The following is a 230,686-nucleotide window of genomic DNA, read 5'->3' on the forward strand; positions in this document are numbered from 1 at the left end:
CTTGCAGGCATTGATTCTTGGGGTTGTAGAGGGGCTGACGGAGTTTTTGCCGATTTCCAGTACCGGTCACCAAATTATTGTGGCGGACTTGCTCAACTTCGGTGGCGAACGGGCCATCGCTTTCAACATCATTATTCAGCTTGGGGCAATCCTGGCCGTGGTGTGGGAGTTTCGCCGCAAGATCTTCGATGTGGTCACTGGCTTGCGGACTCAGCCGAGCGCCCGACGCTTTACCGCGAACCTGCTGATCGCCTTCATGCCGGCCGTGGTGCTGGGGGTGATTTTTTCTGATTTGATTCACCACTACCTGTTCAACCCGATCACAGTGGCCACGGCATTGGTTGTGGGCGGCATCATCATGCTGTGGGCTGAACGGCGTCAGCACGAAGTGCACGCACACACCGTCGACGAAATAACCTGGAAAGACGCCCTGAAAGTCGGCTTTGCCCAATGCCTTGCCATGATTCCCGGGACTTCGCGTTCCGGCTCGACCATCATTGGCGGTTTGCTGTTCGGGTTGTCGCGCAAGACTGCCACGGAGTTCTCGTTCTTCCTGGCGATGCCAACCATGGTCGCGGCAGCGGTGTACTCAGGCTACAAGTACCGCGACCTGTTCGTGCCGGCTGATTTTCCGGTGTTCGCGATCGGCTTCGTCACCGCGTTCATCTTCGCGATGATTGCCGTCAGGGCCCTGCTGGTGTTCATCGGCAGTCACAGCTACGCGGCATTCGCCTGGTATCGCATCGCGTTCGGCCTGGTGATCCTGGCCACCTGGCAGTTTGGCTGGGTCGACTGGACCGCAGTCCAACCATGAGTGACGCCAGCGCGCGCAATAACCCTGGACGCCGGTCCGGGGGAGAGCGGGTCCAGCATCCACGGTTGAAATTGCTGGTATTGGCGATCCTGTGCGCGCTGCCGCTGACGGGTTCGGTGTCGCTGTGGCTGCGCGGGGTTTCGCTGATTCCGCTGGCGGCCTACGGCATCGTCAGCGTGCTGGCGTTCTTTCTGTACTGGAGCGACAAGCGCAAGGCTCGAGCCGACAGCTGGCGGACTCCGGAGAACGTGCTGCACGCGGTCGAACTGGCGGGCGGCTGGCCGGGGGCCTTGCTGGCCCAGCAAGTGTTTCGGCACAAGACCCGCAAGCTCTCGTTCCAGCTTGTGTTCTGGCTCATTGTGCTGATGCACCAGGTGTTCTGGATCGACCAGCTGTTTCTTGGCGCGCATCTGTTTGCATTGTTCTAAAGCAGCAGGCTGACCTGAGTACGCTTGGGCAGCTTGCTCACCACCAGTTGGTGGGAACGTTGCAACAACCCTTGCAGCTCTTCACTCCCCAGCGGGTAGGGCGTTTGCATGATGATCCATTGGGCCCGCGCCAGATACGGCGCCGGGTGAATGCCCGGGCGGTCGCAATGCCCGAGGAACAGATCCTTGTCGACCTTGAAGGCCAGGGAATCGCCGCGCAGGTTCTGCAAGGCGAACATCTTGTTCCCGGCAATCGAAAACACCCGTACGCCTCCCCATTTATAGTCTTCCCGCGCGCCGGGCAGCGCGAGACAGAATTGCGCGACGTCCTCTTCGCTCATGCGTCCAGCCTTCATATCAATCGGTCCCCACAGGCATTGAATGATTCGATCAAATGGTCGATCCAGGCACGTACGGCCGGCATCACCCCGCGCCGATGAGGGTAGACCGCTTGCAGCCAGCCGCCAGGCAATGACCAGTCGGGCAGCAACTGCACCAGCGAGCCATTTTCCAGTTCCTGTTCGCAATACATCATCGGCAGCATGGTGAATCCCTGGCCGGCGAGCGTGCAGGCCTTGCGTACGATGAAATCATCGATGCCCAATCGTGCCTCCAGGCTCAAGTCATAGCTTTTACCCTGCTGATCGAGCATGCGGATGTGCACCATGCGATCCGCTTCCAGTGCGCCGAGCACCGGCAAGGCTTTCAGGTCTTCGGGGTGGTTGATCTGACGTTCGTGCAGGAACGCCGGGCTGGCGACCATCGCCATTTGTGCCTGACGCAAGCGACGGGTCACCAGCAGCGGATCCTCATCGCCCAAATCACGGACCCGCAGCGCGACATCGACACCTTCGGTCACCAGATCGACCCGGCGATTGATCAGCATGACTTCCAGTTGAACCTGGGGGTATTTATCAAGAAATCTGCTGATCACCATCGGCAGCATTTCGTGGGCCAGGCCGACGGGGCAGGACACCCTCAAGCGGCCCCTGGGCTCGCTGGACATACTGGCCACGGCTTCATCGGCCATCTCCGCTTCCAGCAGCATCGCCTGACAGTGCCGCAGGTAGCGTTCGCCCACCGCGGTCAGCTTGAGCTGTCGGGTGGTGCGTTGCAGCAGGCGTGCGCCGAGGCGTTCTTCCAGTTCGGCAATGCGCCGCGACAGCCGGGACTTGGGAATCCCCAGCAAACGCCCGGCCGCAGCGAAGCCGCCGGCTTCGACCACCTTGGCGAAATAGTAGAGGTCGTTGAGGTCTTGCATGATGGGAATCCGATTGTTCTATCAGTGGGACGAACTATCGCATTGTTGCGGGCTAATCAGCTATTGGTTTCATCTGTAGGATCCTCCCCATCAGATCGCCCGGTGGCGATCCTCACCTGGAGATCCCTTATGAAACTGTTGCATATCGATTCGAGCATTCTTGGTGACAACTCGGCTTCCCGTCTGCTGAGCAGCGAAGTCGTCAACGCCTGGCAAGCCGCCGAGCCAACCGCCGTAGTGACTTACCGCGACCTGGCCGCTGATGCCATCAGCCATTTCTCCGCCACTACTCTGGTTGCCGCCGGCACCACCGCTGAACTGCGCAACGCCGCGCAACAGCACGAAGCCGAGCTGAGCGCCACCACCCTGGCCGAATTCCTCGCTGCCGATGCTGTTGTGATCTCAGCGCCGATGTACAACTTCACCATCCCGACCCAACTCAAGGCCTGGATCGACCGCATTGCCGTTGCCGGTCAGACCTTCCGCTACACCGAAGCCGGCCCTGAAGGCCTGTGCGGTGGCAAGAAAGTCGTGATCGTCTCGACGTCCGGCGGTCTGCATGCCGGTCAGGCCACTGGCGTTGCGCATGAAGAGTACTTGAAGGTGCTGTTCGGCTTCATCGGCATCACCGACATTGAATTTGTTCGTGCCCATGGCCTGGCCTACGGTGACGAAGTGCGCACCAAAGCCATGAGCGACGCTCACACGCAAATCAGCGAGCAGTTGTTCGCCGCTGCGTAAGACTTGCGTAAAGAGTTCAAACAGCTCAGGCACCCCCCAAAAAACTCTGTATTCTGATCACGCAAGTGCCAGATACGGAGTTTTTTGTTTCTGGTCATTACAGATTGTGGCCCGGGATATGCAGTCGAGGGTTACCGACTCCGGTCCAGTAACAAGGTGGGGCATCCCATGGTGCGTCTTTGTGCAACATTACTGATTTGCCTGCTCAGCAGCCTGAATTCAGTGCACGCCGCGCCTGCGCCGCATCCTCACTGGAGCGTCGGTTTCCATGAGATGAGTTTTCTCGATCCTCTGGATTTGCAGCCGATGCGCGCCATCGCGTTCTATCCCTCCAGCGACCGGGAGCACACCAGCAAAATCGAGGGTTACACCGTCGAAGCCGGCGAAGACACCCGTGTTGCCATGGGCCGTTTCCCGATGCTGATGCTGTCTCACGGCAACACCGGAACCCCGTTGGCGCTGCACGACCTCGCCACCTCGCTGGCGCGCAAAGGGTTTGTGGTGGTGGCGGTGATCCACCCCGGTGACAACTCCAAAGACCACAGCCGCCTCGGTACGTTGAGTAACCTTTATGGCCGGCCGATCCAGATTTCCGAAGCCATTACCGCGACCCTGGGCGATCGCATGCTCGCGCCTTTCGTCAATGCCGATCAAGTGGGCGTTATTGGTTATTCGGCGGGTGGCGAAACAGCGTTGATCCTGTCCGGTGCGACGCCTGACCTGGATCGTCTGCGCCGCTACTGCCAGGAGCGCCCGGACGACCGCGATGCCTGCAACACCAAAGGCGAGCTGATTGTCGACCGCGATGACTTGCAACCCGTGGCGGATCCGCGCGTGCATGCGTTGCTGCTGATGGCGCCGCTGAGCCTGAAGTTCGGCCGTCACACGCTGGCTGACGTGCATGTGCCGGTACTGCTTTACAGCGGGGATGGCGACAAACTGGTGGCGTTCGACAAAAACGCCGCCGCCCTGGCGCGCAAACTGCCGACCGCACCGGACTTCAAATTGCTGGCCGGGGCAGGGCACTTCGTGTTCATGGCGCCTTGCAATGAAGAGCAGATCGCCGCCATGCCGGCGCTGTGCACCGATGCTGACGGCGTTGATCGCGAAGACATCCATCGCAGTATGGTGTCCGAAGCCGGGCGGTTCTTCTCCCATGCGCTGGGCAAACCGAATCGCGCCGGGATGCAGACTGCGGATCAGTAATCGCCACCGATTTGTGTAGCAGCTGTCGAGCTTGCGAGGCTGCGTTCGGCTGCGCAGCAGTCGTAAAATCTGCATGTACATTTTGTCTGAAAAACCGCGGAGCATGCTTTCACGACTGCTTCGCAGCCGAACGCAGCCTCGCAGGCTCGACAGCTGCTACCAGGGATCGCGGTCAGTCAGGATGTTGCGCGGCGTTTCAGCATTAAGGTCAAGCCGAGTCCGGCTACCGACAACATCGCCGCACTAAAGAAAATCCACGAATACCCCAGGTTCAACGCCACCGCGCCCATCAGCGGCCCGGCAATCGCCAGTGCCAGATCGAAAAATACTGCGTAAGCGCTAAGGCCCGCGCCACGACTGGAGTTGGGCACTTGCTTGATCGCTTCCACCCCCAGCGCCGGGTACACCAGCGACAGACCAAATCCGGCCAGGCCGGCGCCGATCAGCGCATAAGCGGTCGAAGGCGCGAGCCACAGCAGCATCAGGCCCACCGTTTCAATGCTCATGCAGACAATCGCCGAGGTGAAGCCGCCGAAGCGGCTGATCGCTGAGATAAACAACAATCGCGACAAAATAAAGCAGATGCCGAAGACCGTCAGGCAGTAGGCCGCGCCGGTCCAGCCACGGCTGACGTAATACAAGGTGATAAAGGTTGTCAGGGTGCCGTAACCGATGGAAGCCAGGCTCAGGCTCGCGCCAAACGGCGCAATGCGTCCGAACACTGCCCAGAATGGCAGACGCTCACCGCGAATCACCGGCACCGAGGGTTTGTTGCGGATCAGCAGCAGGGCGGCCAGGGCCAACAGTGAAAGTGCGATCCCCAGGCTGACAAAGCCGTATTCGGCGACCATCACCACGCCCAGCGGCGCACCGATCGCAATGGCGCCGTAAGACGCAATGCCGTTCCACGAAATCGAGCGTGCGGTGTGTTCCGCACCGACCTGGCCCATGCACCAACTGATCGTGCCCACGCCAATCAAGCCCTGGGCGATGCCGAGCAGCAAGCGTCCGGCAATCAGGATCAACAGGCTCAGCAGTGGAAAGCTTTGCAGCAAGGTTGAAATCAACGTCAGCACGCCACTCAGCACAATCCCCGACAAGCCGTAAACAATCGCCCGTTTGGTACCAATGGTGTCCGACATACGCCCGGCCATGGGACGGCTGAGCAGGGTGGCCAGGTATTGGGAACCGATGGTCAGCCCAGCGACGATTGCGCTGAAACCCAACTGCTCATGCACATAGCCCGGCAACACCGCAATCGGCAGGCCGATGCAGAGGAACGCAATAAAGGTATAGAAAACGATCGAGACGATCTGCAGGGTGATCGCCATTGAGCTATGCGGTGGCTGTTGCTGCGCAGACATGAGGACTCGTTCGCGGGCGGCGGTGGGAGAGTTGCATCATGGCTTGGGCGGGAAATAAAAGGAAGCAGGCTAACTATATTCGTTGCACCCGAGGCCCTCTTCACCGATCGTTCCCACGCTCCGCGTGGGAATGCCTCAACGGACGCTCCGCGTTCGGCTCTTGAAGGGACGCGGAGCGTCCCGGGCTGCATTCCCACGCGGAGCGTGGGAACGATCAGTGCAAAAAAAAGCCCCGTCACCAGGACAGGGCTTTTCATTTATAGCGAACGCTTAGAACACAACGCCCTGGCTACGCAGGTAGTCATCATAAGTACCGCTGAAGTCGATCACGCCGCTAGGGCTGAGTTCGATAATGCGGGTGGCCAACGACGATACGAACTCACGGTCGTGGCTGACGAAGATCAGCGTGCCCGGGTAGTTTTCCAGCGCCAGGTTCAGCGCTTCGATGGATTCCATGTCCAAGTGGTTGGTCGGTTCGTCCATGATCAGCACGTTCGGCTTTTGCAGGATCAGCTTGCCGAACAGCATGCGACCTTGCTCACCACCGGAGATGACCTTGACCGACTTGAGGATCTCGTCGTTGGAGAACAGCATGCGGCCGAGGGTGCCGCGAACGATTTGTTCGCCACCCTGGGTCCATTGGCCCATCCAGTCGAACAGGTTGCAGTCGTCTTCGAAGTCGTGGGCGTGGTCCTGGGCGTAGTAGCCCAGTTCCGCGGCGTCGGTCCACTTCACGGTACCGGCATCCGGGGTCAGTTCGTTGACCAGGGTGCGCAATAGGGTGGTTTTACCGATACCGTTCGGGCCGATGATCGCCACGCGCTCGCCAGCTTCAACCTGGAAGCTGAAGTCCTTGAACAGCGTCTTGCCGTCGAAGCCTTTGGCCATGCGCTCGACGATGACCGCCTGACGGTGCAGCTTCTTGGTTTGTTCGAAACGGATGAACGGGCTCACACGGCTCGAAGGCTTGACCTCGGCCAGCTGGATCTTGTCGATCGCCTTGGCGCGGGAAGTGGCCTGCTTGGCTTTCGAGGCGTTGGCCGAGAAGCGGCTGACGAACGATTGCAGCTCGGAAATCTGCGCTTTCTTCTTGGCGTTGTCCGACAGCAGCTGCTCGCGGGACTGGGTTGCCACGGTCATGTACTCGTCGTAGTTGCCCGGGAACAGGCGCAGCTCGCCGTAATCCAGGTCAGCCATGTGGGTGCACACGCTGTTCAGGAAGTGACGGTCGTGAGAGATGATGATCATCAGGCTGGAGCGCTGGGTCAGAATGTTTTCCAGCCAGCGGATGGTGTTGATGTCCAGGTGGTTGGTCGGTTCGTCGAGCAACAGCACTTCAGGATCGGAGAACAGCGCCTGAGCCAGCAATACGCGCAGTTTCCAGCCAGGGGACACTTCGCTCATCGGGCCGAAGTGCTGCTCGATGCCGATACCCAGGCCCAGCAGCAATTCACCGGCGCGGGATTCGGCGGTGTAGCCGTCCATTTCGGCGAATTCGGTTTCCAGCTCGGCCACAGCCATGCCGTCTTCTTCAGTCATTTCCGGCAGCGAGTAGATACGGTCGCGCTCGGCTTTGACCTTCCACAGCTCTTCGTGACCCATGATCACGGTGTCGATGACGGTGAATTCTTCGTAGGCGAACTGGTCCTGGCGCAATTTACCCAGACGCACGTTCGGCTCGAGCATGACCTGGCCGCCGGACGGCTCGAGGTCGCCGCCGAGGATTTTCATGAAGGTCGACTTGCCGCAGCCGTTGGCGCCGATCAGACCGTAGCGGTTGCCCGCGGCGAATTTGACCGAAACGTTTTCGAATAGCGGCTTGGCGCCGAACTGCATCGTGATGTTAGCTGTAGAGATCAAAGGTTTTTCCTGCGAAGCATTCAGAGTAGCTAGGGTTGCGGCAGTACCGATTCAGTACCCGTTTCCGGTATCCGAACCACGGGAAATGCATCCCGGTCAGAAGCGGAAGGTCCATCTGGCAATAAGTGGACAGCAGCATATGGAGCGCTTGGCCCGAGTCGAAGTGCGCTGAGGCGGGGTTCATTCCCGTCATCAACCAAGGGGGGCGCGTAATGTTTGGCGGCGATTGTACTGGTCTGGCTCTTTAAACGATAGGGCGTTGAGGTTGCGCGGGCGCTTTGGCGGCATCAACGGACAGATTTTCACATTTGAAGGTTAACTATTGGTTACAAAATGAGACTAAAATGCCATGTTTCAACCTGATGCCGACCATCGGCAGGCTCTGGGACGGGCTACCCGGGAACGCTGTTTCGTATTCAGACGCTGCACAAACCCCCAAGGCTTTGAAGCCTGGAGGGGAAGCAGTTTGTTCACTTCTGACGTGTGACGATTTCTGTGAAACTGATTATTGCCGCAATTTATGTACTCTCAATTGCCTACGTCCACCTGCGCGGTCGGGTGCGCCACAAGTTTGGCCGTCAATTAAGCGATCACTCGTCGTTTCTGGCGCCGATCAATTGCTTCCTTTATATGTTCTCGAAGATCCCCAACAAGCCTTACCTCGACCCGGCCGATTTCCCGGACCTGAGTCCGTTGCAGGAGCATTGGGAAGAAATTCGCGCGGAAGGCCAGAACCTGCTCCGGGCCGGGGAGATCAAGCGCTCGAACCAATACGACGACGTCGGTTTCAACTCGTTTTTCAAGACGGGCTGGAAGCGTTTCTACCTGAAGTGGTACGGCGACAGCCATCCTTCAGCGACCAAACTCTGCCCGCGCACCACTGAGCTGGTGCAAAGCATCGGTTCGATCAAAGCCGCGATGTTCGCCGAGTTGCCGCCGGGCTCCAAACTGGTCCGCCACCGCGATCCGTATGCCGGCTCTTATCGCTACCACCTGGGCCTGGAAACGCCGAACGATGCCGGTTGCTACATCAACGTCGATGGCGAGAACTACCACTGGCGCGACGGTGAAGCGGTGATGTTCGACGAAACCTTCATTCACTACGCCGAAAACACCACCCAGCAGAACCGCATCATTCTGTTCTGCGACGTCGAGCGGCCGATGAAGTACCGCTGGGCGGCGGCGTTCAACGGCTGGTTCAGCCGTAACGTGATGTCGGCGGCGGGCGCGCCGAATGATGCGGGGGACAAGACCGGTGGCATCAACCGCCTGTTCGCCAAAATCTACAAGATTCGCCTGCGGGGCAAGGCACTGAAGAAACGTAATCGCAAACTTTATTACCTTGAGAAGTGGGCGATTTTTGGTGGGTTGCTGGCGATTTTTGTGTTGATCTGATTTTTTGCATTGCTGCGGATGGCCCCTTCGCGGGCAAGCCCGCTCCCACAAGGTTCAGCGTTTGCCGCCAATTATTTAGCTGACACTGAAACCTGTGGGAGCGGGCTTGCCCGCGAAGAGGCCATTACTTCCATTGCAGAACTCATGAATGCCCCTGTAATCAGTCAGCCACTGGAACGCTTCGAAGCCTTCTTTTCCTCCGCTGGTTTGGCCGCAGTTTTACCTTTAGAAGTGGGCTTGCTTGTGGCTTTACTGGCACCTTTGCCCCCAAGACTACGTTTAAGCAGCTCAGTCAAATCAATCACATCAGCCGTTTTACGTTCCTCTTCACCCGTCGCCGTTTCAACATCCTCAATCTTGCCTTCATTCGCTTTTTTCTCGACCAGCGCCATGATCTTGTCTTCAAAACTGTCGCGGTAATCTTCGGGTTTCCAGTCGGCGCTCATGTCCTGCACCAGACGCTTGGCCATGTCGAGTTCGCCTTTGGCCAGTTCAGGCTTGGTCACTTCAGCGCCCAGCTCCAGCGTCTCCAGGCTGCGCACTTCGGCGGGCCAACGCAGCATCACCAGCACCATCGCCGATTCCAGTGGCATCAACGCAGCCAAATGCTGGCGGGTATGCAGGACAACGTGGGCGAGGGCGACTTTGTTGGTTTTGCTCAGGGTTTCGCGCAACAGCGCATAAACCTTACCGCCGCGTTTGTCCGGCGCCAGGTAGTAGGGCGTGTCGATGTTTTGCAGGGGAATCTGTTCGGCGTCGACAAAGGAAAAGATGTCGATGGTCTGCGTGGACAACGGGTGCGCCGACTTGATCTCTTCCTCGCTGAGCACCACATAACGGCCTTTTTCGTACTGCACGCCTTTGACGATGTGTTCCTTGGTGACTTCCTTGCCGGTGACCTTGTTGACGCGCTTGTAACCCACCGGGTCCATGCTGCGGCTGTCGAGCCAGTCGAAATCCACGCCTTGCGAGGACGTCGCCGAGACCAGCGCCACAGGGATATGCACCAGCCCGAAACTGATTGCGCCTTTCCAGATTGCCCGTGCCATGGTCGTCTACTCGCAAGTGATGTGTTCAGGTGACCTGCCGCGCGGCGCAAAAGTTTCAGCGGGTTGCGTCCCGGTCCTGCGGGGCGGTCAACTGGTGTTACATCTTGTGAAAGAGGTTTTAGTTAACAAATCCGAACCTCGGGCGTAGCGTGCTATCGAAGACCCTATCCACGCTGACGCCCGGAGGCCTCCCATGAACAGATTCGTGCTCGCCTGCACCGTACTGGCATTCAGTGGCCTGTTGAGCAATCTGGCCCAGGCCGACGTCGCAGTGCCTTCGTCCTCTTTACTGCTGGCCCAAAGCCCAACGGGCACCGGCAATAACAACCCTTACAACAGCCCGATTCGTCGGGCCAATCCCAATAGCATGCAAGGCACGCAGCCCGGCGCTCCGGTCATTCGCGGGCCGAACACGGTGCCGGTACCGCGTCCACCGACCCTCGATAATGGCGGCATCGGCAATCGCTATCCGCAGGACCGAACGGTTCCCGCCAGCCCTCCCAAATTCATTCCCAACCCTCCCCATCGAGACGCAGACACCAGCAACCGTTGAACGGCAGGACAGCGTTCTTGCCAGCCATTCGAACGACAAAAGGAATCGTGCATGCTGCGTAAAACCCTCCTGGCCACCTTCTGTGCCAGCGTACTGATCACCGCCACGGCACCCGTCTTCGCGGCGCCGCCCCAGGACATGAACAGCGAGCAGGGCACCCTTGAAGTCTGGCAAGTTGCCAAGGGCCTGGAACATCCGTGGGCCCTGGCGTTCCTGCCGGACCGCAAAGGCATGCTGGTCACCGAACGACCCGGCAATCTGCGGGTGGTGGATTACGACGGCAAACTGTCGGCGCCGATCAATGGCGTGCCAAAGGTCTGGGCCAAGGGGCAGGGCGGCTTGCTGGATGTGGTGTTGTCACCCGACTTCAAGCAGGACCGCACGGTTTATCTGTCTTACGCCGAGGGCGGCGGTGCGGGCGACAAGGCTGGCACAGCGGTAGGCCGAGGGCAATTGTCCGAGGACCTGAAAACCCTCAAGGATTTCAAAGTGATTTTCCGCCAGGAGCCCAAGCTTTCGGTCGGCAACCACTTCGGCTCACGATTGGTGTTTGATCGCGACGGCTATCTGTTCATCACCCTCGGCGAAAACAATGACCGAGAGACGGCCCAGGACCTCGACAAGTTGCAAGGCAAGGTGGTGCGCATCTATCCCGACGGCAAGGTTCCGGACGATAACCCCTTTGTCGGGCAGTCCGGTGTGCGCCCGGAAATCTGGTCCTATGGCCAGCGCAATCCGCAAGGCGCGGCGCTCAATCCGTGGACTGGTGTCCTCTGGGAGAACGAGCATGGTCCGCAGGGCGGTGATGAAATCAACATCATCGAACGCGGCAAGAATTACGGCTGGCCGCTGGCGACCCACGGCATCAACTATTCCGGCCAACCGATCCCGGAAGCCAAGGGCAATAGCGCTGAAGGCACCGTGGCGCCGCACCATGTCTGGGAAAAGTCGCCGGGCATCAGCGGCATGGCGTTCTACGATGCGGATCGCTTCAAGGTCTGGCAGCACAATGCGTTCATTGGTGCGCTGGTCAGCCAGGAGTTGATCCGCTTGCAGTTCGATGGCGACAAAGTGGTTCACGAAGAACGCTTGCTCGGCGAACTCAACAAACGCATTCGCGATGTGCGGCAGGGGCCGGATGGGTACTTGTATGTGCTGACCGATGAGGACGATGGCGGGTTGTACAAGATCGGCCTGAAGTAACCCAAGGCGACCGATCGTTCCCACGCTCTGCGTGGGAATGCATCCCGTGACGCTCCGCGTCACATCACGAGCGGACGCAGAGCGTCCATGGCGGCATTCCCACGCGGAGCGTGGGAACGATCAGTTTGAGCCGGCATAGAGAATCACCGCCGCCCGAAGCTTCCCCCGGCCAAAGCTGCACATCTTGTCGAACTCCCCATGGCTGACCGGCAGATGCTGGCAGTCCATGGGTTGGCGATGTTGGCTGTGGTCCACATCCGGGTCGTGCAGGTAGACGAACTCCTCATCGGAATCGGTGACGATCACCCAATGGGGCGACTTGGAGCGGGTCAGCCGATAGCTGCTGATCAGCACCAGCGGTTGTCCGCCGTCGCCCAGTAACCGTGGAAGGTTCAGCGGGCCGCCGATCACTTGCTCCACATCAGTTTCGAGTAGCTGCGCAGTGAACTCTTCGTGCACCAAGCGCATTACGTCTTTTTTATGCTCATCGCGCACGCCATCGAGAAACAACGGCCCGTCCATGCTCAGTTGCAACCGCACCCGGAAACCCCGGCGCCATGCTGCCAGCGCCAAGCCTTGAGGGCTGCAGCCGCCATGGCCTGAGGTCATGAATACCGTCGTCGCCTCACGCCAGATTTGCAGTTCTTCGCGACGCTCCAGCACCCGGTCCGCTTGCAGCGCCCCCATGGCCATCAGCAGGCAGGCCGGGCCGCAGGTGAAATCGGTGGTTTGCCGATACCAGGGCACCTTGATGCTGCGCGAATCGCGGTGCTCAAGGATGCGCTTTTCCAGGCGCAGCGCGTCGGCATGGTCCTGGTAATAGTCATGGATCAGCGCGAAACGCCGGTAGCCGTTGCGCTCATACAAGGCAATCGCCGCCGGGTTGTCGATACGCACTTCAAGCCGCAGGTAGGCGCAATCATGTTCAAGAGCACAGGACTCGACGCGTTCGAGCAACTGCTTGCCCAGCCCGCTGCCGCGCGCCCCGGTCGCGATCGCAATCGAATAAAGCCGCGCCAGCGAAGTGCCCCGGTGAAACAGCACCACGGCGTAGCCGACCAATTGCTCGCCACGCTGGGCCACCAACAGCTGGCCGTGAGCCCGCGTGATCATCCACAGAAAGCTGCGACTGTTGAGCCGGTCGGTGGTGAAACATTGCTGTTCAAGTTCCAGCAGCGCGGGTAAGTCTTCAACTACCGCCAAGCGAAAGACAGTGTTCATATGACCGCCGTAAAAGTTGCGTAACGAAACGGGACTTTCGAAAAAGTTCGTGCTTAATAGGAAAGGTCTTGTTCTCCAACGGATCAATCACTATGTCAGCGGTACAAGGTCATTGGCGCGAAGTATCCGAGCAAACTTTGCCGGTAGCAACTTATTTAAATGATGCAAACAAAACTTCAAGTCAGTTGATTATCATCGTCGAACGCAAGGAAGACTGGGCCTCGTACTTCCCCAGCGAGGACATTGTCAGCGCCCAGGAATACCTCGAGCAGACGCGGGACAATGAACAGGGTAAACGGGTCCAGGTGATCAACCTGTGCCGCAGCTACAAGTACCTGGGGCACGGTTATTACTGCTCATTGCTGGCCGAAGCGCGGGGGCACAAGGTCATTCCGTCGGTGCGAACCATCAGCGAACTGACCAAAAAATCCTTGTACGGCCTGGCGCTGGACGACCTCGATAAACCCCTGGAAAAAGCCCTCAGCAATCATCTTTACAGCGACACCGAAGGTTTTACCCTGACGTTGTACTTCGGTAAAACCAATATCGAACCGTTGCAGGATCTGGCGCGTCAGTTGTTTGAGGTTTTTCCGTGTCCGATATTGTTAGTTGAGTTTAGAAGAACCAATGGTTGGCACATCGAGGGTATAAAGTCCGGCACCTTGCATAAGTTGCGCGAAGACCAGGAAGATCAATTCGCCAACTCCCTGGACAGTTTCAGCCGCAAGATCTGGCGCGTGCCACGCTCACGGCGCCTGGCCCGTTATGACCTGGCCATCCTGCACGACCCACAGGAAGCCTTGCCGCCCTCCAACGCGAAGGCGCTGGACAATTTCGTACGCGTCGGCAAGACATTGGGCATTGATGTCGAGCTGATCGAGCGCAAGGACTACGCGCGCATTGCCGAATACGACGGCCTGCTGATCCGCGAGACCACAAGCGTCGACAACCACACCTATCGCTTTGCGAAAAAAGCCGAGAGCGAAGGGCTGGTGGTGATGGACGATCCGGCGTCGATCCTGCGCTGCACCAACAAGGTGTACCTGACCGACCTGCTCAAGAGTCACCAACTCGGCATGCCCGCCACCGAAATCCTCTACAAGGATCGACCGGAAGACTTCGAACGGGTCGGTGAACGCTTGGGCTTCCCGTTAGTGCTCAAGATTCCCGACGGCTGTTTCTCCCGGGGCGTGATCAAGGTCGAAAGCCAGCAAGCCTTGCTCGAAGCAACGGCCGAACTGTTCGAACACTCGGTGCTGCTGCTGGCCCAGGAATTCTTCTACACCGAATACGACTGGCGCATCGGCGTACTCAACCGCAAACCGATCTTCGCCTGCCAATACTTCATGTCCAAGGGTCATTGGCAGATCTACAACCACAAGGCCAAGGGCCAGGACATCAACGGCGAATGCCGCACTCTGGCAGTCCACGAAGCCCCGCGAGCCGTGGTCGACCTGGCCGTGAAAACCGCCAACCTGATCGGCGACGGCCTCTACGGCGTCGACCTCAAACAGTCCGGTGACAAGGTGGTGGTGATCGAAGTCAACGACAACCCGAACATGGACGCCGGCATCGAAGACGCCTACTTGCAGGACGATCTGTATTCGCTGGTGCTGGAGGAGTTCGTCCGACGGCTGGAACTGAAACGTCGCGGCCAGGCTTGGTGAGCGGCCGATGATCAGAAGCTTTCAACTGGCCGGCGGCGCCCTGCAATCGGTCGAGCGGTTGGACGCCGAGGTGATGCTGTTCAGCAACCCCGATGCCGCCGAGCGAGATTTATTGCACAGCCACTTCAAGCTCGATGAACATGCCCTGGCCTCGGCCCTGGACCCTGACGAGGTGTCGCGCATCGAGTTCCACCCCGACAACCTGTTTCTGATCTGGAAGCGCCCGGAAAATTACTCCGGCGCCGGCAGCCTGGCCTTTGAAGTGTCGTCCTGCGGCCTGTTGTTTTCTGCGCAGCGATTGCTGGTGATCGCCACCGACGATGCGCCGCTACATGGGCTCGGCACCCGGCAGCGGTTGAACACGCCGCTGGATGTGCTGCTCGACCTGTTGTTCAACAACATCCATCACTATTTGGGTCACCTGAAGGTGATCAAGCTGGTTGCCCGAGAACTGCAGCAGAAGTTCAACGCCTCGATGCAGAACCAGCACTTGATCCAGATGTTCAACCTCAGTGAAAGCCTGATCTATTACATCAACGCGATTCACAGCAACGGCGCGGTCTTGACACGGCTGCGCAACCACGCGGCCAAGGAACACTTCAGCACCGAAGCCATCGGTTTGATTGACGACCTGATCATCGAAAACAACCAGTGCTACAAACAGGCGGAAATCTACTCCACGGTGTTCTCCGGGCTGATCGACGCCCGGGGGAACCTGATGAACAACAGCATGAACAATCTGCTGCGCAAGCTGACGTTAATTAACGTGGTGTTTTTGCCGCTGAACCTGATTGCGAGTATTGGCGGCATGTCCGAGTTCAGCATGATGACCGGGGACACGCCTTGGTGGGTGTCATATCCGTTGTTTCTGACGGCGATGATGATTGGGGCGGGGGCGATGGTGCTTGGGCTCAGGCGCTTGGCGAAATAGCTTTTGCGGTTGTCAGATCGCTTTCGCGGGCAAGCCTCGCTCCTACAATGGAATGCATTCCAATGTAGGAGCGAGGCTTGCCCGCGAAGACTTAATCAGCATCTCAACAACACCTGAATCAGACTTGCTGCCGTGCATCAACGCAACTCTTGCGGTCTTTAAGCCCACGAACGACGAGGTACAACAACGGCCCGACCGACACGAAAACCGCCGTGATCAGCAGATACGGAATCACCGACACCCTCGACTGCCCACGCTTGCGCGCATCCCTGTACATCCAGATTCCAGCCAGAATCGCCAACAGATAAAGATCAATCACCACCTGCGCAGTGTCCGGGCGGGACATCAGGCTGATGCCGAAGTCGATCAGCGATTGCTCCGCCTGAAGCATCACTGAAACGGTGTAACCGGCAAAGGCGATCAAGGCAGCGAGGGGCAGGGCGACAGACTTCATGGTTTCCTTCCTTGGGACAATGATTGGTGTCGCCAGCCTACAGACGCCGAAGAAAATTGGCCATTGACTTGCCATCAATGCCCGGCTAATTTCCAGCCATGACTTCCACCGTATTGCGCTGCCAGCCAAGCATTATTACCGCCATTCCTTATTTGGCGGGCTAGCTCACGACTGCAGCACCCAACCCGCCCTAGAGGCGGGTTTTTACTTTCTGTCTCCCGGGCTCCGATCAACGTCAGGAGACGACCATGAGCAGCATCCCCGCCCAGCAGGCTTTGCTTGAGCACTACGTGAAAAAGATCCTCGCCGCGCCGGTGTATGAACTGGCCGTGCGCACTCCCTTGCAACCCGCACCGGCGCTGTCCGAGTCCTTGGGTAATCAGATCCTGCTCAAGCGCGAAGATTTGCAACCCACCTTTTCCTTCAAGATCCGTGGCGCTTACAACAAACTGGTGCAACTGAGCGATGAGCAAAAGGCTCGCGGCGTGATCACGGCTTCAGCGGGCAATCACGCCCAAGGTGTGGCATTGGCGGCCCGTGAGTTGGGGATCGCCGCCACCATCGTCATGCCCTGCACGACGCCAGAATTGAAGGTGCTCGGGGTGCGCAGTCGGGGTGCTGAGGCGGTGCTGCACGGCGAGAGTTTTCCGTTCGCCCTCGACTACGCGCTGCGTTTGGCCGAGCAAACCGGTTGTACCTTCGTCTCGCCATTCGATGACCCGGACGTGATCGCGGGGCAGGGCACCGTCGCCATGGAGATCCTTCGCCAGCATCAAGGCCCGCTGGACGCAATTTTCGTCCCTGTGGGTGGCGGAGGTCTGATCGCCGGCATCGCCGCGTACGTCAAATACCTGCGACCTGAAGTCCGCATCATCGGCGTCGAGTCAGAACATTCCGCGTGTTTGAACGTTGCTTTGCAGGCAGGTGAGCGTGTTGTACTGCCCAATGTGGGCACCTTCGCCGATGGCGTGGCCGTTGCGCAGATAGGCGCTTACGGATTTGAGGTCTGTCGGTTTTGTGTCGATGAAGTGCTGACCGTCAGCAACGACGAACTGTGCGCCGCGATCAAGAATATCTACGACGATACCCGCTCGATCACCGAACCCTCCGGCGCCTTGGCGGTGGCCGGAATCAAGAAGTACGTCGCTCACACCCTGGTGGCAATCGACTCGGGCGCCAACATCAACTTTGACAGTTTGCGGCATGTCGCCGAGCGCGCCGCGTTGAGCGGCGCTTCAGCATGAGGCGAGGCGAGTTTATTCCTGAACAGCTGTCTCGACCTTGCTCGACGCCGACCAGATCCGATAGCGGACTTCGACGTCCTTGGGCACGTAGAGCACGATCGGCAACTTGCTGTTGTAACGAAGCATGAAGCCGTCACCAACCACCGGCACGAACTCCTTTTTACTCTTGCCGTCGGGGCAAGCCATCATCGTGCTCATCGGCCCGATGACTTTTTCCAGGCGGTAAAAGGGGTAGCCCCAGCCTTCAAGGTTTTTTTCTTCAAGGATACCGCCCAGACGCTGGCGATTGCAGTCCACGGTCAGGATCTTGCCGGCGAGCACTTCGACCTGGAAGTTTTCTTCCTGCGGCTGCGCAGGAACGTGAATGACCTGGCGGGTAAAGCCGTTCTCAGGCTTGGGAAACGGCGCGACCGTTTCAAGCTTTGCGGCATGTGCCACGCTTGAAAGGCTGGCAACAATCAGCCCGACGGTAGTGACAAAGGTCAAAGAACCCATGATGCCTCCTTGCGTGTGAGTGGGGTCAGCGGATACTGGAATGACAGGCGCATTCTTACTGTCGACCTCCGCTAATGCAAACCCCGCTCGGGTTGTATGCAAATTGCAGGGCTGAAACTGCCCTTTCTTGCAAATTGCATGAGGCCGTTTATAGGCATGTCCGTTAAATCATTGATTTACCGATGAGCTGCACGGCGAAATTCGCGGCATGTTTTATGCTCATTCAGGTCTTGAGTTGACCGGGACAGTATTGAGTCAGCTTGGAACGCGAGGACGGTCTGGTGTTTGAGACGTAGAAACCCCGCCTTAGGAAGAAAAGCGGGTGATTTCAGCACGGACCAACGCTTGAATTTATTTGGCAATCTCACAATTAGGAGAGGGTCGCCATGTTTCTTTCTGCCCTGGAACTACGCAATATCATTGAAAGCAGTTTTCTGCCGAAACGCTGTCAGTGCACGCTGTCGCCGGACCTGTCGATGACGGTCAAGGTGTATTCAGACCGTGAAACCGATCACCTCGACCTGTGCGTGACGGGAATAAATGCCAAACAGCTCAATGGATGCCGGGAAATCGGCGACTTGATCGCAGGACTGCGCTCAGACATGGAGCACCAGTCCCAGGCCGAGTCCCAGCCTCTGCACTTGGACAAGAAAGCGTTTTAACCGACGGTTTCGAGTTCCACCGATACGCGCCGGGTCTGGAAAAACCCCATTCCCAGCGCCGACTCGACCACCACAGCCAGCAAAATGCCTGGCCCGGCATGGCCGTTGAGCCATTCGCCAAAACCCAGCGCTGCCAAACCGAAACAGCCGACGGTAAACCCGATGCTCAGCGCGTTGCGAGTGCTGGACGGCGCCTCATTTCGAACCAGATAAAACATCACGCCCAACGCCGCGAACAACACCGCGCTGCGCCTCGCAACAAAACCTGCCGCAGACGAATACTCAATACTCCAGAGCGCCAGCAATACGTCCGGCATCAAACCCCAGACCAGGGCCAGTACAAAGCAGAGAAGGGACGAGAAGGTCGACAAGGTGCGAAACGATAACTGCATGGCGAATCCTTGCGGCAGTGAGGGAGGCACCAAAGCATAGCGCCAGAACCCTCACAGGAATACCGCAAAGCGTTAAATCAGACCTTTCCGTCAGTTCTGATAACTGCAAGCGTCAGAAAGCTTCCGGTAGCTGATTTCTTCAGGTTTGCCTGACGTATCGATGTATTTCATGTCAGCCGTTATCACTTTGCATTCCGGCGTGTTCGGCTCAGTCAGCGCTACCACCTTGCCGATATTCAAAGGCATGCCGTAGTGATAGGGCACGGCTTGCGAGGACGACGTGTCGTTGGCCTGAGCAAGACCGGTAAACGCGGTGCAGGCGAGGGCGGAAGTGATCAGCAGCGTGCGGATGTTCATGTGGCGATCTCCAGTGCAGACGTAAAGTCAGCTCGACGAATTGGCGTCGAACCTGCCGCACTGGGCGTCAGAACAACCTGAGGGCGTGCGGTCCAGTAAAGTTTTGGACCGCGGAGTTAACGGATGGTTAACCCGGCTGAACGCCGCCTGTCGCGAGGGCGTTTCTGTCAGACGTTTCATGTGGGAAACGATCTACGGGATCTTCGGCTGGGTCCTACAAGGTCAGGTGCCTTGTCGACTTTCGCCTGATGGGGGCAGCGTTTACTGTTTGGGTTCGCTGCAAAATCAGCGGACAGGTTTGGTCACCTGATGCCATCACACATTTGTGTGCCATCATTCGCGCTGCGGACTTCTACGTCCTCGTAGTGTGTTGCAATGGCGGCTGTGTGCTGGACGCCTTCGGGCGAACCGATTTGATGGTGTCGGTTGACCAAGCCTGTACACAGCCGCCTCCCATCGTTTGGTCACGGTGCTGGCGTTACTTATCAATCATCGAGTAATTACTATGCCTACGCTAAACCCGTTTCCCGATCGCTACCGTTCAATCAACAGCAGCGTCACCGATTCAAATCCTTTGGTGATCGACACCCAAGCCAATCCCCAAGACATTCTCGAAGCCGCCTTACAGCGAGTCCGGGCCGCCAGCCAGTTACTTGAAACGCTCCACTGCCAATGCTTCAAGCACGGCGACGTTCAAGATATCCCGCACATCACCCATGCGCTTTACCTGCTGACTCAGGATGGTTTTGATCTGTTGCAAGTGGCTCAGCAGCGGATGATGGGGTGGAAGGCGCCTGTCTGACGTCTGAAAATCACAAACAATCCAGCGTCCGTTGGCGCTGGATTGTTTATTGCGTCACGGTTCAGAGGTGTCGAGCTCTATTAATTTTTCACCGTTTACACTTGAGGTCACTGGAAATTCGTCCAGTTCCAAAAAATTCCCGTTCTTTCCATAACTCAAATATTTGTGCGAGCTTTCATGGCCCGTGTTCTCAAAAATCACTTGAGCGCCCTGTGTGGAAAGTCTTACCCAGCGAGGACGATTTCTTTCGGAGAAATCAATTCGTTCGATCTGCCCATCCCCTGAGTCAAAGTAAAACAAAGCACCTTGCAGGAAATTTGAAGTGAACTCGCCGGAAACTACCAGCACGTTCACATTTTGATGATCGGGAGCACACTGCCATTTCACTCTGCCTCCTCGCGAGGCATCTGCATCCTCATACATAAATCTGGCGTCTTGGTTGGTGCGAACTTTATAGATATAGGTGCCGGCGATTGGCGATCCACGCAGCAGAGAAATAGTGTTTTTTGGACCTGCCAGTTCGCAAGCGATCACGTTGCTTGATCGAGGTTCAAAAGCACATGCCTGGACGCAGGCAGTTAAAAGTCCAAAACCGCATACAAATTTTTTCATCTGATTCTGTCGCATTGTCCGTACTGGACTAGGAGGACGAGCAAACGAGTAGAATCCCGTTCGCTAGTCACTAACTGGCTCAATTGTTAAGAGCGTGAATCAGAGGGTCCTGGTAAGACTCATCGATTTCTATACCGGCGGCACGGGCTTTTTCTTCCAGTTCAAGTCTTGTCTTGTGGTAGGCATTCAACCTTTCTGGCAAGAGTTCCTTCCAATGCTGCCTCTCTTTATTGTCTGTAATTCCGTCGAGCCAGAACTCACTCTCTGATTGAAAATTCAGCGTAATAAGATAAGTCGCCTTTTCGGTTGGGGCTTCTGAATCGTTTTGCTTCCACGCTTTAAGGTTGAGATAGATACCGTCTTTGTAAAAATACCATCTGTAGAAAGAGCCAACCTGAAGCCATCTCTTCAGATCCAGTTGGTAATCAGGGTCCAGCCAAGGATGGCTGCTGACGTATCGCCCGAAAACCTCGTCAGGACTACTGATTTTTTCCGCCTGTGAACCAGAAATCCTAGGATCCTCTGGAAAATAAAAGTGTGACCAGCCAGATTTTTTTATTTTTTCTATAAGACCGAATATCAAGTCCCGATATTGTTCGTGTGTGCTTCCCTTTGGGAGTCCACGTAATACTACGTTTAGGTTTTCGATGTTTTCTGTCGTGTCTTTGTCTAATGCAACTGTAATATTTACAGCCTGCCCCAGGCTTAAGATACTGTCGTTGTTTTTTACATTGATCGTTGGGAGGTCATTATCATTTGCTGATTTTTGTAATTTATACCAGCAGATATTTAGCTGAGGCATGCAGCTTTCTACGAAGCTGGTGGAAGCTTGCGCTTTGATAGTATCTATGGGTGTTAAAAATTCGACATCTATAACTGAAGGAGTATTTGCCATGGCAGGACTCTGAAACGGGTTGCTGTCTACATTACATCCGCCGATCAGTAACAATATAGCGACAAGATCTTTTTTCATTGCTGGTTTGACCAAGGTCAGATTGTTTGTCTCTCGCTTTCCGTCAGACAGTTATCTGATAAGTTTTGGCTCCACTATTCAAGCGCCTTGATTGGAGGATTCTGGTAGTTTTCGTCAATTTTTATGCCCTTGGCTCGAGCCTTTTCTTCCACTATTCGGCGTGTTTCTTGATAGTCTTTCAAGCGCGCTGGGAGAAGTTCAGTCCAGCGTTCTTTGTCTTTGGCTTTGCCGAATCCAGAGACCCAATACTCTCGCTCTGTCGTAAACTCCAGAGTTATGAGATAAGTCCCTGTCATTGTCGGATTGTCTTTGGAGTCGCGGCGCCATGCCTTGAGATTTAAATAAGCACCATCGTTGTAGAAGAACCAGTTATAAAAGGCCCCAATTTTTAACCAGCGGTCGATATCAACTTTATATTCAGGGTCCAGCCAAGGGTGGCTTGATACAGGGTCTCCCAAGACTCCGTCAGGAGTATCTATTTTGTCTGCTTGCGATCCAGAAATGCGCGGATCACTCGGGAAGTAGTAATGTTTCCAGCCAGATGATTTTATATTCTCGATTAGTTGGTAGATGAAGTCTATATGCTGTTCGTGGGTACTATTGTCGGGGAGACCTCTTAGGGTGATATCCACGTTCTCTACCGTGTTGCCTGATCTTTCGTCAATCACTATGGTGATGTTAGTGGTTTTTTCAATGCTAAGTGCGCTAGCAGAGTTTTTCACAATAGTGTCGGGAAGGTTTTTGTCGTTTGCCGATTTTTGTATTTTGTACCAGCATAACTCTAGATCATTCATGCATTCCTTCGAAAACTCGAATGTGCTGCCTTCTATTGTTTTTTGTATGGGGGCATGAAGAGTTATTTCAATTGGCATTCTATCTTCCATGTTTGATTTGCTGTCATTGCAAGCAGTCAGAAAAGCAAAAGATATCATTATCCAGTGACGTCTCATTGCGCGCTAGCCCAAGTCGAAATTGTGCGTATTTCACCTTCCATGTAGTCTTCTCGCATGATCATCAATTTATGATACTGCTTAGCAATTGCGCCAATGAATTCCATCCGATCACTTTCATCATATAGGTCACCTTCCGACATTTGCACTCTTAGCTCTGGGTTGTCGACGTCGCATGCTGTACTGAGCGCAGCAACCCTGACAGGGACAAAAGGCGCCCATTCAAATCCGGCTTGAAGTTTTAATGTCGCTCTGAAGGGGGTGTTTTCATAGATTAGTGGTTGCAGGATTTTTCGTTGTTCGTGATCAGCGATTGCCACTAGAGAAGTCAGCTGTGAAGCTCTTCGATTCGGCCCTTCAGGGAGTCTTTCGACGGTGCTGATTTCTTTGAATCCTTTCGTTATGTCGTCTGTAATGTGTAGATTGCCAAGAATAGGAAGCGCTTCATCCGCCCAAGGCAAGCTATCAATATTGGTCTTGATCTGACCTTCGCAACTACGTGCGTTACGCTCAGGCGCACACTCATCGAACTGTTCTGGGTATTTTCTATAAAACCAATGCCAGACAAAAATATCCTGAAATAACCAAAAATTGCCTTTGCCTAGTGCATTTTTACCAATGCGCAACGGTGGTTGAACAATGGGTGGCGTTAGCGCCAGATACGGATCATTCGGAATAAAATCTAACCCGCATTTGACCTGCTTGCTGGCAAATGCCGCAAGACCCATCCAATAAAAACGACCCTTAAGCTCAGGTTTTCCATCTTCACCTTGTTCGAGATAGAAACTGGCGTAAGCGGCGGCAATTCTTGCGGCGCGAGCGCCAAAGTCAGAAATCAGTTCATATTTGCTAGAGGCAGATGAGCGTTTTTTGCTCAAGCGGCGTATGGCTTCTTCCTGGCCCATGGCCCACAACTTGTCGCAGCCGAGGACAACCTCGTGGACGGAGCATTCTTTGGCATTTGTTTTAAAGGTTGTTATTGGCGCACTCATTTCTTTCTGCTCGCTTCATAGTCGTCCGCACCGGAAGGCACGACCAGTTCATCCCAGACAAGGTGAGCTTTTACCGGCTCTTCGGCTTCTGTCTGGACTCGCGGGTGGAGGCCCTCAGCATTACTTCTCGATATTTGGGGAGCGGTTTCCGATGGCACGATCAGTGCCGCCTTGACTGACTTAACAGGTTGCCCACGCCGTGTAACAAACTTGAGTTGTTCGTCATAGCTTTCACTGATTTTCTTCGCATTCAGCAAGCTTCCTGCCCGCGCTTGATCTGCAATGACTGGAATAAGGGGAACGAGAATACCAATCCCGGAACCGGCCCCAGGCGAGCCCCCGGTATTCACCTTCACCTCAGCACCACTGATCGTCACACCCCCCGCGTCAACCTTGACGAAACTCCCGCCAGCCTTGGCCGTCAGTTCCATCCCGCCTTCCATCACCACCTTCTCGCCAGCGTGGTAATGAATCTCCTGACCCGCCTCGACAAACTGCGCCGTCCCGACCTTCACATGCTGGGTCACCGCCACGGTCAGGTGATCATCCGCCCGCGCTTCGGTCTTGCGATCCAGTTGCGTGATGCGATGTTCTTCAACTTTGAACTCGCTGAAAACATTGGCCTCAACCGTGTCATGGCGTTCATTGCCGATGCGGATCTTCTGGTCGTGCTCGATGTTTTCATCCCAGTCGCGCTGGGCGTGCAGGTAGATCTGCTCTGCACCTTTCTTGTCTTCGATGCGAAACTCGTTGTAGCCCTTGCCGCCCGGTGAGCTCAGGGTCTTGAAGGTGCTGCGGGTTTTGTTGGCCGGCAGGTCGTAGGGGACGACGTTTTCCTTGTGGAACAGGCAGCCGGTGATCAGCGGTTGGTCGGGGTCGCCTTCGAGGAAGGTGACGAGGACTTCCATGCCGACGCGCGGGATGGCGATGCCGCCGTAGGCACTGCCGGCCCAGCCGGTGGCGACGCGCAGCCAGCAGCTGGTGTTGTCGTTGGCCTGGCCGTCGCGGTCCCAATGGAATTGCACTTTGACGCGGCCGTATTCGTCGCAGTGGATTTCTTCACCCGGCGGGCCGGTGACGATAGCGGTCTGGCTGCCCAGGACTTTCGGTTTCGGGTGTTCGAGGGCAGGGCGAAAGTGTGCGTCCCACGGGGTGGCCAGGAAGGTGTTGCGGTAGCCCTGATGGAAATCGTCTTTGTTGTGGGTGACGTCGCTGGTGACGTTTTTGCCGAGTACTTGCGGCTGCTTGCCTTCGTGCACCACTTCGAGCAACAGCCAGAGGTCGTTCCACTCGGCGCGCGGGTGTTCGCTCAGGGCCATGAAGTGGCCGCTGACCAGGGTGGGCTCGTCGCCTTTGCCTTCGGCCAGTTGGTAATCGCTGCGATGGCGTTCCAGCGCGCGGGTCGCCAGGTGTTTGCCGCGTGCACGGTCGGTGAAGCGGCCGGGGTAGTCGTAGTCTTCGAGGTCCGGCGCGAAGGTGCTCTTGGCCGCGCCTTCGGGCAGGATGCTTGGTTTCTCGAAATCGTAGTCGCGGCGGCTGACGCGGGTAGTGCGGGTTTCCAGGCGCAGGTTGAAGCGTTTGATCACCGGTTTCGTGGCGGCCATGCCGGAGTCTTGCTGGTAGGCCACGGGCGAGAGTTTGCGGAACACCGTCTGGTCATCGCCGAACACCAGTTTGTGGCCGCTGGCGCTGTGCTGGAAGTGGAAGTGAATGCCTTCCTCTTCACACAGGCGCTGGATGAAATGCAGGTCAGATTCGTCGTACTGCACGCAGTAATCGCGCTCGGGGTAGATCGCGCCGAGCTGGAAACTGTAGGCGTCAGCCAGGATGCCGCGTGCCTCAAGTACCTGAGCGATGATTTTCGGCACACTTAAATGCTGGAAAATCTGCTGGTCATGGTTGTGGCGCAGGTAAGCGAGTTGCGGGACGAGGCTGATGCTGTAGCGCGTCAGGCTTTTGCCGGAATCGCCTTGCTCGATGCGATAGACCAAACCGTGGATGATGCCTTTGCCGGTGGCGCCGAAGGTCAGGCAGCCAGGCTTGTGCAGCAACTCTTCGAGTTTCAGGTCGGGACGGGCGCTGACCAGTTCGATGTCGAAACAGAACGGCTGATTGAGGGTTTCGCGACCGACGAAGCTGAGCACTTGCAGGTCAACGGAAACGCCTTCCAGCGTCAGGGAAATATGGGTTGCGTTCGCGTCCAGCATGCCTTTAATTCCGTCCTTTGAATAAGCTGGTGCGGATGGTGCAGCATTAAACCGCCTCGTTCAAGGCGCAAATGGCGTAGGCGTGGATGCCTTAAGCTATCGGGAAAACCCTTAGAGACAGGGTTTCGGCCAATGGATGCGGGGGATGTTTGGTCTTCTTTTCCTGAACCTTGCTGTGCCACAGTCTCGCGGTGACCAAGAATCGGCAGTCATTTTCAGACTTGAGTCGTCTGTAGCCCGTAAAAGATCTACTTTTTCGGTTTTGTGACCGCACATTGATCGTTCCCACGCTCTGCGTGGGAATGCCTCTTTGGACGCTCCGCGTCCGTTTTTGGGACGCAGAGCGTCCCGGGCTGCATTCCCACGCGGAGCGTGGGAACGATCTGTCAGTTGAGTTGGCGCCGATACGGCAAATCCGGCCCGGTCTTGCTGCATGTCAGCGCCGCTGCCTGCACTGCAAACTTCAACATTCCGTCGATTTGCTCGCGCTCAAGCGATTGCACGCCCGCAACTGAATCCAGCTGCTGCTCGGTCAGCCATGTGATCAACGCCGCCTGGAACGTATCGCCTGCGCCTACGGTGTCGGCGATTTTTACTGAACTGGCCGGCACCGACCACGAACCATGAGTGCGGCTGAAGACCGTCGCACCCTCGCCACCACGGGTCAAAAACACCAACTGACAACGATGCTGCAGCCAACCCTCGATCACCCGCTGCGGATCCTGCTCGGGGTACAGCAGGCTCAAATCCTCATCGCTGACTTTGATCAGGTCCGCCAATTCAACCAGCGTCGCAATCCGCGAACGCCACAGATCGATGTTTGGCTCAGGATTGAGTCGCACATTCGGGTCAAGGCTGATCAAACGCTTACCGCTTTCCCGCTGCACCAACGCCAGCAGCGTGTCGGCAATCGGCTGCACCACCAGGGAAAACGAGCCGATGTGCAAACCGCGCACTTCTGGCCCCAGCTCAGGCAGATGCTCAGGTTTGAGCTGCCGATCCGCGCAACCTTCGCCCCGGAAACTGTAATGAGGTGAGCCATTGGCGCCGACGGCAACCATCGCCAAGGTCGTGGGCGCAGCGAAATCGACCAAATAGTCGGGACGCACGCCTTCATCTGCAAGCACCTGCTGCAAACGCCGGCCGAGGTAGTCGGTCGACAACCCGGCAAACAGCGCCGACTCGACACCCAAGCGCCGCAGTCCGACCGCGACGTTGAACGGTGAGCCGCCGGCAATCGCCTTGAAATTCACTTTTGAAGCCAGGCCGCTGGCGTCGTCTTCACTGAAGAAATCGAACAGCGCTTCGCCACACACCAGATACATAATTGTTCACTCTTTAAAGGTTTGCGACATGCTGTTGATAGCGTTCATAGGCCTGCTGACAGGCCGCCACATTGTCGGCAATCGGCAAGGTTTCACTGGCCGGATCGAGCTTTACGCAACGCTCGCAAAGGTCCGCCAGACTGTCCTCGTGGCCGTTTGCCCAAGACTTGCACCACGCCGCCTGAATCGCCGCGCCGAGGGCGGCGGCTTCGCTTTGCTCGGTGCAGATGACTGGGGTGTTCATGATGTCGGCGACCATCTGCCGCCACACCGGACTTTTCGAGCCGCCGCCGATCAGGCAAATGCTGCGGCTTTGTAAGCCATTCTGGCGCAGCAGGTCCAGTCCGTAACGCAAACCGAAGGTGGTGCCTTCCACCACGGCGCGGCACAGGTTGGCCTGGGTCAGGTTGGTCATGGTCAAGCCCAGCAGGCTGCCGGTGGCGTGGGGCAGGGCGGGGACGCGCTCGCCGTTGAGGAACGGCAACATAAATACGCCTTCGGCGCCGATGGGCGCTTGTGCCACCAAGTTGTTGAACTGCTCGATATCGAGGTCGAACAGCTCGCGAATGACCCCCGTGGCGTTGGTCAGGTTCATGGTGCAGATCAGCGGCAGCCAGCCACCGCTGGAAGAGCAGAACGTCGCGACCGACGCGTCCGGGCTGACTTTCGGCTGCTCGGAATAGGCGTACACGGTGCCTGAAGAGCCGAGGCTCATGGTGATCGCGCCGGGCTTGATGTTGCCGGTGCCAATGGCGCCCATCATGTTGTCGCCGCCCCCGCTGGAGACCAGCGCCTGCGGGTTGATGCCCAGGTGTTCGGCGATACCCGGCAGGATCGTGCCGACTGCTTGATGCGCATCGATCAACTCCGGCAACGCGGCTTGCAGGCGTCCGCTCGGGTCGATGTCGCGCAACAACTGCAAATCCCACTGACGGCTGCGAACGTTGAAATACCCGGTGCCGGATGCGTCGCCGTATTCGCTGCAACTGCGGCCGGTGAGCCAGTAGTTCAGGTAGTCGTGGGGCAGTAGGATGCGGGCGATTCGGGCGAAAATGTCCGGGTGCTGTTCTTGGGTCCATAGCAGTTTGGAAACGGTGTAGCCCGGCGCAATGACCACGCCGAGGCGCTCCAGTGAGCCTTTTTCGCCGCCGAGGTGAGTCAGCAGACGGTCGTTTTCCGGGGTGGATTCGGTGTCGCACCAAAGCTTCGCCGGACGCAGCGCATTGCCTTGATCATCGAGCAGTACCAGGCCGTGTTGCTGGCCGGAGACGCCGATGCCGAGGATGTCCTGACCGTCGACTTTCGCCGCGAGCAACGCACGGCGGGCGGCCAGGGCGAACGCTTCCAGCCACTGACTGGTGTCTTGCTCGCGACGACCGTTGGCGCCGCTGATCAAACTGTGCGCGGCGGCACCCTGGCCGAGTACCTGACCGCTGTGGGCGTCGAGGATCACGGCTTTGGTGCCTTGGGTGCCGCAGTCGATGCCGAGGAATAAGTGTTGGTTTTTCATGTGTGCCCCGCACAGATCGTTCCCACGCTCTGCGTGGGAATGCCGCAATGGACGCTCTGCGTCCGCTTCTGAATGGGACGCGGAGCGTCCCGGGCTGCATTCCCACGCAGAGCGTGGGAACGATCATCAAGCGGCGAGGATTTTTTCCAACGTCCGCGTCACTCCCACCTCCCGCAAGCTGTTGCAGCACCATTCAAACGCCGCCACAAACTCCGGCGAACGCGGAATCGCTGTCCCGAAAATCTCCTCGACTTCGAGCAACCGCTGGGTAATCAACACATCATCCGCCACCAAGGCCTGGCAGAACGTCGCCCGCGGATCGGGAATCGAATAGGTATCCCCATTCTCATCCACCCCCTTCAGATACAACGCCCAGGCCGCGACCACCAGCGCGGCACGCTTGGTGTCCCGGCCATCGGCAATCAGCCGATTGATCGTCGGAAGGGTGAACTTGGGAAACTTCGACGAGCCGTCCGAACACACACGTTCCAGCTGATCGGCAATCGCCTGATTGGAGAAGCGCGCAACCAGCGTGTTTTTGTAATCCGTCAGATCAATCCCAGGCACGGGCGACAGTTGCGGCGTGACATCCAGGTCCATGTAAGCACGCATGTAGCGCACAAACAGCGGGTCATTCATGGTCTCGTGGACGAAGCGATAACCCTTCAGGAACCCCAGATACGTCAGGGCCAGATGACTGCCGTTGAGCAGTTTGATCTTCATCTCTTCATACGGCGTGACGTCGTCAGTGAATTGCACGCCGACCTTTTCCCAGGCCGGACGCCCGTTGACGAACTTGTCTTCCAGCACCCACTGCACAAACGGTTCGCAGACCACCGGCCAGGCATCGTCGACCGCGTGCTTGTCGGCCAGTTGCAGCCGATGCTCGGTGCTGGTCATCGGCGTGATGCGGTCGACCATGGCGTTGGGAAAGCTGACGTTGCTGTCGATCCAGTCGCGCAGATCGGCATCGCGTAAAGCGGCGAAGGCCAACAAGGCTTTGCGGGTGACCGCGCCGTTGTGCGGCAGGTTATCGCACGACATCAAGGTGAAGGCCGGCGTGCCGACGGCGCGGCGTTTGGCCAGTGCGGCACAGAGAAAGCCGAACACGGTTTTCGGTGCGTTCGGGTTTGCCAGGTCGTGCTGGATTTGCGGCAGGTGCGCCATGAACTCGCCGTTGCTGTCGTCGATGCAGTAACCGCCCTCGGTAATGGTCAGCGAGACGATACGGATCTCCGGACTGGCGAGTTTGTCGATCAAAGCGGCTGCGCTGTCTTCGGCCAGCAGCATGTCGCGAATCGCGCCGATGACCCGAACTTCGGTGTCGTCGGTGTCGCCCAGCTCGAACAGGGTAAAAAGGTAATCCTGCTCTTTCAGGTCATCGCGGGCGCGGCGGTCTTCGGCGCGCAGGCCGACCCCGCAGATCGCCCAGTCGAGACCTTCACCGGTATTCATCAAGGCGTCGGTGTAATACGCCTGATGGGCACGATGAAAGCCGCCGACGCCAATGTGTGCAATGCCCTGGCGCGTATCGCTCAGGGTGTAGGCGGGCAGGACCACCTCGGGGGCGAGGCGGTTGAGGTTCTGTTTATTGAGTTTCATCACAGGTTCTCTAAATCAGGCCGCTGCGCGCAGCGGGCGGGTGAGCGCCACGCCGTCGGCATCGAATAAATGGCAGTGTTCGGCGTCCAGGTGCAGGCTCAAGGCTTCGCCGTAACGGCTTGCCAGGTCGCCACGAACCCGCATGGTCAGCGCTTCACCGGAAGAGGTCACGACGTGGCAGAAGGTGTCGCTGCCCAGGCGTTCGCTGACGTCGGCGGTGACTTGCAAGGTGCAGTCACCGGTTTGCGCAAGATTGAGGTGTTCCGGACGAATGCCCAGGGTCACCGCGCCGCCGACGTTCAGGTTGGCGCGGGCCAGCGGCAGCGTGATGCGGGTGCCGGCGTCCAGCAGGACTTCACAGCTTTGACTGTCGACGCGGGTCACTTTGCCCTTGAGGAAGCCCATTTTCGGCGTGCCGAGAAAGCCTGCGACGAACAGGTTGGCCGGCTGGTGGTACAAGTCCAGCGGCGAGCCGACTTGCTCGATTTTGCCGCCGTTGAGGACGACCACTTTGTCGGCCATGGTCATGGCTTCGACCTGGTCGTGGGTCACGTAGATCATCGTCGCTTGCAAGTCTTTGTGCAGACGCAACAGTTCCAGGCGCATCTGCACTCGCAGGGCGGCGTCGAGGTTGGACAGCGGTTCGTCGAACAGGAAGATTTTCGGGTTGCGCACGATGGCGCGACCGATGGCGACCCGTTGACGTTGACCACCTGACAGTTGCTTCGGCTTGCGCTCCAGCATCGGTCCCAGTTCAAGGATGCGCGCCGCTTCGCCGACTTTTTTCTCGACTTCAGCTTTCGGCACGCCGGCGAGGTCGAGGGCAAACGACATGTTTTTGCGCACGCTCATGTGCGGGTACAGGGCGTAAGTCTGGAACACCATCGCCAGGTCGCGCTTGGCCGGGCTGACTTCGGTGATGTCACGACCATCTAGTTCAATGGTGCCACCGCTGACTTCTTCCAGCCCGGCGATCAGGCGCAGCAACGTGGATTTACCGCAGCCCGACGGGCCGACGAAGACCACGAATTCCTTGTCGTTCACTTCCAGGTCGATGCCTTTGATGATGGAAAAGCCTTCGAAGCCTTTTTGCAGATTCTTGATTTTCAGGTTGGCCATGATGGCGCTCCTTTTTGCTGATTCTTTGAGGGCTACTTCACGGCGCCGAACGACAGGCCGCGGACCAATTGTTTCTGGCTGATCCAGCCGAAGATCAGGATCGGCGCACAGGCCAGCGTCGACACTGCCGATAACTTGGCCCAGAACAGCCCTTCAGGGCTTGAGTACGAAGCGATCAACGCGGTCAACGGCGCGGCTTTCGATGAGGTCAGGTTCAGTGACCAGAACGCCTCGTTCCAGCACAGGATCAGCGACAGCAGCACCGTGGAAGCGAGGCCGCCCTTGGCGATCGGCAGCAGCACGCGGACCATTTCTTGCCACAGCGTGGCGCCGTCGAGGCGTGCGGCTTCGAGGATGTCTTTTGGGATGTCTTTGAAGTAGGTGTAAATCATCCAGACCACAATCGGCAGGTTGATCAGCGTGTAGATCACAATCAGGGCGATGCGCGTATCGAGCAGGCCGAAGCTCTTGGCCAACAGGTAAATCGGCATCAGCACGCCCACCGGCGGCAGCATCTTGGTGGAGAGCATCCACAGCAGCGTGCCTTTGGTGCGCTGGGTTTCGTAGAACGCCATGGAGTAGGCCGCCGGCACGGCGATCAGCAGGCACAGAGCCGTGGCGCTGAACGAAATCACCACCGAGTTCCAGGCGAAGCTGAAGTAATCGCTGCGCTCGTTGATGTGCAGGTAGTTTTCCAGCGTCGGGGTGAAGATGAATTGCGGTGGCGTGGCGAAGGCATCGATTTCGGTTTTGAAGCTGGTCAGCACCATCCAGAAGATCGGGAAGAAGATCAGGATCGCGATGCCCCAGGCCAGGGTGCCGAGCAGCAGGCTTTGCAGGCGGCGGGATTGTTGAAGAGTCATGGCGCAGGCCTCAGGCTTTGTCTGTCAGGTTTTTGCCGATCATTCGCACCAGCACGATGGCCGCGATGTTGGCGATCACTACCGCGATCAAACCGCCGGCGGACGCCATGCCGACGTCGAACTGCACCAGCGCTTGGTTGTAGATCAGGTAGGCGAGGTTGGTCGAGGCGTAGCCGGGGCCGCCGTTGGTGGTGGTGAAGATTTCGGCGAACACCGAGAGCAGGAAGATGGTTTCGATCATCACCACCACGGCAATCGGCCGCGCCAGGTGCGGCAGGGTCAGGTGCCAGAAGATCGCGATCGGCCCGGCACCGTCCAGGCGCGCGGCTTCTTTCTGTTCCTGGTCGAGGGACTGCATGGCGGTCATCAGGATCAGGATCGCGAAGGGCAGCCATTGCCAGGAGACAATGATGATGATCGACAGCAGCGGGTAATGCGCCAGCCAGTCCACCGGTTGCGCGCCGAACAGCTTCCACACGTAGGCGAGAATTCCCGACACCGGGTGGAAAATCAGGTTCTTCCAGATCAGCGCACCGACAGTGGGCATGATGAAGAACGGTGAGATCAGCATCACCCTCACGATGCCGCGACCGAGGAACTCACTGGCTTCCAGCAATGCACTGATCAGCACGCCGAGGACGACGCTGATCAGCAACACGCTACCGACCAGCAACAGTGTGTTGGTGGCGCCGGGCATGAACCCGGAGTCAGTCAGGAAGTAAGTGAAGTTCTCAAGCCCCACGAACTGGTTTTCGCCGGGGTAGAGCAGGTTGTAGCGGATCATCGAAAAGTAAACGGTCATGCCCAGTGGCACGATCATCCACAGCAGCAACAACGCCACCGAGGGACTGACCAGAAACCAGCCGGGATTGGCCAACCGGCTTTTACGCACCGGTTGGGGGATGTCCATGTGAGCTTTGGCAGTTGAAATATTCATGGCATTAAACCGATTAGGACAGACAGACGAAGATCAAAATGCGAGAGCGGGCTTGTGTGGCGAGGGAGCTTGTCGGGGCGCCGCATAGTCCCGCTCGACTGCGAAGCAGTCGCAACGCTTTTGGGGGCGCTTCGCACCCCAGCGGGAGCAAGCTCCCTCGCCACACAAGCCCGCTTCCACACGGATTGCTTTAATCCTGTGGGAGCGTGGCTTGCCCGCGATGGAGTCAACTCGGTGTCCAGGCATTCAGGACAGTTGCACCCACCGCACCGTTGCTACTTGGGATAACCGGCGCGCTTCATCTCGCGTTCGGTGGTTTGCTGGGCGGCCGCCAAGGCCTGGTCGACCGTGGTCTGGCCGATCAGCGCCGCCGAGAACAACTTGCCGACCTGGGTGCCCACTGCCTGGAATTCAGGAATCGTCACCAACTGGATGCCAATGTAAGGCACCGGTTTGAGCGTCGGCTTGCTCGGGTCTGCCGCTTTCAGCGATTCCAGCGTGACCTTGGCAAACGGCGCGGCACTCATGTACGCCTCGCTGTAGGTCGAGGTCCGAGTGCCGGGCGGCACGTTGGCGATGCCGTCTTTTTCGGCGACCAACGCACCGTATTCCTTGGATGTGGCCCACGCGCTGAAGGTTTTAGCTGCGTCCTTGGCCTTGGAACTGGTCGGGATCGCCAGCGCCCAGGAATAGAGCCAGGCCGAACCTTTGTCGGTGGTCTCGTGGGGGGCGTAGGTGAAGCCAACGTGGTCACTGACCTTGCTTTGGGTCTTGTCGGTGACGAAGGAGCCGGCGACGCTGGCATCCACCCAAATCGCGCACTTGCCACTGTTGAACAGCGCCAGGTTTTCGTTGAAACCGTTGCTGGAAGCACCCGGCGGGCCGGACTTCTTCATCGTGTCGACGTAGAAGTTCAGAGCGTTTTTCCACTCGGGGCCGGTGAATTCCGGTTGCCACTTCTCATCAAACCAGCGCGCACCGTAGGCGTTGGCGACGGTGGTGATCAGCGCCATGTTCTCACCCCAGCCGGCCTTGCCACGCAGGCAGATGCCGTACTGTTCTTTGTCTTTATTGGTGAGTTTGCTGGCGAATTCGCCGATCTGGGTCCAGGTCGGATGCTCAGGCATGGTCAGCCCGGCGTCCTTGAACAGGTCGGTGCGGTAATAGGTGATGGAGCTTTCCGCGTAGAACGGCAAGGCGTAGAGCGAGCCCTTGACCGAAAGGCCTTCACGCACCGAAGGGAAGACATCGTCGAGGGCGTAAGTGGCCGGCAAGTCCTTCATCGGCTCCAGCCAACCCTTGGATCCCCAGAGTGCGGCTTCGTACATGCCAATGGTCAGCACATCGAACTGCCCGCCCTGAGTGGCGATGTCGGTGGTCAGGCGTTGGCGCAGCACGTTTTCTTCCAGCACCACCCAATTGAGCTTGATGTCCGGGTGCCCCGCCTCGAAGGTTTTCGAGAGCTTTTGCATACGGATCATGTCGCTGTTGTTGACGGTGGCAATGGTCAGGGTCTGAGCGCCGAGGCTGACGCTGCTGAGGGTCATGCAGGTGAGGGCAAGCAGAGCTTTTACAGAAGGTTGCATCGTGCACTCCTTTTCTGCACCCAGCGGGCACAGAAGGACAGTTATTGTTTTTGTGTCTTCCGAAGGCAAGGAAGAATGTGCACTGATTACAGCCTTCAATTGAAGATGAGACAAATCATCCGTCGCACTTGAATCGATACTATTTTGCACTCGATCTGGAAACCCGGAATCTAACGACTGGCGCCCTGTAGCAGCTGCCGAAGGCTGCGTTCGAGGGCGTAGCCCTCGCCGGAGCGGAGCTCAGGGTGATTCTGGAAGATTGTGGTCGTGCGTTTGGCGCCTGCTGCGCAGTCGAACGCAGCCTTCGGCAGCTGCTACAGGGACAGGCGTCAGTGCTGATTTTGCTCAGTCAACCGCTGCACCGCCAGACGCCGATAATGCGAAGGCGTCATGCCCTTGAGCTGCTGAAACCGCCGATTGAAGTTGGAAATATTGTTGAAACCCGATTCGAAACACACATCGGTCACTGGTTTGTCGCCATCGGCCAGCAGCTCGCAGGATTTGCTGATACGCAGGCGATTGACGAACTCAATGAAGCAGCGCCCGGTGGCCTGTTTGAACACCCGGCTGAAATAAGTCGGCTTCATGCCCAAGTGCTCTGCAACTTCTTCAAGCGGCAGCTCCCGGGCGTAATGCGCAAAAATATAATCCACCGCCCGGTTGGTGCGATCGATGTTGTGTTCATCTGCCAGTTGCGGCGTGGTGGCACCCGACAGCAATTGAAAGTCGTCAGAAGCCGCGAGCAGTTCCAGCAGAATAAAAAAGTGCCCCAGCCGGGTGATGCCTTTGGTATCGGCAATGCGTTGCATCAAGGTCATGGCCTGGCGGATGGTGCGTTTGCAACGAAATTCGATGCCGTACTGCGCACGTTCCAGCAGTGGCGCCAAGGTCTTGAGTTCCGCGAATACCTGATGGCCGCTCTCGAACAACTCATCGGTGAAATTGACCAGCATGTCGCGTTTGGGCACTACCTCGTCTTCGGCCACCTGGCTGATCCAGTTGTGGGGCAGATTGGGGCCAGTCAGGAAAAGGGATTCCGGGTAAAAGTTGCCGATGTAGTCGCCGATGAACACCTTGCCGGAACTGGCAACGATCAGGTGCAGTTCGTATTCCTTGTGGAAATGCCAGCGCACCAAAGGGCAGGGGAATCCATGTTGGCGATAGATGATCGACAACCCGTTGTGGTCGTCCATCAGTTCGTAGGAAGGATCGGTGACTCTGGCGGTTCGGGTCATGTCAGGGCGCTTTTTATTGTCATTGCACCCTGATCATGCCTCTTTCCAGGCCTGTAATGCCAGCGGCAACGCTCCGGGCGCTACACCGGTTCCCGAGCATGCAAGGCATGACCGTAAACGGCTTTCATGCTGGTGGCCGTCCAGCAATAACGAACGATCTCTGATTCATCAAAAAAGTCGGTATTGATAATGCTGCAGCGCGTCACCCAGTCCCGGGTGGGATTAAACCAGTCATTGATCTGGTTTTTGATGTCTTGAGGCCCTCCCAGAAACGCGTAGCTGGTGGCCGATAACGACCATAGAAATGTTCCGAAAGGCGGGTTTTCGAGTGTGTTGGAAATATGGGTCTTGAGATCCTCTGTGTCGGTAAATCGCTTGCTGCTCCACTTGTGTGTAATGCGCGGCCAGAAGTAATCCTCATCCAGTTCCCGATGTGCAAGCGCCGACAACACCACCCTGCGGCGAGTGCTGATCCGCTTGAGCTCGCCGATGGTTTTTGTGTCGTTGTCGGGCGTTATGATCCGCTGTCCGAGTCGACTCACCAGAAGATCATTGAGTTTTTGATAATCAAAAGGTTTGGACCCGTCTGCAAGCTGGTGGAAATCCAGCACAATGAATTCATCCGGATTTCGGTCAAGGAACGCTAAAACAGCCGTGATCAGTTCATCGAGGACGCGATGGGACTGGTGTCCATTGTGATGAAAATAGAAGATCGACTGGTCAGCACCCTCGGTATAGCCCAAGCGGATATCAAAGGCCCGTGCGCCATTGGACAGTTGCCAGGCAAATGAACCGTTTTGACACGTCGTCCAGTTGCCGATGACCACATCATAATTAGATGCTCGTTTATCCATGCCGGCGTTATGGGCGCCGGGCCAGACGACATCGGTCAGTTTTATACGATCGATGTCGAGGACATTGCTCATCCACTTCTGTTTATCGAGATTCCCTTCTATAGATTGTGTCATGTTTATTCCCGTCGGTTACCTACACCCCATCCGTGAGGTGAGTTAATTGATGTGTATGACCAAGCATAGAAGGGCATCAGGACAATGCCAGCAACGGAAATATTTTCATAAATATAGCTAACTAATGGCGCGCGACAATTGCACTTTGATCTTGGTATCAGCGGTGCTTAGCGTTCGCCTTGATGATATTGGCGTTCCGACAATGGCGCACCAACTTCGATGCTTCCAAAAAGTCAATATTGATAATGCTGCTATTTAGTATCCAGTCGTTAATAGCAGGATCAAACCACTCATCAAGATGCTCCGCGATATTCACCGGCCCTCCCACTGCATGGTAGCTGGTGGCGGACAGTGACCATGGCAGGCCACCTGGCGGGTACTTCATCACCTGTGTGATATGGGCGTTCAGCTCGCTGACGCTGGTGGTCGCAATACCGCTCCATTTGTGCTCGATTTGCCGACAAAACCAGCGCCAGTCGAGGTCCGGATGGCTGTCGGTGGCTACCAGCACTCGCTGAACATCACTGACTTGCTTCAGTTGCCCCAGTGTCAGATGAGCATTGCGTGAAGGGATCATCCGGTCACCCAGGTGCGTCAACAGGAGCCTGCTGAATTCCTTGAAATTGAAAGGAATGCTGTCCGACTTCAGCTCATGAAAATCGAGCAGGATAAATTCGTCAGGGTTTTCCTGAAGAAAACGGATAACGCTCGTAATGACATTCTCCAATGAACGGGAGGACCGGAAACCATTGTGTTGAAACCAGAATACCGAAACACCGTTACTTTTGACTTCATACTCCAGTCTTAAATCGAGTGCGCGAGCGCCTTGGGTTAGCTGGAAGTAAAAGGAGTTGTTTTGGCAAGCGGCCCAATGACTCACGCCGGGTGCCACGTAAGAGGCTTTTTTGTCGACGCCTGCATTGTGAGTGCCTGGCAGGGTAAGCTCCATGAGCGTTAAATAATCCAGGGCGGGCGTGTTACTCATCCAGTTATTAAGTGTAAGGTCCCGGCTATCGTATGGGGAGTATTTTAGATCGTATATCAGGGCGTTAGTCATGATGCATCCTTGCATGTTTGACAAGTAGTTAATGGTGCAATCGTTTGCTTGGAACTTTAAGCGATCCAGTGCCTATTTATAAACATCCAACCATCAAAAAACCAACTAAGGTTGATGCGAAACGTATCGTCAGGCCTGTTTTAGTATCAGGCGTCTTCTTTATAGCGATTCTTCGCTTCAATCCATTGCGACATGTACTGAGTGCTCTTGTGCTGATGATGCCGCAACATGCTGCCGGTGAAGTTATCTCGGCGAATAGAGGACAGGCGATGTCGGCAGTCCTCTATTCTGGCAATCAATGCCGGCCCATGAGTGCCCTGTTGGTACCGATTCGTCAGCAATTCCAGCCCGAACGTCTGCGCCTTCAACCACTGAGTTTTGTCTGTATGGAGTTGCACGGCGCAATCAGCGAGCGCCTGGGCCGATCGGGTGATCGATCCCGGCCACGGCTCGTCGCCGTGCATGGCTTCCGCGCCTATCGGTGTGGTGACGTTCGGCGTACCGCAAATCATTGCATCAATGATCTTGCCTTTGATCCCGGCACCGAATCTTAACGGCGCCAGGCACACGCGCGCCGCCGACATCACTTGCAAGGCATCTTCCGCCCAGTTCATGACATGAAAACCCTGGGCCGGGTTATGCAGTGCAGTGGCCTTGGGCGGCGTATAGGCGCCATAGATGTGCAATTGAGCGCTGGGAAGCTGTTCGCGGATCAACGGCCAGATCGCGTTCTTCATCCAGAGCACCGCATCCCAGTTCGGCGCATGTCGAAAGTTACCGATGCTGAGAAAGTGCGCCCGATCTTCGAAGGTGGCGGGCGGCACGCTCGGCGGTTCGACCATCAGCGGACACCAATGCAGCAGGTTGCGCGGCATTTTGAACTGCTCGACCAGCAACTCTATTTCCACTTCAGAGATCATCAGGTTCAAGTCGCAACGATACAGCGCGGCGATTTCCCGTTTGGCCAGATCGGTATCGGCCATCAATTCGAACTCTTCACGCAACGCGGGCGCGAACAGGTCGCTGAAATCATTGTTATCGTCACTTGCCTTCAAGCGGTCCTTGAGGCGCTGATGCCGGGCGTGTCGCAGGCTTTGCAAATCCGAGGTTTCAAGCACACGCAACGCGTCAGGACAGTGTTTTTCTACACGCCATCCGAACTGCTCTTCCATCATGAATTGATCGAACAGCACGATATCCGGCGCCAGTTCACTGATAAACGTGTCGAAACTGCTGTTGTTCAACTCGATCGGCACTTCGCGAATACCCAACGCCGTCAGGTCGGCCCGATGCTCGCCAGTGCCGGCCGGACTGCTGAAGGTAATGTCCCAGCCTTGCTGCAAGAACGTATCGAGGATTTGCATGACATGCCCACTGGCCGCCGAAGAACGAGGCTCGGGCCAGACGTAACCGATGACCAGGACTTTGGTGGCGGGCGGCTGAGTCATGAACAGTGATCCTTTGCAGCAAGCGAGTGGGCAAAAAAGGGCGCAATTAAAACACAGTACAGTGGTGGTCGCATGCGCCCTGTTTCAGTCACTCGGTACGTCTGAAACTCAGAGAATGTTGATTTTTACCAGTGTCTGCCCGCTGACGTATTCATGGTTGGCATTTTTGAGTGCCGCTTTCATGATCGCTATATTCTGCTGATACGCTTGCTTGTTGGTCTTTAATTGGCTCAGCAGCGATGTCGTCAATGCAAACGAGTCAGCATTTTTAAATGCCGTGCCGCGGTTGTAGTTGGTATTTGGAAAGCTCGGCAGGCCCATGGACATCTTGCCGTTGGCGAGATTCAGGAGTGGAGTTACATCCAGTTGCTGAGAACCACGCTCATATATTCCGCTGTGTTCGGCGTAGGCGAAATCTTTGGTTTTCGGCGCGCCGTGGAAAATTTCATGTACGAAAGTATCGGCGGTGATGCCCGGGTTGAAATGATCCCTGCGATAAGCTTCGTTGAAGTTGTTGCTGTGGATCCTGATGAATTCGTGATGGGTGTTTTGTGCCTTGTTGCCGTTCTTCCAATCGTTGTAGAGCCCCCAATGCAGCTCGGCTATTGCATCGCTTTCTTTACCGCTGTCGAGTATGAAGTTGCCGGGTTTGATATTTGAAAGATCCTCTCTGGCTGCCATCAGGTAGTCGCGGTAAGTACTTCGACCTGCGGAAGTGTCATTCCCAAGCAGAAGGTCAAGAACCGCATTCGATTCCTGAATCAGCGTTGGGTCATTCAATACGTTGATGGCATCGTCTATTTTTTTGCTGGCGAGTGGTAAACCTTCTTTGATCACTGTACGAGCGTAGCTTTTAGGCATGACTTTATGCCAGTGAGGGATGGGCAGTTTGAGTTTGAAATCAAATCCCTTCAGTTTGGCTCCCCAAGGCTCGCCCAATCGGTTCAGAGCGTACCATTCGTCATTGCGGCGTATCCCCCATACCTGGAAGGCCTCTTGGGAAGTTTGCGCGGGACGCCAGGTTCCCAGGCGAATAGTGTCAGGGTCGACGGTTTCGGCCAGTAGGCTGTGTGGCGTTATGCCCGCCCATTTGCGCGCGTCGAAAATCGCGTTATCCAATGCGGCCACACTGCTGCGCCACGTTTTGCGCAACAGTTTTGCGCCATGTAAAAACAAGTCGGATGCTCCGTCCAGCGGATTGATCAGGCTGCCCACCAATCCGAGTCCCGTCGAAGCGAACTTGCCGGCCTTGGTCGCAATGCTCATGCTTTTGGCGGCAAGACTGGCAATCTGAGCGACGGCGCCGACGACTAACAGAACGGTCATCGTGGCTTCTAAAGTACAGGCCGCTACCCCTTGGAATTGTCGATCCTGATCGTCTGAGTTCAGGTCTTCGATGCAGGATTTGAAGGGCACGACAAAGTTGAGAAAAGTATCCAGATCCTTTTCCCGTTTTGCGCGCACTGCCTCCAGTTTTGTCTGTCCCCAGCACTCTTTCACCAATTCATCGTAGGTCGCGATCGGCCGATGCTTGAGTACGAAATTCACCAATGGGTCGAACTCTGTGGAATAGAAACTCTGGTAGTAACCGTTGATTCCCGGTGCCAGTGGAGACGCTGACAACTCACCGATTTTTTCGATCACACCAGGACTGACGTTGACGACGCCGGGTGTGACCCCATGGGTATAACACTCGATGTTCGTGGGCAGCTGAAGCACCTTCGCTGGAGGCGAGTAGTTTTTTTCACTGCTGCGAACGGTTGTGTTTAAAAGGTTTTCCTCTTGGATAAGCGCTGCCAGCTCGGTGTTCTCGCGACAGGTTCCGTGCAAGGTGAATAATTCGTAACACGTCACTCGGCCTTCAAAGTGTGAACAGATGACGACACCGTAGCGACCCTTTGCCTCATCGATGTCCTTATGACTTTCAGTGGGTTTGCTCCCGGTCACCTTCAGGACCGCTTCAATGGTCGACGCTATGGGATTCGTGGGAAGGCTGGTGATCGAGTGGAGTTTCGCGACTGACGGTCTTACGGTGAACATCGTCACCTTGCCTTCTAGCAGGCGTGTCCGATCAGGCAGTGGCATTGATGAAAAAGCCTGCTTCAAATGCATGTTCATTGCTTTTACATGCACCACATAGTCGCGATTGAACCGACGGTAGAACTCACCGTCAGGAGAAATCAGGTTGGGGAGCATTTTGGGAAACGCTTTGTAAATACTTTCGCCATTCTTCAGATCCCAGTCACCGGTCCGCAGATCGTTGGACATGTGCAGTTCTACAGGCGATACGGGAAACGGGTCGGCGTAAGCATCCTCCAGCGGTCGATTTTTCCGTTGGTGAAGGACGTCACTTTCAAGATAGGCACATCCTTTGGCGACCTGCTTGAGGATGTCCAGTGCGACGCTTTTACGAGTTGGCAGGGGGCGAGACAATGTTTCGGCCGTTTCGGCAAGCGTCTTGGCATGTCGGTCGTACGCGCCTAATGTCACTTCAAGCGAGTCCGAGACCGACTTCGATACATCATCCGGCGTGATGATCTTGTTGAGTAACCCCCAATCAATCACCGGGTCCACGGCAGCCAGAGCGTCAAGCGTCTTTCGCGACTCGGAGACCGAGTCAAACTTCGACAGTTGGTGTAGCTCTGCATAAGTCATCGAGCGCGTCGATCCCGGCGCAATGATTTCCTGCACCGAGACGACCCGGCAAAATTCGACCCATGGCGGCGTTCCCAATAACAGGGTGGAAGGTAAATCTCTGACCAGAAACTCCGGTGCGACCTCTGCCAACAACAGGTGAGCGGCCAGTGCCGCATCTCTTTCGGTAATTCGGTGGTTCTCGATCAGGTGCCTTTCGAATGCCGTTTGAATATCGGCGAAGGAGTTTTCCATGTGCTCGACAGCATACAAGTTGAAACCTGCCACATGATTGCGATGCTCTAGTTCGCCGACGCCCGGATGAAGATTGAGCAAGAGCGAAGTCAGCATAATTTGCTTGAGCGACTCATCTGCTTGGGGTTGGTTTTCTTGTGCTCCATACCAGCCCAGATCCCGCACGTAAGCGTTGGCCCAGTCAAAAGCGATGGGGCTGGAAACGAGGTTTTCAAGAACGTCCTCAGCCTCCGAGCGTTTGAAAGGCGTAGGCCGTCCGCCAAAAATGCTATTGACCAGATGCTCCAGTAACGACTGATCCTTGATGTAGCTGGCGATGAGTTTGCGGAATTCGCTGCGCTGAACGGCAGAAAGAGTGACTGAATTGTCTCCCCCGGCTTTGATCATTTCCCAATAGTTACCAAGCGGTGGACTCACTGGAGGCTTCAGTTCCATGAATTCTGTCAGCCTGGAACCTTCGGCGGCGGTTCGGGGAATAACATAACCATGAAATTTGAGCCATTGCGCCAACTCGACATGGTCAGCGAGGGAGATGACGCCGCCGGTCAATTGCGCCATTTCAACCAATGTATGGAGATCATCTTTCAGATCCGGTACAAGTTTGAATGCGTTCGCAAAGCCAAGTGTTTTGCCAGCGTGTCTTGCATTTATTTCGCCGTCGGAAGTTACTTCGAACAGCGAGTGCTCGGGAAGGTTGAAGGTTGTCGTTAATTTTTTGAAAGAGTTGTGTTCGGACATTTTCTGCAGCAGTTCCCTGCCTGGTTGCAGAGCGTCATCAAGCGTCGAACCAGGTTCCAGTGAGATGACGGCGCCTTTCAGTGTGATCACTTGCGAAGGGTCAAGCTCTTCTCCTCGCTGATTTAGTTTGTACACAACTTCCTGTCGCTCATGGGTGTCGCTTTGAATAGGGTGATATTGAACAGCGGAGTAGGGGACAGATCTGGACAGGCATAGTTGAGCTGGAGAGTTTGCATGTTTGAGAGTCATGACAGGGCCATTTGTTTTGGGTTTATGTTTGAGAGATCCTCTTTAGTTATCTTGCGTTTATCAAGAATTGCTGTGTAAGTGCGTTTTGCTAGTGTTGGGCATTCTGAGTTATGTCATTTATAACGTGCCAATGCAAAGCCACCCCTTCATTGCCATTTGAAGGGGGTTGATTGTCGATAAATCTATTTAATAATGCTCTTGACCTTGTCCCGCAACTGATCAATGGAAAACGGTTTACCGATCACTGACATGCCAGCCGGCACCTCAATGCTCTCTGCATACCCACTGGCAAACAGAATCGGCAACTCAGGGCGCAGCATCCGGGCTTGTGTCGCCAATTCACGACCGTCCATCACTGGCAAACCCACATCGGTCATCATCAGATCGATGTGCTGGTCTTCATCGTTGAGAAATTCGAGCGCCTGTTCGCTGCCATCGGCCTCAAGGACCTTGAACTCCAGTTCCTCCAATACGTCGACGATCAGCATGCGCACGATGGCATCGTCTTCTACTACCAGGATGATGGACGGGGCGGAGGACATAAGAGGGCTCTCAAGTGAAATTCAGGGTCGCCGGTCGATCGAAATCGCCGGGCTCTTGCATGAGTAAGTCGCGGATCCCGACAAGTTCCCAACGCTGTGCAAAAAAGAATAGCTGTACAAGAGACGGCAGGATAACCGCTCCTTTGACCGAGAGCAGCTAAATGCAGGGATTTGCCCGGATCCACGTCAGAAAATTGGATCAATGTGCCAGTTTTGGGGCAAACTCCTTGGTTTTGAACAGTTCGACAAGGCCTTCCCATGACCCCTGCGTCTTCGGTTGATGAGCAACGATTCCGTAAACTCCTGAGCCGCAACATCAGCCTGCCGTTGGGTGTCGGTGTGCTCAGTGCGGTGTTCTTTGTCTCGCTGATCACCTACCTGCTGTCGGTGATCCAGTGGGTCGAACACACCGACCGGGTGATCAATAACGCCAACGAAGCGGCGAAGTTGACCGTTGATCTGGAAACCGGGATGCGGGGTTTTCTGCTCAGCGGCGATGAGCATTTCCTCGACCCCTATGAAACGGCCAAGCCGAGAATCGCGGTCGCGCTCAATACCTTGCTCGAACTCACTGCCGACAACCCGGTTCAAACCGACCGTCTGCACCGGCTCCAGGCCTTGCAGCAGGAGTGGGCCAACTACGCGCAGTCGCTTATCGATCTGCAGCGCGCCAGCGGCGATTATCGCAGTGTCGTCAAGGCCGGGCGGGGCAAGCGGCTTACCGATGAGATCCGCAAGCAATTCGAAGACGTGATCGACATGGAGCAGCAGTTGCGTACCACGCGCAACGAAGACGTGCGCCGCACCACGATCTGGAGCATCACCCTTTACCTGTTGTTCATTCTCGGTATCAGCGGTTTGCTGGCCTACATCGGCCGTCGTGATTTGCTCAACCTTTCGCAAAATTACAGCGCCAACCTCGCTGCGCAAAAGGCCAGCGCCTCGCGTCTGGAGCAGCAAGCGTGGCTGCGCAATGGCCAGACCGAACTGGCCGAGCAAGTGTTGGGGCAACTCTCCCTCAATCTGTTGGGGCGCAACATCCTGCAGTTCTGCGCGCAGTATCTGGGCTCGGCCGTCGCCGCTATTTATGTGCGCGAAGAACATGGCGGCCTCAAGCGTGTGGCGTCATACGGTTTTTCTCGTGAGCAGGAAGAGCGCGACCAGCAGATCTACAGCGATGAAGGGATTGTCGGCCAGGTGGCGCAACAGGCTCGTCTGATTCGTCTCGACAACGTGCCAAGCGACTACTTCAAAGTCAGTTCGGGCCTGGGCGAAGGCTTGCCACATAGCGTGCTCGTGGTCCCAACCAGCGACGATGACCGGGTCAACGGTGTGATCGAACTGGGCTTCCTGCGTCCGCTGGACGACCGCGACATCGAGTTGCTTGAGTTGATTGCCGGCAACATCGGTACATCGATCGAGGCCGCTCGCTATCGTCAACGTTTGCAGGAAGTACTCGCCGAAACCCAGCAACTCAACGAAGAGCTGCAAGTTCAGCAAGAAGAACTGAAAACCGCCAACGAAGAACTCGAAGAGCAGTCGCGGATTCTCAAAGAGTCACAGGCTCACCTGGAAACCCAGCAAGTCGAGCTGGAGCAGACCAACGAACAACTCGCCGATCAGGCGCAGATCCTCGCCGATCAGCGCGATGCGATGGACCTGAAGAACACCGAGCTCAATCAAGCCCAGGTCCAGCTAGAAGAGCGCGCCGAAGAGTTGCAGCGCTCGAGCAAGTACAAATCCGAGTTCCTCGCCAACATGTCCCACGAACTTCGCACGCCGCTGAACAGTTCGTTGATTCTGGCCAAGTTGCTGGCAGAAAACCCTCAGGAAAACCTCAGCGCCGAGCAGGTGAAGTTTGCAGAGTCGATCTATTCCGCCGGCAACGACTTGCTCAATCTGATCAACGACATTCTCGATATTTCCAAGGTCGAGGCCGGCAAGCTGGAAATGCGCCCTGAAAACACCAGCGTTGCGCGTCTGGTGGATGGGCTGCGCGGGATGTTCGAGCCGATGGCCGCTGACAAGAAGCTGAAGTTTGAGGTCGACTTGCAACCCGGTTCGCCGATGATGCTGTTCACCGACCGCCAGCGTCTGGAGCAAGTCATCAAGAACCTGCTGTCGAACGCGGTGAAATTTACCGAAAAAGGTACGGTCAGCCTGACGGTGGCGTCCCAGCCAAACGATGGCATCGCCTTTATTGTCCGCGATTCCGGGATCGGCATCGCCGCCCACCAGCAGGAAAGCATTTTCGAAGCCTTCCGCCAGGCCGACGGCACCACCAATCGCCGTTATGGCGGCACTGGCCTGGGCTTGTCGATTTCCCGGGACCTGGCCGCGTTGCTGGGAGGTTCGATCAGCGTCACCAGCGAACCGGGGCAGGGCAGCGTGTTCACTCTGGTGCTGCCACAGCAATACGTTGAACCGAACGACGTGCCGATTGCACCGATGCAGGCCACGCCGGTCGCCATGGCGCCGAGAGCGGCAGCGCCCGTGCTGGTACCGTTGATTGCCGAAGTCGATATCCCGCGTTTCGACGATGACCGCACCAAGGCGCCATTTACCACCCGTTGCATTCTGGTGGTGGAAGACGAGCCGAACTTTGCACACATTCTCTACGATCTGGCGCACGAACTGGGTTACCAGTGCCTGGTTGCCCATGGTGCGGACGAAGGGTATGACTTGGCCAAAGAGTACATTCCCGACGCCATCCTGCTGGACATGCGCCTGCCGGATCATTCCGGGCTGACGGTCTTGCAGCGCCTGAAAGAACATGCCGAGACACGCCATATCCCGGTTCATGTGATTTCCGTCGAAGACCGGGTCGAGGCCGCCATGCACATGGGCGCCATCGGTTATGCGGTCAAGCCAACCACTCGCGAAGAACTCAAGGACGTGTTCGCCCGTCTCGAAGCCAAGCTGACCCAGAAGGTCAAACGAGTGTTGCTGGTGGAAGACGATGATTTGCAGCGCGACAGCATTGCTCGCCTTATCGGCGACGAAGACATCGAGATCACCGCCGTCGGTTTCGCCCAGGAAGCGCTCGATCTGCTGCGTACGACTATTTTCGATTGCATGATCATCGACCTGAAGCTGCCGGACATGCTTGGTAATGATCTGCTCAAGCGCATGTCCACCGAAGATATCTGCTCGTTCCCGCCGGTCATCGTCTACACCGGACGCAATCTGACCCGGGACGAAGAGTCGGAACTGCGCAAGTACTCGCGTTCGATCATCATCAAGGGCGCTCGCTCACCGGAGCGTTTGCTGGATGAGGTCACACTCTTTCTGCACAAAGTCGAATCCAGGTTGTCCCATGAACGCCAACGGATGCTCAAGACCGCGCGCAGCCGCGACAAGGTCTTCGAGGGCCGCAAGGTGCTGCTGGTGGACGACGATGTTCGCAACATCTTCGCCCTGACCAGTGCGCTGGAGCAAAAGGGAGCAGTCGTGGTCATCGGCCGGAACGGCCGCGAAGCGATTGAAAAACTGAATGAAGTCGAGGACATCGATCTGGTGTTGATGGACGTGATGATGCCGGAGATGGATGGTTTCGAAGCCACCATCGAGATCCGCAAGGACCCGCGCTGGCGCAAGCTGCCGATCATTGCAGTCACGGCCAAGGCCATGAAAGACGATCAGGAGCGCTGCCTGCAAGCCGGCTCCAACGATTACCTGGCCAAGCCCATCGACCTGGATCGCCTGTTCTCGCTGATTCGCGTGTGGTTACCGAAGATGGAACGCATTTAGTGGAACGCATTAACTCAGTGGAGCGAAACAGCGAGATCGAATTGCGGTTGTTGATCGAGGCGATCTACCTCAAGTACAGCTACGACTTTCGCGACTACTCTGGCGCTTCGATCAAACGTCGGGTCAAGCATGCGTTGGTGCAATTTGAGTGCAATACCATTTCGGCCTTGCAAGAAAAGGTGCTGCACGATCCGACCGCGTTCATGCAGTTGCTGCAATTGCTGACGATTCCGGTCAGCGAGATGTTTCGCGACCCTTCGCATTTTCTGGCGATCCGCAACGAAGTGGTGCCACTGCTCAAGACGTATCCGTCGATCAAGATCTGGATTGCCGGTTGCAGCACGGGTGAAGAAGTCTATTCGATGGCGATTCTGCTGCGCGAAGAAGGCTTGCTCGATCGCACCATTATTTACGCCACCGACATCAATCCGCGTTCGCTGGAGAAGGCCAAGCAAGGGATTTTCTCCATGGAGAACGTCCGCGCCTACACTCATAACTACCAACAGGCAGGTGGCCAGCGCTCGTTCGCCGACTACTACACGGCGGCCTATGGCTATGCGATTTTCGACAAGACCTTATGTGAGAACGTGACCTTTGCCGATCACAGTCTGGCGACCGACAGCGTGTTCTCAGAAACCCAATTAATTTCGTGTCGTAATGTTTTGATCTACTTTAATAAAAAGCTTCAGGACCGGGCGTTCGGATTGTTCCATGAATCCCTTTGCCATCGTGGATTCCTGGTGCTGGGCAGTAAGGAAACCCCGGATTTTTCGGCCTTCGGCAACCAGTTTGTGCCCTTGGTCAAACAAGAACGGATCTACCGTAAATCATGAACAATGCAGCGGATTTGCCTTCTGTGGAGGCTGTCGTGATCGGTGCTTCGGCCGGTGGGGTGGAGGCGTTGCTGGGCATCCTAAGCCCTCTGCGCGAAGGCTTCGCGCTGCCGATCATTGTGGTGCTGCACCTGCCTGACGAGCGTCGTAGCCACTTGGCCGAAGTGTTCGATCGGCGGGTGGCCATGCCTGTTCAGGAGGCCCGGGACAAGACGCAGGTCGAAGCGGGAACGCTGTATTTCGCGACGCCCGGTTATCACTTGTCGGTGGAGCATGACCGCACCTTTTCCCTGAGTCTGGAAGACCGCGTGCATTACTCGCGGCCCGCCATCGACTTCCTGTTCGAGTCGGCTGCCGATGCTTTCGGCCCGGCCTTGGCCGCTGTCCTGTTGACCGGCGCGAACCGCGACGGCGCCAGCGGTCTGGCCCAGGTAAAACGTCGCGGGGGCCTGACCATCGTGCAGGACCCGAACGAAGCCCAGGTCGCAACCATGCCTCGGGCAGCGCTGGATTTGCATCACCCGGACCACATTCTCCCTATACGCGGCATCGGCCGTCTGCTTGTCGAGCTGGAACGAATAGCATGCTGAGTAACATCCAAGCCAAACTGCTGATTGTCGATGATCTGCCGGAAAACCTGCTGGCGCTTGAGGCGCTGATCAAGCGTGAAGACCGCATCGTCTATAAAGCCTTGTCCGCCGACGAAGCCTTGTCGTTGCTGCTGCAACACGAATTCGCCATGGCCATTCTCGATGTGCAGATGCCGGGCATGAACGGCTTTGAACTGGCCGAGTTAATGCGCGGCACGGAAAAAACCAAGAACATCCCGATTGTGTTTGTCAGTGCCGCCGGCCGCGAGCTGAACTACGCGTTCAAGGGTTACGAAAGCGGTGCCGTGGACTTCCTGCACAAGCCGCTGGACATTCATGCGGTCAAGAGCAAGGTCAACGTGTTCGTCGACCTGTATCGCCAGAGCAAGGCGATGAAGCAGCAGGTCGAAGAACTGGAACAGGCTCGCCGCGAGCAGGAAGCGCTGCTCAAGCAATTGCAGACCACCCAGAATGAGCTGGAACAAGCGGTGCGCATGCGTGATGACTTCATGTCGATCGTCGCCCACGAAGTCCGTACGCCGCTCAATGGCCTGATCCTCGAAACACAGTTGCGCAAGATGCACCTGGCCCGGGACAACGCGTCAGCGTTCACCCTCGACAAGATGCACGCCATGGTCGACCGGGACGAGCGGCAGATCAAAAGCCTGATCCGGCTCATTGAAGACATGCTGGATGTTTCGCGCATTCGCACCGGCAAGCTGTCGATCCGCACGACGAAGTTTGACCTCGTGCAATTGGTCAGCAATCTGTTGCAAAACTTCGCGCCGCAGGTCGACGCCGCCGAGTGTTCCGTTACGTTTACGGCTGAACAGCCAGTGGTCGGCAACTGGGACGAATTTCGTATCGAACAAGTGATTTCAAATCTGCTGACCAACGCCTTGCGTTATGGTGGCAAGAGCCGGATCGATGTCAGGGTCTACTGCCACGAGGGTCAGGCACGGGTTGAAGTGCAGGATCGCGGGATCGGTATCAGTGAAGAAAACCAGAAGCGTATTTTTCAACAGTTCGAGCGAGTGTCAGCCAAAACCGTGGTCGCGGGGCTGGGACTGGGGCTGTTTATTTCCGAACAGATCGTCGCCGCCCATGGCGGTTCCATCGCCGTCGAGAGCAAGATCAACGAGGGCGCCTTATTTCGCGTTTGTCTGCCGCTGTAGGAAAACAGCCCGATAAACGCAACCTCTGATCGACCCCATGGTCGTATCAGCAGCTATTGACCGAACAAAGGCTTCCCATGAGTGAAGATGCACAAGATGTAGTACTCATTGTCGAGGATGACCCCTCGATTCTGATGGTATTGTCCGCTTACTTGTCGGGTGAGGGTTACCGGGTACTGCAGGCCGAAAACGGCGAGCAGGCCTTCGAAATACTGGCGAGCAAGCCACACCTGGACATGATGATCACTGACTTTCGCCTGCCCGGCGGGATTTCCGGCGTGCAGATCGCAGAGCCCGCCGTGAAGCTGCGACCGGAACTCAAAGTGATTTTTATCAGCGGTTATCCGCAGGAAATCCGCGAAACCGACAGCCCGATCACGCGCAAGGCGCCGATCCTCGGCAAACCGTTCGATCTGGATGTGTTGCAAGAGATCATGCAGGAAATGCTGTCTTAAACAGCCCCGAAGCCCCCGCCATGGGGGCTTTCAGATTCGGATCATCTCCCGCACTTTGGCCGTCAACAGGTCGAAGGTGAACGGCTTGGTGATCATCTGCATGCCAGGGTCGAGGAAGCCGCCGCGCACCGCCGCGTGTTCGGCATAACCGGTGATGAACAACACTTTCAGATCAGGCCGATACTGCCGACCGATTTCTGCCAGTTGCCGGCCATTCATTCCGGGCAATCCCACATCGCTGATCAACAGATCGATACGCTGGCCGGAGTCGAGAATCGGCACCGCGCTATCGGCATCGCCCGCTTCGACGAAGGCGTAGCCCAATTCACTCAGTACCGCACTGACCAGCACGCGTACCGCCGGATCATCCTCGACGATCAGCACGGTTTCACCGTTCTGGGCGTAAGGCGCGTGTGCAATATCGACCCGTGTGTCTTCGACCAGATCCCCGTTGTAGCGCGGCAGATAAAGACTCACCGTCGTGCCGTTACCCACTTCACTCTCGATGGTCACGTGGCCGTGGGACTGCTTGCTGAAACCGTAAATCATCGACAAGCCGAGACCCGTGCCCTGGCCGATCGGTTTGGTCGTGAAGAACGGGTCAAAAGCCCTGCTGATCGTGCCCTCCGGCATGCCGCAGCCGGTGTCGGTCACACTCAGTACCACGTAATCACCTGGTTGCAGGTTGCTGTGGACCTGAGTGAAGCCTTTGTCCAGGTGTTGATTTGAGGTGTTGACCACCAGTTTTCCGCCTTCAGGCATGGCGTCACGGGCGTTCAGCACGAGGTTGAGGAGGGCGCTTTCGAGTTGATTGGGGTCGGCCTCGGCCACCCACAGGTCCTCGCTCAGTTGCATGTCCAGCTGAATGCTTTCGTTGATGCTGCGCTGCAAGAGTTCGCCCATGGACACCACCAGGGTGTTCATTTCCACGGGTTTTGAATCCAGCGACTGGCGTCGTGAAAACGCCAGCAGACGATGAGTCAGGCCTGCCGCGCGATTGGCGGAGGTCACCCCCAGATCGATCAGGCCGTCCAGGTCCTCGGTGCGACCCCGGGCCAGGCGTCGACGCAGCAGCTCCAGGCTGCCGATGATGCCGGTCAGCATGTTGTTGAAGTCGTGCGCGATGCCGCCGGTGAGTTGGCCGACCGCTTCCATTTTTTGTGACTGGCGCAGGGCTTCTTCGTTGTGTCGCAGTTGGGCGGTACGTTCCTCAACCTGTTGTTCGAGGGTTTCCAGGGTGTTTTGCAGGCGCAGTTCGCTTTGGCTCAGATCAATCAACCGGTCCCTGGCTTCATACTGCCGTCGTCGTCCACGCAACGCGGTGGTGACCAGACTGATCAACGTGACCGGATGAAACGGGCGCTCGAGGAAGGTCACGTTGCCCAATTGCGGGCCGAGCCGCGACGCAGGGTTCTGTTCCGGACCGCCGTGGTGGGTCAGCAGTACGATCGGCAGGTCTGACCAGGCCGGTTGTTGCTCGATCAGGCCCAGCAGCGGTTCGAGATCACACCCCAACAAGGCTTCCGAAGAAATCAACAGCAGGCCGGCACCTTGCGCGAGTTCGCTGCACAGCGTGATCAGATCCCGTGTAACCAGGCCTTCGAATCCCGCCTCGTTTAGCATCATCAGCGCGATCTGGCTGTCGCGTCCCAGCGGCGCGAGGATGATCGCGCGCTCGGACATCGCCTCGGCCACCCTCACCGGACATCATCCTTGAGAAGTGGCTGGCTCGCGCCCAGATAAGTCGGTACGCCGCGCAACACACCCTGGAACGCGTCCAAAGGCTCACCGATCGTCATGCCCGTGCTGTTGATGCGATATTCGCGAATGGTCGATTCGTGGCTGCCGGTACGTTTCTTAATGATGGAAATGGCCCGGCGGACCTTGCCCAGGGCTTCGAAGTAACGCAAAAGAATCACCGTGTCAGCCAGATAAGTAATGTCGACCGGCGCCTGCATGTCCCCGACCAGCCCATGCTGGGCCACCGTCATGAACGTCGCGGCACCTCGGCGATTGAGGTACAGCAGCAGCTCGTGCATGTGCAGCACCAGTGCGTTTTCCTCGGGCATCGCGGCCTGATAGCCGTTGATGCTGTCGATCACCACTGTTTTGATTTCTCGCTCATCGACACACCGACGAACCCGGTGGGAGAACTCGCCGGGGGACAACTCAGCGGCGTCGACTTGCTCGATCAGCAGGTTGCCGGTGTCTTGCAGCGCTTGCAGGTCGATGCCCATGTTTTTCATGCGCTCGAACAGCAGTCCCAGTTCCTCGTCGAAGATAAACAGCGCGGCTTTCTCACCCCGGGAGACGGCGGCCGCAGCGAAGATCATCGAGATCAGCGACTTGCCAGTACCGGCCGGGCCGAGAATCAGCGTGCTGGAACCGGTCTCGATGCCACCGCCGAGCAGGGCGTCCATTTCCTTGATGCCGCTGGTCAACTGCTGGCGGTTGTAACCGCCGCGGTGTTCAGCGGCGACGAGACGAGGGAATACATGAACGCCGTCGCCCATGATGGTGAAGTCATGGAAACCGCCACGGTACTTCTGACCGCGGTACTTCACCACGCGGATCCGCCGGCGTTCGGCACCATAGTTGGGCGTCAGTTCTTCAAGGCGAACCACCCCGTGCGCCACACTGTGGACGGTCTTGTCGAGGGATTCGGTGGTCAGGTCGTCCAGCAACAGGACGGTGGCGTCGTAGCGCACGAAGTAATGCTTGATCGCCAAAATCTGCCGGCGATAACGCAGGGAACTCTGGGCCAGCAAGCGGATTTCGGAAAGGCTGTCGAGGACCACGCGGGTCGGCTTGACCCGTTCGACCACTTCGAAAATCTGTTTGGTCGCTTCGCCCAGCTCAAGGTCCGAGGAATACAGGAGGCTCTGCTGGTGGTCAGCATTGAGCAGGCTTTCAGGCGGGGTCAGCTCGAAGATGTGGATGTGTTCATCCAGCTCCCAACCGTGGGACAACGCCCCCTGGCGCAGTTCGCGCTCGGTTTCTGAAAGCGTGATGTACAACGAGCGCTCGCCGGCACGGGCGCCGGCCAACAGAAAATGCAAGGCGACGGTGGTTTTGCCGGTTCCGGGTTCACCCTCAAGCAAAAACACATGGCCGCGAGACAATCCACCGGCCAGGATGTCATCCAGACCTTCGATGCCGGTGGCGGCTTTTGCACTGAACAACTCGTTAGATGTAGACAAAAAAAACCCTCTCATGACTAGGGGAAGCGAGGCAGCAGGCCTGAAGTGCCTGAATGGACTGCCTGATCACTTGACCTTTTGCCGTTGCGACGGTTCAACCTTTTTGTTGGCGTGATGGCGGGTGCCGTTACAAGCCTTGCTGCAACGCCGGATCATCGGGATTGAGTTGTTCCAGTTGCGCCAAAAGAATCTGCACGTTCTGCAGTTGTCCGCTTTCCTTCCAGTAATTGATCAACAGCACCCGCGCCTTGCGGTCGGCGGGATGGCGCTGAACGATCTCCTGCAGCTGCTTTTGCGCCGCTTCCAGTTCTTGCTCGCCATGCAGGGTAGTCGCCAGGTCGTAGCGGTAATCCTTGTTGTTCGGCTCGATCTCGACCGCTTTGGACAGACCGAGCAGGGCGAACTCACTTTGCCCGTGATGCAGCAACCAGAGCCCCAGGGCGTGTTGCAGGTAGGCTGAGTCGGGTTGAGCCTTCAACTGTTTCGCCAGCAATTGCCGGGCGGCGTCGCTTTGGCCTTGCTTATCCAGCACTTCAATCTGCATGACCAGCGCCGGCAAATTGACCGGGGCTAGCTGCAACGAGCGCTCCAGCGCCTGCTGTGCCTCTTTCAATTCGCTGTTGTGCAGGTGCAGGCGGGCCAGTTGGTATTGGGTTTCGGCGCTTTCCGGCTGGCTCTTCAGGACCTGTTCCCAAGCATCGATGGCTTGCTCCAACGGCCCGAAATACAAGCCCAGGTCATCCGGCGACAAGCCCAACAGCGCGTTGATCGCGGCAGACCGGACGCTTTGTTCGCCGTCATCCAGCAACGGCCCGATCAGAAGACTGCGCTGCCCACTGGGCACCAGTCCGCCGATGCTTTTGATTGCGGCAATGCGCACGTCAGCCGAGGAGTTTTGCAGGTCTGCGTCCGCCAGTTTCAGGGCTTGAGGGCTGGGGTAATTAGGCAGTTCGGCGTGCAGCCAGACACGACGCTTGGGCGACAGGTCAGGGCGACCCAATTGCTGGTACAGAACCCGTGCGGCTCCCGGTTGCCCGGCGCGCGCCTGGGTCAACGCTTCGCTGTAACCACGTTTGATGGCTTCCGGCACCACGGGTGTCGTGCTGCGCAGCAAAAACCAGGCAAGAGCGAAGGCGAACAGGACACAGAGGCTGATGAGCAAGTAGCGGCGGGACTGGGGCATGCAGGAATCCGGGGGCTGGCGGCTTTTGCAAAGTTGTCAGCTTCGGTCAGGTGGGCGTGTGAGTCAAACCCTGACTCAGTTCAATGCAGACGAATTTCCCTACAGCTCGCGTCTGCCGCCTGCTGGCCACCATCAACCCCAGTTACACCTGGGTCAAGCTGGCGCAACGGGTGCCGGTGCGGATTCAGATCGATGCCGACTATGCAGGCAAAAATAAGCTGCGGTCGGGGACGACGGCCACCGTAACCGTCATGGAAAACCACAAATCTCAACATCAGCCCTAATCCCCTGTGGGAGCGAGCCTGCTCGCGATGACGGAGGCACATTCAACGATGATGGTGACTGACCCACCGCTATCGCGAGCAGGCTCACTCCCACAGGGGGACGGTGGTGCATTCAAAATTGTGCAGGCAAAAAAAAGCCCCGCGACCGAATGAGGCGCAGGGCTAAAAAATTGGTCGGTTGCGGCCAACCAAAGGAGCTCTTTAAAAATTTACTTGCTGGCGACCGTCTCTGGTTGCCAGCCACCGCCAAGGGCTTTGTAAATCGCGACAATGCCGCGATACAGATCGGTTTCGGCCAGGGCTTGGGTATCTTCGGCCGCCAGGCGCTCACGCTGGGCATCCAGCAGGACGAGGAAGTCCACGGTGCCTTCGCGGTAGCGAATTTCGGCCAGGTCTGCGGCGGCACGGCTTGCTTCGCTTTGACGGATCAGCGAAATCAACCGTTGCTGACGTTTGCCGTAATCGCTGAACGCGTTTTCCGATTCTTCCAGTGCCAGCAGCACTTGCTGCTCGTAGGTTGCGAGCGCGCCTTCGGCATCGGCATCGGCGCCGCGCAGACGGGCCCGCACGCTGCCCAGGTCAAACGCTGCCCAGGTAATGCTTGGGCCGAGCGCCCAGGCATTGGCTGCCGCGGAACCGATTTGCGAACCCCGCCCGGCGGTGAAGCCAAGGAAACCGCTGAGGCTGACCCGAGGGAACAAATCAGCCTTGGCCACGCCGATACGGGCAGTGGCCGAAGCCAGTTTGCGCTCGGCGCTGAGGATGTCCGGACGACGTTGCAGCAATTCACCCGGATCACCGATCGGCAACGCCTTGGCAATCGCCGGCAAGTCTTTTGGACTCAAGTCGACGGTCAGCTTGTCCGGGCGCTCACCTAGCAGGGTGGCGATACGGTTTTTCTGCCGAACCTGTTCGGCCTGCAACTGCGGCACGCTGGCTTCGACCGAGGCGAGGCGTGCATCGGCACGCTCCACGTCCAGTTGATCGCCGACGCCGGCATCACGCAGGCTTTCGGTGATCTTGCGCGATTCCTGCTGGTTGTTAAGGTTGGCCAGGGCAATCTTTTCACGCAGTTGTGCACCGCGCAGTTGACCGTAGGCGTCCACCAGTTCGGCAATCATGGTGACTTGCAGTTGGTACAGATCGGCTTCGGCCGCTTGCTGTTCGGCGTCGCTGGATTCCAGGTTGCGCTGGATACGGCCAAACAAGTCCAGTTCCCAGGCCATGTCCAGGCCCAGGTCGTAGCGTTCGCTGTTGACCCGTTTGGTGGTCTGGCCTGGAATCTGACCCTTGCCCAAATCACTGCTGACGCGGCTGGTGATGGTCGGCATGGCGTCATTGCTGACGTCATCGCGGATCGCCCGGGCCGCTTTCCAGCGGGCGAAGGCGACGCGCAAGTCACGGTTACCCTGCAGCGATTGGGTCACCAACTGGTTGAGGGTCGGGTCTTCGAACTGCTGCCACCAGATGCCTTCGAAACGCGTGCGGTCGAAGTTCTTCTGGCCGGCAGCACCATCGGTGGCGGTGGTGATGTTCGCCGGCTCAGTGGCTGGGGTCTTGTAGTCCGGGCCGACGGCACAGGCACTCAGTGCCAGTACCAGAAGGCTCGGCAGGAAGGCTTTCAGGCTCATTGTTGCGCCTCCAGTTTCAGGGCCTTGGCCGCTTTGCGCTTTTCACCGCGCTCCACAAAGTTACGAATCAATACGTAGAACACTGGCGTCAGCAACAGGCCGAAGAAGGTCACCCCGAGCATCCCGGAGAACACCGCCACACCCATGGCATGACGCATTTCGGCACCGGCACCGCTGGAGAAGACCAGAGGCACAACACCCATGATGAACGCGAAGGAGGTCATCAGGATCGGCCGCAGACGCAGACGGCAGGCTTCCAGTACCGCGGCGAGCGGGCTGAGGCCTTCGTCTTGCTGTTTATCCTTGGCAAACTCGACGATCAGAATCGCGTTCTTACACGCAAGTCCCACCAGTACGATCAATCCGATCTGGGTGAAGATGTTGTTGTCGCCTCCCGAAGCAATCACACCGGTGATGGCCGACAGCAGGGTCATCGGTACGATCAGGATCACCGCCAGTGGCAGGCTCCAGCTTTCGTACTGAGCCGCGAGCACCAGGAACGCCAGCAATACGCAGAGCGGGAACACGAACAGCGCGGTGTTGCCGGACAGAATCTGCTGGTAGGTCAGGTCGGTCCACTCGTAGGTCATGCCGTTAGGAAGTTCTTCCTTGAGCAGTTTCTCGATGGCTTTTTCGGCCTGGCCGGAGCTGTAGCCGGGGGCTGCCGCGCCGTTGATTTCAGCGGTGATGAAGCCGTTGTAGTGCATCACGCGGTCCGGGCCCGAGGTGTCGCTGACCTTGATGAAGGTCGCCAGCGGGATCATCTCGCCTTTGTTGTTACGCACTTTCAGCTGACCGATCTGGTCCGGTTCGAGACGGAACTGCTGTTCAGCCTGAACGTTGACCTGATAAGTACGACCAAAGCGGTTGAAGTCGTTGGCATACAGCGAACCCAGGTAGATCTGCAGGGTGTCGAAGATGTCGCTGACGGCCACGCCGTGGGTCTTGGCTTTTTCCCGGTCGATGGCGGCATCGACCTGTGGCACGTTCACGGTGTAGCTGGTGAACAGGGCGGCCAGTTCCGGCACGTTGTGACTCTTGGTGATGATGTTCATGGTTTCTTTGTACAGCTCGTCATAGCCCAGGTTGCCCCGGTCCTCGATCTGCAGGCGGAAACCACCGATGGTGCCCAGGCCTTGTACCGGCGGCGGCGGGAAGATCGCCATGTAGGCTTCTTGAATCCCGGCGAACTGGCCGTTCAATGCACCGGCAATCGCACCGGCGGACATGCTCGGGTCCTTGCGCTCGTCAAACGGTTTCAGGGTCACAAACACGATGCCGGCGTTTGGACTGTTGGTGAAGCCGTTGATCGACAGGCCCGGGAAGGCCACCGCACTTTCCACGCCAGGCTGTTTCAGGGCCAGGTCGGACATGCGTTTGATCACGTCTTCGGTACGGTCCAGGCTCGAGGCGTCCGGCAGTTGCGCGAAGGCGACCAGGTATTGCTTGTCCTGGCCGGGTACGAAACCGGTCGGGGTGCTGGAGAAACCGAAGAAGGTCAACACCATCAGGCCTGCGTACACCAGCAGGGCAATACCGCTGCTGCGGATAACCCGGCCTACAGTGCCGACATAACCATGGCTGGCCTTGTCAAAGAAGCGGTTGAACGGACGGAACAGCCAGCCACCGAAGATTTTGTCGAGGACCCTGGAGAAACGGTCTTTCGGTGCGTCATGGCTTTTGAGCAACACAGCAGCCAGTGCAGGCGACAGGGTCAGCGAGTTGAACGCCGAGATCACGGTCGAGATTGCAATGGTCAAAGCGAACTGCTTATAGAACTGACCGGTCAAGCCAGAGATGAAGGCCGCCGGGATAAACACCGCACACAACACCAGCGCGGTCGCGATGATCGGGCCGGTCACTTCACGCATGGCCCGTTTGGTCGCTTCGACCGGAGTCAGTCCCAGCTCAATGTTTCGCTCGACGTTCTCCACCACCACGATGGCGTCGTCCACAACGATACCGATGGCCAATACCAATCCGAACAGTGACAAGGCGTTCAACGAGAAGCCGAACAGGTGCATCACGGCAAACGTACCGATCAGCGAAACCGGCACCGCCACCAAAGGAATGATCGAGGCGCGCCAGGTTTGCAGGAACAGGATCACCACCAGAACAACGAGGATCAGTGCTTCGAAGAGGGTGTGAACCACCGCCTCGATGGAGCCGCGCACGAAGATCGTCGGGTCATAGACGATGCTGAAGTCCATGCCTTCCGGGAAGTTCTTCTTCAGCTCGGCCATTTTCTCCCGAACGTCGTTGGAGATCTGAATCGCGTTGGAGCCAGGGCGCTGGAAGATCGGGATCGCCACTGCCGGCTGGTTGTTCAGCAACGAACGCAACGCGTACTGGCTGGAACCCAACTCAATGCGAGCGATGTCTTTCAGGCGCGTGATTTCACCGTTGTCGCCGGAGCGAATGATGATGTTCTCGAACTCTTCTTCAGAAACCAGACGGCCCTGAGTGTTGACAGACAGCTGAAACGCAGTGGCATTCGGTGCAGGCGGCGCACCCAGTGCACCGGCAGCGACCTGGCGGTTCTGTTCACGGATCGCGGTCACTACGTCGGTCGCAGTCAGATTGCGCGAAGCGGTTTTGTTCGGATCAAGCCAGACCCGCAGCGAATAGTCGCCCATACCGAACAGCTGCACGTCACCGACACCGCCCAGACGCGCCAGCTCATCCTTGATGTTGAGCAAGGCGTAGTTGGACAGGTAGAGCATGTCGTAGCGTTTGTCCGGCGAGGTCAAGTGCACAACCATGGTCAGGTCGGGCGACGCCTTGTCCACGGTGATACCGATGCGCGTCACTTCTTCTGGAAGTTTCGGCTCGGTCCGGGTCACGCGGTTCTGGACCTGTACCTGTGCATTGTCCAGGTCGGTGCCCAGGGCAAAGGTAATGGTCAGGGTGATCTTGCCGTCAGCGGTGGACTGCGAGGACATGTACAGCATGTTCTCGACGCCGGTGATGGCTTGCTCCAACGGAGCGGCCACGGTTTCACCGATGACTTTCGGGTTGGCACCCGGGAAGTTGGCACGGACCACAACGGTCGGTGGCACGACTTCCGGGTATTCGCTGATCGGCAACTGGAACAGCGAGATGGCACCGGCGATCAGGATCAGCAGCGACAGTACCGCTGCGAAGATCGGCCGTGAGATGAAGAATTGGGAAAAATTCATCGGAGTTGTCGTCCCTTAACCGCGTGGAGTCGCAGCAGCCAGTTTCACAACCGAACCCGGCGCGACCTTGGCAGGTGCGACTTGGGGCAGGTTGCTGGCTTCCAGCGCTTGTCGTTGTTGTGCGAGTGCCGCGAGGGTTTGTTCACTGGCCATCGGGATCACTTCAGGGGTGACCGGCGAGCCAGGGCGAACCCGTTGCAGACCCTTGACGATGACGGTGTCATCCTTGTTCAGGCCGCTTCGCACTATGCGCAAACCTTCGATCTTCGGTCCCAGCTCGACGGAGCGATAAGCCGTTTTGTTGTCGGCATCCATCACCAGCACGAATTTTTTGCCCAGGTCGGTACCGACGGCTTCGTCGTTGATCAGCACGGCGGAGTAGGTGCCGCTGCCGACCAGTTTCAGGCGGGCATACAGACCAGGGGTGTACTGTCCGTCGGCGTTATCAAAGACAGCGCGACCGCGGATGGTGCCGGTTTTCGGGTTGACCTGGTTGTCGACGAAGTTCATCACGCCCTGGTGCGGGTTGCCGTCTTCGTTGGACAGACCGAGGTAAACCGGGGTGGTGGCACCGCGTTTGCCCTGACGAGCGAGCTGGGTGTATTTGAGGAACACGCGCTCGTCGGCGTCGAAGTAGGCGTAGACCTTGTCGGTGGAAACGACGCTGGTCAGCGCGGTGGTATCGGCGGTCACCAGGTTGCCGGCGGTGATTTCCGCACGGCTGACGCGACCACTGATTGGCGCGGTGACACGGGTGAAGCTCAGATTCAGCTTGGCCAGGTCCAGTTGAGCCTGGACGGCACCGACGGCGGCGCGAGCTTCCTGGGAAGCACTAGTGCGCGAATCGGCGAGTTCAGCAGAGATTGCGTTGCTGGTGCGCAAGCGTTCGCCACGCTGGGCTTCGTTTTCGCTGCGGGTGGCATTGGCGCGACCCTGGGCAACCAGTGCTTCGAGGCGGCGGACCTCAGCCTGGAACGGGCGTGGATCAATCTGGAACAGCAAGTCACCTTTCTTGACCAGCGCACCTTCAGTGAAGGCCACTTCATCAATCTGGCCGGAGACCCGTGGACGAATTTCTACGGTTTCTGGCGCTTCAAGGCGCCCGGTGAATTCGTCCCACTCGTTGACCGGTTGTTCCAGTACCTTGGCGACACTGACTTTCGCCGCAGGCATGGTAGCGGCAGACTCCGGAGCCTTGCCGCAAGCGCTCATCACCACTACGGCCAACATGGCCAACGGGAAGCGCAAATGTTTGAGTGACTGTTCCATGGATGCATCCGCCAATGTATTGAGATGGGCGGATGATGAGCGGCGGTGTGGTATCGCACGAATCGAATGAAGCGAAGGTAACTATCATTCGGAATGATATGAGGCCGAAGCGAGCCCTCTAGCATGCGCTTCGGGTTGGAAAGCGATCAATGGGGTTGATGACAATTCTGTATTGCGGGGAGTGCAAGGGCGGTATTGAAATGGGTGTTGCTGCTGGCGATCCATCTCTTCCTGCAGCATCTTTCGAGCGACTGTTACTACTCGTTTTTCCACCCTTCGTTATCAGGCAAGATACTGCGCCATTGATTGACCCAGCTCATCAAATACCAGTGAAATTCGCCGTACTCGCCGCATATCCTGGTGCATGGCGATCCAGATATCCACGCTGAAGTCGACGAGGTCGGGCAACACGCGAATCAGTCCGTGGCATTGCGCCAGTTGGCTCGAACAGACGCCGATACCCAGGCCGGCTTTGAGTAAAGCGAACTGCGCGAGGTGATCGTCGGTTCTAATAGCTGCGCGCTCAGGGGTGCAGACGTACCCATTACGGCCGAGAAATTCTATTTCTCCATGATTGCGATCTGGTCCGATAAGCGAATAGTGGGTTAATTCATCCAGATTGCTTGGCCGTCCGCTTTGTTCGAGTAACTCTGACGCTGCGTACAATCCAACCCGGAGATCTCCCAAATGACGGGTTACTACGCCGGCGTCTCTGGGGCGGCCAATGCGTACTGCGACATCGGACTCCTTCAATGCCAAAGCCTCCAGCCGGTTCGATACGCTCAATTCAACCTCTACTTTTGGATGTGCGACGCGGATTGTTCTTAGCATCGGAGGGAGCACTTCAATCCCGAGCAACTTGCTGCTCGTGAGCCGTACAGTCCCGCCTGCTTGGCAAGCCTCTGCGGATGCGGCACGAGCAAACGCCTCAGCAGCCAGTGCCATTGATTCGACATGGCTGACTAGATCTCTGGCGGTATCGGTGGGGGTCAGGCCTGTCGGAGAACGTATAAAGAGGCTGACACCCACAGTATGCTCCAGCGCCTCGATGCGCCGCCGCGCAGTTGCCTGTGCGATCCCTAACAAGCGTGCAGCACCAGAAAGGCTGCCGGTTCGGAGCACCGCCAAAAATGCCCGTTGGGTCTCCCATTGTAGTTGCGGCGAGGTCATACATTTCCTATGAGCGGGTAGGCAGCTTTGGATAATTCTAATTAGCCAAATATTACCTCATGCTTGAGGGAGATCATCGTCCCATCATCAAGCGCGTGACGCGTAAAGGAATCTCTACTCATGAAGTTAGTCGGTCGATGCCGTTGTGGCGCAGTGACGTATACGTCAGTCCAGGACGTACAAATGGCGATCTACGCTTGCCACTGTCGTGACTGCCAAACCTGGAGCGGCAGTAGCTTTTCGTTGCATGCGCTGATGCCCGAAGATGCTTTTATCGTGAGCGGGAAGCTGGTTGATTACTCGTACGATGCAAACGCGCAGCGCAGTTCTCACTATCTGTGCAGTGTGTGCCATACCCGCATCTACAACACGACCTCAGCAGCACCGGGCATGTGGGTTCTGCGTGTCGGAACGCTCGACGACAGTCCAGAAGTTGCACCAATGGCGCATATCTGGATTCAGCATAAGCAGTCTTGGCTGCTGCTGCCGGCTGGCACGCCGAGTTGGCCCCAGAGCCCTAGTCCAGAAGCCTTCAATGAGATTGTCGCTCGGGCACTGCGAGCCGCGAGCGTTGTGCCGCAAACTGTCAAGGTGGCTCCCGAAACGGAGTTTGAGTTTTGACGTTGCGTCCCGAGGAAAAGATGCTGAACCGAGTCGGCGAATTGACCAAGGGGGATAAAAATGCTTCCGTTCAGCAGGTACCTGGAAACGGCCTCTTAGGGAGATGATGTCAGCTCATTTTTAGTTGAACACCATCATTAGCCTTTTCAAGCGGACGTCCATGCCACAAGAACGTCATTCCAACCGTTCTATTAGAGCTCAATCCCGACCTCATCTGCCGTAGCGATGCCATGTGCGAGGGTTCGCGGCAGGCACATCTTTATGATTTGACCTAGCTCGTTGGGACAGTCTGATGTTTGCACTAAGCATTCAGCGCGGATGCTTTCGACTGCTAGCCCGTCTTGCGCACACATCCCTGACACTTGCACACATAGACGATGGAGTAGAACGATTTTGACAGATTGCAATAGACTTTGAAAATGTCGCTTCGCCTAACAAAATTGGGCCTGAGAGGGGCGATTTTGCGGCCATTTTCATAGACTGTCCGGATCGCCAAAGAACATCTGAATCCGCGACCGCAACCATCGCTCACCCGGATCATTATCCTGCGACCCGCGCCACGCCATGTGCAGTTCAAAGCTGCGCACCGGCAACGGCGGGTCTTCAGCCCGCACACCACCAGCTGCGGTCAACGCATCAGCCGTGTAATCCGGCACCGTCGCGACAATGTCGGTGCCGCTGATGAGCGTGCTGAGCCCGTTGAACTGCGGCACCGCGAGCACCACATGACGCTTGCGCCCGAGCTTTTCCAGTTCTTCATCTATAAAGCCGCTCAGGTCGCCAGCAAACGACACCAGCGCATGGGGGCGGGCGCAGAAGTCATCCAGGCTCAACGGACCCGGCACCGTGTCGGCACGCAACAGCTTCGGCATGCTGCGACGCAGCACCTTGCGCTTGGCGTTGGCCGGCAGGTCGGCGGTGTAGCTGACGCCGATGGAGATCTCGCCCGAGGCCAGCAGGCTCGGCATCAGGATGTAGTTGGCCCGACGCACCACCAGCACGATCCCCGGCGATTCCGCGCGCAAGCGTTTGAGCAGCATCGGCAACAGCGCGAACTCGACATCGTCCGACAGGCCAATGCGGAACACCGCCGTACTGGTCGCCGGATCGAATTCCGCCGCACGGCTGACCGCGGTAGAAATCGAATCCAGTGCCGGAGAGAGCAGGGCGAAGATTTCCACCGCGCGGGCGGAAGGCTCCATGCTGCGCCCGGTTCGCACGAATAACGGATCATCAAACAGCCCGCGCAGGCGCGAGAGCGCCGCACTGATGGCCGGCTGACCGAGGAACAACTTCTCCGCAGCGCGGGTCACACTGCGTTCATGCATCAATGTTTCGAAAACGATCAACAGGTTCAGGTCGACACGACGCAGGTCATTACGATTCATCTGGAGTCCTGGCAGAGTCATCAAGCTTGACGAGAGCGGCCATATGAGAACAATGGCCGGCATGAATCTTACGGGGAAAGGCTGCTACTCTGCACCGAATAATTCAGTTTCCCTGGAACGGCTACCCGGATTTTTACGATAACCGTTGATCCTGTGGATGCTGCGGAATCAATGACAGGCATGTCGACTATTAATAGCCACTGATAGTCTTGGGTAGAAAGCCCAGATAGAGTTCAGGGCATTAGAGGTTTCTTTGACGAGGTTTGCGATGTCCCGCACGATTCGTTTTCACAAGTTTGGTCCAGCCGAGGTGCTCAAATGCGAAGAGCATGCGGCCGCTCTCCCTGCGCCGGGCGAAGTGCAGGTGCGCGTCGAGGCGATTGGCATCAGCTGGTACGACATTCTCTGGCGCCAGAACCTGGCCTCATCCCACGCTCGCCTGCCTTCTGGTCTTGGCCATGAAATGTCCGGCGTCGTAACGGCGGTCGGCGAGGGCGTCGATGACCTGGCAGTCGGTGACAAGGTCGCCAGCTTCCCGGCTGAAAGCCCGAACGACTATCCGGTCTACGGCGAGCAGATTGTTTTGCCTCGCTCAGCACTGACCCGTTACCCGGATGATGTGCTCAGCCCGATTGAAGCCAGCGTGCATTACACGCCGCTGCTGATTGCCTACTTCGCTTATGTCGATCTGGCGCGTGTCAAACCTGGGCAGTTTGCCTTGGTGACCGATGCGAGCCACTGTGCCGGTCCGTCCTTTGTGCAACTGGGCAAGGCATTGGGTGTGCGGGTTATTGCTGCCACCAAGACCGCTGAAGAACGTGAGTACCTGCTGTCGCTGGGTGCCGAAAAAGTAATCGTCACCGAGGAAGAAGATCTGCTCATGCGGATCAACAAAATCACCGATAACCGCGGTGTCGATGTGGTGTTCGATGGCCTCGGCGGCCCGCAGATGTCACTGCTCGGCGATGTGCTCGCGCCTCGTGGCAGCCTGGTGTTGTACGGCCTGCAAGGCGGTAACCAGACGCCGTTCCCGGCCTGCGCAGCGTTCCAGAAGAATATTCAATTCTTCGTTCACTGTATCGGCAACTTCACCGGCAAGCCGGAACTGGGCATCATTCAGGACCAGGTCGCACTGCAACGTGCCTTGCGTGACATCAACCAGCTGACCGCTGACCGCGTGCTGCTGCCGCTCAAGACTCGGGTCTTCCCGTTTTCCGAGTTTGTCGAGGCGCACCGCTACATGGACGAATGCCCGTGTCGCGAACGGGTCGCCCTCCAGGTCGAACCGGCCTGATACCCCTGAAAAAGTCCGTGCTTGCACGGACTTTTTCATTCCCCCTCCGAAAACCCGAGACATCCCGTCAACCTGCGACGGGTCAGTTCAGCAACTGAACTGGTTTTTGCTCTCAATCTGTATCTTCTAATCACCCTATAAGCCCCGATAATTGAATGATTACTTTCATCTCAAGGAATGAGCTATGGCTGGGTATCGGATAGATACTGTTCATCGCGCGCCAGCAATACAAACTCAACAAATAACGCGTTATCGATCAATTGCCGAAAAATTAATGGCGACTTCTTTCCTTATTTCTCGTGCTACATGTCTGTGGGACGCTGTCGGATATTTCCTAGGATCTCGCGAGCGGCCTCAAGGCGCTTGCTCTGTGGGGCTTTGCGGCAATCGCTCATTGGCGGGATCACCAGTAAGCTCGATTCATTTCAAATAATTACCGAAAAACTAAGTGTTAGCATTTGATATCAAGCACAACACTTTAATCATGACAGGCAGCCGTTTGCGCAATGCATACAGTTGTTTGCGTGACATCGAACCTATGCGTAACAGGTAAACAATGATGACCCATACCCATGAGCAGGCAATGAACTATGTTTATCAGCAAGTACTGCAGCGACTGCTGAGTTTTTTCTCACGTGCCGAACGCACCGCATTGCAGTTGATGATTCAGCGCCTGGTGGTCGCCGCGGGTGGCATGGAGCGCATCGGCGAATACAAGGTGTTGGCGATCCAGTCCGGGGGCCGCGACAGTTGTTACACGCTTGCGCTGCTGCGTGCCGCACAACTGAGCATCGCCGGGCGGGCACCTGCGACGTTCCAGCTGCGCGTGGCGACCTTGCGCACGAACGCGGCAAGCGCGACGGCACTTGAAAACATCCATCACAGCTGCAGTGCGTTGTTTCTCTACGACGATCCTCGGGTCGAAGTGATGATGGTCGATAATCGTGAAGTCCTGCCGTTCAGCCACCTGACGCCGATCTCCGAAGCCGGTCTTGAGTCGAATCGCCTCAATCTATTGATGGTTGGCCACCGTCGAGCCTGGAACGGACCGCTCGACCTGTGGGATGACGGTTACCTGGCAGCCGGCGAGTTCTATGGGCAAATCTCCCGTTGGGAGCGGGGCGTCGATGCGTTGGTCAGTAGCGATACCCCTCGCCAGCAAAAGCAGTTCATGGATGGGTTGAACCGTGCGGCGCAAAAGGCCGGTCTAAACGCGTCGAGTTACCCTGAATCCGGTTACGAAGCGCTGTTCGCACGACTGGATGAACTGGGCAGCGATTGCTACCGCGAGTTTTATCCAGAACATGCCCAGTCCGAGTGGCGCCCGGCCGAAAGTTTTGAGGCGTGTCGGCGCACGACCTACATCGATATCCACGACATGCTCGTCAGCAACCTGGAAGATCGCTGGCCACTGCTGACCGATTTCCTCGGGTTTCAACCTGATGAGCTGGCGGCTCAGCTCAGTGATAACGAATTCGTCAGCCTTCCGATTTCCGCGCACGTTCGGGGGCTCGAAGCCTGTTTCATTTACGGTCGCACGTATGAAGCGGGCGTTGCCGAATACGTGCAGCGGGCCTTGGTCATGATGCGTCGTAAACAGATTCCCGAGCGCTTTTGTGAGATGGCAATGGAGACGCTTGGCACTCCGGCGACAATGACCGACCAGCGAGCATTGGCGATGGCCGAGGCCCAGAAGAACCTCGGTTTGAGCGAGGCTCAACTGGTGTGTTTGCTGTTCGCGCCCTTTGTCGAGAACGGCGCCTCGCTTGAGCGTTTTCTACGCCAGTGCCATCCCGGGATGCTCGTTGCGTTGCCTGATCTGCACCGAGCGATGCAGGGCAACCCGGCGCCCGAACAGGTTCTGCAATGGATGGTTGACGTCAGCGGGTTGCCCGTCAGTTTGATCGGCACGCTTTACCGCATGGGACCGGTGGCCAGGGCAGAGGAACCCGGCACGGCAATCGATGATGCGGGAATGCAAGCGTCGGACGCCGCCGCGAATGGCGAACGGTCAACGGGTCGTTGAAAGTGTCCGGCTTTACCGCGTCCACCCATAAGCGCTGCGTCTTCGGTCATTACCCATGAAAGGCCCACGCGAGACCGACTTCGCTTATCAGGCGGTGTACCGTTACCTGACTAACCTCATCAACGAGCCGGTCAGCGACACGCGAGTCCGTCTTCCTTCATTGCGGCAGTTGGCGGACCGTCTGAGCGTGTCGATTTCCACTATCCAGTACGCCTACTCGCTGCTGGAAAAGGAAGGGCGGGTGTATTCGGTCGCCAAATCCGGTTATTACGCGCTGCCCGTGTCATCCATTCGCCCGCTCAGCAGCGGCAATGACCTGCTCGAAACGGTCTATGTGAATGCCAGGCGTCCAGGAATGCTGGTGTTGAGCGCGGATGAACCGGCGTTGTTGCAGCCTCTGGACAGCCCGTTACTGCTACTGGAAAGAGAACTGCTGCGTCAGTATCCGCGCCAGCCGCAACCGACTTCTCAACCTTGCGGTGAACTGGAACTGCGCGCCGCTCTGGCCGCGCGCTATACCTCCTCACCGGCACGCTGCTGGCACGCCGATGAGGTTTATATCGGTGCCGATTTGCGTGGCGTCCTGGAGATGCTGATCGCCGTGTTGTGTCTCAAGGACGCCAAGGTTGTCGTCGAATCGCCCTGCGACTGGACCATATTGCGCTTGCTCCAGGATGCTGATGTCCACGTCATCGAGCTGCCTTTACAAGCCAATGGCAGCCTGGATCTTGACCATCTGACGCAACTCCTGGAGACCGAGCCCGTTCGGCTGGTCATGCTTTCATCCGGCCTCAGCATGCCCCGCGGCAGCGTGGCTTCCCATAGCAACAGGCAGTCAGCCGCTCAACTACTGGAGCGTCATGGCAGTTGGGTGTTGGAGAACGACTGCCACGGCGAACTTGAATTCGAGCCCGGCGGCCTGCGGTTTCGCGATCTGTTGAACCCGGATCGGTTGATTGTTTTCTCTACCTTCGAAAAATCCATCGGGCCGGAGGCCCCCTATGGCTATCTGCTTTCACGGCAACTGAGCGTCGAACTTCAGCGGCATTTCTTGTTGCGTTCGTTCCGATTGTCGCCGATTCGCCAGAAAGCCATCGCACGGCTGTACAGCAACGGCCGAATCGATCAGCACCTGGTGGTCTTGCGACGGCTGCTAAGGGATCGCAAAGTCCACATGACCCAGCTGTTGCAGGAGCGCCTGAGTGATGCCTTGCACTTCGTCGAACCCTTGGGTGGTGCGACGATCTGGGTCCGGTCATTGCGCCAGGTCGATGTACGCCGGGTGTTCAATCGCCTGCTCAGACAGCAGGTGGTGATCGCGCCAGGGGAGCTGTTCAGCCTTCAGGGGTTGCACGCGCAACACTTGCGCCTGAGTCATACCTTCGGCGGCGACCACGATCTCGCGGCGGCCATGGGTTTGTTGGGCGATGCGTTGCGTCTGGAATCGATCGATTGAGCAGGGCCGGGGCTTTGGAGATTGATAACATTTCGCTCGGGATCGATAACGTCGCGCCGCGGTCAAACTGCCAGTAAACTGCGTTCCTATTCCTGAACCACTCTATTCCAGAGGTTTTGCATGACACTCAGTCCTTTTGCGGGCAAACCGGCACCGGCAGAACTGTTGGTCGACATCCCGCGACTGGTAACGGCCTATTACACCGGCCAGCCTGATGCCGCCATCTCTACCCAGCGCGTAGCCTTCGGTACGTCCGGACACCGAGGCAGCTCGTTCGACCTGAGTTTCAACGAATGGCACGTTCTGGCGATCAGCCAGGCGATCTGCCTGTACCGCGAAGCACAGGGCATCGACGGTCCACTGTTCGTCGGCATCGATACCCACGCACTGTCCACTCCGGCCGGCGCCAGCGCCCTGGAAGTGCTGGCCGCGAACGGCGTCACCGTGATGATCGCCGAGGGTGACGAATACACGCCGACCCCGGCCATTTCCCACGCGATTCTTTGCTACAACCGCGGCCGTACTTCGGGCCTGGCGGACGGTATCGTCATCACCCCGTCGCACAATCCGCCGCAAAGCGGTGGCTACAAATACAACCCCACCAACGGCGGGCCGGCCGATACCCACATCACCAAGTGGATCGAAGCCAAGGCCAATGAGCTGCTGGCCAACAAGCTGGCCGGCGTCAAACGCATCAGCTACGAGCAGGCGCTGAAGGCCAGCACGACCCATCGTCACGATTACCTCAACACTTATGTTGCCGACCTGATCAACGTGATCGACTTCGACGCCATCCGTGACGCCAAGCTGCGTCTGGGTGTCGATCCGCTGGGCGGAGCAGGGGTGCGCTACTGGTCGGCGATTGCCGAGCATTACCGTCTGGACCTGGAAGTGGTCAACAAACAGGTCGATCCGACGTTCCGTTTCATGACGGTCGACTGGGACGGTCAAATCCGCATGGACCCATCGTCGAGCCATGCCATGCAAGGCCTGATCGGTCTGAAAGAGCGCTTTGACGTAGCATTCGGCTGCGACCCGGATCACGATCGCCATGGCATCGTGACCCCGTCCGGTGGTCTGTTGGCGCCGAACAGCTACCTCGCCGTGTCTATCGACTACCTGTTCCAGAACCGTCCGCAGTGGCGCGCCGACGCTGCCGTGGGCAAAACCGTGGTCAGCAGCGGCATGATCGATCGTGTCGCCAAGCGTCTGGGACGTCGACTGTACGAAGTGCCGGTCGGCTTCAAATGGTTTGCTGACGGTCTGTTCGACGGATCTCTGGGCTTTGGCGGCGAAGAAAGCGCCGGTGCCTCGTTCCTGCGCAAGGACGGTGGCGTCTGGAGTACCGACAAGGACGGCTTGATTCCGGCATTGCTGGCCGCAGAAATGACCGCTCGCACCGGTCGCGACCCGAGCCAGGCCTACCGTGCATTGACCGACGAGCTCGGCGAACCGTTCTCGGTACGCGTCGACGCCAAGGCCAATCCTGAACAGAAAGCCTTGCTGAGCAAGCTGTCACCGGATCAGGTCACCTCGACCGAACTGGCCGGCGAAGCGATCCAGAGCATCCTCAGCCATGCGCCGGGCAACGACCAGGCCATCGGTGGTTTGAAAGTCATGACCGAGAACGGCTGGTTCGCGGCACGGCCTTCGGGCACCGAGGACATCTACAAGATCTACGCCGAGAGTTTCGTCAGTGACGAACATCTCAAGCAGTTGGTTGCAGAAGCTCAGACCCTCGTGGATGGCGCGATTTCTGCGAAGTGAGTGACGGCCCCATCGCGGGCAAGACCGCTCCTACAGGGTTTTGCGCAATTCTTGTGGGAGCGGGCTTGCCCGCGATGGCGTCAGTGCTGTCACCTACGATCATGAAAAAGGGGCGACCATAACGGTCGCCCCTTTTTTTGCCCTGCGTTTACCCGATCAAGCCAGATCCACCAACACGATCTCACTGTCTTCAATGGCGGTAACCCGCAACACCTGCTCCTCAGCCACGGCCACACCGTCTCGAGCTTGTGCACGCAAGCCATTGACTTCAATGACACCGGTAGCCGGAACCAGGTAAGCGCGACGGCCACTGTCCAGGCGATATTCGGCGGACTCACCAGCCTTCAGGTTCGCCGCCACCAGTCGTGCATCGGCGCGGATTCGCAGGCTTTGATCGTCACCCGTCTTACCGCTGGCCAAGGTCACGAAACCTTCGCGCTGGCCTTTCGGGAAGGGCTTGGCGCCCCAGGAAGGTGCCAGACCGGACTCGTTCGGGATGATCCAGATCTGAAAGATCCTGGTTTCGCCCGCTTCCAGGTTGTATTCGCTGTGCGCAATCCCGGTGCCGGCGCTCATGACCTGAACGTCGCCCGCTTCGGTGCGACCCTTGTTACCAAGGTTGTCCTCGTGGGTAATTGCACCCTCACGAACGTAGGTGATGATTTCCATGTCCCGGTGCGGATGTTTCGGGAAACCGGTACCCGAGGCGATCACGTCGTCGTTCCATACCCGCAGGTTGCCCCAATTCATACGTTTCGGGTCGTGGTACTCGGCGAACGAAAAGTGGTGATGCGCATCCAACCAGCCATGGTGGGCGCCGCCCAGCGAGTTGAAAGGTCTGAGTTCAAGCATGATCGTCTCCTGAAAAGGTTCGTCATGGGGCAGAGCGCCTGGGCCACGAAACGAGAACCGGTGGTTGATGGCGGGCATCATCTATCAGGCACTAATCGATAAAAAGCGTAAAAAATGCCTCATCATGATCGAATTAGTTGATATCAAATAACCTCGAAACATTCTCACCCAGCCTTCACTTCATCGTATAAGCCAATGACCTGTAAGCATTTCACTAGAACTCAACGGCAAATACGGACACCATAGCCCTCAACAGCCTCACACCCTGGAGTCAGCCCGCGTGCCGCAACACACCCCCGATCTTCCTCCCGAACTTCGTCCCCTGGCAGAGATGCCATTGCTCAAGCGCCTGGCCGCCCGGTTCTTTGGTCATGGCCTTACCCGACTGCGCGCGCAACACCGTGCGTCGTGGCTGCACGGGCAAGCCGACGGTTTTCGCAGTGGTCACAGCGCCGGGGTCGATTACGGCTATAAGGAAGGGAAAGCCGAGGGGCTGGAAGAAGGTCGGCAGGTTCTGTTGATCCGCGATTCGCGCTCAACCGAGCACCGGCCGCCTAACGTTGACGACAACTTGTTCGACGATTGGCGCCTGCCCTTGAGTGCCGAGCTGAAGAAACGCATGAAGGCCGATGTCGCCCGACTAATGCCTCCGCACGCCCAGCCAAGCGCCGCCCAGTGGAAGATGATTTTCAGCGACACGCCTTCGACGTCAGTGATTGCTGGGGCCGGTGCGGGCAAGTCGACGACTTTGGTACTGCGCATCTTGCTGCTGACCCATTACCTGGGGTTCGAGCTGAGTTCGATGACCGTGGTGACCTTCACCCGCGAGTCGCGCAAAGACTTCATTACCAAGCTGATCGAATTGTTTGCAGTGTGGGGCCGGGCGCTGAGCCTCAAAGAGGCGCGGGATCTGGTGCGAACCTTCCACTCGCGAATCCTGCCAATGATTCGCAGCTTGCCGGGCTTCGAGCGGCTGCAAGCGTTCGAAAACCTCAGTAATCGCGCGCAGAACGGCGATGAGGAGGTCGACAGCAATCCTTTCGACCTGCGCATCAACGACGCCCAGCGTCAGCAACTCAATGCCTGTTTTCACAGCCTGCACACCCGCGATGAGCGTTTTCGTGAGTTGATCAAGCCGTTGTCCCGTCACGCGTTGCAGCTCAAGGAGGTGGAGCGCGATCATCCTGACGTGCAGAAGCGCATGGCGGTGACCGAGTTGGCGGCAAAACGTGATGAAGAGCTTTGCGACACTGTTGAAGATCTGTGGTTTCGCGCCGGCGCCTGGCCGATCAAAGGCATCGAGCCCAATCGGCAGACCTTCGACATCAATGGTGCGACCTTCCATTGTCACGGCTACATCCCGACGCTGGATGCCTGGGTGGTGCTGGGATTTGACCCTCGGGAAAATCCGCAAGTCAGCCGCCCGAATGCCAAGTTATCCGTTCGAGCGGAATGGGCAGTGAAGCGCACCCTGTTTCAAGCTTTCTGCCGTAAGCCATTGATATGGCTGGATAGCTACGAATCATCAAAGCGCGTTTTGGCCTCCCTCGCGGGCGATGCCAGTGCCGGGCCTGGCTTCGATTACAAGGTCAAAGGGGAGCTGGGATCGGCGCCCTTGCTGGACTGTTTTGTGGTCGCCGCCGGGTTTATCGAAAATCTGGGCCTGGATGTGCCGAACGCCGTCGGCCAGATGAGCTTCGCCAAGGATGACCCGGACCGGTTTTTCTTCGAGGCCTTGAGTCTGTTCTGGCGCGCCCTGGAAGATCACTTGCTTGACCAAAAACCACCGGTAATGACCTACAACCGGATGTTTGCCCTGTTCAGCGAACATTCCCCGGAAAACTTGAAATTGCTGAGTGATGAGCTGCTGAGGCCGTTGTCTCATCTGATGATCGACGAATTTCAGGACGTATCGCCGCAGATTGTCTCCTGGGTCCGCGCCAGTCTGGCCGAGATCCGCAGTCGCGGCCCGGCGATGCACGTGGGGCGTGGCGCGCAACGGTCGTCCTTGCTTTGCGTCGGCGATGACTGGCAGTCGATTTATGGCTGGCGCGGCAGTTCGCCGACGTACTTCATGGAGTTCAACAAGGAATTCCCGTCGCCGAGCACGACGAAGGTGATGCTCAGCGACAACTACCGCAGTCATCAGCACATTATTGATGCTGCCGAGCATATCGTCCGCGCGGCGCCATCGATCGCAGGAAAGAAGGCCAAGGCCAGCGGTGAACCCAGGGCACTGTTGCCGGTGAACGTCATGGATCGGGACGATCAAGGCATGGCCCAACGCCTGATCCAGCATTACCGACAGGGCGATTCAATCTTGATGCTTTATCGAAAAAGCAGCGATAAGCTGTTGATAGAGAAGCATATTCAGTCAGTAGTTAATGTGGATTCTAGCTTGCCGTACGAAACACGCCGGATCAAACAACTGACGTATCACAGCGCCAAAGGCCTGCAAGCCGACGCGGTGTTTTTGCTCGGTGATTGTCAGCACCTGACCAGTTCTCCTTACAAGAACCAGGTCTATCGGATGGCGGGACTTGGCAAGTCGGGCGACAACGAGCCGTACGACAACGCACAGAAAGACGAAATCCTGCGACTGGCCTACGTCGGCATCACTCGGGCGGTGAGTCATTGCTACTGGTATGTAGAGGGCCAAGACACTCAGGCGGCGAACATGCCCAAGGCGTCTGACCGGATTGGCAAGGACAAGCCGTTCTTCGCTGATCACCGTCAGGGTCAGAAACTGGCGTGAACCCGAGCCCCACAAAAAAGCCCACATGATGTGGGCTTTTTATTGGGCGTTTGGCCTTCAGGCATAACTCTTGAGGGCCACGGGAGGAATGAAAGACTCAAGTTCGTCTTCCACGGCTTCGATAATTCGTTCAACGTCCGCGGCATTCATCACGGTAGCGCAAGGAATGCCCGCAATGGCGATCATGGTCTCGCCACTGGCGCGGTCAAACAGGCGGGCAATCATGCTGCCCGGCGCATCCATGCTCGCCTCGAATCCCATGGGGTGAAAATGCCAGCGCATCAGCTGGCAGGCGTTTGGAAACGTAACTTTGCTGAAAGACCCTTTATTCATGTGTTGCCCGCCTTCTTCATCGAGCGCTTCCTTTAGCTCATGTTAGGAGGGAAGAGCCTTCAATGGCTCAACCGGTGACTGCTTTTAAAAGTAGCATCCAGATGTGAAAACCATGTGATTTTTTTCAGTCCGTTTGGCGATTGCTTGCGTTTTTTTGATGTGGATCACGTGGCGGGCCTCGCTCGGCGTTGCGCCGATTCGGTCTGGTCATTGAAGCCGTGGCCGAACTTGGGCAAGCTCGGCTTTTTTTCGTCGAGTCCTTTATGCACGCCGATGATGATGGCCCCCTGCAAACCCAGGCCACGGGCGAGACGGTCATGCGTTACCACCTGTGCTGGAAACACCGGGATCTGGACGGTGTCATGGCGTTGTATCACCCGGACATTCAATACAACGATTTTTTCCAGAACCGGGTCATGGGCCTGGACGAACTGCGCGAGTACGTGCGCGGCAGCATGCCGCGTAACCCGGATGAAGCACTGGAGCATTCGGATCGCATACGCCTGGACGGCAATACAGCGTTCATTCAGTACCAGATGACGTTGCGCGGCGGCGAAGGGCTGGTGTCGTTCCGTTCCAGTGAGGCGATCACGGTGCGCGACGGGTTGATCTGGCGCGTCAACGAATACGCATCCCTGGTGCGCGAACAACCGCCAACAAGCACTGCCGCGAACTTGCGCCCAGCCGTCAGCCGCCTCGGACTTTCACCACGACAGCTGAGTTTCATGGCTGAAGACCTGCAACAGTACTTCCAGCGTCAGCAGCCTTATCTGGCCCCCGAACTCGACCTGCAGCGGGTGGCGAAGGAGTGCGGGTACAGCCGCAATCAGATTTCCTACCTGCTGAATCAGGTGTTGGGCCAGAGTTTCTATCGCTACGTGAATCAGGCGCGACTGCAGCATTTACTCGCGGCTCTGGACGCCGCCACGCCACCGTTGCGCATTGATGAACTGGCGTTTGCCGCTGGCTTCAATTCGTTATCGGCGTTCTACAGCTGTTTCCGCCAGCACACCGGGCTGTCGCCCAAGGCGTACGTCAAACAAATTTCTTTGCGTGCACGCGCGCAAGACAGTCCCTGAGCCCACGCACTAGGATCGACGCCAACGAAGTTTGAGTGGCGGAGTCTGGCATGTCGGCGTGGCGCACTATCAGTTTGTGGATGGATCAACTCGACGAGCCCCTGTTGCCGCGCCCGGCGCTGGAGCACGACCTGGACGTCGACGTGGCCATCATCGGCGCCGGCTACACCGGGCTCTGGACCGCGTATTACCTCAAGCGCCTGGCGCCAGGCCTGGATATCGCCATCATCGAAGCGCAAACCGCCGGTTTTGGCGCTTCGGGCCGTAACGGCGGCTGGCTGATGGGTAACTTGCTGGGCGAAGACCGTTTATTGGCCGGTTTGCCGGCGGACCAACGTCGCGAATCCTTCGATCTGCTGCACAGCATTCCTGATGAAGTAGAGATTGTCATCGAACGTGAGGGCATCGACTGCGATTACCGCAAAGGCGGTGTGCTGTATTGCGCCGCGCGCTATCCCGAGCAGGAAGCCAGTCTGCGGGGCTACCTCGACAAGCTTTACAGCCAAGGCCTGACCGAAAGCGATTATCGCTGGCTCAGCCCCGAGCAGCTGGCGCAACAGATCAGAGTTGCGAAGCCTTATGGCGGTATCTATGCACCGCACGTTGCGACCATCCACCCGGCAAAGTTGGTGCGAGGACTGGCCAGGACGGTGGAGCGCATGGGGGTCAACATCTATGAAAACAGCGCGGTCACGCAGTGGCAGTCGGGGAGTTTGCGTACTGCCAAGGCTCAGGTTCGCAGCCGCTGGATCGTGCCGGCGGTAGAGGGTTACTCGGTCACGCTGCCGCCACTCGGCCGCTATCAGTTACCGGTACAAAGCCTGATTGTGGCCACTGAACCACTGCCCGCCGCGACCTGGGATGAAATCGGCCTGAGCCGCGGTCAGGCGTTCAGCGAAAGCAGCCGGCAGGTCACCTACGGCCAGCGCACGGCGGACAACCGCCTGGTGTTCGGCGCCCGGGGCGGCTATCAGTTTGCCGGCAAGTTGCGCCATGACTTTGACCTGACCACTAGCGAAGTGGAGTTGCGGCGCTATCTGTTCAGCGAACTCTTCCCGCAACTCAAGAACGTGCGGATTACCCACGCGTGGGGCGGCAACCTGGGCATGTCCCGGCACTTCAAGCCGCACATGCTCTGCGATCAGGCCAGCGGCATTGCCTTGTCCGGCGGTTATGGCGGGGAAGGCGTGGGCGCCAGCAACCTGGGCGGCAGAACCCTGGCTGATCTGATTCTCGAACGTGATACCGAACTGGTTCGCCAGCCTTGGGTTATCCCCCAGGGCGGTCTCGACAGGCTCAGGGCCTGGGAGCCGGAGCCCTGCCGCTGGCTCGGTTACAACGCGATCATCCGCAGCTTCGTCCACGAAGACCAGACCCTGGCCAACCCGGCCACTGCTCCCTGGCGTCGCAAACTGGCGAGCAAGGTGGCGGGGTTCATGGAAGGCTTCATGCAGTAAACGGCGCGCTCTTCATCTATAGGCTCAATCGACAGGTACTCCCATGGGCATCACGCAATTCAAGAACACTGCAACATTGGAACTGGAGGAGTCGAACCCCGTCGCCGTGCCGCTGGGAACACCGGTGGCGGTGGCCTCGACCACCAGCGTCGAGCGCGACGATGGCGTCGAAACCGGCGTCTGGGAATGCACGCCCGGCCGCTGGCGTCGGCAGATCGTTGCGCAGGAATTCTGTCACTTCATCCAGGGGCGCTGCACCTTCACTCCGGACGACGGTGAAACCCTTTACATAGAAGCCGGCGATGCACTGATGTTGCCGGCCAATAGCCTCGGCATCTGGGACATCCAGGAAACCGTGCGCAAGACCTACGTTTTGATTTTTTGATTTTTGATCCTTTGATTGCCTGCCAATAAAAACAACCCCTACAGGAATCGACTCATGATCCGAAAGACACTGACCCTGGCACCCCTTGCGCTCGTCGCGTCCCTCAGCCACGCGGCCGAGACCGTCAAGATCTACAACTGGTCGGACTACATCGCCCCGGACACCACCAAAAACTTCCAGAAAGAAACCGGCATCGCCTTCAGCTACGACGTCTACGACAGCAACGAAACCCTGGATGGCAAGCTGATGACCGGCAAATCCGGGTACGACGTGGTGTTCCCGTCCAACCATTTCATGGCGCGGCAGATTCAGGGTGGGGCACTGAAGAAGCTCGACAAGACCCAGTTGCCGAACTGGAAAAATCTCAACCCGGTGTTGCTCACCGCGTTGCAGACCAACGACCCGGGCAACGAACACGGCTTCCCGTACCTGTGGGGCAGCACCGGTATCGGCTACAACATCGCCAAGGTCAAGGCCGTACTCGGTGACAACGCGCCAGTGGATTCCTGGGACCTGATCTTCAAGCCCGAGAACATGGCAAAACTGCAAAAGTGCGGCGTCGCCATCCTCGACAACGGCCCCGAACTGCTCCCGGCCGCGCTGAACTACCTGGGGCTGCCGCATCACAGCAAGAACCCGGAAGACTACAAAAAAGCCGAAGCGCTGCTGATGAAAGTCCGGCCGTACGTCAGCTATTTCCACTCATCCAAATACACCAGCGACCTGGCCAACGGTGATATCTGCGTGGCCGTCGGCTTCTCCGGCGATATCCTGCAAGCCGAGAACCGTGCCAAAGAAGCCAAGAACGGCGTCGACATCGGCTACGCCATTCCCAAGGAAGGCGCCGCGATCTGGTTCGACATGGTCGCCATGCCCGCTGACGCCCCCGACGAAAAGGCCGGCTACGCCTTCATGGACTACCTGCTGCGCCCAGACGTCATGGCCAGCATCAGCAACTACGTGCACTACGCCAACGGCAACCAACAGGCCGACAGCCTGATCGACCCGGCCATCAAGAACGACACCAAGGTTTATCCAAGCCCGGAAATGATGGGCAAGCTGTTCGCGCTGGAGGCGATGCCGCTAAACATAGACCGGATTCGGACGCGGGTGTGGAACAAGATTCGGACGGGGAGTTGAGGGCGCGGGTCTGGGGATTTTGGAGGGTGCTAACCCTAGTTACGTTGCAGGAGGCTGGCCGGAGTGACTGTGGCTAATAGCTGACAGCAATAAAAATAAATTTCTTATACCTGTCATTTTTGACAGGTTACATGGGGTTGGAATTACAGTTAACTAGCTGGGCGAGGAGGGGCGAGAGGTCGCCCTTCCGATATCAGGGAGATAGCTAATGTCCAGTAATGAACTGTTGCCTACTGAGCGGAAAAGTGACTTAAAAAGGGTCGCTACCGGAGTAATGAAGGGAACGCTGGAAAACCTTCGAACGGGCAAATCGTACGAATTTCTTGCAACATTCATCCACCGCGATGAGCAACAGGGGACATTGCGGTTTCATGGCTCAATGATCGATCCGGAAATACCTGAAAAATATGTAGGTGTGGGGCTGCAACTCAGTAGCAGCTCGGAGCCAAGCGGCACCTTTCTGGTGGGTGATCCAAGAATTTTGCATCTCAGCTACACGCGATACAGCGACGACGGTAGTGATGATTACTTCCGCGCTGAATCGGGCAAAGTCGTGCTCCAGAGAGGCGCGGACCGGAACGAAATTAACGGCCGGCTAGACTTCAAAACGGAATCTATTGACGGTAATCAATACGTCGCAGACGTGGTGTATGCCCTCAAAGGCTTCTCTTGAGCTTCATCGTCATTTACCGCTAAGTGGGGGGCATTTGGCTATCTGCATCCGGATCTACTCAGCGATAAAGCAGCGAGGTATCGGAAATGATTGGTGTCTGTTCGCGCTGGAGGCGATGCCGCTGAATATTGACAGGATTCGGACGCGGGTTTTGAACAAGATTCGGACGGGCAGTTGACAGCAAGATCCGCTTTGGCTGGCACCGTGGCGTCTGGCGTCTGACATTTCATCATGAGAGGCAGGTTGTTTATACCTGTAATTTCTGACAGGTTACAGTTTTCCGGTTTTCTTGCTAAATGCGAGCGTTATTGGCGTCGATTCCCGACGCCAGTGCCATCAGCGAGAATGACTATGTCTGACGAAGAGCAATTCGTTCATACAGCGGAAAACAAACGAAAAGGCACTATGGAGGGAAATGTTCGGAATCTCGTAAGCGGTACGGAATTCCAGTTCACGACCAAAGCGGTTTTCCTTGATCATCAGCACGGCACCCTGCGCATATACGGGATATTCAAGGATCCCGAGTCCCCGGGTAAAGACGTGGGCATTGCGGTTGCCTTTAATACAAAAAATGAAGACAGCGGTAAATATGAGTTCGATCACGCTGCGGTGAAGCTCCTTACCTACCTCAAATATGACTGCGGCAACCCCAGCACGTGGTATTGGCAAGCCGCAATTGGCACGATTCAGCTCAACAACGGCTATCCAGCGCTCGCGGCAAGCGGACGTCTTGTCTTCGAAACGAAATCTCTTGCGCAATCCCGATATGCAGTAAACGTCACCTTCGATATTTCATGATTAAGAAAAGTCTCTGTTCGTGGCGACCGGTTCATCGAGCCGGTCGGCGCGATGTCAATCCACTGGCACACATACTAATAAGTCCGAAAAAACGAGACGTCCTCGACAAAAAACAACTTACCCATATTTAATATTTAAATACGCAATTGTCAGACAATTAGTCCGAAACCCTAAACTTGAAACTATATTTCGACAGCGCAGGCATTGTTTCCGGGTACTTGCTGGAGTTGCACAATTTGACGTCAAAAAAAATGTAGACGTTTGATTTCGAATTGTGTCAGTTTTCTTTCGCCTTCATTGGGCGAGTGATAGGACGATCTCGCCAGAGATTGTCGCTATCAGACAAAAACTGTTCCATTGCTAAACAAGGAAGTGTGTTTATGTCGAAAGTTAAAAACAACGCTATTGATCTTGCCGAACAGGCCTTTTCGCCATTGCAAGCATTGGCTGCGCCCAGTTCCGCTTACAACCAGATCGACAGCTTCAGCCATCAGTATGACCGGGGTGGCAATCTCACGGTCAATGGCAAACCCTCCTTCTCCGTCGACGAGGCCGCGACCCAGCTGCTGCGCGACGGCGCTGCCTACCAAGACAAGGACGGCAGCGGCAAAATCGAACTGACCTACACGTTCCTGACCTCGGCGTCGTCGAGCACCATGAACAAGCACGGGATTACCGGCTTCAGTCAGTTCAGCGCACAACAGAAAGCCCAGGCCGTGCTCGCCATGCAATCCTGGGCCGATGTGGCCAAAGTCACTTTCACCGATAAGGCCACGGGCGGCGACGGTCACATGACCTTCGGCAACTACAGCGGCGGCCAGGACGGCGCGGCGGCATTCGCCTACCTGCCTGGCACCGGTGCTGGTTATGACGGTACTTCCTGGTACTTGACCAACAGCAGCTACACGCCTAACAAGACACCGGACCTGAACAATTACGGTCGTCAAACCCTGACTCACGAAATCGGTCACAGCCTGGGTCTGGCCCACCCTGGCGACTACAACGCCGGTGAGGGCGCGCCGACCTACAACGACGCGACCTACGCGGAAGACACCCGTGGTTACAGCCTCATGAGTTACTGGAGTGAAAGCAATACCGACCAGAACTTCAGCAAGGCCGGCGTCGAAGCTTATGCGTCCGGCCCGCTGCTGGACGATATTGCCGCCATCCAGAAGCTCTACGGTGCCAACACCACCACCCGCACCGGTGACACCACCTACGGTTTCAACTCCAACGCCGGTCGCGATTTCCTGAGCGCGTCTTCGTCGTCGGACAAGGTCGTGTTCTCGGTATGGGATGCGGGCGGCAAGGACACCCTGGACTTCTCCGGTTTTACCCAGAACCAGAAGATCAACCTCAATGAGACCTCGTTCTCCGACGTTGGCGGCCTGGTTGGCAACGTTTCCATTGCCAAGGGTGCAACCATCGAGAACGCGATTGGCGGTTCGGGTAACGACCTGTTGATTGGTAATGGTGTGTCCAACGAACTGAAGGGTGGTGCCGGCAACGACATCCTCTTCGGCGCGGGCGGTGCGGACAAACTGTGGGGCGGTGCTGGCTCGGACACCTTTGTGTTCGCGGCCAGCAGCGATTCCAAGCCGGGCGTGGCGGATCAGATCCTCGATTTTGTCAGCGGCCTGGACAAGATTGACCTGACCGGCATCACCAAAGGCGCGGGCCTGCACTTCGTGAGTTCGTTCACCGGTGCGGCAGGCGATGCAGTGTTGACCTCTTCGGGCGGTAACAGCCAGTTGTCGGTGGACTTCTCCGGGCACGGCGTGGCTGACTTCCTGGTCAGCACCGTTGGCCAGGCGGCGTTCTCGGACATCGCTGCGTGATGTAACGCGACAAGGAGGGTGGCGCCGATGCGCCGCCCTCTGTGCCAAAAGGCCACAAGCCGGAGTAAAACAAGTGACGGTTCACCAAGCTTTTACCCACCGAACAACCCCGTGGCTCCTGGCGACGTTGATGATTTTTTTTGGAGAGACAGTCATGGCAAGCAGCCTGAAATTAGCAGACCCCTCGGAACTGGCCGGCAAATGGCAAGCAACCTTGAGCGCCAAAGGCGACACACCAGAGTCTCAGGCGTTGCAGGACAAACCCTCCAATGTGTGCGTCATCGACTTTCAACAAACCCAAACACTGGGTGAGGGCGCCAGTTGCCTCAGCGCCTGGCTGAACGGCGTAACCGCTGTCGGTTGGTTCCCGGAACCGGACGGCATTGCGATCACCGGCAACGAAGGTTCGAAGATTCTGTTTCTCAGCCGCCAGCGTGATGGCTCTTATAAAGCCACATTGAAACCCTCTCGAGTCATAACACTTGTGCGCCAGAAGCCGTAATGAACAGGCTGCGGCTAAAAGAGTGACGATCATTATCGTTATAAGCACCAAACCAGAATAAAAGTTGTTATTGGTTTGTAAGCGCTAGTGCGCCAAACCTATATCCGTCTCTGCGCGGACAGTTAATGGAAACTTCGTCAGGCATGACGGGGAATAACACCTCAGGAAGAACCCATGAAGATGGCAAAGAGCCCGGCCACCGCACCGTTATTCAAGGCGCTGGGCGACTATAAAAGCATCCTGATCAGCGTCGGTTGTTTTACCGCGTTAATTAACGTGCTGATGCTGGTCCCGTCGATTTACATGCTCCAGGTCTACGACCGGGTGCTGTCTTCGCAAAACGAAACCACCCTGGCCATGTTGTCCCTGATGGTGGTCGGATTTTTCGCCTTCATCGGTTTGCTCGAGATCGTGCGCAGCTTCATCGTCATCCGCATCGGCAGCCAACTGGAGCGCCGCTTCAACCTGCGGGTGTACCAGGCCGCGTTCGAGCGCAACCTGCTCAAGGGCGAGGGCAACGCCGGGCAGTCCCTCGGGGACCTGACCCACATTCGCCAGTTCGTCACCGGTCCTGCGCTGTTCGCGTTCTTCGATGCGCCGTGGTTTCCGGTCTACCTCTTCGTGATTTACCTGTTCAATGTCTGGCTCGGCGTGTTCGCCACCGTCGGCGCATTGGTGCTGATCGGCCTCGCGTGCCTCAACGAGGCGATGACCAAAAAGCCCTTGGGCGAAGCCGCCGGGTTTTCCCAGAAGTCCAGCCAACTGGCCACCAGTCACCTGCACAACGCCGAAACCATTCAGGCGATGGGCATGCTCGGGGTGTTGCGCAAGCGCTGGTTCCAGGTGCATTCGCGTTTCCTCGGCCTGCAGAATCAGGCCAGCGACACCGGGGCTATTATCAGCTCCCTGAGCAAAACCCTGCGGCTGTGCCTGCAATCACTGGTCTTGGGCCTGGGTGCGTTGCTGGTGATCAAGGGTGACATGACCGCCGGGATGATGATCGCCGGTTCCATTCTGATGGGCCGCGTGCTGAGCCCCATCGATCAACTGATCGCGGTCTGGAAGCAGTGGAGCGGCGCCAAGCTTGCCTACCGTCGTCTTGATTCGCTGCTGCAAGCCTTTCCACCGAGTGACGAGGCCATGGCGCTGCCAGCGCCGAAAGGCCAGATCACCTTCGAACAAGTCAGCGCCGGTCCGCCGGGGCAGCGTGCGGCGACCCTGCACCTGGTCAATTTCAGCCTGGGTGCCGGCGAAGTGTTGGGCGTGCTCGGTGCCTCCGGCTCCGGCAAATCGACCTTGGCCCGGGTGCTGGTCGGTGTCTGGCCAACCCTCGGCGGCACGGTGCGGCTCGACGGCGCGGACATCCATCGCTGGAACCGCGACGACCTCGGTCCGTACATCGGTTACCTGCCGCAGGACATCGAATTGTTCAGCGGCAGCATCGCCGAAAACATCGCCCGCTTCCGCGAGGCAGATCCGCAAAAAGTCGTCGAAGCGGCGCAACAGGCGGGCGTCCATGAGCTGATCCTGCGCATGCCACAGGGCTACGACACGGTGCTCGGCGAGGACGGCAGCGGCTTGTCCGGCGGCCAGAAGCAACGGGTGGCATTGGCCCGCGCGCTGTATGGCAAGCCGAGTCTGGTGGTGCTGGATGAACCCAATTCCAACCTCGACACCGTGGGCGAAGCGGCACTGGCCAGCGCCATCGCGCACATGAAAGCCCAGGGCACCAGCGTGATTCTGGTGACCCATCGTTCCTCGGCGCTGGCCCAGGCCGACAAATTGCTGGTGCTCAACGACGGTCGTTTGCAGGCGTTCGGCCCAAGCCAGGAAGTGCTCAAGGCACTTGCCGGTAACCCGTCAGGCGCTCAGGAACAGCAACGTGAAAGAACCCCGCAAGCACCGGGCGGGCTCAGCATGAGTCGTCAGTATCAGCCCACGACAAGGAATTCGGGTGTATGAGCAGCGCTCGCATGAACACTGAAAACGAAGCGACGATGGAACACGACTACATCGCCGAACGACCGGAGCGTGATGCGCGTTTCTTCTCCCGCATGGGCTGGATTCTGGCGATTGTCGGCGCGGGCAGTTTCTTCACCTGGGCCAGTCTCGCGCCGCTCGACCAAGGCATTCCAGTGCAAGGCACTGTCGTGGTCTCGGGCAAGCGCAAGGCCGTGCAATCGATGAGCAACGGCGTGGTCAGCCGGATTCTGGTGCGCGAGGGCCAAGTGGTGAAGCAGGGCCAGCCGCTGTTCCAGCTCGACCAGACCCAGGTCGCGGCCGACGTGCAATCGCTGCAAGCGCAATACCGCATGGCCTGGGCCAGCCTGGCGCGTTGGCAGAGCGAACGGGACAACCTCAAGCAGGTGAATTTCCCCGCTGAACTGAGCAACGATCCTGACCCACGCCTGGCCCTGGTGCTTGAAGGCCAGCGGCAATTGTTCAGCAGCCGCCGCGAAGCGTTTTCCCGCGAGCAGGCTGGCTTGCGCGCCAGCATCGAAGGCGCCGGTGCGCAATTGGCAGGCATGCGGCGCGCGCGTACGGACCTGACGGCTCAGGCCAGTTCGCTGCAACAACAACTGAGTAATCTCCAGCCCTTGGCGGACAACGGCTACATCCCGCGCAACCGCTTGATGGAATACCAGCGGCAACTGTCGCAGGTGCAGCAGCAATTGGCGGAAAACAGCGGTGAAAGCGGCCGGGTCGAACAGGGCATCCTCGAGTCGCGCCTGAAGTTGCAACAGCACATTGAGGAATATCAGAAAGAAGTCCGCACGCAACTGGCCGACGCGCAACTCAAAAGCGTGACGCTGGAAGAGCAATTGACCTCCGCTGGGTTCGATCTGCAACACAGCGAAATCATCGCCACCGCCGACGGTATTGCGGTCAACCTTGGGGTTCATACCGAAGGGGCGGTGGTCCGCCAGGGCGAAACCTTACTGGAGATCGTGCCGCAAGGCACTCGCCTGGAAGTGGAAGGGCACCTGCCGATCAACCTGATCGACAAGGTCGGCACCCACTTGCCGGTGGACATTCTGTTCACGGCGTTCAACCAGAGCCGGACACCCCGGGTGCCGGGCGAAGTCAGCCTGATCTCCGCCGACCAGATGATCGACGAGAAAACCGGCGCGCCGTACTACGTGCTGCGCAGCAGCGTCAGCGATCAGGCCATGGAAAAACTCAACGGTCTGGTGATCAAGCCCGGCATGCCGGCGGAAATGTTCGTGCGTACCGGTGAACGTTCACTCCTCAACTATTTGTTCAAACCGCTGCTCGACCGGGCAGGCTCCGCGTTGACCGAGGAATAAGGATGTTCGGTTGTATGAATAAGCTTTCAATGCTCGCCGCCACCCTGGCGTTGCTGACGTGCAACGGTGTGATGGCCGCCATGGGGCCGTTCGATATCTACGAGCAAGCGTTGCGCAATGATCCGGTGTTCCTGGGGGCGATGAAGGAGCGGGATGCCGGTCTGGAAAACCGCATCATTGGCCGGTCCGGGCTGTTGCCGAGGATCGGTTACACCTACAACAAGGGGCGGAACACCTCCAAGGTGACCCAACTCAATGAAGGACGGCCGGACTTCACCGAGGACCGCAATTACAGCAGCTACGGCTCGAACCTGACCTTGCAGCAGCCGTTGCTCGATTACGAAGCCTACGCGGCGTATCGCAAAGGCGTGGCGCAATCGTTGTTTGCCGACGAAGCCTTTCGCGGCAAGAGCCAGGAGTTGCTGGTCCGCGTGCTGGAAAACTACACCAATGCGTTGTTCGCCCAGGATCAGATCGACATCGCGCTGGCCAAGAAGAAAGCCTTCGAACAGCAGTTCCGGCAGAACGAGCAGATGTTCCGCCAGGGCGAGGGCACGCGTACCGATATTCTCGAGGCCGAGTCCCGTTACGAACTGGCGACCGCCGAGGAAATCGAGGCACGCAACGAGCAGGACGCGTCTTTGCGCGAACTGGGCGCGCTGATTGGCGTGCCGGCCGTCGACATCACGGACCTGGCGCCGCTGGACCAGAACTTCCAGACCTTCAGCCTGCAGCCAGCCAACTACGACACCTGGCACGAGATGGCCGTGGCCAACAACCCGAACCTGGCTTCCCAGCGTCAGGCGGTGGACGTCGCGCGGTATGAAGTCGAACGTAACCGCGCCGGGCACTTCCCGAAAGTCAGTGCCTACGCGTCGGTGCGCCAGAACGAATCGGAAAGCGGCAACACCTACAACCAGCGTTACGACACCAACACCATCGGCATTGAAGTCAGCGTGCCGTTGTACGCGGGTGGTGGGGTGTCGGCGTCGACCCGTCAGGCCAGCCGGACCATGGAGCAGGCCGAGTACGAACTGGATGGCAAGACCCGGGAAACCCTGATCGAACTGCGGCGGCAATTCAGTGCCTGCCTGTCGGGTGTGAACAAGCTACGGGCCTATCAGAAAGCCCTGAAGTCCGCCGAAGCGTTGGTGGTCTCGACCAAACAAAGCATCCTGGGTGGCGAGCGGGTGAACCTGGATGCGTTGAATGCCGAACAACAACTATTTACCACCCGCCGGGATTTGGCGCAGGCAAGGTATGACTACCTGATGGCCTGGACCAAGTTGCATTACTACGCCGGGACCTTGACCGAGCAGGATCTGGCCAAGGTTGACGAGGCTTTCGGCCAAGGCCCAAGGACCCAGTGATTTCCTGAAGAAACACCCCTGTGGCGAGGGAGCTTGTCGGAACGCCGCATCGTCCCGTTCGGTTGCGCAGCAACCGCCGTCAAGGGCCGCTTCGCAGCCCAGCGGGAGCAAGCTCCCTCGCCACAGGAACAGCGACAAACTAAAGCAGGCAGCAACAAACCAGAATTCTAAAAACGCCAAAAAAGCGAGAAGTGATAAACATGGATGTACAGATCAAGCCGATGTCGGTCGGCACGTTGTTGCTCTGGATTTCAGTAGCGCCAGGCTCGGCCCAGGCGCTTTATCAGGAAACCGGCACCCTGGGTGATGCCGGCAGTTGGCGTACCGCAGAATTCCAGCGTGACTGGGGATTGGCCCGCATGCAGGCCCACCAAGCCTACGCCGCCGGCATCACCGGCAAAGGCGTGAAGGTCGGCGAGCTCGATTCAGGTTTCGATGCGTCCCATCCCGAATTCGCCACCGACCGTTACCACGGGGTGCCGGCCAACGGCAGTTACGTCGACGGTTCACTGTTCAATGTCGACGGCACACTCAACGCCAACAACGACTCCCACGGCACCCACGTCGCCGGCACTATCGGCGCCTCCCGCGATGGCACCGGCATGCACGGCGTGGCGTACAACGCGCAGGTCTATGTCGGCAACACCAACAAGAACGACAGTTTTCTGTTCGGCCCCAATCCCGATCCGCGCTACTTCAAAGCGGTCTATAACGCCTTGGCCGACGCTGGCGTGCGGGCGATCAATAACAGTTGGGGCAGCCAGCCACCGGACGTCAGCTATCGCACCCTCGGCGATCTGCACGCCGCTTACGCTCAGCACTGGAACAAAGGCACCTGGCTCGATGAGGCGGCGGGCGTTTCCCGACGCGGCGTGATCAACGTGTTCAGCGCCGGCAACAGCGGTTACCCGAATGCCAGCGTGCGTTCGGCCTTGCCATATTTCCAGCCGGACCTGGAAGGCCACTGGCTGGCGGTGTCGGGGCTGGATCAGAGCAACCAGCAGAAGTACAACCAGTGCGGGATCGCCAAGTATTGGTGCATCACCACCCCCGGCGCGAAGATCGACAGCACCATTCCCGACGGCGGTTATGCGATCAAGTCCGGCACCTCCATGTCCGCGCCCCATGCTACCGGCGCCTTGGCGCTGGTGATGGAACGCTATCCGTACATGACCAACCAGCAGGCACTTGAAACCCTGTTGACCACCGCCACCCAACTCGACGGTTCAATCACCCAGGCACCGAACAACCGCGTTGGCTGGGGCGTGGCCAACCTTGAACGAGCGATGCGCGGGCCCGGGCAATTGCTCGGGCGCTTCGACGCCAATCTGGGGGCAGGGCAGAGCGATGTCTGGAGCAACGACATCTCGGACAACGCGCTGATCCAGCGCCAAAGCGAAGACACGGCTGAACGCAGTGCTTGGCAACAGACGTTGCGGACCAAAGGTTGGGAGAACGGCGTGCCGGCCGGTGCCAGCCAGCAGGATCAGACGGATTACGCCGTCGGCATGGCTCGGGATTCAGCCGCCGCCAGCCGGGTCTACGAAGGCAGTTTGATCAAGTCCGGTGCCGGACGGTTGATGCTGACCGGCGTTAATACCTGGCGCGGGTCGACCACGGTGAATGGCGGTCTGCTGTCGGTCAACGGTTCGTTGGCATCCAGTGTGATCGTCAATGACAGCGGCACGCTGGGTGGGTCGGGACGAATCGGCGCACTGACGGCCAACCGTGGCTCGACTGTCGCGCCCGGCAATTCCATTGGCACCTTGCAGGTCAGCGGCGACGTCACGTTTGCGCCCGGATCGACCTACGCGGTGGAGCTGTCGCCGACTGACAGTGACCGGATCATCGCGGGGGGCACGGCCACGGTTAGCGGCGCGACGGTCAGTCTGTCACTGGAAAACAGCCCGACCTTGCTCAGCACTCAACAGGTTCAAAGCCTGCTCGGTCATCAATACAACATCCTGCAAGCGGCCGGCGGTATCCAAGGTCAGTTCGGCGCGGTGCTGCCCAATTATCTGTTCATTGGTGGCAGCCTCGATTACGCCGCCACCGGTATTCAGCTGAATGTGGAACGCAACGACACGACCTTCGCCAGCGTCGGCCAGACGCCGAACCAACGCGCCGTCGCCTCCGCCGTAGAAGGGCTTGGGGCGGGTAATGCGATTTACGAAAGTTTGTTGCTGTCGCCCACCGCGACGTCCGCACAGCAAGCGTTCCAGCAGTTGTCGGGGGAAATTTATCCGGCATTGGGCTCGGTGCTGATCAACGACAGTCGTTACCTGCGTGACGCGGTCGGTGAGCGACTGGTTGACGCCAGAGGCGCTCAAAGCAACGGCTGGATCAAGGCGCTGGGTGCCTGGGGCAAGACCGATGATCGCCACGACACCGCTGGTTACACCACCTCGATTGGCGGCTTGCTCGCCGGTGTCGATGGCGCGATCGACGAGCAAACCCGGATCGGCCTGGTCACCGGCTACAGCGACAGCTCGGTGAGCATGGGCTCGGGCACGCATTCATCGGCCAAGGTCGACAGTTATCACTTGGGCGCTTATGCCGGCCGCGAATTGGGCGCCTGGCGCCTGAGTGCCGGCGGCGCTTACAGCTGGCACCGCGCCGACGTTAAACGTGACCTGCAATACGGTGACGTCAGCGCCAAGCAAAAGGCCAAGGTCGATGCCGGCACCACCCAGGTTTTCGGTGAGGCGGCGTATCGCCTGAACCTGCAACCGCTGGCGCTCGAACCCTTCGCCAACCTGGCCTACGTACACCTCGACACCGAAGGTTTCACTGAGAAAGGTGATGCCGCCGCACTGAAAAGCAGCGGCGACACCCGTGACGCGGTGCTCAGCACATTGGGCGTGCGCGCGTTGAAAACCGTGAACCTGTCCGGCCAGCAGCAGCTTGAGCTGGGAGGGAGCCTCGGCTGGCAGCACAACCTGAGCAATATCGATTCCGAACAACACTTGGCATTTGCCAGTGGCAGCACGGCGTTCGCGGTAGAAAGTTCGCCCATGGTGCGCGATGCGGCGCTGGTCGGCGCCCATGCCAGCCTGGCCCTGAGCCGGGACATTCGCTTGAACCTTGATTACACCGGCCAACTGGCCAGCCGCGAGAAGAGCCATGGAGTAGGGCTCAGCCTCAATTGGCAGTTTTAACAACACGAACAACAAACGTGGCAAACATTAAATGTGGCGAGGGAGCTTGCTCCCGCTGGGTGGCGAAGCCGCCCCAAAACTAGCAACGGTGATTCTTCAGGCATAACGCACCAGCCGATTTACGACTGCTGCGCAGCCGAACGGGAGCAAGCTCCCTCGCCACAGGGATTTTGGCAAGACAACTAAGGATGGTCGCTGGATGGAAGTTAAAAACAACAACTCATTTGCCTTGAAAACCCTCAATCGCGCCTTGCTCTGCGCATTAGCCTCAATAGGCTCCGCACAAGCGGCGCCCTACGTGGAAAACGGTAGAGCAGGCGATCCCAACAGTTGGCGCAGCGCTGAATTCAATGCGGACTGGGGCCTTGGCGCCATTAACGCTCAGGATGCCTACGCTGCCGGTTACAGCGGCAAAGGCGTGAAGCTGGGGATCTTCGATCAACCGGTTTACGCCCCGCATCCGGAGTTTTCCGGTGCCAACAAAGTGGTCACCCTGGTCACCAGCGGCATTCGCGAATACACCGACCCCTACATCCCGGTCAAAGCCGGCGATGCGTTTGTGTATGACGGTTCGCCCACGGTCGGCTACGACGGCAAGCTCGGCTCCCACGGCACTCACGTCGGCGGGATTGCCGCAGGCAGCCGCGACGGCAACCCGATGCACGGCGTGGCGTACAACGCGCAAATCATCAGCGCCGACAACGGCGACCCCGGTCCTGAAGACGGCATCATCCTCGGTAACGATGGCGCGGTGTACAAGGCCGGTTGGGATGCGTTGATCGCCAGCGGTGCACGGATCATCAACAACAGTTGGGGCATCGGCATCACCGATCGTTTTGACCTGGGCGGCCGCGACCCGGCGTACCCGCATTTCACCGTGCAGGACGCGCGACTGCAGTTCAATGAGATCCAGCCGATCCTCGGCACGCGCCAGGGCGGCGCCTATGACGGTGCAATCGCGGCGGCTCGCAGCGGCATCGTGACGATCTTCGCCGCCGGCAACGACTACAACCTCAATAACCCGGACGCCATCGCCGGCCTGGGCTATTTCGTCCCGGAAATCGCGCCGAACTGGATGACCGTTGCGGCATTGCAGAAGAACCCGGACCTCAACAGCCCGGACCTCTACAACATCAGCACTTTCTCGTCGCGCTGCGGCTACACCGCGAGTTTCTGCGTGTCGGCACCGGGCAGCAAGATCTTCAGCGCCGTCATCGGCGGCACCAATGCCGATAACATGACCATCGGCTACGCCAACAAAAACGGCACCTCGATGGCGGCGCCGCACGTCGCAGGCGCGGTGGCGGTGCTGATGGAACGCTTCCCTTATATGACTGGTGCCCAGGTCGCCAGCGTGTTGCGCACCACGGCCACCGACATGGGCGCACCGGGTGTCGACGCGCTGTACGGCTGGGGCATGATCAACCTGCGCAAAGGCATCGATGGCCCGGGAATGTTGGTCACCGAACAGGACATTCCTGAGGAATTCCGCATTCAGGGAGCCTACGGTTCCAGCCAGTTTGTGGCGGACTTGCCGGGCATCGGCGCGATTATCGACGCGGGCAAACCGACCGAACGCGTGTGCAACGACGTGCATTGCGGTCTGGACGTCTGGCGCAACGACATTTCCGGCCATGGCGGCCTGACCAAGCAAGGCATCGGCACGTTGGTGCTGACCGGCGCCAACACCTACGCCGGTCCGACCCTGGTCAATCAGGGCCGACTGGCCATCAACGGCTCGCTGCTCTCGGCGGTTACCGTCAACGACAGCGGGATCCTCGGTGGTAACGGCCGCATCGGCGCATTGACCGCGAAAAGCGGCGGCACCGTGGCACCCGGCAATTCCATCGGCACCTTGCAGGTGGCGGGCGACGTGACTTTCGAGCCTGGCTCGACCTACGCTGTGGAATTATCGCCAACCAGCAGCGACCAGATCATCGCCGGCGGCAAAGCCGTGATTGATGGCGCTACCGTCAGCCTGTCCCTGGAAAACAGCCCGACCTTGCTGTCCACCAGCGAAGTGCAATCGTTGCTCGGCAATCAGTACAACATTCTGCAAGCGGCCGGCGGGATCGAAGGGCGGTTTGGCGCAGTCCTGCCGAACTACCTGTTCATCGGCGGCGCGCTCGACTACTCGGCCACTGGCATCCAGTTGGCGGTAGAACGCAACGCAGCGTCCTTCGCCAGCGTCGGCCAAACCCCGAATCAACGCGCTGTCGCCGCCGCCGCCGAGCAACTGGGCGCCGGCAATCCGCTCTATGAAACCCTGCTGCTGTCGCCGACGGCCGCCGTCGCGCAACAAGCGTTCCAGCAACTGTCCGGTGAGATTCACCCGGCGATCGGCACGTTGCTGATCAACGACAGCCGTTACCTGCGCGATGCCGTTGGCGAACGCCTGCGTGAGCGTGATCTGTTCGATGCCGCAGCACCGACCGATGACCGCAGCAACGCCTGGGTCAAAGTCCTCGGCGCCTGGGGCAAGAGCGATGGCGGGCATGACAACGCCGGTTCCAACAGCTCCATCGGCGGCTTGCTGGCCGGTGTCGACGGTCTGATTGCTGAAGATACTCGGCTGGGTTTCGTTACCGGATATAGCGACAGTTCATTGAGCATGGGCGATGGCACGCATTCATCGGCCTCTGTCGACAGCTACCACTTGGGCGCCTACCTGGGCCATGAAATCGATGCACTGCGTTTGAGCGTCGGCGGCGGGTACAGCTGGCATCGCATCGATGTGAAACGCGACCTGCAATTCGGCGACGTCAGCGGCAAACAGAAATCCAAACGCGACGCGACAACCACCCAACTGTTTACCGAAGCCGCGTATCGCCTGGACCTGCAACCGCTGGCACTGGAACCGTTCGCCAATCTGGCTTACGTGCACCTCAACAGCGACAGCTTCACCGAGAAGGGTGATGCCGCCGCGCTCAAGGGTGGCGAAGACAACCGTGACGCCGTGCTCTCGACCCTCGGTGTGCGGGCAAGCAAAGCCATTGCGCTGTCGGACAAACAGCAGCTGGAACTGTCCGGCACGCTGGGCTGGCAGCACAACCTGAGCAACACCCGTTCCGAAGATCATCTGGCCTTCGTGAACGGCAATACCGGGTTCAGCGTGCAGAGCGTGTCTCTGGATCGAAACGCCGCCGTCATTGGTGCGCGCGCCGGTCTGGCGGTGGCCAAGGATGTACGTGTGAGCCTGGATTACAACGGACTGCTGGGCTCCAACGAGAAAGACCACGGTGTAGGTCTGACACTCGACTGGCAGTTCTGATTTAACGCAAAGGAAAGCAAGATATGGGACTGTTTGATTACAAAAATGCTGACGGCAAAGCGTTGTACAGCGACGCCATCGCGCTGACGCTGTACGCGTACACGCCAACCGGTCAGCCGCTGCCGGCCACCGGATGGGCGCCGATTGGCGCTACGCAGCTGGGTTACCAAGGCAAGGTCGGCGCTCAGGGCACCTTCTTTGGCGAGAAGGATGGCTTCACCAGTGCCGAGGCCGAAGTCCTCGGCAAGTACGACGGGGCGGGCAAGCTGATCGGTATCGGCATTGCCTTCCGTGGCACCGGCGGCCTGGGGTACAGCGACACCTTCGGCGATATGAAAAACAACCTGCTGGCTGCCGTCGGCCCGGTGGACTACGCGACGAACTACGCGAAAAACGCCTTCGACAACTTGCTCAAGAACGTTGCCGCGTTTTCGATTGCCCATGGACTGAGCGCCAAAGATGTGATGGTCAGCGGCCATAGCCTGGGCGGGCTGGGGGTCAACAGCCTCGCGGAGCTGAGCGGCAGCAACTGGGGCGGTTTCTTCAAGGACGCCAATTACATCGCGTTCGCCTCACCGACGCAGAGCGCCACCGGCAACAACGTGTTGAACATCGGCTACGAGAACGACCCGGTATTCCGGGTGCTCAACGGCACCACGTTCAGCAGCGGTTCCCTGGGCAAGCACGATGGTCATCAGGATTCGGCGACCAACAACATCGTCAACTTCAATGACCAGTACGCGTCCACCGCGCAGAACCTGGTGCCGTTCAGCATCCTCAATCCGCTGAACTGGTCAGCTCATGGCTCGTTGGGCTATGCCGACGGCTTGAACCGGGTGATCGACTCGCGTTTCTACGACCTCACCGAGAAGGACTCGACGCTGATCGTGTCCAACCTGGCGGAATCGTCCCGAGGCACGACCTGGGTCGAGGACCTGGGCCGCAGCGGCGAACCTCACACCGGCAGCACGTTCATTATCGGCACCGACAGCAACGACTTGCTCAAGGGTGGTGCCGGCAATGACTTCATCGAAGGTCGCGACGGCAACGACCGGTTTCGCGATGACGGTGGCTACAACCTCCTGCTGGGCGGCAAGGGCAGCAACACGTTCGAATTGCAGAAGCCGTTGCAGAACTTCAGCTTTGCCAATGATGGCGACGGCACGCTGTATGTGCGCGATGCCTATGGCGGCATCAGCATGACCCGCGACATCGGCGCGCTGGTCAGCAAGGAGTCGGGCTCATGGTGGGGAAGCAAGGAGGTGACTTACAGCGTCACCGCCAACGGCTTGCTCAACGGCAGTGAACTGACCCACTACAACCACTCGCTCAACGGTGACGCCTACGGCAACACCCTGGCGGCCAGCGTCGACGGCGACTGGTTGTTCGGCAATGCCGGCGACGATTTGCTGCGCAGCGACAAAAGCCAGGTGACCTTCGTAGGTGGCGCGGGCAATGACGTGATGCACGCCTCGGGTGGCAGCAACACGTTCCTGTTCAGCGGCGCCTTCGGTTTCGACGCGATCAACGGCTACCAGGGCAACGACAAACTGGTGTTCCTCGGCGTTCAGGGCGCGGGGCAGGGTTATGACTACAAGCAACACGCTTCGCAGTCGGGCCATGACACGGTGTTGAAGGTGGGTGACTTCGCCGTGACTCTGGTGGGAGTGGGACTGGACAGCCTGTCGGCTTCAGGCTTCACGTTTGCGTAAAGGCTGCATGCACTAAATGCTCCGGGGCGCCTCGGGAACGAGGCGTCCTGGTTGTGAGCTATCTCTGACAATTCCAACAAAAGAGAGGCAATACCCATGGGTGTGTATGACTACAAGAACTTCGGCGCAGCTGATTCCAAAGCGTTGTTTACCGACGCGATGGCAATCACGCTGTATTCCTATCACAACCTCGACAATGGCTTTGCCACCGGTTACCAGCACAACGGCTTCGGCCTTGGCTTGCCGGCGACCCTGGTTACCGCGCTACTGGGCGGCACCGATTCCCAAGGGGTGATCCCCGGTATTCCCTGGAATCCCGATTCGGAAAAAGCCGCACTGGATGCGGTGCAAAAAGCCGGCTGGACGCCCATCACGGCCTCGCAACTGGGCTATGACGGCAAGGTCGATGCTCGCGGAACGTTCTTTGGCGAGAAAGCCGGGTACACCAGCGCGCAGGTCGAGATCCTCGGCAAATACGATGCCCAGGGACACCTCAGTGAAATCGGCATCGCTTTTCGCGGCACCAGCGGCCCGCGGGAAACCTTGATTGGCGACTCCATCGGCGACGTGATCAACGATCTGCTGGCGGCGCTCGGTCCAAAGGATTATGCAAAAAACTATGTCGGCGAAGCCTTCGGTAATCTGCTCGGCGACGTCATGGCATTTGCCCAGGCCAATGGCCTGTCGGGCAAGAACGTGCTGGTCAGCGGCCATAGTCTCGGCGGGTTGGCGGTCAACAGCCTGGCGGACTTGAGCACGGACAAATGGTCCGGGTTCTACAAGGATTCCAACTACATCGCCTACGCGTCCCCGACCCAGAGCAGCACCGACAAAGTGCTCAACGTCGGCTATGAAAACGACCCGGTGTTTCGAGCCCTCGACGGTTCATCCTTCAACCTGTCGTCGGTGGGCGTGCACGATGCCGCCAAGGCCTCGGCGACCGATAACATCGTCAGCTTCAACGACCACTACGCCTCGACAGCGTGGAATGTGCTGCCGTTCTCCATCCTCAATATCCCGACCTGGATCTCGCACCTGCCGACCGCCTATGGCGACGGCATGAACCGGGTGATCGAATCGAAGTTCTACGACCTCACCAGCAAAGACTCGACGATCATCGTCGCCAATCTCTCCGACCCGGCGCGTGCCAATACCTGGGTTCAGGACCTCAATCGCAACGCTGAGACCCACAAGGGCAGTACGTTCATCATCGGCAGCGACGGCAACGACCTTATTCAGGGGGGCAAGGGCAACAACTACCTGGAGGGGCGTGACGGTAACGACACCTTCCGCGACGGTGGCGGCTACAACATCCTGCTGGGTGGCAAGGGCAGCAACGTGCTGGACTTGCAGCAGTCGGTGAAGAATTTCGACTTTGCCAATGACGGCGCCGGCAACCTCTACGTCCGTGATGCCAATGGCGGCATCAGCATCACCCGGGACATCGGCAGCATTGTCACCAAGGAACCGGGGTTCCTGTGGGGGCTGTTCAAGGATGACGTGACGCACAGCGTCACGGTCAATGGCCTTGCAGTCGGCAACAACCTGACGCAGTACGCGTCATCGGTGAAGGGCGGCGCGGGGGGCGATACGCTCAAGGCGCAGGCGACGGGGGACTGGCTGTTCGGTCTGGACGGCAACGATCATTTGATCGGCGGCAAGGGCAACGATGTGTTTGTGGGCGGAGCGGGGAATGACCTGATGGAATCGGGGGGCGGGGTGGATACGTTTTTGTTCAACGGTGCGTTTGGTCAGGACCGGGTTCTTGGGTATCAGGCGAACGACAAGCTGGTGTTTCTCGGGGTTCAGGGGGTGGCGCCGAATGATGACTATCGGGCTCATGCCACGGCGGTGGGGCAGGATACGGTGCTGACGTTTGGCGCGGATTCGGTGACGTTGGTGGGGGTTGGGCTGGAGAGCTTGTCCGGTTCAGGGATTGTTATTGCCTGACAGTGATGTGGCGCCGGTAAGGGCCCCTTCGCGAGCAAGCCCGCTCCCACATTAGACCGCGATCCAATGTGGGAGCGGGCTTGCTCCGGGCGGCGTTCCGACGATGAACGATAACGCGGTAAACCTGCCTGCTCGCGTGACCCGACAGTCACCTGCGGACTCCAATACCTTGCAACAACAGGAATAGGTCTAAAACAGGAGATTAAGGAACGTGAGTAACAGCAAGAGGCACATCATCGGTTTGGCACTGGCCCTGTTATCGGCAAGTGCCGCCGCAGAATTGCCTCACAGCTCGATTTTGAGCCGCTATGGCATGACGCCAGATCAACTGCCGACACCGGCATCGCCGGAAACCGTTGAACCCCTTGAAGAGAAAAGCCGTTTCCAGCTCCAGCCGGAAGAGCCTTTTGTGACCTTTCGCTCGGAGCAAAAGCAACCGGAGATCACCGGCAACATCAGCATCGATCACGCGATGCAACAGGATTACGACCGCTGCCAGAAGATTCATGAAGAACTGAGAAGGCGAGGAGGGAAGTTCATCTCCTGCGACAACACTACGCCGTGGATGCCATAGATTTTTGGCGTCTTTGAGGACCCCATCGCGGGCAAGCTGAACTGGTCAAGTAAATCCGGACACCGGTTACGGTGCTTATGCCGCTTTTTGCTCCATAGCTAGTGGCGACAGGTAGTTGTTGTAGCTGTGGAGCCTGGTGCGGTTGTAGTACATGAAGAAACGCGTCATATCAGTTTCGGCTTCCTTGACCGTGCTGTAGCCGTTACGAGGGACCCATTCTGACTTTAGCGTGCCGAAAAAGCGTTCTGTCGGCGCATTGTCCCAGCACTGCCCGCGACGACTCATGCTTTGCAAAATGTCATGGCGTCTCAGCTCTTCTTGAAACTTGCGACTGGTGTACTGACAACCCTGATCCGAATGGAACATTACTCCTGACGGGCATTTACGAAGCTCTGTCGCCATCCGTAGCGCCTTGCTGACCAGGTTCGCGTCGTTGACCAGAGAGAATGCCCAACCGATGACCCGGCGTGCATACAAGTCGATCACGATGGCCAGATGAACCCAACGTTTACCCACCATCAGGCTTGTAACATCGCCACACCAGACCTGATTGACTGCGGTCGGTTTGAAATTGCGCTTGAGCAAATTGGGTGCGACGAACGCTTCAACCCCTTTGGATCTGAATAGGTGCGGCTGGCGTTGTTTACTGACAATGTTGGCCTCTCTCATCAATGCTCTAACAAGGCTTCTTCCGGCAGATATATCTAGTGCCTTCAGGTTTTTGCTGATCGCTCTGGAGCCCAGGGCTTCCCGACTTTCGCTGTGCAACTCGACCACTTTCTCTTTGAGTTCTTCGCGTCTGATCTTTGGCTTGGCGCGCCGCTGCATCCATTCATAAAAGCTGCTGCGCTTCACATCGAAAACGCGACACAGGGTGGCGGTCGGAAATGACTCTCTTAGCTCCGCGATCATCGAAAACGATCGGGGTCCGACATCAAGAGAGCGGTAGCCTTTTTTAAGATTTCGGCTTCCAGTTCCAGGCGTTTGATCTTGGCTTTCAATTCCTGAATCTGGCGCTGATCCTCAGTAATTGCCTTGGTGCCCTGAACGGGTTGCCCTTTGCGCTCCTTGCGAACCTGCTCGACCCACCGCCGCAGGGCGGTAGGTCCAATACCTAAAGACGCGCAGACATCTGGAACGGGGCAATTATCGTCAATTACCATGCTGGCTGCACGATGCTTGAATTCGCGGGAATAGACCTTTCTTTCGTTCATGGAACCTCCAAATTGGCGAAATCATATCGCCCTTAAGAGGTGTCCGGAATTATTAGGCCAGTTCAAGCCCGCTCCCACAGGATCTTCGTTGTTTGCAGAATCCCTGTGGGAGCGGGCTTGCCCGCGATGAACGATAACTCGGTCCTCAGTCTTCCTCGCGAACCGTGGCCACGTCCTTGGCATTGACCTTCACCTTCGCGCCAGAAATATCCTCAAACTCGTAAAACCCGTCCTTGGTCTTGGTTTTCGGCATGTCCTTGGTCAAATACTGGGTGCCGTTCTGCAGCGTCACGACCGTTGGCGTCGAGCAACCGGCCAGGGCCAGGAAGGCCGCCGCTGCCAAGGGCAAACCCAGAGTCTTGATATTCATACCCACCTCTCAAAAATGCTAAAAAAAGCCGCCATGCCGGTTGGTGCCATGGATCGGCAGAAAGTTCGATGGCCACCTGAAAATAGCCAAATAGCGCCGCCGCTTATCCTTTTCCGTTTGCACCGGATACGCCGTAGCTGGTATCTGTACGCATAACCAGTACTCGCTCGCCATGGCCTATTTTCCCTGTGACTGTAAATCCTCTCGACGACCCGTTCTACTACTTGAACAACTTCATGCAAGTGCTTGATTGGCTTGAGCATCGCTATGCCGATGTGCTGAGCGTCGAGGAGCAAGCCTTCATCCGCGAGTTTAGTCGACAACCCCGCGAGTCCCGGGCGTTGCTGGTCAGGATGGTGATGCGCAAGGGTTTGCATTTCAGGGCTGGCAAGTTGAATTACGTCGAGATCGGTGACATTGCCCACGCTGCCGAGCCGTTGCTGGCGGCAGGCTGGATCGACGAGCAATCACCCTTGCCGATCGGCGAACTGTTCGTCGTTCTGCTCAAGGCCGAGATTCTGCACAGCTTCGGTGCTGCCATCGAGCAACCGAAAGGCAAGAAGACCGAATGGCTGGCGTCCCTGAGCGAGCAGTTGTCCGAGGAAAGAAGCTTCGCACAATGGTGCCCGCAACTGAACGACCGGCTGTTCACGCTGACCATCATGGACCTGTGTGACCGCTTTCGTCTGATGTTCTTCGGTAACCTTTATCAGGACTGGTCGGAATTCGTGCTGGCCGATCTCGGCATCTTTACCTATGAGAAAGTCGAATTCTGCGCCGAGTCCCGGGGCCTGCGCTGTCGTGATGACGTGGACGCCTGCCTGTTCCTGCATCATAGCCAGCAGCGTTTCGAGGCTGGCGAGGCGGTGGCGACCATTGTCGAGCAGATTAACGGGCTGGAACTCGATAACCCGTGGCTGCAACGACGTCGGGGCAAGCTTTTGTTCCAGATCGGTCAGCATTGCGAACGCATGGCGGATTTCTCCACGGCGCTGACGATTTACCGCGATTGCGCTTACCCCGGCGCACGGGTGCGCCTGATTCGTGTGCTGGAGCGCTGCGGTGAATATCAACTGGCCCTGCATCTGGCGGAGCACGCGGAGCAATCGCCGGAAAGTGCCACCGAGCATCAGCATGTGCTGCGTGTGTTGCCCAGGTTGCGGCGCAAACTCGGCGGCCCGGCAATGAAGCGGCCATCCCCTCGGGAAATGCTGCGACTGGACCTGCAATTGCCCCGGACCGATCTGGCGTTGTCGGTTGAGTTTTACGTCCAGGCACATCTGGCGGAGGATTCGGCGCCCGTGCATTACGTCGAGAACAGCCTGATCAACTCGCTGTTCGGTCTGCTGTGCTGGCCAGCGATCTTTGCACCGTTGCCGGGAGCGTTCTTTCACCCGTTCCAGCGCGGGCCGGTGGACCTGCTCAACGAAGACTTTCATGCACGTCGGACGGATTTGTTTCGGGCCTGTCTCGATGAACTCGACGACGGCCGCTACCTCCAGACCATCCGCGAACGTTATGCCGCCAAGTGGGGCGTGCAGTCACCCTTCGTGTTCTGGGGCGCGCTGAGCGAAGACCTGCTGGACCAGGCCCTCGATTGCCTGCCGGCCGAACACCTCAAGCACTGGTTCAATCGTCTGCTGCTGGACATCAAGGCCAACCGTGCCGGAATGCCGGACCTGATCCAGTTCTGGCCGCAGCACAAGACCTACCGCATGATCGAAGTCAAAGGCCCCGGCGATCGCCTGCAAGACAACCAATTGCGTTGGCTGGAGTTCTGCCACGAACATCAGATGCCGATCGCCGTCTGCTATGTGCAATGGGCGGAGCAGAGCGCTTGAGCTACAGCATTGCGGTGCGGGCGCTGTGTGAATTCACCGCCAAGGTCGGCGACCTCGACCTGCGATTTACCCCGTCGCCGACTGCGCTTGAGGGCATCGTCGGGCACCGCACCGTTGCCTCGCGTCGAAGTGAGGGTTATCAAAGCGAAGTTGCCCTCGAAGGCCTGTACAAAACCTTGAAGGTAAAGGGCAGGGCGGACGGCTATGACCCGGCGCAAAACTGCCTGGAAGAAGTCAAAACCTATCGCGGCGACCTGAGCAAGCAACCGGCCAACCACCGACAACTGCACTGGGCGCAGGCGAAGGTCTACGGCTGGCTGATGTGCCAGAAACTGGAGCTGGCGCAGATCAATCTGGCGCTGGTGTACTTCGATATCGTCAGCGAAAAGGAAACCTGTCTGGTCGAGGCCTTCAGCTCCGCGGAGCTGGAGCAGTTCTTCGAGCATCATTGCGGACTGTTCCTGCAGTGGGCCGAGCAGGAGATGGCTCATCGCGAAGGACGAAATCGCGCAGCGCAGCAATTGGCGTTTCCCCATGCCGACTTTCGTCCGGGGCAACGGCACCTGGCGGAGTCGGTGTTCAAAGCGGTCAGCACCGGTCGTTGCCTGATGGCCCAGGCGCCGACCGGCATCGGCAAAACCGTCGGCACGCTGTTTCCGATGCTCAAGGCCCTGGCGCCGCAGCAATTGGACAAGGTGTTCTTTCTCACGGCGAAAACGCCGGGGCGCAAACTGGCACTGGACGCCGCGCAAGTGATCCTTGAAAGCGCCGATGCGCCGCCGCTGCGGGTGTTGGAGATGATCGCCCGGGACAAGGCCTGCGAGCATCCGGACAAAGCCTGTCACGGTGAATCATGTCCGTTGGCCCAGGGTTTTTATGATCGTTTGCCGGCCGCCCGCCAAGCCGCCAGTGAGCTGAGCCTGCTGAATCAGGGCGCATTGCGCGAGGTGGCATTGGCGCATGAGGTTTGCCCTTATTACCTGAGCCAGGAAATGGCCCGTTGGGCAGACGTGGTGGTCGCCGACTACAACTATTACTTCGATTTCAGTGCGCTGCTGTTCGGGTTGGCTCAGGCCAACAACTGGAAAGTCGCGGTGTTGGTGGATGAGGCGCATAACCTCGTGGAGCGCGGCCGGCAGATGTACAGCGCCACGCTCGACCAGTCGACCCTCAACGGGGTGCGAAAAACCGCGCCGGACGCGCTGAAAAAACCGTTGCAGCGGGTCAATCGAGAGTGGAATGCCCTGCACAATCTGCAACTTGCCGCGTATCAGGCTTATGACAAGGCCCCGGAAAAACTCCTCCAGGCCCTGTCTTCGTGCAGCGCGAGCATCGGCGACTATCTCAACGATCATCCCCAGGGCCTGGACAGCGCCTTGCAGGGTTTTTACTTCGACATGCTGCAGTTCTGTCGCGTGGCCGAACTCTTTGATGAGCAGTTCCTGTTCGACATCAGCAAGCGCGACCTCGAGCGCAAACACAACCTGTCGCAACTGTGCCTGCGCAACGTGGTGCCGGCCGGTTTCATACGCCCGCGCCTGACCGCTGCGCGCAGCACGGTGCTGTTTTCCGCGACGCTGAGCCCTCGGCATTACTACGCGGACTTGCTGGGGACGCCGCCGGACACGGTGTGCATCGATGTCGAATCACCGTTCCATGCCGACCAGTTGAAAGTGCACATCGTCAGCCAGATATCGACCCGATTCGTGCACCGCCAAGCGTCCCTCGAACCGATAGTCGAACTGATCGCCCGACAATTCAGCCAACGCCCCGGCAACTACCTGGCGTTTTTCAGCAGCTTCGATTATTTGCAGCAAGTGGCTCAGTTACTGGCCGAACGACACCCGCAGATCAACCTGTGGTTGCAGTCCCGGGGAATGGCGGAGGGGCAGCGTCAGGCCTTTCTCGATCAGTTCACCGCGCACAGCCAGGGCGTCGGTTTTGCGGTACTGGGCGGGGCGTTCGGTGAAGGCATCGACTTGCCCGGCGCACGCCTGATCGGTGCGTTCATTGCCACCCTGGGCCTGGCGCAGCTCAATCCGGTCAACGAGCAGTTGAAGCATCGGATGGCGGCGATTTTCGGCGCCGGTTATGACTACACGTATCTGTATCCAGGCGTGCAGAAAGTGGTGCAGGCGGCAGGACGGGTGATCCGCACTCAGCAGGATCAGGGCGTGGTGATGTTGATTGATGACCGGTTCGGCGACAGCAAAGTCAAACAGTTGCTGCCGCGCTGGTGGTCGGTTGAGCAAGCGCTTTTTCACCAGGTCACGTAGGATTTTTTACTTTTTAAAACAGTGACATATCTTGAAAGACACGCTCATTTGAACTACTGGTTAAACACCGCTTTATTAGAAGGACAGGCAGTCACTTCCTGCCAGTTCTTTGATAAGGAAATCAAGGCATGTCCTCTGCACCGAATTACGCTTACACCCCTGAGCAGGTCACTGCAGCGTTCAATGAAATCAAAACCACGCTGTTCCGCGGTATCACGGCCGAGGTAACACCCAAGATCCTCGTGGTTGCCGGGCTGCAAGGATCGGGCAAAACCTTCCTGCTGGAAAACAAACTCTTGCCGACCCGGCGCTACGACAAATATGTTCGTCTCTACCTGCCCGAATACCGACAAAAACATCCTCAATACGCGGAGATGATCAAGCTCGGCGTCCTGCATGCCTACGAACATACGGAAGACTTTGTCAGAAAGGTCAGCGCCAAGATTTTCACCGAAGCCTTTACCCTCAAATACAACATCATCATGGAGTGTGCGTTCGACAGCCTCGATTTCGCCGCGTTTCCACCGTTGGCGACAGCGGCCGGCTATCAGTTCGAAACGCATATCGTTGGCTGCACCCTGGAGTTTGCTCACGTTTCGAGCTTCAAAAGAGCCTTCAAAAGCCTGGAAAACCGCGAACTCGAAAGGTTTGTCAGGTTATCGACGCTGGAGGCCAGCATGAGCAATGCACTCGCGATCATTCTTGCCTTCGAAACTGCTTCGAAGTCTGTCGACTGTTCCCGGATCACTGTGTATGAACGCGGGTTCGGCGCGCTGAAAGAGCGTGTCTCCCGTGCTCATATCACCTACACCACAACCGCGGACGTGACGCCTTCAACGGCGCCGACGGTGTACAGCGCCTATGGCAGCATCATCAATAATCAGGTCTATACCCAAAGTGATCGTGACGAGGTGATAAAAGAATGCCACCTGGCGTTACTCAAAACTCAAACCTACGCCAAGGATGTCCCTGACTTTGTCTACAACGATCTGTACGCCTACATCGTCAAATACGTGAACCGCTAAGCAGGCGTACCCATTCGGCGGCGAAGCGGTGACAGTCTCCCGGCCAGCGAGCGGTCAGCAACTGGCCATCGCGGACGACGAAACCTCGTTGTGGCTGGTCCGCCGAATCACGTACCGCCAGGACGGGGCCTCGCAGGAAATCCATCGGGCTGGACAGGGCGGCGGTGACTTCCGCTTCGACAGTTTGAGGATAGGTTCGGTAGTAGCGCCCGAGCCAGGCGGCGGTGATTGCCCAGGCAGGCAGCTCCATGGTGTTGGCCACCAATGCGGTGACCTTGCGACCCTGCAACACCGACAGCCCGGAATCGGGGTCGAGCGTGCGGGCGAGCAACAGCACACCATGACAGACCGCTGCCACCGGTTTGTCGGCCTTGAAAAAGTGCAGGGCGACCCGTCGGGCCTGCTCGGACTCCAACAGGCTACGCATGCCCTTGGCATGCCCGCCAGGAATCAGCAGCCCCTGGAACTCGCTGGGGTCGATATCGTCATAGGGCAGCGGTTTGCGAAATGAAGGGTCTTCGATCATCCGGGCGTAGCTTGCAAGGTCGGCCTTGCGCGTCATCAGCAACGGGTTCAATGGACCAAAGCCGATATCCACCAGGCGCGAGTCGGCGTAGGCGGGCATGCCCTCGGGGGACGCGAAGCGCACCTCGATGCCGGCCTGGCGCATGGCTTGCCATGGAACGCTGCTCTCAGTGGGATCGTAGTCAGAGGTGGGCAACAGAATCAGGATCATGGGGGCGCCTTGAATCGGCCAGGAATGGCGATTGGCGTCGAGAATAGGTGGTCGGAGCGTTATGCTCCAGTGTGCGGCCGTTTTCCGGCTTTCCAAACCCACGGTTTGTCGCATACTCCTGAAAACAACAATCACAGGTGTGATCGATGAGTGATAACAAGTCCAAAACCTACTCCATCGAGGAAATGCGTTTTCGCCTGCTGATTGATGCCGTGGTGGACTATGCGATCTACATGATTGATCCCGACGGCATCATCACCAGTTGGAACTCTGGCGCCAGGCGTTTCAAGGGGTATGAGGAGGCGGAGATCCTTGGTGAGCATTTTTCGCGGTTCTATACCGAAGAAGATCGCCGCAACGGTATGCCCCAGCGTGCGCTGGATACCGCGATCCGCGAAGGTCGTTTCGAGGGGGAAGGCTGGCGGGTTCGCAAGGACGGCACGCACTTCTGGTGCCATGTGGTGATCGATCCGATTATCGATCCGACGGGAACGCTGTTGGGTTTTGCCAAGATCACCCGGGACCTTACCGACCGCAAAATGGCCGAAGAAACCCTCAAGCAAAGCGAGCAGCAGTTTCGTTTGCTGGTTCAAAGCGTCACTGACTACGCCATCTACATGCTCGCCCCGGACGGACGCCTGACCAACTGGAATCTGGGGGCCCAGCGGATCAAGGGCTACCGGCCCGAAGAAGTCATCGGCCAGCATTTTTCGATGTTCTACACCCCCGAAGACCGCGAAGCCGGGGAACCGCAACGCGCGTTGGAGACGGCTACGCGGGAGGGGCGCTTTGAAAACAGGGCCTGGCGCGTGCGCAAGGACGGAACGCGGTTTTTTGCCCATGTCGTGGTCGATCCGATCTGGGGCGAAACGGGCACGTTGTTGGGCTTTGCCAAAATTACCCGTGACATCACCGAAGCTACGCAAGCTCAGAAGGATCTGGAAAAAACTCGAGAGGCGCTGTTCCAGGCGCAGAAGATGCAGGCCATCGGCCAACTCAGTGGAGGGATCGCCCACGACTTCAATAATCTGCTGACGGTCATCCTTGGCAATCTGGAAATCGTCCGAAAACGCGTGGGAGACGATCCGAAAGTCACTCGATTGGTGGACAACGCCACCCAGGGAGCCTTGCGCGGTGTATCCCTGACCCAACGCATGCTGGCGTTCGCCAGGCGTCAGGAACTCAAGTCCGAATCCGTCGAGATCCCCGCGCTGGTGGAGGGGATCACTGGACTCTTGCGCAGTTCCCTCGGGCCCGCCGTGCAGCTTGAAACACGCTTTTCTCCCGACCTTGTACCGGTCATGGCCGATGTCAATCAACTCGAACTGGCCGTGCTGAATCTCGCAACGAATGCCCGGGATGCCATGCCCAACGGCGGGAAAATCATCATCAGCACGCGGACGGAAGAAATTTCCGATCAATCAACGTTATCGCTGGAGGCAGGCCAATATGTTTGCCTGAGTGTCACCGATACGGGAGAGGGAATGGATAATGCGACTCTGGCCTCGGCGATGGACCCGTTTTTCACCACAAAAGGGGTCGGTAAAGGCACGGGGCTGGGGTTGTCGATGGTTCATGGCTTTATCGAGCAGTTGGGCGGGCGATTCATTCTCAAGAGTCAGAAGGACATCGGCACCGTCGCCGAACTGTGGATACCTGTCGCTACGGATGATTCGGTCGCCAAGCCCGCTGCAGCGGAAGTGGAAGCACCGCCGGTGGCTCAGTTGTGCGTACTGGTCGTGGATGATGACAGCCTGGTGTTGACCAGTACCGGCCTGTTGCTGGAGGACCTCGGCCACCGGGTGATCAGCGCAGTGTCCGGTGCACAAGCGCTTGAGCAGTTTGACGTCGAGAAGAATATTGACCTGGTCATCACCGACATGGCCATGCCGCAAATGAACGGCGCGCAATTGGCGCAGGCCATCCGGACCTTGAAGCCAGACCTGCCGATCATCCTCGCGACGGGCTATGCGGAGCGCCTGGAAGGTTTCGCCACCAGACTCCCGCGTTTGTCCAAACCCTTTACCCAACTCAATCTGGTGGAAGTCATTGCCTTGGCTATGAAGTGACTGCATCCGACTGAACTTTGCCCGAGCAGGTTTCGTCTGAATGCTTTCCCAGTCCACATGTGATTTTAGTGCCCAGAATACTGACCGAACACACCGCCGAAGAGGCCATGACCGAACACAACGCCAAGATGTTCGGTTCGCCAAAGGAGCGTCTGGATTTCTACCGTCGGGAAATCCAGTACGAAACCAGCATCCTCGCCAATCGAACCGATGCTTATCTGGCCGCGCAATCGTTTCTCGTGATTGCCTTCGCCTCCTGCATGTCCAACCTCAATCCCGAATGGGGGAAACTCTTCACCCTGGTGGTGCCACCGTTCCTCGCACTGCTGGGGTTGCTCAGTTCGCTGAACGCCTGGCCGGGTATTCGTGCAGCCTATGACATCATCGATCACTGGCACTTCAAGCAGAGTGAGTTGCTGCGCAGCGAGCCATTGATGGGGCTGGCTTACGATGAGTCACCGCTGTTCAGTGAGATGGAATCGTCCCACAAGGGTTACCGCAAATCCCTGCTGTTTTCCGTGCGTACGCCGTGGATCTTCGCCACCTTCTGGGTGCTGCTGGGCAGCTACGCGGTTTACATCCAGGTCACCAACCCGGGCGGCTGATGCGCAAATGTAAAAAGCCCGACACACGCCGGGCTTCTTTACATCCGCCAACCGAATCAAGCTGCCATATTAGGTGTGCTCATTTCTTTCTTGTACTGGGCCTTAAGCGTTTCCATCTGCGCCCCCAACTCTTCCAGCGTGTCTTTGCCCAGCAGCTTTTTGGCTTGAGGGAACATTTCCGTTTCTTCTTCTTCGATGTGGTGTTCCAGCAGCTCTTTGACCACCTTCACTCGACCTGCAAATTCCGGGGTGGAAGGGTCGGTGACTTTCAGGTCCGGCAGCACCAGCGAATCCACAGTGCGGTGTTCTTCCTTGGCTTCGTAGTACATGACGTCCTGTTCCTTGCCTCCGGCCTTTTTGTACGCCGGGTACAAGACTTCCTCTTCGAGGCGAGTATGGATGGCTATTTCCATTTCAAGCTTGGCCAGCAGCTCAGTGCGCTTTTTAACACCACGCTCGGTGGACTCGCTCAACTGAGTCAGGATGCCCTTTACGCGTTCATGGTCGGATTTCAACAGGTCGATGGCGTTCATGGTCGAATCTCTCAAATAGTCACGGGGATGGGCGCAAACGGTCTCATGGCCGTAGGTCGCTCATAGGCTTGGAGCATTTGTCGTGCCGAGTTCATAACCATTGTTTACACGATAAAAAACAATGAGTTGAGATGGCTGATGGCGAATTGAGGTCGTGCAGGCTGCATGAGTCCGGAAATTGACTCATGCAGTTCGCGGCGTGGTGTTTTTCCTTATTAACGCGGGACACACCTGTGGCGCTCATGACTGACATGACCGGCACCTTAATTTGCAAAAAATCAAATAACCTGTTTCTTGCGCCGTTCGTAACGGGCGAGGGTAGGTTGCGTACTGACTCCGTGGATGAGGATGCTTAACGCGACCACGGACAAGGTCAGGTCAGTACACAGCGTCGCCACCGACTGGCCCAACCCGTGATTCAAGGCATAGAACAGGTAATACAGGCTGCCGATGCCGCGTATGCCGAACCAGCCAATCAACATTCGCTGGCGCCAATCGAGCAAGCTGCCCCACGGCAATACAGCGACACTCAAGGGACGAATCAGGCAAAACAACACTCCGCCGACCAGCAGGGCGCGCCAGTCCCAGTGTGCGATCAGCACGACACCGAGCAGGGTCACCAGGAACACTTCCATGGCCCGCTCCACGAGACTGCCGAAGGCGAGCATGTCACCCATCATGATGCCCGCGGCAACCTGGGTGTCTTCAAGGTTTTCTGTATCGCCATGCACAGCGTGCTGAGGTTCGACGTTCTGGTGACCGACAACCGGCTGGACCAGATGCTCGGCAGGTAACTCGTGATTGCCCGTTGACTTGACTTCTTCCTGCCGCAATCCGAGGCCGGCGGCGAACACCGACAGAAACCCGTATGCATGGATCGACTCGGCCCCGACATACGCCAAGGCAATCAAGGCGAGGGCGAGGTAATCGTTCGGGGACAGCGTGCTGTCATCATTCCTGATGCGCAGTGACAGCGTAAGGCGCCCGATGCCGCGTCCCATCCAGTAACCCGTCAGTAAACCCGCCGGAACGGCCCAGAGCAGACTGCGCAGCACCCAGTCGCCAAACCAGCCGGGGTTGCCATCGTGTTGCAGCAGGAGGAGGCCAAGGATCACGAACGGAAACGCAATGCCGTCATTGAGCCCGGCTTCACCGGAGAGGCCAAACCGCACGCTGTCGTCATCCCGCGCGTCGTTGACCTGGACCAGAGCGGCGAGCACCGGGTCGGTAGGCGCCAGGATCGAGCCGATCAGCATTGACGCGCCCCACGACAATTGCAGCCCGTAATGCAGCAGCAGGGAGATGCCGCCAATGGTCAGCAGCATGACCGGTCCGGCCAGGCCGAATGCGACCCGCCAGTTTTTATGCTTGAGCGGCGAGCGCAATTTCAGCCCACAGACAAACAACGAAAAGAGCACCGCGACTTCCGTCAGGTGCTCCATCCAGATCGACGCGTCACCGGTGTCCAGTTTCAACAGCCCGAGCCCGGCCGGCCCGATGCCGACACCCAGCACCAGGCACACCGCCGACGTGGTCACCGGCATCCAGCGAAGGTATGACGAGGTCAGCGCCAGCGTCAGCAGTACGGCACCCAACACGGCCACCCATAAAATGAAACTCATGCTCGGTTCTCGCTGGGCGTGGGCCGCGTTTGTGGGGCGAGCATGACGACCTCCTCGAGCGGCCCGCGATGGGGCACTAAAGGTATTGAGCGGGGAGATTTGTCAGGGGTTCATTATTTCGTGGGTTCACTCGTTTTGTAGCAGTTGGCGAAGCCTGCGTTCGGCTGCGCAGCAGTCGTAAACCCGGTATGCACGGTTTTCCTGCAGCACCGTGGTTGAATGGTTTTACGACTGCTGCGCAGCCGAACGCAGGCTGCGCCAGCTGCTACAGGGGTGATCACAGAATCGGTTTGCCGCAGGTCACTCCGTGGCGCTGCCCGGTGATACCCAAATCCACAGGGGATTTGCAGGGTGTAGATGAGGGGGTGTCAGGCTTTGAGTTTCAGCAAACTGCTTTCCATGCGCGCCAATCCTTCTTCAAGCAACGCCCGTGGGCAGCCGAAGTTCAGGCGCACGAATTGCCGGGCGCTGTCGCCGAAGTCCAGACCGGGGCTCAGGCCTACCTTGGCCTGGTCGAGGAAGAACTGCTGCGGATTGTCCAACCCCAGGGCGGAGCAATCGAGCCACGCCAGATACGTACCTTGCGGAATGTTGATCGTCACACCCGGCAAACGGCTGCGAACCGCTTCCACCAGGTAATCCCGATTGCTTTGCAGATAGGCTTTCAACCCGGCCAGCCACGGGCCGCCTTCGCTGTAGGCAACGCGAGTCGCTTCCATGCCCAGCGGGTTGACGCTGTCGACCATGCCGCAACGGGCGTGGTTGACCTTCGCTCGCAGCGCCGAGTCCTGAATGATCATGAAGGAGGTTTTCAGACCGGCAATGTTGTAAGCCTTGCTCGCCGACATCAGGGTGATGGTGCGCTTGGCGATCTGCGGGCTGAGCGATGCCGTGGGAATGTGTACGCGGCCGTCGAAGCACAACTCGGCATGAATCTCGTCGGAGATGATCCAGGCATTCTGTTCCACGCAGATGTCGGCCACAGCTTGCAGTTCTTCCCGTGGGAAGACTTTGCCCAGCGGGTTATGCGGGTTGCTCAGCAGCAGCGCACCGCCGCCGGTCAGCGCCTGGCTCAAGGCTGCGAGCGGCGTGTCATAGGTGCCGTCAGCCAACGCGTCGAATTCGAGTTCAACCTTGTTCAAGCCCCAATGACCCGGTGCATGACGCAGCGGCGGGTAGTTCGGCACCTGAACCACAACATTTTGTTGCGGCTCGACCAGCGCCTTCAGGGCCATGTTGAAACCCGACTCCACACCCGGCAGGAAGATCAGTTCTTCAGGCAAGACGCGCCAGGCGTATTTGTTCCAGAGGTCGGCCACGATGGCAGCGCGCAGATTTTCCTGAGGCACGCTGTAACCGACCATCGGGTGTTCCAGGCGTTTACGCAGGGCTTCAAGGATGACCGGCGGCGCGGCGAAGTCCATGTCGGCGACCCACATCGGCAACACGTCGGCCGGGTAGCGGCTCCACTTGGTACTGCCGGTGTCGTGGCGGTCGAACACCTGATCAAAGTCGAAGGTCATGCTCAGTCTCATAAAGGCCGGTTGGATATGGCGCCCATGATAATCGCCCGGCCCTGTGGGAGCGAGACGGTAATGTCCCGAACATCACAATCCCTTCAGAGATGCCTGAAGTTCAGCGGGTACTGGATGACCACATACACCCGGTCAATATCTTCCCCCGCCTGCGCCGTGTTGGCCCGATGCGAGACATGGGACAGTTGCACGGACAAACCCTTGGCCGCCCCCGACTGCACGATGTAGTGCAGGTCGATGTCGCGCTCCCAATGCCGGCCGCCATCGCCTTGTTGAGGGACGTACTCACCGACTGACTCATCAAACGGGTTGTAGGCGCCGCCCTTCGGTGCATGGGTGCCGTCGATCTGGCTGCCCATGACGTAACGCGTCATGAATGTCAGGCCGGGGATCCCGAAGGTGCTCAAATCGAGGTCGTAACGTGCCTGCCATGAGCTTTCATGGGCGCCGTTGAAGTCGGCGTACTTGATTGAGTTGGCGAGGTAGATCGAATCTCCGCCGACAAAATCGAACGGCGTGTCGCCATTGATTTTTTGATACGCCAGGGTGAAAGCATGCGCATCGACGGTGTACTTGCCCGACAGGCTGAACGCGGTGGTATCGATGGCGCCGGCCAGTGCTTTGCCGGTGTCCTGCGTGTGGTAGAGATTGGCGTCGAGCAACACCCCGGACTGCTTCAGGTGCAGGTTGGCGTAGTACTGATGCCAGGTGTCGGTCAGTTCTGAGGCGTAGAACGCGCCGCCGACAGGACTTTGCGTGAACAGGTCGGTGCCGAGAAAGGTAATGCCGCCGGCCTCGGTGTTGGCACCGTAGCCGTAGAAGTTGCCTTTGCTCGAAGAATTGTCCTGGTTCTTGAACGCTGTGAAATGACCGGCAACCAGGTTCATGCCATCGATTTCGTGGCTGTTGAGCAGAAAGCCTGTGGCGTACTCCGGTTGCAGGCGTTTGTCCGCGGTGTCGAACACCGGGGTTTCCACCATCATTTCGCCAAAGGCCAAAGTGGTTTGCGAAGCTCTGATTTTTAGCGCGCCACCGCCACTGGAATAGTTGTCTTCGCTACGGCCTTCAGCATCCACGGGCAGCAATCCCGTCCCGGAATGTCCCTTGCCGCCATCCAGCTTCAACCCCAAAAAAGCATGGGCATCGAGGCCAAAGCCAAGCGTTCCGGATGTGAAACCAGATTCAAAAGTGCTGATAAAGCCTTGAGCCCATTCGGCTTTATAGCTTTTTCCTGTGGGCGAAGGGGACCGGTAGTCGCTGTTGAGGTAGAAGTTTCGGCTGAGCACTTCAAGCGTCGCGCCGTCCAGGAACCCTTGAGCGGGTTCATCAGCCAGGGTTGTCCCGGCGAATAGCATCGACAACCAAAAGGGAAGGGCTTGCTTGCGAAACGTCATGGGTCAATCACCACGCAGCAGCGACTGCAGAATGTCCGCAGTCGCTGGCTTTTTATAGGAAAACCGCTTAATGGCCTTCCGAAGCACCGAACATGGTTTTGGCGTAGATCAGGCCAAGACCGTAGGACCCACCGTTGGCGATCGAGGTTTTCACGGTTTCTTCGTAGGTTTCGGTACGTGCCCAGTCGCGTTGCAGTTCGAGCAGGTATTGCAGCGAGGTCATTGGGCGAGCACCGATCTGGATCATGCGCTGCATGGCCATTTCATGGGCTTCGGTGCTGACGTCGCCACAGGCATCGGCGATCACGTAGACCTCGAAACCCTGGTCGATGGCCGACAATGCCGGGCCGACGATGCACACCGAAGTCCAGAGGCCGGCGAGGACGATTTTCTGTTTGCCGAAGGCGTTGACTTCGACGGCAATGCGCTCGTCTTCCCAGGTGTTCATGCTGGTGCGGTCGATGACGTTGTGTTCCGGGAACACCGACTTGATTTCGTCGAAGATCGGGCCGGAAAAGCTCTTCTCGGCGACGGTGGTCAGGATGGTCGACACCTTGAAGCCCCGTGCAGCCTTGGCCACGAGCGCAGCGTTGTTGCGCAGGGTGACGGCGTCGATCGACTTGGTCGCGAAGGACATCTGCGACTGGTGATCGATCATGATCAGGGTGTGGTCAGTCGGGGTCAGCAGGGTTTTGCCGGGAACAGCTTTGGCGATGGCCATGGCGGGGTCCTTACGGGTGAGTGAGGAGGCCATGGTTGCGCAGATTCCAGCGGGGATATTGAATCGGTGTGCTGTGTTTCGGGATTTTTGCGAGGACGCTTGAAAGGCGAAGCCCCGCGCAACATGGCGCGGGGCTGTCCGTCATTGCATCACATAACGCCCGGGCGCCGATTCCAGCGCCGGGTATTGCGTGTTACCGGTGTGCAGCACAGAAGGCTGGCGCTCGCCGGCCTGCTCTGCCAGCCAGACGAACCAGTCATTCCACCAGCTTCCGGCATGTTCCTGGGCATTCATGAACCAGGTTTCAGGGTCCTTCGTGACCCGATTGTTGGTCCAGTAATGGCGTTTTTCCTTGGCCGGCGGATTGATTACCCCGGCGATATGCCCTGAGGCACCCAGCACGAAGCGCTTGGTCCCGGAAAGCAACTGGGTGCTGGCATAAGCGCTGCGCCACGGCACGATGTGATCGTCGTGGGTGGCCAGGATGTACGCCGGCGCATCGATGGCGCGCAGGTCCAGCTTGACCCCGCAGCAGTCCAGCTCACCAGTTTTCAGGTCGTTTTGCAGATAGGTGTGGCGCAGATACCAACAGTACATCGGCCCCGGGAGGTTGGTGCTGTCGTTGTTCCAGAACAGCAGGTCGAGGGGGATCGGCTTCTGGCCCTTGAGGTATTTGTCGACGTTGTAGTTCCACCACAAGTCGTTGGGGCGCAGCAGCGAGAAGGTGTTGCCCATGTCCTCGCCCTTGAACAGGCCGATGGGGCCGTCCAGGCCGCCGATGGTGCGTTCGCGGTAGGCCACCAGTTGCTCGTCGACGAAGATGTCGATGGGGCCGGTGTCGAGGTAGTCGAGGAAGGTGGTCAACAGGCTTACGCTGGCGATGTCCTTGTCGCCCCGCGCCGCCAGTACGGCCAGCGCCGAACTCAACAACGTGCCGCCGATGCAGAAACCCACGCAATTGGGGCGTTGCTCACCGCTGATCTCGCGGGTCACTTGCAGGCCTTTGATGATGCCTGTTTCGATCAGGTCATCCCACGTAGTGCCGGCGTGCGCCTGATCGAAGTTGCGCCACGACATCAGGAACACCGGGTGGCCCTGTTGCAGCAGATGGCGAACCATCGAGTTGTCCGGGCGCAGGTCGAGGATGTAGTACTTGTTGATCGATGGCGGAACGATGAACACCGGGCGCCGGTACTGGGTTTCGCTTTGCGGGTAGTACTGAATCAGCTGGAACAGTTCGTTCTCGAACACCACTTCGCCGGGAGTGTTGGCCAGATCGACACCGACCTTGAAGGCGCCGCTGTCGCACTGGCGCATCTTGCCTTCCTGCAGGTCACTGGCCAGGTGCAACAGGCCGGTGAACAGGCTGCCGCCCTGAGTGTCGACGACCCGCTGCAAGGCATCAGGGTTGCTGGCCAAAAAGTTGCTGGGTGCACCGGCGGCAATCGCTTGCTCCACCAGATACAGCAGACGCTGGCGGGGCTTCTTGTCTTTGATGGGTAGCTTATCGAGCAGTTTCAGCAGGAAACCGGCGTTGAGCAGGTAGAACGCCGCGAGGGAACCGAATAGTGGTGTGCTCCAGTTGCCGCTGGAAAAACGTCGATCTTCAAAGGAGAACGGCTGGCCGGTCAGCAGACGCTGGCCCAGATCACCCCATTGGGTTTGATAGTCGGCTTGCAGGCTTTCCAGGGTGGTGCGCGGCAGGTCGAACCACTCGTCGTAGGCCTGGCCGGTGAACCACGGATTGGTGCTGACCCACAGGCGTAATTGTTGCACTGCAAAGGAGGCAATGAACGGGACCTGACCGGACCAGAAGGTGTTGAAAGTGTGCGCGTTATTGTCCATGGAACTCCTTGCCCACATCGGTAAACCGGGCAGAAAAAAACCGCGGTGCCGGAATTCGGCACCGCGTCAGCAGCCAAGCAAGCAGTCCTGTTTTTCTTGTTATCGTTCGATGACCAGGCTGACGCCTTGGCCGCCGCCGATGCACAACGTGGCCAGGCCTTTTTTGCCGTCACGACGAATCAACTCGTGCACCAGCGACACCAGAATCCGTGCGCCTGACGCGCCGATCGGGTGTCCGAGCGCAATGGCGCCACCGTTGACGTTGACTTTGCTGGTGTCCCAGCCGAGTTCTTTGCCAACTGCCAGGGATTGCGCGGCGAACGCTTCGTTGGCTTCGATCAGGTCCAGGTCGTCCAGGCTCCAGCCGGCTTTCTCCAGCACCAGGCGGGTGGCCGGGACCGGGCCGATGCCCATGATCGACGGGTCCACGCCCGCGCTGGCGTAAGCCTTGATACGCGCCAGAACCGGCAAGCCGAGGGCCTGGGCCTTGGCGGCGCTGGCCAGCAGCAACACGGCGGCGCCATCGTTGAGGGTCGACGAGTTGCCGGCGGTCACGCTGCCGTTTTTCTGGAACGCCGGTTTGAGGTTGCTCAAGGCTTGCAGCGTGCTGTCCGGGCGCGGTTGTTCATCCGTGTCGAACACCAGTGGATCGCCCTTGCGCTGGGGAATCAGGATCGGGGTGATTTCACGCTTGAAGTAACCCGCTTCAATGGCCGCGGCCGCTTTCTGTTGCGAAGCGGCGGCAAAGACGTCCTGAGCTTCGCGGCTGATGCTGTATTGGTGAGCCAGATTCTCCGCGGTGATGCCCATGTGGTAATCGTTGAAGGCGTCCCACAAACCGTCCTGAATCACGCTGTCTTGCAGTTGCGCATGACCCAGACGCAGACCGGTGCGTGCCTTGGGCAGCACATAAGGCGCCAGGCTCATGTTTTCCTGACCGCCGGCAATCACCAGTTCGGCGTCGCCGCAACGGATCGCCTGGACGGCCAGTTGCACGGCCTTGAGACCTGAGCCACAGACCTTGTTCAGGGTCAGGGCAGGGGTGGTAAACGGCAGGCCGGCCTTGATTGCTGTCTGGCGTGCCGGGTTTTGCCCGGAACCGGCGGTGAGCACCTGGCCGAGGATCACTTCATCGATCTGCGCGCCGTCCAGACCGGTCTCTTCCAGCAGACGGCGAATCACGGCTGCGCCCAGTTCAGTGGCTGGAATCGCGGACAGGGCACCTTGAAAACTGCCAATGGCGGTACGAGTAGCGGCAACGATTACGACTTCGTTCATGCGTGACCTCATTAAAATGTTGTCGAGCGGGAGCAGGGCGTCCGTGCCCTGATCGGTCTACTGCATGTTCATGCCGCCGTTCACCGAGAAGTCGGCGCCGGTGCTGTAGCCCGATTCATCGGAAGCCAGCCAGGCGACGATCGAGGCGATTTCTTCGGGTTGGCCGAGGCGCCCGACGGGGGTTGCCGCGATCATGGTGTCGAGAATGTCCGGGCGGATGGCTGCGGTCATGCTGGTCTGGATGTAACCCGGGGAGACGGTGTTGACGGTCACGCCCTTGCCGGACACTTCCCGCGCCAGTGCCATGGTGAAGCCATGAATGCCGGCCTTGGCCGCGCTGTAGTTGGTCTGGCCGAACTGGCCGCGTTGACCGTTGATCGAGGAGATGTTGATCACCCGTCCCCAACCCTTGGCCAACATGCCTTCAATCACCTGCTTGGTGGTGTTGAACAGGCCCGTCAGGTTGGTGCCGATGACCGCGTTCCAGTCCTCGGGCGTCAGCTTGCGAAAGGAGGCATCACGCGTGATGCCTGCGTTGTTGACCAGCACATCGACCGGACCGAATTGTTCCCGCGCCATCTCGAATGCCTTGCGCGTCGACTCCCAATCGGTGATGTCGCCGTAGATGCACTCGAACTGATAGCCCGCCGCCAATTGAGTGGCAATCCAGTCGTTCTTGCGGGCGGAATCAGCGCTGCAACCGACGATGACCTTGAATCCTTCCTTGTACAGGCGCTGGCTTATCGCAGTGCCAATCCCACCCATACCACCCGTGACCAACGCAATACGACCAAGCGACTTCATAAGCTCCGTTCCTTTTATATTTTTGCGTTGCAAGATGGAAGGATTGTTCGGTATCGGAGGGAGATTCGGAAGTGTTGGGAGGTGACGGTGTGGTGTCCAACGGTGCCAAGCGCAATTCGCCACTTGCCTGTGTAGCAGCTGTCGAGCCTGCGTTCGGCTGCGCAGCAGTCGTGAAGTCATGCGCTGCCGTGTGTCAGGAGGACCGTGTATTCAGGGTTTACGACTGCTTCGCAGCCGAACGCAGCCTCGCAGGCTCGGCAGCTGCTACAAAGCGACGAATGACCGGGAACAGTGGCTAAAAATGAGAGTTACCTATACTGGGATCAATATTGGCAATGGTACCCCCCGTTAGTATTTGATTCACCGCAGATCAGTCATGGCTCCGGACAGGATGTTCGGTTCCACAGGTCATTGAGGACGCCATGTATAGAATGAGTTCAGGCTATGCCAGCGTGCTGGTAAATACGCTCTCGGCTCAAGGACTGGATGTCGCCAGTCTGTGTCGGGAGGCTGGACTGGATATTCATCTCGCGGACAAACCAGGAGCGTTTTGCGAGCGAAAGGCCATCTATCGACTCTGGGAACTGGCCGCACAGGCCTCGGGCGATCCGGACATTGGCTTGAGGGCCTATGGCAGTTTTCACCCCGGCAGCTTTCAGATCGTCGGCTACACCATGATGTCCAGCCTGAATCTGAAAAAAGCCCTTGAACGCCTGGTTCGTTTCAGTCCGTTGATTGGCACCGGGTTCAGCCTTTTCTTTACCGCTGAACAGCAACATTACCGCCTGTCCGGGCTCGACCATCAACAGCATGGTTCGGTCAAACCGCGCCAGTACACCGATGCCGGTCTGGCGTCATTGCTGGGTTTCTGCCGCAAGCTGTTGGGCGGCGACGCACCGCATCCCTTGAGCGTTGAGTTCACTTATCCCGAGCCCGAAGACATCTCCGAGCATCGACGGCTGTTTGGCTGCAATCTGCATTTCGACGCGCCCTATGACAGCATTTTGTTTGACGGGCAGGAGCTGATGCGGCCGTTGAGCATGGCCAATGAAGCGTTGGCGGTGCTGCATGACAGTTTTGCCGAGGCGCAACTGGACCTGCTGTTTGGTTTTTGCATTGTCGGCCGGATTCGCGCGCTGATCACCGAGCGCTTGAGTCAAGGCCAGGGGCAGTGCGACATGGAGTCGATCGCGGCGGCCTTGAACATCAGCAAGCGCACGCTGCAACGTGCGCTGGAAAAGGAGGGGACGCAATTCAAGGACGTGCAGAACGCGGTGCGCCGGCAACTCGCCGATTTCTACCTGCGTCATTCTCACTTCAACATGAAGCATGTCGCGTATCTCCTTGGTTTTCATGACCACAGCAGCTTTAACAAAGCCTGTAGCCGCTGGTTTGGGATGACGCCGGGTCAGTATCGCTCCGATGAATCGTTTGAACTCGAGGAAACCGCGCCGGTTTGACGCGGTGAACTGCTCTAGCTTTTTGTGAGCAACGAATGCCCTGTGGGAGCGAATCTGTGCGTGGCGAGGGAGCTTGCTCCCGCTCGGCTGCGAAGCAGTCGCAAACTTTTGGGGCCGCTTCGCGACCCAGCGGGAGCAAGCTCCCTCGCCACACACAGGCTCGCTCCCACAGGTTGCTCATCAGGGTGCCGGCGGTTTCTTCGAGCCTTTTTTGCCCTTGGCGGGTTTGCGCGTCTTTGTCAGCGTTACCGGGGCAATCGGCTCAGCGACGACCGCCGGGGCCTTTTGATTGACGGGCTCAGGCACGACGACCGGAGTTTTCAACTTGATCGGCTCCGGGGTTATCTCCGGGACTTTCGCCTCGACCACATCGGCTTCACCAGGAGGTTGCGTCAGGCTAAAACCTGGCAACGGAACATCGAGCAGCGTGTGCAGCTCACACCAGAACGGATTGTCTGCGCCGCTGGTCAACAATTCCGGCAGCAAATTGGCAACGGCCGCCAACACTTGTTGGCGTTCTTCGACCTCGGCCAGCATCAGGGGCAGGCTGTGCAGGCTTTCCTGCGGGTGGGTGGCGACCAGCAGTTTTTGCAGGTGCAGGGTTTCGCGCAGGTCCAGCGGCTCGGCGCTGTAATCCTGTAGCAGCACCTGCAATTGCAGGATCAGTTTCTCGACGCTTTGCTTGCCCGGTTCATCGCTGTCACGGCCCAGCAGGAACAGGATCCGGATCAAGGCTTCCATCAGACCGCCAAGGGGCAGGGCGTCCTGAAGGCGTTCGATCAGGACTTTATCGTGCTGCTCGGCATGGGCCTGAAGATTACGCCCCGGTGCATTGCCGGCGAGGCTATTGAGCACGCCATACACGCCGTAAAAACACATTTCCTGGGCGGCATCGCGCAGATCCCGATAGCCGTTCAAGGCGTCCTGTATCTGGTTGGAAAACAATGCCTGCCAGGCCAGCAATGGATTGGCCGGGCTTGCGGGTTGACGATCCGTGCTCACTTGGGCGGCACTGCCTGCCAACCACCACAGCGCCGGGTTCAAACTGTTCCACATCACCTGTTGCTGGTGGAATGGATGGGCCTTGCGCATCAGTTCGGCGGTCGGTTCATTGATCAACTGGCGCAACCACGGCCGAACAAATCCGTCGTAGAGGCTGTTGTTGATGTCAGAGGCACGCTCGACCAGCGCGAATTCGCGATCGTCATCACGGGGCGGCTGCACTTCACCGTGGATGTCGGCGATAAGCCGACGCTCGAAGCGCACGGCATACGGCGTTTGAAAGTCTTCCGGCTGGTCCTCGATGAGCATTTCATACAGCCCACCCGGCAGTTCATTGATCGCGTCGACCGCGCCCAGCAACTCTCGGTGTTCACGCCGTGCCACTTCACCGGACACGAAGATGCCCAGATGACCGATGCTCGCGTGCCGCAGGTAAACGATGGTGCGACCGGCATTTTGCAGGGCGAGGTCACTTGGGTAGACGTCGGTGATCCAGTCCAGCGCCTGTTGCGGCGAGGTGATGTTGTCGCCATAGGAGCAAAACACCACCACCGGCACTTCGATGCGCTTGAGGTCGAGTCCGCTGCTCTTGCGCCCGAGGCCGCCGGACAGCTGATTGCCGATGAACAGGTCATCGACAATCATCTCGATCTCTTCGCCATTGAGCAGGGTCGGGCTACCCCACCAGCGCTCGAAGTCCAGAAAACGCGGAGCCTCGCTGTCGACTTCACTGAACAGGTGGTAGTACTTGCCCCACCAGGTGTTGGCCGGGTCGAGGCTTTCGAAATTGCTCACCAGCCAGGTGCCGTCGAAACGGTCATTGCCCAGGTCGCTGCCCAGCCGCGCCATCCAGCCGCCACCCAGCAAACCGCCGGTGTAGCGCATCGGATTGCGACCATTGACGCCGGCCCAGTACGACAGCGGCGCCCCATTGACGATGATCAGCCCCGGCAATTCCGGGCGGGTAGCGGCCAGGCCCATCAATGCCCAGCCGGCCTGGCAGTTGCCGATCACCACGGGTTTGGCGCTGGCAGGATGTCGTGCACTGACTTCTTCGATGAACCGCGCCTGGGCCTCAACAATGTCTGCAAGGGTCTGCCCTGGGCGTGGCGAATGGCTGAACGAGATGAAATAGGTTGGGTGCCCGGCGCGCAGGCTTTCGCCGATGACCGAATCCTGTTTGAAACCGCCGATCCCCGAGCCGTGGCCGCCTCGTGGATCAATGATGATCACCGGCTGTTTTTTGTTGTCGAGCCGTTGACCGGGGCCCGCGAGGATCTGCAACAGCGAGTAGTTGACCGGGCGCGGCAGGTCTTCACCGGCGACCAGGGTTTCATGATTGAACTTGAGCAGCAGCGGATACCCGGCGCGTTCGTGGGCCAGGGTGTTGTCGCCGCGCTGACGCAGGGTGTCCCAGAACAACACGCTACGTTGACCCACGTCTGTGAGGTATTCCTGCCAGTCAGCGGGCGTCGGCTGCCTGAGTTGCCCAAGGCTTGAAAGTGCGTAGGTTTTGGCCTGGCGCTGTTGCACGGCGTCGAGAACGTTGCGGGTATTGAGGCGCTGCAGATGGTTCAGGTGCTCGAATAAACCGGCCGGGGACGAAAGCCCTTCATCTTGCAGCGCAATATTTTCTTCCTGACCCATTGTGAACTCCTGACGCAATGCGTGGGAATGTCGCCCTGACTAATAGAAGCCAAGCCGGCCATCCGATTTTAACGAGTGTATAGGGAATATCATCCGAAGTAGGAGTTTTATTGTGCGCTGCAAAAAATAGCCGTTGCCAAATAGTTTTGTGCACTGCAATATCAAGGCTAACGCGATGTCTGGCAGGATCGCTATCGCGTCCTCAGGTCCATCCGGGCCTTTCAGTACCAGGAGATTCAAGCATGTCTTTTTTCAATTCGGAAAAACTGCAAACCGCTCAGAAAGCCAACCTCGATCTTTTGCAGCAAATCAGCGGCAAAGTCTTCGCCAGCGTTGAACAGCTGAGCCAGTTGCAGTTCAAGGCACTGCGCGACTCCACCGAAGAGCACTTTGAAGGCGTGCGCAAACTGCTGGCCGTGCGTGACCCTCAAGGTTTTGCTGACTTGCAGGCGTCGTTCACCCAGCCGAGCGCGCAGACTGAACGTCTGGCCGAGTTCAATCGTCAGGTTCAAGCGCTGATCGTGGGCACGCAGTCGGACATCGCCAAACTGACGTCGAGTCAGGTCGAGGCGGGCACCCAGCAGGTGAATGAGTTTGTTGAAGCAATCAGCAAGAATGCACCGGCTGGCTCCGAGCCTGTAGTGGCTGCGTTCAAGTCGGGCCTGGCGAATGCCGGCACCGTGTTTGAAAGCGCACAGAAAGCGGTGAAACAGGCTTCCGATGTGGCTCAGAGCAATTTTGACGCCGCCACTGCCGCTGCCACCAAAGCAGCGCCAGAAGCAAGCGCCAAGGCCACCAGCGGTAACAAGTAAGTCAAATCAGGCCAGCAGCACAAAAATGGCGATGGGTTTATTCCCCATCGCCATTTTTTTTCGGCCCGTTATCGGTGCCGGGTTTGCCGCCAAACATGCCGAACAGGTTTTGGGTATTGAGGTACAACGCCTTGGACTGGTCGACATACTGGCGCATCAGGTCCTGCATGACCGGGGCCTGTTGATGCATGAAGTCGCTCCAGGCTTCGGACGACTGCGCGCCGGTCTGCGACTGAATGTCGATAACGGTCTGGATGCTTTTGTCCAGGTAGCTGCCGAGCACGCCCTGGTACGGACCATAGAACTGGATAATCCCCATCAGCATCTCGCTGGTGAAGATCGGCTCACCGCCGCTTTCGGCTTCCAGAATTACTTGCAGCAGGATGCTGCGCGTCAGGTCTTCGCCGCTCTTGGCATCGACCACCTGAAACGCAACTTTATCGACGACCAATTGGCGGACGTCCGCCAGCGTCAAATGACTGCTGGTGTGGGTGTCATACAGTCGGCGATTGGGGTATTTCTTGATCAGGCGGGGCGTGTTCCGACTGTTATCTGGCATGCGGGGCGTCTCGTGGCGAGCCTGGTTTGCAGGCATCTTAACCTACTATCGCCACTGCCGCGGGTGCTCGTTCCCACGCGCTCCTTACCGATAGTTCCCACGCTCTGCGTGGGAATTCATCCTCGGACGCTCTGCGTCCTCTCCTGGGACGCGGAGCGTCCCGGGCTGCATTCCCACGCGGAGCGTGGGAACGATCAGGCCGGTATTGATTTACCAGATCGGCAAGGTGTAGCTGACAATCAACCGATTCTCATCCAGATCACTACCAAAATTGGTCGAACGCACCGTCGCATTCCGCCATTTCACCCCGACATTCTTCAGCGGACCGCTCTGCACCACATATCCAATGTCGGTATCCCGCTCCCATTCCTTGCCTTCCGGGCGGTTGCCACCCAAATCGATATTGTCGCCGGTGATATAGCGGGTCATGAAGGTCAGCCCCGGCACGCCCATGGCCGCAAAGTTGTAGTCGTAACGCGCCTGCCAGGATTTTTCATCCTTGCTGGCGAAGTCGCCGATCTGCACGAAGTTCACCAGGAACGCATCGGTGCCGGTGACGTAGGCGTAGCCGGTGTCGCCGCTCATGCCTTGATAACCCAGGCCCAGCGCATGGCCGCCAAGGCTGTAGGTGAACATCGCGCCAATGGCATTGTTGTCGACATTGCTGCCGCCATCATCCGTTGAACGGGCAAAGCGCAGGTCCGTCTTGAACGATTGGCCCGTCGTCACCGGCAACACATAGGTCAGGTTCACCAGGTGCTGGCTGTAGAAATTGTCGAGATGACCGTAGCTGTAGCTGGTGGCGAGGTTGCTGGTCCATTTGTAGTTCAGGCTGGCGAAATCAAAACTGTCGCTGTCGACATGCCGCGTGGTGATGCCTTTGGCGCCGGTTCGGGTGATGCCCATGTCCTCGTAGTCGGAGGAGTCACGCTGATTGACCTGGGTCAGCCGTCCGGCATCCGCGGTCAGGTCTTCAATTTCCAGCGACGTCAACTGACCGCCCTTGAAGGTTTGCGGCAACAGCCGTGAATCGTTGGCCAGTACGGTTGGCAGTTTCGGCAGCAGCGTGCCGAGTTTCAGCGTGCTTTTGGAGGCGCGCAGTTTGGCGGTCAAACCCAGCTCGCCGTACTCGTTCTGCGCGCCTTTGCTCGTGTCGCCATGGCGTTTGAGCACGCCAGACCCAGCGCGATCAGGACTGGAATCGAGCTTGACGCCGAGCAGGCCGATAGCATCGAAACCGACGCCGATCAAACCGTCGGTGAAGCCCGACTCAAAGCGCAGCAGAAATCCCTGGGCCCATTCCTCTTGTTTGGATTGGGCGGCGTTGTCCTGACGATAATCACGGTTGAAATAGAAGTTGCGCAGCTCGAGGCTGGCCTTGCTGTCTTTGACAAAGTCAGCGGCGGCGGGGGCCGAGAGGCTAATGACGCCGCCGGCCAGCAACAGCCGGGTAGCGAGGGTGCGGGTGTTGCGGTCCATGGTGAAGCCCCTTTGTTTTTATTATGGAAAGACAGGTCCCGCGGCCCTCGCCAAATGGGCGAGGGCTTATCAATAAAAAAACGCGAACGCCGAATCGAGAGGAGCGTGGCGCCGCGTGCGGTTCAATCGTTAGAACTGTTCGGCGCTCAGGCCAAACAAGGAGGCGCTGCCCGCGCGCATGGATTGCTCCAGGCTCAAAATGCGCGGCAGCAGGCGATGGATGTAGAAATCGGCGGTGGCGATTTTCGCGCCGTAGAACCCTGGGTCCTCGTGCAGCTTTTGCTTGGCCACCTGTGCCATGCGCGCCCAAAGCCAGGCGTAAGCGACGTAACCGAACAGGTGCAAATACTCGACCGAAGCCGCGCCGACTTCGTTGCGATTGGTCGCGGCCTGATCCTGCAGCCAGTCGCTCAGGTCTTCCAGACGCTGCACGGCATCGAACAACTGGACGGAGTAGGGCGCATCGGGCTGATGGGCGAAATGACGGATCTCTCCGGTAAACTGACGCAGCGCGGCGCCGCTATCGGCGAGTACTTTGCGTCCCAGCAAGTCCAGGGCCTGAATGCCGTTGGTGCCTTCGTAGATCTGTGCGATGCGCACGTCACGAACCAATTGCTCCTGGCCCCATTCGCGGATGTAGCCGTGGCCGCCGAACACTTGCTGACCGTTGATGCAGCTTTCCAGACCGGTGTCGGTAAAGAACGCCTTGGCCACTGGCGTCAGCAGCGCGACCAGGGTTTGGGCGTTGTCGCGTTCCTTGGCGTCATCGGAAAACTTCGCCAGGTCCAGTTGCTGCCCGACATAACTGGCGAAGGCGCGGCCACCCTCAGTCATGGCCTTCATGCTGAGCAGCATGCGGCGCACGTCGGGATGGACGATGATCGGGTCAGCCACTTTGTCCGGGGCGATGGCGCCGGTCGGGGCGCGACTCTGCACACGTTCGCGAGCGTAAGCCACGGCACTCTGATAGGACGCTTCAGCACAGCCAATGCCCTGAATGCCGATGGACAAGCGCTCGTAGTTCATCATGGTGAACATCGCCGCCAGGCCTTTGTTGGCTTCGCCGACCAGCCAACCGCTGGCGCCGTCGAAGTTCATCACGCAGGTGGCCGAGGCCTTGATCCCCATCTTGTGTTCAATCGAACCGCAGCTCACGGCGTTGGCCTCGCCGAGGGAACCGTCGGCGTTGACCCGCACTTTAGGCACGACGAACAACGAAATGCCTTTCGGCCCGGCCGGCGCGTCCGGCAGTTTGGCCAGCACCAGATGGATGATGTTTTCGGTCAGGTCCTGATCACCACCGGTGATAAAGATCTTGCTGCCGGTGATGTTGAAACTGCCATCGGCCTGAGGTTCGGCGCGGGTGCGGATGATTCCCAGGTCGGTGCCGGCGTGGGCTTCGGTCAGGCACATGGAGCCGGCCCAACGGCCTTCGTACATCGGCGGCAGGTACAGGTTTTTCAGGGTCTCGTTGGCGTGGGCATCCAGCGCCAGGCAGGCACCGGAACTCAACGCCGAATACAGGGCGAAGCTGGAATTGGCGCCGTAGAGCATTTCTTCGAATTGCACGGCGAGCATCTTCGGCATGCCCATGCCGCCGAAATCGGCGTTACCTGAAAGGCCCACCCAACCGCCTTCGATGTAGGTGGCGTAAGCCTGTTTGAAACCGATCGGCGTGCTGACCTGGCCATCGAGCCACTGGGCGCCTTCTTCGTCGCCGCTGCGATTCAACGGCGCAATCAGGTGCGAGGTGACTTTCGCCGCCTCTTCCAGAATGGCGTCAGCGGTGGCGGCATCGACGCTGTCGGCCAGGGCCGGCAGGCGCGCCCACAGGGCCGGGGCGTCGAACACTTCATGCAGCACAAAGCGCATGTCGCGCAGCGGGGCGTTGAATTCGGGCATAACGTGAACCTCAAAAGGTGTGCGATGGGCACGGCGCCGCAACGGCGGACCGTGCCCTTTCAATCAATGAGCGGAAGCGCTGGCGGCGCCGAGGCCGGTCTGGGCGCGAACGAACTGGTCGGCGTAGGCATCACGCTCCTTGTCGGCGCGCACGCTGCGGTCGAGTTTCGACACCACCACGATCACGAAGAACGCCAGCGGCATGGAGAACAGCGCCGGGTGGTCGTAAGGGAAGATCGCGTGGGCATGGCCGAGCACGGTGACCCACACCGCTGGCGACAGGATCACCAGCACCAGCGCGCAGATCAGGCCGGCGAAACCGCCGAGGATCGCGCCTTTGGTGGTCAGGCCTTTCCAGTACATGGCCATGATCAGCACCGGGAAGTTGGTCGATGCGGCGATGCCGAAGGTCAGGCCCACAAGGAACGCGACGTTCATCTTCTCGAACAGAATGCCCAGCAGAATCGCGATGATGCCCAGGCCAACCGTGGCCATGCGGGTTACGCGCATTTCCTGTTTCTGGCTGGCTTTGCCTTTCTTGAACACCGTGGCGTAGAGGTCATGGGAAATCGCCGAGGCGCCGGCCAGGGCCAGCCCGGAAACCACTGCCAGAATGGTGGCGAAGGCCACGGCCGAGAGGAAACCGAAGAACAGGTTGCCACCGACCGCTTTGGCCAGGTGCATAGCGACCATGTTGCCGCCGCCGATCAAGGCGCCGCCGACTTCACCATTGACGTAGTACTGCGGGTCGGTGCCGATGATCACCATTGCGGCAAAACCCAGGGTGCAGACAACCAGGAAGAAAAAGCCGATGAATCCGGTGGCGTAGAACACCGACTTGCGCGCTTCCTTGGCGTTGGGCACGGTGAAGAAGCGCATCAGAATGTGCGGCAGACCGGCAATGCCGAACACCAGGCCCAGGGACATCGAAGCGGTGTTGATCGGGTCGGCGAGCATTGAACCGGGCCCCATGATGTTCCAACCACTGGCGTGAGCCTGGACGGCTTTGTCCGCCAGGGTTTCGTAGCTGAAACCGAACTGCGACATGGCCATGACCGCCAGGGTCGTGCCGCCAGCGAGCAGCAACACAGCCTTGATGATCTGCACCCACGTGGTGGCGATCATGCCGCCGAAGATCACGTAGACCAGCATCAACGCACCGACGATCACCACGGCAACCGGGTAGTCGAGACCGAACAGCAACTTGATCAACTGACCGGCGCCGACCATCTGCACGATCAGGTAGCAGCACACCACGGTCAGCGAACCGAACGCGGCGAAGATCCGCACTTTGTTCTGGTCCAGCCGATAGGAAACGATATCGGCGAAGGTGTAGCGGCCCAGGTTGCGCAGGCGCTCGGCCATCAGGAAGGTGATGATCGGCCAGCCGACGAAGAAGCCGATGGTATAGATGAAGCCATCGTAGCCTTTGGCGAACACCAGGCTGGACAGCCCCAGCAGCGTGGCGGCGGACATGTAGTCACCGGCAATTGCCAGACCGTTCTGGAACCCGGTGATGCCACCGCCCGCAGTATAGAAGTCGGACGTGGATTTGGTTTGCCGAGCGGCCCACCAAGTGATGGCCAGCGTGCCCAACACGAAGACGAAGAACATGCCGATGGCATGCAGGTTGAGTGGCTGTTTTTCCACCACGCCCACGGCCGGGGCGGCGAGGGCGACGGAGGCCGGCAACAGACCGGCAGTGGCGAGGATGAGCGTACGGAACAGGTTCATCACTTGCTCTCCTCGAGAATGGCGGCGCCCAGTGCATCGAAGCGCGTGTTGGCGCGGTAGACGTACCAACCGGTCAGGAGCCAGGAAAAAATGATGATCGCCGCGCCAACCGGCATGCCCAGGGTCAACATCCGATGCTCGGCGACCGGTGCATGCAGCCACTGCGGGGCAAACGCAACTACCAGCATGAATCCGTAGTAGGTGCCCAGCACCGCAGCGCTCAGCGACCAGGCCAGGCGCGAACGGCTGCTCACCAATTGAAGGAATTTCGGGTTGCTCCGAATGCGTTCACAGCGTTGGGTATCGGTTGAATGGATGTCGATCATGGGTGGCTCCACTTTGTTTTTGTTATGTGTCCGGGGGCAAGTCAGAGCCGAATTCGGCCTGCACGAGCCCGAAGCGGCAGGGAAAGGCGCCTGCCGCTTGATGGGTAAAACGTCGGTTCGGGTTAGAGCGCTTTGGCCCTCTCGCGCAGAACGTACTTCTGAATTTTGCCGGTGGACGTTTTCGGCAACAGGGTGAAGATCACCGTGCGCGGGACTTTGAAACCGGCCAGATGCTCGCGGCAGAAACTGATGATGTCGGCCTCGCGCACGTCCTGGTGATCGGCCTTCAAGGTGACAAAGGCGCAAGGCGTTTCGCCCCACTTTTCATCGGGACGAGCAACCACGGCCGCCTCCATCACGCCGGGATGGCGATACAGCACGCCTTCCAGTTCGATGGTGGAAATGTTCTCGCCGCCGGAAATGATGATGTCCTTGAGCCGGTCCTTGATCTCGACATAACCGTTGGGATGACACACCGCCAGGTCGCCGGTATGGAACCAGCCACCTTCGAACGCTTCGGCCGTGGCGGTCGGGTTCTTCAGGTAGCCCTTCATCACGGTGTTGCCGCGCATGAAGATCTCACCGATGGTCTGACCGTCGCGCGGGGTCGGTTCCAGGGTCTTCGAGTCGCCGACCATTACGCCTTCGAGCGTCGGGTAGCGCACACCCTGACGGGATTTGATTTGTGCTCGTTCATCCAGCGCCAGTTCATCCCATTCGGCATGCCAGGCGCAGAGCGTCACTGGGCCGTAGGTTTCGGTCAGGCCATACACGTGAGTGACCTTGATGCCCATCTCTTCCACGGCGCCGATCACTTTGGCCGGCGGTGCAGCACCCGCCACCATGGCGTTGACCGGGTGATCGATGGCCGCTTTTGCCGATTCCGGCATGTTGACCAAGGCATTGAGCACAATCGGCGCAGCGCACAGGTGCGTCACTTGATGCTCGCGGATCAGGGTGAGGATTTTCTGCGGATCGACCCGGCGCAGGAACACATGCACGCCAGCCATTGCGGTGATGACCCACGGGTAGCACCACCCGTTGCAATGGAACATCGGCAAGGTCCAGAGGTACACCGGATGATTGCCCATGGCCCAGGTCATCTGGTTGCCCAGCGAGTTCAGGTAGGCGCCGCGATGGTGGTAAACCACGCCTTTCGGGTTGCCGGTGGTGCCGGAGGTGTAGTTCAGCGAGATGGCTTGCCACTCGTTGGCCGGCCATTGCCAGGCGAAGTCCGGATCGCCCTCGGCCAGCAGCGCTTCATAGTCGAGGTCGCTGACGGCCTGGCCTTCACCGTATTCCGGGTCATTCACATCGATCACCAGCGGCGGGTGATCGAGCATGCCGATGGCCGCGTGAATCACGTCGTGGAATTCACGGTCGGTGATCAGCACCTTGGCCTCGCCATGCTGCAGCATGAAGGCAATGGCTTCGGCATCCAGGCGCACGTTGAGTGGGTTGAGCACCGCGCCGATCATTGGCACGCCGAAATGCACTTCAAGCATCTCGGGAATATTGGGCAGCATCACCGCCACCGTGTCGTTCTTGCCGATGCCGCGACCGGCCAGCGCCGAGGCCAGACGTCGGCAACGGGTGTAGGTCTGCGCCCAGGTACGACGAATCGAGCCGTGGATCACGGCCGGGTAATGGGGGTAAACGCTGGCAGTGCGCTCAATGAAGCTGAGCGGAGACAAGGCAATGTGATTGACAGCCGAAGGGCCTAGCCCTTGTTCATAGATCGACATGACGGGTACTCGGTGGCTGATTGTTAGCTCTATGGATGGCCTGTTCAGCGTAGCCGCTGAGGTCATCCTTTATGTCCGGCCTGCTTTATATAACAATCTGCCATGCATATGGAAGTACAACCTACGCAGTATAGTAGTTGTACTATATTTGATTCTTGCGTGTCCAAATGAATGCGGCCATACCTCCAGAGCCGGTATATTCTTGGCTCCCCCGAAAAAGCGGACCCGTGATGACTCTGACCCCCGTTCGATTGCACAGCTGGTTGCGCCTGCAACGCGAAGGCGTGTCCCTGGCCGCCCGGGCTGATGCGTTGTGCCGTGCGTTGCAGGAATGTCCCGAGGTGCGCCGGGCGGTTTATCTGAGCTGGCAACCCAATGCGCGAATTTACAGCCACGAGGGCGCGGCGCAGCATTTCCCTCCGGGCCTGGGCGATCCGTCGCTGGCCAGCGATCAGTTGCTGTTTGATCGGCTGGTCGAGACCGGGCGCCTGGACCTCGCGCAAGTACGGCAACTCGATTGCTGGCTGTCCGGTCGGTTGCGCCGGGCCGCCATCAGCCATGGCCAGGTGTTTGATCTGGCCTTGCAGACGGGGCAGGCCGGCCTGTTGCTGGTGGAAGTCTGTGAAGGCGTGAGCCTTGACTGGCTGGGTTGGGTGCAGGATTTGCTGACGACCTTGCTCAGTAGCGTCAACGGCATGCTGCGCGGATCGCCGCTGTTGGGTCACGACCCACAACCGAGTCTGTTGCTCGATGCGCAGGGCCGGCCGCTGGAGTTCAATGCGGCGCTGCTGGCGTTGCTCGCGGAAAAATCACTGACCGAGGTGCTGGGCTTTTTGCCAGTTAATCACCGGGTGCTGGTGCGCGCCTGCCTTGACCAGCAGCGTGCCATCGAAGGGGTGGAAGCGCAGTTCGAGGCGCAGATCCTGATTTGGACGTTTATCCCCGATCCCCAGGACAACCGCGTGCTCGCTCGTTGCCGCGATGCAACGGCCCAGGTGCTGGCCGAACGTGAAGCGGCCACGGCACGCCGGCTGTACCGGCTGATCATCGAGAACACCACCGACCTGATTTCCCGGCACACCCCGGACGGGCGTTTTCTTGATGCTTCGCCGGCCTCCTGGACATTACTCGGCTACTGGCCTGAAGAGTTGCGCGGGCAAATGGCTCAGGGTCTGTTCCATGGCCAGGACCTCGCCAACCTGGTCCAGCGTGCCCGGGACGCTCTGGAGCAGGACGGTTATCACACGATGACGTACCGCATTCGCCATCGTGCCGGGCATTACCTGTGGTTCGAAACCGCCAGCCGGGCGATCCGTGAGACCTACACCGGCGCCGTGGTCGAAGTGGTCAGCGTATCCCGGGACATCACCGCCCGTGTGCAAGCCGAAGAGAACAAGCGGCGCCTGGCCGAAGTCGTCGAGGCCAACACCGATCCGGTGCTGTTCATCGACCCTGACGGGCAAGTGACTTACCTCAACCCGGCGGCGCGGCGCATCCTCGGCATCGACGAGCAACAACCGATGCCGGCCCTGGCGCACTTGTTTTCCAGCGCTGACCTGACGCGCCTGCAACGTGACGGCTGGAGCAGCGCTGAACGCGACGGCGTGTGGAGCACCGATGCGCGGTTGCAACCACCCGGAGGCGGCACATCAGTGCCGGTCTCGCTGGTGCTGCTGGCGCACCGTTCGGCCGGTGGCGAGCGCTATTACTCATTGGTGGCGCGGGACATGACCGAGCGTGAACTGCGCGAGGTGCAACAGCGCCGCCACCAGGACGAATTGGCCCACACCGCGCGGCTGGTCACCCTCGGCGAGCTGGCCTCGGGCATTGCCCACGAAATCAACCAGCCATTGGCCGCCGTGGTCAATTACGCCAATGCCAGCCAGCGCTATTTACACACACTCGATTCCAATCCCCAGGCCGCCGAACGAGTGGCCCAGGGGCTGCAACGCATCACCCATCACGCCACCCATGCCTCGGAAGTGATCAAGCGCTTGCGGGCGTTTCTGCGCAAGGGCCAGCGCCGCATGCAGGCGCTGAATTTTACCGACGTCGCCCGCGAGGCCGTGCGGTTGTGTGCCTGGGAGGCGAGTAATTGCCAAGTGACAATCGAGGATCGACTACCGGATAATCTGCCGCCCGTTTATGCCGACCGGGTGTTGCTTGAGCAGGTTCTGCTCAATCTGTTGCGCAACGCCATCGACGCCAACCGCGAACAACATCCGGGGCAGCCTTCGCTGATCGTGATGGCGGCGCAGCAGGACAGCGGGGCCACCGTGGAAATCAGCGTGCAAGACCAGGGGCCGGGCGTCAGCGAGCCCGAACTGGAGCAGATCTTTACCCCGTTCTATACCAGCAAGGCCGAAGGGCTGGGCCTTGGCTTGTCCATGAGCCGCAGCATCATCGAAGGTTTTGGCGGTGAATTGCAGGCCCGACGCCAACCGGTCGGGCTGCTGATGAGTTGCCGCTTGCCGCTTGCCGGCCCAACAAAACAACAACAGGAATAATGCAATGGCAGGTGTGACGGAGCACGTGGTGTATGTGGTCGACGATGACCAGGGCATGCTTGATTCAACGGTCTGGTTACTGGAATCGGTCGGGCTCAAGGCCTTGCCGTTCACCAGTGGCGTGGAGTTTCTCAGCGCCTGTGATGCCACGCTCGATGCCTGTGTGCTGCTCGATGTGCGCATGCCCGGCATGGGTGGTTTGAACGTGCAGGAAGAAATGCGCACACGTGAGCTGAACCTGCCGATCATTTTCGTCAGCGGGCACGCCGATGTGCCGATCGTGGTGCGCGCGTTCAAGGCCGGCGCCCATGACTTCATCGAGAAACCTTATAACGAGCAGTTGTTGCTGGACAGCGTGCAACAGGCGCTCAGCAACTGCGCCGCCAACCGGTCGGGCAATCAGGGCCATGAAGCCTTGCAGGCACGCTTGTTGACGCTGACCCCACGGGAGCGCGATGTCTTGCTGCCGCTGGTGCAGGGTTACACCACCCGCGAAATCGCCGAGCAACTGGGCGTCAGCGCGAAAACCGTCGACCTGTATCGCTCGCGCGTGATGAAGCGCATGCAGGCCAATACCCTGCCGGACCTGGTCGGCATGGCCATTGCCGCCGAACTGGTCGACCCGCTGAAACTGCGATGAAGCCTCGCGCCGGGTATTGAGCGTCTATGCTGGGCTAACCGATCCGCAACCGTTGCAGTGACCTGCAAGGAGGCATCCGTGGAGCCCACGTCCTTTTCCGAGAAAACGCTCACTCGCACGCTGCTCGATGTGCTGATTCGTGCCGGGCTGATCGTCGTTCTGGTGCTGTTCTGCTTCGAGATATTCAGCCCCTTCCGCGACTTGATGCTGTGGTCGCTGATCCTGGCGATCACCCTCTATCCGCTGCAAGAACGGATTCGGGGGACGCACAAACCGGGGCACGTGGCGACGCTGATCATTTTGATCGCCATCGTCATCCTGATGGTGCCGATCTACCTGCTGGGCACCTCGATTGCCGACTCGGTCGAACACGCGATGGAAATCGTCAAGGGCGGCAGTTTTCACATTCCGCCGCCAGCCGAGTCAGTCGCCAGTTGGCCGCTGGTGGGCCAGCCGCTTTCTGATCTATGGCTACAGGCCTCAACCAATCTTCCCGACCTGACCGCGAAATACGTACCGCAGATCAAACACGCCAGCCTGGGCCTGTTGGGCAAACTGGCCGGTGTCGGCATGGGATTCCTGACCTTCATCTTCGCCTTGATCATTGCCGGAATTTTCATGGCCCATGGTGAAGGTGGCAGACGCGCCGCGGTCCAGATTGCCTCGAGAGTCAGCGGTCCGGCCAGGGGCCCGAAAATCGCCGAACTGTGCACCGCCACCATTCGCGCGGTCGCGCTGGGTGTGGTCGGCATCGCCTTTATCCAGATGCTGCTGGTGGGCCTTGGTTTTGTCTTCAAGGGCATCCCCGGTGCCGGTTTGCTGGCCTTGGCGGTGCTGCTGCTTGGCATCATGCAGCTACCGGTGTCGCTGATTACGCTGCCGGTGATTGGCTTTGTCTTCGCCACCGAAGGGGCTAGCACGGCGACCATCATCTTTGCCATATATGTGTTCATTGCCGGCCTGGTGGACAACGTCCTCAAACCTTTACTGTTGGGGCGCGGTGTTGATGTGCCGATGCCGGTGGTGCTGATCGGCGCCTTGGGTGGCATGGTCACCAGCGGCATCATCGGGCTGTTCATCGGCCCGGTGGTGCTTGCCGTCGGCTATCAATTATTCTGGCAATGGGTGCAGGATCGACCACTGGAGGACGGAGGGCCGCCACTGTGAGTGCGCAGGATCATCAACTGCTGGATCAGGTACTGACCGCCCACGGTGGTCTGGACCGCTGGAACCGCTTCGACACCGTCCGCGCCACGCTGGTGACCGGCGGTTCGCTCTGGGGCGCGAAAGGGCTGACGCAGGACAGCGCCCCCCGTCAGATGACCGTGTGGTTGCACCAACAGAAAGCCTCGGTGACTCCCTTCGGTGGACCGGGCAAACGGACGGCCTATTCACCCGACAGAATCGCCATCGAAACCCCCGACGGACAGGTGATTGCCGAGCGCCAGGCGCCCCGGGAATCGTTCCGCGACCACGACGAAAACACCCCTTGGGATCCACTGCATCGCGCCTACTTCAACGGCTATGCGCTGTGGTCCTACCTGACCATGCCGTTCCTGTTCACCTTTCCAGGTGTGGTGAGCGAAGAAATCGAGCCCTGGCAAGAGGCCGCACAGCGCTGGCGTCGCTTGCGGGTGCATTTCCCCGAAAGCATCGCCACGCACAGCGCCGTACAGGATTTCTACTTCGGCGAAGACTTCCTGTTGCGCCGGCACGATTACAACGTCGACGTGAGTGGTGGCATGCCGGCCGCCCAATATGTGTCTGACTACATCGAAGCTGACGGGCTGCGAATGCCCGGCAAGCGGCGTGCTTACCGACGCGCAGAGGACGGCCAGGCCAACAAGGATGCGTTGCTGGTGGCTATCGATCTCAGCGAACTCGGCTATTCGTAATACTCTTCGGAGGGATGAATCATGACCGTGCATGCCTGGGAAAAACTCTACCTTGATGACCTGAGCCTGGGTCAGCAGTTCGAAAGCGACAGCCTGCGCGTCCATCGAGCGTCGATGCTGGCCTTCGCTCAGGAGTACGACCCGCAACCGTTTCACCTCGATCCTGAAGCCGCCGAGCTGAGCCTGTTCCGTGGCCTGGCCGCCAGCGGCTGGAACACGGCCGCCCTGACCATGAAGCTGCTGGTGGAAAGCGTACCGCTGGCGGACGGCATCATCGGGTTGGGCATCGAACTGAGCTGGCCAACGCCCACTTATCCCGACGATCTGTTGCGCCTGCAATGCACCGTGCAGGCCATCGACCCGTCCAGCACCAAGCCCGACCGGGGCGTGGTGACGATGTTCATGGAAACCCTCAATCAGAATGACAAGGTGGTGCAGCGATCTACCGGCAAACTGCTGGTGTTCAGGAGACCGCCGCCTGACTGAAAAGTAGTCATGGGTGTGTGGGGCGCGCGCATGATGGCTGAGGTCAAGTTCATGAGTCAGTCGAGCGCGTGCTCTGTCGATGGCAGGGAACGGAGGAGGTGTTTTGAAACCATTTCTGCCCAGGCCCAGCGCCTCAACGATGAACATGCTGCGTGAAGGCTGCCTGCAACGCCGTGAAGCGGTGCCGCAAGCGCTGACGGAACAAGCGGTCATCCCGGGCATCCCCAATGCGCGCTATTGGCTGGACCAGGACCTGACGCTGTTCATTCGTGACGCGACTTTGGCCAACGATCGTGAGGTCGAGGCGCACGGCGACTCGGAGTTGCCGACCGACATGCTGCCACGGGGTTATTACCTGGCCATTTCGGGGGGCGGCGACGCCGGCACCTTCGCGGCGGGCATCATTGCGGGCTGGACTTTGCATGGGAGCCGACCTGCTTTCAAGGTCGTCACCGGCATCAGCGCGGGCGCCCTGGTTGCCCCGTTCGCTTACCTGGGGCCTGAGTACGACAGCGTCATTCTGGGGATCTGCAGTGCAATCGGTCCCAAAGACGTGTTCCATTCGCGAAGTATGCTGACCCGCCTGGCCAGCGACGGTATCGCGGACAGCAAGCCACTGGCGCGGCTCATTGCCAAGTACATCACCGCCGACGTGCTCGCGGCCATCGCCGCGCAATACGCCAAAGGACGACTACTGATGATCGGCACCACCGATCTGGATGCCGGGCGGCCTGTCACCTGGAACATGGGCGCGATTGCGTCCAGCGGCGCACCGGGAGCGCTCCACCTGTTTCGCAACATCATGATCGCGTCGATGAGCATTCCCGGCGCGGTCTCACCGGTGATGATCGATGTGGAGGTCGACGGCAAACAGTTTCAGGAAATGCACGTGGACGGAGGTGTCCTCACTCAAGTGTTCCTTTACCCGCCGGGCACCGTGGTGGCGCTGAACAGCGTGACCGGCGCGCGCATACGTCGGGAGCGGCATTTCTATGTCATTCGCAACGGCAAACTGGTGCCGCAATGGTCCGGAACCAAGCGCCGTACCTTGAGCATCGGCGGGCGCGCCATCAGCACCTTGATCCAGACCCAGGGGATCAGCGACCTCGATCGCATTTACCGCATCGCCCAGCAGGATGGGGCGGACTTCAATCTGGCGTATATCGGCGCCGATTTTGTTTGTCCTCGCAATCAGAAATTCGACGGCGAGTACATGAAACGTCTGTTCGAGTACGCCTTTCAACTCAGCGCAAAAGGCTACCCCTGGCATAAATCGCCGAACGGGTGAGTTGTCTGAATGAAATTTATGCTGTAGTTTTTCATGAAATTATAAAAATATAATTTCATGAGGCTTGTATGTTTCAGCAGTCCACGCAGCATGTCGCCAGCTATTACGCCCACAGTTGCGCTGATCGCCTGACCACCCGACCGGCGCTTGCCGGTGAGCAAACCGCCGAGGTTGTGATCATCGGTGCCGGTTTCAGCGGCCTGCATACCGCGCTGCGCCTGGCGTTGGCCGGCAAGCGCGTGACGCTGCTGGAAGCCAGCCGGGTGGCATGGGCAGCGTCGGGACGCAATGGCGGTCAGGCCATCCTTGGCTGGTCGTGCGACATGCCGCCACTGGAAGCGGCGCTGGGCTATGAACGTGCGCGACGGTTGTGGGACGGCATGCGCTGGGCCGCGCAAGAGCTGCGGGAGTTGCCGGCTCGCCATGGTTTCGACTGTGACTACCGCGCTGGCCATTTGTGGACCTCGGTCATGCCCCGTCGGGTCGGTCTGCTGACTGAATGGCAGCGCGAGGCCAGTCACAAGTGGGGCCACGATGGCTTGCAGTTCATCAGCCGTGAGCAGTTGCCGGAATGGGTGGCCAGCGATCGCTACCAGGCAGGACTTTATGACCCTGAGGGCGCTCACCTGAACCCGTTGAAACTGGCCCTGGGCCTGGCCGCCGCCATTGAGCGTGCGGGCGGCCGTATCCATGAACAAAGTAAAGCCTTGAGTTATCGAGAGGAGGGCGGTCAGTTCCTGGTGAACACCGAACGCGGATCGATTCGTGCAGATGTGCTGGTGCTGGCCTGCAATGCCTATCTCGACCGGCTCGACCCGCAACTGGCCAGTTGCGTGTTGCCGGTGGGGACTTATCAAGTTGCCACCGCACCGCTAACGGCAGAGCAAGCGACTGCGCTGCTGCCGAGCAATGTCTGCGTCACCGACAACCAGTTCGTTCTCGACTATTTCCGTCGCACGCCGGACAACCGCCTGCTGTTCGGCGGTGGCTGCACCTATCTGGGTGGCATGCCCAAGGACATTGCCGGTGCGACCCGGCCGTTTCTGGAACGGGTTTTCCCGCAGCTCAAAGGCGTAGAACTGGAATTCGCCTGGGGCGGGCATATCGACCTGACGCTCAAACGCACACCGGACATTGGTAGATGGGGTGATCGCTACTGGCTGCAGGGCTACTCCGGGCATGGTGTGCTGCCGACGCTGGCCGCAGCCCGCGCCGTGTCCGACGCGATTCTTGGCCAGAGCGATGAACTGGCGTTGTATCAGGGCTTGATTAACCCCAGCTTCCCAGGCGGGAAACACCTGGCGGCGCCGCTGGAAGCCATCGGCAAGGCGTGGTATCGACTGCGCGACAGCATTTGATGAATTATTTGGCGGAAATCCAGGCATGAACAAGCAAGAAGAAATCGCTGCGCTGGCGATCCTTATTCACGATCTGCGCAAGCACAAGAAATACACCTTGAAGGACCTGGCCGACCAGATCGGTCGTTCCGTCGGGTTTCTCTCGCAAGTCGAACGCGGCCTGTCACGGCCCACCGTGGCCGACCTGACGGCGATCAGCGAAACCCTGGGCGTGCCGACGACCTACTTCTACAGCCTGCCAAAACCCAAGGAGCTGCCGTGGGTCACCCGGCCGGATGAACGCCGCACGTTGTACTACGCCAATGGCATCACCGACATTCTGGTGTCGCCGAAAATGCGCGCTTCGTTTTCCATGCTCGAAAGTCACCTCGAAGCCGGCGCCAGCAGTGGCGAACGGCATCTGACTGATAGCTCGGAGCAGGGCGGCTACGTGCTCGAAGGCGAGTTGACGCTGTGGTTGGGCGATGACGAGGCCGTCACCTTGCAGGCCGGCGACAGCTTTCAGTTCGACAGCCATACCCGTTGCCGTTACGGCAACCTCACCGAGCACCTCACGCGAGTGCTTTGGGTTTACACCTGATAACCACAATAGGACCCACCATGATGGACGCTGATCTGCTGGCCGAAGTGCAAGCCTTCCGCCAACGCTACCCCGATGTACGTTATGTCGACCTGATTTCCCTGGACATTCCGGGGCACTTCTACGGCAAGCGCTATCCCGTGGAGATGCTGGAAAAGGTTGCGGCCGGCAGCGCGCTGAAACTGCCGCAAAACTGTGTGCTGCTGGGTGTGCAGGGCGGGTTGTTCAAGATTGGCGACTACTGCTTTAACGACGGTGACCCGGATGCGCTGCGCCGGCTGGTGCCGGGCACACTCAAACCGGTGAGCTGGGAAGCACAACCCTTGGGGCAAATGCTGATCACCTCGGACGGCACCGAAAACCCGATCGTTTTCGAGCCGCGTCAGGTCCTGGCGCAGGTGCTGGAGAGGCTCGCGGGCAAAGGCATTCATCCGGTGGTGGCGTTCGAGCTGGAGTTCTATCTGTTCGATAAAAAGCTGCGCGACGGGCTGCCCCAGTTTCCCCGGGATGGCTTGACCGACGATGCCGATGATCAACCGAACATGCACATCGAGCGCCTGTCACGCTTTGCCCCGGTGCTCGATGACATGGTCGAGGCATCGCGAGCCCAAGGCATCGATACCACGGTGATCACTGCCGAACTCGGCCCGGGCCAGTTCGAAATCAATTTCGGTCATCTCGATGATGGGTTGCGTGCGGCGGACTGGGCGGCCCTGTTTTGTCGCAGCAGCCGGGGCGTGGCGCTGAAACACGGTTACCGCGCCAGTTTCATGGCCAAACCTTACTTGCAGCACCCGGGCAGCGGCATGCACGTGCACGTCAGCCTTTACGATGCTGCTGGCAATAACATCCTCGCGGCGAACCAGCAGCAATCGCTGCGCCATGCCGTGGCGGGTTGTCTGGAACTGTTGCCTCATTGCATGCCGATCTTCGCGCCCAACCAGAACGCATTTCGCCGTTTGGGCGGCACTACGAACATCGCCACGCGGGCGAGCTGGGGCTTTGAGGATCGTGATGCGTGCCTGCGCATTCCGGAATCGGATGCAAAAAACCTGCGCATTGAACATCGCCTGTCCGGCGCCGACGCCAATCCCTACCTTGTGTTGGCGGCGATTCTGGTGGGACTCGAACATGGCCTGGAAGCGGGCAATGAGCCGATCCAGCCGCTCAACGAAGACCGCAACAGCGGGGTCGACTTCCCGCTGGAAATGCTCGAAGCGGTGCGCGTCATGCAGCATCAACCGCAGCTGCGCGAAGGGCTGGGCGCGGAGTTCGTGGATGTGTATTGCGAGAACAAGCGCCAGGATCATCTGGCGTTCATGCAGGAGATCAGTGCGCGGGAGTATCGCTGGTACCTGTAATGCACTTTTATAAAGCTTTTGTGCTGCGCCATGCACTAAGCCAAGGCAGAAACTGCAGAGTTCATACCCTTGAAGCCCCGGCAGGAGCCGTATAACCGCGACAATCAGCGCTTGGCACAATCGCTGCATTACATCGATCAGGCCCACCGTGAACGCAGTCGAGTGGGCAGCCCCCTCGGTCAACGACGATCGATTCGTGGGCAACATCGGTGGGTCAGGCATAGACGTCTGGTTTCAACACCGCAAAAGAACAGGCAAAGACGCCTGGAACCGAAAGGTTTCAGGCGTTTTTTTTTGCTTTTTGAACCGTGATGGGCTTAGCCGGGTGCTTCTTATGAATTCCAATGTCGCCGCGTTGAACAAGCTGCAAACGCTGATCGTGATCGGTAATGGCATGGTCGGACACCATTGTGTCGAACAGCTGATCGAGCGCGGTGCCCTTGATCATTATCGGCTGCACGTGTTCAGCGAGGAGCCGATGCGTGCCTACGACCGCGAGCACCTTTCCGAATACTTCACCGGCCGAGATGCCGAGTCGCTCGCCTTGGGCGAAGCCTCGCTGTACCAAACGCCAGGCGTTACGTTGCACCTGGGTGTGCCGGTGCTGGAAATCGACCGCGCCAAGCGCCAGCTGATCACCGCGCAAGGGTGCGTCGCCTACGACACACTGGTATTGGCGACCGGGTCCTATCCGTTTGTGCCGCCGATCGAAGGCGCCGAGGGCGATTCGCGCCTGGTGTACCGCACCCTCGAAGACCTCGATGCGATCCGTGCCGCGGCGGCCAATGCCCGCCGCGGCGTGGTGGTCGGCGGTGGCTTGCTCGGACTGGAAGCCGCCAACGCCCTGAAAAGCCTCGGCCTGGAAGCCCATGTCGTGGAATTCGCGCCGCGCCTGATGCCGGTGCAGCTGGACGAGCAGGGCGGTCGTGCGCTCAAGGCACAGATCGAACGCCTCGGCGTCGGTGTGCACCTGTCGCGCGGCACTCAATCGATCAGTGCCGGCGAGGACTATCGCTACCGGATGAATTTTGCCAATGACGAATTTCTTGAAACCGACCTGATCGTGTTTTCCGCCGGTATCCGCGCGCAAGACACATTGGCCCGTCAGTGTTCGCTGGAAGTCGGCCCGCGTGGCGGTGTGGTGATTGACGACCAATGCCTGAGCAGCGATCCACACATCTACGCCATCGGCGAGTGTGCCGCGTGGAATGGCAGCATTTTTGGCCTGGTCGCCCCGGGTTACCAGATGGCGCGCGGTGTGGCCGCCCTGCTGTGCAACGAAGCTGCCGAGCCGTTCATGGGTGCGGACATGTCGACCAAGCTCAAGCTGTTGGGCGTTGATGTCGGCTCCATCGGTGATGCGCACGGCAGCACGCCGGGCTCGCGCAGTTATCAATTCATCGACGAAACCACCGCCAGCTACCGCCGGTTGGTGGTGGATGCGACCGGCAAGCATGTGCTCGGCGCGGTGCTGGTCGGTGACAACAGCTATTACGACACGCTGCTGCAATACATGCAGAACGCGATTGCGCTGCCGGCGGAACCTGCCAGCCTGATCCTGCCATCGTCCGAAGGCGCACCAACCCTGGGCCCGGGCGCGTTGCCCGAGTCGGCCACGGTGTGCTCGTGCCACAACGTCACCAAGGGCTCCATTTGCTCAGCCATCGACGGCGGTTGCACCGACCTCGGCCTGCTCAAGTCGCAGACCAAGGCCTGCACCGGTTGCGGCGGTTGTGCAGGGCTGCTCAAGCAGGTGTTCGAGCATGAACTGATTGCCCGTGGCGTCAGCGTCGACAAAAGCCTGTGCGAACACTTCGCCTATACCCGTCAGGAGCTTTATGCGTTGGTGCGGGTAGAAGGGGTGATGACTTTCGAAGAGCTGCTGGCCAAACATGGCCGTGGCCACACGGGTTGCGACGTGTGCAAACCGGCGGTGGGCTCGATCCTCGCGTCGTGCTGGAACCAGCCGATCATGGACGCCTCGCTGGTGCCGTTGCAGGACACCAACGACACCTTCATGGCCAACATGCAGAAAAACGGCACCTATTCGGTGGTGCCGCGCATCCCCGGTGGCGAGATCACCGCCGACAAACTGATCGCCATCGGCGTGGTGGCAAAGAAATACGACCTCTACACCAAAATCACCGGCGGCCAGCGGATCGATCTGTTCGGCGCGCAACTGCATGAGTTGCCGGACATCTGGGCCGAGCTGATTGAAGCCGGTTTCGAAACCGGGCATGCCTACGGTAAATCCACCCGCACGGTGAAGTCCTGCGTCGGCAGCACCTGGTGCCGTTACGGCGTGCAGGACAGCGTGAAAATGGCGCTGGCCATCGAGGATCGCTACAAGGGCCTGCGCTCGCCGCACAAGCTCAAATTCGCCGTCTCCGGTTGCACCCGCGAGTGCGCCGAAGCCCAGAGCAAAGACGTCGGCGTGATCGCCACCGAGAAAGGCTGGAACCTTTACATCGCCGGCAACGGCGGTATGCGCCCGCGTCACGCCGAGCTGTTCGCCACCGACCTGGACGATGAAACCCTGATCCGCTACATCGACCGCTTCCTGATGTTCTACATCCGCACCGCCGACAAATTGCAGCGCACTTCGGTCTGGCGCGAAAGCCTGGAGGGCGGCCTCGATTACCTCAAGGACGTGATCATCCACGACAGCCTCGGCCTGGGTGAAGAGCTCGAATCGCAGATGCAATTGGTAGTCGACCGCTATGAATGCGAGTGGGCCAACGCCCTCAAAGACCCGGAAAAACTCAAGCGCTTCCGCACCTTCGTCAACGACAAACGCCCGGACCCGGACATCCACTTTGTCCAGGAACGCGGTCAACGACGCCCGATCATGGCCGCCGAACTCAACCTTATCCCTGTCACCGAGGAGATTGCCTGATGAGCCAGCCCACCACCCACCGCATCGCTTCCCTGGAAAACACCGACGCCTGGCAAACCGTGTGCGCGCAACAGGACCTGGTCAGCAACTCCGGCGTCGTCGTGTGGCTCGACGGCGCACAAGTGGCGCTGTTCTACCTGCCCGGTGCCGAGGGCAAGACCCTGTACGCCATCGACAATCACGACCCGCAATCCGGGGCGAATGTCATCGGTCGAGGGTTGATCGGCAGCATCAAGGGCGATCTGGTGGTTGCCTCGCCGATCTACAAACAGCATTTCCGGCTTGAGGACGGCAGTTGCCTGGAATACCCGCAACAGCGCTTGCGGGTCTGGCCGGTGCGGTTGAACGGTGGCGTGGTGGAAGTCGGGGTTGTTTAAAGGTCATTGACGGCATTCGGAGGCACTTATGAAAACAGCCGCACAACTGCTCAAACTCAAGGTCGTGCAAAACCGTCAGGTGCATAGCATCGCCCCGGATGAGATGGTTCTGGAGGCCCTGAAGCTCATGGCTGAAAAGAACGTCGGGGCACTTCCCGTCATCGAAAACGGGCAGGTGGTCGGAGTGATCAGCGAGCGCGACTACGCCCGCAAGGTCGTGCTTCAGGGGAGATCGTCAGTGGGTACGCCGGTGCGCGACATCATGAGTGCGCCGGTAGTGACTGCGCCGAGTCAGCAGAGCATCGAACGCTGTATGGCAGTCATGACTGACAGCCATCTGCGCCATTTGCCGGTGGTGGACGATGGCGAGCTGATCGGCCTGTTGTCGATTGGCGATCTGGTCAAGGAAGCCATCGTCGAGCAGGCTGATCTGATACGGCAGCTGGAGCATTACATTCGCGGGCACTGAGTTGCGCCAAAGCCATCAGCCGGTCGGCTCAACCGTACAACTCATCTCCCGTGAGCCTGGCTTCTGGAAAAGTACCGCGCCACCGTCTTGCAAGAAGCTGTAAGTGCCCTGGTTATCCTTGCCGGTGTATCGGGTTCCATAGTCACTCTGCACTTGGGTAAGGGTGATCGCGTTGTTCGCCCATTTCAGGTACACGACGCCCGGCCGCGTGTTGAAGAAGGTGGCGGCAATCAGCGCGTTTAGCCCTTCGCAACGAAAAGCCAGGGGGCCTTCGGTGAGTCGGTCCGGGTCCTTGGTTCGGACGATGGCCGAGCCTTGGCGCAGCTGGTGCGCGCGCTCGGCATAACTTCGGATGATGCACGGCTTGAGTTCCGGCCCGGGGGCACAATCATTGCGGGCAGCGATCCAGAACTGCTGGTCGATGATGACTTTGTCCGGGGGCGGAACTGAACGTTCATCCGTGAGCGCCAGGCGATAAAGACGCGTCAGTTCGATATCCATTTGCGTCAGTTGCGGATCGCGACAGATCAGCTTTTCGACGGATGCCTTGACCTGGGCGCAGTCGATGCTGGGAGGGGACGCTGCATTCGCGCAGAGACTCGCCACCGCGCACACGCTGGCAGCGAGCAGACGGGTGAAAGGGGCCGTGACCGTTTTCATGCTGGATTCAACCAGATCATTTCGTGATGCCCGGATTGCCGTGGGACCTATCATCCGTTGAACAGTCATTCGTTTGCATAGGGTGTACGCAGTGTAAGTCAGTGCTCAGAACTTGCCATGTCCGCCTGGCGGCGGATGTCGCTCAAAGTCCTATGTCACGCCGCTGACCACTCCGCCCGGAGATGGCTGAATGGCAGGAGGAGGGCACGCAACGTTCTCCCAGCAGCTATGCTTTTTTTACCGATTTCAAGCGCCATTACCTTTCTTCAACCGTCTCAGGCTTATCCGACACGGAGGCCAAACCTATGAACGGTTCCAATAGTTCACCTCCGGAGCCGGGTCGGATTGCTTTGCGAGTGAAGTCGGGCGATCAGACGGGGTGGGGGCGCTGGATGCCGGGGCTCCATGCGCTGCGCAAATACCCATTAGCCTGGTTGCGGCACGACATCGTGGCCGGCCTGGTGCTGACCACTATGCTGGTGCCCGTCGGTATCGCTTATGCGCAAGCTTCGGGCATTCCCGGTATCTATGGGCTCTACGCAACCATCGTCCCGCTAATCGCTTACGCATTGTTCGGGCCGAGCCGGATTCTGGTGCTGGGGCCGGACTCCTCATTGGTTGCGGTTATCCTCGCCGTCGTCCTGCCGCTGTCCGGTGGCGATCCGCAACGTGCCGTAGCGCTGGCGGGCATGATGGCGATTGTCTCAGGGACGGTATGCATCCTGGCCGGGGTGGCACGCCTTGGCTTCATCACCGAGCTGCTTTCCAAACCGATCCGCTACGGTTACATGAACGGGATAGCGCTGACCGTACTGATCAGCCAACTGCCCAAACTCTTCGGTTTTTCCATCGAAACCGACGGACCACTGAGAAACCTGTGGGCAATCGCCACCGCGATCATGGAGGGAAAGACCAACGGGGTGACGTTCATGGTCGGTGCTGCCACTCTGGCGGTCATCCTGCTGCTCAAGGGCTACAAGCGTCTGCCAACCATCCTGATCGCCGTGGCAGGGGCGACCATCGCGGTGGGTGTGCTGGATCTCGCTGCGCGCGCGAACGTTTCGGTCCTCGGCGCGCTCCCGCAAGGCTTGCCGGCGTTCGCCATCCCCTGGATCACCACCGCCGATATTGTTCCTGTGCTGGTCGGCGGTTGCGCCGTCGCCCTCATTTCGTTCGCCGACACCAGCGTGCTTTCCCGTGTCTATGCGGCACGGACGCGTACTTATGTCGACCCGAATCAGGAAATGGTAGGGCTTGGCATCGCCAACCTGGCCGCTGGACTCTTTCAGGGCTTCGCTGTTTCCAGCAGTTCGTCACGTACCCCGGTGGCAGAGGCCGCTGGTGCCAGAACCCAGGTGACCGGCGTCGTCGGCGCGCTGTGTGTGGCCTTGTTGCTGTTGGTGGCGCCGAACCTGCTGCAGCATTTACCGACCAGCGCATTGGCTGCGGTGGTGATTGCATCGGCGATTGGCTTGATCGAGATCAGCGACCTGCGACGAATCTATCGCATGCAACGCTGGGAGTTCTGGCTATCGATCGCCTGCACCGTTGGCGTGGCCGTTTTCGGTGCGATTCAGGGCATCGGGCTCGCGATTCTGATTGCCGTCATCGAATTTTTATGGGACGGCTGGCGTCCGTATTCGGCGGTGCTGGGTCGCGTCGAGGGCATCCAGGGTTACCACGACATCCAGCGTTATCCCAACGTGCGCCTCATTCCCGGGCTGGTCCTGTTCCGCTGGGATGCACCGTTGTTTTTCGCCAACGCCGAATTGTTCCAGGACCGCGTACTGAATGCCCTGGCGGCATCGCCGACGCCTGTGAACTGGCTGGTCGTCACGGCGGAACCGGTGACCAGCGTGGACGTGACGTCTGCGGACATGCTGGCCGACTTGGCGGACACCCTGCAGGCAGCGCAGATCAAACTGTGCATCGCGGAAATGAAGGACCCGGTCAAAGACAAGCTCAAGCGATTCGGTTTGTACGAGCGGCTTGGCGAAGAGGCGTTTTTCCCCACTATAAATGCCGCGGTCAGCCGCTATCTGATGACGTATTCAATGGGCGAGGAAGAGGAAGATCGCTGAGCGATTTAGCCAATCTCGATCGCCTTGAACCCGCGTGACAAGCGTAAAAGCACCGCTGAGTAAGTCCTCCGTCGCAGGCGCACAGAGGACGCGCAAGCTGTCATGAAATGAAAAGCCATTGTCGTCTGATGAGAAGCGGCTAGCCAGACGTCGTCCTACAGTCCAATCAGCGCAATTCGACGCAGCTCGACAATAATGCAGACTGGGGAATAACAAAAATGGCCAAAGCCGTACGCTTCTACGAAACTGGTGGTCCCGACGTGCTTCGTTATGAAGAGGTCGAAGTCGGTGATCCTGGCCCAGGCCAGGTACGTCTCAAGCAGGTAGCCGTTGGCCTGAACTATGCCGACACCTACTTTCGCAACGGCACCTACCCGATCCCGATGCCCAACGGCATGGGTGTCGAAGCGTCCGGCGTGGTCCAGGCCATTGGCGAGGGCGTGACCAACGTTCAAGTGGGGGATCGCGTCACCTACACCGGTTTCCTCAATACCCTGGGTGCCTACAGCACCGAGCGCCTGATCCCGGCCGCGCCGCTGATCAAACTGCCGGAAACCATCAGTTTCGAGACGGCCGCGGCCATGACCATGCGCGGCCTGACGTCCTCGTACCTGATGCGGCGCATCTACGACTTCAAGGCCGGCGACAGCATTCTGCTGCACGCCGCCGCCGGCGGTGTCGGCCTGATCGTTTCGCAATGGGCCAAACTGCTTGGTCTGAACGTCATCGGCACCGTATCCACTGATGTCAAAGGCGAAATTGCCAAGGCCCATGGCTGCGACCATGTCATCAACTACAGCCACGAAGATGTCGCCCAGCGCGTGCGCGAGTTGACGGACGGCGTGGGCGTCAACGTAGTGTTCGACAGTGTCGGCAAGAACACTTTCATGGGTTCGCTGGATTCGCTCAAACGGCGCGGCCTGATGGTCTGCGTCGGCACGGCGTCCGGACCGATCCCGGCCTTCGATCCGGTGATGCTGGCGATGAAGGGCTCACTGTTCCTGACCCGTCCTGCGCTGGCTGACTACATTGCCGACCCGGCGGAAAAAGCCGCCCTGGCCGGCGAGTTGTTCGACCACGTCGGCAGCGGCAAGATCAAGATCGAAATCAACCAGCATTACGCCTTGCAAGATGCTGTGCAGGCCCATCGCGACCTGGAGTCACGCAAGACCACGGGCTCGTCGATTTTCGTCATTTAAGGGAGTTGCCCGCCATGAAAGTCGAACAATTGACCTGCAACATCGGCGCGGAACTGATCGGCGTGAACCTCGCTGATGCGATCCACGACGACGGTCTTTTCGCCGAGATTCGTGCTCAGTTGCTCAAGCATCGAGTGGTGTTCCTGCGCGATCAGGACATCACCCGTGCCGAGCACGTGGCTTTCGCCCGTCGCTTCGGCGAACTGGAGGATCATCCGGTCGCCGGCAGCGATCCGGACCATCCGGGCCTGGTGCGTATCTACAAGAACCCGGACCAGCCGATGGACCGCTACGAAAATGCCTGGCACACCGATGCCACCTGGCGCGAGGCGCCGCCGATGGGCTGTGTACTGCGCTGCGTGGAGTGCCCGCCAGTGGGCGGTGACACCATGTGGGCCAACATGGTTGAGGCGTATGCGCAGTTGCCGGATGACGTGAAAGTGAAAATTGCTGACCTGCGCGCCCGCCATAGCATCGAAGCGAGCTTCGGCGCGGCGATGCCGATCGAGAAGCGCCTGGCACTAAAGGCAATGTACCCGGATGCCGAGCACCCGGTGGTGCGCACCCACCCGGAAACCGGGGAAAAAGTGCTGTTCGTCAACGCCTTCGCGACCCATTTCAGCAACTACCACACCCCTGATCGGGTGCGCTTCGGCCAGGACGCCAACCCAGGTGCCGGCGAGCTGCTGCGTTACCTGATCAGCCAGGCCTACATCCCCGAATACCAGGTTCGCTGGCGCTGGAAGCCGAACAGCATCGCCATCTGGGACAACCGCAGTACCCAGCACTACGCCGTCATGGACTATCCGCCGTGCCATCGCAAGATGGAACGTGCCGGGATCATCGGTGACAAGACGTTCTGACCGTCCCTCTGCATTCGAACTCGTAAATGCGCCCGCCGGGCAGGTTCCCGGCTGGGTGGAAAACCATAAAAACAGGAGTACCTCATGCAATTTTTTGACGATTCCCTGCACCCGGAAAACATGGAAAAAGTGGTCATCACCGTGGCCCCGTACGGCCCGGAATGGATGCCGGAAGACTTTCCCGAAGACATCCCCCTGACCATGGATGAGCAGGTGCAGAAAGCGGTCGATTGCTATGAAGCCGGGGCCACCGTCCTGCACCTGCATGTACGTGAGCTGGACGGCAAGGGCTCCAAGCGCCTGTCCAAGTTCAACGAACTGATCGCCGGCGTGCGTGAAGCCGTTCCGGACATGATCATCCAGGTCGGCGGCTCGATTTCCTTCGCCCCTGAAGGCGATGGCGAAGCCGCCAAGTGGCTGTCGGACGACACGCGCCACATGCTGGCCGAGCTGACGCCCAAACCTGATCAGGTGACGGTGGCGATCAACACCACCCAGATGAACATCATGGAACTGCTGTACCCGGAATACCTGGAAGGCACGTCCCTGGCCAACCCGCTTTATCAGGCCGCCTACAGCGAAATGACCGTGCCGGCCGGCCCGGCGTGGGTAGCGGAGCACTTGCGACGCCTGACAGCCGCTGGCGTGCAGCCACATTTTCAGCTGACCGGCATGCACGCCATGGAAACGCTTGAGCGCCTGGTGCGCAAGGGCGTGTACATGGGACCGCTGAACCTGACCTGGATCGGTATCGGTGGCGGTTTCGATGGCCCTAATCCGTTCAACTTCTTCAACTTCATCCACCGCGCGCCGGACGGTTGCACCCTGACCTCCGAGTCGCTACTCAAGAACGTCATGCCGTTTAACACCATGTCGATGGCCATGGGTATGCACCCGCGCGTAGGCAATGAAGACACTATCATTGATCACAAGGGTGACCGTTTCGGCTCCGTGGCGCAGATCAAGCAAACCGTGCGCATTGCCCACGAACTGGGTCGTGAAATCGCCAGCGGCAAGGAAGCTCGTGAGATCTACCGCATCGGTGTGCAGTACCAAAGCATCGAAGAAACATTGCTGGCCAACGGCATGGCCCCCAACCGCAAGGCTGGACAGAAAGGCGTGCCACAACGCGGCTGACCGACGGTGAGCGGGAGGTCGATGGACTCCCGCTCGCTGACTGGCTACACGCTCGATAACAACAATAAAACAGAGATTCGAGGAGGCTGAATGGCCTTTCACCCAATCACCGCAGACGATGACGACTGTGCCGTCACTGTTGCGCGCCCGTATGCCTGGATCGTCTTTGCACTGACGTTCGGCCTGTTGATCTCCGATTACATGTCGCGCCAGGTGCTCAACGCCGTATTCCCGATGCTCAAGGGCGAGTGGGCCCTGAGTGACGGCCAGTTGGGCTTGCTCAGCGGCATCGTCGCCCTGATGGTGGGCTTGCTGACATTTCCTCTGTCCTTGCTGGCGGACCGTTTCGGTCGGGTCAAGAGCCTGGCCTTGATGGCCCTGCTTTGGAGCATCGCCACATTGGGCTGTGCGCTGGCGCAGGACTATCAGCAGATGTTCATTGCCCGGTTCATGGTCGGTGTCGGTGAAGCCGCGTACGGCAGCGTCGGCATCGCCGTGGTGATTTCGGTGTTTCCCAAACACCTGCGGGCGACGCTGGCCAGCGCCTTCATGGCGGGCGGCATGTTCGGTTCGGTATTGGGCATGGCGTTGGGCGGGGCAATCGCCGCCAAGTTGGGCTGGCGCTGGTCGTTTGCCGGCATGTCGCTGTTCGGCCTGCTGCTGGCGGTGCTTTATCCGATCATCGTCAAGGAAGCACGCATTGCTCCCAAATGCGTCGCGGACAAGGCGGTTGCGACGGTCAAGCGTCCGTTGCGCACGTTGTGGTCCAGCCCTTCAGTGATTGCCACCTACGTGGGTAGTGGGCTGCAATTGTTTGTCGGTGGCACCGTGATTGTGTGGATGCCCAGTTACCTCAATCGTTATTACGACATGGCGACGGACAAGGCGGGCGGTGTCGCGGCGATGATCGTGCTGTGCAGCGGTGCGGGGATGATCCTGTGCGGCATGCTCAGTGACCGGCTATGTCGCCAGTCGCCGGAGCGCAAGGTCGCGCTGGCCATTGCCTATTGTCTGGGCAGTTGCCTGCTGTTGTCGGCGGCGTTTGCGCTCACGGCAGGGCCTTTGCAATTGGCTCTGATTTGTCTGGGCATGCTGATCGCCGCCGGCACCACTGGCCCCGCCGGGGCGATGGTTGCCAATTTGACCCATTACTCGGTCCATGGCACGGCCTTCGCCACGCTGACATTGGCCAACAACATGCTGGGACTGGCGCCGGGGCCGTTCATCACAGGAAGGGTGTCGGACCTCATCGGCCTGCATGCCGCTTTCCAACTGGTGCCACTGGTCAGTATCGCGGCAGCGGCCGTGTTCTTTTACGCCAAGTGTCACTACCACAAAGATATTGCCCGTCTTCAGGGTCAGCGCGTGCCTGACACCGTCAGTCAAGCCGGGTTCGAGGTGAAGTTGTGAGTCGTCGTTTAGATATTGATGTGTTTTTCGATTTTATCTGCCCCTGGTGCCTGATCGGCAAACGCCAATTGGAGCATGCACAGGTACAGTTTCGCAGTCGCCATCCGGATGTGCAGATCACTACGGTGTGGCATGGCGTGCAGTTGCTGCCTCAGTTGCCGGTACAAGGTGAGCCCTTCGCCGATTTCTACCGCAAGCGTCTGGGCAATGCCGGCGCTATGACCATGCGCCAGGCCCAGGTACAACAGGCTGCCGCGGCGGTTGGACTGACCATCGACCTCAGCCAGATCGAGACGATGCCCAACACCGCAGACGCCCATCGCCTGTTCGAGCGAGTCAGCGAACTGGGCAATGCTGCACAGCGTGAAATGTTGCTCGAACGGCTGTTCGCCGCTTATTTCCGCAAACGCGAAAACCTTGGATGCCGCGAGACCTTGCTCGCGATTGCCCGCTCCTGCGGCGTCGATGCCGACGCATTGCTCGATTGCCTGACGGGCGACGCCACGCCATTTGCAGGATCCCCCGGTGCGACCAGTGGCGTGCCGAGTTTCCAGTTCGATCGTCGCATGACGGTGATCGGTGCCCAACCTGCCCAGGCGCTGCTCGGGGCCATGCACCAAGCCCTCCAGGAAAGTGAGCGCGAGCGGCAGCCGGCATGACCCGGCGCATTCCCGTACCTGCCGGCAAACACCCGCAGGCCGGTGGCCGGGCGCTGTTCGAGTTCGAAGACAAAAGCCTGGCGTTGTTCAACGTCGACGGGCACCTGTTCGCGATCGACGACAGCTGCCCGCACCAGGGCGCCTCGCTGTGTGGCGGGCGTCTTGAGGGGCGGGTGATTCAATGTTGCGCCCATGGTTTGCGCTTCGATCTGCACAGCGGCTACCTGCTCAATTCCAGGCAGGTCAAAGTCAACAACTACCCGGTCGAGATCATCAACGACCAGGCGTTCATCGTCATTGTTCCCGAGGAGTCCGCGCCATGAGCGCCATCGCTCTTACCCGTATCCATAGCCGCACGCGCGAATTGGCCCCGGGGTTTATTGTCAGTCTGATCGTGGCGGCCGCCGCGTCGTTTTTGTCCGAGCACTACGGTGCGCCCGTCATGTTGTTTGCGTTGTTGCTGGGCATGGCGCTGAATTTTCTGGCCGATGACGGCCCTTGCAAGGCCGGCATCGAATTCACCGCACGCAGTGTGTTGCGCATCGGTGTGGCACTGCTGGGCATGCGTATCACCCTGGAACAGATGGCTGCGCTGGGCTGGAAACCCGTTGCCCTGGTGGTGATTCTGGTGGTGGTGACCATCGGCGTGTCGGTGGTCGCGGCCAAGGCGCTGGGGTTCCAGCGTCTGTTCGGCATGCTCACCGGTGGCGCAACGGCGATTTGCGGTGCCTCGGCGGCCTTGGCGCTGGCGGCGGCACTGCCCAACCATCCGCAAAAAGAACGCGCCACGCTGTTCACGGTGATCGGGGTGTCGGCGTTATCAACCCTGGCGATGATCGTCTACCCGATGATCGCCAACTGGCTGCAATTGTCGCCCCAGGTGGCCGGCGTGTTCCTCGGGGCCACCATCCACGATGTCGCCCAGGTCGTCGGCGCCGGTTACAGCATGTCGACCGAGACCGGCGACACGGCCACGGTGGTCAAGTTGATGCGCGTGGCCATGTTGCTGCCGGTGATCGTCACCGCGGCCATGATCACCCGAATGCAGGGCGCCGACCCCACCGGCAAACGGCCGCCGCTGTTGCCATGGTTCGCCGTCGGTTTTCTGATGCTGGCCTGTATCAACAGCACCGGGTGGGTGGCGCCAGTCGTGCAGAGTTCGGTCAATGAGTTGTCGCGCTGGTGCCTGGTGGTGTCGATCAGCGCCCTGGGCATGAAAACCCAGCTCAAGGAGCTGGCGTCAGTGGGTATCAAACCGATTCTATTGATGGTGGGAGAGACGATCTTCCTGGTCGTACTGGTGCTGTTGTTGCTGCACTGGGGGGCTTGAATGGCAGGGCCTTGTTACGTTTACTCCTAGCGTAACGAGGCTTCCGACCGGTGTCATAAACACCGGTTCTTTGCGGCGACTGCACCAGCAGTCGCCGTTTTTTTTGTTGAAGGTGTTAGTGGGTGATCAGGGGGCGGCGGGGTCGGGCAGGGTGGTCGGAGGGGGCGGTGCCTTTGGCTGTTTCTGCGCGGCGCGCCAGACGGCGGGCGGCATGCCGAACTGGGTGATGAACCAACGTGTGAAGGAACTGGCCATGGAGTAGCCGAGCATGTCAGCGATACGGCCCAGCGAGTAATTCGGGTTTTCCAGGTAGCGCAACACCAGGTCGCGGCGCACGTCGTTGATCAGGTCGTTGAAGGCGCAGCCATCGTCCTTGAGCCGGCGCTGAAGGGTTCGAACGTTCATGCCCTGGCTTTGGGCAATCTGCTCGATGGTGGCACGGCCCATGGGAAGCAGCAGGTAAATGGCTTTACGCACCTCGAACAACATTGACGAGCCATCGTGACTCTGCAACGAGTCGAGGTAACTCTGGGCATAACGCGCCATGGCCGGATCGGCATGGGGGTTGGTCATGTCGAGGCTGGCGTTGGAACAGACAATGCCGTTGAACTCGCTGCCGAACTCCAATGTGCATCCGAACAGACGACGGTGCAGTTGCAGGTTGTCGGGGGGCTGATGGGTGAAGTTGACGCTGTACGGATGCCAGTGTGAACCGAGCAGGGCCGCGCACAGGCGAAACATCACGCCGATCGCCAGCTCATTGGCTTGCCGACTGGGCATGGGGCTCTCGGTGACCACCTCTTCGCGAATGATCACCATCTTGCCGGCCTCTTCAATGAAGATGGCCAGCGAATCGTTCATCAGATGCCGGTAGTTCACCACCACCTGCAAAGCCTCACGCAGCGTGCGCTGATGGCTGAGCAGCAGGCTGACCACGCCGAAGTCTGAAAGCTGGCGCGACTCGGCCATGCCCAGGCCGAAGGTCTGGCAACCGCTGGCGGCCGCCGAGTCTTCCAGCAGGCGCACGGCGGAATCAATAGGGATCCGGTGTTCAGGGGCTTGCAGCTGGGCCTTGCTCAAGCCGACGGCGGCCATTACATCTCGCGGGTTGAACGACAGGTACTGAGTGACCTCCAGGTAGTTGGTCAAGACAGCGGCGCGAACGAGCTTGGTCATGCGAAGGACCTTCCTGGGCCAGTTGCGGTGGAAATCATCGTGGCGACTATATCCAGCACATCGCCACTTGAACAGTTGCGATGTCATCGACGACGGCGCGCCTTGCGCAGCCCGCAAACATCACGTTCAACACCGTCAGTCGGCCTGCATCCATTGATTACAGCGGCCTGCAACGCACCTGTGGGATTTTTTGACCAACGGTCGCGCACCGTCCAGCACCCCCCAACGTGTCATCAAAAGAAAAGTGCATGACGTCCAATGAAAAGCGCTGGGGGTGGGCGCTCTTTAATGTCAGTCCTACAAGAAAGCGCTGGCCACAGAGTCAGCCGAGTCACCGCGAAAGCGAAGGTGTTGAAGTGGACAAACTGCAAACTGCCGCAACCATTCTGATCGTCCCGGGCCTGCGCGAGCACGTTGCCGAGCATTGGCAAACGTTGCTTGAGGCCAAACTGTGCAAAGTGCGCAGTGTGCCGCCGCTTCAGACCGACAAGCTCGACTGCAGCAAGCGGGTCGAGGCCATCCAGCACGAACTGTCGCAGATCGACGGCCCGGTGATTTTGGTGGCTCACAGTGCCGGCGTGTTGATGGTCGCGCACTGGGCAGCAACGCACAGCCATCCAATCAAGGGCGCGCTGCTGGCTGCGCCGCCGGACCTCGCCGCCTCATGGCCGCAAGGCTACCCGTCCGCCGAATCCCTGCGTACCAACGGTTGGGATCCTCTGCCGACTGGCCCGCTGCCATTTCGCAGCCTGGTGGTCGGCAGCACCAACGATCATCTCGCCAGCCTGGACGCCGTGACGCGCCTGGCAGAAGGCTGGGGTAGCGAACTGCTCAATCTGGGCGAAGTCGGTCATCTCAATCCGGCAGCAGGTTATGGGCATTGGCCGCAAGCCGAAGCCCTCATTCTCGAGCTGGATCGCTAGTTCAGGAGCCGGCTGGTGCAAGCCAACCGGCATTTACCCTCATACCTGAAACGCCAACCCCTGGAACAAGGGGGCGTTAGGGAAGCTGCGCTTAAAACAAATACAAAAAGGCGGAGACAACGCAATGCACAACACTAAGCGTCACGGGTTTGCACCATCACCTTACAGTTTGTTGGCCACGGCCATTCTGGCTGCAAGCATGCCAGTCGCCCAGGCGATAGAGCTCGACACCGGCAACCCGGACTGGACCGCGCGTCTGGATAACACCGTCAAGTACAACTACGGTGTGCGCACTGAAAGCGCCGACAAGCGCATGTTGGGAACACCGAACAACAACGACGGTGACTACAACTTTCGCAGGTCCGGCACCAACATCACCAACCGTGTCGACCTGTTGACCGAGATGGATGTGGTCTACCAGAACCACATGGGTTTTCGTGTCAGCGCCGCCAGTTGGTACGACAAGGCGTATGAGAACACCGGTTCGAATTCCAACCCGTTCGTCAACGGCAACGATGCACGCTCGGGCCTGGTTGCCAACGATCCGCGTCTTGCCGGCGTCACCGGTGACAATGTCGGCAATGGCAGCCCGCACCTGAGCAATTACGCCCAGCGCTACTACACCGGTCCTTCCGGCGAAATCCTTGATGCCTTCGTGTTCTACAGCACCGAAGTGGGCGAGGAGTCATTACTGAGCGTCAAGGCTGGCCAGCACAACGTGTTCTGGGGCGAGACACTTCTCAACCCGGTGCATTCGATGAGCTATGGCCAATCCGGCCTCGACCTGGCCAAACTGGCAGCGTCGCCGGGTACGGAAGCCAAGGAGCTGTTCGTCCCGCGTAACCAGCTGTCGATGTCGTTCACCATCAATCCCGAGTTGACGGTCGGTGCCCAGTATTTCCTCGACTGGGATGCCGCCCGGCTGCCGGAAGCCGGCACCTACTATGGCGGTTCCGACCTCGTCGGTTTCGGTGCGCAGTCGTTCCTGCTCGGCAACACCAACTCCGTGGTTCCAGGCAGCCCGCTGGGCTGTGGTCTGGCGCCGTGCAACGGGTTGACCAACGTGCGTCGGGGGCATGACCTGACGCCGGACAAACGCGGCGACTGGGGCGTCATGGCCAAGTGGTCGCCTGCCTGGCTGGACGGCACCCTCGGCGCTTACTACCGCAACACGTCGGAAATCCTGCCGCAAGCCTGGCTGGACGCCACCGGGCTGACGTCGGCCAACCCGAACGGAACGCGTCCGGCCGGGCAAGTGCCTGCTGTCGTCAACACGCTCAACTCACTGGGCACCAGCACTTATCAATTGGCGTATGCGGACAACATTCACATTGTCGGCTTGAGCCTTTCCAAAGATGTCGGCGGTGTGAGCGTGGGGTCGGACCTGAACATCCGTCACAACATGCCGCTGGCGAGTATTCCGGCGATTGTCAGCTCGACGAGCCCACTGGGATTGGGCGCCGGCCTGGGACTGTTGCCCGCGCGCACGGCTGCTACTGGCGTGATCTATGACACCCCGGAAAAGGGCGACAGCATGGGCGCCACCGGTGACACGTTGCACTGGACGCTCAACGGCCTGATGACCCTGCCGAAAACCCCGGTGTTCGATTCGGCGACCCTGCTGGCCGAACTGTATTACAGCAACTTGCTCAAGCTCGATAGCAAGAACGAGGCGCTCTACAAAGGCAAAGACACCTATCGCGGTATCGACGCGCCGACCCGGGACAACTGGGGCATCGCGATCAACTTCACTCCGACCTGGTATCAGGTGTTCCCCGGCGTCGATCTCAACGCACCGATGTCCGTCAACGTCGGTCTCGACGGCGTGTCGCCGGTCTCCGGTGGCGGTGCCAAAGACACCGGCAACTATGCGGTGGGCATCGGTGCCGTTGTGTACAACAAATACTTCGTCGACCTGAAGTACGTGGACGCTTTCGGCAAGACCGACAAGTGCAACGTCAGCGGTTCGAGCACTGGCGCGGCCAATGCCAGCAGCGGTGACGGTTCTACACCCAACGCGTTCAGCGGTAATGAAAACTACGCGTGTTACGCCGGTGGTTACTCAGCATTTTCAGGCGGCGGCGCGACCACGGCGGACCGTGGCGCTGTGTACCTGACGATGAAAACCACCTTTTGATTCACCACTGGCTTGCTCGGCGCAAGCAGGAGAATAACAAGATGAAATTCATGCAAACCGTGTTGGCCGCATCGCTGGCCATGGCCATCGCCGCCCAGGCACAGGCCGCTGTATCCGAAGGCGAAGCCGCAAAGCTGGGCAGCAGCCTGACGCTGGTCGGCGCTGAAAAAGCCGGGAACGCCGATGGTTCGATTCCCGCCTACGCTGGTGGCCTGACCACGCCGCCAGCCTCGTTCAAGGCCGGTGACAGCATGCGCCCGGACCCTTTCGCCGACGAGAAACCGCTGTTGGTGATCGACGGCAAAAACGTCGACCAATACAAGGGCGCGCTGACCGCGACCACGGTAGAACTGGCCAAGCGTTTCCCCAGCTTCCATGTCAACGTCTACCCGACTCACCGCACCGTTACACTGCCCAAGGCCGTGCTGGACAACGGGGTGAAAAATGCCACTGGCGCCAAGTCCCTCGAAGGCGGGCTGGCCATCGACAACGTACTGCCTGGCGTGCCATTTCCGATCCCGCAGTCTGGCAATGAAGCGATGTGGAACTTCCTGCTGCGCTATCAGGGCGTCAACATCAGTTCCAAGTACGACTCCTGGAACGTCGACTCCGCCGGCGTCGCGAGCCTGGCGATCACCGGACAGGCGAACATTTCCTATCCGATCTATGAAAACCTGACACAGCCGATCCGCAGCGACGATGTGTACTACCAGATGAAGCTGTCCTACACCGGCCCCGCACGTCGGGCCGGCGAAGCGGTAATGCTTAAAGACGCCGCCAACCCACTGCAGCAACCGCGCCGCGCCTGGCAATACCTGCCGGGTCAACGCCGGGTCAAGCTGGCACCGAACCTGGCCTACGACACGCCAAACCCTGGCACTGCCGGTGCGGGCACCTACGACGATGTTTTCGTGTTCAACGGTGCGCTGGACCGCTACGACTGGAAGTTGGTGGGCAAGCAGGAAATGATCGTGCCCTACAACACCTACAAGTTGACCTACGCCCAGGATCCGAAGTCGCTGACCACGGCCAATCACCTGGCACCGGATTACGTGCGTTGGGAAAAACACCGCGTGTGGGTGGTCGAGGGCAACCTCAAGTCCGGCGCCCGTCACATTTACCAGAAGCGCCGCTTCTATCTGGACGAAGACAGCTGGACCGCTGTGGCCTCCGACCAGTACGACGCCCGTGGTCAGCTGTACCGTGGCTCTTTCGCCTTCCTCAGCCAGAGCTACGACAAGCAGGTCCCGGACTCCACGCCTTTCATGATCTACGACCTGGTCGGCGGCTCGTACAACATCAACGGTGTAGTAGGGCCTTACGGCGGCATCAAGTACATCGATCCGCTTTCCAAGGCGCAATGGTCGGCGGAATCCCTGGCCGGTAGCGGGATTCGCTAAGCAAACCGGGACAATCGTCCGTTCGGTCCGCCGCTGCAAGGCTGCGTGACCGCACGCCGGTCGGTGCATTCCGATCGTTGCGGGTGCGGGGTTTGAACGTCGGGCACACGGATGTGTGTTCTGGCGCGTTTTTCCGAAGAGGACGCGGTATGTGCTTGTACAAAAATTACCTGCAGCTGGCGCTTGGCGCACTGCTTGCGATGTTGCAGGGCCTGGGTCACGCATCCACTTATGTCGACGTGCTGGATCTGCCGGCCAAGGCCAGTGCCCTGGCGATCAGCAGCCCGTTATCCGGGTTGGCCCGCGCAGGCGACCGCCTGATCGCCGTCGGCCAGCGTGGCCATATTCTCTTTTCCGACGATAGCGCCAAGCACTGGCAACAGGCTGCGGTGCCGGTCAGCGCCGATCTCAATGCCGTGACTTTTCCTTCCGCCACACAGGGCTGGGCGGTGGGTGGCGACGGCGTGGTGTTGCACAGCGATGACGCCGGCATGACCTGGCGCAAGCAGCTGGACGGTCGTGAAATCGGTGCCTTGCTGGTCAAGCATTACCAAGCGTTGGCCGGTGCCGAACCCGATAACCAGCAATGGCCGGTTTTGGTCGCCGAAGGTGAACGCCTGGCGGAGCAGGGCGCGGACAAACCCTTGCTCGATGTCTGGTTTGCCAACGATCGCGTCGGCTATGTGGTCGGGGTATTCAACCTGATCCTGCGCACCGAGGATGGCGGCCAGAGTTGGACGCCTTTCCAGGATCGCACCGACAACCCGCAGAGCTTTCACCTCAACGCCATCGCTTCAACCGGTGACGCGCTGTACATCGCCGGAGAGCAGGGCCTGTTGCTTAAGTGGGATGACATCGGGCAACGCTTCGCCGCCGTGCAGACACCCTATCAAGGGAGCTTTTTTGGCGTTCTCGGCAAGCCCGGCGAGGTGCTGGTCTACGGCCTGCGCGGCAATGTGCTGCGCAGTACGGATGGCGGCCAAAGCTGGGCAGCACTGGACAGCGGCCTGCACGTCAGCATCACCGCCGGCATCACCGATGCCCAGGGCAATTACCGCTTGTTCACCCAGGGCGGACAGAGGCTGGTCAGCGAGGGTAGCGGCGCGCAAATGCGCTTTGTGCAGCAAGTCGAACCGGCACCGGTAACGGGCGTCGCGCGCGCCACCGACGGTGCGCTGGTGGTGGTTGGCAGCCGTGGTGTACGGACGTTGTCCGTGAACAAGTCCCCGAACCTTTAGAGCGAGAACCCAGACATGGGCAATATCAAACAAGATGCCATGCCGGTGATCCGCAATCTGCGGGACTTTGACCGCCAATCCGGCAACCTGCTGGAACGGCTGGTGTTCAACTACCGTCCGCTGTTCATGCTGCTGATGGCACTGGCTACCGTGGTGTTGGGCTACATGGCCGCGACGCGCCTGGAGCTGCGCCCAAGCTTCGAAAAAATGATTCCGCAGAGTCAGCCGTACATCAAGAATTTCCTGGAAAACCGTCAGTCGTTGCGCGGTTTAGGTAACTCGGTGCGGGTGGTGGTCGAGAACACCCAGGGCGATATCTTCGACCCCGGTTACCTGGACGTGCTCAAACAGGTCAACGACCGTCTGTTCCTCACCGAAGGCGTCGACCGTGCGTGGATGAAGTCGCTGTGGAGCCCGGCGGTGCGCTGGACGGAAGTCACCGAAGAGGGTTTCCAGGGTGGCCCGGTGATGCCCGATACCTACCAGGGCAAGCCGGAAGAAATCGAACAGTTGCGCCAGAACATCTCCCGCGCCGGCATCGTCGGCAGCCTGGTGGCCAGCGACTTCAAGTCGAGCATGCTGATCGTGCCGCTGCTGGACAAGGCCACGGCCAGCGGCAAGCGCATCGACTACCACGCCTTTTCGCAGGTGCTCGAAGAGCAATTGCGCGACCAGATCGAATTCGCCGGTGACAGCGCCGCGCGCAAGTCAGGGGAGGAGGGCAAGGGCCAGTACAAGGTCCGGGTGATCGGTTTCGCCAAACTGATGGGTGACCTGATCGACGGCTTGATCCAGGTGATGATGTTCTTCGGCCTGGCGGTGGTCACTTCGCTGCTCATCATTTACGCCTACACCCGTTGTGTGCGCAGCACTTTGCTGGTGGTCGGCTGCTCGCTGATCGCCGTGGTCTGGCAGCTCGGCATCGTCGCCTGGCTGGGTTATGCCATCGATCCGTATTCGGTGCTGGTGCCGTTCCTGATCTTCGCCATCGGCGTGTCCCACGCGGCGCAGAAAATGAACGGGATCATGCAGGACATCGCTCGTGGCACCCACAAGCTGATTGCCGCCCGCTATACCTTTCGCCGCCTCTTCATTGCCGGGGTCACCGCGCTGTTGGCCGACGCCGTCGGGTTCGCGGTACTGATGCTGATCGACATCCCGGTGATCCGCGACCTGGCCATTACCGCCAGTATCGGTGTGGCGGTGTTGATTTTCACCTCGCTGTTGTTGATGCCGGTCGCGTTGTCTTACGTCGGTGTCGGCGCCAAGGCTGCCGAACGCGCACTGAAAATCGATTCCCGCGCCGATGTGCACAAGGGCTTCGGCAAACTGTGGGACTTTCTCGACCGCTTCACCACGGCCAAGTGGGCCACGGGCGCCGTGCTGGTCGCGGTACTGATGGGCATCGGCGGGTTCATGGTCAGCCTGCAATTGAAGATTGGCGACCTGGAAAGCGGTGCACCGGAGTTGCGCGCCGATTCTCGCTATAACCGTGACAACGCTTACATCACCAGCCATTACGCGCTGTCCAGCGACCTGTTCGCGGTGATGATCAAGACCGCACCGGAAGGCTGCCTGAACTACAAGACGCTGATCCTCGCCGATCGTCTGGCCTGGGAACTGCAACAGAACCCGGGGGTGCAAGCGACGGCTTCGCTGGTCAATGCGGTGCGCCAGATCACGGCCGGGTCCTACGAGGGCAATCCCAAGCTCAACAGCATCCAGCGCAACCAGGACGTCCTGAACTACGCCGCGCAGCAGGCCTCGGTCAATTCCCCGGAATTGTTCAACACCGATTGTTCGCTGATGCCGGTGATTACCTTCCTCAAGGATCACAAGGCCGAGACCCTGGATGCGGTAGTGGAAATCGCCGAGCGATTCGCCCGTGAGAACAATAGCGACGAGCGAAAGTTCCTGTTGGCGGCCGGGTCGGCGGGGATCGAGGCCGCGACCAACATTGTGGTGCGCGAGGCCAATCACACCATGCTGTTTTATGTGTATGCGGCGGTCACGTTGTTCTGCCTGATCACGTTCCGCAGCTGGCGCGCCACGCTGGTCGCCCTGTTGCCCTTGGTCCTGACATCGATCCTTTGCGAGGCACTGATGGTCGCCATGGGTATCGGGGTGAAGGTCGCGACCCTGCCCGTGATCGCACTGGGGGTGGGGATCGGCGTCGACTACGCCTTGTACTTGCTCAGCGTGCAGCTGCATTACCAGCGCCAGGGACTGCCGTTGACTCAGGCCTACCGCAACGCCGTGTCGTTTACCGGTCGGGTGGTGGGATTGGTCGGCATCACCTTGGCGGCAGGCGTGGTGTGCTGGGTCTGGTCGCCGATCAAGTTCCAGGCCGACATGGGCATCCTGCTGACCTTCATGTTCCTGTGGAACATGTTGGGCGCGCTGATTCTGATCCCGGCCCTTTCTTACTTTCTGCTGCGCGAGCGGTCATCCGAACGCGGCCCTGTCACGGCAGCCGACAACTTCGAAACCACTGAACGTCCCGGCGTGCCCCATGCCCTGACGACTTCCGAGTAAGCCAACTATGTCTGATTACAAAGCTCCCCTGCGCGACATGCGCTTCGTACTCAACGAGGTTTTCCAGGTCTCCCGGCTGTGGGCCAAAATGCCCGGTCTTGTCGACGTGATTGATGACGAAACCGCCGCCGCCATCCTGGAGGAGGCCGGCAAGTTCAGTGGTGAAGTCATCGCACCCTTGAATCGCGTCAGCGATGAACAGGGCTGCACCTGGAGCAACGGCTCGGTCACTGCCCCCGACGGTTTTGCCGAGGCCTATCAAGCCTTCGCCGAAGGCGGTTGGGTGGGGGTGGGCGGCGAACCGCAGTTCGGTGGCATGGGCATGCCCAAGGTCATCGGCGCACAGGTCGAAGAGATGGTCAACGCGGCCAGCCTGTCGTTTGGGTTGTACCCGATGCTGACGGCTGGCGCCTGTCTGGCAATCAACGCCCACGCCAGCGAAGAACTGAAAGCCAAGTACTTGCCAAACATGTACGCCGGCACCTGGACCGGTTCGATGTGCCTGACCGAAGCCTACGCCGGCACCGACCTCGGCCTGATTCGCACACGTGCCGAGCCACAGGCCGACAGCAGTTACAAAATCAGTGGCAGCAAGATTTTCATCACCGGCGGCGAGCACGATCTGACCGAGAACATCATCCATCTGGTACTGGCGCGACTACCGGATGCGCCCGCCGGGCCGAGAGGCATTTCGCTATTCCTGGTGCCGAAGGTGCTGATCAATGCCGACGGTTCGCTGGGCGAAAACAACGCATTGTCGTGCGGCTCCATCGAACACAAGATGGGGATCAAGGCCTCCGCCACCTGCGTGATGAACTTTGACGGTGCCACCGGCTGGATTGTTGGCGCACCGGACAAAGGCCTGGCGGCGATGTTTACCATGATGAACTACGAGCGTCTTGGCGTCGGTATCCAGGGCCTGGCCCAAGGCGAGCGCTCGTACCAGAACGCTGTCGCGTACGCTCTTGACCGCCTCCAAAGCCGTGCGCCAACGGGTGCGCAGCACAAGGACAAAACCGCCGACCCGATCATTGCTCACCCGGACGTTCGGCGTATGTTGCTGACCATGAAAGCACTGAACGAGGGCGGCCGCGCGTTTTCCAGCTATGTCGCGCTGCAACTGGATACCGCCAAGTACAGCGAGGATGCGACCCGACGCAGTCGCGCCCGGGACCTGGTGGCTCTGCTGACCCCGGTAGCCAAGGCTTTCCTCACCGACATGGGCCTGGAAAGCACCTTGCACGGCCAAATGATCTTCGGCGGACACGGCTATATCCGCGAGTGGGGCCAGGAGCAATTGGTGCGTGATGTGCGCATCACCCAGATCTACGAAGGCACCAACGGTATTCAGTCGCTGGACTTGGTCGGGCGCAAGATTGTCGCCAGCAACGGGGCGTTGTACCGGTTGTTTGCGTCGGAGATCCGTCACTTCACCGCCAATGCCTGCGCTGACCTCGGCGAATTCACCAGGCCGTTGAATGCGGCGGTGGACTCCCTCGATGAGCTCACTGAGTGGCTGCTTGATAGAGCGCGGAACAACCCGAATGAAATCGGTGCAGCCTCGGTCGAATACCTGCATGTCTTTGGCTACACCACGTATGCCTACCTCTGGGCGCGTATGGCCAAGGCCTCCATGAGCACGCACTCAACGGATGATTTTTATGCAAGCAAATTGGCGACCGCGCGTTTTTACTTCGCCCGTCTGCTACCGCGCATTCACTCGTTGAGCGCCTCGGCCAAGGCAGGCAGCGAGTGCCTTTATGCGTTGCGAGCCGAGCAGTTCAAGTAACTCATCTTGGAGGGGAGTGGAGCTGAAGTGCGCCAGCGGGCCTCGCCGACCATCACCGGTGGGGCCCGGGTGTAACTGCTATTCGGGATCTGTTTTCACCGCCTTCCAACTGTCGTCTGGATCAAAGCGCTTCATCGACTGGGCCAGTTTGGCGCCATTGGGTCCCAGGTCTTTCTCAAATACTTGTCCTTCATAGCTGATCATGAAGCTCATCACCCCGGTGTCGTCGTACTTTGCCGGCCAGGCGATCAGTGCAAAACCACGGCTCATTTTGTCACCGATGAGGTAGCTGAAGGCTCCGCCAGGTGCTGAAGGCCCCTGGCCCTCAAGGATACGAAAGTGGTAACCATGCCAATCTTCCCCGGCAATGGCTTTGCCGAACGAAGGTCCCAACGGGCTGATCTGGTCGCTATCGTCCTCTGCCCAATAGAGCCCGTCGTGCTTGCCGGGCGTGCTGAAAATTTTCTGCGCATATTCGAGTGCGCCGTCACCGTCGCGATCCACTGATGCGTAGTCCATCTGGGCATCGTGATACGTCAGCACCGCTTGCACCGCGTCGAGTTCGTTGCGACCGATTCGCCGAGCCCGGATTTCTGCGTTACCGGCCTTGATGTCGAAGCGCCAACCGTTTTCGACTTTTATCAGGGGAATGGGCAATGTCCAGTGGCTACCGCCCACCGACAGTAGCGCTTTTTTGTCGCTGATTTTCTCAATCCGATGCTGTTCGCGATATTCCTTCAAAAACGCGTCGACATCGCTGCGCTGCACACCTTTGCGCGGGATGTAACTGTGCCATTCATTTCCCAGCAACTCGGTGAGGCGAGCCTGATCAGCGTGCTCCGTGCCCAGTGCCTCGACGAACGCTTCAGCGGCCTTTTCAGGCGTGGGAAAGGATTGCTGCGCTGTAGCCATGCACGACCATGCCACACCGGCCGCTATCGCCAATAGGGGATAAAGCTTGCCCATGAGTGACTTGACTCGATAGTGGTTTTTCAACGGCGGCCCCCCCTTGAACGCGGTGCACTGGACGGCCTGCTGATCTGATGACCGGCAGATCGCGCGGCACTGGGGCGCTGGGCAGAAACCTGGCTGGCCCGGCCACGGCTGGCTTGTGCATTGGACTGGGACGGCGAGCGCGCGCCGGCGAATGCATTGTTGCGGGCGCTGCCGGCGGAAGCGCGATTTTGCGCAGCCTGACGCGGCTGTGCGGCGTCCTGTCTGCGTTGATTGGCCTGAGCGTTTTGTCTGCCTGACGGCTGATTATCCCGCGTGTTTCTCGCAGTGCCTTGGCCTCTGTCAGGCGATCCCTGTCTGTCCGTACCCGCCTGCATGCGATTGCCTGCCGAGGTTCCAGACTGGGCCGCGCGAGCTCGGTCACGGGCTTCGCGATTAGTGGTGGCAGGTCTTTCGATACCGGCCCTGTCCATGGAACCACGGGCTTTTTCACGAGCCTGGGCTCGCTGTGCATTGTCACCCCGAAAGGCTTCGCGCTGATTGGCACCGTCCAGTTGCCGGCCGAATTGTTCGCGGCTGCGATTGTCCCGATAGGGGACACCATCGCGATGAGCGGCGTTGTGCTGCCACTTGTTATTGGTGATTTGATTGTTTCGATTGATGTTGTTGTAGCGGTTGACGTCGATGTCTACGTCGTTATTGCCCCAGTCACAATTACCCCACAACGAGCCGATGATCGCCACACCGGTACCAAACGCCAGGCCGGCCACCAAAGCCTGACCGGGGTAATACGCGGGCGGCGGTGGGTAGTACGCGGGTGGCGAAGCAGGGTAGGGCCAGGTGCCGTAGATTGTTGTCGAGTTATAGGTGGGAACGTACACCACCTGCGGATCAGAGGGCTGAATGATGATGGTGGAGGTGCTATTGGCCGGGGCAGGGGCCGAAGCAGCGGGCGCGGGTGCCGCCTGGACGGTCACGTTCTGGTACTGGTTGCTCTGAAGGTTGCCCGCTGTTTGCGCCTGACGACGCAAGCGTTGCACGCCGTTCATGAGATCGTCGGGTTGCGCCAGAAAAGCATCACCCAGGCGCTGGACCCAAACGGGATCCTGCCCCAGCGTTGCCAGGACCTGAGGGAAGGCGACCAGCGCCTGAACGCTTGGGTCCCAAGGCTGGTTCGCCACTTGTTTGACCGCATCATCGCCCTTGGCGTCGGGGTGAGCTTTAGACCAGGTCACCGCTTCGGCGATTTCCCCGGGATATGTCGTCGCCATAAGGACCTGTGCAAGCAACGGATCGGGGTAGAGCGCAATGGGAGCCAGCATTTGATCAAGCTGTTCCTCGGTAAAGACGGCATCTTTGCTCGCTGGCGTGGCGGGCGCTGTTTGAGCAACGTTTGCGGGCGCCTCCGGTGTCTGCGCCAGACACGAAGGCCCCGTTAAAACCAGTACGACTGACACCGCGTAAAATAACGAAATACGCATTGCCTTACCTCTTTGTGGCCGGGCAGGTTTGGAATGACTGGGTCAATGTCGGGACGGTGAAAGCAGGTTGCTGCGATGCCTCTGACTAAGGGTAGCAAACATATTTTTTTTCATGACTTCAGCGCAGCCGCTTTATCAAGCGAAATGTAGTTTTGGATCCGTGAGCCCACAGGCAAAGGCTTGAGGAAGGAAACTGATGCGACCAGCGGTGCGTCTTTATTTAGAGACCCGTTCGCCAGAAACCGGGTTAGAGTGTTCATCAATGCCTGTACATAAGGTCCCTCCACTCGATTCGCGTAGTCGCTACCGGCGGTTCCAGCGAACGAACCGGGCAACAAAACCCTAAATCAATCGTTGTTTGAAGAATGAATCGTCCGTTGTTTGTTTCTCTAGATGGGCCCAAGGGAACCGGTAAAACCACACTGTTGGAGGCCGTTACGAAAGTACTGAGGGCAGATAACAAAAAGGTGATCCGACTTTGCGAGAAAAAAAGCGATCCCTATAGGGGTGAAACAATGGCCCTCGTTAACAAACTCGTCAGAAATCCCAACCGGGATTTGGAGCTCGAGGTTTGTGAGCGCCTTGCTGATAGCCGTAACTGGATTTCCCGGCACGTGCTGACCAAACAGCCACCAGACAGCATTATCTTGATCGATCGCTGGTACCCGTCTGATGCCGCGTTTCGCCGGATAGTCCCGTTTGCAGAGATTCTACAGTTGAACATTGATCGAAACGTGCAAGTGCCAGACCTGCATGTCGGGGTTGTCACCGACCCTGATATTTCATGGGCGAGGGCAGCGGCACGAGGACGTGGGTTGAGCAGTACTGTGATCCATAAGCTGGAAGAACATGTCGCTTGTACCCAGGCGTTCGAGCAAGCGATTGCAGATCACGGCTGGGTTTTATGCCGTAATGAAGGAACGATCAAAGACGCAACGATGCTGGTGATTTCCGAGATCTATAAAGTCCTTCGGTGCCCCGTAGGCGAAGTTCGCTACGCCGGTGTTGATGCGGTTGAGATAGCCGTAGATACAGATCGTTAGCAGGATCGGCGCAAGCTCCACCTGCACTTTCAAAACACTAAAGAGCATTGCTCAGGAACGTTGACGTCGGGTCTGCAGCACAGCGAACGAAACCCAAGCCAATGCAGGATTTGCGATCCCCCGCACCGAAGATGTCGCGGTCTTCCATGCTTTCTCCCTCGTGGCGTTGTGCAACATACCCGCCCGTCACCCCCAACAACCCGGCCCGCACTAACCCGAGGTTGCGCTGTCAGTATTTCACGCCTAGCGACGAGGATCGTCTCTGATAGCGGCACGTCAGACTACGTCTATTTTTTTCCAATGCCTGAGGGCAAAAAGCTCGCGATGGATTGCGTCTTGGACCGACCATTCCTTTTGCGGGCGACACTCTATGGGTTTGCTTCTCGATCCACGGCATGACATTGATGCCGCTTTATTAAGCTATCGCCGTGTGTTCTGGTCGTTGGCGCTGTTCAGTGGTGTGATCAACCTGCTGGTGCTGGTGCCGTCGCTCTACATGATGCAGGTGTACGACCGGGTCCTCACCAGTCGCAACGAAACCACCTTATTCATGCTCACCTTGATCGCCCTGGGACTGTTCATGTTCAGCGCCCTGATCGAGTGGGCACGCGGCGAGGTGATGATTCGCATGAGCGCCGGGCTGGACGAGGCCCTGGGCGAGCGCATTTTCGACGCCGCTTTCGCCCGCAGCCTGCGTGAGCACAACGCGAACCCGGCGCAGGTGCTCACCGATCTGGCAACGCTACGGCAGTTAATCACCGGCCAGGGCCTGATCGCCTTGCTGGATGCACCGTGGTTGCCCATCTTCGTGCTGGTGGCGTTCATCTTTCATCCTTGGTTCGGTGTACTGACGCTGGTTCTGGCGCTGATACTGATCGGCCTGGCGCTGTGGGGCGAGTTAGCGACTCGCACACGCCTGGACGAAGCCAATCGCCTGGGCGTGCAGTCGTCGATCTATGTAAACAGCACGCTACAAAATGCCGAAGTCATCCGGGCTCTGGGCATGCTCGGGCCGTTGCGCCAGCGCTGGAGCCTGCTGCAGCAACGCATCATTGCCGCCCAGTCCCATGCCAGCGACCGCGGCGCGCGTATCACCGCGACGACCCGCTTCGTGCGTATCTCCGGACAGTCGCTGGCCCTGGGCCTGGGCGCGCTGCTGGTGCTGGAAGGCCAATTGTCTGCGGGCATGATGATTGCGATGTCGCTGCTGCTGGGGCGTGCCCTGGCACCCGTGGAAATTGCCATTGGCTCGTGGAAGCAATTTAACTCCGGCCGCCAGAGCTATCAGCGCCTGAGCCAACTGCTTGCTCAGCAACCGCGCGAGCGCCTGCGCATGCCGTTGCCGCCGCCCACCGGCGCGGTGCGCCTGGAGCAGGTGTATGTCGGCCCGCCCGGCGCCTCGCAACCGATCCTGAGGGGCATCAATTTCAGCCTGACCAAAGGTGATGTGCTCGCCGTCGTTGGCCCCAGCGCCAGTGGTAAATCAACGCTGGCCAGGGCGCTGGTCGGGGTATGGCCGGCCATGGGCGGGTCGGTGCGCCTGGACGACGCCGAGATCAGTCAATGGTCCCACGACGCCCTGGGCCCGCACCTTGGATACCTGCCGCAGGACATCGAGCTGTTCGACGGCAGCGTGGCCGACAACATTGCCCGCTTCGGCGAGCAGGACGCCGACAAGATCATCGCCGCAGGGCGTCACGCCGGCATTCACGAGATGATCCTGAAATTCCCCAAGGGTTACGATACGCCGCTGGGCCCCGGCGGGCTTGGCTTGTCCGGTGGACAAAAGCAACGCCTCGGTCTGGCTCGCGCGCTCTATGGGCACCCGTCGCTGATCGTGCTCGATGAGCCCAACTCCAACCTCGATGAAGCCGGAGAGGTGGCGCTGGTGCAGGCCATCAATGCGCTCAAGGCTGCTGGCAGCACCGTGGTGCTGATTACCCACCGGCCGAATGTGCTGGCGGTGGTTGATCACATCCTGGTGCTCAAGGACGGTACTCAACATGCATTCGGTCCAAGGGATCGGGTGCTCAAGGCATTGAGACCGGGGCCAAGACCGGCCGCGGTCAGGGAGGCTGGCGGAGATGCGTGATCTGACCCCAGAGGCACAAACGTACAGCGAGCAGGGGCTCAGTGTGCGCGGCACCACAGTGCAGCCACGCGCCAGTACCGATGCCGGGGGCGCTGCACGCTATGGTGTGGGTTTCCTGGTCCTGACGCTGGGCAGTTTCCTGCTCTGGGCCTGTCTGGCGCCACTCGACCAGGGTGTCGTGGGCAGCGGCACCGTGGTGGTGGCGGGCGAACGCAAGGCTGTGCAGTCGTTGGTCGGTGGGGTGGTAGAAAAGCTGCTGGTCAGCGATGGCGAGCGCGTCACCCAGGGACAGTTGCTGGTCCAGCTCAATACGGTGCAGGCGCAGTCGCAACGGGACGTGACTTTGGGCAAGTTGCTCAATGATCGCAGCGTCGAGGCGCGGCTGATCGCCGAGCGTCTGGGCTCAGCCGAGATCCAATGGCCCGCTGAACTGCTGGAGCGTGCCGACGAGCCGCGGGTCAAGGCTGCCATGGCCTTACAGAGCCAGCTGTTTCTGACCCGCCGTGCAGAACTGGGCAGCCGTTTGCAGATCATCGAACACGAAGCCGCGGCCTTGCACCAGCAATTGCTCGGTTACGAGGGCGTCAAGCGCAACTACGACGCGCAGATGCGCTTCCAGCAGCAGGAGCTGGAAGGCCTGCGCAATCTTGCCCGTGAAGGATACATTCCGCGTAACAAACTGCTCGAGGCCGAGCGCAATGCAGCCCAATTGGCTGGACAGATTTCCTCCGGAGTGGGCGATGTTGGCAGGACCCGCCAGGCGATCAGCGAAAGCCGGCTCAAGGCCTTGCAGGCGCAGCAGGAATTTCGCCGCGATGCCGAAACGCAGCTCAGCGAAGTCTCCGCCGAGGCGGCAGCTTATGCCGATCAGATTCATGCCTTACAGTTTGAAGTCGACAACGGTGCGATCCGTGCGCCGGTATCCGGGCAGGTCATGGACGTGAGCATTCACACGGTCGGGGGCGTTGCGCAGGCCGGCCAAACCCTGATGCAGGTGGTGCCGCTGGATGCGCCAATGGCGATCACCGCGCGTTTCGAGCCTCTGATGGCCAATAAGTTACGCCCGGGTTTGCCGGTGCATGTGCATTTTACTGCTCTGCAACGGGTGGATACGCCGACGGTCACCGGCACTGTGACTACGGTTTCGGCGGACCAGTTGATCGATGAACAGACGCACCAGCCGTACTTTTCCGCCAAGGTCGAAATTCCCGCCGACACCGTCGCCTCGCTGCAGGCCGCTGGTCTGCTGGTGCGCCCCGGCATGCTCGCCGATGTCACGGTGGTGACGGGGGAGCGCACCTTGATGAATTACCTGATGAAACCTTTGCGTGAGCGCTTGCTTGCGGCCTTTAAAGAGGAATAAGCGTTGAAGCCAGCCCTGCGCTGGCAGCGCGACTGGCCGTGGTGAAGTGTGGCGAGGGGATAAATCCCCTCGCCACATTAGTCTGTGCTGGTCTTTGATTTTCAGGCACCGAAAATCCCCTGCTCGCGATAGCGGTCGGTCAATCAGCTTCCATGCTGAATGTACCGACGTCACCGTTGGAACGCCGCCCGGAGGCTGCTCCCTCACATCAGGTTAGGCTGTGAAGTCGCTGGCCTGCAGCTCCTTGACGCCCACCATCTCGAATTCGAACTCGGGGGTGATGTTGGCGTTGACGCTGCCGGAGAGGATGCCATCGGCAAAGCGTATTTGGCCGGTGGCGTTGGTGGGGTCGAAGGCGTTGCTGCCAATGAACATGAAGGCGTCGACGTTGGCGGTCAGCGGGTTGGCGTCCAGGCTGGTGAAATCCAGATGATCACCCTCAGTGGTCTTGAACCCGCTAATCACATCGCGTAAAGCCCCGACACCCATGTCCGACAAGGCACCAAACGCGTAGGTATCCGCGCCAGTGCCGCCGGTGAGGTTGTCGGTGCCTGCGCCGCCGATTAGTCGGTCATCGCCCGAACCACCCACCAGCGTGTCGTTACCGGCACCACCGTTCAGGATATTCGCGGCGCTGTTGCCCGACAGACTGTCGGCGTTGGCGCTTCCCGTCACGTTTTCGAGGAATTTCAAGGTGTCGAGCCCGGACCCCGCGGTGTTTTGTTGTGCGGACGTCGACAGGTTTACAGTAACGCCCGCCAGGGCTCGCTCGAAGGACACTGTGTCGTTGCCATCGCGTCCGTCCAGCACATTGTTGCCGGCACCGGCGAACAGCGTGTTGTCCAGCGCATTGCCTGTCCCATTGGCGGCTCCAGCGCTATCGACATACAGATTCTCGACGTTGCTGCCGAGGGTATATGCCGCCAGGCTGCTGTGCACGTTGTCGACTCCTCCAGGCACCGCATTGCTGTGGGTCTCGATCGCGGTGTCGTCGACATTGTCGACATAGTAGGTGTCGTCACCATCGCCACCGCTCATGCTGTCCGCCCCTGCGGCACCATCGAGCACGTTGTCGGCGGCATTGCCGGTGATGAAGTTACGCCGCTCATTGCCGGTGCCGTCGATCTCCGACACGCCGGTGAGCACCAGATTCTCGAGATTGGCGCCCAGCGTCCAGCTGACCGAGGCCTGCACGGTATCGATCTGCGCGGTCGAGGTGTTGGTTTCCTCCACACTGTCGAACGCGTTATCGACCACGTAGATGTCGTTGCCATCGCCGCCTGTCATCGTGTCGGCGCCCAAGTCGCCATCCAGTGTGTCGTTGCCCGAGCTGCCCACCAAGGTATCTGCTTGATCAGTGCCGGAAATCATCCCTCCCTGGTTCTGAGCGTTGTCGAAAATGGCCTGCACGCTGTTGTTGTCGTCGGGATTGCCCTGGAAGCCCAGGTCATTTGCAATGTAATCGGCCAGGCGTTGGCCAACGATTTCCGCTGATTCCTCGTGCAGGTGCCACACGTCATCGGGATAGACCAGCGGATCGACTTCGTAGCGCAAGGGCAGGTCGGTGTAGTCCACCGCCAGCTTGACGTCGGCGCGCTCGGCGGCGATGGCTTCCTGGGTGGCGCGGACATAGCCTACGCCCGAGACGATGGAGGCAATCTTCTCTTCGGAATAACCCCGGGCACGCGCCGCATCCTCCTGGTAGTGGCCGGTCTCCATCATGTACACGCTGAAGTTGCCGAACTGGGCATGCAGGTAATCAAACACCTTCAGGGTCGCGTCCTTGTAGGCAGCGGCCGCCGCTGTTTTGTCCGTGGCACGGCCGATCTCCTGGGCGGCTTCCTCGCCCTGGCCCCAAATGATGCCCATGGTGACGTTATCGATCGATTGCAGTTCGGTGAGCTGGTCGCCCAGCAACGCGACGGCGCGCAACAGCGCAGGCCCGGGCTGGTTGGTGTCAGTCAGCCACCAGCACAACTTGAGTTCCTCGGCGCCCATGGTCGACAGGCCGTTGACCGTGCTGCCCCCCACCGCGATGTCGATGCCATTGCCATCGGCATCGGTGAACTGGCTACGCACGTCATAAGTGGTGTAGCGGTCCAGGTCGTTGACCAGCATCGAGGTGCCGGACTGATTGTCGTCCTCGGTCATGCGCAGCAGGCGCGCATTGGATTGGCCGAGTGTGGGTAGGTAGAGGATGTCCTGCTGGGCGCGCTCGCCGAACACGAAATCACTGGCGGTCAGGGTGTTGAGGTAGTTGCCGTTGAGGGCGATTTCGAAGCGATTGCCATCGGCGTCGGTCTCGGCGGATTTGATGTAGGTCTTGTCGCCGGCCGCGTTGAGGGTCATGTACAGCGTGCCATTGCTGCCATCGCCGAGGCCGAGAAATCCCAGGCCCGACACATCAATCTTGTCGACGCCCGCGGTGAAGTCATAAATCGTGTCGGTGGCCGTGATGCCGCCGGTGTCGTAGTCGCGGTAGCTGTCGAATACGTTGGTGTAGCGGAAGGTGTCGGCCCCGTCGCCGCCGTACAGCGAGTCGCGTCCGGCGCCACCGTCGACGATGTCCGCACCGGTGCCGGCCTTGATTGTGTCATTGCCACCGAGGCCGAGGATCAGGTCCGCGCCCGCCGTGCCGTTGAGGGCTTCGGCATTGTTGGTGCCGGCGATGGTATTGGCGGGCGCATCGGCCACCGCCAAGGCGAAGCTGTCGCTGACCGAAGCACCAGAAGGATCCGTGGCCTTGACCAGTACGTTGTAATTGCCAGACGCAGTGCTGATCGGCGTGCCGGTGAACGTCAGGCTGGAGGCATTGAAGCTCAGCCAAGCGGGCAGGGCGCTGCCGTCGGCGAGGGTCGCTGTGTAGGTGAGCACATCCTGGTCGGCGTCGGTGAAGCTGTCATGGGTGACGGTGTAATTGAACGGCGTGCTTTCGGTGGCGTTCTGGTCGAGGAGGGGAATGGCCACCACTGGCGCTACATTGCTGGGCGCGTTCTGGCCGGCGAAAACAAAATGACTCGCCGTCAGGCCGCTCACCAGGTTGCCCGCCATCGACACTTCGAAGCGGTTGCCGTTGGCGTCGACGGTGAGATCCTTGAGGTAGGTGCGGTTGCTCGATGCACTGTAGGTCACTTGCAGCGTGCCGTTCAGGCCATTGCCCAGAGCCGTGTAGCCAAGCGCCGAGACATCGATTTTATCGGCGGTCACGTCGAAGTCGAGGATCTGATCACTGACGCTGGTGGAACTGGTGCGGTAGCTGTCGAGTGTTGAGGTGTAGCGGAACACATCGGCACCCGCACCGCCGGTGAGTTTGTCCACCCCGGTGCCACCGACCAGGATGTCATTGCCGGCGCCGCCATTAAGGGTGTCGTTACCGGCGCCACCGGACAGTTGTTCGTTGGCGGCGGTGCCGGTCAGTGTGTCGTTGTTCGGCGTGCCGTTGATCACAGTGGGTGAGGCGGGCACGTCCTGCACCGCGATGGTAAAGCTGTCGCTGACGGTGGCGTTGCTGCCGTCAGTCGCGGTGACCTGTATGGAGTAAGTGCCCGATGCGGTATCGCTGGGTGTACCGCTGAACGTACGAGTCGCTGCATCGAATGTCAGCCAGCTGGGCAGGGCGCTGCCATTCGCCAGTTTGGCGATGTAGCTGAGGCTGTCGTTATCCGGATCGGTAAAACTGGTGGCCGGCACCACGTAGCTGAACGGGGTATTTTCGGTAGCGTTCTGATCCAGCAATGCCGTTGCCACCACCGGCGCATGGTTGACCGGTGACGACGTGGCAAAGACGAAATTGGCGCTGGTCAGCTTGTCGAGGTAATTGCCGTCCAGCGCTACCTCGAAACGGTTGCCATTGGCGTCGGCGGTCAGGGTTTTGATGTAAGTCTTGGTACCCGCAGTGTTGAGCACCAGGTACACGGTGTTGTTTTTGCCATCACCCAGGCCGGTGAAACCCATGGCCGAGAGATCGATCTTGTCGGCGGCGATATTGAAGTCAGTGATCAGGTCGCCAAGGTTGGCGCCGCCAGTGTTGTAGTTGCGGTAACTGTCCAGGCGGTTGGAGAACACAAAGGTGTCCGCCCCGGCGCCACCGGTAAGGGCATCCATGCCGGCGCCGCCGTCAATTTTGTCGTCGCCCGCACCGCCGCTGAGGCTGTCGTTGCCCGCCAGGCCGAGCAGGGTGTCGGCCGAATCGCTACCCAACAGCGAGTCGCTGCCGCTGGTGCCTGTGACTATCCGATTGAAAATGAAGTTGCTGGCGGTCAGGGTGCTCGCCAGGTTGCCCGACAGAATCAACTCGAAGCGATTGCCGCTGGCGTCGGCGTCGTAGTCCTTGATGTAGGTGCGGTCGTTGCTGGCGCTGTAGCTGACCTGCAAGGTGCCGCCACGGCCATTGCCCAGGCCCGTGAAGCCGAGGCCGGCGAGGTCGATCTTGTCCTGGGTGACGTCGAAGTCGGTGATGGTGTCATCGAAGCTTGCGGTTGCGTTGCGGTAACTGTCGGACTGAGCGACATAACGGAACGTGTCGGCGCCGGTACCGCCGGTGAGTTTGTCGATGCCTGCACCGCCCACCAGAATGTCGCCACCGGCCCCGCCATTGATAGTGTCGTTGCCGGCTGCGCCATAGAAAATCTCGCTGGCCGCGCTGCCCAGCAGAGTGTCGTTGCCAGCTGTGCCTTGCACGGTAGTCATTGGCACCGTGGCGCTGACGTAACTGCCGTCACCATAGACCAGCGTGGCACCCTTGCTGGTGTGACTGATGGTGTTGCCAATAATGGCGTTGCGATCGGTGCCGTTTTCATCGCGCTCTGCAACACCGTAGGTCGACAGGTTGCTGCCGCTGATGATGTTGCCCTGGATCGTGTTGTCGCTGCCGTTGAAGTACTTGCCGGACACGCCCAGCGTATCGTCGTAGGACTGGATGATGATTTCCGGTACGGGGTTGCCCAGGGAATTGTTGTTGAGCGTGTTATCGATGATCTCGACGTGGTTGCTGCCGTAGACGCGTATCCCGGCGCTGGCGTTGTCGTGAATATCGACACCACTGACGGTTACATCGCTGGACAGCTTGACCAGCACGCCTTCAGCGCCGTTGCCGTACACCTCGCCACCGGTGATGGTGATGTTGCTGGGGGAGGGGATGTCCTCGCTGCCGCGCTGCACCACGATGCCATTGCCGCCATTGTTGTAGGCAACGTTGTTGGTGAGGGTGAAGTCGTGGGTACTGGTGACAACGTTGAAACCGTGGCGGTCATTGTCGTAGGCAACGTTGTTTTCGAAGGTGCTGTCGCTGAGAAAGTCCGCAACGAAGCCGTCCAGGCCATTGCCGTGGGACACGCTGTTCTTGATGACCATGTTGACGGTCTGCTCGTGGGGGTCGAAACCGTACCCGGAGCAATCCTTGATCTCGACGCTGTCGAGGGTGACGTTGGAGTCGTAACCTTCCTGGCCGGGAATGTAGCCATTGAACCAACCGTCGATCTTGCCGGTGGTGTTGTCGCGGTTACCGTCGATAGTGAGGTTGCTGACGCCAAAGTCATGGGTTTCTTCGCCATAGGCCGAGCGGATGACACCCGTGATTTTGGTGTCGGAGCCGTCAGCCACCTTAACGGTGGTATCGCCCATGCCGTCGCCGTACAGAGAGACGTTGCTCTTGAGCATCAGGCAGCCGTCGGAGGGTTCCTCACCTCCCGAAACAATATATGTCCCGGTCGGCATATACACCTGCCCACCGCCTGCAGCGGCCGCCGCATCAATCGCACTTTGTATCGCTGCCGTGTCGTCTGTGATGCCATCTCCTTTGGCGCCAAAATTTTGCACATTGAAAATCATTAGCTTATCTCCGTATCGGGTAAGAACCTCGCTAGACGCCAATATTCCATCGACGACCACCGTGTTAGGACCCAGCGGAGTGCAAAAGTTGTGACCGCATATCGGGGGAGTGTCAAAAACCAGGCTTTACTGATCGACGGTTGTGAAGTGTTTCAAAAACGTAACGCTTTGTTGACGCTGCGCTGATTGCGAGCGATGCCCTTTGGGAGCGACTTTGCCTCTCGGCATAACAGCGGCGCAACTCAAAGTGCTGAGGATTATTTGTCGAGGAGATGACACCGCAGTCGCGTTGTGCCGACACCTGTCTATCCATAGCGCGTCGATGACGCGAATGGTGGATCGACTTGAGCGCAAGGGCTTGATCGTTCATAGCCAGGACGGTCAAGACCGACGCCAGGTTCGTCTGGTGTTGACCAGTAAAGGCGAAGCTTTGAGATCGATATTTCCGCCGATTGAGGCCGCCGCGATGAATGAATTCACGGCGAGCCTTTCGACTGAGGAGCTGATGCGGTTGGAGTGTCTGTTGGAGAAGATATTGAGTGCTGAATCGTCGCTGTAATATTTATTCATGCCATTTCATCTTTTTAAATGACGGCCACACCGAAGGTAGAAGTTCCCCTCAGACACATCATTTAACATAATATACATTACACGTAACATGGTGTTTCGACATTAGCCCGGTTGCACGCAGATTTTGAAGCGCTCAATTCACCCAGCCCCTCATTCTTGTGTCAGTCCTTCAATCAGCTCCGAATGCTCTGGGAACTGCTCGCTGAGCTTGTGACGATGACCCAACTCCATGTCCGCATAATCAAACCCTGGTGAAACCGCTTCACTGATCAACCCATATCCCGCCAATCCATTCATCAGCCGCGAAGCTTTCCACACACCGCCCGGTACGTGCAGCTGCAAACATTGTCCGGCGATAACGTCGCTGCCCATCACCACAGTTTTCAATGTGCCGTCTGGAAAGATCAGGCTGTACTGAATTGCGTCTCCCAAATGGTAGTAATGCACGATGTCTGATTGGTTAAGATGGAAATGACCTGTCGGCGCGTCGTTGGTCAGAAAATAGTAAATGGATGTCATCAGGTAACGCGGACCGCTATCGGTTTCAACCATGGCATGGTGATCAGATTGGAAGGTCCTGCGGTAGAAACCACCTTCCGTATGAGGCTCCAGATCCAGTGCTGCGATCAATTCTTCAGCGCCAGGAACAAGGCTATTAAACACATTGCTGGTCATCTGGATTTAAGTCCTCTCATAAAAGTGACTATCAACCGTAATATGCCAAATAATTATAACTACGCTAAATGTCTGTTTAGTTTAGTTATATGTCAAACTCAAACGTTAAAGCCCTAACAGCGATGTTTCCAACAACGCCTTCAACCCCATCGGCTTGGCAAAATAATAACCCTGGGCCTGCCCTGCCCCCATTTCGCGCAACAAAACCAGCGTCGCTTCATCCTCGACACCTTCGGCCACCACGCTGAGGTCCAGCGATTCGGCCATCCGCACAATTGCCCGCACGATCGCGCGACTGCGGGCGCTGGTGGTCAGTTCGAGGATGAATGACTTGTCGATCTTCAGGCCGCTGAAGCGGTATTGATGCACATAGCTCAGGGATGAGAATCCTGCACCGAAGTCATCGAGCACCACCGACATGCCGTTGTCGGCCAATTGCTGCATGTTCAGCCGGGCAATCGCCGGTTCAGCCACCAATGCACCTTCGGTCAACTCCAGGCAGATTTTCGACGGCTCGACCCGGTGCTGCGCCAACAGTGCAAGCACATCACTGGCGAAGTCCGGTCGCGTCATGCTGTAGCTGGAACAATTTACGTGCACAGGAGGCCAATTGGCGTGCTGGGGTTGTGAGAGGATCATGGCGACGCTGGTGAGCATGTAAAGGTCCAGTCGACCGATCAGACGCAACCCCTCGACATTCGGCAAGAACTCTCCTGGCGCAATTACCCGGCCGCCCGGCTGATGCCAGCGGATCAGCGCTTCAAGGGCTAACAGTTCGCCACTGTCGACGCTGACAATCGGCTGGAAATACGGCAGCAGTTCGTCGGTACGTTTGAGGGCATTGCGCAAGGCCCCTTCACGCTCGACCTGGTCTGAGACTTCGCGGCGCACTTCCTGATTGAACACCGCGTAGCTGTCGCGGCCGGCACTCTTGACCCGGTACATCGCCGCATCGGCATCGCGCAGCAAGTCGGCGGGTTCGGCATGAAACTGATTGTCGGCGCTGACAATACCGATACTGCAGGACGAAAAAACTTCATGGCCATTGATAAAAAACGGCAGATCAAACGCCACCAGGATCCGTTCGGCGATTTCGATCACTACGTCCAGCGGCGCCTCGGGAGCGAGCACCGAAAACTCATCGCCCCCCAGTCGCGCGAGCATGTCTGTCTCGCGCAGGCAATTGCGCAAACGGTGGGCGGCCTGCATCAACAGCAGATCGCCAAAATGGTGGCCGAGGCTGTCGTTAACCATTTTGAAACGATCGAGGTCGATGAACATTACCGCCAGGTGCCCGCCTTCGCTGCCAAATCGGGACCAGGCGAGATTGAGGTGCTGTTGCAGGTAGGTACGATTCGGCAGCCCGGTCAGCGCATCATGGGCGTTTTCGTGTTGCAACTTGGCATTGGCGTGATCGAGCTCGCGGGTACGGTTCTGCACCCGGGCTTCGAGCTTGAGGTTGGCGGCATGGATCGCTTCGGCGGCCGTGCGTCGCGATAACGCGGTGTCGATATGCCGCGACACGAAAGTCAGCAGTTCCTGATCACGCAAGGTATAGCGCACCTGCGAGGTATAGCTTTGCACCGCCAGCACGCCACGTACCACATCGCCATCGAACAATGGAATGCCCAGCCAGGAGTAGGATCGGACGTATTCATCGGCCAGTTCGATCTCACCCTGTACAGACAATCGTTCTGCCTCGCCGGGGTCAATCAGGCAAGGTCGACGCTGACGAATAACGTATTCGGTCAGGCCCTGCCGTCCACGCCGTGCCACCGGGCGGGTCGTCTGCCGCTCATCGACATAATACGGAAAGGTCACTTCACCGGTCGCATCGTCGAACACCGCGATGTAGAAGTTCTGCGCGAACAGCAGATCACCGACAATGCCATGCAAGGTTTGAAACAGCTCAGCCATATCGCCAGGCTGGCTGGACAGTTCAGCAATCTGGAACAGCGCGCTCTGCAGATGTTCAGCGCGCTCTCGCTCTGCCACTTCCTGCCTCAATGCGTCGTTGAGTGCCGACAGCTCCTGGGTGCGGCGCATCACCGTCGCTTCCAGGCCTTCTCGGTGCAGAATCCGGTCCAGCGCCATGGCCACGTGGCGGGCCACCACCAGAAACAGCGCGCGGTCTTCAGCGCTGTAGGTACGGGAAACGTCGTAGACCTGCATCGCCAGCATGCCAAACACCTCATCCGAGGCGTTTTTCAACGGCGCGCCCATCCAGAACTCGGGACGATCCCCCACGCAGTAGAAGCGTCCGTCGGCCTGAGCCGCACGAATGCCGGCGGCGTCGATCAGCAACGGCTGGCCAGAGGTCAACACCTGGCCGGTCAATGACAGGTGCGAAGCGTCAAGGTATTCGTAGTGCTCGGCCTCTACGGCATCAACGTCGATGATGTCGACGTAATACGGGTAGTCAATCTTGCCACTGTGGGGGTCATACAGCGCGAGATAGAAATTCTCGGCGTCGATCAGGCTCGCCAGCAGCCGGTGCACTCCCACCAGAAACACTGACCGGTCGCGGGTAGAACTGGCCAGGTAGGTAATTTCATACAGCACACGCTGAGTAATTTGCGCACGTGCAAGGGTATTGGTTTGTACCTGAATGCCCAGGCACCGGGCAAACTCGGCAAGTGCCGGTTCCTCGGCATCGTTGATGGGCGCAAGCAGCCAACCCAGGACGCTTTCACCTTTGCCAGTCGGCCAACGGTGCAGGTGCCGGGTCCGGCAAAAGGCTTCAAATTCTTCATTCGCAACGCTTGATGGCCACTTCACCAGCGGGTCGCCCTGCCCGACCCAATGCATTTGTTCACCGGCGCGGTACACCACCCATGAGGTGGTGTGGGCCCAGTGGCGCGCTGAGGACAGCAATTGTTCGACCGCGTCTTCGTTGCCTGTGTAGGCCATACCGACAGTATACGAACTACCTTTCAGTTGAGAGGCGACAACGTCGCAATCGTTCGATTGCCACGCGGAGTCGGTCAATGGACGAACACTCATCAGCGCTCCCTGAGCCAAAAGCTGGCAATACCCATTTAGTAATTGTTAGCAATCTGCCAGTGAGCTTTCCGTTTAAAGCTTATATAAGTTTTTTTCAATAGTTTTATTCTCTTTAGTGCCAACTAAGGGGGAAGCAACAAGCTCAGAACTTTTCGGCAATCCGTTTAAGAGGGTAATCCGGTTCGCGGTATCCGCCCGGCCGCTGCCGTTCAGGCAGCTTCACTTTCTCGCGCGGCACCTCTTCATAGGGAATGCGGCTGAGCAAATCGGTGATGATGTTCAGGCGCGCTCGTTTCTTGTCGTTCGAGTTGGCCACCAGCCATGGGGCATGTTCGGTATCTGTCGCCTTGAACATGTCGTCACGTGCGCGCGAGTAGTCATACCAGCGGCTGTAAGACTTCAGGTCCATTGCGGTCAGCTTCCAGATTTTGCGCCCGTCCTTAATGCGCTCTTCAAGCCGGCGGGTCTGTTCCTGCGGGCTGACCTCCAGCCAATACTTGAGCAGGATAACGCCCGAGTCGACGATCGCGCGCTCCACCAGAGGGATTGCCTTCAGGAAACCGACAACTTGATCCTTGGTGCAGAACCCCATCACCCGTTCGACGCCCGCACGGTTGTACCAACTGCGATCGAAGATCACCACCTCGCCCGCCGCCGGCAAATGGGGCAGGTAACGCTGCACATACATCTGGCTTTTTTCGCGATCGGTCGGCGCAGGCAGCGCCACTACCCGAAAGATACGCGGGCTCACCCGTTCGGTCAGCGCCTTGATCGTCCCGCCCTTGCCTGCCCCATCGCGTCCTTCGAAAACAATGCAGATCTTGATGCCCTTCTGCCGCACCCACTCCTGCAACTTCACTATTTCGACATGCAGTCGGCGTAGTTCGCTCAGGTAGTCCTTGTTGGACATCTTCTCGCTTGCGGCTGAATCAGTTTTCTTGCTGCCTTTCTTGTCCTTTGCCATGGCCCAAACCTCACAGTCGGTGTGATCGCTGAGTTTAGTCCATGGTTAAAGATTTACAGACGCCGGGGAAGTCGCTGAGGATCTAAAAAGGCAACACAAAACAAATGTGGGAGCTAGCCTGCTAGCGATGGCGGACTGTCAATCAACAGTGATGTTGACTGTTCAGCCGTCATCGCTAGCAGGCTAGCTCCCACAGGAATTGCTGTTAACCCGACAACCGGGTTAACAGCACTTCGGCCCGGCCTTGCTCCCGTAACGCGCTTCCTGGCGTTCTCGAAAGAACACTTCGTAGCTCATCACCGGCTTGTCCGGATGTTTGCTCTGCATATGTTCGACGTAGGTGTCGTAGTCCGGCATCCCTACCATCAGGCGTGCGGCCTGACCGAGGTATTTACCGAGGCGACTCAGGTCATTGAACATAGGCGCCCTCCTCCATCACGGCTGCGGCTGCGGCATCGCCTGGAATGGCGCTTCTTTATCCGTACGTTCCTTGGTACCCCAAGCGGCGATGCCGACCTTGAGCGCAAAGAACAGGATGCTGAAGACCACCAGCAGGAACAGCGCCGTCAGCGTAGCGTTGGTGTAGGCGTTGTAGATCACGTGGTGCATCTGGTCGATGCTCTTCGCCGGAGCGAGGATCTGACCGTTGGCCAGGGCATCGCTGTACTTCTTGGCCAGGGCCAGGAAGCCAATCGCCGGGTTGGCATCGAACAGCTTGATGAAACCTGCGGTGGTGGTGCAGATCAGCAGCCATACCGCTGGCAGCATGGTCACCCACACGTAGCGCTGGCGTTTCATCTTGATCAGCACGACGGTCGCCAACATCAGCGCGATACCGGCCAGCATCTGGTTGGAGATACCGAACAACGGCCACAAGGTGTTGATGCCGCCCAATGGGTCGATCACACCTTGATACAACAGATAACCCCACATCGCCACGCAACCGGCGGTCGCGATCAGGTTGGCGGTCCAGGATTCGGTGCGCTTCAGGGATGGCACGAACGAGCCGAGCAAGTCCTGCAACATGAAGCGTCCGGCACGGGTACCGGCGTCGACTGCGGTCAGGATGAACAACGCTTCAAACAGAATCGCGAAGTGGTACCAGAACGCCATGGTGTTTTCACCCGGCAGAACGTGGTGCAGGATCTGCGCGATACCAACCGCCAGTGTCGGCGCACCGCCGGCACGGGCCAGGATGGTGGTTTCACCGATGTCCTTGGCCACCGCTTGCAGCGCTTCCGGAGTAATTGCAAAACCCCAGCTGCTGACCGTCTGAGCAACCGAAACAGCATCCGAGCCGACAAGCGCCGCCGGGCTGTTCATGGCGAAATACACGCCCGGTTCGATCACCGAAGCCGCCACCATCGCCATGATGGCGACGAAGGATTCCATCAACATACCGCCGTAACCGATGTAACGGGCATGGCCTTCGTTAGCCAACAGCTTCGGCGTGGTGCCGGAAGCAATCAGCGCGTGGAAACCGGAGACCGCGCCACAGGCGATGGTGATGAAAAGGAACGGGAACAACCCGCCTTTCCACACCGGCCCGGTGCCGTCGATGAATTGAGTGAGCGCCGGCATTTTCAGGTCGGGCATGGTGATCAGAATGCCGATCGCCAGTGCCACGATGGTGCCGATCTTCAGGAAGGTCGACAGGTAATCACGTGGGGCGAGAATCAGCCACACCGGCAATACCGCAGCGACAAAACCGTAGCCGATCAACATCCAGGTGATCTGAATGCCGGTGAAGGTAAAGGCCTTGGCCCAGACCGGGTCAGCGGCAATCTGCCCACCGAGCCAGATCGAACCCAGCAGCAACAGCACGCCGACGATGGAGATTTCACCGATGCGGCCCGGGCGGATGTAGCGCATGTAAATGCCCATGAACATCGCAATCGGGATGGTCGCCATCACTGTGAAAATCCCCCACGGGCTCTCGGCCAGGGCTTTCACGACGATCAGCGCCAGCACCGCGAGGATGATGATCATGATCAGGAAGCAGCCGAACAGCGCGATGGTCCCGGGGATCCGGCCCATTTCTTCACGGACCATGTCGCCCAACGAGCGGCCGTTGCGGCGAGTAGACATGAACAGGACCATGAAGTCCTGAACCGCACCGGCCAGCACCACGCCGGCGATCAGCCACAGCGTGCCGGGCAGATAGCCCATCTGCGCGGCCAATACCGGACCGACCAGCGGACCCGCACCGGCGATGGCGGCGAAGTGGTGACCGAAAAGTACGTGTTTGTTGGTCGGCACGTAGTCCAGGCCATCATTATTGATGACGGCGGGCGTGGCACGATTGGGGTCGAGTTGCATCACCTTGGTGGCGATGAACAGGCTGTAGTAGCGGTATGCGACGAGGTAGATAGCGACGGCTGCGACTACGATCCAGAGGGCATTGATCGCTTCGCCGCGGCGCAGGGCCACGACACTTAGCGCAAACGCTCCCAGGACAGCCACGGCAAACCAGGCGAGGTGTTTAGCCAGACGGGGCATAGCGTGTCTCCTGCCGACAGCCAGTGACTGCGGCGGTAATTTTTATAATTGTGTCCGCGGTGCGGAGCTGGCCCAATATCCCCGCATGCCGTCTACAAATAAATCCGCGTTACTACGTACGTGGCGTCTACGTAGTTTTACGTAGACGCCGCTGATCCATCAGTCGAAACGCATTCCCTTGTGGGAGCGAGCTTGCTCGCGATGGCGGACTGACATTCACCATCGATGTTGACTGTGGCACCGCTATCGCGAGCAAGCTCGCTCCCACAGGGTCTTGGGTTTCATCGCGGCCGCAGGTCATTCCGTCCAGCACCGCTACTGGACGCGCGTATCTTTGGCATATGATGCCGGGCCTTCGCCTTCCCTCGGTCCGGTCAGGAGCCAAGATGCAGCTCAAACACAAAATCGTCGCGCTCGGAATTCTGCCGCTGGTGTTGGCGATTGCCGTGATCTGCGCGCTGGTGATTTCCCTGAATCGCCAACTCGGCGATCAGCAGGCACAACTGATCGAAGACAGCATTCTGGCCAGCAAGCGTGCCGAACTTAAAAACTACGTGGAAATGGCGCAAAGCCTGATCGCACCGTTGTATGACGACGGCCACGGTGACGAGCACGCCCAGCAACAAGTGCTGGAAGAACTGCGCAAGCTCAGCTTCGGCATCAATGGCTACTTCTTCGTCTACGACCGTGAGGGTCGCAGCCTGATGCACGCGCGCCAGTCCGAACTGGTGGGCAAGTACCTGTGGGACATGAAGGATCCGCAGGGTTTACCGGTGATTCAAGCGTTGCTCAAAAGCGCGCAATCCGGCGAAGGTTTTCAGCGCTACGCCTGGAACAAGCCCTCCTCCGGCCAGGTGACCGACAAGCTCGCTTATGTGGTGATGCTCGATCGTTGGGGCTGGATGCTCGGCACCGGCATCTATCTTGAGGACGTTGAGCGCGCCACCCAGCAGGCGCGCGATGAAGTGGCCCAAGGCATTCGCAAGACCATGCTGGCGATTGCCGCAGTCGCCCTCGTGGCGGTGTTGTTTGTCTTCGCCAGTGGCATGACGCTCAACGTCAGCGAGCATCGTCTGGCGGACAAAAAGCTGCAGCGCCTGACCCAACGTATTGTCAGCTTGCAGGAAGAAGAGCGATCCCGGGTTTCCCGGGAGCTGCACGACGGCATCAGTCAGGTGCTGGTCTCCATCAAGTTTCAGTTCGAACTGGCCAGTCTTCTGCTGGAGAATGACCAGGCACGAGACAAGGGATTGAGCACGCTAAAAGACGCCACGACGCGCCTCGGTGATGCGATTGGTGAAGTTCGCAGCCTCTCCCACGACCTGCGTTCGTCGTTGCTCGACACTCTGGGTCTGCCGGCGGCGATCGGCCAGCTCGCCGCAGAATTCGAGCAACGCAGCGGGCTCACCGTGACGTATGACGATAATGAATTCGACTGTGATCTGGTCGATGGCGCGGCGGTCTCGCTGTTCCGGATTGTGCAAGAAGGCCTGACCAACATCGAACGCCATGCGCAAGCTAAAAATGTTTCGATTACCCTGCACGGGTCGGAAGAATCCGTACGGCTGACAGTGGTCGACGACGGTGTCGGTTTCAACGTCGCCCAGGTCGAACGTCGCCACGCGGGCATTGGCCTGCGTAACATCAGTGAGCGTGTCGAACATTTTGGCGGACGTTTTGACCTGATATCGATCCCCGGAAGAAGTGAGCTGGACGTGCTGCTGCCGATGAAAATGCCCGGCACAAAACGCTGACTCAGCCCATTACAACAAGAGTGAATACCCGCGATGAACCTGCCCTATCCGATCCGCGTCGCCCTGGTCGACGATCACTCCCTGGTCCGCGACGGGATCAAAGCGCTGCTCGCGGTCATGGCGCCCCTGGAAGTGGTGGGCGAAGCCGAGAGCGGCGCCGATGCCATCGAGATGGTCGGGCGCTGCCAGCCAGACTTGTTGCTGGTCGACATCAGTCTGCGTGACATGAACGGGCTTGAGCTGACTCGCGTGCTGCGTAGCCAGTATCCGTCGCTGAAGGTGCTGGTATTGAGCATGTACGACAATTATGAATACGTGAGTGAATCGGTTCGCGCGGGCGCCAGCGGCTATGTGCTGAAGAATTCACCGTCGCGGGAAATCATTGCAGCCATCGAGGCCATCGCCAGTGGCGGCACGTTCTACAGCGCCGAAATCGCCCAGCGGCTGATTGCCGACAAAAGCACCGACAACGAGCTGACTCCCCGCGAGAGCCAGGTGTTGTACAAGATGGCGCAGGGCCTGAACAACAAGGAAATGGCCCGCGAGCTGGACATCAGCGTGCGCACGGTCGAAACCCATCGCCTGAGCATCCGCCGCAAACTCAACATCGACAAACCCGCGGCCCTGGTCAAATACGCGATCGATCACGGGATCATCACGCGCTAGCGAACAGCCTCACACCGTACCTGGAGTGATGACCTTTGCCGTGCGGATAAACAACGCCCGCACCTTGTCCCAGAAATTGCCCCCCAGCACAAAAAAGCTGCCGATCAGCATGGCGTCGCCCAGCACCTGCAACTGCCACAGGTTCGGTCTGAACCCTGGCCAGAACGTGTCGACGTAGGGTTCAAGAAAGGCCGAGATCAGCGGCAAACAAAACATCACGATACCGATTCGATGACGAATCGGACCCACTTCGGCATCTATTGACGGCGCAATCCCGGACACGTAACCGAATACTTTGCTTTTCAACTGCTGGAACCCGGCCTTGCCCATGACAGCAATGACGACGATCAGCAGGACTTTGTTGCTGATGAACAAAACGCCGGTCAGCGCGGCGATTCTTGAGCCTGGAATGTCGAGCGCCGCGGCGATCGGCACCATCAGCCACGAACCCAACATCAAGCAAATAATGGCGATGCCCACTTTGAAGCGCCAACCAGCGGAATGAGGTTCAGCCTGACCTTGGGGGTTACTCATGAGTGTCCTGCCTGTAAGTGATCGCAGAAGGTTTGAGGGTGCTTGAGAAGCTTAGCAGCCGGTTGCTCATTTGGACGGCTATGCTCCAGTGACCTTCCCTGGTTGGACGATACCCAATGCATCGAGGCCGTTCCCTGCTGAGGCTGCCAGGCCACCTCCTCTTGCTCGGCGCACTTGGCCTGAGTGGCTGTGTGCGGCTGGGGCCGGACTTCCAGCCGCCGGGCGAAACCTGGGTCGAGCACTGGAACACCGCCGCCCTTGAACAGGGCAGCCAACGCGGGACGCACCCGGATATTCGCCAGTGGTGGGAGGTCTTCGACGATCCGCTGCTCAATCAGCTGATCGCCGAGTCGGATGCTCATAACTCCAGCCTGAAAATCGCCGGCCTGCGCGTGATGGAGGCCCGTGCCCAGTTGGGCATTGCGCAAAGCGGGCTCTATCCGCAATTACAGCAAGCCAGCGCCGACAGTCTGTACTTCAACCGCCGACAATCCGGTGGCACCAATCCCCAGGACAGCCATTTCTGGCAATACAGTGCCGGGTTTGATGTTGGCTGGGAGCTGGACTTCTGGGGGCGTTTCAGCCGAGCCATCGAATCGTCCGACGCCAGTTACTTTGCGGCCCAGGCCAACTATGAAGATGTGCTGGTGTTGCTGCGCGCCCAGGTTGCAGACACTTACTTCTCGTTGCGCACCACCGAGGCCAGGTTGCGCGTCGCCCGTGAGAACGCCAAACAGCAAAAGCGCAATTTCGAGATCACCGAAAAGCTGTTCAAGAGCGGCCAGCAAGCCGAACTCGACCTGCAACAAGCCAAAACCCAATACCTCGGCACGCTGAGCACCATCCCCACCCTTGAAGATCAGCTGCAACGCACCCGCAATGCCTTGGCCGTCCTGATCGGGCAACCGCCTGGCACGTTGCCGCAGGTAGCGGAAAAACAGGGGCTGATCCCGCTGGTCGATCGCGCCGTATTGCAGGATGTACCGGCCAACCTGCTGCTGCGTCGGCCTGATGTGCGGGCCGCCGAGCTGAATGTCGCTGCCCAGTCGGCATTGATTGGCGTGGCCGAAAGTGATTTCTATCCGTCGCTGACCTTGCTCGGCAGCATCGTCTGGTCGGCCGACACGCTCAACGGGACGTCCAGAAGCCTGGACCTGATCGGCGGCCCCAGCCTGCGCTGGAACCTGTTCGACCATGGCCAGATCAGCAACAACGTGCGCATCCAGGATGCACGGTTACAGCAGCTGATCGAGACGTATCGCGACAGGGTCCGTCAGGCCGCGCGCGAGGCTGACGATGCCGCCACTGGCTTGATCAAATCGCTGGAGCGCGAACGCATCCTGAGCGAGGCCGAAGTGGCCGCCAAACGCTCGCTGGTGCTGGCCAGCGCGCAATACCGCGAAGGTTACTCGGACTTTCAGCGCGTGCTGGATGCGCAGCGCGCACTGCTCGAACAGCAGGACAACTACCTGGTCGCGCGCAGCAACGCCGTGAGCAATCTGATTGCCCTGTACAAATCCTTGGGCGGCGGTTGGTACAGCGCCCAGCCAAAAGTCGATGACGCCACCCGCCAGCAGATGGAAAAACGCACCGACTGGGGCGACCTGCTGACCGAGCCCGCCGCCCCCCTGCCCCACAAGGTAAACAGCCATGAGTGAAGCCGCGCAGCCTGCCCCCGAGGCGCCCGCACCCACACCTCCAGCGCCTCCCCCGCCTGCCGCCGACCCGGCGAAAAAAGGCATCAAATGGGTGCTGCTCCTGATTCTCCTGAGCCTGGCGTGGTACCTGCTGGCCGACCGGTTCACGCCTTATACGCAACAAGCGCGGGTGGGCGCCTTTGTTATTCCGGTCGCCTCGGAAGTTGCCGGCCGGGTGATCCGCGTCAACGTGCGCAACAATCAGGACGTCCAGGCCGGCGACGTGCTGTTCGAGGTGGACCCGCAGCCGTACCAGATTGCCGTGGACCGGGCGCGCGCCGACCTTGAATCGACACGTCGACAGATCGGCGCCAGCACCGCCGGCATCGCCTCGGCGCAAGCCAACTTGCGGGCCGCGCAGGCCAACGAACTCAAGGCGAGACAGGACAATCAGCGTCTGGAAGGCTTGTACCGCGAAGACCCTGGCACCATTTCCGTGCGCTTGCTCGAAGTGTCTCGCGCCAACCGTGAGCAGGCGGTCAGTCAGGTCGCTGCCGCCCGCGCCGAAGTGCAACGTGCTCGCGAGCAAGAGGGCGGCAGCGAGGAAGACAACGCCCTGCTGCGTAGCGCTGCCACGGCGCTTTCAAAAGCCGAACTGGATTTGTCCAACACGCAGATCCGCGCACGTTCGGCAGGGCTGATCACCGATCTGCGTACCGATGCCGGGCAGTTCGCCGCTGCCGGTGGCGCGGTCATGACTCTGATTGCCATCCATGACGTGTGGATCAGCGCGGACATGACCGAAAACAACCTCGGTCTGGTGAAAGTCGATACGCCGGTGGCGATCGTCCTGGATGCCATACCGGGCGAAGTGTTTGAGGGGCGCGTGCGCAGTGTCGGTTACGGGGTCAGTGTCGGCCAGACACCCGCGCCGGGCACCTTGCCCAGCGTGCAAAACAGCCGCGACTGGCTGCGGCCAGCCCAGCGTTTTCCGGTGATTATCGAGTTCTCCGAGGATGCGCGAAAAACGCTGCGAGACAGCCGCGCCATCCGGGCCGGCGGGCAGGCGGAAGTCATGGCCTTTCCCACCCAAGGCAATCCGCTGAACCCGCTGGGCCGCTTGTTTGTGGGGTTCATGAGCTGGCTTTCGTATGCCTACTAAGCACACGCCCCGGGAGCAGCGCGCATTGCGACTCGCTACTGGCACGGCGTTGTGCCTTGCCGCCAGCTTCGGCCTAGGGTTGCCGATCCCCTTTCTGGCGCCGGTGCTGTGCCTGATCCTGCTGGCCTCGATCAATCGTCCGCTACCGTTCAAGGCTGCCGTGGTGCTCGCACTCGCCGCGATGTTGACCACGGGCCTCGGCCTGTTGTTGATCCCGATCCTGCGTTATTACCCCGTCACTGGCGTACTGCTGATCGGCCTGAGTCTGTTTCTGGTGTTCCGTTTTGGCCTGCGCGGCGGCAATGCCTTGATCGTGACCTTCCTGGTGATTGGCCTGACCATGATCTCCTCGGCAGGCGTCGCCGAATTCGATCTGGCGGCGATGGTCATCGGAGCCCTGGTCAAGGGCTTGCTGCTCGCCGTTGCGGTCATGGCGCTCAGTCACGGGTTATTCCCCGATCCGCCCAATGCCCCTTCCCCGCCGCCCGCCCCACCCCTGCCCGCCGAAGAAGTCAGTCGGGTGGCGCTGCGTGCAACCCTGATCGTGTTGCCGGCGTTTCTGCTGGCGCTAATCGATCCGGCCGGTTATCTGCCGATCATCCTGAAAGCCGTCAGCCTGGGTCAGCAAAGCTCCACGACAAACGCCAACAACGCCGGTCGTGAGCTCGTCGGGTCTACCTTGCTCGCAGGCGTGTTGGCGATCCTGTTCTGGAGCGCCCTCAGCCTGTTTGTGCATCTGTGGATGTTTTTTCTGTGGATGCTGCTGTTCGGCCTGGTGCTGGCACGCAAGCTCTATGCCCTGAGCCCGACCCGGTTCACTCCGGGGTTCTGGCTCAATACCCTGATCACGCTGATTATCCTGTTGGGCCAGTCGGTTCAGGACAGCATCGCCGGCAAGGACGTGTACACGGCGTTTGCCGTGCGCATGGGGTTGTTCCTCGCCGTTACGTTGTATGCCTGCCTGATGGTGTATCTGCTTGAGCCGCGGCCGCAAAAAGCTCAGGGGTTAACCTGATAGCCCTTGCCTTGCAGGCAACTGGTGTACGCCGTCGAGGTGGTCGCAGCACTGGTTTTCTCTTGTGCCCGGCGCTCCTGACGCTGACGCGAGCCGCCGACTACCGCGCCGGCCACCGCCGTCTCTTTGGCGCGGTTCTGCCGATAGTCCTGCTTGGTGTCGTCATCGACGCGATCATAAAACTCGTCATGCTGACGCCCGCGCACTTGGGCCCCAGCCGCTCCGGCGGCGGCCCCCGCGGCAGCACCGCGCACTCGCCCTCCGGAAGCAGGCTGGGCGGTCGACGCGGCCTGACTGGACGCGATGCTATTGCATTCATTGATGTCCAGTTGGGTCTGTTGCGAAGTCTGCCCTTTCATCGGAACGACCGTCGCAGCCCAACCCTGGGTACATGCAATCGCCAATGCGATGCTCAGGCTGATGGACGATACCTTGCTCATAATGACCTCCTGCGCAGCCCGTCACTCGACAAAAAAACCGGGTGGTTGACCGCTGATGACTGCTTCCGGGCTTGATTTGGCAACAAGAAGTGTAGATCACGCGGCATCCACTCTCAGCGCGGTATTGCCTGATCCGGACGGTGAACAGGATTCTTTTCGATCGTTTTGGCGTGATGGCCTAACCTCATAGGTTGAGCGCCCCAAAACAGAGTCGAGCACTCCCATGCGTAATGCATTGAAGTTAATGATGTTCGTCGTGCTCACGCTGCTAGGAACCAGCGGCGGAGCGCTGTCGGCCGCCGACATACCGGCGATGCCAACCCCTATATCAGGCACTGCGCCTGTTGCAATCTCCCCAAGTGATCTGCAAGACCTGCAAATCCGCCTTGACCGAATCAAGCAACAGATTTCGCTGGCCAACAACCTGACCCAGATGGTCGGCCTGCAAGACTCCGTGCAGTTGTTTATCAGTGATGTGGATAGCCTGCAGTCCTCCCTGCTGCCCGAACAGAAGCAGCTGCAAGCCCAACTTGATGTGCTGGGCCCGGTATCAGTGGAGGATGTCGCATCAGAGAAGACGGATATCGCGACGCAAAGAGCCTATCTGTCCGAGCAAAAGACCAAAGTCGACGCCAATTTGAAAACCCTGACGGCGCTTAGAACCAATGCTGCCGGACTCATCACTCAAATTGCCGGTATTCGACGCAGCCTCCTGGAAACCGAAGTCACGCTGCGCAGCGGCAGTATCCTGGGGCCGGCGTTCTGGGCGCCGTTGTTCAATCCGCTGCCGGAGGACCGCCAGCGGCTCGGCGATTTCATCCAGCAGGCCTCCAGCGCCATCAAGGCCGCCTGGCAACCCGGTGAGCGCCTGTTTGCCGTGTTGTTGATCGTGCTGGCCGTGGGCATTTGGTCCTGGGGTCGAAGAGTCGCAGAGCGTGGGCTGACCTGGCTTTGCATTCATCGAATGCCTGAGGGCCGTTTGCGTAGAAGTTCTCTTGCGCTGGCCTCTGTCGTGGCCACGCTATTGACCACCGCGTGTGCGATGCACCTGCTGTTTTATGCGCTCACTCGACAACTGCCGTTGACGCCGATGATTCAAAACTTTGCCGATGAGTTCGAAAAACTCATCTATGTCTGCATCCTGATTACCGGTTTGAGCCGGGCGTTGTTATCGACCAAGCATCCGTCCTGGCGGTTGCCGGCAATCGCCGATCCCGTGGCACTGGCCATCGAGCCCTTCCCCAGAATATTGGCCGTCACGCTGCTGATCCTGGTAGGTCTGGCACAAATCACCAACGTCACCGGCATGAGCCCCACCGCCATACTCTTTGGCCGAGGGGTGATCGCGTTCGTGGTCACGCTGATTATCGGTGCGTTGTTCCGGCGTGCCAGCAAAGCCCGAAGAGCCGTGGTGGCCACCGGTGAAGCACCCGAATCGAGTACCACCATCGCCGGCCTGATCTATTCGTTTGCCGGCATTGCCATTTTTGTCGCGATGCTTGCGCTGCTGATCGGCTATATCTCCCTGGCAAGGTTCATCACTTACCAACTGGTCTGGGGATTTATCATCCTCTCGGGCTTCTACTTGCTGATTCAGCTGCTCAAAGACAGCTGTGAGTATCTGTTTTCACCCAAGAGCGCCAGCGGCAAGGCGTTCAAACAACTGCTCGGGATTGGCGATGTGCGCCTTGAGCAGGTGTCGGTCATTTTGTCCGGAGTCGGTCGCGCCGCTTTAATGCTGTTGGGCGTCATTTCACTGTTTGTGGGTGGCGTCGGCACAACGCTCGGGCAACTGTTCACCCAGATGTTCGCCATTCTCGGCGGCGACGGCCTGCGCAAATTCAATATCATCCCGGGCCACTTGTTGAATGCGGTACTGGCCCTGTTGATCGGCATCTACCTGATCCGATCATTGCGCCGATGGCTGGATAACGAGTTCCTGCCCAAGACCGACATGGACCCCGGCATGTGTGCCTCCCTCAGTACACTGTTCGCCAACATCGGCTACGCCTCGGTGATTCTGCTGACGTTGTCATCACTGGGCATCAAGTGGACCAACCTGGCGTGGATCGTCAGCGCCTTGTCCGTGGGGATCGGTTTCGGCTTGCAGGAGATCGTCAAGAATTTCGTCTCCGGGCTGATTCTCCTGACCGAACGCCCGGTCAAGGTCGGCGACTTGATCAGCATCAGCGGCGTCGAAGGTGACATCCGCCGCATCAACGTCAGGGCCACTGAAATACAACTCAGTGACCGCTCGATCGTCATCGTGCCCAACTCCCAATTGATCTCGCAAAACCTGCGCAACGTTACCCTCGGCGGCAGTGCACAAGGGGTGGCGACACTTGAACTGGTGTTCCCGCTGGACATCGATCCCGAACAGGTACAAAACCTGCTGTACAGCACCTACGCCGAGCACGAAACCATCCTCGATAAACCCGCGCCGTTTGTTCGATTCAGCAAACTCACCCCCGACGGAATCACCTTGACGGTGACCGGCTACGTCAGCAGCCCGAGAATCGTCGGCACCACCAAAAGCGATCTCTTATTTGAAATCCTGAAACGGTTGGGGGCGGCTGGCATTGAACTGGCGAAACCGGCGTCTACGGTCTGATATCAAAAGATCGCAGCCTCGTTTCACTCGACAGCTCCTACAGGAGAACGCGCACACCTGTAGCAGCTGTCGAGTGAAACGAGGCTGCGTTAAATGGCCTAGTTAATCATCGTGCTGTTGTAATCCCCCGCCAGCCCTTCCAGATGACTTTTATATCGCATCAGCAATCTGGACAGCCCGGCCTGGTTGTATTCCAGGTTTTTCAGTGTCTCAAGGTGCATTGAAAACCCCCGCCACACACCCGCCACGACGATGATCTCTTCACCCGCGGTCCTGCGGCGACGGCTTATTTCTACGACGGCGCTGATGTCGGAAAAGAGATCTTCGGCGGTCTGAAGCTCGTTGTTGAGCCCTTCGACCAACCGGGTAATCGACTCGATCTCCAGGTCCAGATTGTTTCGTGACGTGGCGAGTTGACTGTATTTGATGCCGTCCGAGACCACCCCCAACACCTTCCTGACCAGTTCAATGCCCTGTTTGACGGCTTCCTTTTTCGGATTGGCCATGTCCAGACCGTCCAGTGCCTTTGCGTCAGGAATGTAATTCTTGTACATGTCAGCCAGGTTGAATTCGCGAATCACGTCTTGTGCCTTGATCAGTGTGTCCCGCTGCTCCTCGCACGTCGCTTTATTGAGGTGATGATCATTGAGCTGGGCCAGAATCCTGGCTTTGCGTTCTCGCGCAACCTTCAGCGGTTCATCCGCGCGCTCACCGATTTCGATTTTGTAAAGGCTTTGAACTTCACTCTCAAGCAGCCGCGAGCGCGCGATAAATTTCGCCTCGACGCCCTCCAGCAACGTATTGATGTTGCCTTTGACATTGGCCAGTTCGTCGGCCACCAACGCCCGATCTTCCTGTGTCAGGTCGTGCCTGGCCAAGGCGCCATTCAATTCATCAAGCACTTCAAACCACTGTTGCCCGGAGGCGCTGTTCAGTGCGGTCAGCAAGACCGGAAATGATTCACGCAGGGCGGTATCGATATTGTTCAAATACGCGACCACACGGTGGGCTCGCTCCTGCAGCACGTCTGGCCGTTCATTTCTGAAGTTCGCCAGCCTGGAGATATCACGGATGGTTTGAATGATGTTTTTTACGTCAATGACCTGAAAAACCGGGGTGTCGATTAGCGTCACGTTGCTCATGGCAATAATCCTTTTGTCCGCTGGGCAAATCAGTTGAAAGTTTTTTGTATTCTTCGAGGGCTTCGTTAAACACCGCCACCAAGTCTCCTGCGGTGTTCTTCACGTCGCGCCACGGATCGATCACCTGCGCGAATTCGGCGACAAATGAGGTCAGGCGCAAGGCGTTATTGATCCGGCCAAACTGCTCGGCCGATGAATCAACCTTGCTCAGAATGGTTTGCCACATTGTGTTCAAGATATTGAGTGCTGCTTCAGCGCCGGCCATGCGGATGCCGATATCACCAAAGTTAGACATGGAACTTTCGATGGCGCTCTGCAAGTTCTCCTTGCCACTGACGGCCAGCTCCAGCGCGTCGATTTCGGTTTTCAGGGCATTGCGTTCTTTTCGGGCGGTCTCTGCTTTCGGGCCGAAGATCGAACCTGAAATCGGCCAGAAAATCGGCAGGCCTCCCGAGAACGACATACCGACGTAATAGTCGTAATCCTTGTCGAGCTGGGTGATTCGCTCCTTCTTTTCCTTGATCGTTTGTTTGGTACTGGCGATGGATTCGAGCAAGTTGTTGCGCTCCATCAAGTCGTACTTGCCCTTCACTTCGGACTGCAGGCCAAAGACCCGTTTACCGCCGGACAGCTCTCCGCCCGACAACTCGATCTTGAAATTGGACAGGCGATCCTTCAGTTCCAGGGTCGCGCTTTGCTGGCGTTTGATATCGACCTTCATCAGTTCGATGATTTCCGTCACGGCAGAAGCCACTTCACCGTCGTCAGACGTATAGCGAATGCCTTCGAGATCATTGCTGCTCATCTCACCCAACGTCGTTCTGACGCGGTCCATGATGGGCATTTCCTTGATCACGGAGATGATTTCGCTGCCACTGCTGACGATGTTTTTGGCCGCGGAACTCAGGTCAATACTTTGCTGGACGATCTTGTTTTCCACCGCATCCCAGCTGGCGGCATGAATTCTGATTTTCTTGAACAACACCTGGATATCGCTGGGCTCCAACCCCGCGATGTCCACATGGGTGTACTTCAGGTATGACTCAACCTCCGGCAGCTCGCTGGGCAGCGCGAGGCCTTTCTTTACATACTGTTTGATTGCGATGACATCTTCTTTGGTAAAGATCCCGGCACTACGGGCCACACCGGGAAACTCACCCGAGATAAGTTGCAGTACCGCTTTTGGAAGGTCATGGCTACTTTCTGATTCATTCAACAGCACAGTCATTGTGTTTGCCTCGGTTCGTTCAAATCGATACACGACTTGTATCGACGAGCAGAAACCTAGATGACCTTTGCGCCTGACTCAAATCAGCTTAAATACAATACAGATAGCGTAACCAGATGATATTTAACGAATAAATATCAGATTTGAAAAATCCTGAAACATCGAGCGACACTTGCAGGAATTGGCCTACAGACGAGGATTATAGAAAACACCTGAACATGTACAAGAATTTCAAGTTCGCAATAACCGCCTCTTTTAATAGTGCGATCAGCACTGGCTAGTGCGTTTGAGCGTTTCGCTCGGCAACTCTTTGAACAACGCCCGATAACGGCTGGAAAACCGCCCCAAATGCCAGAACGACCAATTCATTGCCACTTCGGCAACGGTGGTGTCATTCGGTGTTCGAGCGAGCAATTCGCGGTGGGCGCTGTTGAGTCGGCGCAGGCGCAGCCAATGGGTCGGCGTCATCCCGGTGAAGGCCTTGAACGCGTGCTGCAACTGTCGCAGTGAAACCCCGGCCACCTGGGAAAGCTCCAGCAGGTTGAGGGTTTCTTCCGGTGAGTCGGCGGCCCATTCACCGATGCGTTTCATCACCGAGCGTTCTTCGGTGCGGCGCTGCAGGCCGCCCCGATCAAGGCACACGCAGGCGTTGTCGAGGATGTACAGGCAATCCTCGAGCAATTGCTGGGTCAGCGCTTCTTTGCTCGGTGGGTCGAGGGTTTCGCCGAGCCGGGTCAAGGTGCCGCTCAACCAGCGACTGAACAATGCGTTCTGCCCCGAGTTCAGCGGCGACATGAACAAGCCTTCGAGCCGCGCGACATTCAGACCGTGACGCTGTACGAACGCCGGACCGAACACCACGGCAATTTCCTGGTAGTTCTCCGGGGTGATCCAGATGTTGCGGCTTTCGCCATTCAACACGTACAGCGCGTTGTCGCTGCGATCGAAGCAGAACGCCAGCGAACCCTGGGGCGCGCTGAAATTCTGTTCGACCCGGGTGTTCATCTGTTCTTCGTAAATCTCCACGCCTTGCAGGTCCAGGTAGCGCACGCGCCCGGCGAAATGCCCCGGCGACATCTGCTGATAATGCTGGACCCAACCCGGCGTGGCGCGGATTTGCGCGGCGACATCGTCGGTGTTGAACGCTTGAACCTGGATCGGACTGGACGCTGACATGAAAGACCTTACGCACTCGTTTGGTGCGTTTTGGTGCTGCTTAAAGTGGATAGATGGAACCGCAAGGCTCGCCCAAGATAGTCGTCAACGCGTCCCAGGGGAAGTGTGTGGCGGATGAAACCACCCTCCCCGGCGTTAATAAAACCAATAACGAGGTCTTTATGAATGTCCCTTTCGATCAGTTGCTCACGTGGCTGAAAGATCACAAGATTACCGAAGTCGAGTGTGTGGTCAGTGACTTGACCGGCATTGCACGCGGCAAAATTGCACCCACCAACAAGTTCCTGCATGAGCGAGGCATGCGCCTGCCGGAAAGTGTGCTTTTGCAAACGGTAACCGGGGACTTTGTCGACGACGACATCTACTACGACCTGCTCGACCCGGCCGACATCGACATGGTCTGCAAGCCCGTCGCCGACGCGGTGTACGTGATTCCATGGGCCATTGAACCGACCGCCATCGTGATCCACGACACCTTCGACAAGTTCGGCAACCCGATCGAACTGTCGCCGCGCAACGTGCTGAAGAAAGTGCTGCAGCTGTACACCGACAAAGGCTGGCGGCCGATTGTCGCGCCGGAAATGGAGTTCTACCTGACCCAGCGCTGCGAAGACCCGGACTTGCCGCTGAAGGCGCCGCTGGGTCGTTCGGGCCGTGCGGAAAGTGGTCGCCAATCGTTTTCCATCGACGCCGCCAACGAATTCGATCCGCTGTTCGAAGACGTCTACGACTGGTGCGAGCTGCAAGGCCTGGACCTCGATACGCTGATCCACGAAGACGGCCCGGCGCAGATGGAAATCAACTTCCGTCATGGCGATGCGCTGGACTTGGCCGACCAGATCACCGTGTTCAAACGCACCATGCGTGAGGCGGCGCTCAAGCACAACGTCGCGGCGACCTTCATGGCCAAGCCGATTGGCGACGAGCCCGGCAGCGCCATGCACATCCACCAAAGCGTGGTCGACATCGCCACCGGGCAGCCGATCTTCGCCAATGCCGACGGCACGATGAGTGAGCTGTTCCTGCACCACATCGGCGGCTTGCAAAAGTACATCCCCAAAGTGCTGCCGATGTTCGCACCCAACGTCAACTCGTTCCGTCGCTTCCTGCCAGACACCTCGGCACCGGTCAACGTCGAATGGGGCGAAGAAAACCGCACCGTCGGCCTGCGTGTGCCGACCTCCACGCCGGATTCGATGCGCGTGGAAAACCGCTTGCCGGGGGCTGACGCCAACCCGTACCTGGCGATTGCGGCCAGTCTGTTGTGCGGTTATCTGGGTATGGTCGAACGCATCGAACCGAGTGCGGCGGTGCAAGGTCGAGCCTACGAGCGCCGCAACCTGCGCCTGCCGATCACCATCGAGGACGCCCTGACGCAGATGGAAGAGTGCGAAACCATCGGGCGGTATCTGGGCGACAAATTCGTGCGCGGTTATGTGGCGGTCAAGCGCGCCGAACATGAGAACTTCAAACGGGTGATCAGCTCCTGGGAGCGTGAGTTCTTGATGCTTAGTGTCTGAAAACCACGCGAGATTCATGATCGTTCCCACGCTCTGCGTGGGAATGCAGCCCGGGACGCTCCGCGTCCCAAAGCGGACGCAGAGCGTCCATTGAGGCATTCCCACGCAGAGCGTGGGAACGATCACAAACAAAACAATAAGAGGTGTCGATATGCGTCTATTGAAATCCGTGGCTCCGCTCGCGTTGACGTTGTTGTTCAGCGCTGTTGCACAAGCTCAGCCAACGGTCAGCGTCTACAACTGGACTGATTACATCGGCGAAACCACCCTCGTCGATTTCCAGGCCAAGACCGGGATCAAGGTGATCTACGACGTCTTCGATTCCAACGAAACCCTGGAGGGCAAATTGCTCGCCGGCCGCACCGGGTATGACGTGGTCGTGCCGTCCAACCACTTCCTCGCCCGTCAGGTGAAGGCCGGCGCGTTCCTCAAGCTGGACCGCGCGCAGTTGCCCAACTTCAAGAACCTCGACCCGAAGCTGTTGGCGCTGCTGGAGAAAAACGATCCGGGTAACGAGCATTCCGTGCCGTACCTGTGGGGCACCAACGGCATTGGCTACAACGTCGACAAGGTCAAGCAAGTGCTCGGCATCGACCGCATCGATTCCTGGGCCGTGCTGTTCGAACCGGAAAACATCAAGAAACTCAGCCAGTGCGGCGTGTCGATGATGGACTCGGCCGATGAAGTGTTCCCGGCGATTCTCAATTACATGGGCATGGACCCGCGCAGCGAGAACCCCGATGACTACAAAAAAGCCGAAGCCAAGCTGTTGAGCATCCGCCCGTACATCACCTATTTTCACTCGTCCAAGTACGTGTCGGACCTGGCCAACGGCGACATCTGCGTGGCCTTCGGTTATTCGGGTGACGTGTTCCAGGCCGCAAACCGGGCCAAGGAAGCCAAGAACGGCGTGAACATCGCCTACGCCATCCCAAAGGAAGGCAGTAACTTGTGGTTCGACCTGCTGGCGATTCCCGCCGATGCCGGCAACCCTAAAGAAGCCCACGCCTTCATCAACTACCTGCTGGACCCGCAAGTGATTGCCAAGGTCAGCGCGTCGGTCGGTTACGCCAACCCGAACCCGGCCGCCAAGGAATACATGGACGCGGAACTGGTGAACAACCCTGAGGTTTATCCACCTCAGGAAGTCCTCGACAAACTCTACATTTCCACCACCCCGCCCCAGGCGATCATGCGACTGATGACCCGTTCCTGGAGCAAAGTGAAGTCCAACAAATGAATAACGAACACGCACACTCCTACTACGCCGCGACAGCCATTAGCCTGACGCCCTACCCCACGCTGGCCTCGGAGCTTGTGGCCGATGTCTGCGTGATCGGCGGCGGGTTCACCGGTGTCAACACGGCGATCGAACTGGCTCAACGCGGACTTTCGGTAATTCTCCTGGAGGCCCGGCGAATCGGCTGGGGCGCCAGCGGGCGCAATGGCGGGCAGCTGATCCGGGGCATCGGGCATGACGTCAGCGGTTTCACCCGTTACATCGGTGAGGACGGCGTGCGCTATCTGGAGCGTGCGGGTATCGAATCGGTTGAGCTGGTGGGCAATCGCATCCGTGAACACGGGATTGACTGCGACCTGCGCTGGGGATTCTGCGAGCTCGCCAACACCAAGGCGCAGTTCGCGGCGTTCAAGGCAGAGCAGGAAGGTCTGACCGAATCGGGTTACGGCCATGAAACGCGCCTGGTCGGGCCCGAGCAGATCCGTCAGCAAGTGGTGGATTCAGGCGTCTATGCCGGTGGTCTGATCGACATGGGCTCGGGCCATTTGCATCCGCTCAATCTGGTGCTGGGCGAAGCAAAACTGGCGCAATCCCTTGGCGTGCAGATCTTCGAGCAGAGCCCGGTACTGGAGTTGATCCATGGCAGCACGGTGCAGGTTCGTTGTGCGGGCGGCACGGTGCGTGCCGGAAGTCTGGTGCTGGCCTGCAACGCACATCTGGAAGAACTCGAACCGAAACTCAGCGGCAAGGTGCTCCCGGCCGGCAGCTACATCATCGCCACCGAGCCTTTGGCGCCTGAGGTCGCAGCGCAGTTGATCCCGCAGAACCTGGCGTTGTGCGACCAGAAAGTCGGCCTCGATTACTACCGTCTCTCGGCGGACCGGCGTTTGCTGTTCGGGGGGGCCTGCCACTATTCCGGGCGCGATCCGGCCGACATCACCGCTTACATGCGCCCGCAGATGCTCAAGGTTTTCCCGCAACTGCGTGACGTGCGCATCGACTATCAATGGGGCGGCAGGATTGGCATCTCCGCCAACCGCTTCCCGCAAGTCGGGCGCTTGAGTCAGCACCCGAACGTGTTTTATGCGCAGGGTTATTCGGGGCATGGACTGAACGTGACGCATTGGTGCGCGAAGCTGTTGGGCGAAGCGATCCACGCCGGGCACAGTCAAGGGTTCGATGTGTTCAGCGCCGTGCCGCACATGGCCTTTCCCGGTGGGCCGATGCTGCGCTCGCCACTGCTGGCGCTGGGGATGTTGTGGTATCGCCTGCGTGAAATGCTTGGCTGAGTTGATCGTTCCCACGCTCTGCGTGGGAACGATCAGACGCGGTCCATCAGTTGTTTAGGCCTTTCGATTTGCTCAATCGCGAGGCACTTCTATATTGAGGAGGTGCTCTGACTTTCCTGCGTCCTGGCGAGTGCGGCCTATGGCTACGACTGACCAACTGATCATCTGCGAGCACTGCGACTGCGTGTATGAAAAAGTCACGCTCGCCAAACATCAAAAAACCCTGTGCACACGCTGCGGCGGCGTGCTTCAGCGCTATAACGGCCTGACGGTGGAGCAACGCCTGGCGTTGACCTTCACCGCGCTGATGCTGTGGATCTTCGCCAATTTCTACCCGGTCATGAGCATCAGCCTCAAAGGCCTGAAAAACAGCGCAACACTCTGGGATTCGGTATTGGCCCTGAGTCTTGGACCGATCACCTTCATCGCCATGGTGGCGGCAATCGCGATGATCATTGCACCGATCTTCCAGCTATTGCTGCTGATATGGGTGCTGAGCTATGCCCTCGCCTCCCGGCGTTCACCCGGTTTCAAATTCTGCATGCGCTGGCTGGAAACCCTCAGGCCCTGGAGCATGCTGGAAGTGTGCCTGTTGGGGGCGATGGTCGCGGTGATCAAACTCGCCGGATTACTGGACGTGCTGCCCGGCATCGGCCTGTTCGCCTTGGCCGTGCTCAGCCTGATGATGATCCGCATCGCCGGGCGCGACGTCCGTGACCTGTGGGACACCTTATGACAACGCCACCGGTCGCCAGCGAACTCAACCTGTGTCTGTGCCACAGCTGCGGGATGGCCTGTGACATGACGCTTGAGCCCCACGAATGCGAGCGCTGCGGCGCACCGTTGCATCGACGCAAAACCAACTCACTGGCCCGCACCTGGGCCTACCTGCTGGCCTCGTTGGTGTTTTACATTCCGGCCAATCTGTTGCCGGTGATGAACACCAAAATGGTCGGCGACGGCGCCGACAGCACGATCATGAGTGGTGTGCTGGAGTTCTGGCAGCACGGCGCCTGGGACATTGCCCTGATCATTTTTATCGCCAGCATCGCGGTGCCGGGCGTCAAGTTCGTCGCCCTGATACTGCTGCTGGTCACGGTGCACCGCGACAGCCTGTGGGCGCGCAAGGAACGGTCGAAGCTTTACCGTTTTGTCGAGGTCATCGGCTACTGGTCCATGCTCGACGTGATCGTGGTGGCCCTGGTGGCTTCACTGGTGAAGTTTCAAGCCCTGGCGGATATCGAACCTCGCCTGGGCATTCTGTTTTTTGGTCTGGTGGTGGTGTTCACCATGCTGTCGGCGATGAGTTTCGACCCGCGAATGATCTGGGATAACGAGCCGTCGGATAAACCACACAACGAGGAGGCCATGGATGAAGTCGCAAGCCACTGAAGGGGCGCAAGCCCCCGGACAGGCACCAATCAAGACTCGTCGTTTCAGCGTTTCGCTGGTCTGGATCGTGCCGATCATTGCCGTGCTGGTGGGCATTTCCCTGGTGGTCCACAGCATGATGCAGGAAGGCCCGACCATCACCGTCACGTTCAAGACCGGTGACGGCCTCACCGCCAACAAGACCGAGGTCAAATACCGCAATGTGGTGATCGGACACGTGTCGGACGTGGAGCTGAGCAACGACCAGAAGAGTGTCAACGCCACGATCAAACTGGCCAAACAGGCTGAAAGCTTCACCCGCGAAGACTCGCAATTCTGGGTGGTGCGTCCGCGAATCGGTGCCGGCGGTGTGTCGGGCATCGATACCCTGCTTTCCGGCGACTACATCGGCGCCGATATCGGCCAGGCCAACAACCGCGCGAAGAACTTCAAAGGGCTGGAGAACCCGCCACCTATCACCTATGGCGAGCCGGGCAAGCGCTTCACCCTGCACACCCAGGACCTTGGGTCGCTGGACATCGGTTCACCCGTCTATTACCGAAAAATCCCGGTCGGCCAGGTGGTGGCCTACGCCCTCGACCCGGACGGAAAAGGCGTGAACATCGACCTGTTCATTCACTCCCCCAATGACGCCTACGTCACCGAAAACACCCGGTTCTGGAACGCCAGCGGCATCGATGTCAGCGTCGGCGCCAATGGTTTTGCGGTGAAGACCGAGTCGTTGTCCTCGCTTCTGGTGGGCGGCATCGCCTTTCGCGCGCCGGAATACAGCCCGGACGATAAACCGGCGCCTGAGGAATATGCCTACGAACTGTTCGACGACCAGCAAACCGCCCTCGCCCCGCCCAGTGGCAAGGGGCAATACCTGAGCTTGCGTTTTGACCAGGCCTTGCGCGGGCTCAGGGTTGATGCGCCGGTGGAATTCCTCGGCATGGAAATCGGCAAAGTGGTGGCGATCAATCTGGATTTCGACGCGAAAAAACGCAGCTTTCCGGTTAACGTCGGCATTATGATCTACCCGCAAAAATTGGGTCAGGCTCACACCAAAATGCTCAAGGCGCTGAATCATGATCCCAATGATGAAGCCGCGGGTGTGCGGTTGATGGGCTCCTTCATCGAAAACGGCCTGCGCGCCCAGGCCCGCAGCGGCAATCTGTTGACCGGCCAGTTGTACATCGCGCTGGACTTCTACCCCAAGGCCGAGAAAGTTGCGTTCGATGCCAGCGCCCGTCCGGTCAGTATTCCGACTATTCCCGGCAGCCTCGAACAGTTGCAGGAAAAACTCGAAGGCATGGTCGACAAGATCAACCAACTGCCGATCGAGCGGATTGCCGGCAATCTGGACAGCAACCTCGTCGAACTGCGCAAAGGCCTCGCCCAGTTCAACGCCAAGACCCTGCCCGGCGTGCAAACCACCCTGGCCGACGTCAGCAAGACGCTGCAATCAGCCAGTTCGACCCTCGCCGAAGACTCACCGCAACGTGAACAGTTGACCCAGACCCTGGACGAACTCGGCCGCATGTCGCGCTCCTTGCGTGAACTCTCGGATTATCTGGGCCGGCATCCGGAATCGCTGATTCGCGGCCGCCCGAACAATGCCGCACCGATGGATCTGCAGGCGCCACCGCGCAACTGACCACAGGAGCAACACCCATGGCTTTTTCGCTGAAGATCACCTTGGTCACCGTGCTGTTGCTGCTCACCGCTTGCCGCAGTGATCCGATCCAGTTTCACACCCTGATTCCGGCGCAAGTGAGCGCCAATTCCAGGAGCGGTGCCGCGGAGATTCAGATTGAAGGCATCAGCGTTCCGCCCCAGGTTGATCGGCCACAGATCGTCATTCGCCAGGGCAACAGTGGCCTGGCGATTCTGGAAACCGAATGGTGGGCCGCCAGTCTGGTGGATGAATTGCGCAGCGCTATGGTCGATCAACTGGTCAACAGCAATCCTGCGCGCAAACTGTCGGTGCGCCTGGATGTGCAGCGCTTCGACTCGATTCCAGGGCAATATGCATTGATCGACGTCAAATGGCGCCTGCGCAACCTCGGCGAGAGCGATACCACGCTGGTGACCTGCCGCAGCACGCTGCAGACACCTTCAGGGCCCAGCGTTGATGAATTGGTGGCAGCTCATCAGAACAACGTGAAGCGTCTGGCCGCTGCGATCAGTCAGGCTGCCGGTGGAACATCGAAAGGCTGCCCATCCAGCCAATGACGACATCGTTTGATTCAGATCCATCGGGCAGGGGGCCGAGGTGCTGCTAATCTGAATGAAAATGACATGTATTAACGGTCTCTTTGACGTTTTTTTCTCATTTTGCGCTCTACATTCCCTGCGACTTGCACCATGCAAACGGTTCGCATCGATTTGCCAGCGAATTGACGTGCATGCCTTCTAAAAAGAACTGGAGCTGCCGACAGAATGATCACCCCTACCCCTTCATTCCTCAAAACGGCCTTGCTGGTCACCGCACTGCTCAGCGCCGGACAAGTGTTTGCAGCGGACACCGACGGCATCGTGGTCTACAACGCTCAACACGAAAGCCTGACTAAAGCCTGGGTCGAGGGTTTCACCAAGGAAACCGGGATCAAGGTCACCGTGCGCAATGGCGACGATACCGAGATGGGGAACCAGATCGTGCAGGAAGGCGCCGCCTCACCGGCCGATGTGTTCCTGACCGAGAACTCTCCGGCCATGGTGCTGGTGGACAACGCAGGGCTGTTTGCACCCGTTGCGCCGGCCACACTGGAGCAAGTCGATGCTGCTTATCGTCCGGCCCACGGCAAATGGGTCGGGATCGCCGCGCGCTCCACGGTGTTTGTCTATAACCCGAGCAAACTGCCGGAAGCCGACTTGCCAAAATCCCTGATGGACCTCGCCGGTCCAGACTGGAAAGGTCGCTGGGGCGCTTCGCCGGCCGGTGCCGATTTCCAGGCGATCGTCGCTGCCGTGCTGGAACTCAAGGGTGAAACGGCAACGCTCGAGTGGCTCAAGGGGATGAAAACCAACTTCACCGCCTATCGCGGCAACAGCTCGGTGCTCAAAGCGGTGAATGCCGGGCAGGTCGACAGCGGCGTGATCTATCACTATTACAGCTTCGGCGATCAGGCCAAGACTGGCGAAAACAGCAAGAACACCGCCCTGCACTACTTCAAGCACAAGGATCCCGGTGCGTTTGTCAGCGTCTCGGGAGGCGGCGTTCTGGCGTCCAGCCAACACAAGGAACAGGCTCAGGCGTTGCTGAAATGGATCACTGGCAAGGACGGCCAGGACATTCTCAAGACCGGCAAATCGTTCGAATACGCCGTGGGCAAAAACGCCCAATCCAATCCAAAACTGGTGCCTTTGCAGCAGCTCGACGCCCCTGCGGTCGATGCCTCAAAACTCGACAGCAAAAAAGCCGTGGAGCTGATGACTCAGGCGGGACTGCTTTAAGTGATGCCTGAAACCCTGCCAACGGGTATCCCCGAGGCGATACCCGACAACCTGCGACGCCGCGCCCGTGGCGTCTTTGCCGGTCGCGGTGGCGCGTGGGTGCTCGGTTTGTCGGTGCTGGTTTCGTTGCTGGCGCTGATGCCGATTGCCTTCGTCATCGGCGTGTCGATACAAACCGGCTGGGCAACGCTGGTGCCACTGGTATTCCGCCCACGGGTCGGTGAGTTGCTGATCAACACCGTGTTGCTGGTGGTAATCACGATTCCCCTGTGCGTTGCCCTTGGCCTGGCCCTGGCCTGGCTGACAGAACGCACCAACCTGCCGGGGCGACGAGGCTGGTCGTTGTTGGCCACCGCGCCGCTGGCGGTACCGGCGTTTGTTCACAGCTACGCGTGGGTCAGCCTGGTTCCACCGATTCACGGGCTGTTTGCCGGAGTGCTGGTTTCGGTGATCGCCTATTTTCCGTTTCTGTACCTGCCCATTGCCGCCACCCTGCGCCGGCTCGATCCGGCCATCGAAGATGTGGCCGAATCCCTGGGGCTCAAACCCAGGGCGATTTTTTTCCGCGTGGTGTTGCCGCAGCTGCGCCTTGCCATTTGTGGCGGTGCCTTGCTGGTGGGCCTGCACCTGCTGGCCGAATATGGCCTGTACGCGATGATCCGCTTCGACACGTTCACCACGGCGATCTTTGATCAGTTCAAATCCACCTTCAACGGCCCCGCCGCCCACATGCTGGCCAGTGTGCTTGCCCTGTGTTGCCTGGTGATGCTGACCGCCGAATCCGCCGCTCGAGGTACGGCACGGTACGCCCGGGTCGGCTCCGGCAGCGCCCGTGAGCAACGGTTGGTGCGCTTGGGCGCTCAAGCCACCATGCTTGGACTGATGCTGCAAATCACCACCTGCGCCCTGGCACTGGGTGTGCCGCTGATCACCTTGGGCAAATGGCTGATCGCGGGGGGCACGCAAGTCTGGGACCTGGCCGAGCTGATGCCGGCATTGGAACAAACCCTGCTGTTAGGGGTTACAGGCGCAGTACTCACTACCTGCGCCGCCATACCGATTGCCTGGCTGTCGATCCGCTCACCAGGACCGCTGCAACGATTGCTGGAAAGCTGCAACTACATCACCAGTTCGTTACCCGGGATCGTCGTGGCCCTGGCCCTGGTGACCGTCACCATCCATTTCGCCCGGCCGATTTACCAGACCACTGTCACGGTGTTGCTGGCGTACCTGCTGATGTTTTTACCCCGTGCGTTGGTGAGTTTGCGTGCAGGTATTGCGCAGGCACCGATCGAACTGGAGAACATGGCGCGCAGTCTCGGGCGCTCGCCTGCGCGGGCGTTGTGGCTGATCACCCTGCGCCTCGCAGCGCCCGGTGCTGCTGCCGGCGCTGCGCTGGTGTTTCTGGCGATCACCAATGAGCTGACCGCGACGCTGTTGCTCGCCCCCAACGGCACGCGCACCCTGGCCACCGGTTTCTGGGCGCTGACCAGCGAAATCGACTACGCCGCTGCGGCGCCCTATGCCTTGCTGATGATTTTGCTGTCGCTTCCGTTGACCGGACTTCTTTATCACCAATCCAAACGAACGGCTGGCCGATGAACGCTCTTGAACTCGATGCAATCTACAAATCCTACGGCGCCCATCAAGCGCTGGAGAACATCAGCCTGTCGGTGCCCACCGGCAGCCGGACGGTGATCGTCGGCCCTTCAGGGTCCGGCAAAACCACGTTGCTGCGGATGATCGCCGGCTTCGAATTCCCGGACACCGGCAAGCTGTCGCTCAATGGCCAGACGCTGGTCGACGACACCCATGAAGTGCCGGCGCATCAGCGTTTGATTGGCTATGTCCCCCAGGACGGTGCTCTGTTCCCGCACATGACCGTGGCCGCCAATATCGGTTTCGGGCTTTCGACCAAGGGCGAGGCCAAACACCAGCGAGTCGCCGAGTTGATGGACAGCGTCGCCCTCGATTCAAGCATGGCCAAACGTTGGCCCCATGAGCTGTCCGGCGGCCAGCAACAGCGTGTGGCATTGGCCCGGGCCCTGGCGCAGCAGCCGCGCTTGATGTTGCTCGACGAACCGTTTTCGGCACTCGATACCGGCCTTCGCAGCGACATGCGCAAAATGGTCGCGCGCCTGCTGAGCGACGCCGGTGTCACCACCATTCTGGTCACACATGACCAGAGTGAAGCGTTGTCGTTCGCCGATCAACTGGCGGTGATGCGCGACGGTCGGCTGGTGCAGTCGGGCCATCCGCTGGATCTATACCGCTATCCCGACGACGAACAAACCGCGCTGTTCCTCGGCGACGCCGTGGTCATGCCCGCCCGGATCGAAGCCGGCTGGGCCCATTGCGACTTGGGCCGGATACCGGTCAACAACCACCGCAACAACAAATCGGCGCAGATCATGCTACGTCCCGAGCAACTGCAATTGGTCAGCATCCAGCCCAGTCCGACCGAAGTCGCCGGGTGCCGAGCCGTGGTGACCGAACGGGATTTCAGCGGCAACACCTGCACCTTGACCGTGGAGTTGCAGCCTACCGTCGCCGGCGACCCGCACGGCCGATCATTGATGGTGCGCAGTTCGGGCATGTACGCGCCCCCCGCCGGTAGCGCGGTTCATGTCTCGACCATTGGCCATGCTCATGTGCTGAGCGAACCGTGAACATCAAAGATCGAAGCGATCCACCGCCCGACGCCGCTCGTTGTCGTCGCGCACATCGTAGTTCGCCGTGGTCTGGATGTTGCTGTGATGGGCGAGCTTCTGCGCGATCGACAGGTCGTGCTCTTCGATTACCCGGGTAATGAACGAGCGCCGAAAATCATGCGGCATGATTTTCACCCCGACCTGCGCACCGCGCTGCCGGGCGATGTAATAGATCGCATGTTTGGTGATGCGCTCGCGGGTGATGTGGCTGCCACGACGGATACGGTTGAACAGGAACGGGTCGTCCACTTCACCTTCCTTCAGGTGCGAACGGCGCAGTTCCAGCCAGGCCTGCAGTTTTTCAAAGGCCCAGGCCGGCGCGTACTTGATCAACTGCTTGTTGCCCTTGGCGGTGACCCGCAAGCTGCGCTCGCTGAAATCCACCTGTGACAGGTCGAGGTTTACCGACTCGGATTTGCGCATCCCCGAGCCGTACAAAATCCCGATGATCGCCGCATCTCTCAACCCTTGGGGGCGCGGATCAGCGGCGCACACCGCCATCATTTCCTGAATCAGCGAGCGCCTGAGGTTGCGGCCCTGAGACAACCGCGTGCCGGCAATTCCCTTCACCGAACGCATTTTCAGCAAGTGTTCCTGACTGATCAGGCTCATGCGCCAGGCCTCGTTCATCACCCCGCGCACCGCGTTGACATACAGCGAAGAGGTATTCGGTGCGTATCCGTCTTCACGCAGGGCCGCGACCAGCGCAATGACATTGTCGGGCTGGAGTTGATGCCAGGGAATCTCCTCGACGTTCATGTCTTCGAAACCCAGACGGTCGGCCGCATCCTGCAAAACGTAACGCATGGTCAGCTGACTGGAGGGCGCCAGTCGGGCCAGGTAAACGGTCATCGGGTTGGTTTTCGAAACAACAGGATCGGTATCAGGTAAGTCAATCAAACGAACGGCCTTGAGTGGAAACAATTCAGTAAAAACAACTAAGGATTGAAACATTCTTCATATAAAGCGAACACTTCTGTAGGACGTTTCTTCTGAAAATCGCGATAAACGGCAGAAGTCTGAACAGTGGCTGTATGACTTTCAGATAAACGATTCAACGACCGGTTTTTCATGTTCCTTTCACAAAATCGGGCATAACCTTCAATCAACCCGACGAGCCCTTGTGGGCCGTTACGCTGCCGGTCATGGCCCGGAAAGTCAATTGATGGCTTCCTGCTCCGGCGGTTAAACCCTTGAAAACACGCTTCTTTCGGCTATTTCGCTGAAGGACGCCGTTCGCCCGGTGATTCTTATGAGTGAGGCTTTTCTCCCCTTCTCCCGCCCCACTATCGGTGATGAAGAAATCGCTGCCGTAGAGCAAGTATTGCGCTCCGGCTGGATCACTACCGGGCCGAAAAACCAGCAACTCGAAGAACAATTCGCCAACTATGTCGGCTGCCGTCATGCGGTTGCACTTTCTTCGGCCACCGGCGGTATGCACATCACATTACTGGCATTGGGAATCGGTCCGGGCGACGAAGTCATTACACCGTCCCAGACGTGGGTGTCCACCGTCAACATGATTTGCCTGCTGGGTGCCAGACCGGTCTTCGTCGACGTAGACCGCGACACGCTGATGAGCGACCTGGCAAGCATTGAAGCGGCGATCACGCCGCGCACCCGGGCAATCATTCCAGTGCATTACGCCGGTGCCGCCTTCGACCTCGATCCGCTCTACGCCTTGGCCGACAAACACGGCATCCCCGTTATCGAAGACGCCGCCCATGCGGCAGGCACCTTTTACAAAGGTCGGCCTGTCGGGGCGAAAGGCACGGCGATCTTCTCGTTCCATGCGATCAAGAACATGACCTGCGCCGAAGGCGCGATGTTCGTCAGCGATGACGAAGCGCTGGCCAACCGGGTGCGCATGCTCAAGTTTCACGGCCTGGGCGTGGATGCCTACGACCGCATGACCCACGGCCGTAGACCTCAGGCGCAAGTGATGGAGCCGGGTTTCAAATACAACCTGGCCGACATCAATGCCGCCATCGCCCTGGTGCAGCTGGAGCGCCTGGATGCAATCAATGCCAAGCGCTCCGAGCTGGCGCGTACCTATCTGCAACGGCTCGAAGGTTCAACGGTGCAACCGCTGGCCATTCCGGTTTACCCGCAGCGGCACGCCTGGCACCTGTTCATCCTGCGCATCGACGCCGAGCGCTGCGGGCTGGACCGTGACGCGTTCATGAAAGCCTTGCAGCAACAGAACATCGGCACCGGCATTCACTTCATCGCTACGCACCTGCACACGTACTACCGCCAGCGTTTTCCCAACCTTTACCTGCCCAACACCGAATGGAACTCGGCGCGCCTGTGCTCGATTCCGTTGTTCCCCGACATGACCACCGATGACGTCAATCGCGTTGTCGATGCCATTGAACACACCCTGGACAGAAGCCTGTGAAACCCTATCCGATCCGTTGCGTATCGATCGTTATCCCGGTCTATAACGAGCAAGACAGCCTTCCCGAATTACTGCGGCGCACCGAAGCGGCGTGCCGGCAGCTGCACCATGACTACGAAATCGTGTTGGTGGATGACGGCAGCCGTGACAACTCGGCGCAAATCCTCGAGGACGCCGCCAATCGCGAGTGCAGTCCGGTGGTGGCGGTCATTCTCAACCGCAACTACGGCCAGCACGCGGCAATCATGGCCGGTTTCGAGCACTGCAAAGGCGACGTGGTGATCACCCTCGACGCCGATCTGCAAAACCCGCCGGAAGAAATCCCTCGGTTGGTGGCGCAGGCCGAGCTTGGCTATGACGTGGTCGCCACGGTGCGCAACAACCGCCAGGACTCCGCGCTGCGCCGCTGGCCGTCGAAGCTGATCAACCTCGCCGTACAGCGCTCCACCGGCGTGGCCATGAGCGATTACGGCTGCATGCTCCGCGCCTACCGCCGCAGCATCGTCGACGCGATGCTCGCCTGCCGCGAACGCAGCACGTTCATCCCGATCCTGGCCAACAGCTTTGCCCGGCACACCACGGAAATCCTGGTGATGCACGCCGAGCGTGAACACGGCGAATCCAAGTACAGCCCCATGCGCCTGGTCAACCTGATGTTCGACCTGATCACCTGCATGACCACCACGCCGCTGCGCCTGCTGAGCATCGTCGGTTTTGCGATGGCCGGACTCGGTGTGGCGTTCGCCACCGCGCTGATCGTCCTGCGGCTGGTCTTCGGCGCCAGTTGGGCCGGCGACGGCACATTCGTGTTGTTCGCAGTGCTGTTCGTGTTCACCGGCGGGCAATTCATCGGCATGGGCCTGCTGGGCGAATACCTGGGCCGCATGTACAGCGACGTCCGCGCCCGTCCCCGCTTCTTCGTCGAGAAGGTCCTGCGTAGCCAACCTTCCACGCCGGCTCCCGTAGTCATCGTCGATGGCCTCACTTCCACTTCTTCCGATCAGGTTCTCTCATGAGCGCAAAAGCTGTTGTCTTCGCCTATCACGATATTGGCTGTGCCGGGATCGAAACCCTGCTTAACTCGGGCTTTGATATCGCCGCGGTGTTTACCCACGCCGATGATCCGAAGGAAAACGCCTTTTATGGCTCCGTGGCGCAACTGTGCGCGAGCAAGGGCATCCCGGTTCACGCCCCGGAAGATGCCAACCATCCGCTGTGGATCGAGCGCATCAGCAAGCTCAATCCCGATTACCTGTTCTCGTTCTACTACCGTCATCTGCTGAGCGAACCGCTGTTGGCCACGGCCGGCAAAGGTGCGTTCAACCTGCACGGTTCGTTGCTGCCCCTCTATCGAGGTCGCGCGCCGGCCAATTGGGTGCTGGTCAACGGTGAAACCGAAACCGGCGTGACCCTGCACCGCATGGTCAAACGTGCCGACGCCGGCGCCATTCTTGCCCAGCAACGGGTGGCCATTGACCGCAGCGACACGGCGCTGAGCCTGCACGGCAAGTTGCGGGTGGCTGCTACCGACCTGCTGCGCGATGCCTTGCCGGCGCTGCTTCAGGGCAAACTCAGCGAAACTCCGCAGGACGAATCAAAAGCCACAGTGTTTGGCCGTCGCACCCCGGCCGACGGCAAACTGGTGTGGAAGCGCCCCGCCGAAGAACTGTTTAACCTGGTGCGTGCCGTCACACAGCCGTATCCGGGCGCGTTCTGCGCCGTCGGTGAGCACAAGCTGATTGTCTGGAGCGCCGAAGTCGTCAAGGGCAATGAAGGCCAGGCACCGGGCCGGGTCATCAGCGTCGATCCGCTGCGCATCGCCTGTGGCGAAGACTCTCTGGTGATCAACGCCGGCCAGCGCAACGACAACGGCTTGTACCTGAGCGGTCCGCAACTGGCCAATGAATTGGGGCTGGTCGAGGGTTCGGAATTGCGTGGTGCCGAGACCGGCCGCGCTCCGCGCCGTACTCGCGTGCTGATCCTGGGCGTCAACGGTTTCATCGGCAATCACTTGTCCGAGCGCCTGTTGCGTGACGACAAGTACGAGGTGTACGGACTCGACATCGGTTCCGACGCTATCGACCGCTTGCGCAGCCATCCGCGTTTCCACTTCGTCGAAGGCGATATCAGCATTCACTCCGAGTGGATCGAGTACCACATCAAGAAGTGCGACGTGATCCTGCCGCTGGTAGCGATTGCCACGCCAATCGAATACACCCGCAACCCGCTGCGGGTGTTCGAGCTGGACTTCGAAGAGAACCTGAAACTGGTGCGTTACTGCGTCAAATTCAACAAGCGCGTGATCTTCCCGTCGACCTCCGAAGTGTATGGCATGTGCCAGGACCAGAACTTCGACGAAGACACCTCCAACCTTGTCGTCGGGCCGATCAACAAACAGCGCTGGATCTATTCGATCTCCAAGCAATTGCTCGACCGGGTGATCTGGGCGTACGGCCAGAAAGGCCTGAACTTCACGCTGTTCCGTCCTTTCAACTGGATGGGCCCGCGCCTGGACCGTCTGGACTCGGCGCGGATCGGCAGCTCCCGGGCGATCACTCAGTTGATCCTCAACCTGGTGGAAGGCACGCCGATTCGCTTGTTCGACGGCGGCGAGCAGAAACGCTGCTTTACTGACATCGCCGACGGCGTCGAAGCGCTGGCCCGGATCATCGACAACGACAACGATGCCTGCAATGGCCAGATCATCAACATCGGCAACCCGGACAACGAGGCCAGCATTCGGCAGTTGGGCGAAGAGCTGTTGAGTCAGTTCGAAGCGCATCCGCTGCGGGGCAACTTCCCGCCGTTCGCCGGTTTCCGCGACGTGGAAAGCAAGGCGTTCTACGGCACCGGGTATCAGGACGTGTCCCACCGCAAACCGAGCATCGACAACGCCAAGCGTCTGCTGGACTGGACGCCTACGGTGGAGATGAGCGAGACCATCGGCAACACCCTGGATTTCTTCCTGCGTGAAGCCATGCTCGAACAAACGGACCGATGCTGATGCAGGCAGGCCTTCGAATCGATGTCGACACGTACCGGGGCACCCGTGAGGGGGTGCCCCGGCTGCTGGAAATCCTCGATGAAGCGCAGGTCAAGGCGACGTTTTTCTTCAGCGTCGGGCCGGACAACATGGGGCGCCATCTGTGGCGCCTGATCCGCCCGCAGTTTCTCTGGAAAATGCTGCGTTCCAATGCGGCCGGCCTGTATGGCTGGGACATTCTGCTGGCCGGCACTGCGTGGCCGGGCAAACCCATTGGTCGCGACCTCGGGCATCTGATGCGTCAGGCCCGGGATGCCGGCCATGAAGTCGGCCTGCACGCCTGGGATCACCATGGCTGGCAGGCCAATGCCGGGCGTTGGAGCGACGCGCATCTGATCGAACAGATCCGCCAAGGCGTGGACACCCTCAGCGACATCCTTGGGCAAAAAATCCAGTGCTCGGCGTCGGCCGGTTGGCGCGCGGACGAGCGAGTGATCGAGGCCAAGCAGGCGTTCGGCTTCCGCTACAACAGCGATTGTCGCGGCCAAAGCCTGTTCCAGCCGACCCTGGCCGGGGGTGGGTTGGGGGCGCCGCAGATTCCGGTGGACCTGCCGACCTTCGATGAAGTGGTGGGCCCAACGGTCGCGGCCAAGGACTTCAACGGGTTCATTCTCGATCGATTCACCCCTGAAAAACTCAACGTCTACACGATCCACGCCGAAGTAGAAGGGATTCTGATGGCCAACGATTTCCGCCGACTGCTGGCCGATGCGCGCCAGCGTGGCATCTGCTTCAACCCCTTGGGCGATTTGCTGCCCGATGCCCCGGGCACCTTGCCAACGGGCCGTGTCGTGCGTGGCACTCTCGAAGGCCGCGAAGGCTGGCTGGGAGTGCAAGGCGCATGAGTAAACGCTGGGCATTGGCGTTGCTGCTGGGGATTGTCGTGCTGGCGTACCTGTTGCCATTGGCCAGCCATGGCTTATGGATCCCTGACGAAACCCGCTACGCGCAGATCAGCCAGGGCATGTTGCTGAGTGGTGACTGGGTGTCGCCGCACTTCATGAACGTGCGCTATTTCGAAAAACCGGCAGCGGGTTACTGGATGATTGCCGCCGGCCAGGCACTGTTTGGCCAGAACCTGTTTGGTGTGCGCTTTGCCTCGGCCCTGTGCACCGGGCTGAGCGTGTTGCTGTGCTTCCTGATCGCCCGTCGACTGTGGAACGAGCCGCGCAAGAGCTTTGCCTGTGCGCTGCTGTACATGAGTTTCACGGTGATTGCGGGCCAGGCCGGTTACGCCAATCTCGATCCGCAATTCACCTTCTGGGTCAATCTGAGCGTGGTCGGTCTGTGGTTTGCGCTGGACAGTGTCCGACGTGGCCCGCGCCTGATCGGTTGGGCGGTGCTGGGACTGGCTTGCGGCATGGGGTTCCTGACCAAGGGTTTCCTCGCCTGGTTGCTGCCGGTGCTGATCGCCCTGCCTTTCATGGCGTGGCAAAAACGCTGGCGTGAGCTGCTGATCTACGGCCCGGTGGCGATTGTCGTGGCCATCGCGGTGAGTCTGCCGTGGGCGCTGGCGGTTCATTCGCAGGAACCCGATTACTGGCGATTCTTCTTCTGGCACGAACACGTTCGCCGCTTTGCCGGTGACGACGCCCAGCATGACGCGCCGTGGTGGTTCTATTTGCCGTTGCTGGTGGCGTTCAGTCTGCCGTGGGTGGCGTTACTGCCGTCAGCCCTTCAGCAGGCGTGGAAAACCCGGCGCCAGACCAGCATCGGTTTTCTGCTGCTGTGGTTGTTGATGCCGCTGCTGTTTTTCAGCCTGAGCAACGGCAAATTGCCGAGCTACATTTTGCCCTGCCTGCTGCCATTGGCCTTGCTGCTGGGCCATGCCCTGGACGAGCGGCTCAAGCTGGAGCAAGGCCGGGTCCTGGGCATCAATGGCTTGCTGAACTTGCTGTTGGGCCTGACCACCCTGCTCGCCCTGGTCTATCTGCAACTGAAAAAGCCGCTGTACGACCACGAACTGCACAACCTGGTGCTGGTGTTCATCGGTCTGATCGGCTGGATCATGGCCAACCTGCTGCAAGCCTTCAGACCGCTGCAATGCTGGGCCGCACCGGCATTCGGCAGTCTGCTGCTAATTGCTCTGGTGCCCGCCGGGCTGCCCGATTCGGTGGTGGCCAACAAGATGCCCGATCAATTCATCCTCGAGCATGCCCAGGAACTCGGCCAGACCGACCGACTGCTGAGCAACGATCTCGGCGCCGCGGCCGCCCTGTCCTGGCGCCTGAAACGCCCGGACGTGGCGTTGTACAACACGATAGGCGAACTGAAATATGGCCTTGCTTATCCTGACTCGGTGCAGCAGCGCGTCGATCCCGATCAGGTTCAACAGTGGATGCGCAAGGCCCGCCTGAACGGCTCGGTCGGCGTGGTGATGCGGGTCAAGGGTGACGACGAGCTGCAAGAAATCGAACGCCTGCCCAAGGATGGCAAACGCTATGAACAAGGCAATCTGGTGATTCTGATCTTTCCTCAGGGTGCGTCATGAGCCTGTTTCTGTTGTTGGCCGCGTGCCTGCTGACCTGCCTGGGCCAGATCGCCCAGAAGTACGCCGTCGAAAGTTGGCGCGCGAAGCCGTCGGCCTGGGGCGAGAAACTGCGCTCGCCGTGGTTGTGGCTGGCGCTCGCGGCGTTGGGGTTGGGCTTGCTGGTCTGGCTACTGGTGTTGCAACGCCTTGAAGTCGGCATCGCCTACCCGATGCTGAGCCTGAATTTCGTGCTCATCACGCTGATCGCCCGTTTTGTCTTCCACGAACCCATCGACCGCCAGCACTGGCTGGGCGTGGCGCTGGTGATTGGCGGCGTGATGTTGCTGGGGCAACACGCATGAGCCTGCGTCGCGGAATCACCTTCGCCATGGGCAGCGTGCTGCTCGGCAGCGCGGCGCAGTTGGGCATGCGCTGGAGCATGACGCGCCTGCCGTCGCCCGAACACTTGCTGACTTCCAGTATCGATCCGACGGCGGTTGCTGTGGTGCTGGGCGCGGTTCTGGCCTACGCCCTTTCAATGTTTTGCTGGCTTGGCGCCCTGCGGGATATGCCTCTGGGCCGGGCCTATTCGCTGCTGAGCATCAGCTACGCGCTGGTGTACCTGCTGGCTGCCAGCCTGCCGCAGTTCCACGAAACGTTCAGCCTTTCAAAAACCCTCGGGGTGGCCCTGGTCATGCTCGGGGTCATCACCATCAACACCCGTCCAGCTCGCGCGCCCGAACTCAGGAGTGCCTCATGAAAATCAGTGTATTTGGTAGCGGTTATGTTGGCCTGGTGCAAGCCGCCGTCCTGGCTGAAGTCGGCCACGACGTGGTCTGCATGGACATTGACGAGAAGAAAGTGGAGTTGCTGCAACAAGGCCACGTGAGCATTTTCGAACCGGGGCTGGCCAGCCTGGTGCGTGAAAGCCTGGAAGCCAAGCGGCTGCAATTCACCACCGACGAAAAACTCGCGGTGCAGCATGGTCAGGTGTTGTTTATCGCGGTGGGTACACCGTCCCGGGACGATGGCTCGGCGGACCTGCGTTACGTGCTGTCAGTGGGCGAAGCGGTGGCGCGGCATCGTGAGCAACCGGTGATTCTGGTGGAGAAATCCACGGTGCCGGTGGGCACGGGCGACACCTTGCGCGCGCATATCGACAAGTGCCTGATCAAGGTCGGCCGCTTGCTGCAGTTCGAGATCGTCTCCAACCCCGAGTTTCTCAAAGAAGGTTCCGCCGTGGCGGACTGCCGGCGCCCTGACCGTATCGTCATTGGCTGCGAAAGCGATGACGTGCGCGACGTGATGCGCGACCTTTACGCGCCGTTCAACCGCAACCACGACCGCATCATGTTCATGGACCTGCGCAGCGCCGAACTGACCAAATACGCCGCCAATTGCATGCTGGCGACCAAGATCAGCTTCATCAACCAGATCGCCGAGCTGGCCGAACACCTGGGGGCCGACATCGAATCGGTGCGTCTGGGCATCGGTGCCGATTCGCGCATCGGCTATCACTTCATCTATCCCGGCTGCGGTTATGGCGGCTCGTGTTTCCCGAAAGACATGCGGGCGCTGATCCACAGCGCCGAAGAGGCGCACTGCTCCAGCGACCTGCTGCAAGCGGTGGAGGCGATCAATCAGCGGCAGAAGCACAAGCTGTTCGAGCGCATCAATGCGTTCTACAAGGGCGATTTGCGCGGCAAGACGTTTGCCGTGTGGGGGCTGGCCTTCAAGCCCAACACCGATGACATGCGTGATGCGCCGAGCCGGGTCCTGCTGGAATCGTTGTGGGCGGCCGGCGCCAGCGTGCGAGCGTTCGATCCGGAAGCCATGCAGGAAACCCAGCATCTGTATCCCGACGAGTCGAAGCTGATGCTGATGGGCACGCCGGAATCGGTACTGGCCGGTGCCGATGCGCTGATCATTTGCACCGAATGGCAGCAGTTCAAGGCCCCGGATTTCAACCTGATCCAGCAACGGCTGAAGGCGCCGGTGATCTTCGACGGGCGCAACCTGTACGACGCCGACCGCCTCGCCCGCAATGGGTTCCTGTACTTCCCGATGGGCCGTGGGGAATCGCGCAAACTGCCGATACCGCATCAGCAATGGCCGGCGGCTCAGGTTGTTGCTTGATTTGATACTGGGGACTGGCGCACATCAATCCCTTGTAGCAGCTGCCGAGCAACGCGAGGCTGCGTTCGGCGACGAAGTCGTCGTAAAACCAGCGCGTGCAGTACACCTGAAACACCGCGCTGGCTGATTTCACGACTGCTTCGCAGCCGAACGCAGCCTCGCAGGCCCGACAGCTGCTACAGTCTCGCGCATGAATTTCATTGTTCGTCGTGCCCAATTTTCCGACGCCACAGCCCTCCCCGCCATCGAGCGTTCAGCGGCTGGGCTGTTTCGTTGTGACCCATCACTGGCGTGGCTCGCGGATGCTGCGGTGCCTGGAGCCAAACACCATCAACAGATGATCGAGACGGACGATGTTTGGGTGGCACAATCGGCCGATGGCGTACTGGCGGGATTTATCAGTGCGGTTGAAGTCGACAACGAACTGCATATTCAGGAACTGTCCGTCAGCCAACACTTTCAGGGCCGCGGCGCTGGGCGGAAGTTGCTGTTAGCGGCCATTGAATGTGCCCGGGATCGAGAACTCCATGGTCTGACCCTGACCACGTTTCGCGAATTGCCATGGAATGAAGCGTTTTATCAGCGTATGGGCTTTGAAACATTGAGCCCGGCTGAAATCAGCCCACGTGTCACCACCGTATTGAAGGATGAAATCGTCCACGGTTTACCCGGTGAGCGGCGGTGTGCGATGCGTTTCAGGCTTTGATCGAGCCTTTCATGACGAAAACCCGCGCCGTGGCTCTGGACTGATGCTCACGGTGATTGCATCAAACAAATAAAAACACCCACATCCTACCTGATACTCGGAAACCCCCTACATCTGCGCTTCGGCGATTTCAATAAGGTGCCCCTCCGACGAAAGGAGTGGCACCTACATGGCCAATCACGGCTACATGACCATCACAGGCAAAACCCAAGGACTGATCTCGGCAGGCTGTTCAACTCAAGAGTCAATTGGCAATAAATGTCAGTCGGGACACACCGACGAGATCATGGTGCTTTCGTACAGCCATAACATGGCCAATATCGGAAATATCAACAAGCCTACACACAGCCCGCTCATTATCACGAAAAATGTCGATAAGTGGTCTCCGTTACTCGCTCAAGCGCTCTCAAGCAGAGAAGAGATTAGCTGTGCAATCAGCTTCTATCGTGTTTCCGCCTATGGCTTTCAAGAGAAGTTTTTCACTGTCGAAATCGAAGGCGGCATCATTGCCGACCTGACACTTGATATGCCTCATGTCGTTTTACAGAACGACGTCGAACCCCAAGAACACGTTGCTATTCGTTATCGCGAAATCACATGGCGACACCATCTCGCGGGAACGAGTGGGCACGGTTCATGGGGGAATAACGAATGGGACAGCTAAAGGATCGCTGCGAAACGGGTAGTTGTGATTATTGGGCAGTCAGTAAAGCGGCGGGTAACTTGACGAGTCAGGCCTGCACGCTGTCTGCCCGCCATATCAAAGATGGGACGTTACGGTTGCAGTTCAATCGTGAGGTGTCTTACTACGCGAGGGGGATTGTTAATGATGTGGCGCAGGGGCGAAAGAGCGCTGATCAGGGATTGAAGGAAATAAAGAACGAACAAAACAGTTTGCTCAGCCAGTCGTGGGAAGTAGCGAAGAAAGGTGCGGGCGTGGTCGCTGGGGGAATTCAGATCTTGACAGGAGCAGGGGTTTGCTATGGATCAGGAGGCACGTTATGCCTTGTTTTTGGCGGCTCCATGATGCTCCACGGTGTGAATAATATTTATGAGAACGGGCGTAACCTTTTGGAGGATCGCACTGATACGCAGGGGCCAACCCGCAAAGTTTATCAATCGATAGCAAAAGGACTCGGCCAGTCTGAGAGGGAGGGCAATATCGCTTACGCAACCGCTGATATCGCCACGTCAGTTTTTGGGCTTTTTAGGAATACTTTAAAGCCAGATGCATGGCGACTATTTAGATATATAAAAACGGATTATGCGCGCTCCTATAAAAATATGGGACCTGCATCACGAGCCTTGGAGGCGCTTACAAACTACCAGACAACAAAACAAATACTGCAGGAGATCGAAAAATGATAGTCTGGATTTTTCCATTGATTGCGATTCTAGGTCTAACTACGGCGTACTTCCTGAAGATACACCTGTCCGGCGACAACCTGAATCACACCAGACTCTGCTTGGGGCTGGTGTTAAATGCATTATTTGTAATTCCTTATATAGACATTGTCGAAAATAACAAATTCCCAGTTTTAGGTTATCGCCCGGACATAGTTTCAGATAATCCATTTATTGGCTGGATTGCGTTTGCCAGCATTCTTCTTCATTCATTCTCGCTACCTGTAAAATACGAGGTTAAATTTTGGTTCTCGAAAAAATAATAGCGGCGATAATTAGATCGTTTTTTATTATTTCATGCGCGGCCTTTCACACGGCATGGATTCTGTTAGCGCTGAATTACTTCCTTGAAATGGAAGTTGAAACATTTAGAGTGGTCGGAGGCATTTGTTTTGCTGTTGTATTGTTTTATTGTTTCAAGCTTGGGTACAAGGAACTTGAAAAATTTGAAGCCGAATAACAATTTTATACTGCGTAAGCAGGGTTAATCCTACCCTGCCTTCATCACGATTGACGTTAACCACCCACCCTCAAATCAACCTTCAACGCCTGAGCAAACGCCTTCACCAACGGACTGCGCACGGTGTTATGACGCAGGATCAAATTGAATGGCGTGTCGAAGTGAATCGATGTCGGACGCAGCGCTCGCAGTTGCCCTTGGACGACCATGGTGGCGGCGTAATGCTGTGGGAGAAACCCGAGGAAACGTCCAGTCTTGATGAGTAGCGCCACGGCTTCGACCTGGGTGGCGGAGGCGGAAAAGCTGTTGTAGGCGGCGAAATTGAGCTTGTCCCGGTGGATTGCGTAACGGTGATTGACCCACTCGTACTGCTTGAGCACATCTCCTCCGAGTTGTTCGTCGGGCACCTCGAACAACGGGTGTCCGACAGCGCAGTAGGCTTCGGAGCGCTCCTCGTACAGGACGAAGTAATCAAACTCTTCCCGGCGCTGATATACCGGCACAATACCCGCCACCAAGCGACCTTCCACCACACCTCTTTCCACTTCATCCAGTTGCGAGGCTTGAAGTTGGAAACGCACCTTCGGTGACTCTTCATTTATTCGTTTAAGCGCGGCAACTAAAGGTGAACTTTTATCCGTGAGAGTGTTATCAATAACCCCCACACCCAGATCACCAACAAGTTCATTCTGCGCCGAACTAAGCCGATCGCGAAAGTTATCGACAGAGGCAAACAGATCGATGGACGCCTGGTACACCAGACTGCCTTCTTCGGTCAGGTGAAAGCCTTCCCGACCGCGGGTGCACAGGCGCATGCCGATGCGAATCTCAAGGTCTGAGATCTGTTTGCTGATTGCCGCCAGCCCCACATTCAGCTCGTTCTGGGCGGCACTGAAGCCCCCGGCCTCGACCACGGCCTTGAACACTTTGAGCAGTTTGAAATCCAGGCCACTGAGGGCCAGCGGCGCGCGTTGCACCGTTTTCAGCGGCGGGTTTCCGGAATTGGAAAGTGGGGTTTCCATAATGCTTATTTACCTCTGGCGCCCTATTCAACACTCTGTGTCCAACAACAAAAATAGTGCTGGTAAATAATAATGAACACAGAAAACCAGGCTTGGCAACCGCTAATAATCCCCGTACTTCAGTGCCAACTCACTGATTTCGAACTATTAAAAGCTGACACTTCGATCAGCTCTCGCCCTTTCGCAACTGCCCTCTTGAAAACTGCTTGGCCGAACCACGCCTGAATCATTTCTGGCGGGTGTTCCCGGCTCTGCACATCGATTTCAGTTCGCTTTACCGACGAGGAAAACAACAATGTCTCAAACCACCGACCGTCTCTGGGGTGCACGCTTCAAAAGCGGCCCATCCGAAGCCCTGGCGGCCTTGTCCCGTTGCCCCGAGCGCTACTTTCGCCTCACCCCGTATGACCTCGCCGGTTCCAAGGCGCATGCCCGTGAACTGCAACGCGCCGGGCTGTTGAGCGAGCAGGAAACCCAGACCATGCTCGACGCCTTGGCGCGCATCGGTGATGACTTCCGCGCCGGCAGCATCGCGCCGACCCTGGATGACGAAGACGTCCACACCTTCATCGAGCGCCTGCTGACCGAACGCCTCGGCGCCCTCGGCGGCAAGCTGCGCGCCGGTCGTTCGCGTAACGACCAGACCGCCAACGACCTGCGTCTGTTCCTGCGCGATCACGTGCGCACCCTGGCCGTCGAGGTGCTGGCCTTGCAACAAGCGCTGGTGGATCAGGCCGAGCAACACATCGAGAGCATCTGCCCGGGCTTTACTCACTTGCAACAGGCCCAGCCCATCGTCTTCGCTCACCACTTGCTGGCTCATGCGCAATCGATGCTGCGTGACGTGCAACGCCTGGTGGACTGGGACAATCGCACTTCCCTATCGCCACTGGGCGCGGCGGCCATGGCCGGTTCTGCGATAGCTCGCCTGCCGCAGCAGTCCGCCAAGGAAATGGGCTACAGCGGCGTCTGCGAAAACTCCATCGATGCCGTGGCCAGCCGCGACCACGTCGCCGAGTTCCTGTTCATCGCCAGCATGCTGGGGATCAACATTTCCCGCCTCGCCGAAGAATTCTGCCTGTGGTCGTCGCGGCAATTTCGCTGGGTCGCACTGGACGATGCCTACGCCACCGGCAGCTCGATCATGCCGCAGAAGAAGAACCCGGACATTGCCGAACTCGCCCGGGGCAAGGCTGGCCGGCTGATCGGCAACCTCACCGGTTTGTTGTCTACGTTGAAATCCCTGCCGCTGTCGTACAACCGCGACTTGAGCGAAGACAAGAACGGAGTGCTCGACAGCGTCGACACCTTGCTGCTGGTGCTGCCGGCCATGGCCGGGATGGTCGCGACCATGAAGGTCAACGTTGAAGAGCTGCGTCGTCAGGCCCCGCTCGGTTTCACCCTGGCCACCGAAGTCGCCGACTGGCTGGCCATGCGTGGCGTGCCGTTCAAGGAAGCGCACGAAATCACCGGTGCGCTGGTCCAGGCCTGCGAGAAACACGACATTGAATTGTGGGAAGCGTCCCCGGCGCTGCTGGCCGAGATCGATCCACGCCTGACCGCAGAAGTGCGCGACAGCCTGACCCTCGAAGCTGCCATCGCTGCGCGCAGTGGTTGGGGCGGTACGGCGCCGCAACAGGTGCGCGAGCAGATCGGCCGCTTGAAAACCGCTCTCGCCGCCCAGCAGCAATGGACCGAGAACTATCAGGGTTTCCGTCTCTAACGGCCGCCACGCATAACCCTGTGGGAGCTAGCCTGCTAGCGATTTGGCTCTGTCTGACAACCATTCGCTGATTGACACATCGCAATCGCTAACAGGCTAGCTCCCACAAGGATCTGTGTTGGATTTGAAAGAACAGTTCGGAGAAACAACATGAGCCAGACTCAGGCAGAACGACTCCAGTCGGAGCGAAAACTGGCGGAAAACCAGTTCGATATCACCCAGTACCACCACGTGCCACGGCGTTATTACGGGCGGATTTTCTTCGCCACCGTCATCGTTATTGCGATTCTCGGGCTGGTACGGGCCTTCGCCGAAGGCAAGATCGAGTGGTCGTACATTGGCCAGTTCCTCACCTCGCAAGCGATCATGTGGGGCTTGCTCAACACCATCGTCATGGCCGTGCTGGCGATGGCACTGGGCATCGTCTTCGGGGTGATCACCGCGATCATGCGCATGTCGGCCAACCCGATCCTGCGCTACGTGGCGGTGACCTACACCTGGCTGTTTCGCGGCACGCCACTGATCCTGCAACTGCTGTTGTGGTTCAACCTGGCGCTGATCTTCCCCACCATCGGCATCCCCGGCCTGTTCGAAATGGACACGGTGAGCCTGATGACGCCGTTCGTGGCGGCCCTGCTCGGCTTGAGCATCAACCAGGGCGCCTACACCGCCGAAGTGGTGCGTGCTGGCTTGCTCTCTGTGGATACCGGTCAGTACGAAGCAGCCAAGTCGATCGGCATGCCGCGCCTGCAAGCGCTGCGCCGGATCATCTTGCCCCAAGCCATGCGGGTGATCATTCCGCCGGTCGGCAACGAATTCATCGGCATGGTGAAAATGACCTCGCTGGCGAGCGTCATCCAGTACTCGGAACTGCTCTACAACGCCCAGAACATCTACTACGCCAACGCCCGGGTGATGGAGCTGCTCATCGTCGCGGGTATCTGGTACCTGGCGACGGTCACCGTGCTGTCCTTTGGTCAAAGTCGTCTGGAGCGTCGATTCGCTCGCGGCGCCGGCAAGCGTTCTTGAGGAGCCCAACATGAGAAACATCGTCAAGGCCGTGAGCCTGAACAAGTACTACGACCAGTTCCACGCCCTCAAGGACATCAACATCGAGGTCGAGCAAGGCGAAGTGCTGTGCATCATCGGCCCGTCGGGCTCCGGCAAAAGTACTTTGCTGCGGTGCGTCAACCAGCTGGAAAAGATCGACAAGGGCGGCCTCTGGGTCGACGGCGAACTGGTGGGCTACCGGGTCGTCGGCAACAAACTGCACGAACTCAACGAGTCGCAGATCGCCCGTCAACGCCTGTCCACCGGCATGGTGTTCCAGCGATTCAACCTTTTTCCGCACATGACCGTGCTGCAAAACATCACCGAAGGGCCGTGCCAGGTGCTCAAGCGTTCGCCCAAAGAGGCGCACGAAGAAGCCCTGGAACTGCTCGCCCGCGTCGGCCTGGCCGACAAGCGCGACAGCTACCCGATAGAACTCTCGGGTGGTCAGCAACAACGCGTCGCCATTGCCCGTGCCCTGGCCATGCGTCCCAAGCTGATGCTGTTCGATGAACCCACTTCGGCACTCGACCCGGAACTGGTCGGTGAGGTGCTGTCGGTGATGCGCGATCTCGCGCAAACCGGCATGACCATGATCGTCGTCACCCATGAACTGGGCTTCGCTCGCGAAGTTTCCAACCGCATGGTGTTCATGGACGGCGGGCAGATCGTGGAGGCTGGAAGCCCCGAAGAAATACTAATAAGTCCGCAAAACCCGCGCACCCAAAGCTTCATTTCTGCCGTTCGAACCTAAGCGCCGTTGGCGTAACAACACTCATAAGAGAACGACCATGAAGAACTTCGTAATTCCAGCAGTACTCGCCAGCGTTATGTCTTGCGGCTTCACCTTCGCCGCTGAGCTTCCGACCAGCATCAAGGAGAAAGGTGAGGTCGTGGTAGCGATCATGCCGAACTACCCGCCGATGGATTTCAAGGACCCGGCCACCAATACCCTCACAGGGCTCGACGTAGACCTGGGCAATGCCCTGGCCGAGCGTCTGGGCGTGAAGATCAAATGGCAGGAAACCGGTTTCGAGCAAATGATCAACGCGCTGACCACTGACCGTGTGGACATGGTGATGTCAGGCATGACCGACACCGCCGAACGCCAGGCCAGCGTGACCTTCGTCGACTACTTCACCAGCGGCCCGCAGTTCTACACCTTGCAGAAGAACAAGGATTTCAACGAGATCACCGACCTGTGCGGCAAGAAAGTCGGCACCAGCCGCCGCACCACCTTCCCGGCGGAAATCGCTGAATACAGCAAGGCCAACTGCGAAGCGGCCGGCAAACCGGCCATCGTGGTCGTCGGCACCGAAGGCTCGGCCGATGCCCGCGCCCAACTGCGTCAGAGCCGTATCGACGCGGCGATGCAGGGAAGCGAGACCCTGCCTTACCTCAAGACCCAGGAAAAGGACATGTACAAGACCGTGGGCCTGCCGATCTCTTCGCAGTTCACCGGGCTGGGCGTGAGCAAGAAAAAGCCTGAGTTGAGTGAAGCGCTGAAAGTCGCGTTGCAAAGCATGGTGGATGACGGCAGCTATCAGGCAATCCTGAAGAAATGGGACCTGGAACTGGGCGCGATCAAAACCGTGACCATTAACGCCGGGAAATAAGCATCACCCACTGTAGGAGCGAGCCTGCTCGCGATGAGGCCATGCCAGTCAGCATTGATGTTGAATGACACACCGCTATCGCGAGCAGGCTCACTCCTACACTGGATCGCGGTTGATCACAATTTAGTGGCTAACCGAAAAACCTGTGGGAGCGGGCTTGCCCGCGATGGCGGGTTGACAGGCAACATCAATGTTGAACGTGCAGCCGTCATCGCGGGCAAGCCCGCTCCCACAGGGTCCGGTGTTTACTTATGAATAGTTGGAGAGCCACTGATGTCCTCCTCGCCCCAACCCACCTGGCCCGCCCCGCACAAGGCCTGCCTCGCCCTGGCCTTCGACCTCGATGGCCCGACCGGCGATGCCATGCTCAATGGCTCGATCTGGCGCAAACCCGAATACTTCGGTTTCGGTGGTTACGGTCCTTACCGGGCCTTGCCACGCATCCTCGATCTGCTCGACGAATACCGGATCCCGACGACGTTTTTCGTCCCGGCCTGGGTCGTGGAAAACTGGCCGAAACAGTGCCAGGCGATTGTCGAGCGCGGGCATGAGGTGGCGTATCACGGCTACAAACACGAATCCTTTTACGCCCTGACGCTGGAACAGCAAAAGGACGTGATGAAAAAATCCCGCGAGGTGTTCTGGAAGCACTTGAACATCCGCGCCGAAGGTTTCCGCACCCCGTCCGGCGACTGGCGGGCCGAGACACCGGCGATGCTGGTGGAAGCGGGCGTGACCTATTCCAGCAGCATGCGTGGCGATGACCGGCCGTACCTGGTGAAAGTACCGGGCCATGAAACGCCGCTGGTGGAAATCCCCGGCCGCTGGGAAATGGACGACTACGCCTCCCTCGCCTACACCCGTGCGCCGGACTTCCCTTCCGGACTGGACCGCACGGCCAGCTACGCATTGACGCTGGACAACTGGTGCCGCGAGTTCGACGGCGCGATGAACGAAGGCCTGTGCCTGACCACCTTGTTCCACCCCAAGATCACCGGCAAACCCGGGCGCATCCTGCTGCTGGAAAAACTCTTCGAACACATGCGTCAGCGCAACGACGTGTGGTTTGCCACCTGCCGCGATGTCGCCCAGTGGTGGCTCAAGGAGCATCACCATGGCTGATTCCACTGTCTGGCCCAAAGGTTATCGCTGCGCCGTGGTCCTGACCGTCGATTACAACGACATCCACGGCATCCTGACTCAAGCGCCGGAAGTCGCCGGGCGCGACAAGACGCTGTCGGTCTGGCGTTACGGCACCCAGCGCGGCGTCGACCGTTTGCTCGATCTGTTCGCCGAACTCGGCGTAAAAAGCAGCTGGTGCATCCCGGGTATCGTCGCCGAGGAAAACCCGGAGCACATTCGGGCGATTCAGGCCGGCGGGCATGAGATTGCCTGCGCAGGTTATCGCCATCAGAACTACGACCTGCTCGATCTCGCTGAACAAAGCGCCGAGATCGCCAAGGGATGCGAGGCGCTGACGGCGTTGACCGGCCAGCGTCCGACCGGGTTTCGCCTCCCTGCTGGCAACGGTGCGCCGGGCTTCATCGAAGCGTTGAGGGATCAAGGCATTCGCTGGTCTTCGTCGTGGCGCGGTGATGATTTGCCCTTCGCTCACCCCACGGCTCCCGAAATCATCGAGGTGCCGCTGCACTACGAACTGGAAGACGAGCCCTACTTCGCCTTCAACCTCAGCCCGGCGGTGCCCCCGGCGCAATCGCGCATCGCCTCTTACAGCCACACCCTGGGCAATCTGCAAATGGACTTCGCCGGGTTTCACCGCTTTGGTCTGTGTTACGTGCTGCGCCTGCACCCGGAAATCATCGCCACGCCGGGACGGATTGGCGTGTTGCGCGAATTGCTTCAAGGCATCCAGCAGCACGATGACGTGTGGATCGCCACGGCCGGTGAAGTCGCGCAATGGTGTACGGTTTCGGCAGCACCCGTGACCGAGGATCACCCGGCATCGGTGTATGAA

183 protein-coding genes and 2 pseudogenes (2 of these 185 only partly in view) are annotated in these 230,686 nt (G+C 58.8%); 111 read left to right on the forward strand and 74 right to left on the reverse strand.

Annotation, left to right across the window (positions count from 1 at the left end; translation table 11 throughout):
• Both ACYZT8_RS14080 and ACYZT8_RS14085 read left to right on the forward strand, forming a co-directional pair.
• On the forward strand, nucleotides 1-814 hold the 3' portion of the coding sequence (locus tag ACYZT8_RS14080; RefSeq protein WP_461958783.1) for an undecaprenyl-diphosphate phosphatase. It extends 17 nt beyond the left edge of the window; 814 of the gene's 831 nt are visible here — the last part of the coding sequence; its start codon lies off the left edge, out of view; it ends in the stop codon at nucleotides 812-814.
• Complete coding sequence (locus tag ACYZT8_RS14085; RefSeq protein WP_461982007.1) at nucleotides 811-1,242, forward strand: DUF1294 domain-containing protein; 432 nt, start codon at nucleotides 811-813, stop codon at nucleotides 1,240-1,242. The genes ACYZT8_RS14080 and ACYZT8_RS14085 overlap by 4 nt, the downstream gene beginning before the upstream one ends.
• On the opposite strand, the gene ACYZT8_RS14090 is transcribed toward ACYZT8_RS14085, so the two are convergent.
• Together ACYZT8_RS14090 and ACYZT8_RS14095 are read right to left on the reverse strand one after the other, a co-directional pair.
• A complete protein-coding gene (locus ACYZT8_RS14090) occupies nucleotides 1,239-1,598 on the reverse strand; it encodes an MmcQ/YjbR family DNA-binding protein (RefSeq protein WP_461982009.1) in 360 nt (119 codons plus the stop codon). The two genes, ACYZT8_RS14085 and ACYZT8_RS14090, sit on opposite strands and share 4 nt — an antisense overlap.
• On the reverse strand, nucleotides 1,595-2,503 hold the full coding sequence (locus tag ACYZT8_RS14095; RefSeq protein WP_461982011.1) for a LysR substrate-binding domain-containing protein: 909 nt from the start codon (nucleotides 2,501-2,503) through the stop codon (nucleotides 1,595-1,597). Before ACYZT8_RS14095 ends, ACYZT8_RS14090 begins: the two co-directional genes overlap by 4 nt.
• A gap of 129 nt (nucleotides 2,504-2,632) precedes the next feature.
• Here ACYZT8_RS14095 and ACYZT8_RS14100 point away from each other — a divergent pair, with 129 nt between their 5' ends.
• Nucleotides 2,633-3,244, forward strand: coding sequence for an FMN-dependent NADH-azoreductase (locus ACYZT8_RS14100; RefSeq protein ID WP_461982013.1), 612 nt, complete (start codon nucleotides 2,633-2,635; stop codon nucleotides 3,242-3,244).
• A 168-nt stretch (nucleotides 3,245-3,412) separates the two neighbouring features.
• Complete coding sequence (locus ACYZT8_RS14105) at nucleotides 3,413-4,450, forward strand: alpha/beta hydrolase family protein (RefSeq protein WP_461982015.1); 1,038 nt, start codon at nucleotides 3,413-3,415, stop codon at nucleotides 4,448-4,450.
• 176 nt (nucleotides 4,451-4,626) lie between these two features.
• Here ACYZT8_RS14105 and ACYZT8_RS14110 read toward each other — a convergent pair whose 3' ends face one another.
• Both ACYZT8_RS14110 and ACYZT8_RS14115 read right to left on the reverse strand, forming a co-directional pair.
• Complete coding sequence (locus ACYZT8_RS14110; protein ID WP_461982017.1) at nucleotides 4,627-5,814, reverse strand: MFS transporter; 1,188 nt, start codon at nucleotides 5,812-5,814, stop codon at nucleotides 4,627-4,629.
• A 270-nt stretch (nucleotides 5,815-6,084) separates the two neighbouring features.
• A complete protein-coding gene (locus ACYZT8_RS14115; RefSeq protein WP_080932037.1) occupies nucleotides 6,085-7,674 on the reverse strand; it encodes an ABC-F family ATPase in 1,590 nt (529 codons plus the stop codon).
• Between the two features lie 495 nt (nucleotides 7,675-8,169).
• On the opposite strand from ACYZT8_RS14115, the gene lpxO reads away from it, so the two are divergent.
• Nucleotides 8,170-9,069, forward strand: a complete 900-nt coding sequence (gene lpxO, locus ACYZT8_RS14120; RefSeq protein ID WP_461982019.1) for a lipid A hydroxylase LpxO — start codon at nucleotides 8,170-8,172, stop codon at nucleotides 9,067-9,069.
• A gap of 164 nt (nucleotides 9,070-9,233) precedes the next feature.
• Here the strand turns inward: lpxO and ku are convergent, their stop codons facing one another.
• Nucleotides 9,234-10,118: a non-homologous end joining protein Ku gene (gene ku, locus ACYZT8_RS14125; protein WP_461982021.1), complete on the reverse strand. Its 885-nt coding sequence runs from the start codon at nucleotides 10,116-10,118 to the stop codon at nucleotides 9,234-9,236.
• 193 nt (nucleotides 10,119-10,311) lie between these two features.
• Here ku and ACYZT8_RS14130 point away from each other — a divergent pair, with 193 nt between their 5' ends.
• Both ACYZT8_RS14130 and ACYZT8_RS14135 read left to right on the forward strand, forming a co-directional pair.
• Entirely contained in the window at nucleotides 10,312-10,671 is a 360-nt protein-coding gene (locus ACYZT8_RS14130; protein ID WP_461982023.1) for a hypothetical protein, read from the forward strand.
• Nucleotides 10,672-10,722: 51 nt separating this feature from the next.
• Nucleotides 10,723-11,874, forward strand: coding sequence for a PQQ-dependent sugar dehydrogenase (locus ACYZT8_RS14135; RefSeq protein WP_461982025.1), 1,152 nt, complete (start codon nucleotides 10,723-10,725; stop codon nucleotides 11,872-11,874).
• Between the two features lie 120 nt (nucleotides 11,875-11,994).
• Here the strand turns inward: ACYZT8_RS14135 and rimI are convergent, their stop codons facing one another.
• A complete protein-coding gene (gene rimI, locus ACYZT8_RS14140; RefSeq protein WP_461982027.1) occupies nucleotides 11,995-13,095 on the reverse strand; it encodes a ribosomal protein S18-alanine N-acetyltransferase in 1,101 nt (366 codons plus the stop codon).
• A 92-nt stretch (nucleotides 13,096-13,187) separates the two neighbouring features.
• On the opposite strand from rimI, the gene ACYZT8_RS14145 reads away from it, so the two are divergent.
• Nucleotides 13,188-14,762 (forward strand): RimK family protein, encoded by a 1,575-nt coding sequence (locus tag ACYZT8_RS14145; protein WP_461982029.1) that lies wholly within the window; start codon nucleotides 13,188-13,190, stop codon nucleotides 14,760-14,762.
• 7 nt (nucleotides 14,763-14,769) lie between these two features.
• Nucleotides 14,770-15,693, forward strand: coding sequence for a magnesium transporter CorA family protein (locus ACYZT8_RS14150; RefSeq protein ID WP_461982031.1), 924 nt, complete (start codon nucleotides 14,770-14,772; stop codon nucleotides 15,691-15,693).
• A 118-nt stretch (nucleotides 15,694-15,811) separates the two neighbouring features.
• Here the strand turns inward: ACYZT8_RS14150 and ACYZT8_RS14155 are convergent, their stop codons facing one another.
• A complete protein-coding gene (locus ACYZT8_RS14155) occupies nucleotides 15,812-16,147 on the reverse strand; it encodes a DUF2834 domain-containing protein (RefSeq protein WP_461982033.1) in 336 nt (111 codons plus the stop codon).
• A 248-nt stretch (nucleotides 16,148-16,395) separates the two neighbouring features.
• Here ACYZT8_RS14155 and ilvA point away from each other — a divergent pair.
• Nucleotides 16,396-17,373 (forward strand): annotated as a pseudogene (gene ilvA / locus ACYZT8_RS14160) (threonine ammonia-lyase, biosynthetic); the annotation flags it as partial.
• Between the two features lie 30 nt (nucleotides 17,374-17,403).
• Here ilvA and eco read toward each other — a convergent pair.
• Nucleotides 17,404-17,886, reverse strand: a complete 483-nt coding sequence (gene eco, locus ACYZT8_RS14165; protein WP_461982035.1) for a serine protease inhibitor ecotin — start codon at nucleotides 17,884-17,886, stop codon at nucleotides 17,404-17,406.
• Between the two features lie 386 nt (nucleotides 17,887-18,272).
• Between eco and ACYZT8_RS14170 the strand changes: the two genes are divergently transcribed.
• Nucleotides 18,273-18,548 carry a DUF1652 domain-containing protein gene (locus ACYZT8_RS14170; protein WP_461982037.1) on the forward strand — a complete coding sequence of 92 codons (276 nt, stop codon included), beginning with the start codon at nucleotides 18,273-18,275 and terminating at the stop codon, nucleotides 18,546-18,548.
• On the opposite strand, the gene ACYZT8_RS14175 is transcribed toward ACYZT8_RS14170, so the two are convergent.
• Together ACYZT8_RS14175 and ACYZT8_RS14180 are read right to left on the reverse strand one after the other, a co-directional pair.
• Entirely contained in the window at nucleotides 18,545-18,940 is a 396-nt protein-coding gene (locus tag ACYZT8_RS14175; protein WP_461982039.1) for a hypothetical protein, read from the reverse strand. The two genes, ACYZT8_RS14170 and ACYZT8_RS14175, sit on opposite strands and share 4 nt — an antisense overlap.
• A gap of 90 nt (nucleotides 18,941-19,030) precedes the next feature.
• Nucleotides 19,031-19,297, reverse strand: a complete 267-nt coding sequence (locus tag ACYZT8_RS14180; RefSeq protein WP_461958802.1) for a DUF2790 domain-containing protein — start codon at nucleotides 19,295-19,297, stop codon at nucleotides 19,031-19,033.
• A 505-nt stretch (nucleotides 19,298-19,802) separates the two neighbouring features.
• Between ACYZT8_RS14180 and ACYZT8_RS14185 the strand changes: the two genes are divergently transcribed.
• The gene (locus tag ACYZT8_RS14185) at nucleotides 19,803-20,099 is read left to right on the forward strand and encodes a hypothetical protein (protein ID WP_461982041.1); all 297 of its coding nucleotides are present in this window, start codon (nucleotides 19,803-19,805) and stop codon (nucleotides 20,097-20,099) included.
• A gap of 54 nt (nucleotides 20,100-20,153) precedes the next feature.
• Here ACYZT8_RS14185 and ACYZT8_RS14190 read toward each other — a convergent pair whose 3' ends face one another.
• The 18 genes from ACYZT8_RS14190 to ACYZT8_RS14275 form a co-directional block, all read right to left on the reverse strand.
• Complete coding sequence (locus ACYZT8_RS14190) at nucleotides 20,154-20,711, reverse strand: hypothetical protein (RefSeq protein ID WP_461982042.1); 558 nt, start codon at nucleotides 20,709-20,711, stop codon at nucleotides 20,154-20,156.
• A gap of 79 nt (nucleotides 20,712-20,790) precedes the next feature.
• The gene (locus ACYZT8_RS14195) at nucleotides 20,791-21,684 is read right to left on the reverse strand and encodes a hypothetical protein (RefSeq protein ID WP_461982044.1); all 894 of its coding nucleotides are present in this window, start codon (nucleotides 21,682-21,684) and stop codon (nucleotides 20,791-20,793) included.
• A gap of 74 nt (nucleotides 21,685-21,758) precedes the next feature.
• Nucleotides 21,759-22,556, reverse strand: a complete 798-nt coding sequence (locus ACYZT8_RS14200; RefSeq protein ID WP_461982046.1) for a hypothetical protein — start codon at nucleotides 22,554-22,556, stop codon at nucleotides 21,759-21,761.
• Between the two features lie 74 nt (nucleotides 22,557-22,630).
• The gene (locus ACYZT8_RS14205; RefSeq protein WP_461982048.1) at nucleotides 22,631-23,626 is read right to left on the reverse strand and encodes a DUF2515 family protein; all 996 of its coding nucleotides are present in this window, start codon (nucleotides 23,624-23,626) and stop codon (nucleotides 22,631-22,633) included.
• The gene (locus tag ACYZT8_RS14210; RefSeq protein WP_461982050.1) at nucleotides 23,623-25,833 is read right to left on the reverse strand and encodes a type VI secretion system Vgr family protein; all 2,211 of its coding nucleotides are present in this window, start codon (nucleotides 25,831-25,833) and stop codon (nucleotides 23,623-23,625) included. The genes ACYZT8_RS14205 and ACYZT8_RS14210 overlap by 4 nt, the downstream gene beginning before the upstream one ends.
• A 386-nt stretch (nucleotides 25,834-26,219) precedes the next feature.
• On the reverse strand, nucleotides 26,220-27,158 hold the full coding sequence (locus ACYZT8_RS14215; protein ID WP_461982051.1) for a carbohydrate kinase family protein: 939 nt from the start codon (nucleotides 27,156-27,158) through the stop codon (nucleotides 26,220-26,222).
• 13 nt (nucleotides 27,159-27,171) lie between these two features.
• Nucleotides 27,172-28,668, reverse strand: coding sequence for a xylulokinase (xylB, locus tag ACYZT8_RS14220; RefSeq protein WP_461982053.1), 1,497 nt, complete (start codon nucleotides 28,666-28,668; stop codon nucleotides 27,172-27,174).
• Between the two features lie 126 nt (nucleotides 28,669-28,794).
• Entirely contained in the window at nucleotides 28,795-30,270 is a 1,476-nt protein-coding gene (locus ACYZT8_RS14225) for a mannitol dehydrogenase family protein (RefSeq protein ID WP_461982055.1), read from the reverse strand.
• 15 nt (nucleotides 30,271-30,285) lie between these two features.
• Nucleotides 30,286-31,389, reverse strand: a complete 1,104-nt coding sequence (locus ACYZT8_RS14230; RefSeq protein ID WP_461982057.1) for an ABC transporter ATP-binding protein — start codon at nucleotides 31,387-31,389, stop codon at nucleotides 30,286-30,288.
• A 32-nt stretch (nucleotides 31,390-31,421) separates the two neighbouring features.
• Nucleotides 31,422-32,252: a carbohydrate ABC transporter permease gene (locus tag ACYZT8_RS14235; protein ID WP_461982059.1), complete on the reverse strand. Its 831-nt coding sequence runs from the start codon at nucleotides 32,250-32,252 to the stop codon at nucleotides 31,422-31,424.
• Between the two features lie 10 nt (nucleotides 32,253-32,262).
• Nucleotides 32,263-33,189, reverse strand: a complete 927-nt coding sequence (locus ACYZT8_RS14240) for a carbohydrate ABC transporter permease (RefSeq protein ID WP_461982061.1) — start codon at nucleotides 33,187-33,189, stop codon at nucleotides 32,263-32,265.
• A gap of 275 nt (nucleotides 33,190-33,464) precedes the next feature.
• Nucleotides 33,465-34,775 (reverse strand): ABC transporter substrate-binding protein, encoded by a 1,311-nt coding sequence (locus tag ACYZT8_RS14245; RefSeq protein ID WP_461982063.1) that lies wholly within the window; start codon nucleotides 34,773-34,775, stop codon nucleotides 33,465-33,467.
• A gap of 329 nt (nucleotides 34,776-35,104) precedes the next feature.
• On the reverse strand, nucleotides 35,105-36,010 hold the full coding sequence (locus ACYZT8_RS14250) for a helix-turn-helix domain-containing protein (protein ID WP_461982065.1): 906 nt from the start codon (nucleotides 36,008-36,010) through the stop codon (nucleotides 35,105-35,107).
• An 80-nt stretch (nucleotides 36,011-36,090) separates the two neighbouring features.
• The gene (locus ACYZT8_RS14255; protein WP_461982067.1) at nucleotides 36,091-36,978 is read right to left on the reverse strand and encodes a phospholipase; all 888 of its coding nucleotides are present in this window, start codon (nucleotides 36,976-36,978) and stop codon (nucleotides 36,091-36,093) included.
• Nucleotides 36,979-37,135: 157 nt separating this feature from the next.
• Entirely contained in the window at nucleotides 37,136-38,035 is a 900-nt protein-coding gene (locus ACYZT8_RS14260) for a phospholipase (RefSeq protein ID WP_461982069.1), read from the reverse strand.
• Between the two features lie 146 nt (nucleotides 38,036-38,181).
• Nucleotides 38,182-39,483 carry a glycosyltransferase gene (locus ACYZT8_RS14265; RefSeq protein ID WP_461982070.1) on the reverse strand — a complete coding sequence of 434 codons (1,302 nt, stop codon included), beginning with the start codon at nucleotides 39,481-39,483 and terminating at the stop codon, nucleotides 38,182-38,184.
• A gap of 108 nt (nucleotides 39,484-39,591) precedes the next feature.
• Nucleotides 39,592-43,359: a hypothetical protein gene (locus ACYZT8_RS14270; protein WP_461982072.1), complete on the reverse strand. Its 3,768-nt coding sequence runs from the start codon at nucleotides 43,357-43,359 to the stop codon at nucleotides 39,592-39,594.
• A gap of 182 nt (nucleotides 43,360-43,541) precedes the next feature.
• Nucleotides 43,542-43,901: a response regulator gene (locus ACYZT8_RS14275; RefSeq protein ID WP_461982074.1), complete on the reverse strand. Its 360-nt coding sequence runs from the start codon at nucleotides 43,899-43,901 to the stop codon at nucleotides 43,542-43,544.
• 258 nt (nucleotides 43,902-44,159) lie between these two features.
• Between ACYZT8_RS14275 and ACYZT8_RS14280 the strand changes: the two genes are divergently transcribed.
• The 5 genes from ACYZT8_RS14280 to ACYZT8_RS14300 all read left to right on the forward strand — a co-directional run bounded on the left by ACYZT8_RS14280 (nucleotide 44,160) and on the right by ACYZT8_RS14300 (nucleotide 50,704).
• Nucleotides 44,160-47,651 (forward strand): response regulator, encoded by a 3,492-nt coding sequence (locus ACYZT8_RS14280; RefSeq protein WP_461982076.1) that lies wholly within the window; start codon nucleotides 44,160-44,162, stop codon nucleotides 47,649-47,651.
• Nucleotides 47,651-48,484, forward strand: coding sequence for a CheR family methyltransferase (locus ACYZT8_RS14285; RefSeq protein WP_461982078.1), 834 nt, complete (start codon nucleotides 47,651-47,653; stop codon nucleotides 48,482-48,484). The genes ACYZT8_RS14280 and ACYZT8_RS14285 overlap by 1 nt, the downstream gene beginning before the upstream one ends.
• Entirely contained in the window at nucleotides 48,481-49,074 is a 594-nt protein-coding gene (locus ACYZT8_RS14290; protein WP_461982080.1) for a chemotaxis protein CheB, read from the forward strand. Before ACYZT8_RS14285 ends, ACYZT8_RS14290 begins: the two co-directional genes overlap by 4 nt.
• Entirely contained in the window at nucleotides 49,068-50,249 is a 1,182-nt protein-coding gene (locus ACYZT8_RS14295; RefSeq protein WP_461982082.1) for a hybrid sensor histidine kinase/response regulator, read from the forward strand. The genes ACYZT8_RS14290 and ACYZT8_RS14295 overlap by 7 nt, the downstream gene beginning before the upstream one ends.
• A 77-nt stretch (nucleotides 50,250-50,326) precedes the next feature.
• Nucleotides 50,327-50,704, forward strand: coding sequence for a response regulator (locus ACYZT8_RS14300; RefSeq protein WP_131058583.1), 378 nt, complete (start codon nucleotides 50,327-50,329; stop codon nucleotides 50,702-50,704).
• Between the two features lie 30 nt (nucleotides 50,705-50,734).
• Here ACYZT8_RS14300 and ACYZT8_RS14305 read toward each other — a convergent pair whose 3' ends face one another.
• The 3 genes from ACYZT8_RS14305 to ACYZT8_RS14315 form a co-directional block, all read right to left on the reverse strand.
• Nucleotides 50,735-52,387, reverse strand: a complete 1,653-nt coding sequence (locus ACYZT8_RS14305) for an ATP-binding protein (protein WP_461982468.1) — start codon at nucleotides 52,385-52,387, stop codon at nucleotides 50,735-50,737.
• 14 nt (nucleotides 52,388-52,401) lie between these two features.
• The gene (locus ACYZT8_RS14310) at nucleotides 52,402-53,904 is read right to left on the reverse strand and encodes an ATPase domain-containing protein (RefSeq protein ID WP_461982084.1); all 1,503 of its coding nucleotides are present in this window, start codon (nucleotides 53,902-53,904) and stop codon (nucleotides 52,402-52,404) included.
• A gap of 127 nt (nucleotides 53,905-54,031) precedes the next feature.
• On the reverse strand, nucleotides 54,032-55,087 hold the full coding sequence (locus ACYZT8_RS14315) for a tetratricopeptide repeat protein (RefSeq protein ID WP_461982086.1): 1,056 nt from the start codon (nucleotides 55,085-55,087) through the stop codon (nucleotides 54,032-54,034).
• A 116-nt stretch (nucleotides 55,088-55,203) separates the two neighbouring features.
• Between ACYZT8_RS14315 and ACYZT8_RS14320 the strand changes: the two are divergent.
• Nucleotides 55,204-55,371: pseudogene (locus tag ACYZT8_RS14320) on the forward strand (HlyD family secretion protein); the annotation flags it as partial.
• A 209-nt stretch (nucleotides 55,372-55,580) separates the two neighbouring features.
• Here the strand turns inward: ACYZT8_RS14320 and ACYZT8_RS14325 are convergent.
• The 4 genes from ACYZT8_RS14325 to ACYZT8_RS14340 all read right to left on the reverse strand — a co-directional run bounded on the left by ACYZT8_RS14325 (nucleotide 55,581) and on the right by ACYZT8_RS14340 (nucleotide 62,620).
• Nucleotides 55,581-57,002, reverse strand: coding sequence for an efflux transporter outer membrane subunit (locus tag ACYZT8_RS14325; RefSeq protein ID WP_461982088.1), 1,422 nt, complete (start codon nucleotides 57,000-57,002; stop codon nucleotides 55,581-55,583).
• Complete coding sequence (locus ACYZT8_RS14330; protein WP_461982090.1) at nucleotides 56,999-60,181, reverse strand: efflux RND transporter permease subunit; 3,183 nt, start codon at nucleotides 60,179-60,181, stop codon at nucleotides 56,999-57,001. The genes ACYZT8_RS14325 and ACYZT8_RS14330 overlap by 4 nt, the downstream gene beginning before the upstream one ends.
• Before the next feature lie 15 nt (nucleotides 60,182-60,196).
• Nucleotides 60,197-61,450, reverse strand: coding sequence for a multidrug efflux RND transporter periplasmic adaptor subunit MexE (gene mexE, locus ACYZT8_RS14335; RefSeq protein WP_461982092.1), 1,254 nt, complete (start codon nucleotides 61,448-61,450; stop codon nucleotides 60,197-60,199).
• Nucleotides 61,451-61,732: 282 nt separating this feature from the next.
• Complete coding sequence (locus ACYZT8_RS14340; RefSeq protein WP_461982094.1) at nucleotides 61,733-62,620, reverse strand: LysR family transcriptional regulator; 888 nt, start codon at nucleotides 62,618-62,620, stop codon at nucleotides 61,733-61,735.
• Between the two features lie 183 nt (nucleotides 62,621-62,803).
• Here ACYZT8_RS14340 and ACYZT8_RS14345 point away from each other — a divergent pair, with 183 nt between their 5' ends.
• Nucleotides 62,804-63,241: a GFA family protein gene (locus ACYZT8_RS14345; RefSeq protein ID WP_461982096.1), complete on the forward strand. Its 438-nt coding sequence runs from the start codon at nucleotides 62,804-62,806 to the stop codon at nucleotides 63,239-63,241.
• Between the two features lie 473 nt (nucleotides 63,242-63,714).
• Here the strand turns inward: ACYZT8_RS14345 and ACYZT8_RS14350 are convergent, their stop codons facing one another.
• Entirely contained in the window at nucleotides 63,715-64,629 is a 915-nt protein-coding gene (locus ACYZT8_RS14350; protein WP_461982098.1) for a LysR family transcriptional regulator, read from the reverse strand.
• A gap of 268 nt (nucleotides 64,630-64,897) precedes the next feature.
• Between ACYZT8_RS14350 and ACYZT8_RS14355 the strand changes: the two genes are divergently transcribed.
• The 4 genes from ACYZT8_RS14355 to pgm all read left to right on the forward strand — a co-directional run bounded on the left by ACYZT8_RS14355 (nucleotide 64,898) and on the right by pgm (nucleotide 71,172).
• Nucleotides 64,898-65,923, forward strand: a complete 1,026-nt coding sequence (locus tag ACYZT8_RS14355) for a zinc-dependent alcohol dehydrogenase family protein (RefSeq protein WP_461982100.1) — start codon at nucleotides 64,898-64,900, stop codon at nucleotides 65,921-65,923.
• Between the two features lie 559 nt (nucleotides 65,924-66,482).
• Nucleotides 66,483-67,949 carry a hypothetical protein gene (locus tag ACYZT8_RS14360; RefSeq protein WP_461982102.1) on the forward strand — a complete coding sequence of 489 codons (1,467 nt, stop codon included), beginning with the start codon at nucleotides 66,483-66,485 and terminating at the stop codon, nucleotides 67,947-67,949.
• Between the two features lie 55 nt (nucleotides 67,950-68,004).
• Nucleotides 68,005-69,405 carry an aminotransferase-like domain-containing protein gene (locus ACYZT8_RS14365; protein WP_461982104.1) on the forward strand — a complete coding sequence of 467 codons (1,401 nt, stop codon included), beginning with the start codon at nucleotides 68,005-68,007 and terminating at the stop codon, nucleotides 69,403-69,405.
• Nucleotides 69,406-69,525: 120 nt separating this feature from the next.
• Nucleotides 69,526-71,172 (forward strand): phosphoglucomutase (alpha-D-glucose-1,6-bisphosphate-dependent), encoded by a 1,647-nt coding sequence (pgm, locus tag ACYZT8_RS14370; RefSeq protein ID WP_461982106.1) that lies wholly within the window; start codon nucleotides 69,526-69,528, stop codon nucleotides 71,170-71,172.
• Between the two features lie 156 nt (nucleotides 71,173-71,328).
• Here the strand turns inward: pgm and ACYZT8_RS14375 are convergent, their stop codons facing one another.
• Nucleotides 71,329-72,024 (reverse strand): pirin family protein, encoded by a 696-nt coding sequence (locus tag ACYZT8_RS14375; RefSeq protein WP_461982108.1) that lies wholly within the window; start codon nucleotides 72,022-72,024, stop codon nucleotides 71,329-71,331.
• A 280-nt stretch (nucleotides 72,025-72,304) separates the two neighbouring features.
• Between ACYZT8_RS14375 and ACYZT8_RS14380 the strand changes: the two genes are divergently transcribed.
• Complete coding sequence (locus ACYZT8_RS14380) at nucleotides 72,305-74,779, forward strand: UvrD-helicase domain-containing protein (RefSeq protein WP_461982110.1); 2,475 nt, start codon at nucleotides 72,305-72,307, stop codon at nucleotides 74,777-74,779.
• 57 nt (nucleotides 74,780-74,836) lie between these two features.
• Here the strand turns inward: ACYZT8_RS14380 and ACYZT8_RS14385 are convergent, their stop codons facing one another.
• Complete coding sequence (locus ACYZT8_RS14385) at nucleotides 74,837-75,112, reverse strand: DUF1652 domain-containing protein (RefSeq protein WP_109631085.1); 276 nt, start codon at nucleotides 75,110-75,112, stop codon at nucleotides 74,837-74,839.
• Nucleotides 75,113-75,375: 263 nt separating this feature from the next.
• Here ACYZT8_RS14385 and ACYZT8_RS14390 point away from each other — a divergent pair, with 263 nt between their 5' ends.
• The 16 genes from ACYZT8_RS14390 to ACYZT8_RS14465 all read left to right on the forward strand — a co-directional run bounded on the left by ACYZT8_RS14390 (nucleotide 75,376) and on the right by ACYZT8_RS14465 (nucleotide 98,327).
• Nucleotides 75,376-76,191, forward strand: coding sequence for a helix-turn-helix domain-containing protein (locus ACYZT8_RS14390; RefSeq protein WP_461982113.1), 816 nt, complete (start codon nucleotides 75,376-75,378; stop codon nucleotides 76,189-76,191).
• Between the two features lie 50 nt (nucleotides 76,192-76,241).
• Complete coding sequence (locus ACYZT8_RS14395) at nucleotides 76,242-77,648, forward strand: NAD(P)/FAD-dependent oxidoreductase (RefSeq protein ID WP_461982115.1); 1,407 nt, start codon at nucleotides 76,242-76,244, stop codon at nucleotides 77,646-77,648.
• Between the two features lie 43 nt (nucleotides 77,649-77,691).
• Complete coding sequence (locus tag ACYZT8_RS14400) at nucleotides 77,692-78,033, forward strand: cupin domain-containing protein (protein ID WP_077747853.1); 342 nt, start codon at nucleotides 77,692-77,694, stop codon at nucleotides 78,031-78,033.
• Nucleotides 78,034-78,087: 54 nt separating this feature from the next.
• Nucleotides 78,088-79,173, forward strand: a complete 1,086-nt coding sequence (locus tag ACYZT8_RS14405) for a polyamine ABC transporter substrate-binding protein (protein ID WP_461982117.1) — start codon at nucleotides 78,088-78,090, stop codon at nucleotides 79,171-79,173.
• A 208-nt stretch (nucleotides 79,174-79,381) separates the two neighbouring features.
• The gene (locus ACYZT8_RS14410; RefSeq protein ID WP_461982119.1) at nucleotides 79,382-79,846 is read left to right on the forward strand and encodes a hypothetical protein; all 465 of its coding nucleotides are present in this window, start codon (nucleotides 79,382-79,384) and stop codon (nucleotides 79,844-79,846) included.
• Nucleotides 79,847-80,197: 351 nt separating this feature from the next.
• Nucleotides 80,198-80,644: a hypothetical protein gene (locus tag ACYZT8_RS14415; protein WP_461982121.1), complete on the forward strand. Its 447-nt coding sequence runs from the start codon at nucleotides 80,198-80,200 to the stop codon at nucleotides 80,642-80,644.
• Nucleotides 80,645-81,024: 380 nt separating this feature from the next.
• Nucleotides 81,025-82,482 (forward strand): serralysin family metalloprotease, encoded by a 1,458-nt coding sequence (locus tag ACYZT8_RS14420; protein WP_461982123.1) that lies wholly within the window; start codon nucleotides 81,025-81,027, stop codon nucleotides 82,480-82,482.
• 130 nt (nucleotides 82,483-82,612) lie between these two features.
• Nucleotides 82,613-82,984 carry an AprI/Inh family metalloprotease inhibitor gene (locus ACYZT8_RS14425; RefSeq protein ID WP_461982470.1) on the forward strand — a complete coding sequence of 124 codons (372 nt, stop codon included), beginning with the start codon at nucleotides 82,613-82,615 and terminating at the stop codon, nucleotides 82,982-82,984.
• Between the two features lie 174 nt (nucleotides 82,985-83,158).
• Nucleotides 83,159-84,946, forward strand: a complete 1,788-nt coding sequence (locus ACYZT8_RS14430; protein WP_461982125.1) for a type I secretion system permease/ATPase — start codon at nucleotides 83,159-83,161, stop codon at nucleotides 84,944-84,946.
• Nucleotides 84,943-86,292 (forward strand): HlyD family type I secretion periplasmic adaptor subunit, encoded by a 1,350-nt coding sequence (locus ACYZT8_RS14435; protein ID WP_461982127.1) that lies wholly within the window; start codon nucleotides 84,943-84,945, stop codon nucleotides 86,290-86,292. Before ACYZT8_RS14430 ends, ACYZT8_RS14435 begins: the two co-directional genes overlap by 4 nt.
• Before the next feature lie 2 nt (nucleotides 86,293-86,294).
• A complete protein-coding gene (locus ACYZT8_RS14440; RefSeq protein WP_461982129.1) occupies nucleotides 86,295-87,662 on the forward strand; it encodes a TolC family outer membrane protein in 1,368 nt (455 codons plus the stop codon).
• A gap of 200 nt (nucleotides 87,663-87,862) precedes the next feature.
• Entirely contained in the window at nucleotides 87,863-90,820 is a 2,958-nt protein-coding gene (eprS, locus tag ACYZT8_RS14445; protein ID WP_461982131.1) for an autotransporter serine peptidase EprS, read from the forward strand.
• 199 nt (nucleotides 90,821-91,019) lie between these two features.
• Entirely contained in the window at nucleotides 91,020-94,091 is a 3,072-nt protein-coding gene (locus ACYZT8_RS14450) for an autotransporter domain-containing protein (RefSeq protein WP_461982133.1), read from the forward strand.
• A gap of 23 nt (nucleotides 94,092-94,114) precedes the next feature.
• Nucleotides 94,115-95,803: a polyurethane esterase gene (locus ACYZT8_RS14455; RefSeq protein ID WP_461982135.1), complete on the forward strand. Its 1,689-nt coding sequence runs from the start codon at nucleotides 94,115-94,117 to the stop codon at nucleotides 95,801-95,803.
• Between the two features lie 96 nt (nucleotides 95,804-95,899).
• Nucleotides 95,900-97,753 (forward strand): polyurethane esterase, encoded by a 1,854-nt coding sequence (locus ACYZT8_RS14460; protein ID WP_461982137.1) that lies wholly within the window; start codon nucleotides 95,900-95,902, stop codon nucleotides 97,751-97,753.
• A 211-nt stretch (nucleotides 97,754-97,964) separates the two neighbouring features.
• The gene (locus ACYZT8_RS14465; RefSeq protein WP_461982139.1) at nucleotides 97,965-98,327 is read left to right on the forward strand and encodes a hypothetical protein; all 363 of its coding nucleotides are present in this window, start codon (nucleotides 97,965-97,967) and stop codon (nucleotides 98,325-98,327) included.
• 75 nt (nucleotides 98,328-98,402) lie between these two features.
• Here ACYZT8_RS14465 and ACYZT8_RS14470 read toward each other — a convergent pair whose 3' ends face one another.
• The 3 genes from ACYZT8_RS14470 to ACYZT8_RS14480 form a co-directional block, all read right to left on the reverse strand.
• Entirely contained in the window at nucleotides 98,403-99,239 is an 837-nt protein-coding gene (locus ACYZT8_RS14470) for an IS3 family transposase (protein WP_461973779.1), read from the reverse strand.
• The gene (locus tag ACYZT8_RS14475; RefSeq protein WP_461973777.1) at nucleotides 99,236-99,541 is read right to left on the reverse strand and encodes a transposase; all 306 of its coding nucleotides are present in this window, start codon (nucleotides 99,539-99,541) and stop codon (nucleotides 99,236-99,238) included. The genes ACYZT8_RS14470 and ACYZT8_RS14475 overlap by 4 nt, the downstream gene beginning before the upstream one ends.
• Nucleotides 99,542-99,686: 145 nt before the next feature.
• Entirely contained in the window at nucleotides 99,687-99,911 is a 225-nt protein-coding gene (locus ACYZT8_RS14480) for a YgdI/YgdR family lipoprotein (protein WP_461958848.1), read from the reverse strand.
• 236 nt (nucleotides 99,912-100,147) lie between these two features.
• Between ACYZT8_RS14480 and ACYZT8_RS14485 the strand changes: the two genes are divergently transcribed.
• From ACYZT8_RS14485 to ACYZT8_RS14495, 3 genes are all read left to right on the forward strand, one after another.
• The gene (locus ACYZT8_RS14485; RefSeq protein WP_461982472.1) at nucleotides 100,148-101,752 is read left to right on the forward strand and encodes a VRR-NUC domain-containing protein; all 1,605 of its coding nucleotides are present in this window, start codon (nucleotides 100,148-100,150) and stop codon (nucleotides 101,750-101,752) included.
• Nucleotides 101,749-104,028: an ATP-dependent DNA helicase gene (locus ACYZT8_RS14490; RefSeq protein WP_461982141.1), complete on the forward strand. Its 2,280-nt coding sequence runs from the start codon at nucleotides 101,749-101,751 to the stop codon at nucleotides 104,026-104,028. The genes ACYZT8_RS14485 and ACYZT8_RS14490 overlap by 4 nt, the downstream gene beginning before the upstream one ends.
• A gap of 128 nt (nucleotides 104,029-104,156) precedes the next feature.
• Nucleotides 104,157-105,053, forward strand: a complete 897-nt coding sequence (locus ACYZT8_RS14495; RefSeq protein WP_461982143.1) for a zeta toxin family protein — start codon at nucleotides 104,157-104,159, stop codon at nucleotides 105,051-105,053.
• Here ACYZT8_RS14495 and ACYZT8_RS14500 read toward each other — a convergent pair.
• On the reverse strand, nucleotides 105,034-105,789 hold the full coding sequence (locus tag ACYZT8_RS14500; RefSeq protein WP_461982145.1) for a DJ-1/PfpI family protein: 756 nt from the start codon (nucleotides 105,787-105,789) through the stop codon (nucleotides 105,034-105,036). The two genes, ACYZT8_RS14495 and ACYZT8_RS14500, sit on opposite strands and share 20 nt — an antisense overlap.
• A gap of 146 nt (nucleotides 105,790-105,935) precedes the next feature.
• Here ACYZT8_RS14500 and ACYZT8_RS14505 point away from each other — a divergent pair, with 146 nt between their 5' ends.
• Nucleotides 105,936-107,858 (forward strand): hybrid sensor histidine kinase/response regulator, encoded by a 1,923-nt coding sequence (locus ACYZT8_RS14505; RefSeq protein ID WP_461982147.1) that lies wholly within the window; start codon nucleotides 105,936-105,938, stop codon nucleotides 107,856-107,858.
• A 68-nt stretch (nucleotides 107,859-107,926) separates the two neighbouring features.
• Nucleotides 107,927-108,463 (forward strand): hypothetical protein, encoded by a 537-nt coding sequence (locus tag ACYZT8_RS14510; protein WP_461982149.1) that lies wholly within the window; start codon nucleotides 107,927-107,929, stop codon nucleotides 108,461-108,463.
• Nucleotides 108,464-108,519: 56 nt separating this feature from the next.
• Here ACYZT8_RS14510 and ACYZT8_RS14515 read toward each other — a convergent pair whose 3' ends face one another.
• The 8 genes from ACYZT8_RS14515 to phbB all read right to left on the reverse strand — a co-directional run bounded on the left by ACYZT8_RS14515 (nucleotide 108,520) and on the right by phbB (nucleotide 118,195).
• Nucleotides 108,520-108,996: a hemerythrin domain-containing protein gene (locus tag ACYZT8_RS14515; RefSeq protein ID WP_461982151.1), complete on the reverse strand. Its 477-nt coding sequence runs from the start codon at nucleotides 108,994-108,996 to the stop codon at nucleotides 108,520-108,522.
• A gap of 278 nt (nucleotides 108,997-109,274) precedes the next feature.
• Nucleotides 109,275-110,618 carry a cation:proton antiporter gene (locus ACYZT8_RS14520; RefSeq protein ID WP_461982153.1) on the reverse strand — a complete coding sequence of 448 codons (1,344 nt, stop codon included), beginning with the start codon at nucleotides 110,616-110,618 and terminating at the stop codon, nucleotides 109,275-109,277.
• A 368-nt stretch (nucleotides 110,619-110,986) separates the two neighbouring features.
• Nucleotides 110,987-112,141: a MalY/PatB family protein gene (locus ACYZT8_RS14525; protein WP_461982155.1), complete on the reverse strand. Its 1,155-nt coding sequence runs from the start codon at nucleotides 112,139-112,141 to the stop codon at nucleotides 110,987-110,989.
• 95 nt (nucleotides 112,142-112,236) lie between these two features.
• Nucleotides 112,237-113,547, reverse strand: a complete 1,311-nt coding sequence (locus ACYZT8_RS14530; protein WP_461982157.1) for an OprD family porin — start codon at nucleotides 113,545-113,547, stop codon at nucleotides 112,237-112,239.
• Nucleotides 113,548-113,614: 67 nt separating this feature from the next.
• Nucleotides 113,615-114,268, reverse strand: coding sequence for a hydrolase (locus ACYZT8_RS14535; protein ID WP_094467459.1), 654 nt, complete (start codon nucleotides 114,266-114,268; stop codon nucleotides 113,615-113,617).
• Between the two features lie 141 nt (nucleotides 114,269-114,409).
• Complete coding sequence (phaC, locus tag ACYZT8_RS14540; RefSeq protein WP_461982159.1) at nucleotides 114,410-116,113, reverse strand: class I poly(R)-hydroxyalkanoic acid synthase; 1,704 nt, start codon at nucleotides 116,111-116,113, stop codon at nucleotides 114,410-114,412.
• 99 nt (nucleotides 116,114-116,212) lie between these two features.
• Nucleotides 116,213-117,391 carry an acetyl-CoA C-acetyltransferase gene (locus ACYZT8_RS14545; RefSeq protein WP_461982161.1) on the reverse strand — a complete coding sequence of 393 codons (1,179 nt, stop codon included), beginning with the start codon at nucleotides 117,389-117,391 and terminating at the stop codon, nucleotides 116,213-116,215.
• A gap of 57 nt (nucleotides 117,392-117,448) precedes the next feature.
• A complete protein-coding gene (gene phbB / locus ACYZT8_RS14550) occupies nucleotides 117,449-118,195 on the reverse strand; it encodes an acetoacetyl-CoA reductase (protein WP_461982163.1) in 747 nt (248 codons plus the stop codon).
• A 422-nt stretch (nucleotides 118,196-118,617) separates the two neighbouring features.
• Here phbB and ACYZT8_RS14555 point away from each other — a divergent pair, with 422 nt between their 5' ends.
• Complete coding sequence (locus ACYZT8_RS14555; protein WP_461982165.1) at nucleotides 118,618-119,655, forward strand: AraC family transcriptional regulator; 1,038 nt, start codon at nucleotides 118,618-118,620, stop codon at nucleotides 119,653-119,655.
• Nucleotides 119,656-119,835: 180 nt separating this feature from the next.
• Here ACYZT8_RS14555 and ACYZT8_RS14560 read toward each other — a convergent pair whose 3' ends face one another.
• Complete coding sequence (locus ACYZT8_RS14560) at nucleotides 119,836-122,304, reverse strand: DUF3141 domain-containing protein (protein ID WP_461982167.1); 2,469 nt, start codon at nucleotides 122,302-122,304, stop codon at nucleotides 119,836-119,838.
• Nucleotides 122,305-122,546: 242 nt separating this feature from the next.
• Between ACYZT8_RS14560 and phaP the strand changes: the two genes are divergently transcribed.
• Nucleotides 122,547-123,116, forward strand: a complete 570-nt coding sequence (phaP, locus tag ACYZT8_RS14565; protein ID WP_461958864.1) for a TIGR01841 family phasin — start codon at nucleotides 122,547-122,549, stop codon at nucleotides 123,114-123,116.
• A gap of 37 nt (nucleotides 123,117-123,153) precedes the next feature.
• Here phaP and phaR read toward each other — a convergent pair whose 3' ends face one another.
• From phaR to ACYZT8_RS14595, 6 genes are all read right to left on the reverse strand, one after another.
• Nucleotides 123,154-123,675, reverse strand: coding sequence for a polyhydroxyalkanoate synthesis repressor PhaR (gene phaR / locus ACYZT8_RS14570; RefSeq protein WP_461958865.1), 522 nt, complete (start codon nucleotides 123,673-123,675; stop codon nucleotides 123,154-123,156).
• A 210-nt stretch (nucleotides 123,676-123,885) separates the two neighbouring features.
• Nucleotides 123,886-125,154 (reverse strand): OprD family porin, encoded by a 1,269-nt coding sequence (locus tag ACYZT8_RS14575; protein ID WP_461982169.1) that lies wholly within the window; start codon nucleotides 125,152-125,154, stop codon nucleotides 123,886-123,888.
• 129 nt (nucleotides 125,155-125,283) lie between these two features.
• Nucleotides 125,284-127,056 carry an acyl-CoA dehydrogenase C-terminal domain-containing protein gene (locus ACYZT8_RS14580; RefSeq protein ID WP_461982171.1) on the reverse strand — a complete coding sequence of 591 codons (1,773 nt, stop codon included), beginning with the start codon at nucleotides 127,054-127,056 and terminating at the stop codon, nucleotides 125,284-125,286.
• A gap of 63 nt (nucleotides 127,057-127,119) precedes the next feature.
• The gene (locus tag ACYZT8_RS14585) at nucleotides 127,120-128,790 is read right to left on the reverse strand and encodes a cation acetate symporter (RefSeq protein WP_461982173.1); all 1,671 of its coding nucleotides are present in this window, start codon (nucleotides 128,788-128,790) and stop codon (nucleotides 127,120-127,122) included.
• Complete coding sequence (locus tag ACYZT8_RS14590; RefSeq protein WP_461982175.1) at nucleotides 128,790-129,116, reverse strand: DUF485 domain-containing protein; 327 nt, start codon at nucleotides 129,114-129,116, stop codon at nucleotides 128,790-128,792. Before ACYZT8_RS14590 ends, ACYZT8_RS14585 begins: the two co-directional genes overlap by 1 nt.
• A 122-nt stretch (nucleotides 129,117-129,238) precedes the next feature.
• The gene (locus ACYZT8_RS14595; RefSeq protein WP_461982177.1) at nucleotides 129,239-130,861 is read right to left on the reverse strand and encodes an acyl-CoA synthetase; all 1,623 of its coding nucleotides are present in this window, start codon (nucleotides 130,859-130,861) and stop codon (nucleotides 129,239-129,241) included.
• A gap of 230 nt (nucleotides 130,862-131,091) precedes the next feature.
• Between ACYZT8_RS14595 and ACYZT8_RS14600 the strand changes: the two genes are divergently transcribed.
• The 12 genes from ACYZT8_RS14600 to ACYZT8_RS14655 all read left to right on the forward strand — a co-directional run bounded on the left by ACYZT8_RS14600 (nucleotide 131,092) and on the right by ACYZT8_RS14655 (nucleotide 144,718).
• Nucleotides 131,092-133,368, forward strand: a complete 2,277-nt coding sequence (locus ACYZT8_RS14600; protein ID WP_461982179.1) for a PAS domain-containing sensor histidine kinase — start codon at nucleotides 131,092-131,094, stop codon at nucleotides 133,366-133,368.
• Nucleotides 133,369-133,372: 4 nt separating this feature from the next.
• On the forward strand, nucleotides 133,373-134,008 hold the full coding sequence (locus ACYZT8_RS14605; protein WP_046055223.1) for a response regulator transcription factor: 636 nt from the start codon (nucleotides 133,373-133,375) through the stop codon (nucleotides 134,006-134,008).
• A gap of 78 nt (nucleotides 134,009-134,086) precedes the next feature.
• Nucleotides 134,087-135,175 (forward strand): AI-2E family transporter, encoded by a 1,089-nt coding sequence (locus ACYZT8_RS14610; RefSeq protein ID WP_461982182.1) that lies wholly within the window; start codon nucleotides 134,087-134,089, stop codon nucleotides 135,173-135,175.
• Nucleotides 135,172-135,903: a hypothetical protein gene (locus tag ACYZT8_RS14615; protein WP_461982184.1), complete on the forward strand. Its 732-nt coding sequence runs from the start codon at nucleotides 135,172-135,174 to the stop codon at nucleotides 135,901-135,903. The genes ACYZT8_RS14610 and ACYZT8_RS14615 overlap by 4 nt, the downstream gene beginning before the upstream one ends.
• Nucleotides 135,904-135,924: 21 nt before the next feature.
• Nucleotides 135,925-136,389, forward strand: a complete 465-nt coding sequence (locus ACYZT8_RS14620; protein ID WP_461982186.1) for a MaoC family dehydratase — start codon at nucleotides 135,925-135,927, stop codon at nucleotides 136,387-136,389.
• 103 nt (nucleotides 136,390-136,492) lie between these two features.
• The gene (locus ACYZT8_RS14625) at nucleotides 136,493-137,677 is read left to right on the forward strand and encodes a patatin-like phospholipase family protein (RefSeq protein ID WP_461982188.1); all 1,185 of its coding nucleotides are present in this window, start codon (nucleotides 136,493-136,495) and stop codon (nucleotides 137,675-137,677) included.
• Nucleotides 137,678-137,745: 68 nt separating this feature from the next.
• On the forward strand, nucleotides 137,746-139,035 hold the full coding sequence (locus tag ACYZT8_RS14630) for an NAD(P)/FAD-dependent oxidoreductase (protein ID WP_461982190.1): 1,290 nt from the start codon (nucleotides 137,746-137,748) through the stop codon (nucleotides 139,033-139,035).
• Between the two features lie 25 nt (nucleotides 139,036-139,060).
• A complete protein-coding gene (locus tag ACYZT8_RS14635; RefSeq protein WP_461982192.1) occupies nucleotides 139,061-139,615 on the forward strand; it encodes a helix-turn-helix domain-containing protein in 555 nt (184 codons plus the stop codon).
• A 20-nt stretch (nucleotides 139,616-139,635) separates the two neighbouring features.
• On the forward strand, nucleotides 139,636-140,976 hold the full coding sequence (locus ACYZT8_RS14640; protein WP_461982194.1) for a glutamine synthetase family protein: 1,341 nt from the start codon (nucleotides 139,636-139,638) through the stop codon (nucleotides 140,974-140,976).
• A 334-nt stretch (nucleotides 140,977-141,310) separates the two neighbouring features.
• Nucleotides 141,311-143,872, forward strand: coding sequence for a nitrite reductase large subunit NirB (nirB, locus tag ACYZT8_RS14645; RefSeq protein WP_461982196.1), 2,562 nt, complete (start codon nucleotides 141,311-141,313; stop codon nucleotides 143,870-143,872).
• Nucleotides 143,872-144,249 carry a nitrite reductase small subunit NirD gene (gene nirD / locus ACYZT8_RS14650; protein WP_461982198.1) on the forward strand — a complete coding sequence of 126 codons (378 nt, stop codon included), beginning with the start codon at nucleotides 143,872-143,874 and terminating at the stop codon, nucleotides 144,247-144,249. The genes nirB and nirD overlap by 1 nt, the downstream gene beginning before the upstream one ends.
• Nucleotides 144,250-144,277: 28 nt before the next feature.
• Entirely contained in the window at nucleotides 144,278-144,718 is a 441-nt protein-coding gene (locus tag ACYZT8_RS14655; protein WP_461982200.1) for a CBS domain-containing protein, read from the forward strand.
• 15 nt (nucleotides 144,719-144,733) lie between these two features.
• Here ACYZT8_RS14655 and ACYZT8_RS14660 read toward each other — a convergent pair whose 3' ends face one another.
• Nucleotides 144,734-145,378, reverse strand: coding sequence for an MliC family protein (locus ACYZT8_RS14660; RefSeq protein ID WP_461982202.1), 645 nt, complete (start codon nucleotides 145,376-145,378; stop codon nucleotides 144,734-144,736).
• A 305-nt stretch (nucleotides 145,379-145,683) separates the two neighbouring features.
• Here ACYZT8_RS14660 and ACYZT8_RS14665 point away from each other — a divergent pair, with 305 nt between their 5' ends.
• The 8 genes from ACYZT8_RS14665 to ACYZT8_RS14700 all read left to right on the forward strand — a co-directional run bounded on the left by ACYZT8_RS14665 (nucleotide 145,684) and on the right by ACYZT8_RS14700 (nucleotide 154,057).
• Nucleotides 145,684-147,459 carry a SulP family inorganic anion transporter gene (locus tag ACYZT8_RS14665; protein WP_461982203.1) on the forward strand — a complete coding sequence of 592 codons (1,776 nt, stop codon included), beginning with the start codon at nucleotides 145,684-145,686 and terminating at the stop codon, nucleotides 147,457-147,459.
• A gap of 218 nt (nucleotides 147,460-147,677) precedes the next feature.
• The gene (locus ACYZT8_RS14670; protein ID WP_461982205.1) at nucleotides 147,678-148,658 is read left to right on the forward strand and encodes a quinone oxidoreductase family protein; all 981 of its coding nucleotides are present in this window, start codon (nucleotides 147,678-147,680) and stop codon (nucleotides 148,656-148,658) included.
• 14 nt (nucleotides 148,659-148,672) lie between these two features.
• The gene (locus tag ACYZT8_RS14675; protein WP_461982207.1) at nucleotides 148,673-149,521 is read left to right on the forward strand and encodes a TauD/TfdA dioxygenase family protein; all 849 of its coding nucleotides are present in this window, start codon (nucleotides 148,673-148,675) and stop codon (nucleotides 149,519-149,521) included.
• 84 nt (nucleotides 149,522-149,605) lie between these two features.
• The gene (locus ACYZT8_RS14680; RefSeq protein WP_461982209.1) at nucleotides 149,606-150,658 is read left to right on the forward strand and encodes a beta-keto acid cleavage family enzyme; all 1,053 of its coding nucleotides are present in this window, start codon (nucleotides 149,606-149,608) and stop codon (nucleotides 150,656-150,658) included.
• Between the two features lie 90 nt (nucleotides 150,659-150,748).
• Nucleotides 150,749-152,068 carry an MFS transporter gene (locus ACYZT8_RS14685; RefSeq protein WP_461982211.1) on the forward strand — a complete coding sequence of 440 codons (1,320 nt, stop codon included), beginning with the start codon at nucleotides 150,749-150,751 and terminating at the stop codon, nucleotides 152,066-152,068.
• Nucleotides 152,065-152,727 carry a DsbA family oxidoreductase gene (locus tag ACYZT8_RS14690; protein ID WP_461982213.1) on the forward strand — a complete coding sequence of 221 codons (663 nt, stop codon included), beginning with the start codon at nucleotides 152,065-152,067 and terminating at the stop codon, nucleotides 152,725-152,727. Before ACYZT8_RS14685 ends, ACYZT8_RS14690 begins: the two co-directional genes overlap by 4 nt.
• Complete coding sequence (locus ACYZT8_RS14695) at nucleotides 152,724-153,050, forward strand: Rieske (2Fe-2S) protein (protein ID WP_461982215.1); 327 nt, start codon at nucleotides 152,724-152,726, stop codon at nucleotides 153,048-153,050. The genes ACYZT8_RS14690 and ACYZT8_RS14695 overlap by 4 nt, the downstream gene beginning before the upstream one ends.
• Entirely contained in the window at nucleotides 153,047-154,057 is a 1,011-nt protein-coding gene (locus ACYZT8_RS14700; RefSeq protein WP_461982217.1) for a YeiH family protein, read from the forward strand. The genes ACYZT8_RS14695 and ACYZT8_RS14700 overlap by 4 nt, the downstream gene beginning before the upstream one ends.
• Before the next feature lie 126 nt (nucleotides 154,058-154,183).
• Here ACYZT8_RS14700 and ACYZT8_RS14705 read toward each other — a convergent pair whose 3' ends face one another.
• Nucleotides 154,184-155,233, reverse strand: a complete 1,050-nt coding sequence (locus ACYZT8_RS14705; RefSeq protein ID WP_461982219.1) for an AraC family transcriptional regulator — start codon at nucleotides 155,231-155,233, stop codon at nucleotides 154,184-154,186.
• 356 nt (nucleotides 155,234-155,589) lie between these two features.
• Here ACYZT8_RS14705 and ACYZT8_RS14710 point away from each other — a divergent pair, with 356 nt between their 5' ends.
• From ACYZT8_RS14710 to ACYZT8_RS14735, 6 genes are all read left to right on the forward strand, one after another.
• Complete coding sequence (locus tag ACYZT8_RS14710; protein ID WP_461982474.1) at nucleotides 155,590-156,156, forward strand: RBBP9/YdeN family alpha/beta hydrolase; 567 nt, start codon at nucleotides 155,590-155,592, stop codon at nucleotides 156,154-156,156.
• A 124-nt stretch (nucleotides 156,157-156,280) separates the two neighbouring features.
• Nucleotides 156,281-158,293 (forward strand): DUF1302 domain-containing protein, encoded by a 2,013-nt coding sequence (locus ACYZT8_RS14715; protein ID WP_461982221.1) that lies wholly within the window; start codon nucleotides 156,281-156,283, stop codon nucleotides 158,291-158,293.
• A 41-nt stretch (nucleotides 158,294-158,334) separates the two neighbouring features.
• Nucleotides 158,335-159,693 carry a DUF1329 domain-containing protein gene (locus ACYZT8_RS14720; protein WP_461982223.1) on the forward strand — a complete coding sequence of 453 codons (1,359 nt, stop codon included), beginning with the start codon at nucleotides 158,335-158,337 and terminating at the stop codon, nucleotides 159,691-159,693.
• Nucleotides 159,694-159,842: 149 nt separating this feature from the next.
• On the forward strand, nucleotides 159,843-160,931 hold the full coding sequence (locus tag ACYZT8_RS14725) for a WD40/YVTN/BNR-like repeat-containing protein (RefSeq protein WP_461982225.1): 1,089 nt from the start codon (nucleotides 159,843-159,845) through the stop codon (nucleotides 160,929-160,931).
• A gap of 15 nt (nucleotides 160,932-160,946) precedes the next feature.
• Nucleotides 160,947-163,466 (forward strand): efflux RND transporter permease subunit, encoded by a 2,520-nt coding sequence (locus tag ACYZT8_RS14730; protein WP_461982227.1) that lies wholly within the window; start codon nucleotides 160,947-160,949, stop codon nucleotides 163,464-163,466.
• A 7-nt stretch (nucleotides 163,467-163,473) separates the two neighbouring features.
• On the forward strand, nucleotides 163,474-165,255 hold the full coding sequence (locus ACYZT8_RS14735; protein ID WP_461982229.1) for an acyl-CoA dehydrogenase C-terminal domain-containing protein: 1,782 nt from the start codon (nucleotides 163,474-163,476) through the stop codon (nucleotides 165,253-165,255).
• A 78-nt stretch (nucleotides 165,256-165,333) separates the two neighbouring features.
• Here ACYZT8_RS14735 and ACYZT8_RS14740 read toward each other — a convergent pair whose 3' ends face one another.
• Nucleotides 165,334-166,221, reverse strand: coding sequence for a DUF2950 domain-containing protein (locus tag ACYZT8_RS14740; RefSeq protein WP_461982231.1), 888 nt, complete (start codon nucleotides 166,219-166,221; stop codon nucleotides 165,334-165,336).
• A gap of 26 nt (nucleotides 166,222-166,247) precedes the next feature.
• Nucleotides 166,248-167,690, reverse strand: coding sequence for a DUF3300 domain-containing protein (locus ACYZT8_RS14745; RefSeq protein ID WP_461982233.1), 1,443 nt, complete (start codon nucleotides 167,688-167,690; stop codon nucleotides 166,248-166,250).
• Nucleotides 167,691-168,055: 365 nt separating this feature from the next.
• Between ACYZT8_RS14745 and ACYZT8_RS14750 the strand changes: the two genes are divergently transcribed.
• The 3 genes from ACYZT8_RS14750 (at nucleotide 168,056) to ACYZT8_RS14760 (ending at nucleotide 172,188) form a co-directional block, all read left to right on the forward strand.
• Nucleotides 168,056-168,733 (forward strand): dTMP kinase, encoded by a 678-nt coding sequence (locus ACYZT8_RS14750; RefSeq protein WP_461982235.1) that lies wholly within the window; start codon nucleotides 168,056-168,058, stop codon nucleotides 168,731-168,733.
• Nucleotides 168,734-169,103: 370 nt separating this feature from the next.
• Nucleotides 169,104-170,825 (forward strand): type I secretion system permease/ATPase, encoded by a 1,722-nt coding sequence (locus ACYZT8_RS14755; protein ID WP_461982237.1) that lies wholly within the window; start codon nucleotides 169,104-169,106, stop codon nucleotides 170,823-170,825.
• A complete protein-coding gene (locus ACYZT8_RS14760) occupies nucleotides 170,818-172,188 on the forward strand; it encodes an HlyD family type I secretion periplasmic adaptor subunit (protein WP_461982239.1) in 1,371 nt (456 codons plus the stop codon). Before ACYZT8_RS14755 ends, ACYZT8_RS14760 begins: the two co-directional genes overlap by 8 nt.
• A 213-nt stretch (nucleotides 172,189-172,401) precedes the next feature.
• Here ACYZT8_RS14760 and ACYZT8_RS14765 read toward each other — a convergent pair whose 3' ends face one another.
• Nucleotides 172,402-178,017, reverse strand: a complete 5,616-nt coding sequence (locus ACYZT8_RS14765) for a putative Ig domain-containing protein (RefSeq protein WP_461982241.1) — start codon at nucleotides 178,015-178,017, stop codon at nucleotides 172,402-172,404.
• Nucleotides 178,018-178,264: 247 nt separating this feature from the next.
• Here ACYZT8_RS14765 and ACYZT8_RS14770 point away from each other — a divergent pair, with 247 nt between their 5' ends.
• Entirely contained in the window at nucleotides 178,265-178,576 is a 312-nt protein-coding gene (locus ACYZT8_RS14770) for a MarR family winged helix-turn-helix transcriptional regulator (RefSeq protein WP_461982476.1), read from the forward strand.
• Nucleotides 178,577-178,737: 161 nt separating this feature from the next.
• Here the strand turns inward: ACYZT8_RS14770 and ACYZT8_RS14775 are convergent, their stop codons facing one another.
• From ACYZT8_RS14775 to ACYZT8_RS14795, 5 genes are all read right to left on the reverse strand, one after another.
• The gene (locus tag ACYZT8_RS14775) at nucleotides 178,738-179,262 is read right to left on the reverse strand and encodes a cupin domain-containing protein (RefSeq protein WP_461982243.1); all 525 of its coding nucleotides are present in this window, start codon (nucleotides 179,260-179,262) and stop codon (nucleotides 178,738-178,740) included.
• Between the two features lie 105 nt (nucleotides 179,263-179,367).
• Nucleotides 179,368-182,265 carry a sensor domain-containing phosphodiesterase gene (locus ACYZT8_RS14780; protein ID WP_461982246.1) on the reverse strand — a complete coding sequence of 966 codons (2,898 nt, stop codon included), beginning with the start codon at nucleotides 182,263-182,265 and terminating at the stop codon, nucleotides 179,368-179,370.
• 142 nt (nucleotides 182,266-182,407) lie between these two features.
• Nucleotides 182,408-183,229: a polyphosphate kinase 2 gene (gene ppk2, locus ACYZT8_RS14785; protein ID WP_461982248.1), complete on the reverse strand. Its 822-nt coding sequence runs from the start codon at nucleotides 183,227-183,229 to the stop codon at nucleotides 182,408-182,410.
• 222 nt (nucleotides 183,230-183,451) lie between these two features.
• Complete coding sequence (locus ACYZT8_RS14790) at nucleotides 183,452-183,649, reverse strand: YbdD/YjiX family protein (RefSeq protein ID WP_109631600.1); 198 nt, start codon at nucleotides 183,647-183,649, stop codon at nucleotides 183,452-183,454.
• Between the two features lie 15 nt (nucleotides 183,650-183,664).
• Complete coding sequence (locus ACYZT8_RS14795; RefSeq protein ID WP_461958939.1) at nucleotides 183,665-185,728, reverse strand: carbon starvation CstA family protein; 2,064 nt, start codon at nucleotides 185,726-185,728, stop codon at nucleotides 183,665-183,667.
• 386 nt (nucleotides 185,729-186,114) lie between these two features.
• Between ACYZT8_RS14795 and ACYZT8_RS14800 the strand changes: the two genes are divergently transcribed.
• Together ACYZT8_RS14800 and ACYZT8_RS14805 are read left to right on the forward strand one after the other, a co-directional pair.
• Nucleotides 186,115-187,482, forward strand: coding sequence for a cache domain-containing protein (locus ACYZT8_RS14800; RefSeq protein WP_461982250.1), 1,368 nt, complete (start codon nucleotides 186,115-186,117; stop codon nucleotides 187,480-187,482).
• 33 nt (nucleotides 187,483-187,515) lie between these two features.
• On the forward strand, nucleotides 187,516-188,148 hold the full coding sequence (locus ACYZT8_RS14805) for a response regulator (protein ID WP_461982252.1): 633 nt from the start codon (nucleotides 187,516-187,518) through the stop codon (nucleotides 188,146-188,148).
• A 9-nt stretch (nucleotides 188,149-188,157) separates the two neighbouring features.
• Here the strand turns inward: ACYZT8_RS14805 and ACYZT8_RS14810 are convergent, their stop codons facing one another.
• The gene (locus ACYZT8_RS14810; RefSeq protein ID WP_461958942.1) at nucleotides 188,158-188,682 is read right to left on the reverse strand and encodes a transporter suffix domain-containing protein; all 525 of its coding nucleotides are present in this window, start codon (nucleotides 188,680-188,682) and stop codon (nucleotides 188,158-188,160) included.
• 116 nt (nucleotides 188,683-188,798) lie between these two features.
• On the opposite strand from ACYZT8_RS14810, the gene ACYZT8_RS14815 reads away from it, so the two are divergent.
• From ACYZT8_RS14815 to ACYZT8_RS14825, 3 genes are read left to right on the forward strand one after another with little or no spacing between them, the layout of a single operon-like run.
• Complete coding sequence (locus tag ACYZT8_RS14815) at nucleotides 188,799-190,340, forward strand: efflux transporter outer membrane subunit (protein ID WP_461982254.1); 1,542 nt, start codon at nucleotides 188,799-188,801, stop codon at nucleotides 190,338-190,340.
• Entirely contained in the window at nucleotides 190,333-191,481 is a 1,149-nt protein-coding gene (locus tag ACYZT8_RS14820) for an HlyD family secretion protein (protein WP_461982256.1), read from the forward strand. The genes ACYZT8_RS14815 and ACYZT8_RS14820 overlap by 8 nt, the downstream gene beginning before the upstream one ends.
• The gene (locus ACYZT8_RS14825; protein ID WP_461982258.1) at nucleotides 191,471-192,496 is read left to right on the forward strand and encodes a DUF2955 domain-containing protein; all 1,026 of its coding nucleotides are present in this window, start codon (nucleotides 191,471-191,473) and stop codon (nucleotides 192,494-192,496) included. The genes ACYZT8_RS14820 and ACYZT8_RS14825 overlap by 11 nt, the downstream gene beginning before the upstream one ends.
• On the opposite strand, the gene ACYZT8_RS14830 is transcribed toward ACYZT8_RS14825, so the two are convergent.
• Nucleotides 192,481-192,936 (reverse strand): hypothetical protein, encoded by a 456-nt coding sequence (locus ACYZT8_RS14830; protein WP_461982260.1) that lies wholly within the window; start codon nucleotides 192,934-192,936, stop codon nucleotides 192,481-192,483. The genes ACYZT8_RS14825 and ACYZT8_RS14830 overlap by 16 nt on opposite strands.
• A 223-nt stretch (nucleotides 192,937-193,159) precedes the next feature.
• Between ACYZT8_RS14830 and ACYZT8_RS14835 the strand changes: the two genes are divergently transcribed.
• Nucleotides 193,160-195,547 (forward strand): DUF3772 domain-containing protein, encoded by a 2,388-nt coding sequence (locus ACYZT8_RS14835; protein WP_461982262.1) that lies wholly within the window; start codon nucleotides 193,160-193,162, stop codon nucleotides 195,545-195,547.
• 98 nt (nucleotides 195,548-195,645) lie between these two features.
• Here ACYZT8_RS14835 and ACYZT8_RS14840 read toward each other — a convergent pair whose 3' ends face one another.
• From ACYZT8_RS14840 to ACYZT8_RS14850, 3 genes are all read right to left on the reverse strand, one after another.
• Complete coding sequence (locus ACYZT8_RS14840; protein WP_461982264.1) at nucleotides 195,646-196,689, reverse strand: alpha-xenorhabdolysin family binary toxin subunit B; 1,044 nt, start codon at nucleotides 196,687-196,689, stop codon at nucleotides 195,646-195,648.
• Nucleotides 196,643-197,950, reverse strand: a complete 1,308-nt coding sequence (locus ACYZT8_RS14845; RefSeq protein WP_461982266.1) for an alpha-xenorhabdolysin family binary toxin subunit A — start codon at nucleotides 197,948-197,950, stop codon at nucleotides 196,643-196,645. Before ACYZT8_RS14845 ends, ACYZT8_RS14840 begins: the two co-directional genes overlap by 47 nt.
• A gap of 234 nt (nucleotides 197,951-198,184) precedes the next feature.
• Complete coding sequence (locus ACYZT8_RS14850; protein WP_461982268.1) at nucleotides 198,185-199,093, reverse strand: helix-turn-helix domain-containing protein; 909 nt, start codon at nucleotides 199,091-199,093, stop codon at nucleotides 198,185-198,187.
• 161 nt (nucleotides 199,094-199,254) lie between these two features.
• Between ACYZT8_RS14850 and ACYZT8_RS14855 the strand changes: the two genes are divergently transcribed.
• The 10 genes from ACYZT8_RS14855 to ACYZT8_RS14900 all read left to right on the forward strand — a co-directional run bounded on the left by ACYZT8_RS14855 (nucleotide 199,255) and on the right by ACYZT8_RS14900 (nucleotide 210,638).
• On the forward strand, nucleotides 199,255-200,613 hold the full coding sequence (locus ACYZT8_RS14855; RefSeq protein ID WP_461982270.1) for a glutamine synthetase family protein: 1,359 nt from the start codon (nucleotides 199,255-199,257) through the stop codon (nucleotides 200,611-200,613).
• A gap of 151 nt (nucleotides 200,614-200,764) precedes the next feature.
• Entirely contained in the window at nucleotides 200,765-201,853 is a 1,089-nt protein-coding gene (locus tag ACYZT8_RS14860; protein WP_461982272.1) for a polyamine ABC transporter substrate-binding protein, read from the forward strand.
• Nucleotides 201,850-203,142: an NAD(P)/FAD-dependent oxidoreductase gene (locus tag ACYZT8_RS14865; RefSeq protein WP_461982274.1), complete on the forward strand. Its 1,293-nt coding sequence runs from the start codon at nucleotides 201,850-201,852 to the stop codon at nucleotides 203,140-203,142. Before ACYZT8_RS14860 ends, ACYZT8_RS14865 begins: the two co-directional genes overlap by 4 nt.
• Nucleotides 203,143-203,281: 139 nt before the next feature.
• On the forward strand, nucleotides 203,282-203,878 hold the full coding sequence (locus ACYZT8_RS14870; RefSeq protein ID WP_461982276.1) for a paraquat-inducible protein A: 597 nt from the start codon (nucleotides 203,282-203,284) through the stop codon (nucleotides 203,876-203,878).
• Nucleotides 203,875-204,534, forward strand: a complete 660-nt coding sequence (locus tag ACYZT8_RS14875; RefSeq protein WP_461982278.1) for a paraquat-inducible protein A — start codon at nucleotides 203,875-203,877, stop codon at nucleotides 204,532-204,534. Before ACYZT8_RS14870 ends, ACYZT8_RS14875 begins: the two co-directional genes overlap by 4 nt.
• Complete coding sequence (locus ACYZT8_RS14880; RefSeq protein WP_461982280.1) at nucleotides 204,515-206,170, forward strand: PqiB family protein; 1,656 nt, start codon at nucleotides 204,515-204,517, stop codon at nucleotides 206,168-206,170. The genes ACYZT8_RS14875 and ACYZT8_RS14880 overlap by 20 nt, the downstream gene beginning before the upstream one ends.
• Before the next feature lie 17 nt (nucleotides 206,171-206,187).
• Nucleotides 206,188-206,748, forward strand: coding sequence for a PqiC family protein (locus ACYZT8_RS14885; protein WP_461982282.1), 561 nt, complete (start codon nucleotides 206,188-206,190; stop codon nucleotides 206,746-206,748).
• Between the two features lie 207 nt (nucleotides 206,749-206,955).
• Complete coding sequence (locus ACYZT8_RS14890; RefSeq protein ID WP_461982284.1) at nucleotides 206,956-207,969, forward strand: iron ABC transporter substrate-binding protein; 1,014 nt, start codon at nucleotides 206,956-206,958, stop codon at nucleotides 207,967-207,969.
• 3 nt (nucleotides 207,970-207,972) lie between these two features.
• Nucleotides 207,973-209,571, forward strand: coding sequence for an ABC transporter permease (locus ACYZT8_RS14895; protein WP_461982286.1), 1,599 nt, complete (start codon nucleotides 207,973-207,975; stop codon nucleotides 209,569-209,571).
• The gene (locus ACYZT8_RS14900) at nucleotides 209,568-210,638 is read left to right on the forward strand and encodes an ABC transporter ATP-binding protein (protein WP_461982288.1); all 1,071 of its coding nucleotides are present in this window, start codon (nucleotides 209,568-209,570) and stop codon (nucleotides 210,636-210,638) included. The genes ACYZT8_RS14895 and ACYZT8_RS14900 overlap by 4 nt, the downstream gene beginning before the upstream one ends.
• Nucleotides 210,639-210,641: 3 nt before the next feature.
• Here ACYZT8_RS14900 and ACYZT8_RS14905 read toward each other — a convergent pair whose 3' ends face one another.
• On the reverse strand, nucleotides 210,642-211,532 hold the full coding sequence (locus tag ACYZT8_RS14905) for a site-specific integrase (protein WP_010460071.1): 891 nt from the start codon (nucleotides 211,530-211,532) through the stop codon (nucleotides 210,642-210,644).
• 400 nt (nucleotides 211,533-211,932) lie between these two features.
• Between ACYZT8_RS14905 and arnB the strand changes: the two genes are divergently transcribed.
• From arnB to ACYZT8_RS14965, 12 genes are all read left to right on the forward strand, one after another.
• Nucleotides 211,933-213,081 (forward strand): UDP-4-amino-4-deoxy-L-arabinose aminotransferase, encoded by a 1,149-nt coding sequence (gene arnB / locus ACYZT8_RS14910; RefSeq protein ID WP_461982290.1) that lies wholly within the window; start codon nucleotides 211,933-211,935, stop codon nucleotides 213,079-213,081.
• Entirely contained in the window at nucleotides 213,078-214,097 is a 1,020-nt protein-coding gene (arnC, locus tag ACYZT8_RS14915; protein WP_461982292.1) for an undecaprenyl-phosphate 4-deoxy-4-formamido-L-arabinose transferase, read from the forward strand. Before arnB ends, arnC begins: the two co-directional genes overlap by 4 nt.
• Nucleotides 214,094-216,085 (forward strand): bifunctional UDP-4-amino-4-deoxy-L-arabinose formyltransferase/UDP-glucuronic acid oxidase ArnA, encoded by a 1,992-nt coding sequence (arnA, locus tag ACYZT8_RS14920; RefSeq protein ID WP_461982294.1) that lies wholly within the window; start codon nucleotides 214,094-214,096, stop codon nucleotides 216,083-216,085. The genes arnC and arnA overlap by 4 nt, the downstream gene beginning before the upstream one ends.
• Nucleotides 216,085-216,969 (forward strand): 4-deoxy-4-formamido-L-arabinose-phosphoundecaprenol deformylase, encoded by an 885-nt coding sequence (gene arnD / locus ACYZT8_RS14925; protein WP_461982296.1) that lies wholly within the window; start codon nucleotides 216,085-216,087, stop codon nucleotides 216,967-216,969. The genes arnA and arnD overlap by 1 nt, the downstream gene beginning before the upstream one ends.
• Nucleotides 216,966-218,615, forward strand: coding sequence for a lipid IV(A) 4-amino-4-deoxy-L-arabinosyltransferase (gene arnT, locus ACYZT8_RS14930; protein ID WP_461982298.1), 1,650 nt, complete (start codon nucleotides 216,966-216,968; stop codon nucleotides 218,613-218,615). The genes arnD and arnT overlap by 4 nt, the downstream gene beginning before the upstream one ends.
• On the forward strand, nucleotides 218,612-218,956 hold the full coding sequence (gene arnE, locus ACYZT8_RS14935; protein WP_461982300.1) for a 4-amino-4-deoxy-L-arabinose-phosphoundecaprenol flippase subunit ArnE: 345 nt from the start codon (nucleotides 218,612-218,614) through the stop codon (nucleotides 218,954-218,956). Before arnT ends, arnE begins: the two co-directional genes overlap by 4 nt.
• Nucleotides 218,953-219,354: a 4-amino-4-deoxy-L-arabinose-phosphoundecaprenol flippase subunit ArnF gene (arnF, locus tag ACYZT8_RS14940; RefSeq protein WP_461982302.1), complete on the forward strand. Its 402-nt coding sequence runs from the start codon at nucleotides 218,953-218,955 to the stop codon at nucleotides 219,352-219,354. The genes arnE and arnF overlap by 4 nt, the downstream gene beginning before the upstream one ends.
• Nucleotides 219,351-220,730: a UDP-glucose dehydrogenase family protein gene (locus ACYZT8_RS14945; protein ID WP_461982304.1), complete on the forward strand. Its 1,380-nt coding sequence runs from the start codon at nucleotides 219,351-219,353 to the stop codon at nucleotides 220,728-220,730. Before arnF ends, ACYZT8_RS14945 begins: the two co-directional genes overlap by 4 nt.
• Before the next feature lie 190 nt (nucleotides 220,731-220,920).
• Entirely contained in the window at nucleotides 220,921-221,436 is a 516-nt protein-coding gene (locus ACYZT8_RS14950) for a GNAT family N-acetyltransferase (protein WP_461982306.1), read from the forward strand.
• A 169-nt stretch (nucleotides 221,437-221,605) separates the two neighbouring features.
• A complete protein-coding gene (locus tag ACYZT8_RS14955) occupies nucleotides 221,606-222,100 on the forward strand; it encodes an Hcp family type VI secretion system effector (RefSeq protein WP_461982308.1) in 495 nt (164 codons plus the stop codon).
• Nucleotides 222,088-222,801 carry a DUF4225 domain-containing protein gene (locus ACYZT8_RS14960; protein WP_461982310.1) on the forward strand — a complete coding sequence of 238 codons (714 nt, stop codon included), beginning with the start codon at nucleotides 222,088-222,090 and terminating at the stop codon, nucleotides 222,799-222,801. The genes ACYZT8_RS14955 and ACYZT8_RS14960 overlap by 13 nt, the downstream gene beginning before the upstream one ends.
• Nucleotides 222,798-223,103, forward strand: coding sequence for a hypothetical protein (locus tag ACYZT8_RS14965; protein ID WP_461982312.1), 306 nt, complete (start codon nucleotides 222,798-222,800; stop codon nucleotides 223,101-223,103). The genes ACYZT8_RS14960 and ACYZT8_RS14965 overlap by 4 nt, the downstream gene beginning before the upstream one ends.
• Nucleotides 223,104-223,356: 253 nt before the next feature.
• Here ACYZT8_RS14965 and ACYZT8_RS14970 read toward each other — a convergent pair whose 3' ends face one another.
• On the reverse strand, nucleotides 223,357-224,322 hold the full coding sequence (locus tag ACYZT8_RS14970) for a LysR family transcriptional regulator (RefSeq protein WP_461982314.1): 966 nt from the start codon (nucleotides 224,320-224,322) through the stop codon (nucleotides 223,357-223,359).
• A gap of 295 nt (nucleotides 224,323-224,617) precedes the next feature.
• Here ACYZT8_RS14970 and argH point away from each other — a divergent pair, with 295 nt between their 5' ends.
• From argH to ACYZT8_RS15000, 6 genes are all read left to right on the forward strand, one after another.
• The gene (argH, locus tag ACYZT8_RS14975; protein ID WP_461982316.1) at nucleotides 224,618-226,045 is read left to right on the forward strand and encodes an argininosuccinate lyase; all 1,428 of its coding nucleotides are present in this window, start codon (nucleotides 224,618-224,620) and stop codon (nucleotides 226,043-226,045) included.
• A gap of 150 nt (nucleotides 226,046-226,195) precedes the next feature.
• Entirely contained in the window at nucleotides 226,196-227,074 is an 879-nt protein-coding gene (locus tag ACYZT8_RS14980; protein ID WP_056745976.1) for an amino acid ABC transporter permease, read from the forward strand.
• 10 nt (nucleotides 227,075-227,084) lie between these two features.
• On the forward strand, nucleotides 227,085-227,849 hold the full coding sequence (locus tag ACYZT8_RS14985; RefSeq protein ID WP_461982319.1) for an amino acid ABC transporter ATP-binding protein: 765 nt from the start codon (nucleotides 227,085-227,087) through the stop codon (nucleotides 227,847-227,849).
• Between the two features lie 37 nt (nucleotides 227,850-227,886).
• Nucleotides 227,887-228,711: an ABC transporter substrate-binding protein gene (locus tag ACYZT8_RS14990; protein ID WP_461982321.1), complete on the forward strand. Its 825-nt coding sequence runs from the start codon at nucleotides 227,887-227,889 to the stop codon at nucleotides 228,709-228,711.
• A gap of 273 nt (nucleotides 228,712-228,984) precedes the next feature.
• The gene (locus ACYZT8_RS14995) at nucleotides 228,985-229,833 is read left to right on the forward strand and encodes a polysaccharide deacetylase family protein (protein ID WP_461982323.1); all 849 of its coding nucleotides are present in this window, start codon (nucleotides 228,985-228,987) and stop codon (nucleotides 229,831-229,833) included.
• Nucleotides 229,826-230,686 carry the 5' portion of a polysaccharide deacetylase family protein gene (locus ACYZT8_RS15000; protein WP_461982325.1) on the forward strand. The gene runs 27 nt beyond the window's last position, so 861 of the gene's 888 nt are visible here — the first part of the coding sequence; its start codon is at nucleotides 229,826-229,828; its stop codon lies off the right edge, out of view. Before ACYZT8_RS14995 ends, ACYZT8_RS15000 begins: the two co-directional genes overlap by 8 nt.

The sequence above is a fragment of the Pseudomonas sp. LB3P93 genome, assembly GCF_054898025.1.

What these genes read in the sequence shown, in the direction of transcription:
- ACYZT8_RS14085 (WP_461982007.1), top strand. Translation starts at nt 811, where the DNA reads ATGAGTGACGCCAGCGCGCGCAATAACCCTGGACGCCGGTCCGGGGGA.
- ACYZT8_RS14090 (WP_461982009.1), bottom strand. Translation starts at nt 1,598, where the DNA reads ATGAAGGCTGGACGCATGAGCGAAGAGGACGTCGCGCAATTCTGTCTC.
- ACYZT8_RS14095 (WP_461982011.1), bottom strand. Translation starts at nt 2,503, where the DNA reads ATGCAAGACCTCAACGACCTCTACTATTTCGCCAAGGTGGTCGAAGCC.
- ACYZT8_RS14100 (WP_461982013.1), top strand. Translation starts at nt 2,633, where the DNA reads ATGAAACTGTTGCATATCGATTCGAGCATTCTTGGTGACAACTCGGCT.
- ACYZT8_RS14105 (WP_461982015.1), top strand. Translation starts at nt 3,413, where the DNA reads ATGGTGCGTCTTTGTGCAACATTACTGATTTGCCTGCTCAGCAGCCTG.
- ACYZT8_RS14110 (WP_461982017.1), bottom strand. Translation starts at nt 5,814, where the DNA reads ATGTCTGCGCAGCAACAGCCACCGCATAGCTCAATGGCGATCACCCTG.
- ku (WP_461982021.1), bottom strand. Translation starts at nt 10,118, where the DNA reads ATGGCACGGGCAATCTGGAAAGGCGCAATCAGTTTCGGGCTGGTGCAT.
- ACYZT8_RS14130 (WP_461982023.1), top strand. Translation starts at nt 10,312, where the DNA reads ATGAACAGATTCGTGCTCGCCTGCACCGTACTGGCATTCAGTGGCCTG.
- ACYZT8_RS14135 (WP_461982025.1), top strand. Translation starts at nt 10,723, where the DNA reads ATGCTGCGTAAAACCCTCCTGGCCACCTTCTGTGCCAGCGTACTGATC.
- rimI (WP_461982027.1), bottom strand. Translation starts at nt 13,095, where the DNA reads ATGAACACTGTCTTTCGCTTGGCGGTAGTTGAAGACTTACCCGCGCTG.
- ACYZT8_RS14145 (WP_461982029.1), top strand. Translation starts at nt 13,188, where the DNA reads ATGTCAGCGGTACAAGGTCATTGGCGCGAAGTATCCGAGCAAACTTTG.
- ACYZT8_RS14150 (WP_461982031.1), top strand. Translation starts at nt 14,770, where the DNA reads ATGATCAGAAGCTTTCAACTGGCCGGCGGCGCCCTGCAATCGGTCGAG.
- ACYZT8_RS14155 (WP_461982033.1), bottom strand. Translation starts at nt 16,147, where the DNA reads ATGAAGTCTGTCGCCCTGCCCCTCGCTGCCTTGATCGCCTTTGCCGGT.
- eco (WP_461982035.1), bottom strand. Translation starts at nt 17,886, where the DNA reads ATGGGTTCTTTGACCTTTGTCACTACCGTCGGGCTGATTGTTGCCAGC.
- ACYZT8_RS14170 (WP_461982037.1), top strand. Translation starts at nt 18,273, where the DNA reads ATGTTTCTTTCTGCCCTGGAACTACGCAATATCATTGAAAGCAGTTTT.
- ACYZT8_RS14175 (WP_461982039.1), bottom strand. Translation starts at nt 18,940, where the DNA reads ATGCAGTTATCGTTTCGCACCTTGTCGACCTTCTCGTCCCTTCTCTGC.
- ACYZT8_RS14180 (WP_461958802.1), bottom strand. Translation starts at nt 19,297, where the DNA reads ATGAACATCCGCACGCTGCTGATCACTTCCGCCCTCGCCTGCACCGCG.
- ACYZT8_RS14185 (WP_461982041.1), top strand. Translation starts at nt 19,803, where the DNA reads ATGCCTACGCTAAACCCGTTTCCCGATCGCTACCGTTCAATCAACAGC.
- ACYZT8_RS14190 (WP_461982042.1), bottom strand. Translation starts at nt 20,711, where the DNA reads ATGAAAAAATTTGTATGCGGTTTTGGACTTTTAACTGCCTGCGTCCAG.
- ACYZT8_RS14195 (WP_461982044.1), bottom strand. Translation starts at nt 21,684, where the DNA reads ATGAAAAAAGATCTTGTCGCTATATTGTTACTGATCGGCGGATGTAAT.
- ACYZT8_RS14200 (WP_461982046.1), bottom strand. Translation starts at nt 22,556, where the DNA reads ATGCCAATTGAAATAACTCTTCATGCCCCCATACAAAAAACAATAGAA.
- ACYZT8_RS14205 (WP_461982048.1), bottom strand. Translation starts at nt 23,626, where the DNA reads ATGAGTGCGCCAATAACAACCTTTAAAACAAATGCCAAAGAATGCTCC.
- ACYZT8_RS14210 (WP_461982050.1), bottom strand. Translation starts at nt 25,833, where the DNA reads ATGCTGGACGCGAACGCAACCCATATTTCCCTGACGCTGGAAGGCGTT.
- ACYZT8_RS14215 (WP_461982051.1), bottom strand. Translation starts at nt 27,158, where the DNA reads ATGTATCTGGTGTGTGGCGAAGCGCTGTTCGATTTCTTCAGTGAAGAC.
- xylB (WP_461982053.1), bottom strand. Translation starts at nt 28,668, where the DNA reads ATGAAAAACCAACACTTATTCCTCGGCATCGACTGCGGCACCCAAGGC.
- ACYZT8_RS14225 (WP_461982055.1), bottom strand. Translation starts at nt 30,270, where the DNA reads ATGAAACTCAATAAACAGAACCTCAACCGCCTCGCCCCCGAGGTGGTC.
- ACYZT8_RS14230 (WP_461982057.1), bottom strand. Translation starts at nt 31,389, where the DNA reads ATGGCCAACCTGAAAATCAAGAATCTGCAAAAAGGCTTCGAAGGCTTT.
- ACYZT8_RS14235 (WP_461982059.1), bottom strand. Translation starts at nt 32,252, where the DNA reads ATGACTCTTCAACAATCCCGCCGCCTGCAAAGCCTGCTGCTCGGCACC.
- ACYZT8_RS14240 (WP_461982061.1), bottom strand. Translation starts at nt 33,189, where the DNA reads ATGAATATTTCAACTGCCAAAGCTCACATGGACATCCCCCAACCGGTG.
- ACYZT8_RS14245 (WP_461982063.1), bottom strand. Translation starts at nt 34,775, where the DNA reads ATGCAACCTTCTGTAAAAGCTCTGCTTGCCCTCACCTGCATGACCCTC.
- ACYZT8_RS14250 (WP_461982065.1), bottom strand. Translation starts at nt 36,010, where the DNA reads ATGACCCGAACCGCCAGAGTCACCGATCCTTCCTACGAACTGATGGAC.
- ACYZT8_RS14255 (WP_461982067.1), bottom strand. Translation starts at nt 36,978, where the DNA reads ATGACACAATCTATAGAAGGGAATCTCGATAAACAGAAGTGGATGAGC.
- ACYZT8_RS14260 (WP_461982069.1), bottom strand. Translation starts at nt 38,035, where the DNA reads ATGACTAACGCCCTGATATACGATCTAAAATACTCCCCATACGATAGC.
- ACYZT8_RS14265 (WP_461982070.1), bottom strand. Translation starts at nt 39,483, where the DNA reads ATGACTCAGCCGCCCGCCACCAAAGTCCTGGTCATCGGTTACGTCTGG.
- ACYZT8_RS14270 (WP_461982072.1), bottom strand. Translation starts at nt 43,359, where the DNA reads ATGACTCTCAAACATGCAAACTCTCCAGCTCAACTATGCCTGTCCAGA.
- ACYZT8_RS14275 (WP_461982074.1), bottom strand. Translation starts at nt 43,901, where the DNA reads ATGTCCTCCGCCCCGTCCATCATCCTGGTAGTAGAAGACGATGCCATC.
- ACYZT8_RS14280 (WP_461982076.1), top strand. Translation starts at nt 44,160, where the DNA reads ATGACCCCTGCGTCTTCGGTTGATGAGCAACGATTCCGTAAACTCCTG.
- ACYZT8_RS14290 (WP_461982080.1), top strand. Translation starts at nt 48,481, where the DNA reads ATGAACAATGCAGCGGATTTGCCTTCTGTGGAGGCTGTCGTGATCGGT.
- ACYZT8_RS14295 (WP_461982082.1), top strand. Translation starts at nt 49,068, where the DNA reads ATGCTGAGTAACATCCAAGCCAAACTGCTGATTGTCGATGATCTGCCG.
- ACYZT8_RS14300 (WP_131058583.1), top strand. Translation starts at nt 50,327, where the DNA reads ATGAGTGAAGATGCACAAGATGTAGTACTCATTGTCGAGGATGACCCC.
- ACYZT8_RS14305 (WP_461982468.1), bottom strand. Translation starts at nt 52,387, where the DNA reads ATGTCCGAGCGCGCGATCATCCTCGCGCCGCTGGGACGCGACAGCCAG.
- ACYZT8_RS14315 (WP_461982086.1), bottom strand. Translation starts at nt 55,087, where the DNA reads ATGCCCCAGTCCCGCCGCTACTTGCTCATCAGCCTCTGTGTCCTGTTC.
- ACYZT8_RS14325 (WP_461982088.1), bottom strand. Translation starts at nt 57,002, where the DNA reads ATGAGCCTGAAAGCCTTCCTGCCGAGCCTTCTGGTACTGGCACTGAGT.
- ACYZT8_RS14330 (WP_461982090.1), bottom strand. Translation starts at nt 60,181, where the DNA reads ATGAATTTTTCCCAATTCTTCATCTCACGGCCGATCTTCGCAGCGGTA.
- mexE (WP_461982092.1), bottom strand. Translation starts at nt 61,450, where the DNA reads ATGGAACAGTCACTCAAACATTTGCGCTTCCCGTTGGCCATGTTGGCC.
- ACYZT8_RS14340 (WP_461982094.1), bottom strand. Translation starts at nt 62,620, where the DNA reads ATGACCTCGCCGCAACTACAATGGGAGACCCAACGGGCATTTTTGGCG.
- ACYZT8_RS14345 (WP_461982096.1), top strand. Translation starts at nt 62,804, where the DNA reads ATGGCGATCTACGCTTGCCACTGTCGTGACTGCCAAACCTGGAGCGGC.
- ACYZT8_RS14350 (WP_461982098.1), bottom strand. Translation starts at nt 64,629, where the DNA reads ATGAATCGTAATGACCTGCGTCGTGTCGACCTGAACCTGTTGATCGTT.
- ACYZT8_RS14355 (WP_461982100.1), top strand. Translation starts at nt 64,898, where the DNA reads ATGTCCCGCACGATTCGTTTTCACAAGTTTGGTCCAGCCGAGGTGCTC.
- ACYZT8_RS14360 (WP_461982102.1), top strand. Translation starts at nt 66,483, where the DNA reads ATGACCCATACCCATGAGCAGGCAATGAACTATGTTTATCAGCAAGTA.
- ACYZT8_RS14365 (WP_461982104.1), top strand. Translation starts at nt 68,005, where the DNA reads ATGAAAGGCCCACGCGAGACCGACTTCGCTTATCAGGCGGTGTACCGT.
- pgm (WP_461982106.1), top strand. Translation starts at nt 69,526, where the DNA reads ATGACACTCAGTCCTTTTGCGGGCAAACCGGCACCGGCAGAACTGTTG.
- ACYZT8_RS14375 (WP_461982108.1), bottom strand. Translation starts at nt 72,024, where the DNA reads ATGCTTGAACTCAGACCTTTCAACTCGCTGGGCGGCGCCCACCATGGC.
- ACYZT8_RS14385 (WP_109631085.1), bottom strand. Translation starts at nt 75,112, where the DNA reads ATGAATAAAGGGTCTTTCAGCAAAGTTACGTTTCCAAACGCCTGCCAG.
- ACYZT8_RS14390 (WP_461982113.1), top strand. Translation starts at nt 75,376, where the DNA reads ATGCACGCCGATGATGATGGCCCCCTGCAAACCCAGGCCACGGGCGAG.
- ACYZT8_RS14395 (WP_461982115.1), top strand. Translation starts at nt 76,242, where the DNA reads ATGTCGGCGTGGCGCACTATCAGTTTGTGGATGGATCAACTCGACGAG.
- ACYZT8_RS14400 (WP_077747853.1), top strand. Translation starts at nt 77,692, where the DNA reads ATGGGCATCACGCAATTCAAGAACACTGCAACATTGGAACTGGAGGAG.
- ACYZT8_RS14405 (WP_461982117.1), top strand. Translation starts at nt 78,088, where the DNA reads ATGATCCGAAAGACACTGACCCTGGCACCCCTTGCGCTCGTCGCGTCC.
- ACYZT8_RS14410 (WP_461982119.1), top strand. Translation starts at nt 79,382, where the DNA reads ATGTCCAGTAATGAACTGTTGCCTACTGAGCGGAAAAGTGACTTAAAA.
- ACYZT8_RS14415 (WP_461982121.1), top strand. Translation starts at nt 80,198, where the DNA reads ATGTCTGACGAAGAGCAATTCGTTCATACAGCGGAAAACAAACGAAAA.
- ACYZT8_RS14420 (WP_461982123.1), top strand. Translation starts at nt 81,025, where the DNA reads ATGTCGAAAGTTAAAAACAACGCTATTGATCTTGCCGAACAGGCCTTT.
- ACYZT8_RS14425 (WP_461982470.1), top strand. Translation starts at nt 82,613, where the DNA reads ATGATTTTTTTTGGAGAGACAGTCATGGCAAGCAGCCTGAAATTAGCA.
- ACYZT8_RS14430 (WP_461982125.1), top strand. Translation starts at nt 83,159, where the DNA reads ATGAAGATGGCAAAGAGCCCGGCCACCGCACCGTTATTCAAGGCGCTG.
- ACYZT8_RS14435 (WP_461982127.1), top strand. Translation starts at nt 84,943, where the DNA reads ATGAGCAGCGCTCGCATGAACACTGAAAACGAAGCGACGATGGAACAC.
- ACYZT8_RS14440 (WP_461982129.1), top strand. Translation starts at nt 86,295, where the DNA reads ATGTTCGGTTGTATGAATAAGCTTTCAATGCTCGCCGCCACCCTGGCG.
- eprS (WP_461982131.1), top strand. Translation starts at nt 87,863, where the DNA reads ATGGATGTACAGATCAAGCCGATGTCGGTCGGCACGTTGTTGCTCTGG.
- ACYZT8_RS14450 (WP_461982133.1), top strand. Translation starts at nt 91,020, where the DNA reads ATGGAAGTTAAAAACAACAACTCATTTGCCTTGAAAACCCTCAATCGC.
- ACYZT8_RS14455 (WP_461982135.1), top strand. Translation starts at nt 94,115, where the DNA reads ATGGGACTGTTTGATTACAAAAATGCTGACGGCAAAGCGTTGTACAGC.
- ACYZT8_RS14460 (WP_461982137.1), top strand. Translation starts at nt 95,900, where the DNA reads ATGGGTGTGTATGACTACAAGAACTTCGGCGCAGCTGATTCCAAAGCG.
- ACYZT8_RS14470 (WP_461973779.1), bottom strand. Translation starts at nt 99,239, where the DNA reads ATGATCGCGGAGCTAAGAGAGTCATTTCCGACCGCCACCCTGTGTCGC.
- ACYZT8_RS14475 (WP_461973777.1), bottom strand. Translation starts at nt 99,541, where the DNA reads ATGAACGAAAGAAAGGTCTATTCCCGCGAATTCAAGCATCGTGCAGCC.
- ACYZT8_RS14480 (WP_461958848.1), bottom strand. Translation starts at nt 99,911, where the DNA reads ATGAATATCAAGACTCTGGGTTTGCCCTTGGCAGCGGCGGCCTTCCTG.
- ACYZT8_RS14485 (WP_461982472.1), top strand. Translation starts at nt 100,148, where the DNA reads ATGCAAGTGCTTGATTGGCTTGAGCATCGCTATGCCGATGTGCTGAGC.
- ACYZT8_RS14495 (WP_461982143.1), top strand. Translation starts at nt 104,157, where the DNA reads ATGTCCTCTGCACCGAATTACGCTTACACCCCTGAGCAGGTCACTGCA.
- ACYZT8_RS14500 (WP_461982145.1), bottom strand. Translation starts at nt 105,789, where the DNA reads ATGATCCTGATTCTGTTGCCCACCTCTGACTACGATCCCACTGAGAGC.
- ACYZT8_RS14505 (WP_461982147.1), top strand. Translation starts at nt 105,936, where the DNA reads ATGAGTGATAACAAGTCCAAAACCTACTCCATCGAGGAAATGCGTTTT.
- ACYZT8_RS14515 (WP_461982151.1), bottom strand. Translation starts at nt 108,996, where the DNA reads ATGAACGCCATCGACCTGTTGAAATCCGACCATGAACGCGTAAAGGGC.
- ACYZT8_RS14520 (WP_461982153.1), bottom strand. Translation starts at nt 110,618, where the DNA reads ATGAGTTTCATTTTATGGGTGGCCGTGTTGGGTGCCGTACTGCTGACG.
- ACYZT8_RS14525 (WP_461982155.1), bottom strand. Translation starts at nt 112,141, where the DNA reads ATGACCTTCGACTTTGATCAGGTGTTCGACCGCCACGACACCGGCAGT.
- ACYZT8_RS14530 (WP_461982157.1), bottom strand. Translation starts at nt 113,547, where the DNA reads ATGACGTTTCGCAAGCAAGCCCTTCCCTTTTGGTTGTCGATGCTATTC.
- ACYZT8_RS14535 (WP_094467459.1), bottom strand. Translation starts at nt 114,268, where the DNA reads ATGGCCATCGCCAAAGCTGTTCCCGGCAAAACCCTGCTGACCCCGACT.
- phaC (WP_461982159.1), bottom strand. Translation starts at nt 116,113, where the DNA reads ATGGACAATAACGCGCACACTTTCAACACCTTCTGGTCCGGTCAGGTC.
- ACYZT8_RS14545 (WP_461982161.1), bottom strand. Translation starts at nt 117,391, where the DNA reads ATGAACGAAGTCGTAATCGTTGCCGCTACTCGTACCGCCATTGGCAGT.
- phbB (WP_461982163.1), bottom strand. Translation starts at nt 118,195, where the DNA reads ATGAAGTCGCTTGGTCGTATTGCGTTGGTCACGGGTGGTATGGGTGGG.
- ACYZT8_RS14555 (WP_461982165.1), top strand. Translation starts at nt 118,618, where the DNA reads ATGTATAGAATGAGTTCAGGCTATGCCAGCGTGCTGGTAAATACGCTC.
- ACYZT8_RS14560 (WP_461982167.1), bottom strand. Translation starts at nt 122,304, where the DNA reads ATGGGTCAGGAAGAAAATATTGCGCTGCAAGATGAAGGGCTTTCGTCC.
- phaP (WP_461958864.1), top strand. Translation starts at nt 122,547, where the DNA reads ATGTCTTTTTTCAATTCGGAAAAACTGCAAACCGCTCAGAAAGCCAAC.
- phaR (WP_461958865.1), bottom strand. Translation starts at nt 123,675, where the DNA reads ATGCCAGATAACAGTCGGAACACGCCCCGCCTGATCAAGAAATACCCC.
- ACYZT8_RS14575 (WP_461982169.1), bottom strand. Translation starts at nt 125,154, where the DNA reads ATGGACCGCAACACCCGCACCCTCGCTACCCGGCTGTTGCTGGCCGGC.
- ACYZT8_RS14580 (WP_461982171.1), bottom strand. Translation starts at nt 127,056, where the DNA reads ATGCCCGAATTCAACGCCCCGCTGCGCGACATGCGCTTTGTGCTGCAT.
- ACYZT8_RS14585 (WP_461982173.1), bottom strand. Translation starts at nt 128,790, where the DNA reads ATGAACCTGTTCCGTACGCTCATCCTCGCCACTGCCGGTCTGTTGCCG.
- ACYZT8_RS14590 (WP_461982175.1), bottom strand. Translation starts at nt 129,116, where the DNA reads ATGATCGACATCCATTCAACCGATACCCAACGCTGTGAACGCATTCGG.
- ACYZT8_RS14595 (WP_461982177.1), bottom strand. Translation starts at nt 130,861, where the DNA reads ATGTCGATCTATGAACAAGGGCTAGGCCCTTCGGCTGTCAATCACATT.
- ACYZT8_RS14600 (WP_461982179.1), top strand. Translation starts at nt 131,092, where the DNA reads ATGACTCTGACCCCCGTTCGATTGCACAGCTGGTTGCGCCTGCAACGC.
- ACYZT8_RS14605 (WP_046055223.1), top strand. Translation starts at nt 133,373, where the DNA reads ATGGCAGGTGTGACGGAGCACGTGGTGTATGTGGTCGACGATGACCAG.
- ACYZT8_RS14620 (WP_461982186.1), top strand. Translation starts at nt 135,925, where the DNA reads ATGACCGTGCATGCCTGGGAAAAACTCTACCTTGATGACCTGAGCCTG.
- ACYZT8_RS14630 (WP_461982190.1), top strand. Translation starts at nt 137,746, where the DNA reads ATGTTTCAGCAGTCCACGCAGCATGTCGCCAGCTATTACGCCCACAGT.
- ACYZT8_RS14635 (WP_461982192.1), top strand. Translation starts at nt 139,061, where the DNA reads ATGAACAAGCAAGAAGAAATCGCTGCGCTGGCGATCCTTATTCACGAT.
- ACYZT8_RS14640 (WP_461982194.1), top strand. Translation starts at nt 139,636, where the DNA reads ATGATGGACGCTGATCTGCTGGCCGAAGTGCAAGCCTTCCGCCAACGC.
- nirB (WP_461982196.1), top strand. Translation starts at nt 141,311, where the DNA reads ATGAATTCCAATGTCGCCGCGTTGAACAAGCTGCAAACGCTGATCGTG.
- nirD (WP_461982198.1), top strand. Translation starts at nt 143,872, where the DNA reads ATGAGCCAGCCCACCACCCACCGCATCGCTTCCCTGGAAAACACCGAC.
- ACYZT8_RS14655 (WP_461982200.1), top strand. Translation starts at nt 144,278, where the DNA reads ATGAAAACAGCCGCACAACTGCTCAAACTCAAGGTCGTGCAAAACCGT.
- ACYZT8_RS14660 (WP_461982202.1), bottom strand. Translation starts at nt 145,378, where the DNA reads ATGAAAACGGTCACGGCCCCTTTCACCCGTCTGCTCGCTGCCAGCGTG.
- ACYZT8_RS14665 (WP_461982203.1), top strand. Translation starts at nt 145,684, where the DNA reads ATGAACGGTTCCAATAGTTCACCTCCGGAGCCGGGTCGGATTGCTTTG.
- ACYZT8_RS14670 (WP_461982205.1), top strand. Translation starts at nt 147,678, where the DNA reads ATGGCCAAAGCCGTACGCTTCTACGAAACTGGTGGTCCCGACGTGCTT.
- ACYZT8_RS14675 (WP_461982207.1), top strand. Translation starts at nt 148,673, where the DNA reads ATGAAAGTCGAACAATTGACCTGCAACATCGGCGCGGAACTGATCGGC.
- ACYZT8_RS14680 (WP_461982209.1), top strand. Translation starts at nt 149,606, where the DNA reads ATGCAATTTTTTGACGATTCCCTGCACCCGGAAAACATGGAAAAAGTG.
- ACYZT8_RS14685 (WP_461982211.1), top strand. Translation starts at nt 150,749, where the DNA reads ATGGCCTTTCACCCAATCACCGCAGACGATGACGACTGTGCCGTCACT.
- ACYZT8_RS14695 (WP_461982215.1), top strand. Translation starts at nt 152,724, where the DNA reads ATGACCCGGCGCATTCCCGTACCTGCCGGCAAACACCCGCAGGCCGGT.
- ACYZT8_RS14700 (WP_461982217.1), top strand. Translation starts at nt 153,047, where the DNA reads ATGAGCGCCATCGCTCTTACCCGTATCCATAGCCGCACGCGCGAATTG.
- ACYZT8_RS14705 (WP_461982219.1), bottom strand. Translation starts at nt 155,233, where the DNA reads ATGACCAAGCTCGTTCGCGCCGCTGTCTTGACCAACTACCTGGAGGTC.
- ACYZT8_RS14715 (WP_461982221.1), top strand. Translation starts at nt 156,281, where the DNA reads ATGCACAACACTAAGCGTCACGGGTTTGCACCATCACCTTACAGTTTG.
- ACYZT8_RS14720 (WP_461982223.1), top strand. Translation starts at nt 158,335, where the DNA reads ATGAAATTCATGCAAACCGTGTTGGCCGCATCGCTGGCCATGGCCATC.
- ACYZT8_RS14725 (WP_461982225.1), top strand. Translation starts at nt 159,843, where the DNA reads ATGTGCTTGTACAAAAATTACCTGCAGCTGGCGCTTGGCGCACTGCTT.
- ACYZT8_RS14730 (WP_461982227.1), top strand. Translation starts at nt 160,947, where the DNA reads ATGGGCAATATCAAACAAGATGCCATGCCGGTGATCCGCAATCTGCGG.
- ACYZT8_RS14735 (WP_461982229.1), top strand. Translation starts at nt 163,474, where the DNA reads ATGTCTGATTACAAAGCTCCCCTGCGCGACATGCGCTTCGTACTCAAC.
- ACYZT8_RS14740 (WP_461982231.1), bottom strand. Translation starts at nt 166,221, where the DNA reads ATGGGCAAGCTTTATCCCCTATTGGCGATAGCGGCCGGTGTGGCATGG.
- ACYZT8_RS14745 (WP_461982233.1), bottom strand. Translation starts at nt 167,690, where the DNA reads ATGCGTATTTCGTTATTTTACGCGGTGTCAGTCGTACTGGTTTTAACG.
- ACYZT8_RS14750 (WP_461982235.1), top strand. Translation starts at nt 168,056, where the DNA reads ATGAATCGTCCGTTGTTTGTTTCTCTAGATGGGCCCAAGGGAACCGGT.
- ACYZT8_RS14755 (WP_461982237.1), top strand. Translation starts at nt 169,104, where the DNA reads ATGGGTTTGCTTCTCGATCCACGGCATGACATTGATGCCGCTTTATTA.
- ACYZT8_RS14760 (WP_461982239.1), top strand. Translation starts at nt 170,818, where the DNA reads ATGCGTGATCTGACCCCAGAGGCACAAACGTACAGCGAGCAGGGGCTC.
- ACYZT8_RS14765 (WP_461982241.1), bottom strand. Translation starts at nt 178,017, where the DNA reads ATGATTTTCAATGTGCAAAATTTTGGCGCCAAAGGAGATGGCATCACA.
- ACYZT8_RS14775 (WP_461982243.1), bottom strand. Translation starts at nt 179,262, where the DNA reads ATGACCAGCAATGTGTTTAATAGCCTTGTTCCTGGCGCTGAAGAATTG.
- ACYZT8_RS14780 (WP_461982246.1), bottom strand. Translation starts at nt 182,265, where the DNA reads ATGAGTGTTCGTCCATTGACCGACTCCGCGTGGCAATCGAACGATTGC.
- ppk2 (WP_461982248.1), bottom strand. Translation starts at nt 183,229, where the DNA reads ATGGCAAAGGACAAGAAAGGCAGCAAGAAAACTGATTCAGCCGCAAGC.
- ACYZT8_RS14790 (WP_109631600.1), bottom strand. Translation starts at nt 183,649, where the DNA reads ATGTTCAATGACCTGAGTCGCCTCGGTAAATACCTCGGTCAGGCCGCA.
- ACYZT8_RS14795 (WP_461958939.1), bottom strand. Translation starts at nt 185,728, where the DNA reads ATGCCCCGTCTGGCTAAACACCTCGCCTGGTTTGCCGTGGCTGTCCTG.
- ACYZT8_RS14800 (WP_461982250.1), top strand. Translation starts at nt 186,115, where the DNA reads ATGCAGCTCAAACACAAAATCGTCGCGCTCGGAATTCTGCCGCTGGTG.
- ACYZT8_RS14805 (WP_461982252.1), top strand. Translation starts at nt 187,516, where the DNA reads ATGAACCTGCCCTATCCGATCCGCGTCGCCCTGGTCGACGATCACTCC.
- ACYZT8_RS14810 (WP_461958942.1), bottom strand. Translation starts at nt 188,682, where the DNA reads ATGAGTAACCCCCAAGGTCAGGCTGAACCTCATTCCGCTGGTTGGCGC.
- ACYZT8_RS14815 (WP_461982254.1), top strand. Translation starts at nt 188,799, where the DNA reads ATGCATCGAGGCCGTTCCCTGCTGAGGCTGCCAGGCCACCTCCTCTTG.
- ACYZT8_RS14820 (WP_461982256.1), top strand. Translation starts at nt 190,333, where the DNA reads ATGAGTGAAGCCGCGCAGCCTGCCCCCGAGGCGCCCGCACCCACACCT.
- ACYZT8_RS14825 (WP_461982258.1), top strand. Translation starts at nt 191,471, where the DNA reads ATGCCTACTAAGCACACGCCCCGGGAGCAGCGCGCATTGCGACTCGCT.
- ACYZT8_RS14830 (WP_461982260.1), bottom strand. Translation starts at nt 192,936, where the DNA reads ATGAGCAAGGTATCGTCCATCAGCCTGAGCATCGCATTGGCGATTGCA.
- ACYZT8_RS14835 (WP_461982262.1), top strand. Translation starts at nt 193,160, where the DNA reads ATGCGTAATGCATTGAAGTTAATGATGTTCGTCGTGCTCACGCTGCTA.
- ACYZT8_RS14840 (WP_461982264.1), bottom strand. Translation starts at nt 196,689, where the DNA reads ATGAGCAACGTGACGCTAATCGACACCCCGGTTTTTCAGGTCATTGAC.
- ACYZT8_RS14850 (WP_461982268.1), bottom strand. Translation starts at nt 199,093, where the DNA reads ATGTCAGCGTCCAGTCCGATCCAGGTTCAAGCGTTCAACACCGACGAT.
- ACYZT8_RS14855 (WP_461982270.1), top strand. Translation starts at nt 199,255, where the DNA reads ATGAATGTCCCTTTCGATCAGTTGCTCACGTGGCTGAAAGATCACAAG.
- ACYZT8_RS14860 (WP_461982272.1), top strand. Translation starts at nt 200,765, where the DNA reads ATGCGTCTATTGAAATCCGTGGCTCCGCTCGCGTTGACGTTGTTGTTC.
- ACYZT8_RS14865 (WP_461982274.1), top strand. Translation starts at nt 201,850, where the DNA reads ATGAATAACGAACACGCACACTCCTACTACGCCGCGACAGCCATTAGC.
- ACYZT8_RS14870 (WP_461982276.1), top strand. Translation starts at nt 203,282, where the DNA reads ATGGCTACGACTGACCAACTGATCATCTGCGAGCACTGCGACTGCGTG.
- ACYZT8_RS14875 (WP_461982278.1), top strand. Translation starts at nt 203,875, where the DNA reads ATGACAACGCCACCGGTCGCCAGCGAACTCAACCTGTGTCTGTGCCAC.
- ACYZT8_RS14880 (WP_461982280.1), top strand. Translation starts at nt 204,515, where the DNA reads ATGAAGTCGCAAGCCACTGAAGGGGCGCAAGCCCCCGGACAGGCACCA.
- ACYZT8_RS14885 (WP_461982282.1), top strand. Translation starts at nt 206,188, where the DNA reads ATGGCTTTTTCGCTGAAGATCACCTTGGTCACCGTGCTGTTGCTGCTC.
- ACYZT8_RS14890 (WP_461982284.1), top strand. Translation starts at nt 206,956, where the DNA reads ATGATCACCCCTACCCCTTCATTCCTCAAAACGGCCTTGCTGGTCACC.
- ACYZT8_RS14895 (WP_461982286.1), top strand. Translation starts at nt 207,973, where the DNA reads ATGCCTGAAACCCTGCCAACGGGTATCCCCGAGGCGATACCCGACAAC.
- ACYZT8_RS14900 (WP_461982288.1), top strand. Translation starts at nt 209,568, where the DNA reads ATGAACGCTCTTGAACTCGATGCAATCTACAAATCCTACGGCGCCCAT.
- ACYZT8_RS14905 (WP_010460071.1), bottom strand. Translation starts at nt 211,532, where the DNA reads ATGACCGTTTACCTGGCCCGACTGGCGCCCTCCAGTCAGCTGACCATG.
- arnB (WP_461982290.1), top strand. Translation starts at nt 211,933, where the DNA reads ATGAGTGAGGCTTTTCTCCCCTTCTCCCGCCCCACTATCGGTGATGAA.
- arnA (WP_461982294.1), top strand. Translation starts at nt 214,094, where the DNA reads ATGAGCGCAAAAGCTGTTGTCTTCGCCTATCACGATATTGGCTGTGCC.
- arnD (WP_461982296.1), top strand. Translation starts at nt 216,085, where the DNA reads ATGCAGGCAGGCCTTCGAATCGATGTCGACACGTACCGGGGCACCCGT.
- arnT (WP_461982298.1), top strand. Translation starts at nt 216,966, where the DNA reads ATGAGTAAACGCTGGGCATTGGCGTTGCTGCTGGGGATTGTCGTGCTG.
- arnE (WP_461982300.1), top strand. Translation starts at nt 218,612, where the DNA reads ATGAGCCTGTTTCTGTTGTTGGCCGCGTGCCTGCTGACCTGCCTGGGC.
- arnF (WP_461982302.1), top strand. Translation starts at nt 218,953, where the DNA reads ATGAGCCTGCGTCGCGGAATCACCTTCGCCATGGGCAGCGTGCTGCTC.
- ACYZT8_RS14945 (WP_461982304.1), top strand. Translation starts at nt 219,351, where the DNA reads ATGAAAATCAGTGTATTTGGTAGCGGTTATGTTGGCCTGGTGCAAGCC.
- ACYZT8_RS14950 (WP_461982306.1), top strand. Translation starts at nt 220,921, where the DNA reads ATGAATTTCATTGTTCGTCGTGCCCAATTTTCCGACGCCACAGCCCTC.
- ACYZT8_RS14955 (WP_461982308.1), top strand. Translation starts at nt 221,606, where the DNA reads ATGGCCAATCACGGCTACATGACCATCACAGGCAAAACCCAAGGACTG.
- ACYZT8_RS14960 (WP_461982310.1), top strand. Translation starts at nt 222,088, where the DNA reads ATGGGACAGCTAAAGGATCGCTGCGAAACGGGTAGTTGTGATTATTGG.
- ACYZT8_RS14965 (WP_461982312.1), top strand. Translation starts at nt 222,798, where the DNA reads ATGATAGTCTGGATTTTTCCATTGATTGCGATTCTAGGTCTAACTACG.
- ACYZT8_RS14970 (WP_461982314.1), bottom strand. Translation starts at nt 224,322, where the DNA reads ATGGAAACCCCACTTTCCAATTCCGGAAACCCGCCGCTGAAAACGGTG.
- argH (WP_461982316.1), top strand. Translation starts at nt 224,618, where the DNA reads ATGTCTCAAACCACCGACCGTCTCTGGGGTGCACGCTTCAAAAGCGGC.
- ACYZT8_RS14980 (WP_056745976.1), top strand. Translation starts at nt 226,196, where the DNA reads ATGAGCCAGACTCAGGCAGAACGACTCCAGTCGGAGCGAAAACTGGCG.
- ACYZT8_RS14985 (WP_461982319.1), top strand. Translation starts at nt 227,085, where the DNA reads ATGAGAAACATCGTCAAGGCCGTGAGCCTGAACAAGTACTACGACCAG.
- ACYZT8_RS14990 (WP_461982321.1), top strand. Translation starts at nt 227,887, where the DNA reads ATGAAGAACTTCGTAATTCCAGCAGTACTCGCCAGCGTTATGTCTTGC.
- ACYZT8_RS14995 (WP_461982323.1), top strand. Translation starts at nt 228,985, where the DNA reads ATGTCCTCCTCGCCCCAACCCACCTGGCCCGCCCCGCACAAGGCCTGC.